The 230,686-nt window shown below is 45.9% G+C and carries 228 protein-coding genes, 4 tRNA genes, 1 other RNA gene, 7 pseudogenes and 1 riboswitch (2 of these 241 cut by a window edge); of the genes and pseudogenes, 92 read left to right on the top strand and 148 right to left on the bottom strand.

Features of this window, described 5'->3' with window-relative positions; genetic code table 11:
* From ppa to glnK, 3 genes are all read left to right on the top strand, one after another.
* Positions 1 to 94, top strand: the 3' portion of a protein-coding gene (gene ppa, locus QUD86_RS02410; protein WP_286297770.1) for an inorganic diphosphatase. 443 nt of this gene lie to the left of the window's left edge; only the last 94 of its 537 coding nucleotides appear in the window; the start codon falls outside the window, past its left edge; the stop codon is at positions 92 to 94.
* Positions 95 to 111: 17 nt separating this feature from the next.
* The gene (locus QUD86_RS02405) at positions 112 to 1,731 is read left to right on the top strand and encodes an NAD+ synthase (protein ID WP_286297769.1); all 1,620 of its coding nucleotides are present in this window, start codon (positions 112 to 114) and stop codon (positions 1,729 to 1,731) included.
* A gap of 120 nt (positions 1,732 to 1,851) precedes the next feature.
* A complete protein-coding gene (gene glnK / locus QUD86_RS02400; protein WP_286297767.1) occupies positions 1,852 to 2,190 on the top strand; it encodes a P-II family nitrogen regulator in 339 nt (112 codons plus the stop codon).
* 21 nt (positions 2,191 to 2,211) lie between these two features.
* On the opposite strand, the gene QUD86_RS02395 is transcribed toward glnK, so the two are convergent.
* Entirely contained in the window at positions 2,212 to 3,147 is a 936-nt protein-coding gene (locus QUD86_RS02395; RefSeq protein WP_286297766.1) for a helix-turn-helix domain-containing protein, read from the bottom strand.
* Between the two features lie 238 nt (positions 3,148 to 3,385).
* Here QUD86_RS02395 and ilvD point away from each other — a divergent pair, with 238 nt between their 5' ends.
* Complete coding sequence (ilvD, locus tag QUD86_RS02390) at positions 3,386 to 5,074, top strand: dihydroxy-acid dehydratase (RefSeq protein ID WP_286297765.1); 1,689 nt, start codon at positions 3,386 to 3,388, stop codon at positions 5,072 to 5,074.
* Between the two features lie 71 nt (positions 5,075 to 5,145).
* Here the strand turns inward: ilvD and QUD86_RS02385 are convergent, their stop codons facing one another.
* The 9 genes from QUD86_RS02385 to QUD86_RS02345 form a co-directional block, all read right to left on the bottom strand.
* The gene (locus tag QUD86_RS02385) at positions 5,146 to 5,628 is read right to left on the bottom strand and encodes a copper chaperone PCu(A)C (RefSeq protein ID WP_286297764.1); all 483 of its coding nucleotides are present in this window, start codon (positions 5,626 to 5,628) and stop codon (positions 5,146 to 5,148) included.
* A gap of 62 nt (positions 5,629 to 5,690) precedes the next feature.
* Positions 5,691 to 6,113 carry a DsrE family protein gene (locus QUD86_RS02380; protein WP_286297762.1) on the bottom strand — a complete coding sequence of 141 codons (423 nt, stop codon included), beginning with the start codon at positions 6,111 to 6,113 and terminating at the stop codon, positions 5,691 to 5,693.
* Positions 6,114 to 6,190: 77 nt separating this feature from the next.
* Positions 6,191 to 6,571 (bottom strand): DUF2946 domain-containing protein, encoded by a 381-nt coding sequence (locus QUD86_RS02375; protein ID WP_286297761.1) that lies wholly within the window; start codon positions 6,569 to 6,571, stop codon positions 6,191 to 6,193.
* Between the two features lie 92 nt (positions 6,572 to 6,663).
* Positions 6,664 to 8,163 carry a tripartite tricarboxylate transporter permease gene (locus QUD86_RS02370; RefSeq protein WP_286297760.1) on the bottom strand — a complete coding sequence of 500 codons (1,500 nt, stop codon included), beginning with the start codon at positions 8,161 to 8,163 and terminating at the stop codon, positions 6,664 to 6,666.
* 43 nt (positions 8,164 to 8,206) lie between these two features.
* Positions 8,207 to 8,734, bottom strand: coding sequence for a tripartite tricarboxylate transporter TctB family protein (locus QUD86_RS02365; RefSeq protein WP_286297759.1), 528 nt, complete (start codon positions 8,732 to 8,734; stop codon positions 8,207 to 8,209).
* Positions 8,735 to 8,845: 111 nt separating this feature from the next.
* A complete protein-coding gene (locus QUD86_RS02360; RefSeq protein ID WP_286298611.1) occupies positions 8,846 to 9,844 on the bottom strand; it encodes a Bug family tripartite tricarboxylate transporter substrate binding protein in 999 nt (332 codons plus the stop codon).
* Positions 9,845 to 10,017: 173 nt separating this feature from the next.
* Positions 10,018 to 10,093 (bottom strand) — tRNA-Thr (locus QUD86_RS02355).
* A gap of 30 nt (positions 10,094 to 10,123) precedes the next feature.
* Complete coding sequence (locus tag QUD86_RS02350) at positions 10,124 to 10,600, bottom strand: cyanophycin metabolism-associated DUF1854 family protein (protein ID WP_286297758.1); 477 nt, start codon at positions 10,598 to 10,600, stop codon at positions 10,124 to 10,126.
* A complete protein-coding gene (locus QUD86_RS02345) occupies positions 10,597 to 12,891 on the bottom strand; it encodes a cyanophycin metabolism-associated ABC transporter (RefSeq protein WP_286297757.1) in 2,295 nt (764 codons plus the stop codon). Before QUD86_RS02345 ends, QUD86_RS02350 begins: the two co-directional genes overlap by 4 nt.
* 218 nt (positions 12,892 to 13,109) lie before the next feature.
* Between QUD86_RS02345 and QUD86_RS02340 the strand changes: the two are divergent.
* Together QUD86_RS02340 and cphA are read left to right on the top strand one after the other, a co-directional pair.
* Positions 13,110 to 15,260, top strand: a pseudogene (locus QUD86_RS02340) (cyanophycin synthetase); the annotation flags it as partial.
* 33 nt (positions 15,261 to 15,293) lie between these two features.
* Entirely contained in the window at positions 15,294 to 17,864 is a 2,571-nt protein-coding gene (gene cphA, locus QUD86_RS02335; RefSeq protein ID WP_286297756.1) for a cyanophycin synthetase, read from the top strand.
* A 74-nt stretch (positions 17,865 to 17,938) separates the two neighbouring features.
* Here cphA and QUD86_RS02330 read toward each other — a convergent pair whose 3' ends face one another.
* From QUD86_RS02330 to QUD86_RS02305, 6 genes are all read right to left on the bottom strand, one after another.
* On the bottom strand, positions 17,939 to 18,943 hold the full coding sequence (locus QUD86_RS02330; protein ID WP_286297755.1) for a class 1 fructose-bisphosphatase: 1,005 nt from the start codon (positions 18,941 to 18,943) through the stop codon (positions 17,939 to 17,941).
* An 89-nt stretch (positions 18,944 to 19,032) separates the two neighbouring features.
* A complete protein-coding gene (gene pepN / locus QUD86_RS02325; RefSeq protein ID WP_286297754.1) occupies positions 19,033 to 21,642 on the bottom strand; it encodes an aminopeptidase N in 2,610 nt (869 codons plus the stop codon).
* Positions 21,643 to 21,676: 34 nt separating this feature from the next.
* Complete coding sequence (locus tag QUD86_RS02320; RefSeq protein WP_286297753.1) at positions 21,677 to 22,252, bottom strand: TMEM165/GDT1 family protein; 576 nt, start codon at positions 22,250 to 22,252, stop codon at positions 21,677 to 21,679.
* An 86-nt stretch (positions 22,253 to 22,338) separates the two neighbouring features.
* On the bottom strand, positions 22,339 to 23,457 hold the full coding sequence (ald, locus tag QUD86_RS02315) for an alanine dehydrogenase (protein WP_286298605.1): 1,119 nt from the start codon (positions 23,455 to 23,457) through the stop codon (positions 22,339 to 22,341).
* A 10-nt stretch (positions 23,458 to 23,467) separates the two neighbouring features.
* Complete coding sequence (locus QUD86_RS02310; RefSeq protein ID WP_502928878.1) at positions 23,468 to 24,850, bottom strand: amino acid permease; 1,383 nt, start codon at positions 24,848 to 24,850, stop codon at positions 23,468 to 23,470.
* A 244-nt stretch (positions 24,851 to 25,094) separates the two neighbouring features.
* Positions 25,095 to 25,892, bottom strand: a complete 798-nt coding sequence (locus QUD86_RS02305; RefSeq protein ID WP_286297752.1) for a tRNA threonylcarbamoyladenosine dehydratase — start codon at positions 25,890 to 25,892, stop codon at positions 25,095 to 25,097.
* A 22-nt stretch (positions 25,893 to 25,914) separates the two neighbouring features.
* Here QUD86_RS02305 and pdxH point away from each other — a divergent pair, with 22 nt between their 5' ends.
* Positions 25,915 to 26,550 (top strand): pyridoxamine 5'-phosphate oxidase, encoded by a 636-nt coding sequence (gene pdxH, locus QUD86_RS02300; protein WP_286297751.1) that lies wholly within the window; start codon positions 25,915 to 25,917, stop codon positions 26,548 to 26,550.
* Positions 26,551 to 26,577: 27 nt separating this feature from the next.
* Here the strand turns inward: pdxH and msrA are convergent, their stop codons facing one another.
* Entirely contained in the window at positions 26,578 to 27,150 is a 573-nt protein-coding gene (gene msrA / locus QUD86_RS02295; protein ID WP_286297749.1) for a peptide-methionine (S)-S-oxide reductase MsrA, read from the bottom strand.
* Positions 27,151 to 27,203: 53 nt separating this feature from the next.
* Between msrA and QUD86_RS02290 the strand changes: the two genes are divergently transcribed.
* From QUD86_RS02290 to QUD86_RS02280, 3 genes are all read left to right on the top strand, one after another.
* Positions 27,204 to 28,616 (top strand): coniferyl aldehyde dehydrogenase, encoded by a 1,413-nt coding sequence (locus QUD86_RS02290; protein WP_286297748.1) that lies wholly within the window; start codon positions 27,204 to 27,206, stop codon positions 28,614 to 28,616.
* A 232-nt stretch (positions 28,617 to 28,848) separates the two neighbouring features.
* Positions 28,849 to 30,471 (top strand): DEAD/DEAH box helicase, encoded by a 1,623-nt coding sequence (locus tag QUD86_RS02285; RefSeq protein WP_286297747.1) that lies wholly within the window; start codon positions 28,849 to 28,851, stop codon positions 30,469 to 30,471.
* Between the two features lie 2 nt (positions 30,472 to 30,473).
* Complete coding sequence (locus QUD86_RS02280) at positions 30,474 to 31,037, top strand: chorismate--pyruvate lyase family protein (RefSeq protein WP_286297744.1); 564 nt, start codon at positions 30,474 to 30,476, stop codon at positions 31,035 to 31,037.
* A gap of 24 nt (positions 31,038 to 31,061) precedes the next feature.
* On the opposite strand, the gene QUD86_RS02275 is transcribed toward QUD86_RS02280, so the two are convergent.
* Positions 31,062 to 31,874 carry a uroporphyrinogen-III synthase gene (locus tag QUD86_RS02275; RefSeq protein ID WP_286297742.1) on the bottom strand — a complete coding sequence of 271 codons (813 nt, stop codon included), beginning with the start codon at positions 31,872 to 31,874 and terminating at the stop codon, positions 31,062 to 31,064.
* Between the two features lie 36 nt (positions 31,875 to 31,910).
* The gene (gene hemC, locus QUD86_RS02270; RefSeq protein WP_286297741.1) at positions 31,911 to 32,891 is read right to left on the bottom strand and encodes a hydroxymethylbilane synthase; all 981 of its coding nucleotides are present in this window, start codon (positions 32,889 to 32,891) and stop codon (positions 31,911 to 31,913) included.
* Between the two features lie 43 nt (positions 32,892 to 32,934).
* Here hemC and argH point away from each other — a divergent pair, with 43 nt between their 5' ends.
* Genes argH through QUD86_RS02255 form a run of 3 tightly spaced genes read left to right on the top strand, consistent with a single transcriptional unit; the run spans position 32,935 to position 36,442 of the window.
* Positions 32,935 to 34,353 (top strand): argininosuccinate lyase, encoded by a 1,419-nt coding sequence (argH, locus tag QUD86_RS02265; protein ID WP_286297740.1) that lies wholly within the window; start codon positions 32,935 to 32,937, stop codon positions 34,351 to 34,353.
* A gap of 5 nt (positions 34,354 to 34,358) precedes the next feature.
* Positions 34,359 to 34,910, top strand: coding sequence for a TRAP transporter small permease subunit (locus tag QUD86_RS02260; protein WP_286297738.1), 552 nt, complete (start codon positions 34,359 to 34,361; stop codon positions 34,908 to 34,910).
* Positions 34,907 to 36,442, top strand: a complete 1,536-nt coding sequence (locus tag QUD86_RS02255) for a TRAP transporter large permease (protein ID WP_286297737.1) — start codon at positions 34,907 to 34,909, stop codon at positions 36,440 to 36,442. The genes QUD86_RS02260 and QUD86_RS02255 overlap by 4 nt, the downstream gene beginning before the upstream one ends.
* Before the next feature lie 7 nt (positions 36,443 to 36,449).
* Here QUD86_RS02255 and QUD86_RS02250 read toward each other — a convergent pair whose 3' ends face one another.
* The 4 genes from QUD86_RS02250 to QUD86_RS02235 all read right to left on the bottom strand — a co-directional run bounded on the left by QUD86_RS02250 (position 36,450) and on the right by QUD86_RS02235 (position 41,372).
* A complete protein-coding gene (locus tag QUD86_RS02250) occupies positions 36,450 to 37,403 on the bottom strand; it encodes an IS30 family transposase (RefSeq protein ID WP_286295630.1) in 954 nt (317 codons plus the stop codon).
* Between the two features lie 217 nt (positions 37,404 to 37,620).
* Entirely contained in the window at positions 37,621 to 39,888 is a 2,268-nt protein-coding gene (locus tag QUD86_RS02245) for an arginine/lysine/ornithine decarboxylase (RefSeq protein ID WP_286297736.1), read from the bottom strand.
* 39 nt (positions 39,889 to 39,927) lie between these two features.
* Positions 39,928 to 40,494 (bottom strand): dCTP deaminase, encoded by a 567-nt coding sequence (gene dcd / locus QUD86_RS02240; RefSeq protein ID WP_286297735.1) that lies wholly within the window; start codon positions 40,492 to 40,494, stop codon positions 39,928 to 39,930.
* A 41-nt stretch (positions 40,495 to 40,535) separates the two neighbouring features.
* The gene (locus QUD86_RS02235; protein ID WP_286298598.1) at positions 40,536 to 41,372 is read right to left on the bottom strand and encodes a formate dehydrogenase accessory sulfurtransferase FdhD; all 837 of its coding nucleotides are present in this window, start codon (positions 41,370 to 41,372) and stop codon (positions 40,536 to 40,538) included.
* A 151-nt stretch (positions 41,373 to 41,523) separates the two neighbouring features.
* Here QUD86_RS02235 and metG point away from each other — a divergent pair, with 151 nt between their 5' ends.
* The 4 genes from metG to panC all read left to right on the top strand — a co-directional run bounded on the left by metG (position 41,524) and on the right by panC (position 45,269).
* Positions 41,524 to 43,194: a methionine--tRNA ligase gene (metG, locus tag QUD86_RS02230; protein WP_286297733.1), complete on the top strand. Its 1,671-nt coding sequence runs from the start codon at positions 41,524 to 41,526 to the stop codon at positions 43,192 to 43,194.
* A gap of 167 nt (positions 43,195 to 43,361) precedes the next feature.
* Entirely contained in the window at positions 43,362 to 43,553 is a 192-nt protein-coding gene (locus QUD86_RS02225; RefSeq protein ID WP_502928877.1) for a DUF3460 family protein, read from the top strand.
* Positions 43,546 to 44,418 carry a segregation and condensation protein A gene (locus QUD86_RS02220; protein ID WP_286297731.1) on the top strand — a complete coding sequence of 291 codons (873 nt, stop codon included), beginning with the start codon at positions 43,546 to 43,548 and terminating at the stop codon, positions 44,416 to 44,418. Before QUD86_RS02225 ends, QUD86_RS02220 begins: the two co-directional genes overlap by 8 nt.
* Positions 44,418 to 45,269, top strand: a complete 852-nt coding sequence (gene panC / locus QUD86_RS02215) for a pantoate--beta-alanine ligase (RefSeq protein ID WP_286297729.1) — start codon at positions 44,418 to 44,420, stop codon at positions 45,267 to 45,269. The genes QUD86_RS02220 and panC overlap by 1 nt, the downstream gene beginning before the upstream one ends.
* A gap of 45 nt (positions 45,270 to 45,314) precedes the next feature.
* On the opposite strand, the gene QUD86_RS02210 is transcribed toward panC, so the two are convergent.
* The 6 genes from QUD86_RS02210 to QUD86_RS02185 form a co-directional block, all read right to left on the bottom strand.
* On the bottom strand, positions 45,315 to 46,247 hold the full coding sequence (locus QUD86_RS02210) for a methionyl-tRNA formyltransferase (protein WP_286297728.1): 933 nt from the start codon (positions 46,245 to 46,247) through the stop codon (positions 45,315 to 45,317).
* A gap of 1 nt (position 46,248) precedes the next feature.
* Positions 46,249 to 47,496, bottom strand: a complete 1,248-nt coding sequence (gene frc / locus QUD86_RS02205; protein WP_286297727.1) for a formyl-CoA transferase — start codon at positions 47,494 to 47,496, stop codon at positions 46,249 to 46,251.
* A gap of 133 nt (positions 47,497 to 47,629) precedes the next feature.
* On the bottom strand, positions 47,630 to 48,052 hold the full coding sequence (locus tag QUD86_RS02200; RefSeq protein WP_286297726.1) for a PAS domain-containing protein: 423 nt from the start codon (positions 48,050 to 48,052) through the stop codon (positions 47,630 to 47,632).
* An 87-nt stretch (positions 48,053 to 48,139) separates the two neighbouring features.
* Positions 48,140 to 49,390 carry a formyl-CoA transferase gene (gene frc / locus QUD86_RS02195; RefSeq protein WP_286297723.1) on the bottom strand — a complete coding sequence of 417 codons (1,251 nt, stop codon included), beginning with the start codon at positions 49,388 to 49,390 and terminating at the stop codon, positions 48,140 to 48,142.
* 42 nt (positions 49,391 to 49,432) lie between these two features.
* Positions 49,433 to 51,142 (bottom strand): oxalyl-CoA decarboxylase, encoded by a 1,710-nt coding sequence (oxc, locus tag QUD86_RS02190; protein WP_286297721.1) that lies wholly within the window; start codon positions 51,140 to 51,142, stop codon positions 49,433 to 49,435.
* 211 nt (positions 51,143 to 51,353) lie between these two features.
* On the bottom strand, positions 51,354 to 51,971 hold the full coding sequence (locus tag QUD86_RS02185; RefSeq protein ID WP_286297719.1) for a Crp/Fnr family transcriptional regulator: 618 nt from the start codon (positions 51,969 to 51,971) through the stop codon (positions 51,354 to 51,356).
* 70 nt (positions 51,972 to 52,041) lie between these two features.
* Positions 52,042 to 52,256: riboswitch (cobalamin riboswitch) on the top strand.
* 149 nt (positions 52,257 to 52,405) lie between these two features.
* Here QUD86_RS02185 and QUD86_RS02180 point away from each other — a divergent pair.
* The 5 genes and pseudogenes from QUD86_RS02180 to QUD86_RS02165 all read left to right on the top strand — a co-directional run bounded on the left by QUD86_RS02180 (position 52,406) and on the right by QUD86_RS02165 (position 56,105).
* Entirely contained in the window at positions 52,406 to 54,430 is a 2,025-nt protein-coding gene (locus tag QUD86_RS02180; RefSeq protein ID WP_286297717.1) for a TonB-dependent receptor domain-containing protein, read from the top strand.
* A gap of 48 nt (positions 54,431 to 54,478) precedes the next feature.
* Positions 54,479 to 54,760, top strand: coding sequence for a hypothetical protein (locus tag QUD86_RS02175; protein ID WP_286297716.1), 282 nt, complete (start codon positions 54,479 to 54,481; stop codon positions 54,758 to 54,760).
* Positions 54,708 to 54,965 (top strand): annotated as a pseudogene (locus QUD86_RS09540) (cell division protein ZapA); the annotation flags it as partial. The gene QUD86_RS02175 and the pseudogene QUD86_RS09540, both read left to right, overlap by 53 nt.
* Before the next feature lie 99 nt (positions 54,966 to 55,064).
* A non-coding RNA gene (ssrS, locus tag QUD86_RS09535) (6S RNA) lies at positions 55,065 to 55,283 on the top strand.
* A 3-nt stretch (positions 55,284 to 55,286) separates the two neighbouring features.
* Entirely contained in the window at positions 55,287 to 56,105 is an 819-nt protein-coding gene (locus tag QUD86_RS02165; protein ID WP_286297713.1) for a sulfite exporter TauE/SafE family protein, read from the top strand.
* 13 nt (positions 56,106 to 56,118) lie between these two features.
* Here QUD86_RS02165 and QUD86_RS02160 read toward each other — a convergent pair whose 3' ends face one another.
* The 6 genes from QUD86_RS02160 to QUD86_RS02135 all read right to left on the bottom strand — a co-directional run bounded on the left by QUD86_RS02160 (position 56,119) and on the right by QUD86_RS02135 (position 63,123).
* Entirely contained in the window at positions 56,119 to 57,642 is a 1,524-nt protein-coding gene (locus QUD86_RS02160) for a malonate--CoA ligase (protein WP_286297711.1), read from the bottom strand.
* 34 nt (positions 57,643 to 57,676) lie between these two features.
* Complete coding sequence (locus QUD86_RS02155; RefSeq protein ID WP_286298594.1) at positions 57,677 to 58,585, bottom strand: Bug family tripartite tricarboxylate transporter substrate binding protein; 909 nt, start codon at positions 58,583 to 58,585, stop codon at positions 57,677 to 57,679.
* Positions 58,586 to 58,816: 231 nt separating this feature from the next.
* Positions 58,817 to 60,121, bottom strand: coding sequence for a malonyl-CoA decarboxylase (locus QUD86_RS02150; RefSeq protein ID WP_286297709.1), 1,305 nt, complete (start codon positions 60,119 to 60,121; stop codon positions 58,817 to 58,819).
* A gap of 115 nt (positions 60,122 to 60,236) precedes the next feature.
* Positions 60,237 to 61,037, bottom strand: coding sequence for a prolipoprotein diacylglyceryl transferase (gene lgt, locus QUD86_RS02145; RefSeq protein WP_286297707.1), 801 nt, complete (start codon positions 61,035 to 61,037; stop codon positions 60,237 to 60,239).
* Between the two features lie 22 nt (positions 61,038 to 61,059).
* Entirely contained in the window at positions 61,060 to 61,524 is a 465-nt protein-coding gene (locus QUD86_RS02140) for a DNA polymerase III subunit chi (RefSeq protein WP_286297705.1), read from the bottom strand.
* A gap of 6 nt (positions 61,525 to 61,530) precedes the next feature.
* On the bottom strand, positions 61,531 to 63,123 hold the full coding sequence (locus QUD86_RS02135) for a leucyl aminopeptidase (protein WP_502928887.1): 1,593 nt from the start codon (positions 63,121 to 63,123) through the stop codon (positions 61,531 to 61,533).
* 140 nt (positions 63,124 to 63,263) lie between these two features.
* On the opposite strand from QUD86_RS02135, the gene lptF reads away from it, so the two are divergent.
* The 3 genes from lptF to QUD86_RS02120 all read left to right on the top strand — a co-directional run bounded on the left by lptF (position 63,264) and on the right by QUD86_RS02120 (position 66,534).
* The gene (lptF, locus tag QUD86_RS02130) at positions 63,264 to 64,379 is read left to right on the top strand and encodes an LPS export ABC transporter permease LptF (RefSeq protein ID WP_286297703.1); all 1,116 of its coding nucleotides are present in this window, start codon (positions 63,264 to 63,266) and stop codon (positions 64,377 to 64,379) included.
* The gene (lptG, locus tag QUD86_RS02125) at positions 64,376 to 65,530 is read left to right on the top strand and encodes an LPS export ABC transporter permease LptG (protein ID WP_286297701.1); all 1,155 of its coding nucleotides are present in this window, start codon (positions 64,376 to 64,378) and stop codon (positions 65,528 to 65,530) included. The genes lptF and lptG overlap by 4 nt, the downstream gene beginning before the upstream one ends.
* Before the next feature lie 62 nt (positions 65,531 to 65,592).
* Positions 65,593 to 66,534 carry a CysB family HTH-type transcriptional regulator gene (locus tag QUD86_RS02120; protein WP_286297700.1) on the top strand — a complete coding sequence of 314 codons (942 nt, stop codon included), beginning with the start codon at positions 65,593 to 65,595 and terminating at the stop codon, positions 66,532 to 66,534.
* A 41-nt stretch (positions 66,535 to 66,575) separates the two neighbouring features.
* Here QUD86_RS02120 and QUD86_RS02115 read toward each other — a convergent pair.
* A tRNA-Leu gene (locus tag QUD86_RS02115) sits at positions 66,576 to 66,660 on the bottom strand.
* A gap of 142 nt (positions 66,661 to 66,802) precedes the next feature.
* Here QUD86_RS02115 and QUD86_RS02110 point away from each other — a divergent pair.
* The 9 genes and pseudogenes from QUD86_RS02110 to galE all read left to right on the top strand — a co-directional run bounded on the left by QUD86_RS02110 (position 66,803) and on the right by galE (position 74,595).
* Positions 66,803 to 67,522, top strand: coding sequence for a YebC/PmpR family DNA-binding transcriptional regulator (locus QUD86_RS02110; protein ID WP_286297698.1), 720 nt, complete (start codon positions 66,803 to 66,805; stop codon positions 67,520 to 67,522).
* 57 nt (positions 67,523 to 67,579) lie between these two features.
* A complete protein-coding gene (purD, locus tag QUD86_RS02105) occupies positions 67,580 to 68,857 on the top strand; it encodes a phosphoribosylamine--glycine ligase (protein ID WP_286297696.1) in 1,278 nt (425 codons plus the stop codon).
* A 97-nt stretch (positions 68,858 to 68,954) separates the two neighbouring features.
* On the top strand, positions 68,955 to 69,866 hold the full coding sequence (hemF, locus tag QUD86_RS02100; RefSeq protein WP_286298592.1) for an oxygen-dependent coproporphyrinogen oxidase: 912 nt from the start codon (positions 68,955 to 68,957) through the stop codon (positions 69,864 to 69,866).
* Positions 69,867 to 70,583, top strand: coding sequence for a nicotinate-nucleotide adenylyltransferase (locus tag QUD86_RS02095; protein WP_286297693.1), 717 nt, complete (start codon positions 69,867 to 69,869; stop codon positions 70,581 to 70,583).
* A gap of 55 nt (positions 70,584 to 70,638) precedes the next feature.
* Positions 70,639 to 71,028 (top strand): annotated as a pseudogene (rsfS, locus tag QUD86_RS02090) (ribosome silencing factor); the annotation flags it as partial.
* A gap of 13 nt (positions 71,029 to 71,041) precedes the next feature.
* Positions 71,042 to 71,485, top strand: a complete 444-nt coding sequence (gene rlmH / locus QUD86_RS02085) for a 23S rRNA (pseudouridine(1915)-N(3))-methyltransferase RlmH (protein ID WP_286297692.1) — start codon at positions 71,042 to 71,044, stop codon at positions 71,483 to 71,485.
* A gap of 5 nt (positions 71,486 to 71,490) precedes the next feature.
* Positions 71,491 to 72,114, top strand: coding sequence for a Maf family protein (locus QUD86_RS02080; RefSeq protein ID WP_286297691.1), 624 nt, complete (start codon positions 71,491 to 71,493; stop codon positions 72,112 to 72,114).
* Positions 72,111 to 73,574: a ribonuclease G gene (gene rng / locus QUD86_RS02075; RefSeq protein WP_286297690.1), complete on the top strand. Its 1,464-nt coding sequence runs from the start codon at positions 72,111 to 72,113 to the stop codon at positions 73,572 to 73,574. The genes QUD86_RS02080 and rng overlap by 4 nt, the downstream gene beginning before the upstream one ends.
* A gap of 16 nt (positions 73,575 to 73,590) precedes the next feature.
* On the top strand, positions 73,591 to 74,595 hold the full coding sequence (galE, locus tag QUD86_RS02070) for a UDP-glucose 4-epimerase GalE (RefSeq protein ID WP_286297689.1): 1,005 nt from the start codon (positions 73,591 to 73,593) through the stop codon (positions 74,593 to 74,595).
* Here galE and msbA read toward each other — a convergent pair.
* Complete coding sequence (gene msbA / locus QUD86_RS02065) at positions 74,592 to 76,355, bottom strand: lipid A export permease/ATP-binding protein MsbA (protein ID WP_286297688.1); 1,764 nt, start codon at positions 76,353 to 76,355, stop codon at positions 74,592 to 74,594. The two genes, galE and msbA, sit on opposite strands and share 4 nt — an antisense overlap.
* Positions 76,356 to 76,365: 10 nt before the next feature.
* Here msbA and QUD86_RS02060 point away from each other — a divergent pair, with 10 nt between their 5' ends.
* Genes QUD86_RS02060 through QUD86_RS02050 form a run of 3 tightly spaced genes read left to right on the top strand, consistent with a single transcriptional unit; the run spans position 76,366 to position 79,075 of the window.
* Entirely contained in the window at positions 76,366 to 77,124 is a 759-nt protein-coding gene (locus QUD86_RS02060) for a glycosyltransferase family 2 protein (protein ID WP_286297687.1), read from the top strand.
* Complete coding sequence (locus QUD86_RS02055; protein WP_286297686.1) at positions 77,097 to 77,927, top strand: glycosyltransferase family 2 protein; 831 nt, start codon at positions 77,097 to 77,099, stop codon at positions 77,925 to 77,927. The genes QUD86_RS02060 and QUD86_RS02055 overlap by 28 nt, the downstream gene beginning before the upstream one ends.
* A complete protein-coding gene (locus QUD86_RS02050; protein WP_286297685.1) occupies positions 77,924 to 79,075 on the top strand; it encodes a glycosyltransferase family 9 protein in 1,152 nt (383 codons plus the stop codon). Before QUD86_RS02055 ends, QUD86_RS02050 begins: the two co-directional genes overlap by 4 nt.
* On the opposite strand, the gene dnaE is transcribed toward QUD86_RS02050, so the two are convergent.
* A complete protein-coding gene (gene dnaE, locus QUD86_RS02045; RefSeq protein WP_286297683.1) occupies positions 79,076 to 82,702 on the bottom strand; it encodes a DNA polymerase III subunit alpha in 3,627 nt (1,208 codons plus the stop codon).
* On the opposite strand from dnaE, the gene gluQRS reads away from it, so the two are divergent.
* On the top strand, positions 82,679 to 83,695 hold the full coding sequence (gluQRS, locus tag QUD86_RS02040; RefSeq protein ID WP_286297680.1) for a tRNA glutamyl-Q(34) synthetase GluQRS: 1,017 nt from the start codon (positions 82,679 to 82,681) through the stop codon (positions 83,693 to 83,695). The two genes, dnaE and gluQRS, sit on opposite strands and share 24 nt — an antisense overlap.
* Here gluQRS and QUD86_RS02035 read toward each other — a convergent pair.
* From QUD86_RS02035 to QUD86_RS02025, 3 genes are all read right to left on the bottom strand, one after another.
* Positions 83,682 to 85,205: a DEAD/DEAH box helicase gene (locus tag QUD86_RS02035; RefSeq protein ID WP_502928876.1), complete on the bottom strand. Its 1,524-nt coding sequence runs from the start codon at positions 85,203 to 85,205 to the stop codon at positions 83,682 to 83,684. The genes gluQRS and QUD86_RS02035 overlap by 14 nt on opposite strands.
* Positions 85,206 to 85,211: 6 nt before the next feature.
* Positions 85,212 to 85,616 carry a GlcG/HbpS family heme-binding protein gene (locus QUD86_RS02030; RefSeq protein WP_286298588.1) on the bottom strand — a complete coding sequence of 135 codons (405 nt, stop codon included), beginning with the start codon at positions 85,614 to 85,616 and terminating at the stop codon, positions 85,212 to 85,214.
* A 73-nt stretch (positions 85,617 to 85,689) separates the two neighbouring features.
* Positions 85,690 to 86,874, bottom strand: coding sequence for a pyridoxal-phosphate-dependent aminotransferase family protein (locus QUD86_RS02025; protein ID WP_286297677.1), 1,185 nt, complete (start codon positions 86,872 to 86,874; stop codon positions 85,690 to 85,692).
* Between the two features lie 161 nt (positions 86,875 to 87,035).
* On the opposite strand from QUD86_RS02025, the gene QUD86_RS02020 reads away from it, so the two are divergent.
* Positions 87,036 to 87,728 (top strand): GntR family transcriptional regulator, encoded by a 693-nt coding sequence (locus QUD86_RS02020; RefSeq protein WP_502928875.1) that lies wholly within the window; start codon positions 87,036 to 87,038, stop codon positions 87,726 to 87,728.
* Positions 87,725 to 90,874, top strand: a complete 3,150-nt coding sequence (locus tag QUD86_RS02015; RefSeq protein WP_286297672.1) for an FAD-binding and (Fe-S)-binding domain-containing protein — start codon at positions 87,725 to 87,727, stop codon at positions 90,872 to 90,874. Before QUD86_RS02020 ends, QUD86_RS02015 begins: the two co-directional genes overlap by 4 nt.
* Before the next feature lie 18 nt (positions 90,875 to 90,892).
* Here QUD86_RS02015 and QUD86_RS02010 read toward each other — a convergent pair whose 3' ends face one another.
* The 3 genes from QUD86_RS02010 to queG are packed head-to-tail and all read right to left on the bottom strand — an operon-like array spanning position 90,893 to position 93,102.
* Positions 90,893 to 91,234 carry an AzlD domain-containing protein gene (locus QUD86_RS02010; RefSeq protein WP_100379979.1) on the bottom strand — a complete coding sequence of 114 codons (342 nt, stop codon included), beginning with the start codon at positions 91,232 to 91,234 and terminating at the stop codon, positions 90,893 to 90,895.
* Positions 91,234 to 92,019 (bottom strand): AzlC family ABC transporter permease, encoded by a 786-nt coding sequence (locus QUD86_RS02005; protein WP_286297669.1) that lies wholly within the window; start codon positions 92,017 to 92,019, stop codon positions 91,234 to 91,236. Before QUD86_RS02005 ends, QUD86_RS02010 begins: the two co-directional genes overlap by 1 nt.
* Before the next feature lie 3 nt (positions 92,020 to 92,022).
* Positions 92,023 to 93,102, bottom strand: coding sequence for a tRNA epoxyqueuosine(34) reductase QueG (gene queG, locus QUD86_RS02000; protein ID WP_286297667.1), 1,080 nt, complete (start codon positions 93,100 to 93,102; stop codon positions 92,023 to 92,025).
* A gap of 67 nt (positions 93,103 to 93,169) precedes the next feature.
* On the opposite strand from queG, the gene tsaE reads away from it, so the two are divergent.
* The 5 genes from tsaE (at position 93,170) to QUD86_RS01975 (ending at position 96,369) form a co-directional block, all read left to right on the top strand.
* A complete protein-coding gene (gene tsaE, locus QUD86_RS01995) occupies positions 93,170 to 93,694 on the top strand; it encodes a tRNA (adenosine(37)-N6)-threonylcarbamoyltransferase complex ATPase subunit type 1 TsaE (protein ID WP_286297664.1) in 525 nt (174 codons plus the stop codon).
* Positions 93,694 to 95,034, top strand: coding sequence for an N-acetylmuramoyl-L-alanine amidase (locus tag QUD86_RS01990; RefSeq protein WP_353506535.1), 1,341 nt, complete (start codon positions 93,694 to 93,696; stop codon positions 95,032 to 95,034). The genes tsaE and QUD86_RS01990 overlap by 1 nt, the downstream gene beginning before the upstream one ends.
* 87 nt (positions 95,035 to 95,121) lie before the next feature.
* A tRNA-Lys gene (locus QUD86_RS01985) sits at positions 95,122 to 95,197 on the top strand.
* Positions 95,198 to 95,412: 215 nt separating this feature from the next.
* Positions 95,413 to 95,877: a toll/interleukin-1 receptor domain-containing protein gene (locus QUD86_RS01980; protein WP_286297663.1), complete on the top strand. Its 465-nt coding sequence runs from the start codon at positions 95,413 to 95,415 to the stop codon at positions 95,875 to 95,877.
* A 222-nt stretch (positions 95,878 to 96,099) separates the two neighbouring features.
* Entirely contained in the window at positions 96,100 to 96,369 is a 270-nt protein-coding gene (locus QUD86_RS01975; protein ID WP_286297662.1) for a hypothetical protein, read from the top strand.
* On the opposite strand, the gene QUD86_RS01970 is transcribed toward QUD86_RS01975, so the two are convergent.
* The 8 genes from QUD86_RS01970 to QUD86_RS01940 form a co-directional block, all read right to left on the bottom strand.
* Positions 96,370 to 96,624 carry a hypothetical protein gene (locus tag QUD86_RS01970; RefSeq protein WP_286297661.1) on the bottom strand — a complete coding sequence of 85 codons (255 nt, stop codon included), beginning with the start codon at positions 96,622 to 96,624 and terminating at the stop codon, positions 96,370 to 96,372. It abuts the gene before it with no gap.
* Positions 96,625 to 96,798, bottom strand: a complete 174-nt coding sequence (locus QUD86_RS01965) for a hypothetical protein (RefSeq protein WP_286297660.1) — start codon at positions 96,796 to 96,798, stop codon at positions 96,625 to 96,627. It abuts the gene before it with no gap.
* Positions 96,795 to 97,169, bottom strand: coding sequence for a hypothetical protein (locus QUD86_RS01960; protein ID WP_286297659.1), 375 nt, complete (start codon positions 97,167 to 97,169; stop codon positions 96,795 to 96,797). Before QUD86_RS01960 ends, QUD86_RS01965 begins: the two co-directional genes overlap by 4 nt.
* Before the next feature lie 115 nt (positions 97,170 to 97,284).
* Positions 97,285 to 98,396, bottom strand: a protein-coding gene (locus tag QUD86_RS01955; RefSeq protein ID WP_286296203.1) for an IS3 family transposase whose coding sequence is annotated in 2 segments (ribosomal slippage) — positions 97,285 to 98,147 and positions 98,147 to 98,396 — 1,113 coding nt in all. Because the reading frame shifts where the segments join, the coding sequence is not laid out codon by codon here.
* Positions 98,397 to 98,445: 49 nt separating this feature from the next.
* Entirely contained in the window at positions 98,446 to 99,321 is an 876-nt protein-coding gene (locus QUD86_RS01950) for a hypothetical protein (protein WP_286297658.1), read from the bottom strand.
* A gap of 64 nt (positions 99,322 to 99,385) precedes the next feature.
* Complete coding sequence (locus QUD86_RS09505; RefSeq protein ID WP_502928886.1) at positions 99,386 to 99,613, bottom strand: outer membrane beta-barrel protein; 228 nt, start codon at positions 99,611 to 99,613, stop codon at positions 99,386 to 99,388.
* Positions 99,614 to 99,834: 221 nt separating this feature from the next.
* The gene (locus QUD86_RS01945; RefSeq protein ID WP_286295794.1) at positions 99,835 to 101,118 is read right to left on the bottom strand and encodes a DDE-type integrase/transposase/recombinase; all 1,284 of its coding nucleotides are present in this window, start codon (positions 101,116 to 101,118) and stop codon (positions 99,835 to 99,837) included.
* A gap of 38 nt (positions 101,119 to 101,156) precedes the next feature.
* Entirely contained in the window at positions 101,157 to 102,197 is a 1,041-nt protein-coding gene (locus tag QUD86_RS01940; protein ID WP_286297657.1) for an outer membrane beta-barrel protein, read from the bottom strand.
* A 772-nt stretch (positions 102,198 to 102,969) separates the two neighbouring features.
* Here QUD86_RS01940 and QUD86_RS01935 point away from each other — a divergent pair.
* Positions 102,970 to 103,716, top strand: a complete 747-nt coding sequence (locus QUD86_RS01935) for a YoaK family protein (RefSeq protein WP_286297656.1) — start codon at positions 102,970 to 102,972, stop codon at positions 103,714 to 103,716.
* Positions 103,717 to 103,862: 146 nt separating this feature from the next.
* Here the strand turns inward: QUD86_RS01935 and QUD86_RS01930 are convergent, their stop codons facing one another.
* The 4 genes from QUD86_RS01930 to QUD86_RS01915 all read right to left on the bottom strand — a co-directional run bounded on the left by QUD86_RS01930 (position 103,863) and on the right by QUD86_RS01915 (position 106,424).
* Complete coding sequence (locus QUD86_RS01930; protein WP_286297655.1) at positions 103,863 to 104,537, bottom strand: cytochrome b/b6 domain-containing protein; 675 nt, start codon at positions 104,535 to 104,537, stop codon at positions 103,863 to 103,865.
* Entirely contained in the window at positions 104,534 to 105,001 is a 468-nt protein-coding gene (locus QUD86_RS01925; protein WP_286297654.1) for a diheme cytochrome c, read from the bottom strand. Before QUD86_RS01925 ends, QUD86_RS01930 begins: the two co-directional genes overlap by 4 nt.
* A 6-nt stretch (positions 105,002 to 105,007) precedes the next feature.
* A complete protein-coding gene (locus QUD86_RS01920; RefSeq protein ID WP_502928874.1) occupies positions 105,008 to 105,391 on the bottom strand; it encodes a DUF1924 domain-containing protein in 384 nt (127 codons plus the stop codon).
* A 313-nt stretch (positions 105,392 to 105,704) separates the two neighbouring features.
* Entirely contained in the window at positions 105,705 to 106,424 is a 720-nt protein-coding gene (locus tag QUD86_RS01915) for a sulfite exporter TauE/SafE family protein (RefSeq protein ID WP_286297653.1), read from the bottom strand.
* Positions 106,425 to 106,502: 78 nt separating this feature from the next.
* Here QUD86_RS01915 and QUD86_RS01910 point away from each other — a divergent pair, with 78 nt between their 5' ends.
* A complete protein-coding gene (locus QUD86_RS01910; RefSeq protein ID WP_286298585.1) occupies positions 106,503 to 107,270 on the top strand; it encodes a helix-turn-helix domain-containing protein in 768 nt (255 codons plus the stop codon).
* Here the strand turns inward: QUD86_RS01910 and QUD86_RS01905 are convergent.
* From QUD86_RS01905 to QUD86_RS01850, 11 genes are all read right to left on the bottom strand, one after another.
* Positions 107,267 to 107,527, bottom strand: coding sequence for a hypothetical protein (locus QUD86_RS01905; RefSeq protein ID WP_286297652.1), 261 nt, complete (start codon positions 107,525 to 107,527; stop codon positions 107,267 to 107,269). The genes QUD86_RS01910 and QUD86_RS01905 overlap by 4 nt on opposite strands.
* Entirely contained in the window at positions 107,524 to 107,727 is a 204-nt protein-coding gene (locus tag QUD86_RS01900; protein ID WP_286297651.1) for a hypothetical protein, read from the bottom strand. The genes QUD86_RS01905 and QUD86_RS01900 overlap by 4 nt, the downstream gene beginning before the upstream one ends.
* Positions 107,728 to 107,753: 26 nt before the next feature.
* Positions 107,754 to 109,199, bottom strand: coding sequence for a cytochrome c oxidase accessory protein CcoG (ccoG, locus tag QUD86_RS01895; RefSeq protein WP_286297650.1), 1,446 nt, complete (start codon positions 109,197 to 109,199; stop codon positions 107,754 to 107,756).
* A gap of 15 nt (positions 109,200 to 109,214) precedes the next feature.
* Positions 109,215 to 110,141: a cytochrome-c oxidase, cbb3-type subunit III gene (gene ccoP / locus QUD86_RS01890; RefSeq protein WP_286297648.1), complete on the bottom strand. Its 927-nt coding sequence runs from the start codon at positions 110,139 to 110,141 to the stop codon at positions 109,215 to 109,217.
* Between the two features lie 184 nt (positions 110,142 to 110,325).
* Positions 110,326 to 110,976, bottom strand: coding sequence for a cytochrome-c oxidase, cbb3-type subunit II (gene ccoO, locus QUD86_RS01880; RefSeq protein WP_286297647.1), 651 nt, complete (start codon positions 110,974 to 110,976; stop codon positions 110,326 to 110,328).
* Between the two features lie 4 nt (positions 110,977 to 110,980).
* Positions 110,981 to 112,429 (bottom strand): cytochrome-c oxidase, cbb3-type subunit I, encoded by a 1,449-nt coding sequence (gene ccoN / locus QUD86_RS01875; protein WP_286297646.1) that lies wholly within the window; start codon positions 112,427 to 112,429, stop codon positions 110,981 to 110,983.
* Positions 112,430 to 112,526: 97 nt separating this feature from the next.
* The gene (gene ccoS / locus QUD86_RS01870; RefSeq protein ID WP_286297644.1) at positions 112,527 to 112,700 is read right to left on the bottom strand and encodes a cbb3-type cytochrome oxidase assembly protein CcoS; all 174 of its coding nucleotides are present in this window, start codon (positions 112,698 to 112,700) and stop codon (positions 112,527 to 112,529) included.
* Positions 112,701 to 112,709: 9 nt separating this feature from the next.
* Positions 112,710 to 115,142, bottom strand: coding sequence for a heavy metal translocating P-type ATPase (locus QUD86_RS01865; RefSeq protein ID WP_286297643.1), 2,433 nt, complete (start codon positions 115,140 to 115,142; stop codon positions 112,710 to 112,712).
* Between the two features lie 400 nt (positions 115,143 to 115,542).
* The gene (gene infA / locus QUD86_RS01860) at positions 115,543 to 115,803 is read right to left on the bottom strand and encodes a translation initiation factor IF-1 (RefSeq protein ID WP_286297640.1); all 261 of its coding nucleotides are present in this window, start codon (positions 115,801 to 115,803) and stop codon (positions 115,543 to 115,545) included.
* Between the two features lie 90 nt (positions 115,804 to 115,893).
* Positions 115,894 to 116,097 (bottom strand): cold-shock protein, encoded by a 204-nt coding sequence (locus tag QUD86_RS01855; protein WP_286297638.1) that lies wholly within the window; start codon positions 116,095 to 116,097, stop codon positions 115,894 to 115,896.
* 812 nt (positions 116,098 to 116,909) lie between these two features.
* The gene (locus QUD86_RS01850; RefSeq protein WP_286297637.1) at positions 116,910 to 117,470 is read right to left on the bottom strand and encodes a YggT family protein; all 561 of its coding nucleotides are present in this window, start codon (positions 117,468 to 117,470) and stop codon (positions 116,910 to 116,912) included.
* Positions 117,471 to 117,913: 443 nt separating this feature from the next.
* On the opposite strand from QUD86_RS01850, the gene ahpC reads away from it, so the two are divergent.
* The gene (ahpC, locus tag QUD86_RS01845) at positions 117,914 to 118,477 is read left to right on the top strand and encodes an alkyl hydroperoxide reductase subunit C (RefSeq protein ID WP_286297635.1); all 564 of its coding nucleotides are present in this window, start codon (positions 117,914 to 117,916) and stop codon (positions 118,475 to 118,477) included.
* Positions 118,478 to 118,623: 146 nt separating this feature from the next.
* Positions 118,624 to 120,168 (top strand): alkyl hydroperoxide reductase subunit F, encoded by a 1,545-nt coding sequence (ahpF, locus tag QUD86_RS01840; protein ID WP_286297633.1) that lies wholly within the window; start codon positions 118,624 to 118,626, stop codon positions 120,166 to 120,168.
* Between the two features lie 102 nt (positions 120,169 to 120,270).
* On the opposite strand, the gene QUD86_RS01835 is transcribed toward ahpF, so the two are convergent.
* The 7 genes and pseudogenes from QUD86_RS01835 to QUD86_RS01805 form a co-directional block, all read right to left on the bottom strand.
* Positions 120,271 to 123,165, bottom strand: coding sequence for an FAD-binding and (Fe-S)-binding domain-containing protein (locus QUD86_RS01835; protein ID WP_286297631.1), 2,895 nt, complete (start codon positions 123,163 to 123,165; stop codon positions 120,271 to 120,273).
* Positions 123,166 to 123,233: 68 nt separating this feature from the next.
* A complete protein-coding gene (locus QUD86_RS01830) occupies positions 123,234 to 123,560 on the bottom strand; it encodes a P-II family nitrogen regulator (protein ID WP_286297629.1) in 327 nt (108 codons plus the stop codon).
* The gene (locus QUD86_RS01825; RefSeq protein ID WP_286297627.1) at positions 123,557 to 126,652 is read right to left on the bottom strand and encodes an efflux RND transporter permease subunit; all 3,096 of its coding nucleotides are present in this window, start codon (positions 126,650 to 126,652) and stop codon (positions 123,557 to 123,559) included. The genes QUD86_RS01830 and QUD86_RS01825 overlap by 4 nt, the downstream gene beginning before the upstream one ends.
* Positions 126,653 to 126,655: 3 nt before the next feature.
* Positions 126,656 to 128,002: an efflux RND transporter periplasmic adaptor subunit gene (locus tag QUD86_RS01820; protein WP_286297625.1), complete on the bottom strand. Its 1,347-nt coding sequence runs from the start codon at positions 128,000 to 128,002 to the stop codon at positions 126,656 to 126,658.
* The gene (locus QUD86_RS01815; protein ID WP_286297623.1) at positions 127,999 to 129,264 is read right to left on the bottom strand and encodes a TolC family protein; all 1,266 of its coding nucleotides are present in this window, start codon (positions 129,262 to 129,264) and stop codon (positions 127,999 to 128,001) included. Before QUD86_RS01815 ends, QUD86_RS01820 begins: the two co-directional genes overlap by 4 nt.
* 653 nt (positions 129,265 to 129,917) lie before the next feature.
* The gene (locus tag QUD86_RS01810) at positions 129,918 to 130,427 is read right to left on the bottom strand and encodes a universal stress protein (RefSeq protein WP_286298583.1); all 510 of its coding nucleotides are present in this window, start codon (positions 130,425 to 130,427) and stop codon (positions 129,918 to 129,920) included.
* A gap of 96 nt (positions 130,428 to 130,523) precedes the next feature.
* Positions 130,524 to 131,186 (bottom strand): annotated as a pseudogene (locus QUD86_RS01805) (TerC family protein); the annotation flags it as partial.
* Positions 131,187 to 131,309: 123 nt separating this feature from the next.
* Here QUD86_RS01805 and QUD86_RS01800 point away from each other — a divergent pair.
* From QUD86_RS01800 to QUD86_RS01790, 3 genes are all read left to right on the top strand, one after another.
* Positions 131,310 to 132,197 (top strand): LysR family transcriptional regulator, encoded by an 888-nt coding sequence (locus QUD86_RS01800; protein ID WP_286297621.1) that lies wholly within the window; start codon positions 131,310 to 131,312, stop codon positions 132,195 to 132,197.
* A gap of 23 nt (positions 132,198 to 132,220) precedes the next feature.
* On the top strand, positions 132,221 to 133,189 hold the full coding sequence (locus tag QUD86_RS01795) for a sodium-dependent bicarbonate transport family permease (RefSeq protein WP_286297620.1): 969 nt from the start codon (positions 132,221 to 132,223) through the stop codon (positions 133,187 to 133,189).
* 102 nt (positions 133,190 to 133,291) lie between these two features.
* Positions 133,292 to 134,134: a DUF6671 family protein gene (locus QUD86_RS01790; RefSeq protein WP_286297618.1), complete on the top strand. Its 843-nt coding sequence runs from the start codon at positions 133,292 to 133,294 to the stop codon at positions 134,132 to 134,134.
* 33 nt (positions 134,135 to 134,167) lie between these two features.
* On the opposite strand, the gene QUD86_RS01785 is transcribed toward QUD86_RS01790, so the two are convergent.
* The 3 genes from QUD86_RS01785 to QUD86_RS01775 all read right to left on the bottom strand — a co-directional run bounded on the left by QUD86_RS01785 (position 134,168) and on the right by QUD86_RS01775 (position 136,091).
* Positions 134,168 to 134,707: a phasin family protein gene (locus QUD86_RS01785; protein ID WP_286297617.1), complete on the bottom strand. Its 540-nt coding sequence runs from the start codon at positions 134,705 to 134,707 to the stop codon at positions 134,168 to 134,170.
* Positions 134,708 to 134,874: 167 nt separating this feature from the next.
* A complete protein-coding gene (locus QUD86_RS01780; protein WP_286297615.1) occupies positions 134,875 to 135,693 on the bottom strand; it encodes a peptidylprolyl isomerase in 819 nt (272 codons plus the stop codon).
* 59 nt (positions 135,694 to 135,752) lie between these two features.
* Complete coding sequence (locus QUD86_RS01775; protein WP_286297613.1) at positions 135,753 to 136,091, bottom strand: hypothetical protein; 339 nt, start codon at positions 136,089 to 136,091, stop codon at positions 135,753 to 135,755.
* Positions 136,092 to 136,256: 165 nt separating this feature from the next.
* Between QUD86_RS01775 and QUD86_RS01770 the strand changes: the two genes are divergently transcribed.
* A complete protein-coding gene (locus tag QUD86_RS01770) occupies positions 136,257 to 136,481 on the top strand; it encodes a hypothetical protein (RefSeq protein WP_286297611.1) in 225 nt (74 codons plus the stop codon).
* Here QUD86_RS01770 and QUD86_RS01765 read toward each other — a convergent pair whose 3' ends face one another.
* Both QUD86_RS01765 and QUD86_RS01760 read right to left on the bottom strand, forming a co-directional pair.
* On the bottom strand, positions 136,482 to 136,790 hold the full coding sequence (locus tag QUD86_RS01765) for a 4a-hydroxytetrahydrobiopterin dehydratase (protein WP_286297610.1): 309 nt from the start codon (positions 136,788 to 136,790) through the stop codon (positions 136,482 to 136,484).
* A complete protein-coding gene (locus tag QUD86_RS01760; protein ID WP_286297608.1) occupies positions 136,777 to 137,517 on the bottom strand; it encodes a pseudouridine synthase in 741 nt (246 codons plus the stop codon). The genes QUD86_RS01765 and QUD86_RS01760 overlap by 14 nt, the downstream gene beginning before the upstream one ends.
* Before the next feature lie 108 nt (positions 137,518 to 137,625).
* Between QUD86_RS01760 and QUD86_RS01755 the strand changes: the two genes are divergently transcribed.
* On the top strand, positions 137,626 to 138,159 hold the full coding sequence (locus tag QUD86_RS01755) for a DUF2889 domain-containing protein (protein ID WP_286297607.1): 534 nt from the start codon (positions 137,626 to 137,628) through the stop codon (positions 138,157 to 138,159).
* Between the two features lie 8 nt (positions 138,160 to 138,167).
* Here QUD86_RS01755 and QUD86_RS01750 read toward each other — a convergent pair whose 3' ends face one another.
* From QUD86_RS01750 to QUD86_RS01725, 6 genes are all read right to left on the bottom strand, one after another.
* Positions 138,168 to 138,947: an SDR family oxidoreductase gene (locus QUD86_RS01750; RefSeq protein WP_286297605.1), complete on the bottom strand. Its 780-nt coding sequence runs from the start codon at positions 138,945 to 138,947 to the stop codon at positions 138,168 to 138,170.
* 64 nt (positions 138,948 to 139,011) lie between these two features.
* Entirely contained in the window at positions 139,012 to 139,950 is a 939-nt protein-coding gene (locus QUD86_RS01745) for an MBL fold metallo-hydrolase (protein ID WP_286297603.1), read from the bottom strand.
* Between the two features lies 1 nt (position 139,951).
* Positions 139,952 to 140,524, bottom strand: a complete 573-nt coding sequence (locus QUD86_RS01740) for a lipocalin family protein (RefSeq protein ID WP_502928873.1) — start codon at positions 140,522 to 140,524, stop codon at positions 139,952 to 139,954.
* A complete protein-coding gene (msrQ, locus tag QUD86_RS01735; protein WP_286297601.1) occupies positions 140,517 to 141,104 on the bottom strand; it encodes a protein-methionine-sulfoxide reductase heme-binding subunit MsrQ in 588 nt (195 codons plus the stop codon). The genes QUD86_RS01740 and msrQ overlap by 8 nt, the downstream gene beginning before the upstream one ends.
* A 24-nt stretch (positions 141,105 to 141,128) precedes the next feature.
* The gene (msrP, locus tag QUD86_RS01730; RefSeq protein WP_286297599.1) at positions 141,129 to 142,091 is read right to left on the bottom strand and encodes a protein-methionine-sulfoxide reductase catalytic subunit MsrP; all 963 of its coding nucleotides are present in this window, start codon (positions 142,089 to 142,091) and stop codon (positions 141,129 to 141,131) included.
* A 168-nt stretch (positions 142,092 to 142,259) separates the two neighbouring features.
* A complete protein-coding gene (locus QUD86_RS01725; RefSeq protein WP_286297597.1) occupies positions 142,260 to 144,497 on the bottom strand; it encodes an NADP-dependent isocitrate dehydrogenase in 2,238 nt (745 codons plus the stop codon).
* 219 nt (positions 144,498 to 144,716) lie between these two features.
* On the opposite strand from QUD86_RS01725, the gene QUD86_RS01720 reads away from it, so the two are divergent.
* Positions 144,717 to 145,919 (top strand): MFS transporter, encoded by a 1,203-nt coding sequence (locus QUD86_RS01720; RefSeq protein WP_286297595.1) that lies wholly within the window; start codon positions 144,717 to 144,719, stop codon positions 145,917 to 145,919.
* A gap of 31 nt (positions 145,920 to 145,950) precedes the next feature.
* Here QUD86_RS01720 and QUD86_RS01715 read toward each other — a convergent pair whose 3' ends face one another.
* Positions 145,951 to 146,967, bottom strand: coding sequence for a DUF6352 family protein (locus QUD86_RS01715; RefSeq protein WP_286297593.1), 1,017 nt, complete (start codon positions 146,965 to 146,967; stop codon positions 145,951 to 145,953).
* A 74-nt stretch (positions 146,968 to 147,041) separates the two neighbouring features.
* On the opposite strand from QUD86_RS01715, the gene QUD86_RS01710 reads away from it, so the two are divergent.
* Positions 147,042 to 147,389, top strand: a complete 348-nt coding sequence (locus QUD86_RS01710) for an FKBP-type peptidyl-prolyl cis-trans isomerase (protein WP_286297591.1) — start codon at positions 147,042 to 147,044, stop codon at positions 147,387 to 147,389.
* 83 nt (positions 147,390 to 147,472) lie between these two features.
* Here QUD86_RS01710 and QUD86_RS01705 read toward each other — a convergent pair whose 3' ends face one another.
* The gene (locus QUD86_RS01705; RefSeq protein ID WP_286297588.1) at positions 147,473 to 148,501 is read right to left on the bottom strand and encodes a transglycosylase SLT domain-containing protein; all 1,029 of its coding nucleotides are present in this window, start codon (positions 148,499 to 148,501) and stop codon (positions 147,473 to 147,475) included.
* A gap of 493 nt (positions 148,502 to 148,994) precedes the next feature.
* Between QUD86_RS01705 and QUD86_RS01700 the strand changes: the two genes are divergently transcribed.
* Positions 148,995 to 149,708 (top strand): DNA/RNA non-specific endonuclease, encoded by a 714-nt coding sequence (locus QUD86_RS01700; RefSeq protein WP_286297587.1) that lies wholly within the window; start codon positions 148,995 to 148,997, stop codon positions 149,706 to 149,708.
* A 16-nt stretch (positions 149,709 to 149,724) separates the two neighbouring features.
* Here QUD86_RS01700 and QUD86_RS01695 read toward each other — a convergent pair whose 3' ends face one another.
* Positions 149,725 to 149,970: a DUF3820 family protein gene (locus QUD86_RS01695; protein WP_286297585.1), complete on the bottom strand. Its 246-nt coding sequence runs from the start codon at positions 149,968 to 149,970 to the stop codon at positions 149,725 to 149,727.
* 197 nt (positions 149,971 to 150,167) lie between these two features.
* Between QUD86_RS01695 and QUD86_RS01690 the strand changes: the two genes are divergently transcribed.
* The 4 genes from QUD86_RS01690 to QUD86_RS01675 are packed head-to-tail and all read left to right on the top strand — an operon-like array spanning position 150,168 to position 152,906.
* Complete coding sequence (locus QUD86_RS01690; RefSeq protein ID WP_286297582.1) at positions 150,168 to 151,082, top strand: DUF6662 family protein; 915 nt, start codon at positions 150,168 to 150,170, stop codon at positions 151,080 to 151,082.
* 11 nt (positions 151,083 to 151,093) lie between these two features.
* Complete coding sequence (locus QUD86_RS01685; protein WP_286297580.1) at positions 151,094 to 151,651, top strand: FMN-binding protein; 558 nt, start codon at positions 151,094 to 151,096, stop codon at positions 151,649 to 151,651.
* Positions 151,648 to 152,478: an FAD:protein FMN transferase gene (locus tag QUD86_RS01680; protein WP_286297578.1), complete on the top strand. Its 831-nt coding sequence runs from the start codon at positions 151,648 to 151,650 to the stop codon at positions 152,476 to 152,478. Before QUD86_RS01685 ends, QUD86_RS01680 begins: the two co-directional genes overlap by 4 nt.
* The gene (locus QUD86_RS01675; RefSeq protein ID WP_286297576.1) at positions 152,475 to 152,906 is read left to right on the top strand and encodes a hypothetical protein; all 432 of its coding nucleotides are present in this window, start codon (positions 152,475 to 152,477) and stop codon (positions 152,904 to 152,906) included. The genes QUD86_RS01680 and QUD86_RS01675 overlap by 4 nt, the downstream gene beginning before the upstream one ends.
* Positions 152,907 to 152,921: 15 nt before the next feature.
* Here the strand turns inward: QUD86_RS01675 and QUD86_RS01670 are convergent, their stop codons facing one another.
* Positions 152,922 to 153,239: an ArsR/SmtB family transcription factor gene (locus QUD86_RS01670; protein WP_286297575.1), complete on the bottom strand. Its 318-nt coding sequence runs from the start codon at positions 153,237 to 153,239 to the stop codon at positions 152,922 to 152,924.
* Between the two features lie 14 nt (positions 153,240 to 153,253).
* Positions 153,254 to 154,126: an MBL fold metallo-hydrolase gene (locus tag QUD86_RS01665; protein ID WP_286297574.1), complete on the bottom strand. Its 873-nt coding sequence runs from the start codon at positions 154,124 to 154,126 to the stop codon at positions 153,254 to 153,256.
* An 83-nt stretch (positions 154,127 to 154,209) separates the two neighbouring features.
* Between QUD86_RS01665 and QUD86_RS01660 the strand changes: the two genes are divergently transcribed.
* Positions 154,210 to 155,034: a sulfite exporter TauE/SafE family protein gene (locus QUD86_RS01660; RefSeq protein ID WP_286297571.1), complete on the top strand. Its 825-nt coding sequence runs from the start codon at positions 154,210 to 154,212 to the stop codon at positions 155,032 to 155,034.
* Positions 155,035 to 155,138: 104 nt separating this feature from the next.
* Here QUD86_RS01660 and QUD86_RS01655 read toward each other — a convergent pair whose 3' ends face one another.
* From QUD86_RS01655 to QUD86_RS01630, 6 genes are all read right to left on the bottom strand, one after another.
* Positions 155,139 to 155,867 carry an ABC transporter ATP-binding protein gene (locus QUD86_RS01655; RefSeq protein WP_100379232.1) on the bottom strand — a complete coding sequence of 243 codons (729 nt, stop codon included), beginning with the start codon at positions 155,865 to 155,867 and terminating at the stop codon, positions 155,139 to 155,141.
* A gap of 31 nt (positions 155,868 to 155,898) precedes the next feature.
* Positions 155,899 to 157,827 (bottom strand): branched-chain amino acid ABC transporter ATP-binding protein/permease, encoded by a 1,929-nt coding sequence (locus QUD86_RS01650; RefSeq protein WP_286297568.1) that lies wholly within the window; start codon positions 157,825 to 157,827, stop codon positions 155,899 to 155,901.
* A 2-nt stretch (positions 157,828 to 157,829) separates the two neighbouring features.
* Entirely contained in the window at positions 157,830 to 158,708 is an 879-nt protein-coding gene (locus tag QUD86_RS01645; protein ID WP_286297567.1) for a branched-chain amino acid ABC transporter permease, read from the bottom strand.
* Positions 158,709 to 158,849: 141 nt separating this feature from the next.
* Complete coding sequence (locus QUD86_RS01640; RefSeq protein ID WP_286297565.1) at positions 158,850 to 160,034, bottom strand: ABC transporter substrate-binding protein; 1,185 nt, start codon at positions 160,032 to 160,034, stop codon at positions 158,850 to 158,852.
* 155 nt (positions 160,035 to 160,189) lie between these two features.
* Positions 160,190 to 161,173: an EamA family transporter gene (locus QUD86_RS01635; protein WP_286297563.1), complete on the bottom strand. Its 984-nt coding sequence runs from the start codon at positions 161,171 to 161,173 to the stop codon at positions 160,190 to 160,192.
* Entirely contained in the window at positions 161,151 to 162,800 is a 1,650-nt protein-coding gene (locus QUD86_RS01630; protein ID WP_286297560.1) for a GMC family oxidoreductase, read from the bottom strand. The genes QUD86_RS01635 and QUD86_RS01630 overlap by 23 nt, the downstream gene beginning before the upstream one ends.
* A gap of 94 nt (positions 162,801 to 162,894) precedes the next feature.
* Between QUD86_RS01630 and yjgA the strand changes: the two genes are divergently transcribed.
* The gene (yjgA, locus tag QUD86_RS01625; RefSeq protein ID WP_286297558.1) at positions 162,895 to 163,422 is read left to right on the top strand and encodes a ribosome biogenesis factor YjgA; all 528 of its coding nucleotides are present in this window, start codon (positions 162,895 to 162,897) and stop codon (positions 163,420 to 163,422) included.
* Here the strand turns inward: yjgA and QUD86_RS01620 are convergent.
* The 3 genes from QUD86_RS01620 to QUD86_RS01610 form a co-directional block, all read right to left on the bottom strand.
* The gene (locus QUD86_RS01620) at positions 163,419 to 164,513 is read right to left on the bottom strand and encodes an acyltransferase family protein (RefSeq protein WP_286297557.1); all 1,095 of its coding nucleotides are present in this window, start codon (positions 164,511 to 164,513) and stop codon (positions 163,419 to 163,421) included. The genes yjgA and QUD86_RS01620 overlap by 4 nt on opposite strands.
* 87 nt (positions 164,514 to 164,600) lie before the next feature.
* Positions 164,601 to 164,774: a hypothetical protein gene (locus QUD86_RS01615; RefSeq protein WP_286297556.1), complete on the bottom strand. Its 174-nt coding sequence runs from the start codon at positions 164,772 to 164,774 to the stop codon at positions 164,601 to 164,603.
* 37 nt (positions 164,775 to 164,811) lie between these two features.
* The gene (locus QUD86_RS01610) at positions 164,812 to 165,402 is read right to left on the bottom strand and encodes an HdeD family acid-resistance protein (RefSeq protein WP_286297555.1); all 591 of its coding nucleotides are present in this window, start codon (positions 165,400 to 165,402) and stop codon (positions 164,812 to 164,814) included.
* A gap of 241 nt (positions 165,403 to 165,643) precedes the next feature.
* On the opposite strand from QUD86_RS01610, the gene QUD86_RS01605 reads away from it, so the two are divergent.
* Both QUD86_RS01605 and QUD86_RS01600 read left to right on the top strand, forming a co-directional pair.
* Complete coding sequence (locus QUD86_RS01605) at positions 165,644 to 165,871, top strand: hypothetical protein (protein WP_286297554.1); 228 nt, start codon at positions 165,644 to 165,646, stop codon at positions 165,869 to 165,871.
* Positions 165,871 to 166,242, top strand: coding sequence for a hypothetical protein (locus QUD86_RS01600; RefSeq protein WP_286297553.1), 372 nt, complete (start codon positions 165,871 to 165,873; stop codon positions 166,240 to 166,242). Before QUD86_RS01605 ends, QUD86_RS01600 begins: the two co-directional genes overlap by 1 nt.
* Before the next feature lie 151 nt (positions 166,243 to 166,393).
* Here QUD86_RS01600 and QUD86_RS01595 read toward each other — a convergent pair whose 3' ends face one another.
* The 6 genes from QUD86_RS01595 to xerD form a co-directional block, all read right to left on the bottom strand.
* Positions 166,394 to 166,705, bottom strand: coding sequence for a high-potential iron-sulfur protein (locus QUD86_RS01595; protein ID WP_286297551.1), 312 nt, complete (start codon positions 166,703 to 166,705; stop codon positions 166,394 to 166,396).
* 155 nt (positions 166,706 to 166,860) lie between these two features.
* Complete coding sequence (locus tag QUD86_RS01590; RefSeq protein ID WP_286297549.1) at positions 166,861 to 167,088, bottom strand: hypothetical protein; 228 nt, start codon at positions 167,086 to 167,088, stop codon at positions 166,861 to 166,863.
* 32 nt (positions 167,089 to 167,120) lie between these two features.
* On the bottom strand, positions 167,121 to 167,921 hold the full coding sequence (folE, locus tag QUD86_RS01585) for a GTP cyclohydrolase I (protein ID WP_286297546.1): 801 nt from the start codon (positions 167,919 to 167,921) through the stop codon (positions 167,121 to 167,123).
* 138 nt (positions 167,922 to 168,059) lie between these two features.
* On the bottom strand, positions 168,060 to 168,431 hold the full coding sequence (locus QUD86_RS01580) for an MAPEG family protein (protein WP_286297543.1): 372 nt from the start codon (positions 168,429 to 168,431) through the stop codon (positions 168,060 to 168,062).
* A complete protein-coding gene (gene plsY / locus QUD86_RS01575; protein WP_286297541.1) occupies positions 168,428 to 169,081 on the bottom strand; it encodes a glycerol-3-phosphate 1-O-acyltransferase PlsY in 654 nt (217 codons plus the stop codon). The genes QUD86_RS01580 and plsY overlap by 4 nt, the downstream gene beginning before the upstream one ends.
* A gap of 94 nt (positions 169,082 to 169,175) precedes the next feature.
* Positions 169,176 to 170,093 carry a site-specific tyrosine recombinase XerD gene (gene xerD, locus QUD86_RS01570; protein ID WP_286297539.1) on the bottom strand — a complete coding sequence of 306 codons (918 nt, stop codon included), beginning with the start codon at positions 170,091 to 170,093 and terminating at the stop codon, positions 169,176 to 169,178.
* 71 nt (positions 170,094 to 170,164) lie between these two features.
* Here xerD and QUD86_RS01565 point away from each other — a divergent pair.
* Positions 170,165 to 170,254: transfer RNA gene (locus QUD86_RS01565), tRNA-Ser, on the top strand.
* A gap of 81 nt (positions 170,255 to 170,335) precedes the next feature.
* On the opposite strand, the gene QUD86_RS01560 is transcribed toward QUD86_RS01565, so the two are convergent.
* Positions 170,336 to 170,821 carry a YajQ family cyclic di-GMP-binding protein gene (locus QUD86_RS01560; RefSeq protein WP_286297538.1) on the bottom strand — a complete coding sequence of 162 codons (486 nt, stop codon included), beginning with the start codon at positions 170,819 to 170,821 and terminating at the stop codon, positions 170,336 to 170,338.
* Positions 170,822 to 170,927: 106 nt separating this feature from the next.
* Between QUD86_RS01560 and murB the strand changes: the two genes are divergently transcribed.
* Entirely contained in the window at positions 170,928 to 172,022 is a 1,095-nt protein-coding gene (gene murB, locus QUD86_RS01555) for a UDP-N-acetylmuramate dehydrogenase (protein ID WP_286297536.1), read from the top strand.
* A gap of 14 nt (positions 172,023 to 172,036) precedes the next feature.
* On the opposite strand, the gene QUD86_RS01550 is transcribed toward murB, so the two are convergent.
* Positions 172,037 to 173,227 (bottom strand): Fic family protein, encoded by a 1,191-nt coding sequence (locus QUD86_RS01550; RefSeq protein ID WP_286297535.1) that lies wholly within the window; start codon positions 173,225 to 173,227, stop codon positions 172,037 to 172,039.
* 83 nt (positions 173,228 to 173,310) lie between these two features.
* Entirely contained in the window at positions 173,311 to 174,525 is a 1,215-nt protein-coding gene (xseA, locus tag QUD86_RS01545) for an exodeoxyribonuclease VII large subunit (protein WP_286297533.1), read from the bottom strand.
* Positions 174,526 to 174,838: 313 nt separating this feature from the next.
* Here xseA and QUD86_RS01540 point away from each other — a divergent pair, with 313 nt between their 5' ends.
* The 9 genes from QUD86_RS01540 (at position 174,839) to QUD86_RS01500 (ending at position 180,139) form a co-directional block, all read left to right on the top strand.
* Positions 174,839 to 175,486 (top strand): MotA/TolQ/ExbB proton channel family protein, encoded by a 648-nt coding sequence (locus QUD86_RS01540; protein WP_286297532.1) that lies wholly within the window; start codon positions 174,839 to 174,841, stop codon positions 175,484 to 175,486.
* Positions 175,486 to 175,938 carry an ExbD/TolR family protein gene (locus QUD86_RS01535; RefSeq protein WP_286297530.1) on the top strand — a complete coding sequence of 151 codons (453 nt, stop codon included), beginning with the start codon at positions 175,486 to 175,488 and terminating at the stop codon, positions 175,936 to 175,938. Before QUD86_RS01540 ends, QUD86_RS01535 begins: the two co-directional genes overlap by 1 nt.
* Before the next feature lie 14 nt (positions 175,939 to 175,952).
* The gene (gene lpxK, locus QUD86_RS01530; RefSeq protein WP_286297529.1) at positions 175,953 to 177,026 is read left to right on the top strand and encodes a tetraacyldisaccharide 4'-kinase; all 1,074 of its coding nucleotides are present in this window, start codon (positions 175,953 to 175,955) and stop codon (positions 177,024 to 177,026) included.
* A 96-nt stretch (positions 177,027 to 177,122) separates the two neighbouring features.
* On the top strand, positions 177,123 to 177,308 hold the full coding sequence (locus QUD86_RS01525) for a Trm112 family protein (RefSeq protein WP_286297527.1): 186 nt from the start codon (positions 177,123 to 177,125) through the stop codon (positions 177,306 to 177,308).
* Between the two features lie 10 nt (positions 177,309 to 177,318).
* A complete protein-coding gene (kdsB, locus tag QUD86_RS01520; protein WP_286297526.1) occupies positions 177,319 to 178,074 on the top strand; it encodes a 3-deoxy-manno-octulosonate cytidylyltransferase in 756 nt (251 codons plus the stop codon).
* A gap of 104 nt (positions 178,075 to 178,178) precedes the next feature.
* Positions 178,179 to 178,844: an adenylate kinase gene (adk, locus tag QUD86_RS01515; protein ID WP_286297524.1), complete on the top strand. Its 666-nt coding sequence runs from the start codon at positions 178,179 to 178,181 to the stop codon at positions 178,842 to 178,844.
* Between the two features lie 59 nt (positions 178,845 to 178,903).
* Positions 178,904 to 179,431: an HPP family protein gene (locus QUD86_RS01510; protein WP_286297521.1), complete on the top strand. Its 528-nt coding sequence runs from the start codon at positions 178,904 to 178,906 to the stop codon at positions 179,429 to 179,431.
* Positions 179,432 to 179,513: 82 nt separating this feature from the next.
* The gene (locus tag QUD86_RS01505) at positions 179,514 to 179,762 is read left to right on the top strand and encodes a type II toxin-antitoxin system Phd/YefM family antitoxin (RefSeq protein ID WP_286297519.1); all 249 of its coding nucleotides are present in this window, start codon (positions 179,514 to 179,516) and stop codon (positions 179,760 to 179,762) included.
* Positions 179,762 to 180,139: a type II toxin-antitoxin system death-on-curing family toxin gene (locus QUD86_RS01500; protein ID WP_286297517.1), complete on the top strand. Its 378-nt coding sequence runs from the start codon at positions 179,762 to 179,764 to the stop codon at positions 180,137 to 180,139. Before QUD86_RS01505 ends, QUD86_RS01500 begins: the two co-directional genes overlap by 1 nt.
* 117 nt (positions 180,140 to 180,256) lie before the next feature.
* Here the strand turns inward: QUD86_RS01500 and QUD86_RS01495 are convergent, their stop codons facing one another.
* The 4 genes and pseudogenes from QUD86_RS01495 to glyA all read right to left on the bottom strand — a co-directional run bounded on the left by QUD86_RS01495 (position 180,257) and on the right by glyA (position 182,472).
* Positions 180,257 to 180,511: a HigA family addiction module antitoxin gene (locus tag QUD86_RS01495; protein WP_286297515.1), complete on the bottom strand. Its 255-nt coding sequence runs from the start codon at positions 180,509 to 180,511 to the stop codon at positions 180,257 to 180,259.
* Between the two features lie 21 nt (positions 180,512 to 180,532).
* Positions 180,533 to 180,634, bottom strand: a pseudogene (locus tag QUD86_RS01490) (type II toxin-antitoxin system RelE/ParE family toxin); the annotation flags it as partial.
* Positions 180,635 to 180,771: 137 nt separating this feature from the next.
* On the bottom strand, positions 180,772 to 181,218 hold the full coding sequence (nrdR, locus tag QUD86_RS01485) for a transcriptional regulator NrdR (RefSeq protein WP_286297513.1): 447 nt from the start codon (positions 181,216 to 181,218) through the stop codon (positions 180,772 to 180,774).
* Between the two features lie 9 nt (positions 181,219 to 181,227).
* Positions 181,228 to 182,472 (bottom strand): serine hydroxymethyltransferase, encoded by a 1,245-nt coding sequence (gene glyA / locus QUD86_RS01480; protein WP_286297510.1) that lies wholly within the window; start codon positions 182,470 to 182,472, stop codon positions 181,228 to 181,230.
* Between the two features lie 76 nt (positions 182,473 to 182,548).
* Here glyA and tolQ point away from each other — a divergent pair, with 76 nt between their 5' ends.
* The 7 genes from tolQ to queC all read left to right on the top strand — a co-directional run bounded on the left by tolQ (position 182,549) and on the right by queC (position 187,999).
* On the top strand, positions 182,549 to 183,205 hold the full coding sequence (tolQ, locus tag QUD86_RS01475; protein ID WP_100379304.1) for a protein TolQ: 657 nt from the start codon (positions 182,549 to 182,551) through the stop codon (positions 183,203 to 183,205).
* A gap of 2 nt (positions 183,206 to 183,207) precedes the next feature.
* A complete protein-coding gene (gene tolR, locus QUD86_RS01470) occupies positions 183,208 to 183,627 on the top strand; it encodes a protein TolR (protein WP_286297508.1) in 420 nt (139 codons plus the stop codon).
* Between the two features lie 13 nt (positions 183,628 to 183,640).
* Positions 183,641 to 184,537, top strand: a complete 897-nt coding sequence (gene tolA / locus QUD86_RS01465) for a cell envelope integrity protein TolA (RefSeq protein ID WP_286297507.1) — start codon at positions 183,641 to 183,643, stop codon at positions 184,535 to 184,537.
* 10 nt (positions 184,538 to 184,547) lie between these two features.
* Positions 184,548 to 185,852 carry a Tol-Pal system beta propeller repeat protein TolB gene (gene tolB / locus QUD86_RS01460; RefSeq protein WP_286297505.1) on the top strand — a complete coding sequence of 435 codons (1,305 nt, stop codon included), beginning with the start codon at positions 184,548 to 184,550 and terminating at the stop codon, positions 185,850 to 185,852.
* Between the two features lie 159 nt (positions 185,853 to 186,011).
* Entirely contained in the window at positions 186,012 to 186,515 is a 504-nt protein-coding gene (pal, locus tag QUD86_RS01455; RefSeq protein WP_286297504.1) for a peptidoglycan-associated lipoprotein Pal, read from the top strand.
* A complete protein-coding gene (gene ybgF / locus QUD86_RS01450) occupies positions 186,515 to 187,255 on the top strand; it encodes a tol-pal system protein YbgF (RefSeq protein WP_286297503.1) in 741 nt (246 codons plus the stop codon). The genes pal and ybgF overlap by 1 nt, the downstream gene beginning before the upstream one ends.
* A gap of 6 nt (positions 187,256 to 187,261) precedes the next feature.
* Positions 187,262 to 187,999, top strand: coding sequence for a 7-cyano-7-deazaguanine synthase QueC (queC, locus tag QUD86_RS01445; RefSeq protein WP_286297502.1), 738 nt, complete (start codon positions 187,262 to 187,264; stop codon positions 187,997 to 187,999).
* 48 nt (positions 188,000 to 188,047) lie between these two features.
* On the opposite strand, the gene QUD86_RS01440 is transcribed toward queC, so the two are convergent.
* From QUD86_RS01440 to QUD86_RS01415, 6 genes are read right to left on the bottom strand one after another with little or no spacing between them, the layout of a single operon-like run.
* Entirely contained in the window at positions 188,048 to 188,665 is a 618-nt protein-coding gene (locus QUD86_RS01440; RefSeq protein ID WP_286297499.1) for a riboflavin synthase, read from the bottom strand.
* A 49-nt stretch (positions 188,666 to 188,714) separates the two neighbouring features.
* A complete protein-coding gene (gene ribD, locus QUD86_RS01435) occupies positions 188,715 to 189,854 on the bottom strand; it encodes a bifunctional diaminohydroxyphosphoribosylaminopyrimidine deaminase/5-amino-6-(5-phosphoribosylamino)uracil reductase RibD (RefSeq protein WP_286297497.1) in 1,140 nt (379 codons plus the stop codon).
* A gap of 40 nt (positions 189,855 to 189,894) precedes the next feature.
* Entirely contained in the window at positions 189,895 to 190,488 is a 594-nt protein-coding gene (locus tag QUD86_RS01430; protein ID WP_286297495.1) for a GspH/FimT family pseudopilin, read from the bottom strand.
* Positions 190,481 to 190,819: a hypothetical protein gene (locus QUD86_RS01425; RefSeq protein WP_286297494.1), complete on the bottom strand. Its 339-nt coding sequence runs from the start codon at positions 190,817 to 190,819 to the stop codon at positions 190,481 to 190,483. The genes QUD86_RS01430 and QUD86_RS01425 overlap by 8 nt, the downstream gene beginning before the upstream one ends.
* Positions 190,819 to 191,490 carry a PilW family protein gene (locus QUD86_RS01420; RefSeq protein WP_286297492.1) on the bottom strand — a complete coding sequence of 224 codons (672 nt, stop codon included), beginning with the start codon at positions 191,488 to 191,490 and terminating at the stop codon, positions 190,819 to 190,821. Before QUD86_RS01420 ends, QUD86_RS01425 begins: the two co-directional genes overlap by 1 nt.
* The gene (locus tag QUD86_RS01415) at positions 191,487 to 191,768 is read right to left on the bottom strand and encodes a type IV pilus modification PilV family protein (protein WP_286297491.1); all 282 of its coding nucleotides are present in this window, start codon (positions 191,766 to 191,768) and stop codon (positions 191,487 to 191,489) included. Before QUD86_RS01415 ends, QUD86_RS01420 begins: the two co-directional genes overlap by 4 nt.
* A gap of 152 nt (positions 191,769 to 191,920) precedes the next feature.
* Here QUD86_RS01415 and ribBA point away from each other — a divergent pair, with 152 nt between their 5' ends.
* The 4 genes from ribBA to QUD86_RS01395 all read left to right on the top strand — a co-directional run bounded on the left by ribBA (position 191,921) and on the right by QUD86_RS01395 (position 196,109).
* Complete coding sequence (gene ribBA / locus QUD86_RS01410) at positions 191,921 to 193,066, top strand: bifunctional 3,4-dihydroxy-2-butanone-4-phosphate synthase/GTP cyclohydrolase II (protein ID WP_286297490.1); 1,146 nt, start codon at positions 191,921 to 191,923, stop codon at positions 193,064 to 193,066.
* Positions 193,067 to 193,135: 69 nt separating this feature from the next.
* Entirely contained in the window at positions 193,136 to 193,651 is a 516-nt protein-coding gene (ribH, locus tag QUD86_RS01405; protein ID WP_286297488.1) for a 6,7-dimethyl-8-ribityllumazine synthase, read from the top strand.
* Positions 193,652 to 193,670: 19 nt separating this feature from the next.
* Positions 193,671 to 194,210: a transcription antitermination factor NusB gene (gene nusB / locus QUD86_RS01400; protein WP_286297487.1), complete on the top strand. Its 540-nt coding sequence runs from the start codon at positions 193,671 to 193,673 to the stop codon at positions 194,208 to 194,210.
* A 420-nt stretch (positions 194,211 to 194,630) separates the two neighbouring features.
* A complete protein-coding gene (locus QUD86_RS01395; protein ID WP_286297486.1) occupies positions 194,631 to 196,109 on the top strand; it encodes an NAD-dependent succinate-semialdehyde dehydrogenase in 1,479 nt (492 codons plus the stop codon).
* Between the two features lie 20 nt (positions 196,110 to 196,129).
* On the opposite strand, the gene trmB is transcribed toward QUD86_RS01395, so the two are convergent.
* The 3 genes from trmB to QUD86_RS01380 form a co-directional block, all read right to left on the bottom strand.
* Entirely contained in the window at positions 196,130 to 196,927 is a 798-nt protein-coding gene (gene trmB / locus QUD86_RS01390) for a tRNA (guanosine(46)-N7)-methyltransferase TrmB (RefSeq protein ID WP_286297485.1), read from the bottom strand.
* A 51-nt stretch (positions 196,928 to 196,978) separates the two neighbouring features.
* Positions 196,979 to 197,437, bottom strand: coding sequence for a DUF2721 domain-containing protein (locus tag QUD86_RS01385; protein ID WP_286297484.1), 459 nt, complete (start codon positions 197,435 to 197,437; stop codon positions 196,979 to 196,981).
* Between the two features lie 74 nt (positions 197,438 to 197,511).
* Positions 197,512 to 198,357, bottom strand: a complete 846-nt coding sequence (locus QUD86_RS01380) for an undecaprenyl-diphosphate phosphatase (RefSeq protein WP_286297483.1) — start codon at positions 198,355 to 198,357, stop codon at positions 197,512 to 197,514.
* Between the two features lie 150 nt (positions 198,358 to 198,507).
* Here QUD86_RS01380 and QUD86_RS01375 point away from each other — a divergent pair, with 150 nt between their 5' ends.
* Entirely contained in the window at positions 198,508 to 200,139 is a 1,632-nt protein-coding gene (locus QUD86_RS01375; RefSeq protein ID WP_286297480.1) for a TolC family protein, read from the top strand.
* 30 nt (positions 200,140 to 200,169) lie between these two features.
* Here QUD86_RS01375 and QUD86_RS01370 read toward each other — a convergent pair whose 3' ends face one another.
* The 15 genes and pseudogenes from QUD86_RS01370 to rfbB form a co-directional block, all read right to left on the bottom strand.
* Complete coding sequence (locus QUD86_RS01370) at positions 200,170 to 200,379, bottom strand: type II toxin-antitoxin system RelE/ParE family toxin (protein WP_286297478.1); 210 nt, start codon at positions 200,377 to 200,379, stop codon at positions 200,170 to 200,172.
* Between the two features lie 135 nt (positions 200,380 to 200,514).
* Entirely contained in the window at positions 200,515 to 202,500 is a 1,986-nt protein-coding gene (locus QUD86_RS01365; protein ID WP_286297476.1) for a polysaccharide biosynthesis protein, read from the bottom strand.
* A gap of 347 nt (positions 202,501 to 202,847) precedes the next feature.
* Entirely contained in the window at positions 202,848 to 203,801 is a 954-nt protein-coding gene (locus QUD86_RS01360) for an IS30 family transposase (RefSeq protein ID WP_286295630.1), read from the bottom strand.
* A 318-nt stretch (positions 203,802 to 204,119) separates the two neighbouring features.
* Positions 204,120 to 204,473: pseudogene (locus QUD86_RS01355) on the bottom strand (integrase core domain-containing protein); the annotation flags it as partial.
* Positions 204,474 to 204,577: 104 nt separating this feature from the next.
* Positions 204,578 to 205,288 (bottom strand): DegT/DnrJ/EryC1/StrS family aminotransferase, encoded by a 711-nt coding sequence (locus QUD86_RS01350; RefSeq protein WP_502928872.1) that lies wholly within the window; start codon positions 205,286 to 205,288, stop codon positions 204,578 to 204,580.
* Positions 205,289 to 205,348: 60 nt separating this feature from the next.
* The gene (locus tag QUD86_RS01345) at positions 205,349 to 206,596 is read right to left on the bottom strand and encodes an integrase (protein ID WP_286297475.1); all 1,248 of its coding nucleotides are present in this window, start codon (positions 206,594 to 206,596) and stop codon (positions 205,349 to 205,351) included.
* Positions 206,597 to 206,705: 109 nt separating this feature from the next.
* Positions 206,706 to 207,392 (bottom strand): annotated as a pseudogene (gene gmd / locus QUD86_RS01340) (GDP-mannose 4,6-dehydratase); the annotation flags it as partial.
* Between the two features lie 16 nt (positions 207,393 to 207,408).
* The gene (locus tag QUD86_RS01335; RefSeq protein WP_286297473.1) at positions 207,409 to 208,848 is read right to left on the bottom strand and encodes an O-antigen ligase family protein; all 1,440 of its coding nucleotides are present in this window, start codon (positions 208,846 to 208,848) and stop codon (positions 207,409 to 207,411) included.
* 14 nt (positions 208,849 to 208,862) lie between these two features.
* Positions 208,863 to 210,344 (bottom strand): mannose-1-phosphate guanylyltransferase/mannose-6-phosphate isomerase, encoded by a 1,482-nt coding sequence (locus QUD86_RS01330; protein ID WP_286297471.1) that lies wholly within the window; start codon positions 210,342 to 210,344, stop codon positions 208,863 to 208,865.
* 237 nt (positions 210,345 to 210,581) lie between these two features.
* Positions 210,582 to 211,682 (bottom strand): lipopolysaccharide heptosyltransferase I, encoded by a 1,101-nt coding sequence (waaC, locus tag QUD86_RS01325; protein WP_286297469.1) that lies wholly within the window; start codon positions 211,680 to 211,682, stop codon positions 210,582 to 210,584.
* An 86-nt stretch (positions 211,683 to 211,768) separates the two neighbouring features.
* Positions 211,769 to 212,782 (bottom strand): glycosyl transferase family 90, encoded by a 1,014-nt coding sequence (locus QUD86_RS01320; protein ID WP_286297467.1) that lies wholly within the window; start codon positions 212,780 to 212,782, stop codon positions 211,769 to 211,771.
* A 42-nt stretch (positions 212,783 to 212,824) separates the two neighbouring features.
* Entirely contained in the window at positions 212,825 to 213,391 is a 567-nt protein-coding gene (rfbC, locus tag QUD86_RS01315; RefSeq protein ID WP_286297466.1) for a dTDP-4-dehydrorhamnose 3,5-epimerase, read from the bottom strand.
* 5 nt (positions 213,392 to 213,396) lie between these two features.
* A complete protein-coding gene (gene rfbA / locus QUD86_RS01310; RefSeq protein WP_286298576.1) occupies positions 213,397 to 214,284 on the bottom strand; it encodes a glucose-1-phosphate thymidylyltransferase RfbA in 888 nt (295 codons plus the stop codon).
* A gap of 61 nt (positions 214,285 to 214,345) precedes the next feature.
* Positions 214,346 to 215,347: a dTDP-4-dehydrorhamnose reductase gene (rfbD, locus tag QUD86_RS01305; RefSeq protein WP_286297465.1), complete on the bottom strand. Its 1,002-nt coding sequence runs from the start codon at positions 215,345 to 215,347 to the stop codon at positions 214,346 to 214,348.
* A 13-nt stretch (positions 215,348 to 215,360) separates the two neighbouring features.
* Positions 215,361 to 216,419, bottom strand: a complete 1,059-nt coding sequence (rfbB, locus tag QUD86_RS01300; protein ID WP_286297464.1) for a dTDP-glucose 4,6-dehydratase — start codon at positions 216,417 to 216,419, stop codon at positions 215,361 to 215,363.
* Between the two features lie 361 nt (positions 216,420 to 216,780).
* Between rfbB and QUD86_RS01295 the strand changes: the two genes are divergently transcribed.
* Positions 216,781 to 217,335, top strand: a complete 555-nt coding sequence (locus tag QUD86_RS01295) for a hypothetical protein (protein WP_286297463.1) — start codon at positions 216,781 to 216,783, stop codon at positions 217,333 to 217,335.
* Here QUD86_RS01295 and QUD86_RS01290 read toward each other — a convergent pair.
* The 8 genes from QUD86_RS01290 to QUD86_RS01255 form a co-directional block, all read right to left on the bottom strand.
* Positions 217,312 to 218,130 (bottom strand): DUF5672 family protein, encoded by an 819-nt coding sequence (locus tag QUD86_RS01290; protein WP_286297462.1) that lies wholly within the window; start codon positions 218,128 to 218,130, stop codon positions 217,312 to 217,314. The genes QUD86_RS01295 and QUD86_RS01290 overlap by 24 nt on opposite strands.
* 24 nt (positions 218,131 to 218,154) lie before the next feature.
* On the bottom strand, positions 218,155 to 219,111 hold the full coding sequence (locus tag QUD86_RS01285) for a DUF6492 family protein (RefSeq protein WP_286297461.1): 957 nt from the start codon (positions 219,109 to 219,111) through the stop codon (positions 218,155 to 218,157).
* A gap of 15 nt (positions 219,112 to 219,126) precedes the next feature.
* The gene (locus tag QUD86_RS01280) at positions 219,127 to 220,464 is read right to left on the bottom strand and encodes a glycosyltransferase (RefSeq protein WP_286297459.1); all 1,338 of its coding nucleotides are present in this window, start codon (positions 220,462 to 220,464) and stop codon (positions 219,127 to 219,129) included.
* 23 nt (positions 220,465 to 220,487) lie between these two features.
* Complete coding sequence (locus tag QUD86_RS01275; protein WP_286297458.1) at positions 220,488 to 221,459, bottom strand: aspartate carbamoyltransferase catalytic subunit; 972 nt, start codon at positions 221,457 to 221,459, stop codon at positions 220,488 to 220,490.
* Entirely contained in the window at positions 221,456 to 221,977 is a 522-nt protein-coding gene (pyrR, locus tag QUD86_RS01270; protein WP_286298573.1) for a bifunctional pyr operon transcriptional regulator/uracil phosphoribosyltransferase PyrR, read from the bottom strand. Before pyrR ends, QUD86_RS01275 begins: the two co-directional genes overlap by 4 nt.
* Positions 221,964 to 222,398, bottom strand: a complete 435-nt coding sequence (gene ruvX, locus QUD86_RS01265) for a Holliday junction resolvase RuvX (RefSeq protein WP_286297457.1) — start codon at positions 222,396 to 222,398, stop codon at positions 221,964 to 221,966. Before ruvX ends, pyrR begins: the two co-directional genes overlap by 14 nt.
* The gene (locus QUD86_RS01260; protein ID WP_286298570.1) at positions 222,391 to 222,996 is read right to left on the bottom strand and encodes a YqgE/AlgH family protein; all 606 of its coding nucleotides are present in this window, start codon (positions 222,994 to 222,996) and stop codon (positions 222,391 to 222,393) included. The genes ruvX and QUD86_RS01260 overlap by 8 nt, the downstream gene beginning before the upstream one ends.
* Positions 222,997 to 223,134: 138 nt before the next feature.
* Positions 223,135 to 224,022 (bottom strand): YdcF family protein, encoded by an 888-nt coding sequence (locus tag QUD86_RS01255; protein WP_286297455.1) that lies wholly within the window; start codon positions 224,020 to 224,022, stop codon positions 223,135 to 223,137.
* A gap of 99 nt (positions 224,023 to 224,121) precedes the next feature.
* Here QUD86_RS01255 and QUD86_RS01250 point away from each other — a divergent pair, with 99 nt between their 5' ends.
* The 3 genes from QUD86_RS01250 to QUD86_RS01240 all read left to right on the top strand — a co-directional run bounded on the left by QUD86_RS01250 (position 224,122) and on the right by QUD86_RS01240 (position 227,327).
* Entirely contained in the window at positions 224,122 to 224,532 is a 411-nt protein-coding gene (locus QUD86_RS01250) for a DUF6088 family protein (protein WP_286297454.1), read from the top strand.
* Positions 224,533 to 224,940: 408 nt separating this feature from the next.
* Positions 224,941 to 226,443 (top strand): cryptochrome/photolyase family protein, encoded by a 1,503-nt coding sequence (locus tag QUD86_RS01245; RefSeq protein WP_286297453.1) that lies wholly within the window; start codon positions 224,941 to 224,943, stop codon positions 226,441 to 226,443.
* Between the two features lie 44 nt (positions 226,444 to 226,487).
* The gene (locus QUD86_RS01240; protein ID WP_286297450.1) at positions 226,488 to 227,327 is read left to right on the top strand and encodes a symmetrical bis(5'-nucleosyl)-tetraphosphatase; all 840 of its coding nucleotides are present in this window, start codon (positions 226,488 to 226,490) and stop codon (positions 227,325 to 227,327) included.
* Between the two features lie 51 nt (positions 227,328 to 227,378).
* Here QUD86_RS01240 and hemL read toward each other — a convergent pair whose 3' ends face one another.
* From hemL to QUD86_RS01220, 4 genes are all read right to left on the bottom strand, one after another.
* Positions 227,379 to 228,671 carry a glutamate-1-semialdehyde 2,1-aminomutase gene (gene hemL / locus QUD86_RS01235; protein ID WP_286297448.1) on the bottom strand — a complete coding sequence of 431 codons (1,293 nt, stop codon included), beginning with the start codon at positions 228,669 to 228,671 and terminating at the stop codon, positions 227,379 to 227,381.
* 63 nt (positions 228,672 to 228,734) lie between these two features.
* Entirely contained in the window at positions 228,735 to 228,905 is a 171-nt protein-coding gene (locus tag QUD86_RS01230; RefSeq protein ID WP_286297447.1) for a rubredoxin, read from the bottom strand.
* A 57-nt stretch (positions 228,906 to 228,962) separates the two neighbouring features.
* Complete coding sequence (locus QUD86_RS01225) at positions 228,963 to 230,483, bottom strand: THUMP domain-containing class I SAM-dependent RNA methyltransferase (protein ID WP_286297446.1); 1,521 nt, start codon at positions 230,481 to 230,483, stop codon at positions 228,963 to 228,965.
* A gap of 34 nt (positions 230,484 to 230,517) precedes the next feature.
* Positions 230,518 to 230,686 carry the end of a CopD family protein gene (locus QUD86_RS01220; protein WP_100379329.1) on the bottom strand. The gene runs 257 nt beyond the window's last position, so 169 of the gene's 426 nt are visible here — the last part of the coding sequence; the start codon falls outside the window, past its right edge — the gene reads right to left on this strand; its stop codon occupies positions 230,518 to 230,520.

Raw genomic sequence — 230,686 nt, 5'->3', positions numbered from 1 at the left:
TAAGTGGGTCAAGGTAAAAGGTTGGAGTGGTGTAGCTGATGCCCATAAAGAAATTCTTGAAGGCATTGAAGGTTACGCGAAGTCCCAGAAGTAATTGCTGAGTTAGCGAGAGTGAGTTCACCAACTATTGCCCTAGCGCAGATCAACCCTCTATTGGGTGATCTGCCTGGCAATGCCCAACTCATCGCACAAGCAGCTGCCAAAGCGTATGCGCAAGGGGCCTGCATCGTTTTGACCCCTGAGTTATCGCTTACGGGCTACCCCCCCGAAGATTTGCTATTACGTCCGGCTTTTATTGAAGCTGCCGAGTTTGAGCTCGAGCAACTCATGCATGCGCTTAAAAAATTTCCTAATCTGACCGTGATTGTTGGTCACCCAAAAATGACAGCTGTCGGCCTACAAAACTACGCTTCTGTTTTGCGTGATGGCAAAGTGATTGCAGCCTATGCCAAGCAAAAGCTGCCAAATCATGAGGTCTTTGATGAAGTGCGGTATTTTGTTGCAGGCAATGTAGCCTGCGTATTTGAAGCCAATGGAACTCAGTTTGGTCTTATTCTTTGTGAGGATGCTTGGCATCCCGGCCCCGCTCTGCAAGCACATGCAGCAGGTGCACAGATATTGTTAGTGCTCAATGCCTCACCATACCACCTACAAAAAGAAGTGCTCCGCATCGAGGTTCTGCGCCAGCATATTGCCACTACGAAAATGCCATTGGTATATGTTAACGCTGTAGGGGGCCAAGATGAGCTGGTGTTCGACGGTGGATCGTTCGCCCTAAACAAAATTGGCGAGCTAGTGATGTCCATGACGCAGTTTGAAACAGATATGGGTTTTGTTGGTATCAGCAAGTCGGGTGATTTAGAAAAAGGGTTGTTAGTTTCACCAACGAGTGTTGAGGCTCAGGCCTATCGCGCCTTAGTACTTGGTGTGCGTGACTATGTTCGAAAAAATGGCTTTTCAGGTGTGATCATCGGTCTCTCAGGGGGTGTCGACTCTGCTCTAGTTCTTGCTATCGCCGTAGATGCATTAGGGGCTGATCAGGTTCGCACCGTCATGATGGCTTCGCGATATACCGCTGACATCTCCTGGATTGATGCAAGAGAAATGGCAAAGAATTTAGATGTCCAGTATGACGAAATTCCGATTAGTGCCTCAGTCGATGCGCTAGAAACAGCTTTAGCAGAACAATTTAAAGGTTTAGCGGTAGACGCAACCGAAGAAAATATTCAAGCGCGCGTGCGTGGTACCTTGTTAATGGCGCTTTCGAATAAAACAGGTCGCCTGGTATTAACGACTGGTAACAAAAGTGAGATGGCAGTGGGTTACTGCACCCTTTACGGGGATATGGCCGGTGGATTTGCGGTCATCAAGGATATTGCCAAGACTTTAGTTTATCGACTCTGCGCCTATCGAAACAGTATTAGCCCCGTTATCCCAGAGCGCATTTTGACCCGCGCACCCTCCGCAGAATTACGATCAGATCAAACAGATCAGGATAGCCTGCCTTCGTATGAAGTACTGGATAGCATTGTGGAGCGATACATGGAACAAAATCAATCCATTGCTCAAATGATTGCCGCTGGCTTTGATGTGGAGAGCGTTGAAAAGGTCACCCGTCTCATAAAACTGAATGAATATAAACGCCGTCAGGCACCCCCAGGAGTTCGAGTTACCACCCGTGCATTTGGGCGCGACTGGCGCTATCCCATCACCTCGAAATTTAGAGCCTAGGGGTCTAGGGGTCCTTAGGGTTATCCTTAAAGCAGCACTTCAGCAGCACTTAAGCGCTGCATAAGCCGCCCAATCAATTTATCAGTATGATTGTTCTAGAGACTATATCGAAGGAAAGCCATGAAACTCATTACCTGCATTATTAAGCCGTTTAAATTAGATGAAGTTCGCGAAGCCCTTGGTGATTTGGGTGTTACCGGACTCACTGTTACCGAGGTTAAGGGATTTGGACGTCAAAAGGGGCACACTGAGTTATATCGTGGCGCTGAGTATGTAGTCGACTTTTTGCCAAAGGTAAAAGTTGAGGTAGTAGTGGCAACGGATCGGGTTGATGCTGTGATCGAGGCCATTGTTAAGTCAGCCCACACTGGCAAGATTGGTGATGGCAAGATCTTCGTCAGTCCAATAGAGCAAGCGATCCGGATTCGTACTGGCGAAACCAACGAGTCCGCTGTATAAAAGCTTAGTGAATCGCAGATCTTAGCGAAACTGAGAATCCGACCTATCGGTAGGTGAAGCAGCTACTGCAGCTGCTTCAAGAATGAGTGTTTTAATATTTGGGTTCACCGGGCGCACCTTAGCCCCCTGAAAATAAATGTCTACCTGAGCAATTCCGTTTGTTAGCACCTTAAATGGTGGTCTACCAAAAAACGACGTACCTGCACCCGGCTCAACTGTTTTGTTTTGTATTTTTCCCGAAGCATCAACCACACACACGGTTTGCGCGCTCTTCACCTGAATATGTACCATATCAGCCACTTTGCGTGGCGACTCAGGCTTAAAGCTCAAAATCCCCTCCTCTGCCGGGCAAGCAATTGAAGTCTCGCTTGGAGTGCCTGATACCGTCATTGGTGGGGCAATAATTAGGGGAGCAGAATCTGCTGGCACTACCGGAGCAATCTCAACCCCCTCCTTTACCAGCAGGATTTCTTCGGGCTTATCTGCAAAGAATAGTGGACGCAGATTAATGACCGAGAAAACTATAACGGCAAGCAGGCTGAAGCCCAAAAAAAACTTCTTTTTACGACTTGCTTGTGCTCGGGGTACCCCTGAGCTAAAACGAATTTCCGAAGCAGTTTTCTTATTTTGCTTTTTTAGATCCGGCGAAGACTGAGCCGTTTTAATCTGCTCACTCATTTCCTTTTGAATTTCAGGGGCCGCTTGGATCACATCAGTGAGGCCAAACTCAAAAGCATCTTCCTCGCTTAACTTCAATAGTTTTGCTACTTTTTTGGCGGCAGTATATTTAATCTGCGCCCCATAAAAAGAGCTGCTCTCACCATTTTCAATTTGCTCAATTTGGCGAGTTGACAAGCAAGCCAATGCACCAAGATCTTTTGTACTCAGGCCGGCGCTTATCCGAGCCGCAGTAAAGGCTTCCTTGCGAATCTCTAAAGGCTGAGAACTGTTGTTCATAAGAACCATTATTTAAAATAAGGAGGTGGTGCCGCTCAACTACAGAATAAACATGACTTTATCCTAATTAAGGGCCATAACCCATCACTTAAAAAGGATTACCTGAAAATAAAAAGATCCAAATTTACTGCGCCGCAACATTTAACGAGCGGAAGGCTATTTATAAACCGGGCACATCTCACTGTCTCACGGCACAATAGAGCTTTTCAAATCATTCTTTTTTGGAGTCCACACTCGCATGAAACGCCTTAACGAACGCTCTCGCAATGTCACTGAAGGGGTTGCACGTGCTCCTAATCGCTCGATGTATTACGCAATGGGGTATGAAGACAAGGACTTTTCTAAGCCGATGGTGGGTGTAGCCAATGGTCACGCCACTATTACTCCTTGCAATAGTGGACTTCAGAAACTTGCTGATGCAGCAGTAAGCGCTCTTGAAGCGGCTGGAGCAAAAGCGCAATTATTTGGCGTTCCAACTGTATCCGATGGTATCGGCATGGGTACAGAGGGCATGAAATATTCACTCGTATCACGTGAAGTCATTGCAGATAGCATTGAAACTTGTGTGAACGGCCTGTGGCAAGACGGCGTTCTCGTCATCGGCGGCTGCGATAAAAATATGCCGGGCGGCATGATGGCTATGGCACGTACAAACGTTCCCAGTATTTATGTCTATGGGGGAACAATCAAGCCTGGACACTTTAAAGGAAAAGAACTTAATATTGTTTCTGCATTTGAAGCGGTTGGTGAGTTTACTTCTGGCCGTATGACAGAAGAGGACCTTAAGGGCGTAGAGCAAAACGCTTGCCCAGGAAGCGGCTCTTGCGGCGGCATGTATACCGCCAACACCATGAGTTCTTCGTTTGAGGCTCTTGGCATGAGCTTGCCTTACTCTTCAACCATGTCAAACGTAGATGCAGAGAAAGTCGCTAGCGCACATGATTCAGCCCTGGTGTTGGTAGAAGCGATTAGGAACAACTTACGCCCACGGGACATCATCACTAAAAAATCGATTGAGAATGCGGTAAGTGTAATCATGGCAGTGGGTGGCTCTACCAATGCCGTTCTCCATTACTTAGCCATCACTAGTGCAGCAGAAATTGATTGGACGATTGATGACTTTGAGCGCATTCGTCAGCGAGTACCAGTCATTGCGGATATGAAACCCTCCGGCAATTACTTGGCTACCGATCTACATCAAGCGGGCGGCATTCCCCAGATCATGAAGCTATTGCTAGATGGCGGACTACTCCATGGTGACTGCATCACCATTACTGGTAAAACCATCGCAGAGACCTTAAAAGATATTCCTTCCGTCCCCCGTGCCGATCAAAAGGTGATTCGTACTTTAGACAACCCGATGTATAAACAAGGTCACTTGGCTATTTTGAAGGGCAATATTTCACCTGAGGGTTGCGTAGCTAAAATCACCGGCTTGAAAAATCCATCAATTACCGGCCCTGCCCGTGTCTTTGATTCTGAGGATGATGCGATGGCTGCCATCATGGAGCAAAAAATCAAAGATGGTGATGTCATGGTCATTCGCTACGAAGGCCCTAAAGGTGGCCCCGGTATGCGTGAGATGCTTGCTCCAACGGCTGCTCTAGTGGGGCAAGGCTTAGGAGAGTCTGTTGGCCTGATTACCGATGGTCGGTTCTCTGGTGGCACTTGGGGCATGGTTGTTGGTCACGTTGCACCAGAGGCATTTGTAGGCGGTACGATCGCCCTCATCCATGAAGGTGACTCAGTAACCATTGATGCCCACAAGCTGCTAATTCAACTCAATGTAAGCGATGAAGAGATCGCTCAACGTCGCGCTGCTTGGGTACAACCCAAGCCACGCTATACCCGCGGCTTGCTAGCGAAGTATGCGCGCCTTGCGAGCTCTGCCAGTAAAGGCGCAGTAACGGATCTGAATTTAGATTAAAGCGTTCAGCCCAAAACAAAAGCCCCTCAGTCAAAAACTGAGGGGCTTTTTATTTGCAACAGAAATTCAAATTAATGTTTCATTGCACCACCACGAGAGGCGCCAGGGGCTCCCATCGCATTCACTAGCATTTTCACCTCAACTTCACCGGCTTTAGCAAATTTGAGTTTTACTGGGACCATCTCACCAGTAGCCAAAGGTGCTTTGATGTTCATGAACATCAAATGCAGGCCACCTGGCTTTAGCTCAACAGAGCCGCCTGCTGGAATAGGAATATCTTTTACTTGACGCATTTTCATCACATTGCCTTCCATAGCCATTTCATGCAACTGGACTTCACCAGCAACAGGTGAGGTTACAGAAATCAATTGATCTACTGCACCCTTGTTTTCAATCTTAAAAAATCCACCTGCTACTTGCTGGCCTGGCACGGTAGCGCGCGTGTAGGCATTTTCAATTTGTAAATTCCCTACTTTTGCGTTTTGAGCAAGCGTCGAAGTACCAAAACCCAGAGTCATGGCAAGAGCCAAATAAATTGATGAATACTTTTTCATAAAAATCCTTTAAAAAAATGATAGTGAAATACTTTTGAAAATCGAAAACGTCATTTAAGCTTTTACCAACTGATTGTTTTAGTGCCGTCCCTGAACAATGCATCGCCGGTCATTTTTGGTCCCCCTAGCTTTACACCAGTAATGAGATCGCCCTCAGTAAACCCTCTTTGCTTTAGACATATCGGACACATAATGACAAGAGCGCCACTCGCAACAATTTCAGATATAAGCTGCTGTTGTTCAGCAAATTGACCTGAGCCAGCTTTAACGCCCAAATTCACTGCCTTATCCGTTAAAAAGATGGTGAGTGGGTGTCCATTGGCAAAGTGATGCTTACCAAATTGAATTGCCATGCTTGCACGCATAGGCTCGTCTGAGGATAAGTTCACAAAAAGCGGATCATTAGCACCCGCAAATGTTGATAAAGAAAATACCGACAGTCCAGTCAGTAAGATAATTTTTGATACGATTCGCTGTAATGTCATTGCAGTACTCCACATAATCTAACAACACATGGCAATACATCTGCCGTTTTCATAGCGAGGCTATGGGCCTAAGTTACTTAGACCTGTGAAGGAGGTGCGGCAGAGGGGGGTGTTAGCCAGACAGTTAGAGGCTGAGGTGACTGATAGAACAGCTGCGGTAGAAACGCAAAACTTTGCGGCGCCTGAAATGTCAGGCTGGTATTCAATGCGGGGGTAACGGTACCCTGAACAAAACAGTAAGGGCAAGGTCTACTAGCATCTTGAATGTCGGCCGGGGAATCTGCATTCGCTTTGATCTCGATCTGCATTTGATTCCCTTCTGCCGAACAAATCTCCATCGCAAAGCCTTGACCATGTTTGCTAACTGAAACTGCCTGAGAAATTGCTGGGGCAAGCGCACTCATCATTACTGCAAGGGCAGCAAGCCAGTGAAGCAAACGGTGTTTAGGGAAATTCATTCTAAGTAAATTTTAGCCGACTTCTAAAAGCTGTCCTCCAATAAGAAAAGGGGGCTTACGCCCCCTTTTCTTTGCTATGAACTACCAGCAAGTTAAGCAGCTGCAGGCTTTTTCTTGCTAATCACCTTACCAATAATTGGCCAGAAGAGTAGCAGTAGGGCCAGAGCAGTGATTCCACTGACTAGGTAGTTGGAGAAAAATACATCCAAACTACCTTGAGAAATCAGCATTGACTGACGGAATGAGTCTTCTGCGCGATCGCCCAATACCAAGGCCAAGACCATTGGCGCCATTGGATAGTCGAGCTTTTTAAAGACATAGCCCATCACACCAAAACCTAACATCAACCAAACGTCAAAAGTAGCGTTGTGAACGGTATAGGCACCAACCGCACAAATGACCAAAATAACTGGAGCAATGATGGAGAAAGGGATTCTCAAGATAGAAGCGAACAATGGCACGCAAGTCAGAACTACAAATAATCCCGCCAAGTTACCCAAGTACATACTCGCAATCAAGCCCCAAACAAAGTCTGGCTTCTCAACGAAGAGTAATGGGCCAGGCTGTAAGCCCCAGATTAACAAACCGCCCAGCAATACTGCAGCGGTTGGTGAGCCCGGTATACCTAAAGACAGCATTGGTAACAAAGCAGCGGTACCAGCAGCATGGGCTGCAGTTTCTGGAGCAACAATACCCTCCATCTCACCTTTACCAAAGTTCTCGCCATTCTTAGAGACCCGCTTTGCAACACCATAGGCCATGAAAGATGCAGGAGTAGCGCCGCCTGGAGTGATACCCATCCAGCAACCAATCAAGCAACTGCGTAATGTCGTTGCCCAGTACTTGGGAAGCTTTGCCCAGGTCTCGAGAACAACCTGGCGACGAATCTTAGCGGCGGCACCTTTAAATGCCAGGCCCTCTTCCATCGATAGAAGAATTTCACCGATACCGAACAGACCAATCACAGCGATTAAGAAATCAAAGCCGCGCATTAATTCTGGCTGACCAAAAGTCAAACGGAGTTGGCCAGTAACCGTATCCATACCAACCGTAGCTAAAGCGAAGCCCAGCATCATGGCTGAAATGGTCTTGAATGGAGAGCCCTTATTCATGCCCACAAAGCTACAGAAGGTAAGCAGGTAGACCGAGAAGAACTCTGGCGGCCCGAACTGCAACGCAAACTTCGCCACTAATGGGGCTAAGAAGGTAATCATCACAATCGCAAAGAACGCACCAACGAACGATGAAGTGAACGCAGCAGTCAATGCCTCGCCAGCTTTACCATTACGGGCCATTGGGTAACCATCAAAAGTTGTTGCAACCGACCAAGGCTCGCCTGGAATGTTAAACAAAATAGAAGTAATCGCACCGCCGAATAATGCGCCCCAGTAAATACAGGAAAGCATGATGATCGCTGAGGTTGGTGGCATCGTGAAAGTCAACGGCAACAGGATGGCAATTCCGTTCGCCCCACCTAGGCCTGGCAATACGCCAATAATCACACCAAGAGTGACCCCAACAAGCATAAGCAGCAAGTTAAACGGTGTCATTGCGACGGCAAAGCCGCCGAATAGAGCATTAATTTCTTCCAACTGGAACTCCTTCTTTTCTAATCTTTTTTAATAGTTATATTTTTTAGTTCACGCCAATAAACTCGAGTGGATTGATCCACGAGCCATGTGGCAATGGAACCTGAAACCAGTGCTCAAACATAAGGTAGAGAGCAACAGTCACACCTAATGAAACTGTGGCAGCCTTCCAAAGAGGGTATTTCCCCAACCAAACCATGAAGACGGCAATATAAATAAGTGAGGAGACATAAATGCCGATGAGTTGTACACCCAAAACGAAAACAATCGCCGGAAGCAACACTGCCAGAACTTGCTTAAGAGGTTCTTTATCAACGAAGGACTCAGTTTTTTTCTTCTTGTCTACAACCGCTGCTTGATAGAGCGTAATTGAACTTGAAAGAATAAAAATTAAGCTGATATAAAAAGGAAAGTAACCAGCTTCAGGTCCATCGCTACCCCAGGATGCACCTAACTTTACGCTTCCCGTCATCACTACCAAGCCAAGAATGATAAAAAGAAGCGCGGTGATGATGTCCATGGCGCGTACGCTAATAGCAGACTCTGATTTAGGACTATTGGTGTTTTCAGACATTGATTGGTTCACTAAAAAAGGGGTTGATTAAATCTCATCCGCTAAATCTCGGATGCTATTGGTAAAAAATAGGACCTCCGGAAGGAGGCCCCCGTTCAATTTTGCTGCTGATTATTTGGCTAAGAATCCAGCTTCAGTCATCAACTGCTTATGCAAAGCCTCATTGAGTGTCAGCCAGTTACCGAACTCTTTACCTGTCATAAACGTTTGATTAAACGCACCATCAGCCATGAATTTTTTCCACTCAGGTGTTTGAATAACTTTCTTAAACAGATTTACATAGTAATCAACCTGTTCTTGAGTCACGCCTGGAGCCATAAAAATCCCGCGGAGCATCACGTAGTCAGTCGATACACCTGACTCTTTGCAGGTTGGTACGTCATACCAAGACATGGTTGGCGTAATCTTTTCTTTATAAGGCATCCGTGTGTCATCAAATACACACAATGCACGCAACTTGCCTGCACGCCACTGAGCAACTGCCTCAATTGGATTGTTCACTGACGAATCAATGTGATTACCAACTAATTGAACAGCAACATCACCACCCCCTTTGAATGGGATATAAGTAAACTTCGCGCCAGTCGCTTTTTCTAATGCAACAGTAATGATTTGATCTTCTTGCTTAGAGCCAGTTCCGCCCATCTTGAACTTACCAGGACCAGCCGCTTTAGCTGCGTCGATGTATTCCTTGGCAGTTTTGTAAGGCTTATCAGCGTTATCCCACAACACAAACTGGTCCAGTGCCAACATTGCCACTGGTGTAATGTCTTTCCAGTTAAACGGCACACCTGTAGCTAAGGGCGTGGTGAATAAATTAGACAAGGTGATTACGATCTTGTTTGGATCGCCCTTAGCCTCTTTCATAGCCAAGAAACCTTCAGCACCAGCCCCAGCTGATTTGTTGACCGGAATCATGGCCTGTTTCATCAAATTATTTTTTGTGATGATGCCCTGAATCATACGGGCCATTTGGTCAGCACCACCACCGGGACCGGCAGGAATAATGAACTCAACTGGCTTAGTTGGCTCCCAAGCAGCAAAAGCGGGTGAAACAGCAGCAACACCGAGGGCTAATGCGGTGGAAATCAATGCCCCTTTTAACTTCATTTTCATGAACGCTCCTCCAAAAATTTTAGGGCCAACAACAAATTGGCTTGTTTTTTATAATAAAGTAATTCTTGTCGAATTTAGGCCTACAAGAATTGATTGCCATCAATAATTAACAAATGGCTTACTAGGGGTAATACTAGTTACTAAGTAGATACCCTAGTATTAAAAAATGGTGCCGCTTGCCGGAATCGAACTGGCGACCTTTTCATTACGAATGAACTGCTCTACCAACTGAGCTAAAGCGGCGGTAAGGACTTGATTTTAATCGAAACGGTACTAGCGGAATCGATCCAAAAACTTTTTACTAGTTTTATCTAGCTGCGTTGAGTCCTGGATGATGAATTGCAAGCCATTCGCGTCGGCAATGAGCAAAGTATTACCTGCAATACAGCGAATATCTTCCTCTGTCTTGAGGCGAATACGAGTTGGACCACGGTCAGTTTCAATATCCCAAATGCTGGGGGTGGCAAAGGTGGATACCTGCGTAATTTTTTCAATTACCGGCATAAACTCGCGTGCAGCCATTTCTTGCTCAATAAGACCTAATTCAACCTCGGGAACTTGGCTAACACTATCGAACCAACAAAGTTCCTTACCCGAAGCATCCATTAATGAAATTCCGGCACCTGGCGCAGTAATCGGAAAGGCCCTTACGGGATAAATACCTTCATGACGATTACCTGCAGCATCGATCAATACGAGGCGACCAAGACTATCCCGCTCCAAGGTATGGGGTTTTTGATAGGGGTTCATGCTAATACCTTCTCAATACTCTCACCAATGGCGCCGCCCTCAACTAACTCCGCCGCGTGGCGAAGCTGAGCTTGGTAAAGCGCATAGTAAGCACCTTGCGCATCCATTAATTGATCATGAGAGCCGATTTCCACGATTTCACCTTTATCCAATACCACTAAGCGATCTGCTTTTCTTAGGGTGGATAAGCGGTGCGCGATAGCGATAGTAGTACGACCCTTAACAAGGTTATCCAAAGCGCGCTGAATTTCTTTTTCAGTGGTGGTGTCCACAGATGAGGTGGCCTCATCTAGGATCAAAATACTGGGATTAATTAGTAATGCACGAGCGATTGAAATACGTTGCCGCTCACCACCAGAAAGAGATTGGCCGCGCTCACCAACGAGAGAGTCGTATCCTAGCGGTAAACGCAAAATAAATTCATGAGCATGGGCAGCACGGGCTGCTTCGATAATCTCTTCCCGCGTGGCCTCAGGTTTGCCATACGCAATATTCTCAGCAATAGTCCCGAAGAATAAAAAGGGTTCCTGTAGCACTAGACCAATGCGCTTGCGATAGTCGCTAATCGCAATGCTTCGAATATCACGTCCATCCAAAGTAATCGCGCCGGCACTGACATCATAGAAGCGGCATATTAAATTCACCAAGGTACTTTTACCAGACCCGCTATGACCCACTAAGCCAATCATTTCTCCTGGGGCAATATCAAGGTTGATTCCCTTAGTGACCGCGCGATTGCCATAGCGAAAACCCACGTCCCGCAAAGAGATGCGGCCTTTGACCTCACCCAAGGGGGCGGGATTAATTGGCTCCGGAACACTTGAGACATGATCCAAAATATCAAAAATCCGCTTTGCGCCAGCAGCTGCTTTTTGTGTATGCGAAACAATCCGACTCATGGAGTCAAGGCGAATATAAAAACGTCCGATATAAGCCAAGAAAGCAATCAAAACACCTACGGAAACTTTATGATGCGCAACCTGCCAAATGCCAAAACCCCAGACAACTAATAGACCTGTTTCAGTTAATAAAGTGACCGTTGGAGAAAATAAACCCCACACTCGATTCACGCGATCATTAATCTGTAAATTATGTTTATTAGAGTCGACGAAGCGCTTTAATTCTCGATCCTCTTGAGCAAATGCTTTCACTACTCGAATACCCGGAATGGTATCAGCCAGGATATTGGTAACTTCTGACCAAATGCGATCAATCTTCTCAAAACCAAAGCGCAGCTTATCGCGTACCGCATGAATCATCCACACAATAAATGGCAATGGAGCCAGCGTTACCAATGCCAGCAGAGGATCAATGGAGATCAAAATGGCCGCGGTCATTGTGATCATCAACACGTCAGTAATAAAGTCTAAAGCGTATAGCGACAAGAAAACACAAATGCGATCAGTCTCTGCGCCAATACGCGCAATCAGATCACCCGTCCTTTTTCCTCCGAAATACTCTAACGAAAGCTTTAATAAGTGCTCAAAGGTAGTGTTACGTAAGTCTGCGCCGATGCGCTCACTGACCAATGCCAAAAGGTATGTCTTCCACCAGCCTAAAGCCCAAGCCACAATGGCTGCAACGAACAGTGCAATTAGGTACATGCTCGCCAAATGAAAATCAATTGGATTGCCCTTCTCAAAAGGAATCAATACGTGATCCATTAAGGGCATTGTTAAATAAGGAGGTATTAACGTGGCCCCCGTAGAAAGCAGTGTTAATACGAAGCCTAGAAGCAATTCTTTTTTGTAGGGACGGGCAAAACGCCATAACTTAAATAAAGTCCAAGTTGAAGGCGGCGCATCCTCTTCGGGGCCACATGTTGGACAGTCGTTTGTGTTGGCAGGCTTTGGATTAAGGCAGGCTGGACAAACCTGTTGGTCGTATTCAGACACTTCACTGGCGATGCTACCTACCTGATCCCCACGCAAGATCTGCTTAAAGCCGCTTTGCAGGCGCAGCGCTTGGGGGTTAACCGCTAAGGTAAAGTACCAAGTTCTTTGAAGTCTGTCATCCATCTCCAGCTTTAGATGCCCTACACCTGCATGGTCTCCATGTAACAACTGTGCTCCGGCCTGCATTGGCCATAACTCAGACTGCTCGCCATTAGTCCACAGTAATCCTGCAGGGGTAAGGCACAGCAGGCTTTTAGTAAAGCGCATTTCACCATCAAGGTCAATCTCAAGCCATGCAAAGACCGAATCTACTACTAGATCAGGGGAGTGAATCCGCAAGTTACCAACCCAATGAGCGGGTAGCGAGGATGTAGATGGTGGAATTTCTAGCTTCATTGACCTTGAAAGTATAGTGGAGCTAAGTTTTTATGAATATGTAACTTTGTCAACTTTAAGCCACCTAAAGCCGTTAAATTACAAAAGTCAGCTTTTTAGATTATTTTTACCAATTTGTGGATTTTCAATAATTATTAGAAATAGAGAGACCGTTTGAGCATTTTCTTACCCATGCGCCCTCAGCGCTGGCCAATTGCTCAATCCCACACATGCCCCAACTGCTAGATAAAACCATTGAAATACTGAGCGTAAAGCATTTACGCGGCCCCAATATGTGGACCTACCACCCGGTAATTGAGGTTTGGGTCGATATTGGCGATCTGGAAGACTACCCCTCGAATCTGATTCCAGGTTTCTATGAGCGGCTAGTCAAAGCCTTGCCAAGCCTTCAAGAGCATCGCTGCAGTTATGGTGAAGCCGGTGGATTTCTCAAGCGAGTTGAGGAAGGCACCTGGCCAGCGCACATTCTGGAACATCTCACCCTTGAATTACAAAATTTAGCGGGTATTCCGGGCGGCTTTGGAAAAGCACGCGATGGGGATCGTCGCGGAGTCTATAAGGTAATGGTGAGCGCCATCAATGAGGAGGTGACCCTCACCGCTCTGAAGTATGCGCGCGATCTATACCTGGCTTTGGCGCAAGATACCCAAGATTCCGTAGCTCAAGTCAAAACGATCCTTGAAAACCTACGTGACTTGGGTGATGACCTCTTACTCGGGCCCAGTACGGCCTGCATTGTCAATGCGGCCGAAGAAAGGGGTATTCCGTCTATACGTTTGTCAGAAGGCAATCTTGTTCAATTAGGTTACGGCTCAAAACAGCGCAGGATCTGGACAGCAGAAACGGATAGAACGAGCGCTATTGCTGAGACCATCTCGCGTGACAAAGACCTTACTAAAAGCCTGCTTTCAAGCGCAGGTGTACCTACACCCGAGGGTCGCACGGTCACCAGCGCTGATGATGCTTGGGAGGCGGCTCAAGATATCGGCTTACCGGTGGTTGTAAAGCCAATAGACGGTAATCACGGCCGCGGTGTTTTTATTAATTTATATACCCAAACAGAAATTCAATCAGCCTACGCAGTAGCCATTGATGAAGGTAGCGAAGTCTTAGTTGAACGGCACATTATTGGTGATGAACACCGCTTATTGGTTGTAGGCAATAAAGTAGTTGCCGCAGCTAAAGGAGAGACCGTCTGGGTTACTGGTGATGGCAAACATACCGTTTTAGAGCTTATTCAAATTCAGATTAACTCTGATCCAAGGCGAGGTAAAACAGAGGAATGCCCTCTGAATCCAGTGCGTATTGATTCTGCAGTGGAATTAGAGCTAGCCCGTCAAAAATTGAGTGGTTCCAGCATTCCTGCTATCGATCAAAAAGTACTTATTCAAAGCAACGGTAATGTTGCGTTTGATGTTACAGACTTGGTACACCCTGATACAGCCAGTCAAGTTGCTCTGGCAGCCCGCGTGGTTGGCTTAGAGATTGCTGGGGTTGATCTCGTTGCCCAAGATATTAGTAAGCCGATGGCATCACAAAACGCAGCCATCGTTGAAGTCAATGCCGGCCCAGGACTGCTAATGCACCTCAAGCCTGCAAGCGGTAACCCACAACCTGTAGGGCAAGCCATCGCAGATCACCTCTTTCCATCTGGGGTAGATTTTCGGATTCCGGTCATTGGCATCGCTGGTGCTCGTGGCAAAACACCTGTCTCAGAAATGGTTGCCCATTTTTTACGTTTAAGCAATTTGTATGTGGGCCTTTCTTGTAGTAAAGGCTTATTTTTTGGTCACCGCTCTATTCAGAAAAGTAATGCCGCGAACTGGGAAAATGCGCGGCGTACTTTACTAAATCGCGCTGTTGAAGCTGCGGTAATTGAGAACAATCATCTTTCGATGTTGATCGAGGGCTTAGCTTACGACCGCTGCCAAGTCGGCATCGTTCTGAACATTGACCCAGCAGCTAATTTCCCACAGTACGCTATTGATGATGAAGATCAAATATTTAGCATTGTTCGCACACAGGTAGATGTGGTGTTACCTACCGGAGTTGCCGTTCTTAATGCCGATGACCCCATGGTAGCTAAGATGGCTGAGTTATGTGACGGAGAGGTGATCTTCTTTACGCAGGATGCATCATCTCCAGTAATACAAGCTCACCTGAATAAAAAAGGCCGAGTGATTATCGTTGGCGAACAGCAAATATTGTTGCAATGGGGTGCTGATGAGCCTAAGAGCATTCCCGTTCCGCGCCATGCAGAATCCAACCCGAGCTCGCCATGGAAGGCAATAAATCTGGGGGCAGCCATTGCTGCAGCGTGGGCTTTAAATATTCCCTTCAACGTTATTGAAGCTGGTGCTGAGACCTTTGTTTTCGACACCACCATTCCAGCAGGAGTTTAATTGGAAATCACCCGTATTCGTATGTTGCGCGGCCCAAATTTATGGAGCCGACACACCGCCCTGGAGGCGATTGTTTCTTGCGATGAAACTGAACGCTCCATTGATTCCATTCCTGATTTTGAAAACAGAATTCGAGAGCGCTTTCCTCAACTAGGGAGCATGCGTCGGGGTGGTCATAATCAAATTCTCTCATTAGCGCATGCCTTGGAGCATGCAGCCCTCGGTCTGCAATCGCAGGCAGGCTGCCCAGTCACCTTTAGTCGTACAGTACAAACCATTGAAGCTGGTGTTTATCAGGTCGTGGTCGAGTACACCGAAGAGGTAGTCGGCCGTATGGCATTTGACTTTGCTTTTGCATTAATTCTGGCTACGCTGACTGACTCTCCATTTAATCTCACTGCAGCTCTCTCTGAATTAGAGGCCCTATATGAAGATGTTCGGCTTGGGCCCAGTACAGGTTCTATCGTAGATGCTGCCGTTCAAAGAAATATTCCCTTTCGCCGCATGACGGAAGGTAGCATGGTGCAGTTTGGCTGGGGTAGCAAACAAAAACGTATTCAAGCGGCAGAGACTAGCGACACGAGCGCCATTGCAGAAGCGATAGCTCAGGATAAAGAGCTGACCAAAAATTTACTCGCCGCTGCAGGCGTTTCTGTACCCATTGGCGAAGTAGTTACTACCGCTGACGATGCCTGGCGGGCTGCACAAAAAATTGGTGGGGCGATTGTCCTCAAACCTAAAGATGGCAATCAGGGTAAAGGTGTAGTTGCCAACATTCAGACTGAAGCAGAGGTTCGCGCAGGCTTTATTGTGACTCAGGCTTTTGGCCGTGAGACCATTGTTGAGCGTTATTTACCAGGTGCAGACTATCGCCTCCTAGTGGTTGGCAATCGACTTTCTGCTGCTGCACGTCGTGAGCCTGCCCAAGTCGTTGGCGATGGCAAGCACACTATCGCTCAATTGGTAGAACTAGAGAACAGTAATCCTTTACGTGGCGATGGTCACGCAACTGCTTTAACTAAAATTCGTTTTGATGATATTGCCTTAGCTCATTTAGCCAGCAACAATCTGAGCCCAGAATCCATTCCCAAGACTGGGGAGCGGGTTTTATTGCGCAATAATGCCAACTTAAGTACTGGCGGAACCGCTACGGATGTAACGGATGATGTGCATCCCGATGTGGCGGCTAGCGCTATCGCTGCGGCACAAATGATTGGCCTAGATATTGCTGGTGTCGATATTCTGTGTGAGGCAATTTATAAACCTCTTGAAGCACAAGGTGGCGGTATTGTCGAAGTCAATGCTGCCCCTGGTTTACGCATGCACCTCAAGCCCTCGTATGGCAAAAGTCGTCCCGTTGGCGAAGATATTATTAATACGATGTACCCATTGGGCGAAGATGGCCGTATTCCAGTGGTGGCTGTGACGGGCACCAATGGCAAAACAACCACCGTACGTCTGATTGCCCATCTTATTAATGAGACAGGTCTACGCGTTGGTATGACATCGACCGATGGCGTGTACATCAACCATCGACTGATTGACTCTGGCGACTGTAGCGGCCCCAAAAGCGCGCGCAATGTCTTAATGCATCCCGATGTAGATGCCGCCGTTCTAGAAACAGCCCGCGGAGGAATGCTACGCGAAGGTTTGGGTTTTGATCGTTGTGAAGTAGCCGTAGTAACCAATATCGGTGAAGGGGATCATTTAGGCCTGAACTACATTACCAGCGTCGAGGATTTAGCCATTCTGAAACGGGTAGTCGTGCAAAACGTAGCCCCCACCGGCGCGGCAGTCCTCAATGCAGCAGATCCCATTGTGGTCAAAATGGGTGACGTTTGTAATGGCCGCGTCATTTTCTTTGCTCAAAATCAACACCACCCCGTGATTGCTGCGCATCGGGCAAAGAATAAAAAAGTTATTTACTGTGACGGTACTTACATTGTTGCGTCCAAGGGCGCTCGGGTTGTCTACCGCTTTCCTGTAAGTGAAATTCCGATCACTCAAAATGGGGTGCTCGGCTTTCAAATAGAAAATGCAATGGCCTCTATTGGTGCTGCATGGGCGCTAGGATTAGACGCTGAGAAAATTGCACGCGGCCTACACTCCTTTCAAAGCTCTGCCAACGCAGTGCCAGGACGCTTTAATCAATTCCAGCATAAGGGTGCCACTGTCATTGCTGACTACGGCCACAACCCAGATGCTATGCGCGCGCTCGCGAGCGCAATTACAGCAATGAAGCCCAAAAAGAGTCACGTAGTCATTAGTGGGGCCGGTGATCGTCGTGATGAAGATATCCGTGATCTCACCCGCATCTTAGGGAATAATTTTGATAACGTCATTTTGTATCAAGATCAATGTCAACGTGGTCGCGAAGATGGTGAAGTATTAAAGCTCTTGCAAGAGGGGCTAGTGGGAACAACGCAAGCAAAGCAAGTCAAAGAAATTACTGGCGAGTTTTTAGCGATTGATACGGCATTAAATGATTTATCACCCGGTGATATTTGCCTAATCTTAATTGATCAAGTCGAAGAATCATTGGCCTATCTTAAAGAAAAGGTACGGCCATAAACAAAAAGCCCAATCATTGATTGGGCTTTTGTAACACTGCCATAAAGAGCAGTCCTATTTTCTAGTAACTAACTCTACGCATGGTAACGCTGTAAACGCTCGATTTCTTCTTTAGATCCCAGCATGACAGACACACGCTCATGCAGGTCCGTCGGAATTAAATCCATAATCAATTGATCCCCATTCGTAGATGCACCACCGGCCTGCTCTACTAAAAAGCTCATCGGGTTTGCCTCATACATTAAGCGTAACTTGCCCGGCTTATGCGGCTCGCGCTGGTCCCAAGGGTACATAAAAATACCCCCTCGAGAAAGTACGCGATGCACATCTGCCACCATGGAAGCAATCCAGCGCATATTAAAGTCTTTGTCACGCTCACCGCCAACACCCGCAAGACACTCATCAACGTAACGGCGCACTGGCTCTGCCCAATGACGCATATTGGACATATTGATTGAAAATTCTTTGGTACTGTGGGCTATCTCTACAGATTCTTTAATTAGTACAAATTCACCAGTAACCCTATTTAAGGTAAACATCACAACACCATCACCAAGGGTTAAGGCCATTGTGGTCTGAGGTCCATAAACCACATAACCGGCAGCTACCTGATGACGCCCCGACAATAAGAAGTCCGCTGTTTGCAAAGGTGCAGCAGAGTTTTGTTTTTTAAGGACGGAGAAAATCGTACCGATGGATACATTCACATCAATATTGGATGAGCCATCGAGTGGGTCAAATAATAGTAAGTAATCACCCGTTCCTTGAACGGCAACTGGTAACTCCATTTCCTCAGAAGCTAAGCCTGCGAGTGATTGACAGCCTTGTACACCTTCAATTAATAGATCATTCGCGATCACATCTAACTTTTGCTGAACTTCACCCTGCACATTGCCTGTGCCAGCAGAACCCAATAAATCAATCAAAGCACCTTGAGCCACTTCATGGCTGAGAGTCATACAAGTATCAGCAACCGCAACCAACAGCTCTTGAAGACCAGCAGGAACGGCATTGCCCTTGACCTGAACAGTCTCTAAATATTGCTTGAAATGGGTATTAAAAGTAGTTGAAGCTGTCAAAAGGAATTCTCCATCAATCTGGGGTGGTGCATTGCTAAACAGACTCTATTTTGCCTTTAAAGCACATTTACTCTAAAAAATATGCCGCTTTAATCACCAAGCGCTTTCAAAATCACCTCTTTCACATCCGCTGAGAGGGTTTCACATGCAGCTACTCGCTGCAGGGCTGCTTGCATCAGACTTTGATAGGGCTGTGCAAACTGCTTCCAGCGGTCAAGGCCTCTAGCTAAACGAGCAGCTACTTGAGGGTTGATAGCATCTAAGGCGAGCACAGATTCTGCCCAAAAAGCATAACCACTACCATCTATTTGATGAAAGCTAGCGGGGTTATTCATACAAAACGCATGAATCACGCTACGAACACGATTAGGGTTATTCATCTTAAAAGCCTCGTGCCCTTGCAAGCGACGCACATCGCTTAAAGTGGCATCAGCATCAGAAACGGGTGGTCTACTCGCCTGTAAAGAGAACCATTTATCGATTACTAAAGGGTCATCTGCAAAGTGAGTATAAAAGTCTTCAAGGCATGCAACTGCAGATGGGGATCCCTGAATCACCAGCGCCGCTAAAGCAGCATACCGATCAGTCATATTATCGGCATTGTGATATTGATTGACCGCCATTGGCGACCAAATTAAGGGATCTGCCTCGAGCAACATACTCAACGCCAGATTTTTCAAGGCCCGTTTGCCAGCACTTACCGCATCAGGATTGAATGGGCCAGGCGTTTGCATTTGCTGATAGAGGGAGGCCCACTCGATTCGGAGCTCTCTTGCAATAGCCTGACGGAAAGCACGACGAGCTGCATAAATTTTCTGAGGATCAACGCTGACACACTGCTCATACAAATAAGTTTCTGCAGGCAAAGTCAGCGCAAGGTCTTTAAACGCAGGGTCCAATACAGGGTCCATTAAGAGATCGCGATAAGCCGAAATCAGCGCTGCATCAGGCAAACGGTTCTGCAAAATCATCTGCATTGCTAATTTTTGTCCAGCCTCCCAGCGATTAAACGCGTCATCGTCACTCGAGAATAGCGTTAATAAATCGGCCTCACTTTGATCAAAGTCCAACTTAATGGGCGCAGAAAAATTGCGATTAATGGACAAAACAGGGCGGGTTTTTACATCTGGAAAGGTCCACGTTTGGCTTTCTTGCATCAACTCCAACAAGCATTCTTGTTGATCACCAGTCGGCGTCAATAAGCGCATTGCCAATGGAATATGAAACAACTTGGTGTCCATATTTTTTACATTTGCAGGAAAGTGCTGTGTCAACGTTACTTGATATTCTTTTGTAGCCGCATCATATGATTCGATCACGCTCACCATTGGAGTGCCTGCTTGGCTATACCAATTCTTGAATTGCTCAAGATCACACCCATTCGCATCAGCCATCGCCATCAAGAAATCATCGCAAGTCACAGCCTGACCGTCGTGGCGTTTAAAGTAGAGATCCATTCCCTTACGAAAGCCCTCTCTACCCAGCAGCGTTTGGTACATGCGCACAACCTCAGCGCCTTTTTCATACACTGTCACGGTATAAAAGTTATTGATTTCTTGATACTCGTCTGGACGAATAGGATGCGCCATTGGGCCCGCATCTTCTGGAAATTGGAGTTGACGCAAAAGTCTCACGTCCTCAATCCGCTTTACCGCCCTACCGGACTCACTGCCCATTTGATCGGCAGAGAATTCTTGATCACGAAATACGGTCAAACCCTCTTTTAGGGATAGCTGGAACCAGTCACGGCAAGTCACCCGATTACCCGTCCAGTTATGAAAGTACTCATGTGCCACAACGCTCTCAATATTGGCAAAGTCGGCGTCGGTTGCAGTCATTGCTTGAGCCAAGACATACTTAGTGTTGAAGATATTGAGGCCCTTATTCTCCATAGCCCCCATATTAAAATCTCCTACAGCCACAATCATGAAGCGCTCTAGATCCAATTCCAAGCCGTAGCGTTTTTCATCCCAGTAAATGGAGGCAATTAAAGAATCCATCGCATGGCGCGTCTTCTTTAAATCGTGTGGCTCAACCCAAATCTGCAATAGTTTCTTTGCGCCACTACTGGTCGTGATGGTCTCTTCAATACATTCCAACTTACCGGCAACCAATGCAAATAAATAAGCGGGTTTAGGAAATGGATCTTCCCAGACTGCAGTGTGCCAGCCATTAGCTAGTTTTTCAGTACTCAGTAAATTGCCATTGGATAATAAAACTGGATACTCCGCCTCTCGCGCCCGCAAAGTAACCCGATAGCGCGCCATCACATCAGGCCTGTCTAGAAAATAGGTAATTTTGCGAAATCCCTCAGCTTCACATTGCGTAAAAAAGTTGCCGTTAGAAACATAGAGCCCCATCAGAGAGGTATTTTTCTCCGGAATGCAAACACAAATGATCTCGACAATGAACGCTTGGCAGCCATCATTGGGTAGCGCATGAATCGTCAGCGTCAGAGGCGTCAACTCAAACTGACGATGAGCCTCGCCATTGATACGTAAGCTTACAAATTCAAGCTCTTGACCCTGAAGAACCAAAGGCAATCCTGCCTCATGATTGGGACCAGGTAAAACCTCAAGGCGACTTTTAACAATAGTTCGCGCTGGATCTAAAGCAATATCAAGCTCTACCTGACTTAGAGTGTAATGAGGGGGGAGATACTTGAGCCTGCTGAAGCTCTGCGATAGATCAGTTTTCATGAGGTAATTTTAAGCCCCGAATGGCCGTTTGTTCTTAACCCCAAATGAGGGTCGCTAAACCAATCGCAATAAAAGTGATTGCAGCTACCCCATGCACCCATCGAAGCGGTAAACGCTGAGTAAATTTCTGGCCTATCCAGACTGCAGGGGCATTCGCTAGCATCATCCCCAAAGTGGTGCCTATGGTGACTGACAGCACATCTGCATACTTTGCCCCCAGGGCGATAGTGGCGATCTGGGTCTTATCTCCCATCTCTGCCAAGAAAAAAAGACCTGTTGTCAGCATAAAAACCTGCAAGGCTTTGTCGGCCACTTTAGAGTCTGCCGCATCATCAATATGGTCTGGAACCAGCAGCCAAAGTCCGATACCCAAAAAACTGAGCCCTAAAACCCATTTCAGAATATTTGCGCTCACTAGACTGGTGAGCCAGTGCCCTAAAAAAGCCGCGCAAGCATGATTCGCAATCGTTGCAATAAAAATGCCGCCAATGATTCCGAGCGCTTGTTTCGGATAGCGGGCCGCTAACATCAAAGAAAGTAACTGGGTTTTATCTCCCATCTCGGCCAGAGCAACAACGCCTGTAGATATTGCTAGCGCAGAAATATCCATCCGCTTAAGCTGTTAGGGTTTGTTTTTGCATCTATTGATAATAGAGCAAAGAAGGCGGCATATTCGCAATATATGCCGCCAAAGTACTATACGGCTAGCAATTCCTCAGCGGATACAAAGTCTTTTTTCTGAGCAATGGCTACTGGTTCTGATGTCAATATTCCTCGGTGCACACTTAACCCATTCCGCAAGTGAGGATCATTGAGCAAAGCAATCAAGCCGCCTTTATTCGCTAATGCTTCAATGTAAGGATAGGTTGCATTGGTAAGCGCAAAAGTAGAGGTACGAGCTACAGCACCCGGCATATTGGCAACGCAGTAGTGCAACACACCATCCACAGTAAAAGTAGGGTCTGTATGGGTAGTAGGTCTGGAGGTTTCGAAACAACCCCCTTGATCTATTGCCACATCAACCACTACAGCACCAACCTTCATCTTGCGGACCATCTCTCGAGTGACTAACTTTGGTGCAGCACCTCCTGGCAATAGTACAGCGCCAATCACTACATCCGCCTCACACACTTCCAGCTCGACTGATAGCGGGTCTGCATAAAAGGTTCTGACGCGATTGCCATACAACATATCTATCTGCCTTAAACGATCAATATCGCGGTCAAAAATACAGACTTCCGCACCTATCCCTACCGCCATTTGAAGGGCATTACGACCTACTACACCTGCACCCAAGATGACAACCTTTGCAGGGGCAACGCCCGGCACCCCAGCCATCAAAATACCTAAACCGCCATGAGTCTTTTCAAGATGAGAAGCTGCTGCCTGAATCGACATCCTGCCAGCCACTTCACTCATTGGCGCTAGCAGCGGTAATCCACCAAGTCCTGAGGTTACCGTTTCATAGGCGATGCATGTAGCCCCTGAGGACATCAATGCTTTGGTTTGGGTTGGGTCCGGAGCAAGATGCAAATAGGTAAAGAGAATCTGATCCTCGCGCAACATAGCGCATTCTTGTGGCTGAGGCTCTTTGACTTTGACAATCATCTCCGCTTTTGCAAATACCTCAGCCGCACTATTAATCAATGTAGCTCCTGCTAAACGATAAGACTCGTCTGTTAAACCAATCTGCTCTCCAGCCCCCCTCTGAACTAATACAGAGTGACCTTGTTTGCACAAACCTTTTACATTACCCGGGGTTAAGCCCACACGGAATTCATTATTTTTTACTTCTTGAGGTACGCCAACAATCATTGCTATCTCCTTATTTAAAGTCACGATTGAGTTTGGTTTTGTGATGCAATCCCACCAGGTAGAACATGACGAGATACAAGCCCATTAAGCAAGGCCCTAATATCAAAGCCATCCTGGCATCCTCATGAAAGCCCATCAGCACTACTACTAAAGCAATAAATGCCAATGCGAACCACGAGGAATAGGGCCACCAAGGGGTGCGATAAGCTAACTCAGCTACCTGGTTTTTTGTCAAAGAACGACGAAATTGAATCTGGGTAATTAAGATAGAAATCCACACCATCAGGCCAATAAACGTCACTGCGGCCATGACATACTGAAATGCCTTATCAGGTACAAAGTAATTGAGTACGACTCCTGACATACACACAGCTACTGTTGCCATCACCGCTCGATGAGGAACGCCATACCTAGATAACCTCGCAAAAGGAGATGGCGCATACCCATTTACCGATAAGGCATACAACAAGCGTCCACCACTAAAAATGCCAGCATTACAGGAAGACAGTGCTGCGGTAATCACCACAAAGTTAATCATGCCTGCAGCCTCACGCAAGCCAATGCGTTCAAACATCACTACAAAAGGACTGCCCTGCTGACCCACTTCGTTCCAAGGGAATATCGCCAGAATCACGAAGATTGCACCCATATAAAAAATCAAGATGCGCCAGGCCAATGAATCAATTGCCATGGGTATGGTTTTACGTGGATTCTCAGCCTCACCAGCAGACAAGCCAATCATCTCAATGCCGACATAAGCAAATAAGACCATCTGCAGCGAGAGCAGCATGCCGCTAATGCCATTTGGGAAAAAGCCTCCATGAATCCATAGATTACTTAATCCAATGGGATTCCAGTCATTCGTAAAGCCAAAGAAAATCACGGAGCAACCTAATGCAATCATCGCAATAATCGCCACGACTTTGATCAAGGCAAACCAGAACTCAAATTCACCAAAGACTTTTACTGCAATTAGATTGATCAGACCCATCATCAGAATCGACGATAGTGCCCAAATCCACTGCGGCGTGTCTGGAAACCAAATTCCCATATAAATACCCACAGCCGTGACCTCGGCAATACCCACGACGATCCAGTAAGTCCAATAACCCCAGCCGACCATATAGCCAGCTAGAGGACCCACGTAGGTATTGGCATAGGCTGCAAATGATCCCGCTACAGGCTCATGGACTGCCATCTCACCTAGAGTGCGCAGCACAATAAAAGCGACGATGCCCGCCAGTAGATATCCCAGCAGAATGGAAGGCCCAGCGATTTTGATCGCACTTGCAGAGCCAAGAAATAGTCCGACACCAATCGTTGACCCTAAAGCCATCAAACGAATATGTCGCACCTTGAGGTGACGCTTTAAACCAGTATGTTCAGTCTGCAAAACAGACCCCCTTTCAGTTTGTCGTTGGCAAGTCACCAACGAAGCAAAGTCTAGGCAGGAGTTCTGATCTCTACTAGAGGGGTAATTTATCTAAATCTACTAAATGAATAAATATGATTCTTACAAAACAAAAATGCTTATTTAAATCAAGGACTAGGCATTTTTAAACACCCAATAGATGACAGAAGAATACGTAATTTCCTACAGGGATTGCCCTTAAGGGTTTAGATAGATTCAGCTAGATTTAGATAGACTTTACTGAGCCTACTGACTGAATCGAGATCAGATTCAGGATTTCTGCGGCGGCAGCTAAGCCACAGGCTGCCGTTACCATCACGGTAGATCCATAGCCTGAGCAGGCTAAGCCACCACTTGCTACTCCGGCTCTTGGCTCATGTGAATACACAGCACGAATACCCATCTTGTCTTTTAGATTTCTGGAAAAGCCATGATCTTGTCTAAGTCCTTGGCGCACCTTTGCGAGCAAAGCATCTTGTTCGGTTCGAGAAAGATCCTCGCAACGAACAGAGGTAGGATCCGATTTTCCACCCGCGGCACCACACATCACTAGTGCGCGCTGGTTTTGGGTAGCCCAAACTGCTAAAGCAATTTTGGTCAGCACTGAATCGGTTGCATCTAAAACTAGAGCCTCTTGAGGAATCCACTCCTCTAAATTTTGTGGCTCTAAAAATGTGTCACAGATAGTCAGCGTGATTTCAGGATTAATCAGCCGTATCCGCTCAGCCATAGCCTGCACCTTAGCCTTACCAAACTCTCCCTCAAGCGCATGTAATTGACGATTGGTATTGCTCTGAGAAATGTGATCAAAATCAACCAATACAAGATGGCCGATAGCGGTTCTAGCTAGGGCTTCAGCAGCCCAAGAACCAACACCTCCTAATCCAGCCACAACCACAGTTGCCTTGCGAAATCGTTCACGCAGCTCAGGGCCATAGAGGCGAGCTACCCCTCCAAAGCGACGATCATCTGCGCTAACCTCATTAGCCACTACCTCAGTTGCTTCCAACCTGTCTTCTGCCATAGCTTCTCTGTATACTTTAAAAATGGATCCCATTGCTCAACTTCGTAAAAACTATACCTTTGGTCAGCTCTTAGAAACTGAAGTTCCAGCCAATCCGCTAGCCTTATTTCAAATATGGTTTGATCAGGCCACAAAAGCAGAGTGTCCTGAACCGAACTCCATGACCTTGGCGACTGCTGATCAGGCTGGTAATCCTTCAGCTCGTATTGTCTTACTAAAAGGCGCAGACCAGAGTGGCTTTACCTTTTTTACCAATTACGACAGCCAAAAGGGTCGTGAGCTGGCAATTCGGCCCCAGTCAGCATTGTTATTTCATTGGCATGAACTTGAACGTCAAATACGCATCAAGGGTTCGACTGAAAAAATCACCGCAGCTGAAAGTGATGATTACTATCACTCTCGTCCACCGGCCTCCCGAATTGGCGCATGGGCTTCCCCACAAAGTACTGCAATCCCAAACCGGGAATTTTTAGAGCAAGCTGAAAAAGATTTTGCCGCGAAGTATGGAAATGAGCCTCCGCGCCCAGAGCACTGGGGAGGATATCGATTGCGCCCAACCGAAATTGAATTTTGGCAGGGCCGTCCATCACGTTTGCACGATCGTATTCACTATCAACTAGAGGGGAACGACTGGCGCATTACCCGGTTGGCCCCCTAAATTGACCACCGACGATCTGATTGCGTCTTATTGAAATCCTACAGCTAACAAAGATCTAAACTTCGCCCTAAATTTAGCTAGCTTAGGCGCTACTACCGCCATGCAATAACCCTGCCCAGGGTGCTGACGGAAATAATCTTGATGGTAATCTTCGGCCGGATAAATCACTGGTGCGTCAGCAATTTCTGTCACGATTGGATTGGAATAGATTTTCGCATCCACTAATTCTCTTACCACCTCATGCGCAGTCTTATTTTGAGCCTCGCTATGCGTAAAGATGACCGAGCGATATTGGGTACCATGGTCATTACCCTGATAGTTCAGTGTAGTTGGGTCATGAATCACAAATAGCACTTCCAGCAGATCGCGATACGTGATCACACTGGCATCAAAATAGATGTCGACAATTTCTGCATGGCCGGTTGTACCCGTACAAACAGACTCATAATCCGGATTGGCGCGAGGGCCGCCTGCGTAACCTGAAATCACCGCGCTTACGCCAATAATTTGCTGATAAACAGCCTCAAGACACCAGAAACAGCCCCCTCCTAAGGTGGCACGCTCCACAGTTGCTAAGTTTTCTTCATTAATTGTGTTCATACCTTTATCCTAATACCTTATTCAATCATTTGCTTGCCGCCTATCTTATTCCCATGACAGTCAATCGCCTTACGCTCCAATTAGAAGAAATTAAAGCGGCTTATGCTGCCCAACCCAATCCCACTCTTGAGGTTCGACTAGAAAGAATTGGCCGTATTGAAAAGCTGGTTGCAGCCAATGAGGAAAGAATTTGTAAGGCTTTAGAAGCAGATTTTGGAGTTCGTAATCCAATTGAGACAAGGCTGGCTGAATTTCAAATGATTTATCAAGCCTGCAAGCATGCTCGCAAACATCTTAAAGAGTGGATGAAACCCAGCTTAGTAGATACGCCCAGCTTCCTAGGTTCATCTCAGGCTTGGACTGAAATGCAATCTTTGGGTGTAGTGGGCATCATGAGTCCTTGGAACTATCCAGTCCAATTAGCGCTTGTTCCGGCCATTGCAGCACTTGCAGCTGGTAATAGAGTTTGGCTAAAACCCTCTGAAAGAAGTTTACGTACATCCGGTTATTTGGCGAGCCTTATTCAAGAGTATTTTCACCCGAGTGAATTTTGCGTAACAACTGGTGGCGTAGACGTTGCTGAATCATTTGCTGCGCTTCCCTTTGATCATCTCTTTTTTACTGGCTCGGAAAATACCGGCAAGAAAGTGATGCGCGCTGCAGCCAATCACTTAACCCCCATCACGCTCGAGCTTGGCGGTAAATCGCCTGCGATGATCGATCTGTCAGCTAATCTTCCAGATGCTGCCAAAAGCATCATTTACGGAAAATTGATTAACGGTGGTCAAACCTGTATTGCACCAGATTACGTTTTAATTCATCAAAGTCAATGCGCTGCTTTTGTTGCAGAACTACAAAATGCCGCTCGAGAACAGTTTTCTAATGTAGAAGAGTTCACTAGCGCGATTGATTCAACGCAACTTGCACGTTGGCAGTTGTTGGCAAAAGATGCGGTAGAGCGCGGGGCTCAGGTTGCTCCACTGCTACCACTGCTACCACTGCAAGAGAGTATCCCAAACTATTTCACGCCACTAGCATTAATGAATGTGCCGGCAGATGCACTCATCATGCAGGAGGAAATCTTCGGGCCTATTCTGCCAATAGTCATCGTTGAGGACATTACTGCCGCTATTCACTACGTGAACAGTAAGCCCAAACCATTGGCCCTTTATTGGTTTGGCAAGGATCGCAACACAATGCAGCGCGTGCTTCATGAAACGCGCTCTGGCGGAGTCACGATTAACGACACCTTACTTCACGTTGCAGTGGAAGACCTTCCCTTTGGTGGCGTTGGCGCCAGTGGTATGGGTGCTTATCATGGCAAAGCAGGTTTTGACACCTTCAGCCATCGAAAGTCGATTCTTCAGGTGCGCGGTTTCTTCGGGCTATCCTTCCTACGGGGCACTCAATTGGCAAGGCCGCCCTATGGAAAAGGTGTCAAGCGTCTGCTTCGATGGCTACGCTAATTAAAATAGATTAAGGGGAAACCCTTGCTATTGAGCAATTTCAATGTCATACTTAGGGGCTTTTTAAAGCAATTTGATTCATCGCCCCCCAGCTATATTTCAGCGATTAGTTTAGAAGTCATAAACACAACAACGCTGCCGCCTGTCTGATGGTCGATGCCTTTGACCATCACACTCAAAAAAAACAAGAGTGTATACACGGAGACATCCCTTAAAGGGGATGTGCAATAGCATGACTTTTTCTCAAGAAACGAATCACGAATCCAAAGACTCAAAGCCAACTGGAACTGAATTCCAGTCTTTCGCGCTCGCGCCATCACTCCTTAAAAACATTGCTGAGTTGGGTTATACCCAAGCTACCGAAGTACAGGCTCAGGTTATTCCTGCGGCTTTGGCAGGTGGCGATTTATTAGTCAGCAGTCAAACTGGTAGCGGTAAAACAGCCGCCTTTTTATTACCTTTAATTAATCAATTGATTGAAGACAACCCAAGCAACTCACCTGTTCCAGGTCGTGCTCAGCCTAAAGTATTAGTACTCTGCCCTACCCGTGAATTAGCGCAACAGGTTTCTGCAGATGCAGTAAACCTAGTGCGTGGGATGAAGGGTATTCGCATAGCGACAGTCATGGGTGGCATGCCTTACGGCAAGCAGATCCAAGCATTGAAAGGCGCATTGTTAGTAGTTGCAACGCCAGGTCGTTTACTTGACTTAACTGACAGCAAAGCTATTCGCTTGGATGATGTAAAGCAACTCGTAATCGATGAAGCGGATCGCATGCTAGACATGGGATTTGCAGATGATCTAGAAGCGATTGATAAGCGTTGTGTTGCCCGCACGCAAACCTTGATGTTCTCTGCTACTTTTGCACCAAAGATTATGTCTTTGGCCAATGAACTGACCACTAACGCAAAACGTATTGAGCTCGCTCATGCTGGTGAAAAACATGCCAACATTGAACAGAAGCTTCACTGGGCTGACAGTGTTTCACACAAGCATAAATTGCTCGAGCATATTTTGGCTGACGCTTCTTTAGATCAGGCTGTTGTGTTTGCGAGCACCCAGATCGAAAGTGAAAAAATTGCTGATACCCTACGTGCCAATGGTTACGAAGCTACTGCACTTCATGGTGCAATGCCCCAAGCTGTGCGTATGCGTCGCCTTGAGTCACTTCGCAAAGGTCACACCAAGATTTTGGTTGCTACTGACGTCGCTGCGCGCGGTATCGATGTACCCCGCATTAGCCACGTGATTAACTTTGGCTTACCTATGAAGCCAGAAGATTACACACACCGTATTGGTAGAACTGGACGCGCTGGTCGTAACGGCGTAGCAATTACCCTAGTCGAGCATCGTGATCGCGCAAAGATTCGCAATATCGAACGCTTCACACAGCAAGATATCGTTGCCTCTGTTATTGCCGGACTCGAGCCACAAGCCAAGCCTAGCTTTGGTGGTGGCGGTGGCGGCGGTGGTCGCCCAGGTGGCGGTCGCTCTGGTGGCGGTCGTTCCGGTGGCGGCGGTGGCGGTGGTCGTTCCGGTGGCGGCTACGGTTCGGGCGCTCGTTCTGAGTCTCGCTCTGGTAGCGGTAATGCTGGTGGAAACCGCTCGGGCAATCATTTTGAATCTCGCTCGTCTGGTGATGCACGTCCTTCAAGTGACTCACGTCCATCTGGTGACTCACGTCCTGGCAATCGCTTTGGTGATTCACGTCCTGCACGCTCTGCGGATTCGCGTCCAAGTACTGGCAGCCGCTCTAGCGACTCACGTCCATCTGGTGATTCACGTCCCTCAACTGGTCCTCGTTTTGCTAAACCTAAAACTGGCGGTCAACGTCGTAGCTTTAGCGGCAACTAAATATGGCTCACCGTCGTCGCCTCCGTTCTTCATGGAATCGAGTCGATTCCGGTGAACTGCATCAAGCGCCACGCAAGTGGCAGTCTTGGCTCAGTGATACTGGTTCTTTAACTCAAAAAATTGAATCCGTCATTGGCCAAAAACTTGAAGTAGTAGTTTTACGAGATTGCCGACAAAATCTTAATAGCGACGAAAGTCGCTATTTTCATTTAAAGATCCAGCGCTGTCGGGTTCGAGAAGTATTGCTGTGCGCAAACAATATTCCCTTGGTAATAGCACGTAGCATCATTCCTAGTTCAAGCTCTAGCGGCAGTAACCACCAGGTTCTGCGCTTAGGTCGTAAGCCTTTAGGGGCCGTCTTATTCGCAAAATCCCGCGCCCATTCCAAGGCAAAGCCTATGCGAGAGATTGCGCGCCTTGATCAGCACAGCGCCCTATGGAAAACCTGTTTACAGCGCTATGAAAGCTTGCCTAGCGTCGTCTGGGGAAGGCGCACTCTGTATCACCTGAAAGGGAAGCCGCTTCTAGTGAGCGAAGTCTTTTTTCCCGCACTTCTAAGCTATTAAGTAGTCGGGCTGTTGCTGCTCAGACTATTGCTGCTCAAGCCAATGTTGACTTGCTTTGACTAAAGCGTCATCGCCAGACTCACAAACTATGATTTCTCTGAAACCAATTTGTCTCGCTGCATCTGCAATATTCGGGTGCGAACATAAAGCGACGCTAAGATTCAGTGGTAACTGAGCGCGCCCCAGGTGGCGCACAGCTTCCGAGGAAGTTAGCAACCAAAGAGATTGAACAAAGTCTATTTTTCGGATGTCGCCCCAAATAGGGCTTTCTAAGTCTAGAGGAATGCGGCTGTATACCGAAATCAGATTTAAGTGTGCCCCGGCTGCTTTGAGCGTATCAGCCAGCCAATCACGACCGCCCTCGCCCTTCAATATCACCACTCGCTTTGTAGGCCAATCCCATTGCAGTTTTTGCAGTACCTTCCAAAGACCCTCAGAGTCCCACTCAGTATTGTCTTGGGGATAAAGTAGCCATGTTGGGGTGCTCTCGCTACCAATGCCATAAGCACTTAAAGCAGCTAAGCTACCCCCGCCCATTACCCCAATCGGAACTGGGCTGTTAGAGACCTCTTGCCAAGAACATCCTAACAAACGCATCGTGCATTCAATGGCATTTGGGCTAACAAAAATTGCTAAATCGGCAGCATGTAACGATGCCGCAATATCTTGGGCCAATGTACTCCCACTCCCCGGAAGAATGGTGAGTAATGGCAGAGAAATGATTTCCGGAGGCTTTGCTTGGCTAGCCGGGCTGTTTTGCAAACACTCGTTAAGCAACGCTGACAGCTGATGTGCTTGCCCGCTAGGGCGCGTAATCACAATGGTCTTTGTGCTCATAGGTCCGGTACTTTGATTGCTACTTTGCTTTGTTATCTACTGAGGCAAACCATTTGGCAGTAAGCTTGCTGCGCCTTGCAAAATTAAATCCTGCGCTACTACAAGACCTAGGGCTTCTGCTTCTGCCAAGCTTCTGACAGGTCCTTGGGCGCTAGCCAAGCAGATTGCCTTGCCATCAACGCTAGCCACAAATGAGCGAATCTGCATTTGATCTTCGCTCCAAACAGCATAAGCCGCTAAAGGCACTTCACAAGAGCCTCCCAATTGACGCGAGACCATTCGCTCAGCTGTCACTGCATACCAGGTTGGTAAATTGCTTAAGGGGGCAAGCCACTCTTTAATATTCGGATGTTTGCTGAGGGTTTCAATGCCCAAAGCGCCCTGCCCAGCTGCTGGTGTATAAGGATCAATTGGCAATAGCGCTCGAATACGGGCCTCTAGCCCTAGGCGCTTTAGACCCGCAGCCGCCAAAATGATGGCCTGATACTCGCCACGATCCAACTTACCCATACGGGTATCCAAGTTACCCCGTAAAGGATGAATCTCCAAATGCGGGAATTGCGCTCTCAAGACAGATTCACGGCGTAGGCTAGAAGTTCCCACAATAGCGCCCTGAGGAAGATCCTCTAGGCTGGCATAGTCGTTCGATACAAACGCATCACGCGCATCCTCACGCGCCATGACGCACGATAAATCAAAGCCCTGAGGCATCACCATTGGGACGTCTTTAAGGGAATGTACCGCTAAATCGGCTCGTCCGTCCTCCAAAGCTGTTTCCAGCTCTTTAACAAAGAGGCCTTTACCACCCACCTTGGAGAGTGCTTTATCCAAAATTTGGTCACCCCGAGTGGTCATACCCAAGATCTGGACATCGCACTCTGGATAGTGCTTTTTTAGGCAATCCCTGACATGCTCGGCTTGCCACATAGCAAGCCGGCTCTCGCGAGAGGCAATAACGAGGCGCTGAGGAGGGCTAGAAATAGAGGATATAGAGCTAGAAATAGGGAGTTGGGACATAACATTTAAGATAATCGAAGACCTTCACCAATATACTGCGTTTATGAGCACATCAAATAATTCCCTTGCCAACAAAGCCCAAGCTTGGTCGGCCCGCTTTACCGAACCCGTTGACGAACTAGTGCAACGTTACACTGCCTCGATTGGCTTTGACCAGCGCTTTGCGATGGTTGATATCGCAGGATCCTTGGCCCATGCTGAAATGCTGGCAACTCAAAAGATTGTCAGCACCCAAGATTTAGCGGATATTCAAAAAGGAATGGCGCAGATTAAGAGTGAAATCGAGGCTGGTGAATTTCAATGGCAGCTAGCTCTGGAAGATGTTCATTTAAATATTGAGGCCCGCTTGACGCAGTTAGTGGGCGATGCTGGTAAGCGGCTGCATACCGGTCGCTCACGCAATGACCAGGTCGCGACTGACTTAAGACTTTGGTTGCGTGGTAGCGTCGATGAAATCGCGGTCACACTAAAATCATTACGTGCTGCATTGCTTGATCTTGCAGAGAAACATGCCGCAACGATCATGCCTGGTCATACCCATTTGCAAGTCGCTCAACCGATTACCTTTGGCCACCACTTGATGGCCTATTACGAAATGTTTAGTCGAGATGCCAGCCGCTTAGCAGATTTACGTGTACGGTTTAATCGCCTGCCATTGGGCGCGGCGGCTTTAGCGGGCACCACCTATCCAATCGATCGTGAACAAGTAGCGCGTACCCTTGGCTTTGATGGCATCTGCGCAAATTCATTAGACGCTGTCTCTGATCGTGATTTTGCAATCGAGTTTTGCGCGTTCTCTGCTATCTTGATGATGCATGTATCACGCCTCTCAGAAGAGTTGGTGCTTTGGCTCAGCCCTCGCTTTGGATTTATTGATCTACCGGATCGCTTTTGTACCGGAAGCTCTATCATGCCCCAGAAGAAAAATCCCGATGTTCCTGAACTAGCCCGAGGCAAAACAGGGCGCGTTTACGGCGACTTAATTTCTTTATTGACGTTGATGAAGAGTCAGCCTTTGGCTTACAACAAAGATAATCAGGAAGATAAAGAGCCTTTATTTGATGCGGTCGATACCGTACAAGATACTTTGCGTATTTTTGCTGACATGATTCCCCATATTGAAGTCAAAGCGGATGTAATGAGGTCAGCGGCTGAAGAAGGTTTTGCAACAGCTACTGACTTGGCAGACTATTTAGTAAAAAAAGGTTTAGCCTTCCGAGATGCACATGAGGCAGTAGCGCATGCAGTAAAAGCCTGCGTGGGTCGCAAATGCATGCTAACTGACCTTAGCCTTTCTGAATTGCGGTTTGCTTGTGGTTTAGATAGTCGCCCAGAACTCATGTCTGATGACGTCTTTGCCCTGCTCACGGTAGAGGGTTCAGTGAACTCACGTCAGCATGCGGGTGGCACGGCACCGGCACAGGTCTTGGCAGCCATTGAACAGGGTCGTGCTGGTCTCTAGATCACATGGGCTTGTGGGGAACACTCTCAGCGAGCATTGATCGCGTTAATCAGCTGCTAGGCAAGGCGGCAAGCATCATGATCTTGCTCTCTTGCGTTGTATCGGCAGTCAATGCCTTGCTGCGCTATACCTTAGACATCAGTAACAACTGGCCACTAGAACTGCAGTGGTATCTGTTCGCCGCTGCCGTTATGCTTGGCTCCGCTTACACCCTAAAGCGCAATGAACATGTGCGGGTAGATTTAATCTATTCCCAACTTTCTGATCGCGGGCGTATTTACGTCGATCTATTTGGCCTGATGGTATTTTTAATGCCTGCTTGCATTCTGTTTGCCTGGCTATCATGGGTTTCATTGTTTTATCCATCCTGGCTGGTATCTGAGCATTCTCTCAATGCTGGCGGTTTAGTACGCTATCCCGTTAAATTTTTGCTACCCTTTGGCTTTTTTATGCTGAGCCTTCAAGGTCTGTCTGAAATCATTAAACGCATTAGCGCACTCAACGGTAAATCCACTTTGTCAGCCGCTGATTTGCATTACGAAAAGCCCATGCAATGATCCCATTAGAGTGGATGCCACCGCTTATGTTTGGCGGCTTGATTGTATTTATGTTGATCGGATTTCCAGTGGCCTTTTCTTTAATGGCCGCAGGTCTTTTCTTTGCGGGCATTGCCATTAGCGAGCATTATTTTGATGTGCTTTTTTTACAGGCTATCCCGCAGCGTATTTTTGGCGGGGTTCTTGCTAACGACCTGCTCCTAGCAATTCCTTTCTTTACCTTTATGGGAGCCATCCTAGAGCGTTGCGGCTTAGCTGAAGAGATGCTGGACTCCATGGGTCAATTATTTGGACGCGTTCGGGGTGGACTAGGGTACTCAGTCATTATTGTGGGATTCATCTTAGGAGCAATTACTGGCACTGTAGCTGCTCAGGTGATCGCTATGGCCATGATCTCCCTGCCGGTCATGATGCGTTACGGTTACAACATGCGCTACGCTACGGGCGTTTTAGCGGCCTCTGGAACCATTACGCAATTAGTGCCACCTTCATTGGTACTCATTGTTCTGGCAGATCAACTCAAAACCCAAAGCGGCAGTGCAGATGTTGGCAGCATGTATCTCAGTGCTTGGGGGCCATCGCTACTTCAAATCGGCCTGTTTGCGCTCTACACCTTCCTCTTGTCACGCTTTCGTCCAGACTACTTACCCGCCGCCCCAGAGAGTCAACTCACGCTCAGGGGCTGGAGTCTTTGGAAAAAATGTCTTCTTGGGATTATTCCTTCAGCAGTACTCATCTTTTTGGTTTTAGGTACCATCATGACCGGCATTGCCACGCCCACAGAGTCGGGTGCCATGGGTGCAATGGGTACCTTAGCGCTGGCCTGGTTACGCCGCTCCAACATCCCGAACCTCAAAGGCCTCATTGAGCAAGCCTACCAAAATACGATGCGAATCACTTGCATGGTTGTCTTTATTTTGATTGGCTCTACCTGTTTTTCAGTGGTGTTTCAAGGTGTTGATGGTGGGCAATGGGTAGAGGCATTATTTTCAGACTTACCGGGTGGCTGGGTTGGATTTTTAGTGGCCGTAAATTTGTTCGTATTTTTTCTAGCATTCTTTTTGGATTTTTTTGAAATTGCCTTCATCATCGTCCCCCTACTAGCGCCTGTTGCCGTCAAATTGCTCGCCCCTGTGCTGCTTGCCTCAATGAATGGCAATCCCCAGGCGGCGGCCAGCGCTGCATTGGTATGGTTCGGAGTAATGTTGTGCGTGAATATGCAAACCTCGTTTATGCATCCCCCTTTTGGCTTTGCCCTTTTTTACCTAAGAGGGGTTGCCCCTAAAGAAGTCAAGAGTAGCGATATTTACTGGGGCGCACTACCCTGGGTAGGCTTGCAACTCATCATGGTGGTGCTCGTCATCGCCTTTCCGGCACTCGTTACAACGCTACTAGATAAGCCAGCAGCACTTGTTCAAAGCCAAGATTTTAATTTCACGAACAGTGAAGAGCCCGCAGCAGCGATACCGGCAAATACCGTAGGCGACGATGCACCGGTGGTCTTTCAGCTAGATAAACCAGTAATGAAATAACGTAGATTCAAACACGAAGTGCAACACGGTTTAAGGACTGCATAAACACTTCATTGGGGGTTTTAAATCCCAACCTCTTACGAGGTCGGTTATTAAGCTTGCTTTCAATCATTCTAAGCTCCTCATCAGTTACGGTGGATAAAGGCCTCTTTTTGGGGATGTATTGCCTTAGTAAGCCATTGAAGTTTTCATTAGAACCGCGTTGCCAACTGGCAAAAGGATCAGCAAAGTAGGTGGTGGATTGCAGTGCTGTATCAATCCGGGCGTGCTCGGCAAATTCCTTTCCGTTGTCATAAGTTAGTGTTTTGACCTTAGCTTGATAGGGGGCCAGTCCTTCAATAATGGCGTTACCTACCAGGGTCGAAGTTTTATTGGGTACTTTGGCTAGAACAGCATAACCACTCTTGCGCTCCACTAAGGTCACAATAGCTTGTTTGTGCGCTGCCCCAATCACGGTATCGCCTTCCCAGTGACCGACTTGAGATCTGGCTTCAATATGCTCTGGGCGCTCACTAATCGGCCTTCTGCCTACGATCTGGCCTCGTCGATCCCGGCCACTGGCATAGCGCTTTTTACGTTTCTTTTGACAGCGTAACTGCTGGTAAAGAGTGCCACCAGCGGCTTTATCAGCATAAACATGGCGATAGATGGTCTCATGGCTAATCCCTACAACATCTGCGATTTGCTCAGGGCTCCATTGGTCTTGTAGGTACTCTACCGTTTGATCCCAATCAGCTGGGGTGATTTGGGTAGCATTACGAGAGCCTAGGGAGCGTTCCTCTGCTAATAAACAGGCTTGTCTCGGTCGATATCCTCTGCCTCCGGTATTGCGAGATAGCTCTCGGCCAATGGTCGACTTATGTCGATTCATGAGCTGGGCGATCTGGCTTTGGGTTTTTCCGTCTTTCATGAGGATATAAATCTGATATCGTTCTTCTTGGCTAAGGTGTTGATAGGTCATGGCTACTTTGACTTGCAGGTCTAGAAACTATGGATACTAAAATATCCTTAGCCACTAGCTCTAATTGATCAAAGTTGCACTTCGTAGTTGAATTCACCTAATGTTGCAGTGGCAGGTTTTGAGTTTTGAGTTTGGTCCTGTCAATGAGAAGCGCTGCCAGTAATGGCAAAAAGTACCCCGCAAAGGCAGGGCATTTTAATCAAACTAAAGGCAGCAATTACAGCGTGCTATCTGACTCCAGTCTGACGCAATCGACATAATATTCACTACGCCCATCTACTTCTGACTTTACTAGTCCATGAATATCGGTCTCAAACCCAGGGAATTGCGCATTGAAGTCGCGCGCAAAATAGAGGTAATCAATAATTCGCTTATTAAAACGCTCGCCTGGAATTAGCAATGGAATGCCCGGTGGGTATGGCGTCACTAACATCGCCGTAATCCGATCCTGCAGCCGATCCAGGGGGACACGATCTACTTTCTTATGCGCCATCTTGGCCCAAGCTTCTGAAGGCATCATCGCTGGCACCATATCTGAGGTGTACATCTCAGTAGTCATCCGCGCTACGTCACGACCTTTATAGAACTCATGAATTTGCTGGCAAATATCCTTCAAACCTACCCGCTCATAGCGAGGATGTTTTGCTACGAACTCTGGCAATACTTTCCATAAGGGAGCATTTTTATCAAAGTGATCTTTAAATTGCTGCAACTCCGTAACCAAAGTATTCCAGCGCCCTTTAGTAATACCAATAGTGAACATAATGAAGAAGGAATACAAACCACACTTCTCCACAATCACGCCATGCTCAGCCAAATATTTCGTAACAATGCTAGCTGGGATGCCCACAGAACCGAAGTTCCCCTCAATATCTAAACCGGGCGTTACGATGGTCGCCTTGATGGGGTCCAGCATATTGAAATCTTCAGCAACATTACCAAAGTCATGCCAACTGGCATTGGGCTCCAGCACCCAATCAGAGCGCTCGCCAATACCCTCATCCGCTAAGTGATCTGGGCCCCAGACCTTAAACCACCAGTCCGCACCAAACTTAGCATCTACTTCACGCATCGCACGACGGAAGTCCATCGCTTCCGCAATAGATTCTTCTACCAGCGTTGTTCCACCAGGGGCTTCCATCATTGCCGCAGACACATCGCAAGATGCAATGATGGCGTATTGAGGGCTGGTAGAGGTGTGCATCAAATACGCCTCATTGAAGCAGTCACGATCGAGCTTAGTATCTTCAGCATCCTGCACTAGCACCTGAGATGCTTGTGATAATCCCGCCAATAACTTATGGGTTGATTGGGTTGCAAACATCAAACTCTTCTTAGTGCGCTTGCGGTCTGATCCAATGGCATGCATATCCTTATAGAAAGGATGGAAAGCAGCATGTGGCAACCAAGCTTCATCAAAGTGCAAAGAGTCCACTTTGCCGTCGAGCATTTCTTTAATCATCTCAACGTTATAAACAATCCCGTCATAGGTACTTTGAGTCAAAGTCATGACACGTGGTATGACCGTTTTATCTTTAATGAACGGATTAGCATCAATTTTCTTCTGGATATTGCTCCATTCAAATTCTTCTTTTGGAATAGGCCCAATAATGCCCAAATGATTACGCGTTGGCATTAAGAAAATCGGAATTGCGCCCATCATCGTAATGGAATGAATCACAGACTTATGGCAATTTCGATCGACTACGACAACATCACCAGGAGCTACTGTAGAGTGCCAAACAATTTTGTTTGAGGTAGAAGTACCGTTGGTGACAAAAAATAAGTGGTCAGCATTAAATATCCGCGCTGCATTACGTTCGCTTTGCAATACGGGGCCGGTGTGGTCTAAGAGCTGACCCAATTCCTCTACGGCGTTACAAACGTCCGCACGCAACATATTTTCACCAAAAAACTGATGGAACATGCGTCCCACTGGGCTCTTCAAAAATGCAACACCGCCTGAGTGTCCAGGGCAATGCCAAGAGTAAGAACCCTCAGAAGCGTAATTGGTTAAGGCCCGAAAGAATGGCGGTGCTAATGAATCTAAGTAAACCTTAGCTTCTCGAATAATGTGGCGCGCTACAAACTCAGGCGTGTCTTCATTCATATGAATAAAGCCATGTAACTCACGCAAGATGTCGTTAGGCATATGACGTGATGTGCGAGTCTCACCATACAAGAAGATTGGAATATCTTCATTGCGTTTACGCACTTCGGTAATAAATGCCCGTAAATTATTGAGTGCTGGTAGGTCGTGATCCTCGGAGTCTGTTACAAACTCTTCATCATCAATCGAGACAATAAATGAGGAGGCGCGAGAGGCTTGCTGGGCAAAGGATGTAAGGTCACCATAACTTGTCAAACCAATGACTTCCATCCCCTCAGTCTCAATAGCTTCAGCTAAGTCACGAATACCGGAACCTGAAATATTTTCAGAACGAAAATCCTCATCAATAATGATGATTGGGAAACGAAATTTCATGAGTACCCTTTAAGGTCGCCAATCTGGCGATTCAACAGATTAAGTCTTTGGTAAGGTAACGCCGACTTGGCCTTGATATTTGCCGCCACGATCTTTGTAGGACGTGCCACATACTTCGTCACTCTCAAAGAACAATACTTGCGCACAACCTTCACCAGCGTAAATCTTGGCGGGTAACGGTGTCGTGTTTGAAAACTCTAGCGTCACATAGCCTTCCCATTCAGGCTCGAATGGAGTGACATTCACAATAATTCCGCAGCGGGCATAAGTACTCTTACCAACGCACACTGTTAGTACGCTGCGAGGGATCTTAAAATACTCTACTGTTCTTGCTAAGGCAAAGGAGTTTGGTGGAATGATGCAAACCGGACCCTTAAAGTCTACGAAGGATTGCTCATCAAAGTTCTTTGGATCGACGATAGTGCTGTTGATATTCGTAAAGATCTTGAATTCATCAGCACAACGAATGTCGTAGCCGTAGCTAGAGGTGCCGTAACTTACAATTTTTTGGCCGGCAGCGTCTATGCGAACTTGCTCAGGTTCAAATGGGCTGATCATGCCTTGCGTGCCCATACGGCGGATCCAGTGGTCAGATTTAATAGTCATGGCCGAATTGTAAAACCTTCGCAGGGGCAATGCCCATCAATTTACTCAGATGCAGGGGTAAAAACGACTCTCTCTGGAGCGTTATAAATCTCAAAATGCTTCCCGGAACAGCGAGATAGCAGCGTGAGATTGGTTTTGCGTGCCAACTCTAGGCCCATCAGGGTAACGCCAGAACGAGTCAACAGGAAGGGAATACCCATCTGAGCTCCTTTAATCACCATCTCTGAGGTCAGACGCCCGGTTGTAAAGAAAACGAGATCCTTGCCAGGCTTGTCCGCGAGCCACATCAGACCCGATATGGAGTCCACGGCATTATGGCGACCCACGTCTTCAATAAAATGCAGTAGTTGAACATCATCATCGCCATTACGCTCAAACACCGCACAAGCGTGTACTGAGCCTGATTTCTTATAAATGGTGTCATGCATGCGGATACTGTCAATCAACTTCACAATCGCCTCTTGGGCCAGCAAGGGGCCATCGGGTAATCGTATCTGATCCATCTCCTCAATCAGTCCGCCAAACATCGTGCCCTGGCCGCACCCAGTAGTCACTACCCGCTTACTTGTCAGGGCATCAATATCTACAGTACTGCGATGGGTCTTGACCGCTGCCGAGTCTGTCTCCCAGTCCACCTGAATGCTCTCGATATCGTCTGGGGACTCTACTAAGCGCTGATTGCGCAAATAACCCAGCACCAAAGCCTCTGGGGCACTACCTAAGGTCATTAATGTCACAACTTCACGCTTATCCAAATAAATGGTTAAAGGTCGCTCACCCGGGATATGGGTAGTCTTTAAGCGCCCAGCCTCATCCATGATCTGCACCTCATGCACCAGGGGCACCGAGGCGTTGGACATCTGAATATTGTGGGGCAAGGCCATAAACGTCTCTTTAATTAAGTGCAAATCGGTGTTTACTTTAACCGCAGATTAAAATTAGAGCATAAGTAAAACCCAAGGCCCATAATCTGGTGTTCTTAAAGCTGTATTTGATTGACGTTGTTCTTTTTATAAAAGCCCGCTTTTCATGAGTAGCCCCAAACGCCGCCTGCTAGTTACCTCAGCCCTGCCTTACGCTAATGGCCAGATTCATATTGGTCATTTGGTGGAATATGTCCAAACTGACATCTGGGTACGATTTCAAAGAATGCGCGGCCACGAAGTGCACTATGTCGGCGCTGACGACACCCATGGCACACCAATCATGTTGCGGGCTGAAAAAGAGGGTATCTCTCCCAAAGAGCTGATCGCTAATGTTTGGAAAGAACATAAACGCGACTTTGACGACTTCTTAATTTCTTTCGATCACTACTACACTACGGATAGCCCAGAGAACGAAACGCTATCAAAAAGTATTTACCTCAAACTGCGCGATGCAGGCTTAATAGAAATGCGAGCAATTGAACAGGCCTACGATCCTGTAAAAGAGATGTTCTTGCCAGATCGCTTTATTAAAGGTGAGTGTCCTAAGTGTGGCGCCAAAGATCAATACGGCGATTCTTGTGAAAAGTGTGGAGCAACTTACTCTCCCACCGATCTTAAGAATCCATTCTCCGTAGTCAGTGGCGCAACACCGATTAAAAAAATATCTGATCATTATTTTTTCAAGCTATCAGATCCCCGTTGCGAAGCTTTCTTACGCGATTGGACCCAAGTCAGAACGCCTCTACAGCCTGAAGCACGCAATAAGATGAAAGAATGGGTCGGGCAGCCCGGCGAGAGTAAGTTGGGGGATTGGGACATTTCTCGTGACGCCCCGTACTTTGGCTTTGAAATTCCAGATGCACCAGGCAAGTATTTTTACGTCTGGCTAGATGCCCCTATTGGCTATTACGCTAGCTTCCTCAACTACTGCCAGAGCAATGGGATGAATTTTGAGGAATGGGTCAGACCCGACACCACTACTGAGCAGTATCACTTTATCGGTAAAGACATTCTGTATTTCCACACGCTTTTTTGGCCAGCGACACTGCACTTCGCTGGTTATCGAACGCCAACGAATGTATTTGCTCATGGCTTCTTAACTGTAGATGGCGAGAAGATGAGTAAGTCACGGGGCACTCTGATATCTGCGCACAGTGTGATGGAGTGCGGCTTTAATCCGGAGTGGTTCCGCTACTACTTCGCCACAAAACTAAATGACAGTATGGAGGACTTGGATCTCAATCTCCAAGATTTCGTAGCACGAGTCAATAGTGATTTATTGGGGAAGTACATCAACATCGCTAGCCGTAGTGCTGGCTTTTTAGTAAAGCGTTTCGGCGGTATTGTTTCTGATGAAGCAATGCATCACCCACTGCTTTCAGATATTGCTGGCGTAAGTGAAAAAATTGCGGAGCTCTACGAAGGACGAGAATATGCCAAGGCACTCAGAACCGTCATGGAGTTGGCAGACAAGGTCAATGCCTTTGTAGATGAAAATAAACCTTGGGAAATCGCTAAAAATCCAGAGCGTGAAGCGGACTTACAAAGGGTCTGCAGCGTCACTTTGGAGGCATTTCGTCTACTAAGCCTTTATCTCAAACCGGTCCTACCCCAGGTTACTGCCGGAGTTGAAGAGTTCTTATCTGTGCCGCCCATGACCTGGGATGATGTGAACACACCGCTCTCCAGCCAGCATCCAATCAAAGCCTATCAGCACCTCATGACAAGGGTGGAAGCCCCCCAAATTGAGGCATTACTGGCAGCCAATACCTAAAGAAAGCCTGAAAACTCTCTGGCCCCATGAAAAACGAAGATTTCGGGCAATCAAGCAAAAAGTCGATGGGTTTGTAGGGAAAATCGTTAATAATGATGGGCTTGGCACTGAGTTGCCACCCAATAACTTTTGCAAGCTACTGAACTAGTTTGGTCATTTTAGGAAATATGATGGCAAGGTACCAGTCTGAATTTACCCAGTTCTTAAATGAGCTTAAAACCGAGCAACCTGATATTGAGGCAGGACAGCAAGCGGGTCGCGCCCTCCTTTGGGATCAGGCACCACTGACTACAGAAGATCAACGCCGTGCAAAAGTAGCTAAGTTAAAGCAACGCGCTTACGTCTATTCCAATGACTAAATACAGTACTGAGCCAAGCACCCAGCCGATTGGCGATCTACTAGACAGTACTCCATCCGTAACCGATGGAATGTCATCCGCTTTTGCAAAGTTATATGGCGAGCCCTTATTCAAGCTCCCAACGGATTTATATATTCCACCAGATGCACTGGAGATTTTTTTAGAAGCATTTGAAGGTCCGTTAGATCTACTGCTTTATTTGATTCGCAAACAGAACTTCAACGTGCTCGATATTCCGATGGCTCAGGTGACACAACAGTATCTGAGTTATGTTGATCAAATTCGTCATCATAATTTAGAGCTCGCTGCAGAATATCTCTTGATGGCTGCGATGCTCATCGAAATTAAATCTCGCATGTTATTGCCAATGAAAAAAGCGGACAGCGATGAAGAGGTTGAAGATCCCCGCGCAGAACTCGTACGCCGCCTTTTAGAGTACGAACGAATGAAGCTTGCAGCACAAGAGCTTGACCAGATTCCGCAACAAGGCCGTGATTTCCAAATCGCGCATGGCTATGTTGACACTACAGTGGCTGTTAGTTGGCCAGAAGTAAATTTAGAAGATTTGCAAATGGCTTGGCGGGACGTATTGCACCGCGCAAAGCTCACCCAACATCACACCATTACGCGCGAAGAACTATCAGTACGAGACTTTATGACGCGTATTTTGCGACGCCTGCAAAGCACTCGCTTTGTTGAGTTCAGCGAGCTATTTGAAGATGCCATTAATTCGGGTAAAGGCATTCCAGTCGTGATTGTTAATTTCATTGCCATGCTCGAACTCTCTCGTGAAGCCTTAGTTGAAATTACTCAGGCAGAGCCCTATGCTCCAATTTATGTTCGCCTAGCCTATACCCCTGTTTAATGAAAATTATTAGCGATATCCAAGAGCTACGCGACCACTTGCGCGGACAAAATCGCGCTGCTTTTGTGCCCACCATGGGTAATCTTCACGAAGGACATCTCTCCCTAATGCGATTAGCTAGGCAGCATGGTGACCCTGTTGTTGCAAGTATTTTTGTCAATCGATTGCAGTTTGCACCGAATGAAGACTTTGATAGCTATCCACGCACGATGCAAGCTGACATCGATAAGCTCGAAAAAGAAGGTGTGTACATTTTGTTTGCTCCTACAGAGCGTGACTTATATCCCCAGCCTCAGGAATATCGAATTGACCCCCCACAGCAACTAGGGGACATCCTCGAAGGAGAATTTCGCCCTGGATTTTTTAAGGGTGTGTGTACTGTTGTCCTTAAACTGCTTTCTTGTGTTCAGCCAAAAGTAGCAGTGTTTGGCAAAAAAGATTACCAGCAATTGATGATCATCCGCCAAATGGCTAAGCAATTTGCATTACCAGTCGACATTATTCCTGGCGAAACTATCCGCTCTGAAGATGGTCTAGCTCTCTCCTCTCGCAATGGCTATCTTTCCGCTGGGGAACGCGCCCAAGCCCCTGAACTACAGCGCATCCTTAAAGAGGTGCGGGAACAACTACTAGGGTTAACTGAGCGCACCACAGAATCACTCAGTGCAATTGAACTGAGAGCGGTAGCCGAACTTACTCAGCGCGGCTGGCAGCCAGATTACATTGCCATTCGTCAGCAGAGTGATTTAGCGCCTGCTAACAATACCCAATTGCAGGCGGGCGAGCCACTAGTGATCTTGACGGCTGCAAAACTTGGTAATACTCGCTTGATTGATAACTTAGAGGTCTAAAGCAGTATCAGTAATGCGCTGCGCGCATTTCTTGCAGCGCTGTCACTACAGCAGAAAAAATTGGCCTACCTGTAAATTTAACTCCTGAGCTAACTGCGCGCCACTCATTTTTCCTGCAGCACCCTTTGCCTTAAGGACTTCAATCTGCCCTCCATGGCAACCCACAAAAAATGAGTCTGCAGAAATCTGAGTGATCTCTCCTGGTTTTCCTTTTACAGCCCCGTAAGTAGCAGAAACATGTTTACGAGCATCAAAAATTTGTACCTTTTGCTCGCCCATTTTTGTCCATGCTCCAGGCGCCGGGTTGCAGGCACGAATAAGATTATATGTTTGGGTAATATGACTTGCCCAATGAATCTGCGCAGCATTTACCTCAAACCAACCTTCGTAATTTGCTAAGGATTCATCTTGAGGGATCTCTTGATGCTGATGAGCAACCACTAGGTCTGCAGCTTCGAGCAACGCTTTAATTCCCAGAGGAAACAAAGCATCAAAGTAGACTTGACCCAGGGTGTCATCGGGCCCAATAGCAACCTCTTTTTGCAAAATAACTTCGCCTTCATCCAAGCCATCGGATGGCCTGAAGATAGTTAATCCTGTTTTTTCTTCCCCTAAGGCAATCGCCCAATTAATTGCACTAGGTCCACGATATTTAGGTAGCAATGAAGGGTGATATTGAATAGTGCCGTGCTTAGGTAGATTGGCTAACTCCTGCGGAACAAATTGCAATACGTAGGCCATGACACAAATATCAGCCTGGCTATCAATCATCGCCTGGGCCGCTTCAGGCCCTTTTAAGGAAGCAAACTGTAGCGGAGTTAACCCTCTAGCGATGGCAGCCTCCTTCAATGCTTCTGGCTTAGTAGATTTGGGATTATCGGGCGGGCAAAACACAGCGACTACTTCATCACCTCGGTCTAAAAAGGCCTCTAACGCTGCCTTACCAAAATCAGCACTACCAATCAAAGCAACCCGCATATTAAATAACCTTATCGCGACGTAAGGAGATCAGCTCATCCGTAGTAAATCCGAGCTCACTCAAGATTTCATCGGTATGCTCACCTAACAGTGGTGAACGCTCTACTTCAGTTGGGCTATCCGATAACTTAATTGGATTACCCACAGTCAGATACTTGCCACGAATGGGGTGATCCACCTCAACAACAGTTCCAGTTGCTCTGAGTGAAGGCTCTTCAGCAATCTCTTTCATCGACAAAATAGGTCCGCAAGGAATGTCATACTTGTTTAAGGTATCCATCACCTCAAATTTTGTGAGTGTAGAAGTCCACTTCTCAATCTCAGCAAAGATCTCCATCAAGCGTGGTAGACGCGCCATGGCCGAGGCGTAATGTGGATCGGTAACCCAATCTTCGCGACCGATTACCTTGCAGATAGCCTCCCATACTGGAGCCTGCACTACAACATAGATATAGGAATTAGGATCTGTTTCCCAGCCCTTACACTTCAAAATCCAACCAGGCTGACCACCGCCAGAAGCATTACCAGCACGAGGTACAGCATCTCCAAACGTACCGTTGGGATATTGTGGGTACTCCTGCATAGTGCCGTTGCGTTCTAAACGTTGTTGATCACGTAATTTCACGCGGCATAAATTGAGTACTGCATCTTGCATTGCAGCTAACACCTTTTGACCTCGACCAGAATGCGTGCGCTGATACAAGGCCGTAACAATGCCTAAGGCCAGATGCAAACCGGTACCACTATCTCCGATTTGAGCGCCAGTCACCATTGGTGGGCCATCATCAAATCCAGTTGTCGATGCAGAGCCTCCCGCGCACTGCGCCACGTTCTCGTAAACTTTGCAGTCCTCGTAAGGGCCCGGACCAAAACCTTTAACAGAGGCCATGATCATCATTGGATTGAGTTCCTGAATACGCTCCCAAGAAAAACCCATGCGATCTAAAGCACCCGGCGCAAAGTTCTCTACCAGTACATCACACTCTTTAATGAGGCGCTCGAGGATTTCTTTTCCCTTTGGAGTTTTTGTATTGACCGTAATGGAACGCTTGTTATGGTTCAACATCGTGAAATACAAACTATCCGCATCAGGAATATCACGCAACTGACCACGCGTTGCATCACCTTCGCCCGATTTTTCTACCTTGATTACATCTGCACCAAACCAAGCAAGCAGCTGAGTACAAGTTGGGCCGGATTGCACGTGGGTAAAGTCGAGAACTTTAACCCCTTCTAATGCTTTTGCCATGATTGAAGTCCTAATAAGATTAAATTTTTGAATTGCTTCGAGTTTACCAGTGCCCCATTGCGAGTCATCATGGGATGCCTTCTTACCGTGCATAACGCCATCAAACCCACTAAATTCAGTGAGCCCCTACAAGTTAAGGATGCTCCAGGTCTGCGAGACGCTTTTTTAGGGCCCGCTCTTCAGCAAAGCGTTCAGTCTCATCGCGGATAACGGCTGCCACACCCGAGGCCTGACCTTGATCATCAAAAAGCATGCCGACAGTAAAGGCAATAGATAAAGTGCGTCCATCTTGATGTTTTGCTGGGACCTTTAATAAGGAAGTGCCATAGCGGGTAGTGCCTGTCTTCATCGACTGGCTAAAGCCCTCCTGATGTCGCTGACGCTGGCGCTCAGGAACAATCAAATCCAGGGTATTGCCAAGAGCCTCTTCTTCAGAGTAGCCAAATATTCTGGTCGCCGCAGAATTCCACAACACAATCTTTTCGTGCGCATCCGCAACGACAACAGCATCGCCAATACAGTCGAGTAATTGAGTTAAGTTCACATTTGTTTTCATAATGTCAGTCTACTAAATTTTTAAATTCTAGGAAAGAAAAAAGGCGCTCACATGGAGCGCCTTTCAAGATAAAGCAAATAACTTAAATCAGACTGCTTTTGCTGCGTGCAGCTTAACAATGTCATCTGAACTGTAACCAAGGTCAGCTAACACTTCATCGGTATGCTCACCTAATAATGGTGATGGACCAACTTCAACTGTTAAATCTGAGAACTTAATTGGACTACCAATAGTTAAGTACTTGCCACGGACTTTGTGGTCGACTTCAACAATGGAGCCACTCTTACGCAGATCAGGAGATGCTGCTAATTCCTTCATTGACAATACTGGCGCACAAGGAATATCGAACTTACGTAGAATATCAACCGCTTCGTACTTCGTCTTGTCCTTAAGCCACTCTTCAATCACTGCAAAGATGTCAAAGATTTTATCTTGACGAGCTTCAGCAGTCATATAAGCCGGATCAGTTGCCCACTCTGGACGACCCAAAGCCTCTGTAATTGGCTTCCATGCATGCCCTTGAATAGTGAAGTAAATATAGGCGTTTGGATCTGTTTCCCAGCCCTTACACTTCAATACCCAGCCTGGTTGACCACCACCACCAGCATTACCACCGCGGGGAACTACATCTGTAAATGTGCCATGAGGATACTGTGGATACTCTTCGAGGTAACCAATTTTGTCCAAACGCTGCTGATCGCGCAACTTCACGCGGCACAGGTTCAAGACCGCATCTTGCATTGAGCAAGCAACTTTTTGGCCACGGCCGGTCTTCTCGCGATGCATGAGGGCAGTCAGAATACCAATTGCTAAGTGCATACCAGTATTACTATCACCTAAAGCAGCCGCAGAAACAGTCGGAGGACCATCCCAGAAACCAGTTGTAGAAGCAGCGCCACCAGCACATTGAGCTACGTTCTCATACACTTTTAAGTCTTCGTATGAATGGCCATCACTAAAGCCTTTTACAGAAGCCATGATCATTCTTGGATTTAATTCCTGAATACGCTCCCAGCTAAAGCCCATGCGGTCTAAAGCACCTGGGCCAAAGTTCTCAACCATGACATCTGAAGTCTTGATCATTTTCTCGAGAACTTCTTTACCTTCTTGAGTCTTGGTATCCAAAGTCAAAGAACGCTTGTTACCGTTGAGCATTGTGAAATACAAAGCATCAGCATCAGGGATATCGCGCAGCTGACTACGGGTTACATCGCCAGATCCAGGACGTTCTACTTTGATCACGTCCGCGCCATACCATGCCAATAACTGAGTACATGCAGGGCCTGCCTGTACGTGTGTGAAATCGATGATGCGGATTCCGTCTAATGGCTTACTCATATTAAATCTCCTTAGGGTTACTTACTTCTAAACTCTGCAAAATTACTTCTTTGTTGCGGCTCCTGCTGGATTGAGATTCGTCAGGCGACCACTTTCGGTACCCGCAGTTTCATCAATCACAGCATTGATTAGTGCTGGCTTGCCTGCAGCTATTGCTTCAGTCAAGGCCTTCTCTAATTCCTGTGGCGTTGTGACGTAATAACCTACGCCACCAAAAGCCTCAATCATTTTGTCGTAGCGTGCGTTCTTTACAAACACCGTTGGAGCAACATCAGTGCCACCCGTTGGGTTCACATCAGTACCGCGGTATACGCCATTGTTGTTAAATACGATCGTTGTAATGGGCAAGTTGTAGCGGCAGATGGTTTCTAATTCCATGCCACTAAAACCAAAGGCGCTATCGCCTTCAACTGCGATCGTTGGCAAGCCGCTAGTGACTGCGGCGCCAATTGCGTAGCCCATACCAATGCCCATAATGCCCCAAGTACCTGAATCAAAACGCTTGCGTGGCTTGTACATATCCACAATAGCGCGGCAATAGTCGAGGGTGTTTGCACCTTCGTTTACCAAATTGAGATCTGGGTTTTTCTTAACAACATCACGAATAGCACGCAATGCGCCATGGAAGTTCATTGGAGAAGCCTCTTTGGCAAGTGTTTCTGCCATCTTCGCCATGTTCTTCTCTTTCTTCTCATTGATGGCGTTGATCCACTCAGCACTTGGCTTAGGAACGATTGCGATACCCTTCAAGAGCTCACCAACGCATGAACCGATATCACCAATTAATGGAGCATCAATTTGTACGTTGCTATCAATTTCATTTGACTGAATATCGATCTGAATAAATTTCTTAGGCTCTTTGCCCCAAGTCTTGCCTTTGCCATGTGCTAACAACCAATTCAAACGAGCGCCAACTAACATCACTGCATCAGCCTCAGCCAATACGAATGAGCGGGCTGCAGAAGCGGATTGTGGATGGTTGTCTGGCAATAAGCCTTTAGCCATCGACATTGGTAAATAAGGGATACCTGATTTTTCGATCAAAGCACGAATGTCAGCATCGGCTTGTGCATAAGCTGCGCCTTTGCCCAGCAGGATCAATGGACGCTTAGCGCCCTTCAATACGTTCAAAGCACGCTCAACAGCATCAGCCGCTGGGATCTGACGTGGAACTGGATCGATTACTTTAAAGATCGACTTTTTAGCTTCTTCAACCGGCATAGTTTGACTTAGCAGTTGCGCTGGCAAATCTAAATACACACCACCTGGACGACCTGATACCGCTGCACGAATCGCCCGCGCAAAGCCGATGCCAATATCTTCAATGTGATTGATTCGGTAAGCCGCTTTGCAGTATGGCTTAGCTGCATTGAGCTGATCCATTTCTTCGTAGTCTCCCTGCTGCAAGTCCACGATTTCGCGCTCGCTGGAGCCGCTGATCAAGATCATAGGGAAACAGTTGACGGTTGCATTAGCAAGCGCTGTTAGACCATTCAAAAAGCCAGGTGCAGAAACAGTCATGCAGATGCCTGGCTTTTGGGTCATGTAGCCGGCAATTGCCGCAGCATTACCTGCGTGTTGCTCGTGGCGAAAGCCAATAAAACGAATGCCCTCTGCTTGAGCCAAACGGCATAAGTCGGTAATAGGAATACCAACAAGGCCAAAAATAGTGTCAAGATCATTTGCTTTTAAAGCATCAATGACAAGATGGAAGCCGTCGGTTACTGGGGTGTTTTGATTATCTGTTGTCATAAAGTATTTAGTTATTTACATCGACTGAACGGCTAATAAGTTCAATACGATTTAGCTTGCGCTAACTGTCTCCAATAAAATTTTGTTAGGGGTGCCACGAGTAAGGGCAAACACCCCGATAAGGCTGATGCCAATCTTAGACTTGGAGGTTTAGATCATCATTGACTTCGGTCAATTTCCCCCTGAAATCTAGAAACAACCAGGTTTATAGCTATGTAAACAGCTCTTTATGCTTCGTTTTCATGCGACTTAATGTCTCTGGGGAGAGATTTAAATAGGCGGCCAGCTCTTTTTTGGGGAGAAGCTCAAACAATGCCTCATATTTACGCAAGAAACGCTCCACCCGCCCAGGGGCATCGAGCATATGCAGGGTGATGGTGTGGGCCATGATTTCACTCATTAAACGCATCACCTCAAACTCGAAACTCTCTTTTAATGGCTGATGCGCATCTAAAAATTCAGCCCACTTTTTCAGGGGCATGCGTGCTACACGGGCCTTAGTAACGCAGGCAATACTGTAGGGGGCCGCGGTTTTCAGACGCCAAGCAGCATAGCTAGTCTCGATGTCTTTCTCAATGGCAAAACGCAAAATCATCTCTTTAGCGTCAGCGCTGGATACGATCCGCTTCAAAATTCCATCTAAAACGAAATATTGCTCCATTTGATGATCGCCTTGATGGAGCAGGATTTCAGATTTTTTGAGATCTGAAACCTCTAAATGGCGCTCTAACTCTGCCATTGCCTCTAAATCCAGGCTTTTGAGCACTGAATTTTGGCTCAGCTGTAAGCGAATCAGGTTTTTTTCGGGATGCTTGTCTAACGCTGTCATAAATCATTACTCCTAGCCCCCATATTGTAGGCTGATTAAGTAATAAAACATCCTCATTTCTAAAACTAAGCTATAGTCAAGGAGTCGTGGTGCTTTATTGCAATGCAATAAAGTTAAACGGGAAACACTAAACGTGTGCTGCCCCCGCAACGGTAAGTAAATACTTCCTAACTTTTAAGCTAGGTAGTCAGGAGTCTGATTTAGCCACTGTGCGCGTCAATTGCATGGGAAGGCCAGCCTCTGAAATTTACAAGCCCGGATACCGGCCAAGACAGGTGGAATTTTGCGGACGGGGATCCTTCGCGTGCCAGTAAGACGTTCCTCTGTCACACGATGGAGATGTCTAATTGACGCTCGAGCTCTCAAAAGTGAAATTCTGTTCGACCCAGCTTACGGGGAAGTAAGCTTGGTAATTCGAAGGCAGAAGGTTCATCATGAAACAGCAGTTCAGCAATAACAGCTTGCGCGCCCTACTATGCGTAGCGTCAATCTCAATCAGTAATGTAGTGTTTGCGCAAAACACCAGCACTGCATCTGTAACAAACTCTTTAGCTCCTGCGAATCCCGTAATTGTTACGGCAACTCGCTCTCCAAAATCTGGAAATGATGTGTTGGCCGACTTTGTATATATCACTAGGGAAGAGATTGAAAATTCAGGGCAATCAAGCCTGCCCGACTTGCTTCAGCAGCAAAGAGGTATTCAGATATCCAATAATGGTGGAGCGGGTAATATTTCGAGTGTTTATCTAAGGGGCGCTAGTAACGCGCAAAGTCTAGTCATTATTGATGGCGTTAAGATTGACTCTACAACCGGAGGAGCCATATGGAATGCAATTCCACTCTCCCTCATAGATCATATCGAGATTATTTATGGGCCCCAAAGTACATTCTATGGATCTGATGCTATGGGAGGTGTCGTTCAAATATTCACAAAAAAAGGTAGTGGTACAACCCAATTTGAAGCAACTGCTGGCTATGGAGGTTACAACACCAGCATTACAAGCGCCTCCCTCTCTGGAGCCCTAGGCAAAGAAAGTGGAACCACTTATTCCATCGGAATTAGTCAGGAAAATTCTGCTGGTTTTAATACTGTTGCACCAAACAACACGCATTATAAAGGTGGTGTTAACTATCCAAGCGTGTACCCATCCCCATTTCCAACGACTGCAACTGGATATACAAGAATAGGCGCAACGGGGTCAGTAACAAACCAATGGGCCCAGGGTCAAGAAGCTGGTGTAAAAATATTTACCAGCAAAAATACTTGGCAATACCCAAGTAGCATGTATGACGCAAACACTTATGCTAGCAATCCACAAACCCAGATTGGCGTAAACCAGCTCGCTATCTTTTCTGCCTATTCAAAAAATCAAGTAACAGATGTTTGGAAAAGTCTTTTTCAGGTATCAAGCTCTACTAATGCCTCACAAAGTTTGACTTCACAAAGCAATGATCGCTTAGTAACTCCTTCCTATGATTTTTTATGGCAAAACGACATCAAACTTGGTGCAGATAAGCTTCAGTTTCTTTTAGAGAAAAATATGCAATATGCAAATATGAACAATTCACTTTATCAGACCGGTTGCGAGTTTGGATTCGTTGGCGCTTGTAATAGCCTAAACATTAATCAACTCCGTACAACTAACTCGCTTGCCGGTTCTTATGAGTTCAAGCGCGGAAATAATCTTGCTACCTTAGCCTTACGAAATGATCAAATTTCACAATACGGATCAAAAGCGACCTATAGCGCTGCATATGGTTATTTTTTAACGAGAGAACTGAGAGCCAATATTAATTACGGTACTGGGTTTAGGGCACCATCATTTAATGATCTGTATTACCCGGGCTACGGAAATACAAACTTAAAGCCGGAGACTAATAAAAATCTAGAAGTAGGAATCCACTATGAAGCACTTAAGTATGGGGTTCACTTAACTGCCTATCAAAATAAGATAGATAACTTTATTGTGCCAATCAATTGCCCTGATTACATCTGCAGTAATCCTTCAAATTATTCAGGATCGTATCCTGCAAATTTCAGCCTAGTACAGATTAAAGGAGCCTCACTCGGAGTAGATGGCAGGATTAATGACTTGACCCTTAAGGCATCAGCAGATGCCATGAGCACAGTGGATCAAACAACTGGACTAGGTGTTCCAAATCGAGCAAATTGGGTGGGTAATTTACTTGCCGACTATAGAATTAATAAAATAAACGTTGGTACAAACATCACGCTATCAGGGCAACGCTGGGGCGGCGTAAACGGGACGCAAACTGCAAATATTAACAACATGCCCAGCTATACGTTAGTTGGTCTTTACGGAAGTTATCAGATTGAAAAGAACCTTTCCGCCTACCTGAGGTGGAATAACGTATTTAATTCTCAATATCAAACGAACTTTGGCTATGCAAATGCGGGCTCTAATGTCTTTGCTGGCGTGCGTTATGCGATGAAATAGATAAAAGCGGGGGCTTGCAGGGTTGCCAGTCAGAGCTACAATGCCTATATGGAAGAGCAAATCCCCTTCACCACTCCCCATCAGGCTGATACTGATGTGGCAACGTCTATTGAGCGCTTAGCAAATAAGATAAAACTCATTGCTGAGGCAGTAAAGACTTTGCATCAAGAGCGGTTGGCTCAAGAAACCAAAATTGAAGACGCTCAGAAGCGTATTCAGCATATTTTGAGCCGACTGCCGGATCAAAGTGATACCCGTCAAATGAATTTACTTGGCGATGCTGCAACGCCAACTACCCCAGAGGATGACAATGAGCCAACAACGCATTGAAGTAAGCCTCGCGGGGCAAAAGATCACTTTAGCTACTAGCACTGAGCATGAGCCTTTACTGCGTGCTGCCTGTACTTTGGTAGACGAACAAATTCAACTGGCAATTAATGGTGGTAATCGCAGCATAGAGCGCGCCAGCATGATGGCCGCCATCAAAATTGCTGGGGACCTGATTGCCTTGCAACTGAGCCCCCAAGCTCCATCAGCTCAAAGCACCTCGCCGCAGGCCAATCCAGAAGAGATGGCGCGCCTACAACATGAGATTCACTCCCTAGAAGATCAAGTAGATGCTTTGATGCAAACCCTTTCCCTGCCTGGTTCGCCAAGGCCAATAGTTCCTTGAACCGATGCGCAAGCATCAGGAGCGGTTTTTACCTTGTGGGCGTGAGCGTTTCGAATCCTCACAGTGGCAGCTTCGCGCTGTTCACTCCCTGAGCTTCTTAATGCACCCAAAACAGAGTAGCCGTTCCAACTTGAACCCTAGAGTTCGGGATAACGGCCTAGCGGCCAAGGCGGGGAATTCATCATGTCAATAAGTGACATTGCAATGCTCATGCTGTGTGGCAGTATTTCTGGCTTTCTTGCTGGGCTGCTGGGTATTGGCGGCGGCATGATACTGGTGCCATTCATGATTTTGGTTTTTAATCATCTCGGATTTAGCCAAAACGTCATCGTGCACATGGCTATTGCTACAGGTATGGCAACCATTCTGTTCACCACTACTTCGGCCGTATGGGCGCATCACAAACATCAGTCAATAGACTGGAAGTTAGTTGCCTCATTAAGTCCGGGCTTAGTCATTGGTAGCCTGGTGGGTGGTAGCGAAATCTTTGAGGCAATCAATACCTCTTGGCTATCCCTTTGCTTTGCCCTATTCATTGTGTACACCTCGGTTCAAATGATTATCAATAAAAAACCTACGGCTGGCCGTGAGTTGCCAGGAAGGTTAGGGCTTTTTTCATTTGGGGCCTTTACAGGCGTGATTGCAAGCTTAGTGGGTGCAGGCGGTGCATTTATTACCGTACCGTTCATGTTGTGGTGTAACGTAAAACCCCACACTGCGATGGCCAGCTCCTCAGGTCTTGGGTTTCCTATTGCGGCTGCAGCCACTATTGGGTATATGTATGGCAGTTGGGGCAACCCAAACCTCCCGGAGGGATCCCTAGGATTTGTCTATGTACCCGCAGTCATCTGCATTGTGGCAGTAAGTATTTTTACCGCCCCATTAGGCGCAAAAATGGCCCGCAAACTCGATGTAGCTCAGCTTAAACGCATCTTTGGTGTGATGCTGTTCATGCTTGCGGCTTTTATGTTCAACGAAAGCCGCAAGGCATTTGGGTTTTAAGTAGGGCTGGCTGTTAGCTAGTGTATTGCTGTCGCAGAATATTCTTTTGAACTTTACCCATAGCGTTGCGAGGCAAGTCAGCAACTACTTCTAAGCGCTTGGGAATCTTAAAGTTAGCAATCTGCGTTTTCAGGGTAGCAATCATCGCTTGAGGATCTAACTTCACACCCTTCTTTGGAACAACTACCGCCATCACTGCCTCACCGAAATCAGGATGCGGAATACCAATTACTGCACTCTCATCTACACCATCCATATCGTCAATAAAGCTCTCAATTTCTTTTGGGTAGACGTTATAGCCGCCAGAAATAATCAGATCCTTACTGCGCCCAACAATACATAAGTAATCCTTAGGTGCCGTACCGCCATTAGCAGCACCACCCCAGCGACCAACATCACCCGTCTTAAACCAGCCGTCCTTAGTAAATTCTTCGGCCGTCTTTTCAGGCATGCGCCAGTAACCCTTAAATATGTTCGGACCCTTCACCTGAATACTGCCAATTTCATTTGGGCCACAAGGCTTGTTATTTTCATTCACCACCCGAACCTTCACTCCTGGCAAAGGCAAGCCAACTGAACCGCCTATACGACTTCCCTTATAGGGATTGGAGACTAACATCACAGTTTCACTCATGCCGTAACGCTCAAGTATGGGCTGGCCAATCACTTCTTTAAAGGTATTAAAAGTTTCTGTCAGCAGCGGGGCAGATCCAGAAACAAATAGCCGCATATTGCTTGTAACCTGCTTAGTAAACCCTTTATCCGCTAACAGGCGCACATAAAAGGTCGGCACACCCATCATGACGGTAGAGCTTGGCATGTGATGGATGAGTTGCGCTGTGTCTAAACGTGGCAACCAAATCATTTTGCTGCCATTGATTAATGCGCCATGAGCAGCAACAAATAAGCCATGCACATGGAAAATGGGAAGCGCATGCAATAAAACATCCCCTTTTTTCCAGCCCCAGAATTTTTGCAAAACCTGTGCATTACTGCCTAGGTTCCGATGGGTCAGCATCGCGCCTTTACTGCGGCCAGTGGTACCGGAGGTATACAAAATGGCAGCTAAATCATCATCCTTAGCAGGCACTGTTTTGAACTGATCACTTTGATTGGCGCAACGCTCAAGTAAAGTTCCTGTGCGATCCTCATCCAGCGTAAAGACGCGCATGGTGCCCGCCTTAAAAGCCACCTTAGACACCCAGGAGAAATTCTTACTACTGCACACCATCACAGCAGGCTCAGCATTTTCTAGAAAGTACTGAATCTCTGCCGCCTGATATGCCGTATTGAGTGGCAAATACACATAGCCCGCCTTGACAGTAGCCAAGTACAGAAAAAGGGCTTCAGGGGACTTTTCAACTTGCGCTGCAATACGCGAACCGGCCGGCAGTTTGAGGCTCTTTAAAAAATTCGCCATCTTGGCAGTAGCACGCTCTAGATCGCTCCAGGAGTAATACAGTCCATCATGCGTTTCTAGTGCACATGCTTGCTTGTCTTTTGGAAAACCTTTTTCCAAGAGAGAATATAAATTCATAAGAGCCTCAAAACCAGTCAGTTAAATCAAGTCATTAATCAAGCTTAGCGCCAGAGGCCTTAGCAACGGCAGCCCAGCGCTTAATATCAGCAGAAACAAACTTACCAAATGCTTCCCCAGTTAGATTCGGAGTGTCAGAACCATTATTAGTCCAGATAGTCTTTAGTTCAGGGGTATTGATTGCTTTCTGTATTTCAGCAATCATTTTGTCAACGATCGGTTGTGGTGTGCCCTTGGGTGCAAATATGCCATACCAAGTAGAAACCTCATACCCAACTAGCCCCGCTTCCGCTGCAGTGGGCACATTTGGAAAACCAGGCGCGCGCTTTTGTGAGGCTACAGCCAAAGCTACGATGGCGCCATTTTTAATTTGGGGTGCAGAAGAGCCTAGACCATCAAACTCTACATCTACCTGACCAGCAATCAAATCCTGCATTGCGGGACCTGCGCCACGGTAAGGAATATGAGTGATAAACGTCTTGGTTAGCATTTTAAATTGCTCACCAGCTAAGTGATGTGATGAACCATTACCAGCACTCGCATAGTTGAACTTGCCAGGATTCTTTTTGAGGAGCTCGATAAATTCTTTAAGATTTTTGGCTTGTACATTCTTAGGATTCACCACAATCACTTGAGGTGGATTTGCAATCATTGCAACCGGGATAAAGCTCTTCTCAATATCGTAGTCAAGATTAGGGTACATAGATGGTGCAATCGCATGATGCGCTGCGCCAACAAAAAAACTGTAACCATCTGGAGCCGCTTTTGCTGCGATAGAAGCGCCTAATGTACCGCCTGCACCACCGCGGTTATCGATGATAATTTGCTTGCCTAATTGCTTTGTGAGCTGATTGGCTAATGGCCGAGCAAAAGCGTCGGTACCGCCACCAGCTGGAAATGGGACAACAAAAGTAATTGGCTTATTGGGCCACTCTTGAGCCATTACGGTTAATGGAATTGCGCAGATTAAAAATAAGGCCTTCTTTAATTTGCCAAATGACATTACTGAAGTCTTGCTGACTTGATTAAACATGTCTATCTCCTATCTTTTAATCAACTAAGTTGTTGATTTTATTTAAATAAAAAACTACTAAACACCACATTCTAATCGTGACTTATCCTAAAGGGGAAAGTACCCACCCTAGGGCTAAGCACTGATTTCACTAAAGTTTGCTTAAGGGGCCATTAGACGCGCTACCGCCCTTGAAAATACGATTTCACCATCAGCGAAGCGCTCATGATTATCTTCGACGCTACCCAAGTCATAGAGATAATTCACCATTAGCCCAGCGGATTGGCGCAAGCCCTTACGAGACAGATCTCCTGCCCAGTTAATGAGATGCAATTTGGCGCCATTTCCCAAATGAAATTTAGCGACTGGATTGCCATTGCGCCCAGTCGAAGCAAGGCCTAAATAAATCCCCGCCAAACACATCAGAGATTCTTTTTCTTTTTCAGTGGCTAAATCAGGATGCCAACCGGCTGCCAGACGCTCGCTCCAGGACTGACCCTCTAATTTAAGTACAGCTAAAGCAGCATCACGCGCTGTCTTCAGATTTGGTTTCAAACGCTCCGCAGGAACACCATCACCTAAATTTGCACCTGCAGCAATCCAATCAATAAACCCAGGAATTGGGGACAGCGTTACAAAGGTTTTGATTCCTGGAAATTCAGCATGTAACTGCTCTGCTACCCTTTTGATTAAGAAGTTACCCATCGACACGCCACGCAAGCCAGGCTCACAATTGCTAATAGAATAAAAAACAGCCACTTTATATTGAGAAACTTGATCTACCGTTTCCGCTCTTTTATCCACCAGAGGCGTAATCACTGTAGGAATCTCGGGAAGTAGCGCTACTTCCACGAAGATTAAAGGTTCACTAGGTAGCTGTGGATGAAAAAAAGCAAAGCAACGACGGTCCGGCTGTAGGCGACGGCGTAAGTCATCCCAGCCGTCAATGGCATGAACTGCCTCGTGCTTAATTAGCTTCTCCAACACTTCAGCTGGCGACTTCCAATCCACCCGATGCATCTTTAAAAAGCCTGGATTAAACCAGGACGAGAGCAAATGCCGTATGTCAAAGTCGACTGCCGCTAACTCTGGCCGCTTGTCTAGAAGCTGCAATAAATCGCGTCGCATCTGTACCACTGAGGCAGTACCGTGACTAGCTCGGTTTAAGCGACGAAAAAATTCCTGTCGCGGAGATTCAGAAACTTTTTGCAATTGAATGTAATTACGCGCACTCGAATCCGCAGAAAAATTTTGGGCCGCCTTTAAAACTGCATCCGCCTGAGGATTAAGTTTCTCAAACAAGAAGGTAAAAAAAGATCCATGCTGATCTTTACTTAATTTTCGATAGTTATTTACAACATCGTCCGCCATGCTCAGCGCATTAGATTCTCCGCGCTCCGATATAAGGCGCTTAATTGCGTTGTTTGCTTTTGATAGATTGCGGGCTTTAGTTAACTTTTCCAGCATGTCATTCTCTTAATTGAGGGTGAATTAAAGCGATACAGGTGCAAATAGATGATTTTCCAGGGAAATTCACTGATTTCTTGGATTTTAACTACAAAAGATCTAAAAATCTCACTATTTAACTTCTGATAAGCGCTTTTTTCGTATTATTACCCAATATAAGGTAAATGCCCAAAACGATCATTGGGAGGGATAGCCATTGACCCATCGAAAGACCAAAGCCCAAGAGGCCTAAAAAAGCATCGGGTTCTCTCGCAAATTCAGCCAAGAATCGGCAAATACCGTAACCCAGTAGGAAACAACCAGACACCTGCCCCACTCTGTGCGGTTTACTTGAGTAGATCCAAAGCAAGACACCCAGACAAAGACCCTCCCCAAAGAGCTGATAGAGCTGCGAAGGATGGCGTGCAACTGAATCCACCATGGGAAATACCATAGCCCAAGGTAAATCTGTTGGCCGACCCCATAGTTCACCGTTGATAAAGTTTCCAAGGCGGCCAAATGCTAATCCAAATGGGACTAATGGAGCTACGAGATCACTGACAAAAAAGAAGGAAACTTTTCGGCGGCGGGCAAACCAAAGTAATGCCGCCAACACACCTAGTAGGCCGCCATGAAAAGACATGCCGCCTTCCCATACTTTAAGAATACTGAGTGGGTTTTCAAAATAGTAGCCAGGCATATAAAACAAGGTGTAACCCAGGCGACCCCCAAGGACTACCCCAAGTACGCCTGCAAATAAAAGATCCTCTAAGTCTTTGTAGGTCCAGCCTAGCGCTTGATATTGAGAGGCGCGAATACGCAATCGCCCTAATAATAAGAATTGCGCAAAGGCCAAGAGATACATCAGGCCATACCAATGAATAGCGAATGAGCCAATGCGCAATACGGCGGGATCAAACTGAGGATGTATCAACATAATAAGGTCTAGCTAAAGACTATCAAGCCTTGGATTGATCGAAATTATGTAATTCATGACCCAAGTCACGATAGGCTTTATAGCGCTCGCGCCCAGCTAAACGCTCTGCGTCATTAACAGTGACGACTTCCACAATTCTAGGGAAGCGCGTAGCTAATGCAGCCACGTCTTTTGGCATACGCATACCCAGATGAATCAAAACATCCGCATTGGGCACATTGGCTAAAGCAGGTGAAGAAAAATCGTGTGTCAGCACAATAGGTGTTTCTGCAGCAGCATCATCTTCAATAAAACAATGTGGCAAAAATTCACTAGCCCCGAATGTCCAGAGCAGCTCATCCAACCGCATCAAATCCACCTTCTCGCCCACCATCACGATATTTCTAACAGGCTGCCCAGTAGGGGTGGCACTCCAAATTTTGCGAGTTAAGCGGCAAGCGTATTCCAGCTTGTTGCTCACATTGCTATGAAAGTCTATGCGTGCCATCAGTATTTATTGGCCGAGTAAATAATTCACTAGCAGCGGAACGGGGCGACCGGTAGCACCTTTTGCGGCGCCACTTTTCCATGCGGTACCCGCAATGTCTAAATGCGCCCACTTGTATTTCTCGGTAAAACGAGAAAGAAAACATGCTGCAGTCACGCTTCCCGCAGGGCGGCCGCCGATGTTTGCTACATCTGCAAAATTCGATTTCAGCTGCTCATGATAGGCAGCATCTAAAGGAAGGCGCCACACAGTATCTAAAGAGGCATGCCCAGCCTTAGTAAGCGCACTCACTAAACCTTCATCATCTGAAAATACGCCACTGTGTACATGTCCCAACGCAATAATGCACGCGCCTGTTAAGGTTGCCACGTCGATGACGGCTTTTGGCTTAAAGCGCTCGACATACGTAAGTGCATCACACAAAATTAAACGACCCTCGGCATCCGTATTGAGAATCTCAATTGTTTGACCCGACATACTTTTCACAATATCGCCCGGACGCGTAGCTTGACCGGAAGGCATATTTTCACAAGTTGGAATAACGCCGATGACATTCTTTTTTAACTTCATTAAGGCAGCGGTGTACATCGTACCAATCACAGATGCGGCCCCACACATGTCGTACTTCATCTCATCCATGGCTTCGCCAGGCTTTAAGGAGATGCCACCCGTATCAAAGGTAATACCCTTGCCCACCAACACAATCGGGGCTTCGCCCGCTTTGCCGCCTTGATGGCGCATCACGATAAATTGTGGCGGCATATCAGAGCCCTGGGCAACCGATAAAAAAGAGCCCATTCCCAGCGCTTCGATTTGCTTGCGACCTAAGACCTCAACCTTTAGTCCTGTTTTCTTGCTTAAGCCTTGAGCAGTTTTACCCAGATAGGTAGGAGTGCAAATATTAGGCGGTAAGTTTCCTAAATCTTTAGCTAAATGCATTCCCTCAACGATCGCAGCACCCTCTAACACAGCCGCCCTCATCTCTTTGGCGCAGGCATCATTGCCAGCAAAGGTCAAATGATTAAAGGTATCGGCTTTATCTTTAGCTTTAAATTTTAAGGCCGGCTGTCGTACCCCAAAACGATATGCTTGGTCGCCTGCATATTGAATCGTCAAACGTACTTCCTCGGCAATAAAGTCCACACGGTGCCCCATCGCAAAGCTAGGAACAAACCACAAAGCATTTTGAATGGAGCCGCCGCTTAGCTGCTTAAGGGCTGCGCGAGCAATCTTTGAATAGGCATTGAGATTGCGTTCAGGTGCTTTGGCTGTATCTCCTAGGCAAATCAAAAGAATGCGTTTTGCCTTAGCGCCGTTTAAAGCCCATGCTTTATCTGCACGCAAGATACAAACGGAAGCTGATTGGCCATCTAAATCCCCCACAAGGTTGGCGTGGGTCACTGACCCCCCTAACAAAAGGTCTAATTCAGAAAGAAGACCTGATTTAGCCTTGGTTGCACCAAAAGCCTCTAGGTCCAGTTTGGAATACGCCAAAACCAAACAATCAGTGGATTGGGCCAACAAAGTTGATAGCCCAGTCTTCAGTTGTTTGGGGTGGCTGATGTCGGCTTTGGAGAAAATCTTGCTACTAAATTGAATAGTCATGGTCTCAGGCAGTATTTTTAAGTCAATTCAAGGAGGAAAATTAGTATTTATCCATTATCCTCCGACATGAGGTTTCACTTCCTGAGTGAGCCAATAAACACTCAAATTACTCCAGCCACCGCCCACACTCCAATATGATTTTTCACCAGTCCCTTCGCCGCGAGCTCAGTTTTACGACTGGCGGCGTCTTTTTGGTCTTGGTCACCATCATGATTACGACATTAGTAATCCGAATTCTAGGTTTTGCTGCCAACGGTGCCGTAAACCCAGAAGATGCGCTCGTGCTGATTGCTCTAGCTACCCTAGGGTATATGGCGGTACTACTCACCGTTTCCTTATTTGTTGCCGTTTTGATCGTGTTGGTGCGCTGGTACAAAGATTCAGAAATGATTGTGTGGTTTGCAAGCGGGCTCAGTGTTGCCAACCTCATCCGCCCTATTCTTCAGTTTGCAGCTCCGCTGATCATCATCATCGCCTTACTCGCATTATTTGTTTGGCCTTGGGCTAACCGTGAATCCACTCTAATTAGCCAGCGCTTTCAGCAACGTAGTGATGTATCCATGGTTGCTGCGGGGCAATTTAGAGAGTCAGCCAAGGCAGGAAGGGTATTCTTTATCGAAGCGTTGGATGTTGATAAAAGCGAGGTAAAGAACATCTTTGCAGCCGAAACAAAAAATGGACGGCTCAGTATTGCAGTTGCCTCTACTGGCTTTATACAGAATGTGGGTAATGGTGATAAGTCGATCGTACTCAATCATGGCAGGCGCTACGAGGGTACGCCAACCCAATCTGACTTTAGAATTTTAGAGTTTTCAGAGTACACCACGAATATTTACAACAAAGAGGTACTAGACCCACCGCCTCGGGATAGAGAGAAAATGATTTCTGAATTAATCAACGATCAGAATCCCAGCGTTGTGAATGCCAACAGAGCGGAACTGCTGTGGCGTATTGGACTTCCATTAATGGCGCTTGGCTTAGTGCTGATTGCCATTCCACTGGCCTATGTCAACCCTAGACTTGGAAGCTATACAGCGATGTTTTATGCGGTATTGATTTATCTCATCTACAGTAATTTGTTGAACTTAACGCAAAATTTTGTAGCCCAAGGTAAGGTGAATGCATTGGTGGGTGTATGGCCAATTCATGTGCTCGCCTTTTGCATCGCTTATTTACTGATTCGAAATCGGATCAACCCATCATTGAAATGGTGGCGCCGTCAACTGCCCGCCTTTTTGACTAGCAAATGAAATATCTTTTCCCTTACATCTTTGAGCGTTATTTAGCTAAGCAAATCTACGCTGCATTTGGATTTATCTTATTTGCTCTGGTTGCACTATTTTTATTCTTTGACATCCTCAGTGAGCTTGGCTCTGTAAAAGGTCAATACACCCTCCCTTTAGCACTCTTACATGTACTACTGAAGGCGCCTAGTCGGATATCTGAAATTATTCCGATTGCCGGCTTAATCGGTAGTATTTATGTTTTCGCGATGCTCGCTAGCCAATCCGAGTTCACGATTTTACGTATTGCGGGCCTAGACATTAAACGGGGCTTAACAACGCTAGCCAAAATTTCATTACCGTTAATCGTATTGACCTTGATGATGAGTGAATGGCTTGGTCCTTATACCGAAAATTTATCTGATCAAATCCGCATGAAGGCTCTAGGGTCGACCTATAGCTCACAATTTAAAACGGGGATCTGGGTAAAGGATCGCCTGCGAGACGAAGATGGAAGCGGTCCAATCAGACCTGGAGTGCGCTATGTGAATGTAGGAAAAATAGCGCAAGATAATGAAATCAAAGATATCCGCATGTATGAATTTGATGACGCGTATCGACTACTCTCCATTCGTAGCGCTGCGTCGGGCCGCTTTGATCAAAGTGGCACTTGGATTCTGGATGACGTTACCGAAACCCGCTTTAAAGAAACCAAGCAATCAGATCCCCTCAATCCCGCTTACTCAGCGCAAACGATTACTCACCCTATCGTGAGCTTGAACTCCGAAGTAACGCCCCAGATTTTGAGTGTGCTGCTAGTGAGCCCTGAAAAAATGTCGATTTTTAGCCTAGGGCGTTTTATTACCCATCTAACAGAGAATAAACAGGATACGCAACGCCATTCCATTGCCTTTTGGAAAAAAGTAATTTACCCCTTCACTATTTTTGTAATGCTGACCTTGGCCCTTCCATTTGCCTATTTAAAAGTCCGAGCCGGTGGCGTTGGCATCAAGGTGTTTGGCGGCATTATGCTTGGCATGAGTTTTCAGTTGTTTAATTCCCTCTTTTCAAATGTGGGGCTACTGGGTTCCTGGCCAACTTTACTCACCGCCCTTATTCCTCCTTTGGCCTATTTGATTCTGGCCTTAATAGGCTTGCGCTGGGTCTCTAAAACTTAAGACGTGAAAATCATATAGAATTCACTTTATATATTAATAAAGATATAAAGAATGGAATTCAGATGAACTTGCATCAATTTCGCTTTGTGCGCGAGGCAGTGAGGCAGAACTTCAATCTCACCAGTGCTGCTAAAGCACTCTTCACCTCACAACCAGGTGTTTCTAAGGCCATCATTGAGCTTGAAGATGAACTGGGCGTAGAAATCTTCAGACGCCATGGCAAACGCGTCCGCTCCCTTACTGAGCCTGGAAAACGCATTCTTTTGTCCATTGAACGCATTCTGGATGAGGTAGAGACTTTAAAGCGGGTGGGGAAAGATTTTGCGAGTCAAGATCAGGGGAGCTTTGTTATTGCGACCACGCATACGCAAGCCCGCTATGCGCTCCCCAAAGTGCTCACTGAATTCACGAAACGCTTTCCAAAAGTACGCGTCAGTATTCAACAAGGAAACCCGGGGCAGATTGCAGAGCTACTGATTCATGACCGTGCAGATATCGCCATTGCTACTGAAGGCATTGCCAATACGCCAGGCGTGCTCGCCTTACCCGGTTACCAGTGGCATCACGTCGTCATGGTGCCGCTCAGTCACCCCCTCCTTAATCAAGCAACTGTCACCCTTGAAGAAATTGCAAAGTACCCCCTGATCACTTATGACAAAGCCTTTGCAGGTCGAAGTAAGATCGACGCCGCATTTGCACAACGCAATTTAAGCCCTGACATTATTTTGGAAGCCATTGATGCAGATGTGATTAAGACCTATGTTGAAACTGGCATGGGCGTGGGTATTGTGGCTGGCCTAGCCTATGATGCTGATCGAGATCGCAATCTACGAGTCATTCCTGTTGGGCATCTTTTTGGAAACAATGTGACTCATCTAGGCGTCAAGCAAGGCGCTTACCTGCGCTCGTTTGTGTACACCTTTATTGAGCTTTTCTCACCGACACTCACCAAAAAGATCGTCGAGCAAGCTATGAATAACGAGTCAGAAACATATGAAATTTAGGGATTGCGGGTACTAGGGACCCAGAATCAGTCGACTAAGACTGGTGCCCCGGGGCGGACTTGAACCGCCACGCCTTGCGGCACCGGATTTTGAGTCCGGCACGTCTACCAATTCCATCACCGGGGCAGGTGTTTGCAGAGGAAAAACTGCATTGAAGCGCACATCGAGGAAAGAGTGTAACAAAAAAAGTATGCGCAGAGCCGTTATTCATGTGAGAAGCACTTAAAATATCGTCTTCAAGCCAAATTACTCAGAAGGACTTACCCGTATGGCCGGCCATTCGAAATGGGCCAATATTCAGCACCGCAAAGGACGTCAAGACGAAAAGCGCGGGAAGATTTGGACCAAACTCATTAAAGAAATTACTGTTGCAGCTAAATTAGGCGGTGGCGATATTGGCACTAATCCCCGCTTGCGCCTAGCCATTGATAAGGCTAAAGACGCCAACATGCCCAATGACAATGTACAACGCGCTATTTCGCGTGGCACAGGTTCGTTAGAGGGGGTGAACTACGAAGAGATTCGTTATGAAGGTTATGGGATCAATGGAGCTGCCATTATTGTTGACTGCTTAACGGATAACCGCACCCGCACCGTTGCTGAAGTTCGTCATGCATTTAATAAAAATGGTGGCAATATGGGCGCAGAAGGTTCGGTTGCGTTTATGTTTAAGCATTGCGGGCAAATGCTTTTTGCGCCTGGCTCGAATGAAGATCAATTACTGGAAATAGCACTAGATGCTGGCGCAGATGATGTACTCACACACGATGATGGCTCGATTGAAGTATTGACGCCGGTACCGGATTTTTCCAAGATTCAGGATGCCCTCATGAATGCAGGCCTAAAGCCAGAATTGGCGACAGTAGCCATGCGCCCAGAAAATGAAATTGCCCTAGAGGGTGATCAAGCCGACAGCATGCAAAAACTACTAGATGCTCTTGAAAACTTAGATGATGTACAAGAAGTATTTACGAATGTCTCATTCTAGTCATCGCCTATTGCGACCAAATTGAAGCTATTTACAATCTTTTTTAATTAACTCTTTATGAAAATTCTTTTAATTGGCTCTGGCGGACGTGAACATGCGCTTGCCTGGAAGTTAGCTCAGTCATCACATGTACAAAAGGTATTTGTTGCCCCTGGTAACGGCGGTACAGCCACAGCGAAACAAACAACAGCGGGGATCGAAAATCTGCCGATCTCTGATTTGCAAGATCTCGTAGACTTTGCTAAACGTGAAAATATTCACCTTACTGTTGTAGGTCCTGAAGCCCCACTGGCTGCCGGTATCGTAGATTTATTTCGTGCCAATGGTTTGCGCATCTTTGGACCCACTCAACTAGCCGCACAACTAGAGTCCTCTAAAGATTTCTCCAAAGCCTTTATGAAACGGCATGGCATTCCTACTGCGGAATATCAAACCTTTTCTAACGCTTTGGAGGCGCATGCCTACATTGAGGCCAAAGGAGCGCCTATTGTGATTAAGGCCGATGGATTGGCCGCAGGCAAAGGGGTGGTGGTAGCGATGCACTCAGAAGAAGCGCATGCAGCCGTCGATATGATGCTAGCTGACAATAAATTAGGCAATGCTGGCGCACGGGTTGTTATAGAAGAGTTTCTTGCTGGTGAAGAGGCTAGCTTTATTGTTTTAGTCGACGGTAAACATGTTTTAGCCTTAGCGACTAGCCAAGATCACAAGCGCTTACTCGATGCAGATCAGGGTCCTAATACAGGCGGTATGGGGGCTTACTCTCCTGCCCCAGTTGTTACTCCAGAGATTCATGCGCGTGCATTGCGTGAAGTCATCATGCCAACTGTAAAAGGGATGCAAGCCGATGGTATTCCCTACACAGGATTTTTATATGCTGGACTCATGATTACGCCCGATGGAAAAATCAAGACCCTAGAATTTAATTGCCGTATGGGCGATCCAGAGACGCAGCCCATCATGGCTCGCTTGCGTAGTGATTTAGTTAATGCACTAGATCATGCTGTGGATGGAACACTGAATGAGGTAGAGCTTGAGTGGGATCGTAGAACTGCCTTGGGTGTTGTCCTTGCGGCCCACAACTATCCAGAAACACCACGTAACGGTGATGTCATTACGGGCATTACGCAAGATACCGAAGATCAATTAACCTTTCATGCGGGTACTAAGCTGCAAGATGGCCAACTAGTAACCTCTGGTGGGCGAGTAATGTGCATCGTTGGCTTATCCGATACTGTTCGTGGTGCACAACAAAAAGCGTACGAGGCGATTGCTAAGATTCATTTTGATGGAATGCAATACCGTAACGATATTGGCTATCGCGCGGTTAAATAATTTCTGATTAGTTATCTAGCTAGTTGCCTACTTACCTAACCCATATTGACCTCCTATAAAAAAGTATTCGCCCTTGTCATCAAGTACACAAAATCCGATTGATATTGCAACCCTCAAAGCTTACTTCTTAGGCCTGCAAGATCGCATCACCAGCGCAATGAGTGGCCTTGATGGCAAAGCGTTTTTGGTGGATGCCTGGGAGAAGCCAGCAGATAGCAAACTTCAAGGTTATGGCCGTACCTGCACTCTGGATGGCGGCAATATTTTGGAAAAAGGTGGCGTAGGGTTTTCTCATGTTCGCGGTGATCAGATGCCACCCTCAGCCACACATCACCGTCCTGAAGTTGCAGGCCGAAGCTTTGAAGCAATGGGGGTTTCACTAGTATTCCATCCACGCAGTCCAAAGATACCGACCACCCATATGAATGTGCGCTGCTTTATAGCGCAAGCACCTGATAAAGAGCCAGTCTGGTGGTTCGGTGGCGGCTTCGACCTCACGCCGTATTACGGCGTAGATGAAGACTGCAGACATTTTCATCAAACAGCTAAGGATGCTTTAGATCCCTTTGGTGAAACCCTCTATCCTCAGTTTAAAAAATGGTGTGATGAATACTTTTATTTAAAGCATCGTGATGAGCCCCGCGGTATCGGCGGTGTTTTCTTTGATGATTTTAATCAACTGGGATTTGAAGATAGCTTTGCAATGACGCGTGCCGTTGGCGATGCTTTTATTGATGCTTATTTGCCGATCGTGAAACGTCGACACCAAGATAGCTTTACGCCCGAAGAAAAAGCGTTTCAAGAATATCGTCGTGGTCGCTATGTGGAATACAACCTCCTTTTTGACCGTGGGACTATTTTTGGCCTCCACTCTGGCGGCAGGACAGAATCGATCTTGATGTCGATGCCTCCAGTAGTGCAATGGTGGTACAACTGGCAACCAAAAGCAGGAACGCCGGAAGCTAAGCTATACGACTACTACCTAAAGCCGCGCGACTGGTTGGCCTAAATGGCATTACCTACACCTACACCTACCCCAGATAAACTAAAAAAAATTGGCATCTTCGGCGGCACTTTTGACCCCCCCCATCTGGGCCATCTGCAGCTTGCGGCCCATTTTGCCAAAGCGCTCCATTTGGATGAGTTGCTACTTATTCCTAGTGGGCAGCCTTGGCAAAAGGGATCGGATGTTACGCCTGCAGAAATTCGTTTGCAGTTAACCGAGGCAGCGGGCATTGATTTAGCGAAAACATTCCTTTATGCAAAGATCCCTACGCTGATTGGTATTGAGCGCATCGAGATAGATCGCCCTGGCCCAAGTTATGCGATTGATACCGCTAAAGCACTGCGTGAGCGCTTTGGCGACAATGCGAGCTTATGCTGGCTCATGGGCGCAGACTCCTTAATGCAGCTCGATACTTGGAACTCCTGGGATCAACTCTTAAATTATGTGAATTTTGCTGTAGCCAGTAGGCCACAGCATGCGCTTTCTGATGAAATCAGCCCTAAAATCCAGCAATTACTCACTAAACATCAAACTAGCGACCCTCAAGCCCTTGAAAATAATCCTTTTGGCCTCATTTACATAGACAATAGCCTTTCAGTAGATATTTCTTCAACCGAACTTCGTGCGCACTTAAAAAGCGCCCCTTCTAGCGCTACGGCTGCTAAATCTATTCCCTCTCACACACTAGAACGCATCATGAATCTGGGCTTATACAAGTAATCAAGCTAAGATCACCCCTATATATAGAAATTTAAAGAAAAATAGCAAAGAAAATATGGACTTAACAAAATTACAACGCGTCGTGATCGATGCCCTAGAAGACGTCAAAGCACAGGATATTCGGGTGTATGACACCACTGGGTTAACCGACCTATTTGATCGCGTCATTATTGCTACCGGTTCCAGTAACCGCCAAACCCGCTCATTAGCCATGTCAGTCAAAGAGGATGTCAACGCCAAGGGTGGTGAAGTCATCTCCGTCGAAGGCTTAGAAACCGGAGAATGGGTATTGGTAGATTGCGGCGATATTGTTGTGCATATTCTGCAGCCTGCATTACGGGCTTATTACCAGTTGGAAGGCATGTGGGGCGCTAAACCTGTCCGCGTCAAGCTCGCTGCTGATAAAGGACTGGTTAAGGCTAGCGAGCCAGAGGACGACGAAGAGTAGTCATTGCTAGATGCGCTTAACCATTGTTTCTGTTGGTCACAAAATGCCAGACTGGGTTGCTATCGCAACTCAGGACTACATCAAACGGATGCCATCTGATTGCAGTATTGAAATAAAAGAGATTAAGCCAGACCTCACGCCGGCAAAAGAAGCACTCAAAATCACTGCCGCTATTCCTAAAGGATCACGAGTCATTGCACTGGATGAGCGCGGAAAAGATCAAGGTACGCAACACCTAGCCACTCAGTTAGCCCATTGGCGTCAAGAGGGCTTTGATATTACTTTTCTGATTGGTGGGGCTGATGGCCTCGATGCCAGCCTAAAAGAGGGTGCTCAGGCAATGTGGCGTTTATCAAGCCTGACACTACCGCATGCAATGGCTAGAGTCATTCTGGTAGAGCAACTTTATCGTGCTTGGACTATTTTGCAAGGTCACCCCTACCACCGCGAGTAAATCTTATGTTTTCTTATATTTATCTGGCATCACAAAGCCCTCGGCGCCAAGAACTACTCAAGCAGATTAGAGTTCAATTTGAGATGCTCATTGCATCAGCAGATGAAGATACTGAGAGCCTTGAGATTTCCCTCCCGAATGAAAAAGCAGATGACTACGTTCAACGCGTCGCACTTGCTAAAAGCGTTGTTGCATTAGAGCGCTGGAAAGTAAGCGGGAAGCCTTGGGCACCAATCTTATGTGCTGATACTACCGTTAGCCTGCCAAATAATCCCGATGGAGTAATTCTCGGAAAACCAATAGATGCAAAAGATGCCGCTAGAATTTTAGAGATGCTCAGCGCCAAGACGCATGAGGTATTGACCTCGGTTGTTTTGATAACAGATCCAGCAAGCGAGCCATTGCGCCTAGTACAGGTATCAAAAGTACAGTTCTGCCCTCTAACAGAGCAGCAAATCAGTCGCTATATCGCCAGTGGTGAACCCTTTGGAAAAGCGGGTGCTTATGGCATTCAAGGCTTTGGAGGAGCATTTATCTCCTCTATTCAAGGAAGCTATAGCGGTATCATGGGTTTACCTATTTTTGAAGTTAATCAATTATTAGATTTTGCCAAAGTCGCCCGCATATGAATGAAGAAATTCTGATCAACATTACCCCCCAAGAAACTCGGGTAGCCTTGATACAACAGGGCGCAGTGCAAGAGCTTCAAATTGAACGCACCCTTCAGCGCGGTATTGTTGGCAATATCTATTTAGCGAAAGTAGTTCGCGTACTCCCGGGAATGCAGTCTGCCTTTATCGAAGTTGGATTAGAACGCACTGCCTTCATGCATGTTGCCGATATCACGCAAAATAACCCACAAGCTCAGATTGAAAAGCTGTTGTTTGAAGGGCAAAATGTTTTAGTTCAAGTTCTCAAGGATCCACTAGGAACCAAAGGGGCTCGACTCACTACCCAACTTAGTATTGCTGGACGAAACTTGGTGTACCTGCCACCCGCAGGTACGGATGCCGCAGCCGAAAAATATATTGGCGTATCCCAAAGAATTGATCAACCCGAAGAGCGTGAAGCAATTAAGACCCGTTTAGCTGGCCTGATGCCTGCAGATGAAAAGGGGGGAATCATTGTTCGCACAAGCGCACAAGATGCCAGTGATACCGAACTACAACATGACATGCATTATCTTCGCACTACCTGGGAAAAAATTCGGGAGGCGGTAAATCATCATGCCGCGCCAAGCTTACTGTACCAAGATCTCAGTCTTGCAGAACGAGTGCTGCGTGATGTTGCTGGCGAACAAACCACGCAAATTCGGGTGGATTCCGCTGAAAACTTTGAGAAACTAAAAGCATTTGCCACACTGTATATGCCCAACTTATTGAATAAGTTAACTCTTCATCGTGGGGAGCGCGCCCTATTTGATTTATTTGATGTAGATACCGAGATTAATAAAGCGCTTGGCCGCAGAGTAGACCTGAAATCTGGCGGCTACTTAATGGTTGATCAAACGGAATCCATGACGACGATCGACGTTAATACCGGCAGCTATGTTGGAGCGCGAAACTTAGATGACACCGTATTTAAAACAAATCTAGAGGCAGCCCAAGCCATTGCACGTCAATTACGTTTACGCAATCTTGGTGGAATCATCATCATTGATTTCATCGACATGCTAAGTAAAGATCACCAAGCATCTGTTTTATATGAGCTTAATCGCAATTTAGAGCGAGATCATGCACGAACGTCAGTAAATGACTTTTCAACACTAGGCTTAGTAGAAATGACGCGCAAACGGACTCGAGAATCCCTTGCCCATATTACTTGCGAGCCCTGCACTACCTGCCAGGGTAAAGGTGAAATGAAAACAGCCCAAACGATTTGTTATGAGATTCTTCGAGAAATTGTGCGCGAGCATCGCCAATTTAATCCCCGTGAATTCCGAATTGTGGCTGCTCCAGACGTGATTGATCTATTTTTGGAAGAAGAAAATCAATTTCTGGCTCAGTTAGGTGACTTTATTAATAAGCCCATCACACTGCAGGCAGAAGGCAGCTTCCGCCAAGAGCAATACGATATTGTCTTAAGCTAACTATTAAGAGGTGCACTTGAATATTCTACTAACTGGGGGAATGGGTTACATTGGCAGTCATACTGCCGTACTTTTAGCTTCTGCTGGCTATCGCGTTCATATTTACGATAACCTGTGCAATAGTAAAGCCGAGACTCTCACTCGCATTCAAGAGCTATCTGCGAAAACCGTCGAATTTACTGAGGGCGAAATACGCGATACAAAAAAGCTTAGTCAAGTTTTACGGGATCAAAAAATTGACGCCGTGATTCATCTGGCTGGTTTAAAGGCTGTTGGAGAATCCTCTCAAAAGCCTATCGAATACTATGCCAATAATGTACAAGGTAGCATCAGCTTAATACAAGCAATGCAGTCCGTCGGCATTAGTACTTTAGTGTTCAGTAGTAGCGCTACCGTCTATGGAGACCCCATTTACCTGCCTTATGACGAGGCACACCCAACCTCACCAACCAACCCTTATGGTCGCAATAAGCTCCAAATAGAAGAAATTCTGAGAGATCTGGCTACAAGTGACACAACCTGGAAGATTGCCTGCCTCAGATATTTCAATCCTGTTGGCGCGCACGAATCAGGGCTTATCGGTGAAGATCCTAACGGCATCCCTAATAATTTGATGCCTGTCATTGCACAGGTTGTTAATGGAAAATTGCCGAGCTTAAATATCTTCGGGGATGATTACGAAACTGAAGATGGCACTGGGAAGCGAGACTACATTCATGTGGTCGACTTGGCAGAAGGTCATTTAGCTGCGCTGACATGGCTAAAGAATAGTCCTGGTTGTCACGCCTTTAATCTAGGCAGTGGAAATAGTCGTAGTGTTCTGGAGCTACTCCACCACTTTGAAAGTGCATCAGGCCAAAAGATTCCTTATCAGGTGGTAGGACGTCGTCCTGGAGATCTTGCGGAGTACTACGCCAAGGCTAATAAGGCTCGAGATCTTCTTGGCTGGGAGACCAAACGAGGCTTATCCGAGATTTGCAGCAGTACTTGGCTTTGGATTAAAAACAATAGAACATCCTAGGCATTCGAGAACTGAATACGGTGCAGATTGGCATACAAGCCATCCTTCGTGATTAATTCCTGATGTGAGCCATTCTCAATCACTCGTCCATGTTCCAGCACCACAATGCGATCAGCATGCTCAATGGTCGAGAGTCGATGTGCAATGACAAGCGTGGTCCTGCCAGCCATTAATCGCTCTAGAGCATCCTGCACCTGACGCTCTGATTCAGAATCTAAGGCAGAGGTTGCCTCATCCAGAATCAAGATGGGCGCATCCTTATAAATTGCTCTGGCAATTGCTAAGCGCTGACGCTGTCCACCAGATAATCGATTTCCGTTATCGCCGATTTGCGTATCAATGCCTTGAGGCATCTCCTTCATTAGTGCGGATAAATTAGCAGCCTCTAATGCATCAATTACACGCCCACGATCAATTCCCTCTGGGCCTAATGCACCATAGGCTACGTTCGCCGCAATACTGTCATTAAATAAAATAACATCTTGACTAACAAATGCCATTTGCTTGCGGACATCTGAGAGCACGATCTCCTCTAGGGAAATATCGTCCAGATAGATATGCCCACTAGTCGGGCTGAAGAAGCGAGGTAATAGATTTACTAAGGTAGATTTTCCGCCGCCAGAAGGGCCGACAAATGCCACCACTTCACCAGCCTTAATATCTAGATTGACATTGCGCAGCGCATCTTGACGACCCGACTCTTGCTGATAAGAAAATCCAACCTCTTCAAATCGAATGGCTCCCTTTGCTTTTACAAGGGGCTTCATATTGATCTTACGAGACTCGTCTTCCTCAATGGGTTGATCCATGAGATCAAAAATCATTTCAGCCGCAGTCAAGCCACGTTGTAAGGGTTGGTTAATATCGGCCAAGTGTTTAATTGGTGAAATAACTAACATCATGGCAGTAACAAACGCGGCGAAACCGCCAACCGTAGTACCCTCTGAAGCGGATTGCATCAGGGCAATTACTAGCACCACAGAAAGCGCCATCGAAGCGATCAACTGCGTAATCGGTTGATTCAGTCCTCCAGCTACCGCAGCCTTCAAAGAGAATTGGCGCAAGCGCTCTGCTTTTTCCATAAAACGATGCATCTCATATTGCTCGGCTCCGTGCACCTTCACAATCTTATAACCAGCAGCAGATTCTTCTACGATATAAGCCAGCTCACTAGTCAGATTTTGTTGCTGGCGATTTAGCGAACGTAAACGTTTGTTGATCTTGCTCATGACAAACGCAATGATTGGAAAAATGACTAGCACTACTAAAGTTAACTGCCAATTTAAATAAATCAAATAACCAATTAGGCCCACAACCGTAAGGGAGTCCCTCACCAGACTAATTAACATACTGCCTAAAATACTCAGTACGTTGTTTACTTCAAACACCACAGCGTTAATGAGACTGGAGGCTGAGTTCTTTTGAAAGAAAGTAGTGCTGGCCCGTAATAGCGTTTGAAACATTTGCTCTCGCAATTTCAAGAGCACCGCATTAATGACCCGAGTTAGTAAATAGTTAGACAAAAATTGAGCCAAACTTCGCACCAAAGCAAGTCCCACCAAAAATACGGGCACTTGCCATAATTTGCCATCCATCTCACCAGTGAAGCCTCGATCAAGCAAGGGCTTCATCAGCGCGGGAATTGAGGTTTCAGCGGCGGCGACTAAAGCCATGGCTAATAAAGAGCCAATAATCATGCCCAAATGGGGTTTGAGATATTGAATTAAGCGATTTAGGGCGGTACGGTCTTGAGCATTCATATAATGAATTATGCCCACCTTATCTGTCGTCCTCATCACCCGCAACGAAGAAGCCAATTTGGCCGATTGTTTGGCCTCTCTAGAGGGCATTGCTCAGCAAATCGTAGTGGTTGACACCAGTAGCACCGATAAGACCCTAGAAATTGCTCAAAAGTATGGCGCATTGATCTCTACCCCTGCAGATTGGCCTGGTTTCGGGCCACAAAAGAATCGCGCCCTAGACTTAGCGACCGGCGATTGGGTTCTCTCCCTAGATGCTGATGAAAGACTCAGCCCAGCCCTGAGAAGCGAGATTTTGACGGCCATGCACCACCCGGCCCAAATAGATTGCTTTGCGATCCCCCGGCTTTCTTGGTATTGCGGGAGATTTATCCGTCATTCTGGATGGAATCCCGACTTTGTTGATAGGCTATTTAAGCGGGGCACAGCGCGCTTCTCCAATGATCTGGTACACGAGCGCCTATTGCCCAATGGTGAGGTCGCCAAATTACAGAACCCCATGCTGCACTTTAGCTTTATGAACTTCTCGCAAGTGCTGCAAAAAATTGACCGCTATTCAACTGCTTCTGCAGAGCAAGCTTTTGCTCAAGGGAAAACTAGCACCCCCTTAAAGGCGGTTCTCCATGGCTTTTGGTCATTCTTTCGAACCTACTGCGTTCGTTTAGGTTTTTTAGACGGCGCCCAAGGCCTTGCTCTAGCAATTTCAAATGGTCAAGGTACCTACTATCGCTACATGAAGTTATGGCAACTGCACCAACAAGCCAAATGATCTCAGTAATTCTGGCGACCTATAACTGGCCACAAGCTCTAAAACTGTGCCTGCAGTCCCTGGGCTCGCAGACGGATTTACATTTTGAGATAATCATCGCCGATGATGGATCTGCCGCGGATACCGGAGCTTTAGTTAAGGTGATTCAGCAGCATTTTCCAGTAACTATTACCCACCTCTGGCAGGAAGACCAGGGATTTCGTAAAACACGAATTCTCAATCAAGCTATTCAAGTGTCAAATGGAAACTACTTAGTGTTTCTTGATGGCGACTGTATCGTGCAGCCTGACTTTATTGCAAGGCATCGGCAACTTTCAGAAAAAGGCTGTCTTGTTACGGGTAGTCGTGTTTTGTTGAGTGCTCAGCTAACAAGACGCCTTATTCATTTGCCAGCCTGGAGCTATCAGGATTTTTCAAGCAGTCTATTAAGTAATTGGCTCTCAGGTGGAATCAATAAATACTTACCTCTGAAGATTCAACTAGGTGATGGCTCTTGGCGAAAGTATCGGAAATTTGTTTGGCGGCGCATTAAAGGGTGCAATATGGCCTGCTGGAAAAAAGACGCCCTGCAGATCGATGGATTCGATGAGAGCATGACTGGCTGGGGTCATGAAGACGCTGATTTTGTTTTTAGACTTCAAAATAATGGCTTGATACGTAAATCAGGATCTTGGTCCACAGAGGTTTTACACCTGTATCACCAAATCAACGATCAATCTAATGCAGCAGAAAATGCTCGTCGGGTAAGGGAAAAAATTCTTGCTAAGGCATCACCAACTGATCAAGCTAGGTCAGTAGCATGAGTCTATTTTCAAACCTAAAACCTAAAAAAGTATTATTCATCGCGACTCGACAGATTGGTGATGTCCTCGTAACTACTCCACTGATTTCTAAAGCACGTGAGCTCTGGCCTGATGCTGAGTTTCATTTTCTGGGATATCGCGGGAAACTCGAGATGCTTAAGGGCAATACCGATATTACTCAGATTATTGAAACCTCAGACCGCCCCAGCTTTACAGAATATCTCGCCTTATTCTTCCGCCTTTTTCAGCGCTACGATTTGGCTTTCGTAACGCAACCGAGTGATCGTGCATACGCCTATGGATTAGTTGCAGCTCGCACTAGGGTGGGTATCTTAGGCGGACACCCCCAAGGTCTAACTGAGCAAGATAAGCTAAAGAAAAATAAGAGTGATAAACAAAATCTCTGGAAGAAAGCCATCAGCCTGCATACAGTCCAAGTGGATTACTTTGACCAACATGTCATTACTGAAAAGATTCGCTTACTAGAAATATTTTTTCAACATACGGCATCCTTATTTAGCAAACCGATTTCAGTCAGCCCGCCCGCAGGAGAGGCCATCTCTGTCAGTATTGCCAATCAACTTCGCTCACCCTATATCGTGATGCATCCTGGGCCCCTCACGGCGTACAAGCGTTGGCCTTTAGCGTATTGGCAAACACTCATTACTTGGGCTGTACAGCAGGGTTGGCAAGTCGTATTAAGCGCATCTCCAGCAAAACAAGATCTTCAGCTCAATAGAGATATCCTTTCTCTCTTAGATGCAGAGACTAGGCAGAAAGTCGTTGACACAGCCGGACAGCTATCGATTCCTCAAGCGAGCTCACTGATTCGTGGGGCAATCGCTTATGTGGGGGTAGATACCTCAATTACGCATTTAGCTGCCGCCTGCAATACGCCCACAATTGCCTTATTTGGCCCAACACCCCCAACCAACTTTGGGCCATGGCCCAATGGCTTTATTGGAGAGCAGCCCTATCAATTAAGAGCGCGCACTCAAATGGTCGGCAATGTCACTATTTTGCAAGGCCCTGGAACGTGTGTGCCCTGCAGAAAAGCGGGTTGTGACGATCACGTGAATAGCAAAAGCGAATGCCTTGATCAACTAGAACCTAATCAAGTCATTGAAGCGCTAAAGAATGCTACCTAGCTATAAATATTGAACTTGTGCTGAATTTGGCTGTTTGGCAGACAGTATTTGGTTTAGGCTATGCAGACAAGCATCATCAGGATAAATACGAAGCTCTTCGGGGAACTGCATTAAGCAAGCGCCGCCACTGGTTGTCACGGCAGCAGTCAATATCAGACCCTTGATGCCCTCATTGCCAGCCGATATGGCTGCAACTGCGGGGCCTAATTTAGGATCACGCACTCGCGCACTCATCAGGTAAGGGCCAAGCTGACTACGCAGTGATCTAAGGTCAATGCCTGTATCCATATTCAGATGCACATTGCGAGCAAACCGCATGCGGGCACCCGTAATATTCATCACGGCCTCGGAAACAATGCGTACTCCGCCAGAAAATTTATCTGGACTGACGTTGACTTTGGCCACCAAGAGCTCATCCTCTTTGAGCCAAGAACGATTTGGTTCGTACACTTCACTGTAGAGGGTTACCTCAAGAGCAGCTGAGCCATCATCGATGGTGGCAATCATCATACGACCACGCTGACCCGTGAGCATCCGTGCAGAGGTAATAATTCCGGCGATCAATTGATCCTTACCCTCAGTTACTTTCGCAAGTGACTGACGTATGAAATGGGTTGTCTCATCGCGATAGGCATCAAACATATGCCCTGTGAGACAAAGCCCAAGTGCAGTCTTTTCTTCTTGTAAGCGCTTTTTTTCTGACCAGATAGGTTCACGAACCAACTCCGGTAAATGACTGTCTGCTTCGCCCGCTACTTCAAATAAGCTCACTTGATTAATAGAGGCTTCTGCTTGCTCGGCCGCCTCGATCGCTCGGGCCAAAGAAGCTAGCAAAGTTGCGCGGATATCATAGAGATTGCCCCCTGCAGGCATCGAGTCTTTATACAAGCTATCAAAGGCTCCCGCGCGCATCAGTGCTTCGATAGCACGACGATTTACTTGGCGACGATCCACTCGAGCACAAAAATCAAAGAGATCCTTAAATGGGCCATCCTTTTCACGGGCCTTCACAATCACTTCAATCGCTGCCTCACCAGTACCCCGAACGGCGCCCAGTCCATAACGAATATGGCTGAGCGGCTCATCGGGGGCTGCATTGGGCGCTCGTAAAGGGGTAAATACATAGACCCCAGTATTAATATCTGGTGAGAACACACGTATCTGATTTACCAAGCAATCGTCATACAGAATTTTGATCTTGTCAGTGTCATCCATTGCAAGCGATAAGTTGGCCGCCATAAATTCAGCAGGATAATAAGCTTTTAGCCAAGCAGTTTGGTAGGCTAAAAGCGCATAAGCAGCGGCATGTGATTTGTTAAATCCATAACCCGCAAAGCGCTCCATCAAATCATAAATTTCATTCGCTTTACCTTCAGCAACACCACCTGCTTTTGCGCCATCACTAAAAATTTTTCGGTGCTGCGCCATCTCTTCCGGCTTTTTCTTACCCATCGCTCGGCGCAGCATGTCTGCACCACCTAATGAATACCCACCAATCATCTGGGCCATCTGCATCACCTGCTCTTGATACACCATGATGCCGTAGGTCTCTTCCAGCACAGACTCAATACGGGGATCGGGATACTCCACCTTTTGACGACCATGCTTACGCTCAATAAAATCGGGTATCAAATCCATTGGGCCTGGGCGATATAAGGCGACGAGCGCAATAATATCTTCGAAGCGATCCGGCTTAGCCTCTCGCAACATGCCTTGCATGCCGCGACTCTCTAGCTGAAACACAGCAACCGTATTGGCATTTTTTAATACTTCAAATGTTTTTGGATCATCTAAAGCAATCTCGCCAATATTCCAGTCCTGGCGATCCGAGTGAAGCGTTTGAATCCACTTTTCAGCAGCCGCCAAAATAGTCAGCGTCGTTAAGCCCAAAAAGTCAAACTTCACCAAGCCAATCGACTCTACGTCATCCTTGTCAAACTGACTAATCACAGCGTTACTACTTTGGTCTTTTGAATCTTTTGCTTCTTGCGTATAGAGCGGACAGAAATCAGTTAAGCGTCCAGGGGCAATAAGCACGCCACCAGCATGCATACCAACGTTACGGGTCATGCCCTCTAGTTGCTGCGCTAAGGACAAAAGCTGGCGTACCTCATCTTCATTTTTCTCCCGCTCGGCTAATTGCTTCTCCTCTTTCTTAGCCATTTCGATAGTCATATATTGACCTGGCTTATTCGGAATCAATTTAGCAATGCCATCGACGAAGTTATATCCCTGCTCTAGCACACGACCCACATCTCGAATTGCTGCGCGAGCCGCCATCGTGCCAAAAGTAGCAATTTGGCTAACTGCGTCCTTGCCATACTTATCTTTTACATACTGAATAACGCGATCGCGCCCATGCTGGCAAAAGTCAATATCAAAGTCGGGCATCGATACCCGCTCTGGATTGAGGAAGCGCTCAAAAAGCAAGTTATAGCGCAGTGGATCTAGATCAGTAATACCCAGCGAATACGCTACTAAAGAACCCGCTCCAGATCCACGACCTGGGCCAACGGGCACCCCATTATTTTTAGCCCAGTTAATAAAATCCGCAACAATCAGAAAGTAGCCTGGAAAACCCATCTGGGCGATAGTCTTCACCTCAAAAACTAGGCGCTCTTGATACCGTTGCTGCTCTTTGGTGCGCTCTTCTGCATCCGGAAAGTTACGCATCATGTGACGCTGTAAACCAACTTCAGACTGCTGCAATAAATAGTCGTCAAGCGTGATGCCCGGTGGGGTCGGAAAGTCTGGCAGGCGTGGCTGCCCTAGTACTAGAGATAAATTGCAACGCTTGGCAATTTCTACTGAATTAGCTAGGGCTGTTGGTAAATCAGCAAACCGCTGCGCCATCTGCGCTTGCGATAAAAAATATTGCTCATCATTAAATTTCTTTGGGCGACGTGGATTACCTAAAAGCTCGCCTTCAGCAATGCATACCCGCGCCTCATGCGCAATAAAATCGCTCTGCTGCATAAACTGAACAGGGTGTGTGGCTACAATAGGAAGATCTAGTTCACTAGCAAGATGGCATGCTAGCTGAAGCTGCTTCTCATCCTGGGGATGGCCTCCCCGCTGCACTTCAATATAAAAAGCCTCTGGAAATAACGTGCTCCAGCGTTTGGCTGCCGCTGTTGCCTGAGCATCTTGCCCCGCCAAGAGTGCCACACCGACATCACCCCAGCGGCCACTAGACAGGGCAATCAGTCCGTAAGCCAGGGTTCGTTTGGCCACTTTATCTTCGGCTTTAGAGGCGGGCTCATTGAACCACTCAGCATCAATCTCGGCGCGGCCGCGCGATTGATTTTCTAGGGAAGCTTTACTCAGCAATTGGCAAAGATTTAAGTAGCCAGAATGATTTTGAACTAAAAGCAGCAAACGAAAGGGTTGATCAGGATCCTGAGGGTTGCTAATCCAGACATCTGCCCCTGCTATTGGCTTAACACCACCGTTGCGAGCAGCCGTGTAAAAACGAATCAAGCCAAATAAATTACTTAAGTCTGTGAGGGCCAATGCCCCCATTTGATCTTTTTCAGCAGCGGCAACAGCATCGTCAATGCGAACGATGCCATCCGTAATCGAAAATTCGGAATGAACGCGTAGATGAACAAAATGGGGTGTAGCCATGAGATCATTTTAGCTGTGAACAGATCTCAAAACCCCTCACCCTTATTTAACGGCTATCGGGGCCGCTTTGCCCCCTCCCCAACCGGCCCACTGCATGCTGGATCGCTAGTGGCTGCCCTGGGAAGTTGGCTAGATGCCCGAAAAAATCAGGGTAAATGGCTCCTCCGAATAGAGGATATTGATACACCCCGCTGCATTGCTGGGGCAGATGATGCAATCAGGCGCCAATTGCTTGCCTGTGGCCTCTACTGGGACGAAGAGCCTACTTGGCAGTCATGCCACTTAGAGCGCTACCAAAAGGCTCTAGAGCGCTTACATACCCTCCATTTGATCTACGCATGCACTTGCTCTCGGCAGATGATCGCTAGCGCCTTGGGAGCTCTGAAAGCTCAAGATGTCACTACCCCCCGAAACCATGAAGTTATTTATCCCGGAACCTGCAGACCTCAAGGTGGGATGGTTCATCGACCCATGAATGATGCTCTGCCTGATGCGGCCTGGAGATTGGCGCTGCCACAAGATCTGTTGATTGAATTTAAAGATATAGCCCTTGGAAATCAAGCGCAATGCTTAAGTTCAGAAGTAGGGGATTTTGTATTGCGCCGACGAGACGGCTTGTTCACCTACCAGCTGGCTGTTGTTGTTGATGATGCCGAACAAGGCATCAGCCATGTCGTGCGCGGTCACGATTTGCTGAGCAACACAGGGCGTCAAATACACCTACACAATTTATTGGGCCTTAAGACGCCTCAATACTTACATTTGCCGCTAGTGCTAGATGCCAACGGTGAGAAATTAAGCAAGCAAACTTTAGCAACGGCTATTCAGACGCAAGATAAAGGGCAGGTGTTAACTGAGTTACGCAAAGCCGCAAACCACTTAACAGACTTTGGCTTAAGAAATCTTCCTGATCAAGAAGATGTATCCATTGCAGAGTGGCTACTAGCAGCCACTCGCGCCTGGAATCGGCATGGCAACCTTACTTCTTTTTAAAACCACCAAGTAAAGCCCCAACAGAGGGCTTGGCAGGAGTAATGCCTACTTTAATTTCTGCAGGCTTGGCATTGACACCATCAGCAGCATCTGCGGCAGTCACTTTAGGTGCTGTAGCTTCATAGGGCTTATAAAAGAAGGGGTCTACTACTTGACTGGGCGACTTGGAAGCATAAGTTGAGGCGCCAGATGATGACCCTGTGGATCTAGAGCTAGATCTGGAATTTGATGTTGATGTTGATCTTGATGTTGATCTTGATTCAGATGAAGATGAAGGTGAATAGCCTGAAGCATTGCTCCCCGGTAAAGGCGCGACATCAAGCTTACGCTTCATGAGCTTTTCAATATCGTCTAATAAGCGTTTTTCACTAGCATCCACTAAAGCAATGGCATCGCCCTTGCTACCAGCGCGCCCTGTGCGGCCAATACGATGGATAAAGTCTTCAGCGTTAAACGGTAACTCATGGTTAATCACGCAAGGCATCGATGGAATATCCAAGCCACGCGCAGCAACATCTGTCGCTACCAAGGCTTCAATTGCACCGGATTTAAATGCATCTAAAGTCAGAGTACGCTCACCCTGGCTCTTATCTCCATGAATCGCGCCAGCCTTAATGCCATCTCGCTCTAAAGAGCGTGCTAAGCGGGCGCAACCTAAGCGACTATTGGTAAAGATGATGCACTGACGCGATAAACCTTGCAGCGTTCTCGCCTCTAAGACTCTAACAATCGCCTGTTGCTTATCTGCACTAGCCACCATGTGGACTACTTGCTTAACAGTATCCGCCGCCGCATTCTGACGCGCCACTTCCACAGTGACTGGAGTACGCAGATAACTTTGCGCTAGCTTCTTAATCTCTGGAGAGAATGTGGCTGAGAACAAAAGGGTTTGGCGTTGCGCTGGAATGAGATCAATGATGCGCTGTAGATCGGGTAAAAATCCCATATCTAGCATTCGATCTGCTTCATCTAAAACTAAAATTTCTACCTGCGAAAGATTGGCTACCTTTGACCCCAGGTGATCGAGTAGGCGGCCTGGTGTGGCGATCAAAATCTCAACACCACCACGCAATGTAGTGACCTGTTCTTTCATATCCACGCCACCATAAACAACGGCGGAGCGAAGATGGGTATGCCGTGAATAGCTGGCTGCATTTTCTGCAACCTGCACTGCTAGCTCGCGCGTAGGCGTCAGTACTAAGGCACGAATAGGGTGACGCGCAGGAGAGGAGCTACTACTGGCGTGACGCAAAATTTGCTGAATGATGGGCAAAACAAATGCGGCTGTTTTACCAGTACCCGTTTGGGCTGCGCCCATCAGGTCACGCCCAGCCAGCACATGAGGAATGGCTTGCGCTTGAATTGGGGTGGGAATGGTGTAACCCTGCTCAGACACCGCTTTTTGAATCTGCGGGTCTAAGCCAAAATCAGCAAAAGTAATTGTTACTTCGGGAGTTACGGACTGTGCATCTTCCGTAGGGGTGTTTATTTCAGGAACAGTATTTATCAAAGTAGCTTACAGAATGGCTGCAATGCCGGCTTTTGCAGTTTCAGCATCCTCAGTCGATTTAACGCCGGAAACGCCGACTGCGCCGATGGTAAAACCATTTACATCGATATTGACGCCACCTTCTAACATGCCTGAAATATGCGGGGCAGATAAAAAGGAAATACGTCCATTATTAATAATCTCTTCGTAAACGCGGCTTTCGCGTTTACCCATTGCAGCGGTTCGCGCTTTTTCTTGAGCAATATAAGAAGAGACTGGCGCGCAACCATCGCGACGAATTAAACCCAATACATGGCCACCATCATCGCAAACGGCGATCGTTACTACCCAGTTATTGGCTGCAGCATGTTTATCCGCCGCATCCAAAATCTTTTGGACGTCTGCTTGAGTTAGGTAAGGTTTGGTAGCCAACATGATTATTCTTTCGATCTCTAATGCTATTGATATATACAGTGAATTATAGGTGGAGTCTGCCCACTAGGCCTTATTTTAGGAACTCTTGGGCAGCTACAACACCGCTAGCCTTGGGTTTGTAGCCCATTGCGCCCAAACTCATCTCTACACCGCTTAAGGCTGCCATCAAGCTCAGTTCGTTGCAATCGCCTAAATGACCAATACGGAAGGCTTTCCCTTTGATCTTACCCAAGCCCGTTCCCAGGGATAAATTGAACTTTTCCAAGGCATGCTTACGTAAAAGGTCCGCATCCATTCCCTCAGGCACGGCGATGCAAGTCAGCACTGGTGAATAACAATCCTGATCTAAGCTCTGATTCTCTAAACCCCAAGCATTAACTGCATGCCGACATGCGGACGCTAAACGTTGGTGGCGAGCAAAAATCGCCTCTAAACCCTCGGTCATCATCATGTCCATCGCTTCATGCAAGCCGTACATTAAGTTGGTACTGGGTGTTGTAGGCCAGTAACCCGTTTTATTGGACTCTAAAATTTCGTCCCAAGCCCAATAGGATTTAGGCATTTTGTTTGCTTTACTAACTTCGATCGCGCGTGGTGACAAGGCATTAAAACCGATACCCGGTGGCAACATCAACCCTTTTTGCGAGCCAGACACGGTAACATCAACACCCCAGTCGTCATGGCGATACTCTGCCGAACCTAAGCCAGATACGCTATCCACAATCAATAAAGCGGGGTGCTTAGCCGCATCTATTGCCTTGCGCACTGCCGCTATGTTGGAAGTGACCCCAGTAGATGTCTCGTTATGCACAACACAAACTGCTTTGATTTGGTGCTGTGTATCTTTGCGTAAACGCGCCTCAATCACATCGGCATCGACACCCCAGCGCCAAGTATCTTGATCGCTCTTACCTATAACCTCAACATTTAAACCTAGACGTACCGCAAGCGTGCGCCACAGGTTAGCAAAATAACCCGTTTCATAAAAAAGAACATGATCACCAGGATTTAGAACATTTACTAAAGCACCTTCCCAAGAACCGGTTCCAGATGCTGAGTAAATGATGACTGGCTGCTTAGTCTGAAAAATCTTCTTGATACCCTCAAGCACCTGAAGACCAAACACCCCAAACTCGGGCCCACGATGATCAATTGTTTGATAGCTAATTGAGCGCAATACGCGCGAAGGCACAGGACTTGGGCCAGGAATATGCAGAAAATGGCGTCCAGAGAGGTGATTATCAAGTTTTAGCATGGGGAGTCTCGCTTGTTTTTTTATAGTTGATCTTGGTGATGAGTGTATGCCAATTTTTCTGAATTTACAATTTTGTATACAAAATATTCTCATTTTTTGATCAAATATAGCTAAAATTTGCATGAATGCTCAGTTATAGTAATTGTGTATACAAAAAAGAGATGTTAAATATGATCGTTATCACTCCACCTAGCACCCACAATTTACCCGAGGTCACCTTTCAGAAATTGAAAACCTTGTTGGTCGAAGGCGTCATTGCTCCTGGCAGCAAACTCAATGAGCGCGAGTTGGCAGAACAGCTCCATGTATCACGCACCCCTATTCGGGAGGCCATTCGTCGTTTAGCAGCCGATGGTTTGGTGGAGCTCATTACCAATCGGGGGGCCATTGCCGTTCAACTTTCTAGGGATGACATTATTCATACCTTTGATGTCATTGCCAATTTAGAGGGGTATTCGGGAGAATTGGCGGCACAAAATATTAGTAGTAAAGCCCTCACCGAACTAGAGGCCCTGCAATACGAAATGATGGCCTCTTATGCACGCCGAGATCTGTCGAGCTACTACCGCTTGAATTTACAAATCCACAATGCCATTAATCACGCTGCGAACAATCCCGTCTTAAGCCAACTATTTACCCAGGTGAATGCTCGCATCGAAGCATTACGCTTTCGCTCTAATCAGGATGGCGTGAAATGGGAAAAAGCAGTTGAAGAACATCAAGAGATGCTCAATGCATTAAAGGCGCATGACAGTGCCCGCATGCGCAAAGTCATGGTGCAGCATGTCATGAACAAACGGGATGTTGTCATTCAACTCATCGACTCTGAAAATACAGAAAAACTACCCGCATGAATAAGCCCCTGGATATCAACACATTACTGATTGATCAAGCGCAGCTAGCAAAGCGCCTAAACAAAGAAACGTCAGGCGAAGTCATGACGGATATGGCAAGTCGTGGGCGCTATGCGACGGACGCCTCTATTTACCAAGCAATGCCGGTGGCCGTCTTTGTTCCCAAGACTGCAGAAGACACTGCCAGTGCTATCCAAATATCAGCTGAGCTTGGCGTACCCGTGCTGCCTCGAGGTGGTGGCACAAGCCAATGTGGTCAGACTACAGGCACCGCCCTGGTCATTGATAACAGTAAATACTTCCGTAAGTTAATACACACTGACCCGGTGAAGGCCACTGCTACTGTTGAGCCAGGCATCGTGCTGGACCATCTGAATGCAGCTTTAAAACCGCATGGCCTCTGGTACCCCGTAGATGTCTCTACGGGTGGACAAGCCACTATTGGCGGCATGGCAGGCAATAACTCCTGTGGCAGTCGCTCGATTGCCTACGGCAATATGGTGCATAACGTGTTGGGCATCGATGCTTGGCTCTCTAATGGCCAAGTAGCCAACTTTGGAAATTATGGTCAAAGTACGGGTGAAGCTAAAAAATTAGGGCACTTTGTTCAGCAGCTTGCCAATCAACTTCAACCCGAAATCGAGACCCGCTTTCCGAAAGTATTGCGACGGGTTGCTGGCTATAACCTTGATATCTTTCATCCCCAGAGCGAACTTCCTTACACGAGCGATGGCAGTGTCAATCTGGCCCATTTATTAGTGGGTAGTGAAGGCACCCTAGCCTACTTTAAATCACTAGAGTTGAAATTAGCGCCACTGCCGCAACACAAAGTATTGGGCGTTGTGAACTTTGCGAGCTTCTTTAAAGCCATGGATAGCGCGCAGCATATTGTCAAACTGGGACCGACAGCAGTAGAACTGGTTGATCGAACCATGATTGATCTGGCACGTCACAACCCAAGCTTTAAGAAAACAATTGAAACAGCATTAATTGATGTCAGCAGTCAAACACCCGAAGCCATTTTGTTGGTCGAGTTTTCAGGTGAGGCTCATGCGCCCTTACTTGAAAAACTCAAGTCCTTAGAAGTACTCATGGGGGATTTAGGAATTCCGGGTTCGGTAGTATTAATGTCAGATGCAAGCTTGCAAAAGAATTTATGGGAAGTCCGCAAAGCTGGCCTCAACATCATGATGAGCCTCAAAGGTGACGGCAAGCCAGTCAGCTTTATTGAAGACTGCGCTGTACCACTAGAAAGTCTTGCTGAATATACCCAAGCGCTAACAGAAGTATTTTCAAAGTATGGTTCAAGAGGTACCTGGTATGCACATGCTTCAGTGGGTACTTTACATGTCCGCCCTATTTTGGATATGCGTCGCGATGGCGCCCAAAAGATGCGTGCTGTTGCCCAAGAGGCCTCTGAATTAGTTCGCAAATACAAAGGTGCCTATAGCGGCGAACATGGAGATGGTCTATGTCGCGGGGAATGGATTTCTTGGCAATTTGGCCCCAAGATCACCGAAGCCCTTTCAGAAATCAAGCAGGCATTTGATCCCGCGGGACTATTTAATCCCGGGAAGATTGTTGATCCACCTAAGATGGATGATGCCCGCTATTTCCGGTACTCACCGAGTTACAGAGTGATCCCTTTGCAACCCGCGCTAGATTGGTCTGCTTGGAATGTGCAAAACGATCCAGTAACAGAGGCAACGACTGCACCGGGAACTGGTGGTGATCCAGCAATGGGCCTAGCCAAGGCCGTGGACATGTGTAATAACAATGGCCATTGTCGTAAGTTTGACGCAGGGGTCATGTGCCCTAGCTATCGCGTTACCAGAGATGAGAAGCACCTTACCCGAGGCCGCGCCAATACCTTGAGGCTTGCCCTGTCTGATCAATTAGGCCCATCGAAAGATAGTTCTGCATCCTCAGCATCCCCCATAGGCAGCATAGGCAGCATAGGCAGCATAGGCAGCGATGCTATTAAAGAGGTAATGGATCTCTGCGTTAGTTGTAAGGCCTGTCGCCGTGAATGTCCAACGGGTGTTGATATGGCAAAGATGAAAATTGAGTTCTTATCTGCTTACAAAAAACGGGTTGGTCACTCTTTACGTGATCTCGCTGTTGCCTATTTACCTAAATATGCTTCCATGATTAGCGCTGTGCCTGGCTTAGCTATGCTACTCAATCTACGTAACCGAATTTCAATCATTGCCAAGCTTCAAGAGCGACTGATGGGTATTTCTGCCCAAAGAAGTTTGCCTATCTGGAAAGCAAGCAATTTTTGGAGCAATCAAAAAGGGAACTCCACTTATCGTTTCACACCAGAAGAATTGGCTCGAGAGGATGGCAATGGTAATCAAGGTGTCGTCTTATTGGCAGACACCTTTAATGCCTACTTTGAAGATGACAATTTGCAAGCGGCCTTGACGGTTCTTAAGGCAGCAGGCTATCGAGTCCACATTCCACAAAAAACCCTAGAGCAGCGTTTAAAAATAAGTACAAATGCCAGCACCAGTACCAGTACCAGTACCAGTACTTGCTCTAAGGAATTTTGCTGTGGTCGTACCTACTTAGCTACTGGCATGATCGATAAAGCAAAAGAAACATTAGGCGAACTAGTAAATCATTTAGCGCCTTTTGCTGAAAAAGGCATTCCGATTATTGGTCTAGAGCCCTCTTGCTTATTTACCTTGAAAGATGAGGCCCTTGTTATGGGATTTGGTGAGCGTGCTATTACTGTTAGTAAACAAGCGCAGCTTTTAGAAGAATTTTTAGCGAGTAAAGCAAAAGCAGGTCAGCTTAAATTGACTTTAAAGCCGGCAACGCGCCCCGTGTTGTTTCATGGACACTGCCATCAAAAGGCATTTGCAGCCCTGACTCCGGCCCTTGAACTACTGAAATTAATTCCTAATGCCGATCCCAAGCTGATTGAATCTTCTTGCTGTGGCATGGCCGGCAGCTTTGGTTATGAGGCAGAGCATATTGAAGTATCTAAGCAAATGGCAGAACTTAGTCTCTTGCCTGCTATTCGTAAAGCACCCGATAGTTGGGTGGTAGCTGATGGCACCAGTTGTCGTCATCAGATTGCTGATGGAGCGCAAAGAGAGGCTGTACATATTGCCAAAATACTAGCGGCTCACCTTTAAAACCAAACTAGTGGATGCTTAGCGCATCACCCCGTAGGACACCATCAAAATCGTTCCAGTCAATAAGGCTGGAACGAGGCGTCGTGTTGGTTTAGACACCATCACACCAATACTCAAGGCGCAAATCAACAACCGAATCCATACCGGTACGGTTGCCAGTAAACCCAAGGGCATCAAGATTAATCGAATCGTTAACGCAGCCACCATGGCATAAGTCACTGCAGCGAGCCAGCGAAAGATTTCACTATCTTGATTGATGCTCTTGGAGAGAAAGACGCCAATGGCCCGACAAACATAGGTTCCAATAGTCGCTCCTGCTAGAGCAATCCATAAACCCCAACCTTGCAGAACGGTATTCATCAACCTAACATCCCCGCTCTTTTGCGTAAGCACTTTCGATCAATAAAATAGGCAATCGTTCCAGCCACCAAGCCTGTAGAGAGCAAGCTGGTATCGCGATCTAGCAAAAAGAATACGGGGCCTAGTGCACACCCAAGAAAGATTGCGATCCGATTAATCCAAGGCTTGACCTCGGTAAAAGTAAGCATAAAAAATAAGGGGTTAATAAAGACGAGGCCTAGTGTGATGGCTACAGGAACCATGCCCGCCAAAAAGAATCCCAGGATCGTTCCTGGAATAGAGATGATCCAACACAGCAACCCCAGACCCACAAAATAACTGAGGCGATGTTTGACTTCAATCGTATGAAATTCACGCATCGAAATCGCCCATGCAGTCATTGCCAATAGGTGGACTGAGGCATACAGACTATGGTTACGGTCTTTTTGATGAAACTGTGGAAAGAGCGTCACCGTCATCGTGATAAATCGAGTAGATGTTAATGTCACCGCTAGTGCAATCGCTAAAACAGAGGAGCCTGTCGTTGCCATCTCTAACAACACCACCTGGCCAGGCAAGGCAAACATAAAGAAACTGGTAGCACTGGTAAACCAGACATCTAGGCCGTTGGTTTTTCCCATGGCCCCAAAACCCACCATACCAGCAAAGAGCACCATTGCTGGAGCGCCTGCGGCATCACGGATGCCAGACCAAAAAGCATCATTGCCACTTTTGAAGCGCTGTAGAGCTGAAGCCTCTAACGCTATTTCGCTAGGATCAATGGCAGGCTGATCAGTTTTACTCATAACTTATTGTAAGCCCAGCGCCCATTGAATATGCTCAGCTACCAGGACGTCAGTGGATGGCAATGCTAGGGCTAAGGTTAGGGCTTCCCGAATGTTGCTCTGCTCAGTAGCGTCCAGCTTTGTATCCAACAGTGCGTTGCCTAAGGCTACAGCTAAGTTTCTACGCCACCGAGAATAGCCAATCCGACGAATCGCACTACCCTCATGACGCTGATTAAATTCTGGCTCGGTCCACGACCATAAATGTAAGAGGCTAGACTGGCCAAGGCCATGACGCTCTGCAAAGTCGGGCAATGCACTACGTTGCGCAAATTTATTCCAAGGGCAAATTAATTGGCAATCATCGCATCCATAAATGCGATTACCCATGGCACGACGAAATTCGATCGGAATAGCGTCTGGGTTTTCAATCGTCAAATAAGAAATACAGCGCCGTGCATCTAATTGATACGGTGCCGTAATCGCCTGCGTTGGGCAAACCTCAATACATGCCTGGCAAGAGCCGCAATGAGATTGCTCTTCTTGGTCAATCGGTAAGGGAATATCTACTAAGATCTCCCCCAAAAAAAAGGTAGAACCAGACTCACGATTGAGTAATAGGGTGTGCTTACCACGCCAACCTAAGCCTGCCTTACGAGCCAATTCCACTTCCATTAATGGCGCTGAATCGGTAAACACACGATAACCAAAAGCACCAATACGCTGCTCAATCAGCGTGGCAAACGCTTGCAAACGATTACGCATCACCTTGTGATAATCCCGCCCACGGGCATATAAGGACACTACTGCCTGGGCTGGATCGGCTAGACGCTCCCACTCTTGATCAAAATCGACTGTTGGGGAAAGATAATTCATGGTGACGCAGATGACGCGTACCGTGCCAGGAACTAATACTTCTGGGTCAGCCCGCAGATGCGCCTGACGTGCCATGTATTCCATCTTGCCATGGCGCCCCTGCTCTAGCCATTCTTGTAAGCGCTCGGTAGCGGACCCCAGTTGAGTGTCAGTAATACGCAAGCCGTCAAAACCCAGTTTTGCAGACTGCTCATCAAGCCATTCTCTTAGACCGGCTTGTTCTGTCATGGGGGTTATTGGGTTAGAAGACATCAAGATTACGGAATCGGGCCTAATAATTGAATACACTAAGGAAATGGCTCAAGATACTTTCACACAACATTGTAGGCAAGAAGCAGAAACGGCCGCTTTATCTGGGCAGCTTGCCCTCAGTCTTGGGCGATTTTTTCAGCTCGAACCGCACAGCCACCTCAATATTGCCTTAGAGGGAGACTTAGGAGCCGGCAAGACTACTTTTGCTCGTTATTTAATTCAAGGACTGGGATATGTGGATCGCGTCAAAAGTCCCACTTACACCTTATGTGAGCCCTACCCTTTTATCTGTCATGCCAGCAGCCTGATAGCCAATCATTTTGATCTGTATCGCATGCGGGATCCCTTGGAGTGGCAAGAGGCGGGTTTTGCCGAGCAGTTTGATGAGCCGGGATTTTGCCTAGTGGAGTGGCCAGAAAAAGCAGAGGGTACGCTACCGGCATTTGATATTCAGATTCAGCTTGTTGCCGATGGTGAAGAGCATGAGAGAACCATCAAAATACAGGCTCAATCTCCCAGCGGGGTGAGTGTACTGAACATGCTGCATTCTCTTCGCCAGCAAAATTGATGCGGAAGGCTTCAGTCAATACCTCCAGAAGGAAGTATCTGGGCACCTCAGCGAAGCTGATGGGCTTTATTTTTCTTTTTAGTGAAATCGATATTGCTTGGGGCGCTAAGATTTTAGGGGTGCGCATCTGGCCTGCTGAAGATTACACCCGTATTACGCTAGAGTCAGATAAAGCACTGCCCATTACACAGCAATTACTTAGCAACCCCGATCGCCTAGTAGTGGATGTTCAGGGTATGGAGCTTAACTCTACGCTCAAAGATTTAGTGGCTAAGGTAAAACCAAATGATCCTTACGTTTCTCAAATTCGGGTCGGTCAGTTTCAGCCTGGTATGGTGCGCTTGGTTTTTGACTTAAAGGAGCCTGTCAAGCCTCAGCTCTTCACGCTAGACCCAGTTGCAGAGTATCAATATCGCATGGTCCTAGACCTATACCCAGCCATACCTCCAGATCCATTGATGGAATTAGTGAAACGTAGTGCCCGTAAGGAAAGCGCCCTAGAAAAAGCCAATGAAGAAATTGATTTAATTGCGCAATTTGCAGCTAAAAAAGAAAAAGAAGCGCCAAGAGCCCCTGTAGCGCAGGCGATACCAGATGTAAAAGAACGCGCCGCTCAAAGTAAACCTTATCAGCGGCTCATTACTATTGCAATCGATCCGGGTCATGGCGGAGAAGATCCTGGTGCTATCGGAGCCATGGGCTCTAAAGAAAAACATATCGTTCTCTCTATCGCTAAACGTCTACGTGAAAAAATTGAGGGCGAAGCTTACATGCGCCCTTTCCTCACAAGAGATGGTGACTACTTTGTGCCGCTCCATGCCCGAGTGCAAAAAGCACGAAGCGTTCAAGCTGATCTATTTGTGTCTATTCATGCCGATGCATTTATAGAGCCTAGGGCAAAAGGGGCCTCGGTATTTGCGCTGTCTCAAATGGGTGCCAGTAGTACGATGGCGCGATGGATGGCTAATAAAGAAAATGCTTCTGACTTAATCGGCGGCATCAATATCAAAACCCAAGATAAGCAAGTAGCCAATCTGCTATTAGATATGTCCACTACCGCACAAATTAAAGATTCACTACAAGTCGGTCGTTCGATTCTGAAGCAAATCGGAGGATTTGCATCCCTCCACAAGGGTAATGTAGAACAGGCGAGCTTTGCGGTTCTAAAGGCACCGGATATCCCCTCAATTTTGGTAGAAACTGCCTTTATCAGCAACCCACAAGAAGAAGCAAGGCTGAATGATGATGCCTATCAAGATCGGATCGCTGAGGCAATTTTGAGAGGAATTAAGGATTATTTCTCAAAAAATCCACCTGTTGCCAGAAGAACAAATGCCTAATGTGCTTGTAGATATAAGGCATAGAAGGAGCCCCGCCCAATCTCAGGGGAAGCAAGTTAACTTCTTGCTATAATTTCACTCTTTACTGGGTCGGTAGCTCAGTCGGTAGAGCAGCGGACTTTTAATCCGTTGGTCGCGAGTTCGAATCTCGCCCGACCCACCAGTAATACAAAAGCCTCTAGAGAAATCTAGGGGCTTTTTCTTTTGGTTGATTGGAATGTTGTGACTGTTGTTGACAATGGTTGATCTCATGGACGTTGATTGGGTCAGGATTGTCTACGCTGGATGAGGCTGGTTGACCGTAGGCAACTAAAGTGACTTGTTCTAATACGCTAAACCTGAGAAGATCATTCTGTAAGCAATTGCCAGAATGGACTCATGGATTTATATAAACAAACCTTAGATTTCCAAGAAGCACTAATTAAGCACCTCACAACCACCGAAGCCATGGATGAGCATGCTTACGAAACATTACGTAAAGAATTGATAGAAAAAGCATCTCTTAAAGAATTCATTCCTCCATTCTTAATACAGAATCGTACCGTTCAACATCTAAACCAATCAATTAAGGCATCACTACCTACGTATGCACAAAGAAGAACCTATATAAGAGAATCCTTTTCTCGGCTATTAGATGTTCTGGAGTTTGAAGAAACTTTTTCCGCCGAATCCGAGCAAATGACTAAAAAAGCATTTATAAGCTACTCTACTGATGACAAAATCATTGCAGGAAAACTGAAAAGCGTACTTGAAGGTTACGATATTCCATCGTTTATGGCCCACGATGATATTGAAGTCTCTGAAGAGTGGTCAAAAAGAATTTTAGAAGAAGTTAACTCTTGATCAATATTTGTCTGTCTTCTAAGCAAGAGCTTTGTTCGATCAGAATTCTGTCTCCAGGAAACTGGCATAGCGGCTAGCAGAAATAATATCTGCATCATTCCACTATCCCTAGATAGAACAATACCTCCTGGGTTTTTAAAGAAATTTCAATCGTCAAAACTCAACTCAGAGCAAATTGGAATACAAGATTTTCTCCCAGCATTCCTAAAGTCTGACCTAAGGATGGCAATTGCGATTCTGCTGAATTTATTAAAAGCAGTTAAGTTTTACAGGGGTGCCGAATATTTGACCAATCAAATAAGGCCATACCTTAAGCAGTTAAAAGATTTTGAAATTAAGAAACTAATTCTGACGTGTCGAGAAAACGACCAAATATATGATGCTGGTGGTTTTGCATCAACGTTTTTGCCGCTTTTGATTCAAGTCTTTCCTACCCACATAGACCAAGAAACAAAAAAGTTTTTTCAAGAAAAGATAACCCAATACTCATAACTAACGACTAGCAGCAGCACCACCCCAAGTGGATATTCCCAACATAAAGCCTAAGTCGTACCACCAGCCTGAATTCGGAAAAGCGTAAACACGCACATCCGAAAAGATTCCTACAACCAAAGCAATTGGTGAAATCCAACCATGAATAAGCCCCATGAAAAACCCCGGTGGATCATAAGCGGTGTTAACAGGTTGATAGGCGCAACCAATTAACAATAGAGATATTAGTGCCGACAACAATAAAAGCCTCTTCATTTAAAGATCCCCATTATTTGATTGGGAATTCTTATAGAGTAAAACTAACCCAGTAATTGGCGCAAAGAAGAATCCCATAAAGAACCAAAGCCATACATTACGATTGGTGGTCTGAGCCCAATAGGCGCAGAAGATACCAAACAAGAAAAAGCCAATTCCAGAGTATTCATTCATAGTAATTTACAAGTCCCAAAAGCAATTCCACCACGACCATTGTTCTCAACAAACTTCATATCTGGAAACAACTGAATATCGTACTGACTTCTAAATAGGTAGAACTTCCTGTATCCCACATGCTTATCCACTTCCACCCTATCAATATCGTAGGAATCACAAGTTACTTTATTGTCATTAGGCCGAATACTGCATCTATCCACTTTGGGCTTATCTGAATCGTGAATTCTGGCGGAAAACTTATACTTTTCCATTTGAGCTGGCTGATAGATATTCTCAAAGTCCAGCTTCTTTGTGACGGTACAGTCATAGCTGGCGGCATTGGCTAAACTGGACACTGTAAGCAAACAAACAAGTGCTAAGAATTTCATATAAACCCCAAAAGTAACTTGCTTCAGTTTAGTTATGGGATTGATAACTGTCTAGCCCTGATTGTGGGTATTATGAGATTGCCAAGTGTCGCGTAACGCGGTAATCATCCCCTTTTTAACCTAAGCTAAAAGTAGAGGCTGGTACTGCAATTGCTAGTTTTTGTTTAGGAGTAATTCCTCCTAAACCCATATTGGGTCTTTCGTGATTGTAGGTCCACATCCAGTGGGTTGCAAAATCTTGTACTTCATCAATCGATTCAAAGAGGTATTGATTAAGCCAGTCATATCTCACCGTACGGTTATAGCGTTCAATATAGGCATTTTGTTGTGGCTTACCTGGTTGGATGTAACTCATCTCTATCTGATGTTTAGCAGCCCATACAGTCAGGATGTTTCCTACGAGTTCGGGGCCATTGTCACAACGTATTTTTAAGGGCTTGCCACGCCATTCAATGATTTGATCGAGTGACCGGATCACTCGTACTGCGGGCATGGAAAAATCAATATCAATGGCCAAGGCCTCTCGATTAAAGTCATCGATCACATTAAAAAGGCGGATGGTTCTGCCGTCGTGCAACTGATCATGCATAAAATCAATCGACCAAGTGTCATTAATGCCTTGGGGTACAGCTAGTGGTAAAGGCTTTTCCCGAACCAAGCGTTTATGGGGTTTGATGCGTAAATTGAGCTCTAGTTCCTTATAGATCCGATAAACCCGTTTGTGATTCCATTTAAATCCCTTCACGTTACGCAAGAACAGGTAGCAAAGACCAAAGCCCCAGTTACGTTGATTGTGAGTAAGACGAACCAGCCAATCGGCAATGAGGGCATTGTCAGTCGACAGCTTGGGGCTATAGTGATAGCAGGTCTGGCTAATGACAAAGGTGTCGCACGCTAAGCGGATGCTCATACGACCCTTTTTTACTTCTTGGCTGGCCATCTCGCGGCGGCGAGATGGCCGAGTTACTTTTTTTGCAGAACTTCCTTTAAGACATCCGCCTGGAGTTGGACTTCGGCGTACATCTTCTTTAGGCGGGCATTTTCAAGCTCTAACTCTTTAACGCGGGACATCATAGAAGCATCCATACCGCCGTATTTAGAGCGCCACTTATAGAAGCTAGCAACGCTAATATTGTGCTCACGGCACAGTTCTGGGGCTGGCACGCCAGATTCGGCTTGTTTGAGGATGGCCATGATTTGGCTATCGGTAAATCGGGAGGTCTTCATAGAATTTCCTTTAAATCAAACTACATAGAAATTCTACTTTTAAATCAAGTTAAGCTAGGGGATGATTACCGCCTGAATAGCGGTATCTCTGGTTATTGTTATTTCGTGTGTTTGGTTTTGGCATTTGGCTAGAGAATAGATTTAGCTGATCCCCAAAGGGTCCGTCCAAATTCAAAGTGGTTCCTCCATGAAGCTCTAGATATGAGGCCCCACTATCAGTCTCAAAGTCAAAAAGATCTCTATCAGTGCGTTGATCCTGCTTAACAGATATATCGAGCGTTTTATGTATAGATACCCTGCTGCTACTCAAATTGACCCCATCCTCAGCAGGATAGCTGACCCTCAAACATTCCAATGAAATATCAGAATTAGTTACATCAAAACCATCATCGCCAGAATAAAAGCTACTCACGGAAGTAATATCCCACTCAACTTTGGATACACCCATAACCGAGATCGCATCGAGATCATCCTCAGTCAACTCAGCCTTTCTTTTGGAGCTACTTTTTAAGGAATCGCTACAACCAAGATAATAAGCACTTATTTTGGTGGCAGAGAATAAGGATCTCGAGTTTGAATCTTTCACTTTCAATCTGATACCATCTTTTTCCGTATTCTGATGACTACCTAGAAACCAAAGCCCACCATTATTGGCAATTTTTTCAGGCTTTAAGGAGATAGGATCTGCTGCCTTGAAAGTAATGCGCCCTCCAATTAGCTTTGATCCTTGATCAAAAATTAATGCAGATCTTCTGATGTTGCGGGATTTCTTAGGCCCATTAGCAATAAAAATTTGAGCATTGTCTTCAATGGTGAGACGCACTCCGTTTTTTACATGAATCTCCCCTTTAATTAGATAAGATTTTTTATTTGTGAGCACTCTACTTTTTGCAATTGATTTACTAATAAGCTCTACCGACTTCATCTTAAAGAACCTTTGGAAAACTTTAATTTCATAATTAAAAGCATGATTATTTGATGACTGGCATCTAATATAGAATACCAACCTCCATCATTGCACGTGCTTGAGAGTTGTTGTTTCCTGAATAACCAAATGCAAGACCACCAGTAGTGTTAGATGCTTTTACATAAGACGCCTCTACGCGAACGAAATATTGGTTAATTTGATAGGTCGGTGTAAATGTAAAAGACCAGGCTGAACTCCCGGCTCCATATAGGATAGTTGGCGCTCCATCAAGCTGACTTCCAGAGGACAGTATTTTCCAATCCAGGTATGAGCCTGAAGCGGGTTTGAGTTGGTGACCTTTGCTTCTTGACCTGACCGGGTTAAAACTGGAAGTTTAAGGGACTTGGTTTTGTCTTCTAATTTGCATTCATGCAGGCCCCTGCCAGGCCGCCGGAGGCCCCCCCCGCGCATGTTTTTTCACACTCGTTCTTGTTTTTCTTTGCGTCGAATCTGTGTCGACTCGGCGTCGATTCAAGTCTGCAGTTTGCGCTTTGGCTTGTTGAATAACTCAAACAAATCGGCCTTGGCCTTTTGCATCTCATGGGCCGCTTGCAGATCGGTTCTTTCTTTGGCCCGAGCCAGCAAATCTTCAAGCGTGATGCCCGCTTTGAACTTGACCAAACCCCTGTCGTTTAGTTGCACCAATCGCTCCAGCGGCGTCTTCGCATCTTTGTTCTTGTAGACCTTTTTAACCTTCCCTTTGTCACACACCACCTCGGTGGCAAACAAGCAAGGACGGTGCAAATTGAGCCACGAATTGAACACACCTTCATAGAACGCATTGATGGGTTTTGCGTACTTCTTTGGAATGTGGCTGTAGCCCATATGCTTCCTGACCACACTGGCATTCTTGCTCTCTGCCAAGGCGTTGTCGTTACTTTGACGGGCACGTGATTTGGTCTGCTCGATACGCAACTTTTCTAGCATTTTGGCCACCTTGTGGTTGATGTACTCCGAGCCGTTGTCAGAGTGGAACCCTTCAATCTCAAACGGGAACTGCGCAATCACCGCCTGCAGAATCGGCAGTAAATATGCCTCACTGATGCCCTCTACACAAGCCTCTACTTGCCACTGGCTGACGCTGTCCACGCAGGTGATGTGGTAGACCCCTTTGAGGCCATCCAAATCACCTTGGTGGACGCTGTCAATGCGTACCCAGCCCGCACGTCCATTGGGCCTGGGTGCCTTGCGCACGCCAATGGAGTTGCACACCGATCGGGTCTTGGTGAAGCTGACGCGAAGTTTTTGGTAGCCAGCACTTTTGCGCAGGTTGTACAGGTGCGCGACCGACAGACCGGCCAGGCGCTCGTAGTCCTTGTCGCCGTATACCGTGTAGGCCCGGCGCAATAGGTGGGCGATGGCCGGGCCACAGACATCTTCATTGGCGCGATCTACCTCCACGAGCAGTGCGACATCGACAGCTGTGTACTTGCGGGTGAAGGGGGCAGCAGGGGCGCGGTAGCGTTTGGCCAGGGGCACAGGTGCCAGGCGGTTCTCCTGCCAGCGCGCTACCAGGCGGGTGATCTGAGGGCGACTGTAGCCGCTGGTGTGGCGCAGGTAGGCCAGTACCACGCCGCGATCATGTTTGCCGCACTGGCGGTACTCAAAGCGCTTGAGAACGCGGCTGATGTGTTCGTAGCGCTGGGCGTCACCAACGCCTGCGGCGAGCGTGAATTTGACTTCTGGGGTTGCATCCAGAAATTCCTGCAGTTGCGCAATCGTGCGCAGCTTTGTCTCGTCCATGTTGATCACCATCCTTGGATGATCAAGCCAATGGCAGTTGGGCCTGAAACCTACCCCTTCAGGCTCATTTCTGGTTGGAAATACGTGCGCCGTTCAGGCTCATACCTCATTGGACAAGGCTGGGAATTGATATATTCAACTCTAAATGGTAGGCTTGCAAGCTCTTTGGCCGCTCCATTGAAAAAAGTCGTTGGCATTCTATAGTTAGTTAAGATTGCCGCGCCTCGAGTCTGGTATGAAGAAGGTATGCCTATAGATTCATTAGCTGGAATATTTGAATATTGCAGATACGGGGTAGCCAACCACCTGCCAAACGAAGCTGAATAAATCAGATTGTAAATTTGAGAATTATTTTGCAGCAACGGGGTATTTTGGTTATTTGTACTGCTTGCGCTTAGCGCACCAGTCCAGCTAGCGCTTAGCGTTTGGGATTTATCTAACTTGTAGGAGGCTGATGCCCCCAACCAATTAAATCTGTTAGAGAAATATCCATCCGTAAAAGAGATTGCGGTAGAAAGCCTATCCCCGTCATAATTGAGAACTGCACCATTACTCACAGAGCTTGTTTGACCCCATAACATTCCACGCTGTATGTTTAAATTTTGATAGGTAAAGGTAGGCTCATATCCACCCATAGATGGTAACTTACCCAAAGATAGCGACCATTCTTTACCTGGAACAAAAGAAACAAAGGCCTGCGGAATCATGCCATATGTATTGTAGGTATCTAATGTTGCCCTCTTAAACTCCTCACCCAGAACAGGCACAGCGTAATAGCCAGTTTGGATAAAAAATTGAGTAAACCCAGTATTTTTTCCAATTAATAATTGGGCATTTGAAAACTCTCCCGATGAGGATGGATTCTGTGGCGCTGGATTTGTCTGCTTGTAGCCAATTGCTGTAGCAACTCCAGAAATATTCCACTCTCCGAGCTTGCCCAAATCAATATTGGGCCCTTTGCCAATAAATTCTAATGACTCTCCCATTGGCATGTTATTTGTCGAAGAAATTTCATCAGCACCTGTCGCATAACGCACCTCAAATAGTAGGCATAAGGTAGTAATCAATATTAGTGGGTTAAAACGCCTCATCTCCTGTATTTTATGTGATTAGCCATCGATAAGACTTAATATGGCACTAGAAATCGATTTATTGAGAGCCGAGCATTAAAGATGTAGCATAAAGACAAAAACGGCACTTATCTCAGATTTAATGATGGGGGTGCTGAATCGCTACCACTTCTGAAAACACTTTCTAACCTAGTATTTAATCTGTTTGGGGTATCACATCCTAATTAGCATTTCCTAACCACACCGTTACTTTAAGTAACGGTGTACTTCCCTCCTTCAGCCATAAATCTACAGTCAGAATTTAAGCCTTTGCCCCATAACCAATAGCACAGTCAATAGCACACCTGCTTTTGATCGCTACAACATATTGATTTATATGGGTTTTTGAAGAGGTTTGACTTCTTTTAATCCGTTGGTCGCGAGTTCGAATCTCGCCCGACCCACCAGTTTTAAATGAACCCTCGCTAGCGATAGCGGGGGTTTCGTCTTTTTGGGCTACCAAATGTGGATGCTAATAAGTGCAATACATAACTTATTGGATGTTTTGAGTCATGATGGCCTACGCTGCTAGGGGCTAGCTAACTGTGAGTATCTCCTTAAGTCACAGTTGAATGTGATTTGTCGGTTTACCCGACAAACTAAGCGCTTAAGCAATCTAATCATAAATAATTTTTTGAGTAAGGCCAAACATCACTAATCTCATCCTCAGTTGATATCACCCAAAGCCACCAAATACCTCAGAACCAACTTCTGAACTGATCCCAAAAGTTGGGAGGTGTAAGATTGTCAGTAGATGGTAATTAAGTTCTTACAACTTCTCACTAGTCCACATCGCTCCACTAAAACTAATGCTCAATTGGGATGCCTGCTGGCATTCGTTGCTGGAGCAGTCAATGCTGGCGGTTTTTTAGCTATCAGTCGCTATACATCCCACATGAGTGGAATCATCGCAGAAATAGGTGATGATCTTGCCTTAAATAACCTGCTTGCTGTTTTCGGCGCCATATTTTTGTTATTTTCATTTATTGCTGGATCAGCAACCACCACTGTTTTAGTCCATTGGGGTCATCGAAAAAATATCCACAGTCAGTTCGCGCTCCCATTAATTGTCGAGGCGGCATTACTGCTAATTTTTGGCCTGCTAGGCGCTAGTCTTAACTTTCATACGCTGTTAACAATCCCCGCTATTGCCATAATGCTGTGTTTTGTAATGGGCCTCCAAAATGCCATCATCACCCAAGCCTCAAAAGGTGAGATCAGAACTACGCATATGACTGGAGTTGTTACTGACATTGGAATTGAGTTGGGAAAATGGCTTTACTGGAATCGATCACAGACAGCTAGTGCCGATCATTTTGTACGCGTAAATAAAGCTAAATTGAGAACGCATTGCGCTATTTTTTCATTTTTTCTTGTTGGAGCGCTCGTAGGGGCTATTAGCTTTAAAGAGTTCGGCTATGTATCTGTTGTCCCTATTTCACTTTTACTGATTGTTATCTCTAGCCTACAGATATATCGAGACTTTAGAAATCATGATTAAAGTCAGGCATATAAGCCAATAGGGATTCGGTCTATGGCTACTAGCCACTTTTTTAAAGTGGCTATCGAAAACCCATACATCACTATGGGTAGCTCATATCAAACTAAAGCGCATCAACAGAAGTGATAGCGATTCAGACTGCCCCGTTACTTAGTCAAAGCGGGTAATGCTCCCGCCACAATGAGGTAAAAAAAGTAGCAAGAACCCAAGGCAATGAGTACGCCAATTAAGTACTGCGGATATCGAATACCCTGCTCCGGAAAGCCTTTTTTCTTGCCGGTAACCATTGATCTTACCAAGTTCTGTTTTTCAATCACACTCATGCCAATAGCGGCAATGATGTGAATGACGACCAAACCAAGAACGAGGCTTGCAACCGCTTCATGTACCTCAGATGAAAAATTAGTAAAAAAGTCTTTCACAATAAGATAACCAGTAAATCCGATCACAATAATTAAAATCATGAGTGCGAACATCACCAAACCGCCTGCAGGATTATGTCCGACATCATGATGAGGGTGGCCACGTAACATTGCTATAAAGTGCTCAATAAAGGCTCGAGGACTCTTGAGGAACTGACTAAATCTTGCATAACGTGTACCAATCACACCCCAAACTAATCGAATGAGAACCAGTAAGCATGCGGTATAGCCGAATGCATAATGAATCATCATCAATCGCTCGCTATCGGAGGTGAGCCAGGCGCCAGCGAAACAAATCACTAGCAGCCAATGAAATACCCTTACCGGCATATCCCACACCATAATTGCTTGCTTCACTTTTTCAGTGGAAACAATAGTATCAATAATAGATGTATTCATTTTGCAGGGATCATAATATTGCTCTCACTAAAGATGCCGTTCGCAGCATCAATATGACAGGCGCCACAATTGGCAGGGCTCTTAATGCCCGCCCTTTTCCATACATCCGGCCTCAGCTCATCGTGCTTACGAATAAACCAAGATGTTTTGGTAATGCGATTTTCTGGTGCAGTCTCGCTGTATTTTTGACGGGTAGTAGCATTCTTTACCAGCCAGCTCGTAATCTCCGCCTGACTCTTTGCATCCACACTAGCATCGGTAGCAAAGTGCTTTGACAGACCAGACATCACATTTTTCCAGCTCTTATCACTAAGCAGCCCTGGTGGATAAGCCATATGGCAACTGGCACACTCAGTCTCATATGACGCAGGCGCATCGGCCGGTATTGGCATCTTCGCCGCAAATGCGGAGGATGCGCAGAACAACAAGTAAAAAGAAATGGAATAAGGGGATCTCATGTTCATAGGGGCTTATTTAACAGTCATTAACCAAGAAAGGACATCTGCCTTTTGTTGAGCAGTGCAATCACTCCCCACTACATCATTACAGTTTCGTTTAAACCATTTCTCTGCCTTGGCTTCATCTGTAAAGCGTGCAGGATTTGCGCTGGGCGCTAAGGGCTTAATCACCTTACCAGTAACAATATGTTTAGTGTCGTGATTGGGAGGATCTTCATGACAAGAGGCACAGCTCCATTCCTTACCATGCTTGATATTAAAAAATTGCTCCCCTCTTGCAGGCGAAGCTTTGCTAGATTGAACCTCATAAGACTTCAGTAAGTTTTGCGGTGTTTCTGCCATTGTCGAGAAACTCAAGCCAACTAAAATACAAAGCGCCCATCTGTTAACCAACATACTCGTTCCTTCGCATTTACTTACTTTCAGTATGCGCTCTTAATATGACAATACGGCGGTCAATTGAAACTCACAATATGACTATGCAACTATGCAACTATGCAACTATGAGCCCACGAACAATACATGCTTCAGAGCACGGATATTTGAGTATCTATATGAGCCTTGATCTAGACTCGAGATTGGACCCCACTAAAAAAATCAATGCCTGGTCAATGGCACACTTTTTTTAGGCGCACTCTAACGCATTGCTTTATATGGGTTTTTGAAGAGCTATGACTTCTTTTAATTTATTAGTCGCAAGCGATTGCACTCAAGAAATACAAAAGCCTCCCCTTAGCAATTCAAGTGGTAGAACCCATGCGCGATATAAACCCCACCCGCCAGCAGCAAAGAGTAATAAAGCCGCAAAATATCGTATCCAAGGATATTGACCAAGTTGAGTCAAAACTGCAGAGAATTTAGAAATTAACAATAAGTTGGGCAAAGTGCCTAAACCAAACGCAAGTAGTAGTGCTGCACCAGTAAGAATGTCACCAGATAAAAAGGCTAGTGGGAGAACGCTGTAAACCAAACCACAAGGCAGCAAACCCCAAAGCATGCCACTAAACCAACGTGATGGCTTAGTGGCTAAGCGTCCAAAATATCTCGTCCAAAAAGTGGCAACTTGAGTACTGAACCATCGGCTACCAGGAAGGTTTCTTGATTTTTTAACCCACAGAAGTCGTAAACCCATCAAAATTAATATTGTTGAAGTCATGACGAACAAAAATCGCTGAATAGGCAAAATAGTTTGTTGCCAAACAATAAGGCCCAACCAAGCCGCCAGTCCGCCCAAAAGGGTGTATGTTGTGATGCGCCCAAGATGCATTACTAGTTGGGAATAAAAGAGATCCGATTTAGCCCTCAAGCGAACTTCTTGGGCTATGGGGCGCTCAATTCCTGCAGCAATACCGCCGCACATGAGGGCGCAATGCCAGCCACTGAGCAGTGCGCCCAAAAAAACTGCTACTAGGAGGCTCAAAGTAAGCATGGCTTACTTAAAATATAAAGCAGGGAAAAGAGATTCTTCATGCTTATAAGAATAAACTGTCAAGATGGTGATCTCAAAATGAATTACAAGCCAGCCGATACCCACAACAATAAATGCTCAGTATGCGTGCTGGGTCAATTTTGCCTTCCAGTTGGGCTTAAAAGCGCCGATGTCTCTAGAATTGATGAACTCATCAAAGAGCGCGTTCACCTCAATAAAGGAGAAAACCTTTATCGCCATGGGGAAGCCTTGAACGCCTTGTATAGCATTCGCTTTGGCACCCTCAAAACAGAACATTGTCTGCAAGACGGCCGCCAGCAAGTCATTGGGTTTCATTTACCAGGAGAAATTATGGGCCTAGATGGCATTGGGAACGGATGCTATCAATCCGACGCCATCGCCCTAGAAGAGAGTGAAGTCTGCATTATTCGCTATGAAGCCTTTAAGGATCTAGCCCATGAAATACCAGACTTACAAAATCAATTCCATCAAATCATGAGTCGAGAGCTCACTCAAGATCAGCGCCATATGCTCTCACTTGGCACAATGCGTGCCGAGGAAAGATTGGCCACCTTCCTGCTCAATTTCTCGCATCGTTTAGCACTACGCGGCTATCTCAATAATGAATTCGATTTACGCATGAGCCGCGAAGAGATAGGCAGCTATCTGGGCATGAAGATTGAAACTGTCAGTCGTATGCTCAAACGCTTCGTAGAAGCAGGACTTATTCAAATCAAGCAACGCCATATTAAACTGATCGATATGGATGCACTATACGAGCTAGCGGCTATTGAAAATCCCGATAGAAATTACTGTAAACCTGTATTTGCTCCAACACAGAACTAGAACAGTTCAGAGTCAACCTCTTTGCTAGGTGTCGATTCAATACCAGGCAAAATATAAGCCGTCAGAGCGCTTGAGGTAGCGCAAAAAATCCAGATCACAAAAAAACCGATGGTATAAATTCCCTCATCTGAAATCCGTAAATGGCTACCAAAAAATAATAAGTCTTGTGGATGAAATGCTGTAAATAACAGTCCCTCTGCAATTCCGGAGATTAAGAATGAAGGCCATAAAATCCAAATGAATAAACGATATTTCATTTTCTAGCTTGCCCTTCTTTGGTTTGCTCCACCTTAAAACCTTGCTTAACCACGCCTTGCCTTAATGGCTTATCCGCATAGAGATTAAATGCTAGCCAAATAGTAATTGCGCATGCAACCATAGCTGCTGCTGGGCCACTAATTAATAGCCAAGGCCATAACTGTCGCCACCAAGGTTTAATCATTTGCTGCTTAGTCATGAATATCCTATCTGAATCAAATCCAATTAACGGGGAATAATAAAAGTTGATTTTTCATTTCGAACTCTTTCAATCGACTGATCTTGAATAATTTCCTGTGCAGCAATATTGAAATAAATAGGGTAATTTCCTGGTTTGTTCGCATCTAAGTCAGTACTAACTTTCACTGGTATCAATTGATTACTTGCAGCATCTACTGTAAATTGCGTAATTTCTTTTCCTTTTGAATCCAAAATAGTAAGGGCTTCTAGGCCTAGAGCCTTCAGCTCAACCCGCATTGGATGCTCAGAGGCATTCATAATCTGAATGCGATAAATATTCTCAATACGCACACCATCTACTTCACGTGCTAAGGCACCCCTATCCCGCATTACATCTACTCGCAGGGGATTGCGAATCATTAAGGAAATTAAAAATAATGAGGTCAGCACTGTAATAAGCGCAATATAAAACAGCACTCTTGGGCGAAAGATCTGTTTTAACGCGTTGTGATTTAACTCCTGGCCCTCAATGGCACGTTCGGTGGTGTAGCGAATTAACCCTTTTGGGTAATTTATTTTTTCCATCACCTGATTGCATGCGTCAATACAAGCACCACAACCTATACACATATATTGCAGGCCATCTCGAATATCAATTCCAGTAGGACACACTTGTACACAAATACTACAATCGACACAGTCGCCCAAATCTAAGGCATGCTGATCATCGGTCCTATGTCGACTTCCCCGTGGTTCACCTCGTACCTTGTCGTAGGTAACCAAGAAAGTATCTTTATCCACCATGACACTTTGAAAGCGCGCATAAGGGCACATGTACTTACAGACTTGCTCCCGCATAAAGCCAGCATTACCCCAGGTAGCAAAGCTATAAAAACAAAGCCAAAATAATTGCCAAGGCCCCAGCGCTAAATGCAGGATAGATTGAGCAAGCGTTTCAATAGGCGTGAAATAACCAATGAAAGTAAACCCAGTCCAAAATGCAATCAGGAGCCAAAGAAAGTGCTTAGTGAGTTTAAGGCGCCACTTTCTGAGCCCCCATGGCCACTCTTCACCATCTAATCGAATACGGGCAAAGCGGTCTCCTTCGACCTTGCGCTCAATCCACATGAAAATTTCGGTATAGACCGTCTGGGGGCAGGCATATCCACAGAACAGACGCCCTGCCACTGCAGTAAATAGAAAGAGGGCCAAAGCTGAAAGAATTAATAACAGCGTCAGGTAAATGATATCTTGCGGCCAAAGCACTAAGCCAAAGATATAAAACTTACGCTGAATTAAGTCAAAAAGGACAGCCTGACGATCATTCAAGCTTAACCAAGGCAAACCATAAAAAAGAAGCTGGGTAACCAAGACCAGTATGAGACGCCAGCGTGCAAAGAGCCCAGAGACTGAACGTGGATATATTTTTTGCCGGACTTCATACAAAGATTGTTCAATAACTTCAATCGGTATTATTTTTCCTCTTGGCATTTGACTAAAAATGCATTACTTGGATAGAGGAGTCTGTCTATTGTTTGATAACCCCCAAACATAGGCTGTTAGTAAGTGTAGTTTTTCAGGGCTCAATACTTTATCTTGAGCAGGCATCATCGCCATACGCCCCTTAGTGATCGTCTCAACAATGGTAGCTTCTGACCCACCATACAGCCAAATATTATCGGCTAGGTTAGGTGCGCCGATAAAGATATTACCTTTTCCATCAACGCCATGACAGGCTACACAGTTAGCTTTAAATACCTCGGCACCCTGATCAGATCTGCTCTGATTATTAGGCAAACCGGACAGACTACGGACATAGTTGGCAACGTCTGCTATCTGCTTTTGATCCAACTGCGGAAATGGTGGCATGACTCCGGAGCGGCCATTGATTAAGGTAGTTTTAATATTCTCTGGTGAGCCACCATAGAGCCAATCCCCATCAGTTAAGTTGGGAAAGCCCTTGGAGCCACCCGCATCAGAACCATGACACTGTGCGCAAGAATTTAAAAATAAGCGTTGCCCCATGTCGCGAGCCTTAGAATCTCCTGCAACCTGCTCGATATTCATCTCAACATATTTTGCATATACTGGCTTCAAATCGTCATTTGCAGTGGTCATTGATTCCACTAATTCACTATTAGCACTCCATTTCAATAGCCCCGGAAATGTGCCAAGACCCGGATATAGAACAAGGTATACCAAGGCAAAAATACAGGCCATCAGGAACATCCACATCCACCAACGGGGCAATGGATTATTGAGTTCTCGTAAATCCTCGTCCCATACATGCCCTGTATCAGCAACAGCGCCATCATCCGCAAGAATGACATTAGTCTTGCGTTGAGTAAACAATAACCAGATACACCAAACAATACCGGCCAACGTTACTAACGCAATATATAAGCTCCAACCCGAACTCAGAAAGTCACTCATGATTTGTCCTCGCTAAATTCATCAGGAAGATCAAATGGAAGTTCGGCTGATTCTTGATTTGCAGGCTTTCTTTTTGCAGACCAGGCCCACCAAACTATTCCTAAAAAAAAGACTAGGCCTAGTACAGTTGAAATTGCGGAGAGGTAGGAGTTAATATTATTCATAGGGCATTTATTCCAATTGATTACTTCGTCTCAACCTCATTAACGATGATGTATCTGCGATTTATACCAAGGCCTTGAAGATAGGCAACTAAGGCATCTAATTCTGTCTTACCCTCTAACTCTTGGGGCGCATTTGCAATTTGCTCATCTGTATAGGGAATACCTAGGCGGCGCATTGCAAGTAAGTGCGACTGAATAGAGCTTGCATCAGCGGCATTATTTGCCAACCATGGATAGGCAGGCATATTGGACTCAGGCACTACATCGCGCGGATTATTTAGATGAATCTGATGCCAAGCGTCAGAGTATCTTGCGCCAACACGGGCTAAATCAGGACCGGTGCGCTTGCTACCCCATAAAAATGGATGGTCATAGACAGACTCGCCAGCAAGAGAATACGGGCCATAACGCTCAACTTCGGATCGTAGCGTGCGAATCTGCTGTGAGTGACAACCTACACATCCTTCACGCTGATATATATCGCGTCCAGCTAAACGCAAAGCCGAATAAGGCGTCACTCCAGGACTGGGCTCAGTAGTAGTATGCTGAAAAAATAAAGGCACAATTTGCACAAGACCGGCTACTGAAATAGCGGCAACAGTAGCAATAATTAACCAACCTACATTGCGCTCAAGCGTTTCATGGGAAAAAAATCGGCGTTGTTCTGACATATTTTTATCCTTGGTGAGAGAGGTTTAATGCTTGCGGAATAGGTGCGTCAATAAATTCCTTGTGCTCGACTGTTTTATAGACGTTGTAAGCCATCAGTAACATACCGCCTAGATAACATAAGCCGCCGATAAGTCGAATGACATAAAAAGGATATGTTGCTTTTACCGACTCCACAAAACTATAAGTAAGCGTGCCATCAGCTTCAAATGCTCTCCACATCAAACCTTGCATGACCCCTGCAATCCACATAGCTGCTATATAAATAACTACACCAATAGTGGCAATCCAAAAATGCAGCTCAATTAGCTTAGTGCTGTACATATCTTTTTGACCGACCAAGCGCGGTATTAAATAATATAAAGAGCCAATAGTGATCATTGCTACCCAGCCTAATGCACCAGAATGTACATGTCCAATAGTCCAATCGGTATAGTGCGACAAGCTATTGACGGTCTTGATTGACATCATCGAGCCCTCAAAAGTAGACATGCCATAAAAGGACAATGCAACAACCAAGAATTTCAGAATAGGGTCTGTTCGTAATTTATGCCAAGCGCCAGACAAAGTCATAATGCCGTTAATCATGCCACCCCATGAAGGTGCCAACAGAATGAGAGAGAACACCATGCCTAGAGATTGCGTCCAATCTGGCAGAGAACTATAGAGCAGGTGGTGCGGACCCGCCCACATATATGTAAAATTTAAAGCCCAAAAATGGACTATAGATAATCGATAAGAATAAATGGGGCGATCTGCTTGTTTGGGTATGAAGTAATACATCATTCCTAAGAAGCTTGTAGTCAAGAAAAAGCCCACTGCATTATGGCCGTACCACCACTGAATCATTGCATCTTGAGCCCCACCATATGCTGAATATGACTTGAATAAGCTCGCTGGCATTTCAATATTATTGACAATATGCAAAACCGCAATGGTCAATATATAGGCACCGAAAAACCAGTTTGAAACATAAATATGCTTCGTCTTACGCTTGATTAAGGTTCCAAAAAATACTATTGCATAAGCCACCCAGACAACAGTGATCAGTAAGTCAATAGGCCACTCTAATTCGGCATATTCTTTTGAAGTAGAAATACCCAAGGGTAAGGTGATAGCCGCCAAAACGATCACTGCCTGCCAACCCCAAAAGGTAAATGCGGCTAACTTATCGCAAAATAAACGAACCTGACAGGTGCGCTGAACGATGTAATAGGAGGTAGCGAAAAGCGCCGAGCCACCAAAAGCGAAGATCACGGCATTGGTATGTAATGGACGTAAACGTCCGTAACTTAACCATGGGATATTGAAAGTAATTTCAGGCCAAACGAGCTGAGCCGCAAGAATAACCCCCACCAACATGCCGACGATTCCCCATAGCACTGTAACAATGGCAAATTGGCTGACAACTTTGTAATTAAAGTTATCTTGATTACCCCCCACAGTAAGCCCCATGGTTTCTCCCTTATTGATGACCAAATATCGACTAAGCTACATAGACTGATTTGATTATCAAATATGGCATATAGATCAATTTGATCTATATCAAAAACTAAGCGGCTTTGTCATCCTTTTGTGAAGTGGGGGCATCTTCATCCATCAAGATTGATTGACCTGGTCCCACTAAATCATCAAACTGACCACTCTGAATAGCCCACCGCAAAATCCAAACTAAGAGGCCGATAAGGTGTAGCGACAAGGGAATGAGAACGAAAAGACTTTCCATCTCTTTAGTTTATGCCTTTCTGAGGCGCCAAGCATTTAAGGTCACTGCCAAAGAAGATAAAGACATACCAACCCCTGCAATCCAAGGATTAACTAAGCCCATCATGGCAAATGGAATCGCAATCAGGTTATATATTAATGCCCACAATAGATTTTGTTTAATAATGACCTGAGTTTTGTTGGCCAGTAGTAATGCTCGCGCCAATGGCTCCAAAGAGCTTGCCGTTAGAACAGCATCTGCACCAGCAGCGGCCAATGGTGCACCAGAACCGATGGCAACTGATACGCTTGCACGCGCTAAGAGCGGCGCATCATTTACGCCATCACCAATAGCCCAGACAAGAGCACCTTGCTTTTGAAGGTCCTCAATATATTCATATTTTCCCTGAGGGGTACATCCCCCCAGATAACTTTCAATGCCTACATGCGATGCCCACCATGCTACTGTGTTGGGATCATCACCCGATACTAGATGAACGTGAATGCCCCTAGATTGAGCGGCTTTTAACAAACTTTCTAAGCCAGCCCGTGGCGTATCTAAGAAAATAAAACTAGCGATCAATCCACTGGCATCACTTAAATGCACCTCCCCGTACGGCCCAGGTTTCGCTATTTTCTTCACACCTATCCAGCTTGCACTACCCAGTCGATAGGAGCCTGAGCTTAGCCCTTGCCCCAAATGATTCATGACTGGTTCGGCTAAGTTCAGGGGGCATATCACCTCCTTCTCAGCCACGCGAAGCAAGGCAAGTGCTAAGGGGTGCCGCTGCCCAGACTCTAATGCTGCCGCCAAAGCCAACACATCGTGACGAGTATGAGTATCCCTGTGATAAACAATCTCCAATAACTCAGGCAGCCCCATGGTCAAGGTACCAGTCTTATCCAATACTAAATCGGTTACATTTGCCAATTCTTCCATAACGTGCCCACGAATTATTAGAAGTCCTTGCTTAGTAACTGCGCCCTGAGCTGCAGCCACTGCAGTTGGCACTGCAAGTGATAATGCACAAGGACAGCTCACTACTAAAACAGAAACAAGTACCGTCCATGCTTTGCTTGGATCAATCCATAACCAAACAGCAGCAGTAATAAAGGCTGTCAATATCAGGCAAAGAACAAAATAAGCAGCCCACTTTTCAGCAAGACTAACCATTCTTGGCTTTGTGAGTAAGGCCTTATCCAGAAGCGCCGCAATACCAGCGATCCGAGTTGACTGACCTATAGCATCTACTCTCATCAATAGTGGATTTAAAATATTGTGTGTACCGGCATAAACAGCATCACCAATCTTCTTATAAACCGGCTTAGACTCCCCGCTCAGCAATGATTCATCTAAAGCGCTCTCGTTTTCAATCAAAATACCGTCTACAGGAATAATGTCGCCTGGAGAAACCCGCAATACATCTCCTAGCCCGCAATTAACTACCGGCACAATTGTTACTTGCGTCGAGCCAGGGTAATTAGTCAGGCGATCGCAAATTGCAGGTAATTGCTTTGCCAATGCCTCCGCTCCTCCTTGTGCGTCTTGTCTAGCCAATAATTCAACATAACGAGCGGCTAAGATAAAAGCAACGAACATGGTGATGGAATCGAAATAGATCTGGCCAGTACCACTAATGAGGTTTATGGTGCCCGCCGTAAACGCCAAAGCTAAAGCTAAAGCAATTGGCACATCCATACCCAATATATGCGTCTTGTGAAAAGACTGCATGCTACGCCAAGCCGTCTGAAATATGGGCCCGGCAGAATAGGTCATCACAGGCACTGTTAGTACCCAGCTCGTCCAATTTAATAGCAAACTATGTTCAGAAGCAATATCTGCACCTACATAGGTAGGCCAGGCATACATCATGACTTGCATCGTCCCCAACAGCGCTACGCCAAGGCGCGTAAGCAGTGACCGTCTCTCCTCTTTCGCCCTCTCCATCAATAAAGAAGGCTCAAAAGGCCAAGCCTCATAACCAATGCGCTCAATTTCAAATAGCAATCTAGCTAAGCTGATTTTCTCCGGGGAAAAACGCACCATCACTTTTTGATTAACGTAGTTTATTTGGACATCTAGAACACCTACCAACCGCCGTAAATGATGTTCACATAACCAAACACAGGCAGCGCAGCGGATTTTTTCTAACCGTAAAGTAGTTTCTAAAACACCAGTATCCCCATAAGGCCTAGTAAATCGATTTCGCAAAGAAAGGTCATCATAAGGCTTAAGCTTTTCTGGAATCTCATTGAGGGCTAAGTACGCCTCTGGCTTTATATTCACTTGCGAACGCTTGGAATAAAAGATTGACAAGCCATCGCCATGGATTGTTTGGGCAATAGCCATACAACCAGCGCAGCAAAATTGGCGCATTACACCGCTTAAACTGGCCTCAACTAACTCTTTTGGCTCTGTTGTGCTTAAGCAGTGATAGCAAGTTGAGGCTAACTCTTTACTCATAAAGTTATTGTGCAAGAAATAGATCAAATCCTTTTGATCTAAATCAAAAGCCGAATGTTTTTTTAGTCAACCTAGCTTCAAAAGCGAAGTGGGATACAGTTCGAGGATTGGTAAAAGACTTAATTTATGGCCTTAAATATCAATCTCTTGCGAAGCTGGTGAATAAGTCCTTCTCATATCATTCACTACCTGATGTAGCTTTATTGAGTATCTAAAAATAGCCATTGGAATTTATAGCATTAAAGAAACAAAATTCCCCGCCGTTACTTTGGCCATACATCTACATCCGTAATTCAAGCCTTTGCCCCATAACCAACAGCACAGTCACTTTTTCACACTACAAACTATTGATTTTTATGAGATTTTGACTAGATTTTTCGATCTAACTAGACGCTTACAATTAATAACGCCTAACTGGCCTACTGATAGCATGCTGTTGTTTCTCAAGATGGCGAAAGATAATTCGACCTTTATTTAAGTCATACATAGAGACTTCTACAGTAACCTTATCGCCAGCTAATATACGAATGTGATTTTTCTTCATCTTGCCGGCGGTATAGGCAATCAACTGATGGCTATTTTCGAGGGTAACCTTAAAGCGAGAATCGGGCAGAATCTCATCAACCACGCCGTCCATTTCCAATAATTCTTCTTTTGCCATTTAATTCTTTCTAGGGTGGAAATTAAAAAGCCCAGCAAAACTGGGCTTTTTACGAAGAGGCTTATTAAAGCCTTAGATTCGCTTGATTTATTAAGCTGGTTGAATATTTGAAGCCTGCTTACCTTTTGGTCCCATCGTTTCATCGAAAGTAACTCGCTGACCTTCAGCCAATGATTTAAAGCCATTGCTATTAATTGCTGAAAAATGAGCGAATAGATCTTCACCACCCGCATCAGGGGTAATAAAACCAAAACCTTTAGCGTCGTTGAACCATTTCACAATTCCGTTTGCCATATCTGACTATTCCTTAAAAAAATAAAAAAGAGGGCTGTGCCCCATATAGGGCGAAAGTCAAGAATGGCGGGGAAATGCTGAGTAGAACTAACGCAGAACTGCGGTATTAATCCCTAGTACAACAACACTATTAGCTTGAAAATCGCAGTTTATATTATATTCTAGAGAGTCCCATAGTAGGTCAATTTGACCTTGCCCAGCTTCAGAGCATTCATTTTGGGCTCTTTAAGGACGTATATGACTGGGCTAGCAAGATTCGTAGCGTAGATATTAGTCGTGGTAATGGTCGTTTTGCCAATGTGCGCTTTATTGAATCTACGGCAAATGGCATTTTTAACAAGCTATTTCGCGAAAACTGGCTCAAAGGCTTAAATGCTGATCTCCTATCAAAAAGACTGGCTCACTATTTATCGTAGATAAACGCCCCTCACCCTTTTCGAGAGGGAAATGGTCGAGTACAACGCTACTCATCTCCCAACTTAGTCAATAGCACACCTGTTTTTTGACCGATACAACACACTGATTTATATGGGCACTTGAAGTAGGTATGGCACTTTGCATGGGAGATACAAGATTAATTAAAGTGCGGGAAGTTAGTAACCGTCCTTGATCAGCTTGGTATCCCGGTATATAACATCATAAATGTTTACGCTCACCAAAGAATTGTCACAGCAAAAGTTCGAGAGTTTTTCGATCAGCTCAAAACAACATATCAACCCGATATTCCGCCGCTCGAAACTGATGATCTCGATCCAGCGATCAAAATTCACTAAAAAGTCTATTAGTCAAAGTACTTCTTAGACTCAATCCTTTTATGACAACAAAGCCATCTGCACGTTTGCAACAACCACCTGCAAAATTTGTACGGCAAGCAATAGCACTAGGGGAGATAAATCAATCATGCCCATTTTTGGCAGCACATTACGAAATGGTTGTAATAAGGGTTCTGTCAATTCAGATAAAAAGTAGTAAAAAATGGAGGTCGCTGCAAACCACGACAGAATGATGCTGATAAATACAGCGCCAATCACCCCAGATAAAAAGAGATTAATGAGCTCAAATATCCCCATGAGCAACACACTGCCAACTGCAAGCGGCGCACCACTTAAAAACCACAGCACTCCAATTTTGCATAACGCTATAAGGTACGCTGCTACCAAGCTTGCAGTGTCTAATCTACCAACACTAGGCAAGGCTTTTCGTAAGGGTAGGATGATCCAGTTCGTAAGACTGAGCAAATAACTACTAATTTGATAGCCCCCTGCTCGCCCTAAATTAATATGAAAAAACTGCATATAGCAACGAATTAGGCAGGCTCCGCCAATAATGGTCACTAAGGCCTGCAGTAATAAATTGGATATTTGAAAAATCATGCTGATAACCCTTTATAAAAATACAATTGATTGCTAGCCCGACTAATCTCTTAGGCTAGCCATCTAAGATCGACCGTCATCCCGCTAAAAACATAGAGTGTCCACTCATTTGAATTTACCTAATCGATTCAAGTGATTTTTAGTGCTTGAAACGGGAAAACCTAAAACTAAACTTTATGGCTTGGGGGCTTTTCGGAAGTGTTAAGAGGCAAAAAATGCCGTACATCACCATCGCACTATTATGCAGAACCTTGCGGGATTCCGGCTCAAAAAGAAAGCAAGGCTCGAGTAAGCCCATTTGGCTTTAAAAAGACATCCATAGGCAATTTTATTTATCTATAAATTAGATTACGAATATCAAATTAAATTATTATGCAGATATGCAAATACCGCCTAGAATGATTGTGTTGCGAAATAATATTTCAACCCTCATAGGAAAAAAAATGTCCATTATTAACACTGCTGTTCAGCCATTTAAAACCCAAGCTTTCCACAACGGTAAGTTTGTAACCATCACCGATGAAACACTCAAAGGCAAATGGTCAGTACTGATTTTTATGCCTGCTGCGTTTACTTTTAACTGCCCAACAGAAATTGAAGATGCTGCAGAAAACTATCCTGAATTTCAGAAGATGGGTACTGAGGTATACATCGTTACTACAGATACTCATTTTTCACATAAAGTATGGCACGAGACATCACCTGCAGTAGGCAAGGCTAAGTTCCCATTGGTTGGCGATCCAACCCATACCCTCACACGCGCATTTGGCGTACACATCGAAGAAGATGGCTTGGCATTGCGTGGCACATTCATCATCAACCCAGAGGGCATCATTAAGACTGCTGAGATTCACTCAAACGAAATCGCTCGTGATGTTTCAGAGACATTGCGCAAGCTTAAAGCTGCTCAGTACACCGCCGCTCACCCAGGTGAAGTTTGCCCAGCGAAATGGAAAGAAGGCGCTGCAACATTGACACCTTCTTTAGACCTCGTAGGCAAGATCTAAGGATCGCGGTACTTCAGTCTAAGTAAGTCAATACCAATCAGACTCTCTTCGGAGGGTCTATTGGAGAGGTTGATGCATATCACCTCTCCAATAGATTCATCAAGACCCACAGAACCACATTGCAATTCAAGTACAGAAAGCACCGTATGTTAGATACCAATATCAAAACCCAATTAAAAACTTACTTTGAGAAGATTGTTAGTCCAATCACTCTTATAGCTACGCTAGATGACAGCCCAGCCTCGGCTCAAATGCTTGAGCTATTAAATGAAGTAGCGGAGCAGTCTGACAAAATCACGGTTCACACCTCAGGCAATAGCATAAACACGCCTAGCTTCACAGTAGGTAAGGTAGATGAGGCAGCGCGTATTGCTTTTTCAGGCCTGCCTATGGGTCATGAGATGACCTCTTTTATCTTGGCTATTCTGCAATCTAGTGGTTACCCACCCAAGGTAGAGGAAGACATTCTTGAAAGTATTCGAGGGCTGACTGGAAAGCTCCATTTTCAGACCTTTATTTCTTTGTCGTGCCATAACTGCCCCGATGTTGTTCAGGCCTTGAACTTGATGTCCGCCATCAACCCCGATATCGAGCATGAAATGATTGATGGGGCCCTCTTCCAAGGCCTGGTAGATCAATACCAAATCATGGCTGTCCCAACCGTTATCTTAAATGGCGCTGTATTTGGTCAGGGACGAATGACTGTTGAGGAAATTGCAGCAAAGCTAGATACCAATACAGCTGCGCGCGATGCAGAAAAGCTCAGCGCCAAAGCGCTATATGACTCACTCATTATTGGCGGCGGTCCTGCCGGCGCCTCAGCAGCCATCTATTCCGCCAGAAAAGGAATTAGAACCGGCATTCTGGCTGAACGTTTTGGCGGCCAAGTTGCTGATACGGTCGGTATCGAGAACTTTATCTCTGTACAAGAAACAGAGGGTCCAAAGTTAGTTATGGCCTTAGAGCAGCACGTCAAAGCTTACGATGTCGAGATCATGAATCTTCAAAAAGCGACAGCCCTCAGTAAGAGCGGTGATGAAATTCAGATCACGCTAGAAAATGGTGGAACCCTCAAAAGTAAGACCGTTATTTTGAGTACCGGCGCACGCTGGCGTGAAATGAATGTACCAGGTGAGCAAGAGTACCGTGGTAAGGGTGTTGCCTACTGCCCGCATTGCGATGGCCCTCTATACAAAGGTAAGCGTGTTGCTGTGATTGGCGGAGGAAACTCAGGGGTTGAAGCAGCAATTGATTTAGCTGGAATCGTCAATCATGTCACTTTAGTAGAGTTTGACACTAAATTGCGGGCTGATGCTGTCTTGCAAAAGAAGATGTATAGCATGCCTAATGTCACCGTTATTACCAATGCCCTCAGTAAAGAAGTTTTAGGAGCCGACAATAAGGTAACTACCTTGCGATATGAAGATCGGGCTAATCAACAGATGCATGACGTTGCACTGGAAGGTATTTTTGTTCAAATTGGATTGCTTCCAAATACCGACTGGCTTAAAGGATCTATCGACTTATCCCCACGGGGTGAGGTCATCGTCGATCAGAAGGGCGAAACATCCATGCCCGGTGTGTTTGCGGCGGGTGACTGCACAACAGTCCCTTATAAGCAAATTATCATCGCAATGGGCGAAGGTGCAAAAGCGTCGCTCTCTGCCTTTGATTATTTAATTCGTTCATAAAGAAAAGCTGGTACTTTGAAGCCAGCATAAATAAAAACCCCGAATTCAATTCGGGGCTTTTATTTTTTTATTTTTTTATTTTTTTCCATGCCTATTGCAAATCTAGGCGCGGTGGGCCATCTGCAGAAGTTCGGCCAAGTGCTTAACCTTCCTGCCGGTCTCTTGCTCGATCTGCTCTCGACAACTAAAGCCATTTGTCAAAATAATGGTGTCTTGCTCGGTAGAGCGAATCGCTGGCAGAAGCACTAACTCCCCCACTGCCTTAGAGAGTTCTACATGCTCTGGATTGAAACCAAAAGACCCAGCCATGCCACAACATCCACTATCGATGTAATTGACTTGTGCTCCTAAAGCTGTCAGTAGCGCCACATCACCCTTAGTACCAAATAGTGATTTTTGATGACAGTGTGAGTGCACCAAAATGTTGCAATCTAAAGGAGGTGGCGTGTAACCATGTTCATGCAAAAAATCCCCCAGTAAATACGTGCTTGATGAAAGCAATTTCGCTCTCGGATCATGCGGGAAAAATTTCAATAATTCATCTTTGAAAACCGACATACAGCCTGGCTCAAGTCCCACTACTGCTATTGGTGAATCTTGGGCACCATCAATTTGATCACCCAGTGCATCGAGTATCTTCTCAAGCTTTTGCTTGGCTAAATCCAGATAACCGAAGTCATATAGAGGCCGGCCACAACACAAAGGGGTCTTTGGAAGCGTAGCCTCAAAACCAGCATGTCCTAAAACTTCTACTGCTGCATTAGCCACTTCCGGATGAAAGTGCTCGCAAAAGGTATCTACCCACAAAATGACTTTTTTCTGATCAACGCCCTTTTGAACCACCGGCTTAAATTGAGCACTGAAGGAGGGGCTCACAAACCGAGGCAGACTACGCTCTTGGGCCACACCGCCAACCCACTTGGCAAAAGACGATAAGCCCGGTGTTTGCATCACGGTATTAACCAGCCAAGCAAACCGGCTAGCGAGCGGAGCCCAATCGCCAATGCGCCCCATTGTCAAGGCCTGGCGCGGTCTGCCATGCTTCTCGTGATAGTGGGATAAAAATTCGGCTTTATAGGAGGCCATATCTACGTGTACAGGGCAGTCACTCTTACAACCCTTGCAAGATAGACAGGTATCCAAGGCATCTTTGAGCTCTTTGCTTTCCCAACCATCCTTAATAATTTCACCTTGTAGCATTTCCCAAAAGAGTCGTGAGCGACCACGAGTGGAAAAACGCTCTTCTTTGGTAACGCGATAACTAGGGCACATCGTGCCAACCTTCTCGCTACGGCATTTACCCATTCCAACACAACGCTCAACGGCTCTCTGAAAACCATTACCTTCTTGACTCAAGAAATTGAGGCGAGTTTTAATATTAACAATCTTATATTCTGGGCCCATACGCAGATTTTCATCCACACGGTAGGGATGAACTACTTTTCCAGGATTAAGCCTATTTTGTGGATCCCAAATGCGTTTAAATTCATGCATCGCGCCCATTAACTCTTCACCAAACATAATCGGTAAGAATTCAGCCCTAGCCTGACCATCACCGTGCTCACCCGTTAATGAACCCCCAAAAGAGACCACTAGCGTTGCAGCATCCCGAATGAATGATCTAAATTTAGCCACCCCTTCTGCGGTTCGGAAATCAAATGTAATACGGGCATGGACGCAACCGTCACCAAAATGGCCGTATAGGGAAGTGTCATAGCCATAAGAGTCAACCAGCGCCTGAAATGCCCGCAAGTAATCGCCTAAACGTGCAGGGTCAACAGCGGCATCCTCCCAACCCACAACTGGATCTGGACCCTTGGGGTCAATCGAAAGATGTGTCGCAGAAGCGCCATTCTCCCGAATAGACCAAATACGCTTTTGTAATTGCGCATCAGGAACCAACCAGGTGGAAGGCTGTGGGCCTTTGGTTCTGGTCTTAAAGTATTGCTCAGCTTTTTCGGCTTGGGCAATTGCCCCTTCTATCGTATCGTCACCAAATTCAACGACAACCCATGCATTACCTGCTGGCAATAAATCAATCTCTGCTTTAGCTAAATTACGTTGCTGCAAGCCCCGAATAATCTTGTAATCTAAACCTTCGATGGCAATGGGGCCAAAAGACTGATATTCCGGTACTGCATCCCCCGCAACATAGATGTCCTCAAAGCCAAGTACTAAGACCACTCGTTTTGGCGGACTTCGAACTAACCTTACTTTGGCAGCTAGCGTGAGCGCGCAGGTCCCTTCTGTTCCCACTAACGCGCGGGCAACATTAAAACCATTCTCTGGTAGCAGTTGATCTAAGTTATAGCCTGAAACACGACGCTTGATATTCGGAAAGCGCGCACGAATCAAATCGGCATAGCGATCACGCAAAGTGAGTAGATCTTGGTAGATCTGGCCCTTACGCCCGCCCGCTGCAATAATTTTCTCGAGCTCCTCATCGGAGGTTGGGCCAACCCAGAAACGCTCACCATCGTAGGTCAGAATTTCTAAGGCTTCCGTATTCTCTAATGTCTTACCCGCCATCACAGAATGTGCACCACAAGAGTTATTCGCTACCATGCCCCCTAAGGTGCATCGGCTATGAGTAGAGGGGTCTGGTGCAAAAGTTAAGCCATAGACTTCTGCTGCATCTCGCAATGAATCACAAATTACTCCAGGCTCCACAGTCGCCGAGCCAGCCAAGGGATCTAGTGCAAGAATGTGATTGCAGTATTTTGAAATATCAAACACGACTGCGTTATTTACTGTCTGGCCATTCATGGAAGTGCCGGCTCCACGCATCAGTACGGGCGCTTTATTTCGATGGCAGATTTCAATACCTTTGATAAATTCTTCGGTATTTTTAGGGGTGACGACCCCAATCGGTATTTGGCGATAATTCGATGCCTCGGAAGCATAAACTGCTTGGTGAGCTGTATCAAAATGTACAGAGCTACCAAGTGCTGCTGTCAGCTCAACGTTAAGCTGCTCCCACTGAGAAATGCCACCCATATTCAATCCTAGTCAGTTCTGATCGCCCCCAAAGAGCATGCCCCATTCTAACCATTTCTAGAGAATTGTTATTGGGTGCTGCTCTTTGCAATAAAGAAGGCCTTAGGAACCTCAGTGCACCATACAATTCCATCGCCAATCTGGCCCGTTTGGCAAATAGCCACGATGCGATCCATCAAAATCTGCGCAGCCTCATCATTACAGATCATCTCTATTTTGATCTTGGCGGAGTAGTCTGTTAACTCATCCTTAATATTGACCTTTTCAGTACGGTTAGCAGCACTACAGCCCTCAACCTTCGTCACCGTCATACCCGGAAATCCAGGAACCTCTAAAAGAGCGGTTCGTAGAGCAGCTAATTTATTGGGTCGAACGACCGCCTTGACTTCCATCATGCTTCCACCTCTTTATCTTCAAACCATCTATACAAAACAGGGAGCACTAACAATGTGAGTGCTGTTGAGGTGATTAGTCCTGCAATCACAACCGCTGCAAGTGGCCTTGTAACCTCAGAGCCAGGACCGCCAGAAAAGAGCATTGGCACTAAAGCTAACATCGCTACGGAAGCCGTCATCATGACTGGCCTAAATCGATGGCCGCAGCCATGCAGCAATGCATCTTCCATTGAATACCCGTCATCGCGAAGTTGCTTAATAAAGGATATTAATACCACCCCATTTAATACTGCAATTCCCCACAAATTGATAAATCCTACAGCGGCTGGTACAGACAAGTATTCACCCGTAATAAACAAACCAAAGACGCCCCCAATGGATGCGAATGGGAGTACCAAAATAATCAAACCCGCTAACTTTAATGATTTAAATAGCATGAATAATAAAAAGTAAATGGCTAAAATCGTCAGCGGAATAATTACCATCAGCCGCGCCATGGCTCGCTCCATATTTTCAAACTGACCACCCCACTGCAAGCTATAGCCCTGAGGCAATTCAAGTTCTTTAGCGATTTGGGATTGTGCTTCTTTTACAAAACCAGCCAAATCACGACCCTCTACGTTAACGCCAACCACGAGGCGCCGCTTACCGGACTCCCGAGAAATTTGTGCGGGGCCGTCTACTAATGCAATATCCGCTAGGTCACGCATCAATACTTGGGCACCATCGGATGAATGCAAAATGATATTTTCAATCGCGTCGACTTTGTCGCGATAAAAGGATGGATAGCGCAGCACTAAAGGAAAACGTCTTTCCCCCTCATACACTATTGACGCTTGCTTGCCACCGATCGCTGTTTCGATTACCTCGTTCACATCAGCTACATTAATGCCGTAGCGGGCAATAGCATCTCGCTTGATAGTGATGTTCAGATAGTTCTGACCAGTAGCCTGCTCAATACGCAAGTCATTGCTACCCTTCATCTTAGTCAAAATTTGGCTGATTTGAGCGCCTAGCTTTTGCAAGATGATCATGTCATCACCAAAAATCTTAATGGCGACTTGTGAGCGTACTCCAGAAACCATCTCATCAACACGAGCAGCAATTGGTTGAGAAATCGATAACTCAATACCCGGAATTGTTTTTAACTTACTCCGAATTTCTTGAGCAATCTCTTCTTGGCTAAGCTTGCGATCGCCAATAGGCTTTAAGGTCACAATCGGGTCAGACTCATTAGGCTGGCCAGGGTCAGCGGGTGATTCTCCTTTACCCAAACGAGAAACAGCCATCTCAACTCCGGGTATCGTCATGATTCGCTTAATCGCTTCAAATTCCAATTGAATTGACTCATCTAAAGAAATATTGGGAGCTCGTATGATGACTGGCGTAATTGAACCCTCCTGCATCACTGGGATAAAAGCTTTACCTAGCATCACGAAGCCTAAAATGCTGACCGCTAGCGCAATAAACGAACGCTTAACTACTAGCTTAGGATTAGATAGGCTCCAGTGCAACCAGCGCTCATATGGCGCTCTTAGACGGCTCACTAGCTTAGTGTCATCCTCATTACCACCCTTCAGAATATAAGAGCATAAGACTGGAGAAAGCGTAAAAGAAAGAATTAGTGAGATAGTTAATGCAATAGCAATCGTAATGGCCATCGGTGCAAACATTTTTCCTTCCATACCCTCAAGCGATAACAAGGGCATGAAAACTAAAATAATAATGCCTACCCCAAAGAGTACTGGCTTGCCGACCTCTGTTGCTGCTTCTAAAATAATTCGGTTCTTCGATTCACCTGTTTTGAGTTTAGCGCCTAATTTACCAAAGGTGTTCTCAACAACCACTACTGAGCCATCGACCATGATGCCTATGGCAATAGCAAGACCACCTAAGGACATGAGATTTGCAGAAATGCCGTAGCGATTCATGACTAAAAAAGTTAACAACGGCGTCAAAATTAATGTAGCCACCACAATTAGTGATGAGCGCACATCTCCTAAGAATAAAAAGAGCAAGATCACCACCAAGATCACACCCTCAATCAATACCTTAGCAACGTTAAACATCGCTGCATTTACTAAATCAGTTCGGTCATAAAACGGAACAATCTGCAAACCATCAGGCAATTGCTTGCCGTCATTAATTTCCGCTACCTTTGCTTTAATGCGATTGACTACTTCACGAGCGTTACCACCACGAATCATTTGAATAATTCCGGCAACGCTTTCGGTATAACCGTTCTTAATCGCGGCACCTTGTCGAATTTCACTGCCAATAACGACCTCTGCGATATTTTTTACATAAATTGGCGTACCCTTAACCTCTTTAAGAATAATTTTCTCGATATCCTCAGGCTTTGTAATCAAACCTACACCACGGATTAAGTAACGCTCAGCATAGGAAGGCAGCTGCCCACCACCAGAATTTGCATTATTTCTAGCGAGAGCCTCATATACTTCACGCAAGCTGATCTGGTAGTGACGTAATCGCTCAGGATTAACCAACACCTGATATTCCCGGGCATATCCACCCTGAGTATTAATCTCTGCCACACCAGAGATTGAGCGCAACATTGGCCTGACCACCCAATCTTGAATAGTGCGACGCTCCTCCAGCTCGTCAATCGTGAGCTTTCTTGTACCGTCCGAAGGGTGATCTAAGGTGTACTGATAGATCTCACCCAATCCTGTTGAAGGCGGTGCCAAAACCGGGGTAATGCCAACGGGCATTTTGGAGCCCACTTCAATTAAACGCTCAGTAACTAATTGCCTTGCAAAATATAAGTCTGTTTTTTCTGTAAAGACAAGCGTGATAACCGACAGATTATTGCGATTAAGAGACCGCATTTCGATTAGGCCCTGCAATCCCGTCATGGCCAGTTCAATCGGGACAGTAACAAAGCGCTCAACCTCTTCAGGAGAGCGACCAGGCGCTTCTGAAGCAATCTGTACCTGTACATTTGTTACATCCGGAAAGGCATCTACTGATAAACGCTTCGTCGCTAACAGTCCTGCAATAAATAGGACGAGCGCAATAATAACAACTAGTAAGCGCTGCTGCAGCGAGAGACGGACAATTTTCTCAATCATGATTTATCCACCATTAAGCTGTCGCTTACGCTCAGTGTTTAGATGATATGCGCCGTTAACGGCAATATCTTGACCTTCTTTCACACCGGAAAGTACTGGTCGATAGCCTTTACCCTCTGGGCCCAACTTCACTGCTACCATGCGATAGGTGTTGTCATCTTCGCGAATAAAAACATGATCATGATTATCTTCACGGATGACTGCGCTTACCGGTACTAACAGCCTTTCTATCGGCTGACTTTCAATCAACATCGTTGCCAACATACCAGGCTTTATATGACCTTCTTTATTAGAGATCTCCATTCTGACAATGACGGTTCGTGTTTGAGGATTCACAATAGAGTCAACGTGCGCGACTACTCCTTCGACTTCAGTATTGCGTAAGGCAGGAATAATCAAGGTCACTTTTTGACCTTTACGAATCAAATAGGCATTACTCTCAGGAATTTCTGCAATAGCCCACAATGTAGTGAGATCAGCAACCGTAAAGAGTGCGTCTGCAGGCTGTACGACCTGCCCCTTATTAATTTTTCGCTCAACAATTTGACCGGGTATGGTTGCGATGACATTATTGATAGACTCAATGACACCTGATTTTGCAAGGCGGTCAATACTACGCTGATCCATGCCCTGCACTCGCAATTGGTCGTTGGTTGCCCGATATTCCGCCTTCGCACTATTGGCCTCAGCTTCACGCCTCTGCAATTCGGCCAAGGCAATAACATCTTCTTTGTACAAAATTCTGGCACGATTAGCCGCTTGATCAGCAAGCTGACTTGCACTCTTCGCTTTTAAATACGATAACTGGGACTGAGTTAATTCAGTAGAAGTAATCTTGGCCAAAATGTCACCCTGCTTGACCGCCTGCCCTGGAATAGCCAAAATATCTGAAACACGGCCTGTGACATTCGCCCCAATTCGAGAAAGAAAAAGTTCATTAAAGTCTATGCGGCCTGAAGCTCGTAGTTCCTCTACAAAGGAACCGCTATAGACTCGGCCATCCGTAATCATGCTTCGTAAATCTTTATTTAGAATCACGATATTGGGATCTTGTACTAATTTAACCGAAGGCTTGCGGTCAAAAACATTGAAGTAATTAAGGATGATTAAAAATAAGCAAAACCATGGCAGGTAAAACAAACCCTTTTGAGTCCACTGAGGTGCTTTGTCATACTGTTTTGCAATGCTTGGTACATGTGAAGTAAACCAATCATGCGTCAGGGTGTACATATTATTTTGGGCGCCGATAACGTCGGTAGCCCATTTTCTTGTGTATACCTTAGCGATACTCATATATTGAACATACCAACTTTGAATGACGTTCATTCCTAAAATGAATTTTTTCTTCATTGCCTTACACTTTCTATCTTTGCAATTAGCTCTGGCGTTGCCCTTAAACGCTCTATTTCTGTTAATACTGAGGCTAGATCAAAACGGGCTCTAATCAAATCATTTCGCGCCAACCTAAAGGTTCTTTGCGCATCTAAGTACTCCAACATACCGCGCTCACCATATCGATAGGACACCTCAGCAATTCTTCTGGCACTGGAGGCTAGCTGCACTACTTCTTGATCCAATATTTTGACTTGATAACTTGTCATTTGGTACAACTGGTAAGCTGTTTCCATTTGCTGCTCTAAATTTTGACTTTGCGCATTCAGGAGATTTTTAGCCTTTGAAGCATTTGCCTGTGCCTCAGCAATTTGCCCGCCCTTAAAATCCCAAATGGGAATACTAAACACCAAGCCATACTGTCGATCCGTAAAATTCGGATCGTTATATTGCTGAGCCTTTAAAGAAATTCGAGGTAGTCGTGAGTTTTGCTCAAAACTCAGTCTAGATTCAGTAGACTCGACTTCAGCTTTGGCTCGCTTTAATTCTGGGCTCTGAGTTTGCAGCTCTTGTATTAATGTGGCCAAAGGGGGGAGTGCCTCCATCTGAATAGATTGCGTCACCACCGAATAGTCCGCAGGCAAGCCATGCCCCACTGTCTGCCTCAACATACTTTTTGCCTGCATTACCCGCAGTTTGCTTGATTCGGCATTAATCTGCGCATTTAAAAATTCTGTTTGAGCTCTGATCAGCTCAAAGCGTGCAGTTTCACCAACGTCATAGCGGACCTGCATACGATCACGAATTTGCTTTGTCAGATCTAAGTCCGCCTCTGCCGCGCTTAATTCAGCATCACGCCGCATCACCTCATAGAAACGCTGTTGCACCTTGGAAATAATTTCAATCTCAAAAGCAATGCGACCCGCTTCTGCCGCACGAACGTTAGCCTCAGCAGCATTAACTCTAGGAAAGCGCGTGTAAGGCATATCTAATGGTTGCGTTACCGACCAAGATGACACATTGCCGGTTGTTAAGGGACCAGATGCTGATCGCTGTTGACCAGTGTTAACCTCAAAATCAGGATTTGGAATGGCGCGAGCCGTTGAAAGCTGGCCCTTAATCGCTTGAGATTGATCTCGGGCCGCCAATACCTGCGGACTGGAGTTAATCGCAATTGAAATCAGTTCATTGACGGTCAGTGGCTTTTGCCCTTGCGCAAAAACGCTACCCGCAAACCAAAGGCAGGTCGCAACAAATAAAAGGGTCTTAGATCGACTCATAGTAAATATTCTTAAATACAAACACAATCCTCCATTATCAAGCCCTTCATCTAGTTAAGGCGGGGTAAATGCCTCTAATATGGAGCACTGGCACAGTTTTGAACGCAAAAGTCTGAAAATAAGGCAATAAATTCATCAGCTCACTTTATTTTAGGTGCTACACAGTTAACGAAGTATCCGCCTAGAAATACGTCCATACTGCTGGCTCTGATGAAATGTTTTTTGTAATAACTTATGTATTTTCTTTAAGCCCATTTCGAGTGCGGTGCGTTGATCTCTCGCAGTAATACTCACCTCGATAGGACGGCAATTAAAAGTTTGTATCTCTATTGAACAAATTTGATTGCAGGCAGTCCTAGAGTGCACCTCAATTGAATATTTCACTTTAATTTTATGCACCAACCAAAATAATTTCCTCAGAGAGAACCGCACCCGGTTCTGAATGAATACTGTGAATTCAGGCTCGACAACACCCCCTGCCTCTAAAACTACATTCATGTCACCCCTTTAACTTTGATCATGTATTGAACTATATGGTTTTTTATATTCCTAATAAAGGTGAATTTAATTGATTATATTTCTGGTTTTTACTGATACTTAAAATAAAAAAAGGCCCTCACTAAGAGGGCCAAAGAGAGAACAGCAGGATAAAGTTAATCAATAACAATTGCCATCAACGCAGTGGCAGCGCCAGCGCCTAAGGCAGGAATTCCCCAGCGCTCTAATGGATGCAAGGCGCTACCAGTAACCACCTCTACTGGAACATCACTGATTTCCAGCAACTTAGCAGTTGTAGAGTTTTCAAAGAGCCTATTTACTGAATGCTTTTTAGAAGTCCCAACCACGATCCGATTGCATTGAAGTCGCTGCGCCTCATCACGTAAACCAGTGCCCTTATCTCCACAAACATAACTAGAAGAAAATGCAACACCCGCTGTTTCGAGATAGTGTGATGCAGACTCTGTAGCTTTGAGCGCACAATCAGCTTGCCAATCTTGAACAGAGCGTTTACTCAAGAATTTACGGATGTGCGTATGCAAGCTTGGCTGCACATTACACAGATGAATATGCGTTTGGGGATTGTGCCCATATGCTCGTACTGCATGCTTAACTGCTAAATCAGAATTCTTAGAACCATCAACTGGAATCAGAATGGAATTCATGGTATTTCCTTTCAATTGAGAAGACTGCAATGTCGATATATCCTCAGCAGATTCTGGGTTTACTACCGAGGAGGCAATGACATCCTCCAGGGCCAGCCTGCTTCTTATAAAACCACCACCTAAAACTCCCAGCACTACAACAACTTGTATTACGTATTCCCATGCAGCGCTATAAGACTGCAGAAATTCCTGTGTTATTGGCTCTGAAATAACCATCTTTGCCGCGGTAAATGCCAGAACACCAGCGCCTATATAGGTGACCGATGGGTAACGCTCCACCAGTTTCAAAATTTGGGTTGATCCCCAAATCACAATCGGAATACTGATCAGTAGGCCTAATACAACGAGTACGTAACTTCCATTAGATGCGCCAGCGACTGCCAGGACATTGTCTAAACCCATCACCGCATCTGCGATCACAATCGTTTTCATTGCGCCCCAGAATGTAGTGGAAGCGGCGCCATGTCCCTTTCCATCATCTGCTGCAGGGTTAAGCAATCTATAGGCAATCCACAATAAGAGTAAACCGCCAACTAGCATTAATCCAGGGATTTGCAGTAGATACACGACTAGTAGCGTCATGATGCTTCTCACCACAATTGCCCCTACCGCACCCCAAACGATTGCCTTTTTCTGCAAATGCGCGGGGAGATTTTTAGCGGCCATTGCAATGACGATGGCGTTATCTCCCGCCAACACTAAATCGATCATCACAATCGCCATTAAGGCCGAAAAAAATTCTGGGCTAAAGAGTTCCAATTGAGTTTCCTTAATTTATATTTGACTCATGAATACCATGAGCGCTGATGGGGTTAATTTAAGATTTATTGAGCTTAGTAAAAAGAAGATATATATTGAACTTACTTTCGAAAAAACCTGAATATGACCATGCCCTATAACTATCGACACTTGTACTACTTCTGGGTAGTGGCCAAGGAAGGCAGTATGTCCAAGGCTGCTGAGCGTCTAGATATGGCCATTCAGACGATCAGCGCACAGGTTCATGAGCTAGAAAAGTCGCTAGGTTTCCTTTTATTTAAGCCTGCAGGGCGGGGTATTACGCTGACGGAGTCCGGTTTTGCCGCTTTAGAAATCGCTGATCAGATTTTTTCACTAGGCGAGAGGCTGCCTGAGGCAGTGAGGGATGCCGCTAAAGCCCCCAAACAAAAAATTACCGTTGGGGTATCCGATGGTTTACCAAAGCTCATTACTCGTCAATTACTTGAACCTATTCTACAAATGAAGGAAATTCACCTCATTGTCCATGAGGGTGAATTTGATGATTTATTGGCAGACCTTGCATTACATCGGCTCGATATTATTTTGTCAGATCGCCCTGCGCCCAATAACAAAAACCTCAATGTTTACAGTGAAGAGCTAACTAAATCTGCTATCTCTTGGTATGGTTCTGAAAAATGGTCAAAAGCAGTAAAGGGTACATTTCCAGACTGCTTAAATCACCTGCCTATTTTGCTTCCCACATCCCATTCGATGGTTCGATTTTTGATCGACCAATGGTTTATCAAAAATAACATCATCCCGAATGTAGTGGGCGAATTTGAAGATAGCGCTCTACTAAAAACCTTTGCCGCTAGTGGTATGGGTGTTTTTCCTGCAGTTAATCTAGTGCAAAAAGAATTGAGGGAAACTTATCACATTGAAGCACTAGGCCACTGCAGCGATATTTATGAATATTTCTACGCCATTAGATCTGAGAAAAAAATTGCCAACCCACTCGTAGAAGCCATCATCAAAAGATCGTCACTCTGATACTCACCAGTTAAAATAGAAACATGACTAATTTTCTCGATCCCGCAATTTTATTTTTCATCTTTGGCGTCTTTGCAGGCACCGTCAAATCCAATCTAGAAATTCCACAACCTATTTCCCGATTTTTATCGCTCTATCTATTAATGGCCCTGGGTTTAAAGGGTGGATTTGCCCTCCACAAATCGGGCTTCACTACGGAAATCGGACTCTCATTAGGCTTGGCCATACTGTTAGCGATAGTGATTCCGATAATTGGTTATTGGATTCTACGAAAAAAATTAAATGCTTTTGATTCAGCTGCGATTGCCGCTACCTATGGATCCGTCAGTGCCGTCACATTTATTACTGCCACCCAATATTTAGATCACTTAAATCTTGCCTATGGTGGCCACATGGCTGCTGCGATGGCGCTTATGGAGTCTCCAGCAATTATCTTCGCCATCATCATGGCTAACAAAGCCAGAGCTGCCCACCCATCCAGTCAAAGTACCCAACAGCCAGCCACTGGATTATCTAAGGTATTACATGAGTCATTTACTGATGGCGCACAGCTACTACTTCTGGGATCAATGATAGTAGGCCTGATGAGTGGCGACGCCGGTCAAAAGCTGATGGCCCCATTTTCGATTGATCTATTTAAGGGAATGCTCGCTTTTTTCCTATTAGACATGGGGCTGATGGCAGCCAGAAATTTCAGCGGTCTCAAAGGAAAGCCACCGATTACTTTGCTATATGCCATAGGCTCACCTCTCGCTCATGCGCTCTTAGCTCTCGTATTCTGTAGGTTGTTAGGCTTACCACTCGGAGATACCGTTCTACTCATGGTGCTCGCCTCTAGCGCTTCTTATATTGCGGTCCCTGCAGTGTTACGGCATGCTCTGCCTGAAGTCAACCCAGCCTTATATATGGGCATGTCTTTAGGGTTAACTTTTCCGTTCAATATCATGATTGGTATTCCGCTATACACTTGGATTGCTAAACAGCTTTTATAGAATCGTTACCGCAGCACATCGCCGCATTACATCACCGTAGTACGTCACCGTAGTACGTCACCGCAGTGCATCAATTCACTCAAACTTCGCACGAGTCTCTATATGAATTTATTTTCTAATCGGACCGCCAGCTTACTCACCAAGCATGGCAAAGAAGTGGTGATTGCCCCTGAAATGCTTGCGCTCACCGGCTGTCAAGTCCAGCATACCGATGCCTATGACACTGATCAGTTAGGTACATTCACTCGTGAAACGCCTAGATACGGAACGCAGCTTGATGCTGCTCGCAAGAAAGCCGTCATCGGCATGGATCTACTTAGCAGCAAGCTAGGCCTAGCAAATGAAGGTGCCTTTGTTACTGACCCTTATACCGGTGTGATCCCTTGGAATAATGAACTCGTAGTGCTATTGGATCACCAGCATCAATTGGAGATCATTGGCTTTTCTAGTGCGCCCGCTCAAAGTAATAGCGGCTATCTCAATCATTGGGAGGAGCTCATCAAGTTTTCTGAATCCGCCCTCTTTCCATCGCATCACTTGGTCATCAAACCAACGGATGAACACCATCCCCAATCTCGCAAGGGCATTAAAAACCTCATCGAGTTAAAAGAGGCTTTTGAGTGGGCTCAAGCGCACTCGACTAAAGGCATGGTCTTTGTAGAAAATGATTTAAGGGCTTTTGCTAACCCCACACGGATGGAGAATATTCGTAAAGCTACTTTGGATCTCATTCAGAAAATGAATTCTGTTTGTCCACAATGTCAGACTCCAGGCTATTGGATTAAAGACATCCAGCGGGGCCTCCCTTGCAATGCCTGTGGACTACCAACTGAACAAGAGATAGCAAAGATATGGGGATGCCTCAAGTGTGACCATCAACATATTGAAGGCATGAAGGTACTAAAATTTGCAGATCCATCGCGCTGCAGCCACTGCAATCCTTAATACTGGATCCCAATCCCAGCCGACTACTGAGGCTTATTTTTTACTTCGAGCCTTAGGATTTGCGTCTTTTTGAGTGCCTGCAATATTACTCATATTCTGGACACTCTTTTCAAAGCTGCCAAATGAGTCGGCCATAGCAGCGCGAATCAATTCAAAGTTTTGCAATGCACTACTAAAGGAGCCCTTAAATATTGAGTGGTAGGGTTCACTACCTGCCGGAGCATTTTGAGTAGCTTCATTTACAAAATGAATTAAATCTTGCTGCGATTCTTTAATCATTGACTCAGCAATCTTGACCAACTCTTGATTACTACTCGCTAAAGCCTGACATAACTTAGCCTGGTACTGCGTCACTTCTTTAGCAGCGTCTTGCAATACCTGTGCATGCACAAACTCAAAAGCAGCCTTAGGATCTTGGGTTTTCATCAAATCAGCTACTTTCGCCTGCAGGCGAGTAGAGAGTTCCTGAGAGGCCTGTTGATTTAATTGTGCAATTTCTTGGGTACTAGTCAAAGCTACCCGACCCACCGCCTGCGCTGCATCCATTACCTTTTTTGCGTTCTTCTGAATCATGGCTAGCTCCTATGTAATTGAATATCAAATCCATAATGCACATGCTGTTGAACTTACTGCTGAACTTACTGCTGAACTTACTGCTGAAAGTACGACCAATCTAGTAATCTAATCTACTCTGAATTACGAATGATTCAGATAGAGAAATACCACTAGCTACTAAATAATTACTGAATAATAATTGTGGCGCTTTGACGCAATTGGGATAAAAATTCAAACTGTTTCTTTTGGATCATGCCATTGCGAATAGCCGCTTTAGCTTGCTCAAAGCTTGGTGGTTTACTAGTTCTTTTGTCTTCAAGCTTAATTAAAGACCAGCCCTGTGGCATCTTAATGGGAACTGGTGAAACTTGCCCCTTAGCCATCGAGCTTAATAAATTGGCAATTTGTGGCAGAGTCTGGCCTGCTTGAACCCAACCAACCGCGCCACCCTGAACCTTATTTGGTGCCAGTGAAACGCTTTTAGCCACCTTATCAAATGCTTCCCCTTTTTTAATTCTGGCTAAAGCCGCTTGCGCATCAGACTCAGTAGCAACGGCAATATCACTCACTTTGTATTCAACAATCATGCCCTGCGAACCCAAGGAAGCAATCTCTCGGTTGTACTCAGCCTGCATGTCTGCTTCAGTCACTGGATTCTTTGAAATATAAGTAGCCAACTCTAAGTCCGCCAAATAATTCTGGCGAATCATCGCTAGTTGACGATTGGCTTTATCTGAATTCGCCAAGCCATCCTTCTCCGCTTGCTGAGAAAGCAGTGAAATCTCAATCAACTTTCCTAATACAGCCTGTCTTAATTCTGGAGAATCTGTCTGGCCTTGTGCCAAAGCCGCTTGTATACCCTGCTCTACCGTGTCATTGGAAATAATCGTGCCATTGACAGAAGCGGCCGCACTGACTGGTAGTGCTCCCTGAGCAAATGCCGTGCCTAATGTGGCAAATGAAAGGGGGATCGCTAAGGCTAACTGAAGGATGAGTGATTTCATGAAAAAGTCTTTTGGGAGGTGATGAAGTTCATAGTAACAGCTAGAGTTAGCTGTAGCCGTTAAAACTGAACCGTTGAAGGTATAGGCTCAAATGGTGCCGCAGAATCTGTTTCTTGCGATTGTGCCTGCTCTTCACCCTGAGGATTTGAGAAGTAGCGAGAATCCAAGCCAGGGCTTTTATTTTGGCTTGGAATGAAGTTTGCTGGCAGTGTATTGGAATACATTGGACCTGCAGGTGTCTCTACTGGTGCAATCGATTGACTATTCAATTCTTGAATCTGGGCCGGCGTGTACGGGGAGAAAGTTTGTCCTATAGCTTGATTGGAAGCAGTTACAGCGCAAATACTAGCAAGCACTACTATCAAAAGGGGTCTTGTCTGAATGCGTTGAGTTTGCATAGTCTTTGTTATCGACAATATGAATTTGATCATATTTGTAGTGTAGCGGATGTAGTGAATATGGGGCTCATTCAGCACTGATGTCCCTGGGGAGATAAAGCGCTTTTAAGAATGCAATAAAAGCGTTATTCTCAACCCTTACGGCATTACATTTAAAGGACCGGCATGACTAACGAAACTAACGAGACATCAACCCCAGATGATGAAGATTTTGATTACGGGTGCAAATGCGCCATGACCTTATTGAACGAGCCAACCGAAGATTGTTTAAATGATCTGATCGATGAGCTTGACGAAGATGGGATGATTGCTACTGAAGTGGTTTACGGCCTCTTAGCCACTATTCTCATGAGCATGAACTCTGAGGAAGAGGATGAAGAAGAGCATTAATTAATTCTGATTAGCGATATCTCGAGCAAATTGATCCATGGCGCAAGCCATGGTGATATCGAGCTTAGTCAACCCCTGAAGATCATGGGTACTCAACCGGACGCTGACCTTATTCCAGCAATTAGTCCAATCTGGGTGGTGATTGAGCTCTTCAGCAAAGTCTGCGCTGAGCGTCATGAATGCAAAGGCACTTTTAAAGCTCTTAAAAGTAAATTCACGAGAGATCTCCTGACCGCTCGAAGCTAAGTGCCAATCTGGCACAGCCTCTAAAAAATTAAAATCTACTGGCAAGATGCTAGGTTTTGACATGAGAATGCTCCACACTCTGCGATAACTGTTTTAAGTCATCTGGGTAAAGCCAGCGCCACTCACCTTCAGCAAGATCTGCGGGCATGACATATTGGCCTATTTCCGTACGATGCAACCGTGCTACATGATTACCTACGGCAGCCATCATGCGCTTAACTTGATGATAACGCCCTTCAACGATCGTCATCGCTAAGGTGTTGTCACTGAGTTTCTGACATGCGGTAGCGAGACATGGCTTAGGATCATCATCCAATACAACTCCCCGCAACAAATGGTCTATTTGCTTTTGAGTAATAGGTTCTGGGGTCGTGATTTCATATATCTTGCCAATATTTTTCTTTGGCGTCGTCATCTTGTGAATAAATTGACCATCATCTGATATCAAAATTAAACCTGTTGTATCAAAGTCAAGGCGCCCGACACACTGTAAGCCACGCTCTACGAATGGCTTGGGGAGTAAGCTATAAACACTAGGGTGATGAGTAGTCTTATGAGAGCACTCATAGTTTGGGGGCTTATTAAAAGCGATATACGCTTTTTCATGAAACTCCCAATCCTTGCCTTCTACATTGAGAATCAAACCCTCAGTAGCAATACGCTCATCCGGATCTTCTGCTAGAACCCCGTTGACCTTTACCAGATCGGCCAACACCAAATCACTACAATAACGCCTGGTACCAAAGCCTTGGCTAAATAATATTTTTTCGAGTGGAAGTGGTTTGGACATAGATGTTGCTGAGCATACTACAAAGCAATACTTATCTTCTATGGGCGTCAGAAGCCATTATCATGAATGTCATACTTTTGATATTTCCCACTGGAATTAGAGACCCCTATGCTTTCATCACCTGCGCCTAGAAGCCACTTACACACTCGTGAAATTATTTTTCAGGGTTATGCCCGTGAAGATGGCTTATGGGATATCGAGGCCCATTTACGGGATTTCAAATCCAATCCTTTTACGACTGGTGCTAGCACTTGGCAGCCCGGTGAGGCATTTCATGACATGTGGGTCAGAGTAACCTTAAATACACAACTTGTGATTCAGGATATTGAAGTGGTGATGGATAAACATCCCCATCCTGAATGCCCACAAGTCATACCACCCATGGACGCCCTGATTGGTGAACAAATCGGCAAAGGTTGGCGAAAAACGATTAATACCCACTTAGGCGGTATTCAGGGATGCACCCATCTTCGAGAGTTATTGGCCAGCATGGCAACCGCCGCATTTCAATCGATACCTGGAGCACTATTGGACTCCGGTGACGATAAACCACCGCTTTACTTGGGGACCTGCAAATCATGGGATTTTGATGGCCCCGTAGTACTGCGGCACTATCCCAAGTTTTATCAGTGGAAGGGCTAACCCTTTATTTAGAGGGCCCCACGGTGCACATTAAAACCATTGAATGACTGCTGAACGGGCATCAACTCCACCAAATTAATATTCATATGGCTTGGCAAGTTTGCTGACCAAAAAATGGCCTCTGCTACATCATCCGCACTAAGCGCCTGAACGCCGCTATATACCTTGTCCGCTTTATCGTCATCACCCTTGAAGCGAACATTAGAGAACTCTGTACCAGAACACATACCAGGCTCGACACAAGTGACGCGGACTGGCGTCCCAATGAGATCCGCCCTTAAATTTAAACTGAATTGATGCACAAAAGCTTTCGTTCCACCATAAACATTGCCACCAGGATAAGGGTAATTAGCTGCGACGGATCCCAGATTAATGACATGTCCTTGTTTGCGCTCAACCATGCCAGGCAAAAATGCCCGCGTCATGTGGACCAAGCCTTTGATATTGGTATCAATCATCCGATCCCAATCAGACAATATTGCTTGATGCGCAGGCTCCAAACCTAAGGCTAATCCGGCGTTATTGACCAGAATCGTCACGTTAGCAAACTCAGCAGGCAAGCTTGCCGCCAATTGGTCAACCTGCTTACTATCGCAAACATCAACCGATAAAGTCAGTAATTTATCCTGTTGCATCGTAGGAAGTGAAGCCTTAAGAGCCTCTAAGCGCTCTACCCTTCTACCCAAGGCAATGACCCGATGGCCATTAGCCAAAAAGCGTCGTGCAGTGGCCTCACCAAATCCAGCTGTTGCGCCAGTGACTAATACAGTATGTTCTGTATGCTCCATTATTTCGTACGCTCCATATATTCACTATCTTTTCTGATTTATTTTAATTGGCTGATTTTAATCTCTAGTCTAGATTGACTAAATAACCCTGCTCAATCTTAGCGGCATTAGACTTGACTAAAGCTTGAGGTAACCATTCCTGCAATTCTTCTTCAGTCATATTAAGCTGCTGTTTAATATGCTTGAATATTGGCGTTCTAGAGATCCATTGCTGCACTTGTGCCATCTGCATACTCCGCCACTCTAATAACTTATATTTCAACAATACCTTAGCGCCATGACGCGCATTTCTGTCGGGATTACTGGATAGATAATCTAAGCGTGACTTTGCAGTAGTGATTGCTTCCTGGACATTAGTAAATGGTTTCCCATGCCCAGGAATGACTAGCGATATTGATAAGCCCTCAATCAATTCTAATGTTTTAACAACCTCTTCAAAGCCACCCTCACCCCAGAGCTCTGGAAAGATCACCCCAAAGCCATTCTCCCAAAGTGCATCCGCTGAAATCAAGATTTGATGATCTACTTGATAGAGCATCACTGAATGATGGTCATGTCCTGGGGCTGCTAATATCTGCCACGGGTAGGGACCCAAAACGATAGTCTCACCGGGCACTAATAGTCCTTGATAAGAAAACCTTGGGCATGCCTGTCCTAAAGTTTGATAGCTTAACAAATTCTCATCCCAATGCTGGACGGCAGTTGCCTCTGCAACTGGGATCATGATGTCACAGCTAAATTTTTCAACGAGCGTTGCATTACCACCGCAATGATCTGAATGTAAATGCGTATTAACAATGGTATTGAGCGTTGGCAAGTGGTGCCGCTCAAGCGCTTTAGCTACTAAATCCACTGTCAACTGTTGATGGGCGCAGTATCCAGAATCTACCAGTGCTACATTGCGATCATCATATAAAAAAATATTGTTTGCAGACAACCAACCTCGCTCAAAGATATCAATCCCCGGCGGAAGTAAGTAGTCTCCAATACGCCTTTGTGTCATGCTAATTCTTTTGGGGTGTCAGCTCTAGCTTGCTGACATCAAATTGCTGCTGCTTTAAGCGTTGCAATAGATCGTTGTAGGCTTTGGGGTCTATTTGCGACGTTCTCGAGAGAACCCAAAGATATTCTCTTTTGGGATCACTGACTGCTGCTAGCTGATACTGGGCATCCAAATCAATAATCCAATAATCGCCCCACACAAAAGGTAAAAACGAGAGCCATTCTGGCGCAAATCGCACTTGGAGCTTAGGTGAATCTGGCGCCCCAATCTGTCGAGCCGCACCAATTGCTTGAGATGTTTCGCCATTAGCTATTTGGCAGCTATTGATCACCTGTAACTTTCCATCTATCTTTGCAGAGTAAATTGCCTTCGTATTACTCACGCACTTTTTCTGAAACCAATTCGGAAATTTTGCTATTTCATACCAAGTGCCTAAATAGCGCGGGACATCAAGCGTAGTGATTGTGTTCACTGCCGTCGCTTCCCCTACCTGAGCATTGACTTGTGCGCTCACCTGCATTGGAAACAAAGCAAGCATCGTCAGAAAAAAATTGACTCGAAGTAATTTAAGCATGTTTATTAAAGCGCAATCGATTGCGTATGTAAGGAATCCGACAACATAAGAGTAAGAACAAAACAGCCCCATAAATACTGGCTGATTCAAAATCATTCTTACCCGCCTTGTGCCACCAATAGTGCAGCATTACCGTGCAAGCAATCACATAGATCAATCGATGCAATGTAGACCAGCGCCGCTTTAAAAAACGTTGTGACCAGTGATTAGAAGTGACTGCTAGCGGGGTGAGCATCACTAAACTAATAAATCCCATCGTAATAAAGGGCCTCTCCACTACATCACTCCACATCTGCGCAAGATCAAAGTCTTGATCTAACCACAGCCAAATACCAAAGTGCAGAAAGGCATAGAAAAAACTAAAGAGCCCTAACATTCTGCGATAGCGAACCCAGGCTACTGAGTTGCTGATGAGGCGCAAGGGCGTCATCGCTAAGGTCAGGCATAAAAATACCAAAGCCCAAGTGCCGGTAGAGCGCGTAATGAACTCAATAGGATTAGCGCCCAAGTCACCTACCCATCCAAGCCATATCAAGCGGCCTACAGGAATCAATGCCGCAAGAAAAATAAGAGGCTTCATCAAATGCATAATCACGCTACTGACTTAATAGAATTTCTTCAAGTCCATACCGGCGTACATACTTGCTACTTGATCCGCATAACCATTAAACATTTCTGTTTTGATTTTTGGTGCAAACATGCCTTTAGGATCTCCGATCCGCCGCTCGCTAGCCTGACTCCAACGTGGATGGTTCACGGAGGGGTTTACATTGGAATAGAAACCATATTCACGGGCATCAAACTGGCTCCAACTAGTCTTAGGCATCTCTTCTGTAAGCCGAATTTTGACAATCGACTTGGCACTTTTAAAGCCATACTTCCAGGGCACCACAATCCGCACAGGGGCGCCATTTTGTTTAGGTAAGACTTCGCCATAAAGACCGAAGGTCAAGAGCGTCAGGGGATTCATTGCCTCATCTAAACGCAGGCCTTCACGATAAGGCCACTCAATGATTTGACTCCGTAAGCCTGGCATTTGCTTACGGTCCGCAAGAGAAATAAATTCAACATATTTTGCTGAGCCCAAAGGCTCAACGTGATTGAGCAATTTGGATAAAGAATAACCATCCCAAGGAATGACCATAGACCAACCTTCTACACAGCGCATCCGATAAATACGCTCTTCCATAGGGGCTAATTTCAGTAGGGCATCGATATCCAAGGTGACTGGTTTTTTGACTAAACCCTCAATCGTGACAGTCCATGGCCTGGTTTGCAAACTTCCCGCATTGGCAGCAGGATCAGCCTTATCTGTTCCAAACTCATAAAAGTTATTGTAGGTAGTAATATTTTTATAACTCGTTAAGTCATCCTTTGCCGCAAAGTTAGGATTTAGTGTGGCAGCTAACTTTTGGCCACCATTGGCTAATGCCTCTCGAGAAAACCAAGGAGCAAGTGCTAAACCAAAAGCTCCCGCTGCGGCTGACTTGATGAGTGTGCGTCGATTATCAAAAACTGCCTTAGGGGTAATATCACTAGCTAGTAATTTATGGTCATAGATACTCATGAAATCCTCTGATATTGATAAAAGGGTAAAGGCAACAAAACTGAATACGGACTTAATGGGATCTATTCTCTCACTGTTAACAATGCAATGTTGAGTGTTTATGTAGCCGTAAAAAAGGCAAACACGAAGGTTTGCCTTTTTTATGATGCCAATGCGGTTTTTTGAGAGTTAACTTGCTCTAGCTGCTTTCAGGATCTGATTTAAAGTTGTGCTGGGACGCATTACTGCCTTGCACTTTTCAGGATCAGCCGCGAAGTAACCACCAATATCAACTGGCTTACCCTGCACTGCCTTGAGCTCTTCTATGATCTTTGTCTCACCCTCAGCCAAGGCTTTGGCAATGGGAGCGAAATGGGCTTGTAATTGCTGATCTTCAGTTTGGGCGGCCAAAGCTTGCGCCCAATACATCGCTAAATAGAATTGGCTACCGCGATTATCCAGCTCACCCGTACGTGGCGAAGGGGACTTATTGTTATCCAATAAGGTACCGGTTGCTTCGTCTAAAGTACGCGCCAAGATCTTCACTTTAGGATTGCTCGTTTTATCGCCAATGTCCTCTAAGGAAACTGCTAGAGCTAAAAACTCACCTAAAGAATCCCAACGCAAATGATTTTCTTCAACCAGCTGCTGAACATGCTTAGGGGCAGATCCGCCCGCGCCCGTTTCAAATAAGCCGCCGCCCGCCATTAAAGGTACGATCGATAGCATCTTAGCGCTGGTTCCTAGCTCCATGATTGGGAATAAGTCGGTCAGATAATCACGCAAGATATTTCCGGTTACTGAAATCGTATCTTTACCGCGAATCAAGCGCTCTAAGGTGTATCGCATGGCTCGGGTTTGCGACATGATCTGCACATCTAAGCCCGTTAGGTCGTAATCTTTTAAATAAGTACTTACTTTCTTGATTAACTCGGCTTCGTGCGGACGGTATTCATCCAACCAAAATACCGCTGGGGTATTAGAAAGGCGTGCACGATTGACTGCTAACTTGACCCAATCCCGAATCGGCGCATCTTTAACTTGGCACATCCGCCAGATATCGCCCTCTTCTACATTTTCTTCCAGCAACACTGTACCGTCATCAGCCACAATACGAGCCACTCCAGCTTCGGCAATTTCAAAGGTTTTGTCATGTGAACCATACTCTTCAGCCTGCTGAGCCATTAAGCCAACGTTCGGTACAGTACCCATGGTGGTTGGATCAAAGTTACCGTGGGTTTTACAAAAGTTAATGACCTCTTGATAAATACGTGCAAAGGTACTTTCTGGAATAACAGCCTTGGTATCGTGTAAGCGGCCATCAGCACCCCACATCTTGCCACCCACGCGAATCATTGCTGGCATAGAGGCATCGACGATCACATCACTTGGAGAATGCAAGTTGCTAATACCTTTGGCAGAATCAACCATAGCCAATGCGGGACGGTGCTCATGACAGGCATGCAGATCTTTTAGAATCTCTTCCCGCTTGGACTCTGGTAACGTTTTGATTTTGTCGTACACACTACTCATGCCGTTATTGGGATTGACACCCAATTCTTCGAACAACTTAGCATGCTTGGCAAAAGCTTCTTTGTAGAAAATCTTCACGGCATGACCAAAGACAATCGGATGAGAAACTTTCATCATGGTTGCTTTGACATGCAGAGATAGCATCATGCCGGTCTTATAGGCGTCATCAATTTCTTTTTCGTAAAATTCGCATAAAGCTTTTTTACTCATAAACATACTGTCGATAATTTCACCGGCGAGCAAAGCGACTTTTGGTTTGAGCACAATAGTCTTGCCACTCTTAGTCACCAAATCCATCCTTACATCACATGCCTTAGTTAGGGTCATGGACTTCTCGCCGGCATAAAAATCACCGCCATGCATATGAGAAACGTGGGTACGCGAAGCTTGGCTCCACTCACCCATGGAATGGGGATTCTTGCGAGCGTAGCGCTTAACAGCGTTCGGTGCGCGGCGATCGGAATTACCTTCACGCAACACCGGATTTACTGCGCTACCTAAACAAGAAGAGTAAAGCACGCGGATTGCTTTTTCAGCATCGTTCTTAGGATCATCCGGAAATTCTGGCAATGCATACCCCTTGCCTTGCAGCTCTTTAATGGCTGCCAATAACTGAGGAACTGAGGCGCTAATGTTTGGCAGTTTAATAATGTTGGTATCGGGCAATAAAGTCATGCGACCCAATTCGGCTAAATTATTGGGCACTTTTTGCGCATCAGTTAAATAATCAGAAAAAGCTGACAAGATCCGGGCCGCAACAGAAATATCACTTGTCACCACTTTCACTCCGGCTGGTTCCGTGAAGGTGCGGATAATCGGCAAAAATGCACAGGTCGCTAAGGAAGGCGCTTCGTCTGTTAGCGTGTAAATGATCTTTGATTTCTCTGAAGCCATGGATATTTCCTCAATATGGATAAATTTTGGGTATTGCCCCTTGCTAGAGACTCTCGCTTTTTGTGCGAGAAGCTTTAGATGTACAAGGCTTACTCTTCTATTTTAAATCATCACCCTTTGGAGATTCGAGCTTAATAGCCACCAAATTGACCTATGAATGGCAATGTATAGGGTTACCCCAAGGTAAAACCCTGGAAGATAAGCCGTAAACTGACGCCTATGACAGAAAAAATCCCATTTTTTAATAGAAACCTCATACTACTGATTCTCTGTCAGGGCCTGTTTTTAACCAATAATGTCACTTTCATCGCTATTAACGGGCTAGTAGGGCTAAGCCTAAGCCCCGTAGCTTGGATGGCGACACTACCCGTGATGGGTTATGTTGTCGGTGGCGCCTTTTCTACGTCGATCGTCGCTAAGACCCAAAATTACTTTGGTCGAAAAATTTCTTTTCAATTGGGCCTATTGGTTGCTGTCTTTTCAGCACTTTTATGTGCCTACGCCGCCTACTCAAAAAATTTCTGGTTACTGGTACTAGGCACCTTTATTGCAGGCTATTACAGCGCCAATGGCCAACTGTATCGATTTGCGGCTGCCGAACTGACGGTGGCTAGCCAAAGAGACAAGGCGGTATCCTGGGTCTTAGCTGGAGGTATTCTTGGGGCAGTCATTGGGCCTAATCTGGCATCTTGGACAAGGAATATATTCGATACGGCCTTTTTGGGCGCCTACCTCACCCTCTCGGTTGCGGGCTGTATTGGCATTATCGTCATGCAGTACATTCACTTCCCCGATGAGTTCAAAACTAAACATGCGCTCTTGGCAGGTCGAGATCTGAAAGTGATTTTGCGACAACCGGTATTTATGGTGGCAATCATCGGCGCCTCTCTCGGTTACGGTGTGATGAACCTACTAATGGCAGCGACCCCGCTTGCAATGCAAATTTGTGGGCTCCCATTTTCAGATACCGCTATGGTATTGGAGTGGCATGTCATTGGCATGTTTGCTCCTGGATTTTTTACCGGTTCATTGATTCAGCGATTTGGTACCCTGAAAATAATGGGTACTGGTGTTTTGCTTAATTTAGCCTGTATCGCTATTGCACTCACTGGCGTGGCGTTTCATCAATACCTGATTGCCCTCTTTCTATTAGGCGTAGGCTGGAACTTTTTATTTACCGGAGCCACTTCCTTAGCAATGACTGCTTATCGCCCGGAAGAGCGTGACAAAGCTCAGGCAGCCATCAATTTCTTTGTGTTTGGCACCATGGCCTTCACCTCATTTGGTTCGGGCGCTATCATCACCTCGCAGGGCTGGAATATCCTGAACTTTGGCTCACTAATCCCCGTGTTTATTACTGCTGCAGCACTGCTCTGGTTAAGCGCTCAAAATAGAAAAAGTAATCGCACGCAATCAGCTTAGGCGATGCAAGAAGCAGGGGGGGGAAATAAGCCTAAGATGTTTTAGCGAGAGGTAAATTAAATAGCAGGTTCTGTGGCTTGAGTTTTAATTGCTTTTGATCGCTCATCGCAATACCCATGTACACCGGCTTACCTGCCTGCGCTACTGAGACAGCGGCCTCTTCAATAAAGTCCAAACGGAACAAGCAAATGACTTTTTGCAGCTCATCTGTATCCACTGGCTCTTTGTTGTAAAGCTTATTTAGAATTTCTGTTGCGCTAGCATCAAGCCCTACATGCCATGACCACTTTGGATCGCTAATTTGTTGCATTGGCGTAATGCGTGTTTTTACTCCCAAGAAGTGCTCTATCCATTTTTCTAACACGCGGCAAAAATGGTTGATTGGAGGCTGCCCGAAATTGAGCTGCACAGCGAAATCATGATCTTCGTTTTTATCCCAATATAAATCAGCGTTGTCTTCATAAAGCACATCTAAGTCGACCGAGCGCATCGTCATCGATTTACCTTTTAGCAAATCCATAATGTCGCCAGTTTCACCAGCCTTGGCATTGCGATCCACTACTTCTTCATCCGCGCCCATGACAATACTGCCCTCCAGTACGCTGATTTTCTGCGTACGGAAAAAAAGTTCGCCCATGCGGGCATCTAGCGGATGACAATCTTCACCCAAAATATGTCTAATAAAAATTTGCGCTAATTGTGCAATAAATAAAGGGGGTACATCGACCCCGCCACCCTCAAACAAACTCATGTAGAAATTTTCCAATGAGCTGGCCGCCAAAAGCTTAGTGCGATACCTTAACCACACTTGATAATTCACCTGAATATCCGCGTCAGCCATAGCCAGAATTTCTGATTCAGAAATCACTTCACGGGGATTATTTGTAAGGCGTTGGTGTAGGGCACGCTCTGCATCACAGGATTCTGGCACTAGGTGCAATTCTGGGCGAAGTAAGTACGTGCGCAAAAACGCATCTGTCACTAGGAGTTGATTATCTGCATCGACCGTAAGGGTCTTGTAAGCTGAGCGGGGCCAGAAATTGGTCATAGGAATAGGTTTAAACAAAAGATAGAACCCAGAATATACTAGCCAATCAATTTAAGCCAAAGAAGGAGAAAAACATGAGCGAACTTCAACTAATAGACACTGTTATTGGAGATGGTAAGGAAGCGGTAGCCGGCAATGGAGTTGACGTGCATTACACCGGCTGGCTCTTTGATGAAAAAGCAGCAGATCATAAGGGCCAGAAATTTGATAGCTCTTTAGATCGCGGTCAATTGTTCAGCTTTCCCCTTGGAGCAGGCCACGTTATCAAAGGCTGGGATCAAGGTGTGCAGGGCATGAAAATAGGCGGTAAACGCACCCTGATCATTCCTTCCGAAATGGGTTATGGCGCACGGGGAGCTGGTGGTGTTATTCCCCCAAATGCCACTTTAATATTTGAAGTAGAGCTACACGGGGTGAACTAGGCTTTTTCTTTCGTTATCCCAGCAGAAACAAGGCCGCTCATTGAGCGGCCTTTTTAATAGACAAAGCTTAAACGCTCAATAACTTAAGACCGCAAGCTTTTGCTATTTAATGTCAACTTATTGGGGCTACCTGGCATCGGAGTAGATTGGCAGAGCACGATCAATCGATTTCTTTCGGCAATGACCTTATCTGCATAGCCCCCATCATTCTCAGCATTAGCAGCGCCTACGTAGTATTTAAGGCCGCCACGTAATGAACCGGTCGTAGCAATCAAGTACTTCAAGATATAAGCACCCACACGAATGTTGACTTCAGGCTTAATCGCATCGCCGATGCCGCCGTAAAGGGCATATTTATCTTTGTGAATTAAGGTCATTACCTGCATCAAGCCTTCTGCACCCGCCCCACTCTTGATCAATGGATTGAAATTGGATTCCACCGAAATGATGGCCAATAAAAGCACAGGGTCAATCTTGACTTCTTTAGCAATCAATACAGTATTTGAGACATACCCTTCAATCTTTGTGCGATCAAGTTTGTATTTTTTCTCAAAAAACTCCGCAACCGCTCGTTGATTTTGAACAGAAACCATCAATTTAGAGTCTAAAGCTTGTGGATCAATCTTAGAAGTGGGGATACGATCCGACAGATGTGAAATGGGCTTTACTTGAGCATTCGCTACTGAGGGCATAAGTAAGGCGATAGCCTGCTGTTTTGGGGCTGAGCCAGAGCCTGACCCTGACGGTAAGTTGGCTGAAGATTTACCGTAGATCACCGCAGCAATTTCTTTGTCAGATGGGGCAGCCTGTGCTGGCTCTTGGTAAGGATCCAGCATGCCAAAGCCTTGATTCCAAACTATTTGCCTAGCCTCCTCAGGCACCAAGACTCGCGCCAAATCAAAAGCACCAGCCTGAGTTCCATTGCCAGATAACCAGAGTCCCACGACGGCAAAAACGGTAAGAAGCAACAGGCCATTCATCACGCGATAGATTGGTGATAAGGCATACGCCAATAGAGCCTTAGCCTTAGCCTTAGCCTTAGCCTTAGCTTCAGCGTTCGTAAATTGCGCTAAGGTAAGGTCATAGGACTTGGCTAAAAAACTTGTAATCATTCAGGGTCTTGCTAACATCAAAAACCAAACTATTGATTTATGCTGCATCGCAATAATTAATAAACATGATGCATCCTAAGAAAGTTCTTATATCTAGTCAAGAATAAAGAACGTCATTTTCATAACTTATTGGTCTTAAGTTTCATATGAGTTCCTATATACAGCGACTAGTTGATATTAATCTCATTAAAATCAGAGGTTTACGAATGTTAGTGGGCGCTTATTCCACATAACAAAAAACTGAAATAAAGCAGACTTTTTTACTATTTTTATCATTAAAAAAGGAAATAAAACCATATATCTAGTATCCAAATGATTGGATTTCACTACAGGTAGTACTAGCCAGGCATTAGGCTTGAGATGAAGCTTGTGATGATGTGGCCACTTAGTTGCATCATAAAAGCCGAGCTCCCGAATTAAATCTAGCGCCGGGAAACGCTCACTCCGACCAAAAAGAAGGGGCACTATCTATGCTCACCTACACTACTCATCCATGAGCACCCTAATTAAACTCTTTGCATTACTTGCCTTTAGTTCGCCACTAAGTGCCTTTGCCCTGTTTGATCAGTGCCGGGATCTTTTCCCAGAACAACAAACCCCCACCACAGCACTCATCGGTCGGGACCTCTGTTTTGATGATTTCGCTATTTATTACTCGCCGACGGATAAAAAACCGATCTACACAGTTGAAAAGCTTAATGGGAGGCAGCTTAGTCAAACTCGCCCCCGTCGCACCAATCAGTTTTATGAGGAAGCGAGAGTCCCCGCTCATGAGCGCGCCCTACTATCTGACTACCGAGGCAGTGGTTATGACCGTGGTCACAATGTCCCTGCTGGTGATATGACTGGGGAACGAGGTATGGCCCAATCCTTTTCTCTGGCCAATATGATGCCGCAGGCCAGGCAGAATAATCAAGGCATCTGGGCGAAACGCGTTGAAGAGCCAACTCGAATGTACGTCAAAAGAATCGATGGTGATATCTATGTCTTTACGGGTTCAACTGGAAATATGGGCAGCATTGGCAAAAGTAAAGTCACCGTTCCTGCTTATCTGTACAAGTTAGTCTATGACCCAACTAAGCAGTTGGCTTGGGCCTATTGGATCGAAAATACCAATGAAGCCCAAGTGAGCCCGCTAATCTCTTACTCAGAACTCATGCAAAGAACCGGGATCGACTTTCATTTACCGCTATCAAATCCTCGTTAAGCAATCAATCCCTAAATCAATCTCGGTCACGCAGGCGAGATTGAATGCCATTAGCTCGCTGAATCGGCGCCAGCAAACCGCGTAAGCCGTTGTGGTCTAGGGTGTGCATTAATTCTAGTAATTCTCCTAACTCGCTCTTAGGAAAGCCTTCACGAGCAAACCACGCCAAGTAATTGCCTGGCAGATCGGCAAGCGCTCGCCCAGCGTGCTTACCAAATGGCATCTTCATCAACACTAACTTCTCAAGAGCATCTGCATTCATAGCTGTGCATCTTATTACATAGCGGGTGTCCAGCCGCGCGCAATAGTTGAAGTTTGCCAACACTAGGCCTAATAAGGTCTTTCATTTTAAATGAGAATGATTCCTATTTGATGTATATTGAGAATCATTCTCATTTAAAGGGAATCTTTTTAGCAGCCTACTGCACCCACACACATCCATTTCACTACGACGACACCATGAAATTAACCATCAAAAGACTAATTGCCTTCACCTTAGTATTAGTAGCCGCATTCCATTTCTCTTTTGCCAATGCTGGAGAGGGGGCATTTGGTTGGATTTACACCTTAGACCTTCAACCCAAGGGTAAGCTGGAATTTGAGCAAAGATTACAACTGAATCAACAACAGGCAGCAGGCACCTATGACGCTTGGACTGCACGTACTGAATTGGAGTATGGCCTTACCAATAATCTACAGATTGCTGGGTACATCAATTCTTACTACACCAATGCCAGCCAAAATTACACCAACCCCGAAGCTTGCGGTGATAGTCCAAGCTGTACTGGAGGTTATGGTGTTCCTTCTAGCCATGACCCTGCTACCCCCTACAGAAAAAGTGGAATTGAAGGTGGCTCGCTAGAGGCTATCTATCGCATTACTAACCCCGTTACCTCCCCGGTAGGCATTGGCCTCTATTTAGAGCCCACCATCGGAAGAAATAAAAATGAAATTGAGGCTCGACTGCTCCTGCAATCGAATTTTATTGATGATCGACTGATTCTGGCAGGTAATGTGGTGTTAGCAAATGAGCGGCTTAAGTTTGTCGAAAATGGTAATGTGCCTGAGTCTATGCTGGACTTCTTATTAGGCGCTAGCTATCGCTTTGCACCTAAGTGGTCTGCTGGTGTCGAAGCTCGCTTTCATAATGACTATTCAGAATTAAACCTGCGCAACCAAGTACAACGCGCTACTTTTGTTGGTCCCAATATGCACTACGCCGCTAAAGACTGGTGGGTTACTGGTGCATGGCGTTATCAACTTAAAGGGAATACTTGCATGGGCGGCGGTGAAGCCGAATGCTCCAATGCACGTGTATGGGATAGCCACTCTGTCAATGAATTCATTGTCAAAGTCGGCTTCCCTCTAAATTAAGCCTACTTATTATGATGAATTGGAAACCAAACCCCATGGCCCTGGCGGGGCTTGCACTAATTAGTGCCCCACTCATTGCGCATGCCAAGATTTATGTCTCGATTGAGCAGGCCCAGGCGCTACTGATGCCCAATAAGTCTCTGCAAAAAAATCCCATTATCGTGACCGATGATCTCCAAGAAAAAATGCGTAGTGACTCTAGTGTTCGCCACCCCTTTCAGGGGGAGCGTATTTGGAAGGCAGCCGATGGCTCTTGGTTTATCGTGGACGAGGTGGTGGGTAAACATGAAATGATTACCTACGCTGTTGCATTAAATCCCTCCGGAGGAGTCATTGGTATTGAGATTCTAGAATATGTGGAATCGTATGGCTACGAAGTGGACCAAGTCCAATGGCGCAAACAATTTATTGGTAAAACCGTACTAGACCCCATCAAGCTCAATCAAGATATTCAAAATATTGGAGGAGCCACCCTCTCCTGCAAGCATCTGACGGATGGAGTGAAGCGAATTACAGTCTTACATAATCTGGCTCTCAAAAATCCTACGCTAGCTACAAAAATAAAATGATTCGCTGCAAACCTCTCTTGGGTACTTATGTAGAAATCTCTACCTCTGATGGCATACATAGCGCGCAGGCAATAGAGGGCGCCTTTATAGCGATTGAAAAAGTACAGGCACTGATGAGTTTTCATGATGCTCAGAGTGAGCTATCTAAAATAAATGCTCTTGCGCATCTGCAATCCGTCTCTATCGATCCCTGGACAGCAAGGGCTCTTCGCATTGCTCAAAAGCTACATCAGCAATCCAACGGTTTGTTTAATTGTGGCATTGGTCAGCACCTGGTTAAATCAGACTTACTCCCCAAACATTGCAGTAATAACCGGTCTGAATTTGGCGGTATCGAGCACCTCCTTTTTCTAGAGGACCATCTCATTCGGTCCTCTAAACCACTATGCCTTGATCTTGGGGGCATCGCCAAGGGCTTTGCTGTCGATATGGCAGTCAATGTATTACAAGATGCTGGTATCCACAGTGCCTCAGTCAACGCCGGCGGAGATTTGCGCCTTTTTGGAGATACAGCAAAAACCATCTATCTTCGAAACCCTGGGAATCCTCAAGCCCTGCTAGATGTAGGAACTCTACAAAACGGAGCAATGGCCACCAGTGGGCTTTACTTTGCTAAGGGAGCAAGATCTGCATATAAGCAAAGCTGCAGTCATATTGTTGATCCAATACGCCAAGCATCTATTCATTTTTCTGAATCCTATTCTGTAATAGCGCATGAATGCGTTTTTGCTGATGCGCTAACAAAGGTTGTCAGTATTTCAGGGGATACCCATCATCCCTGCTTAACTTATTTCTCAGCCCAATCTATTAAGGTGTCCGCCCAATGACTATATCCAATCGCTTAGGCAAAATGCCCTCATGGCAAAGACCATTTGTCCTTCTAGGTATGTGGAGTGCCTCTATCACTGGGATCATGTATCTACTGGGCCATGAATTTCAAATACAAGGCTTACTGTTGGGTTCACACTCGATATTAGTATGGCATGGTATTGCCGCAATGATCGCATCCATTGCTCTGGGATCAATATTGCCCAATCATCTGAAGGCTGGCTGGAAGTCAAAGCGAAAATTATTAAGCGGCATCAGTCAGCTGGCTTTTTTGTTGACGCTATTAATTACTGGTGCTTTACTTTATTACGGGCCCGAAGAAATGCGTGACCTTGTCATCATGACTCACTGGTTAGTAGGCATTGCATTTGCACTTGTCTTTTTATTGCATTCCACCAGAGCTAGAAAGCGAGTGTTCAGCTACTAAAAGCGTTTCTCCCGCTTAGCGTTTACAGTACTGCTTGTACAGCAACGCAATGATGGCAACTACACCTTGACTCGCTATCGAGTAGTAAATTTGTTTTCCATCTCTACGCGTCTTCACTATTTTGTGTTTGCGCAAGACCGTTAATTGTTGTGAAAGTGATGGTTGATGTAAGTCAAGGGCAGCCTCAAGTTCGCCGACACATTTTTCACTCTGACTCATCTCGCATAAGAGCATCAGTCGATCTCGGTTTGATAAAACTTTCATCAACTGGCAGGCCTCATCTGCCGAGGACTGCATCTTTTTTAACTCTGCTGTTGATAGCTTGAAATTCATCTTGATCAACACAATTACAACGCATTTAGAGGAATTTTGAGATACGAGACCCCATTACTCTCTGGCTCAGGAAAATGCCCAGCCCGCATATTGACCTGAATAGACGGCAGAATCAACGTTGGCATTGTTAATGTGGCATCTCGGGTGGCGCGCATCTTGATAAAGCCTGCCTCACTCACTCCATCATGAACATGAATATTGTTCGCCCTTTCATCGCCAACCGTTGTCATACAAATTGCTGAACGATGCTCCGGTGGATAGTCGTGACACATATAGAGCTTGGTGTCATTGGGGTAGGAAAAGATCTTTTGAATAGATTGAAACAAATGACTCGCATTTCCTCCAGGAAAGTCGCATCGAGCAGTACCTACATCAGGCATAAATAAGGTATCACCAACAAAAATAGCATCGCCGATGACATAGGCCATACAAGCGGGGGTGTGACCCGGCACAAATAAAGCACTTAAGGACAGCGCCCCAAAACTAAGAGACTCTCCATTTTTGATTAAGGAATCAAATTGACCACCATCTGGCTTAAAACGCTCATCTAGATTAAATACTCCCTTGAAAACCCCTTGCACCTGTGTAATCTGATCGCCAATAGCGATCTTCCCGCCCAATTGGCTTTGCAGATAGGGCGCTGCCGTCAGATGATCCGCGTGGGCATGCGTCTCTAAGATCCAGGTCGTTTGCAATTGATGCTTCTGAATAAAAGCAATCACGGCATCTGCTGAATGGGTGCCGGTTTTACCTGACTTCGGGTCATAGTTCAGCACTGAATCAATAATGACGCACGGACTACCCGTCTGCTGGTAAACAACATAGGTGTAAGTCCAGGTCTCTGGATCAAAAAAGTCCTGAATGATGGCCTGTGGGTTTGGGTTCAAGGTATTCCTTTAAGTAATGATGTAACTTATTGTGTTTATCAATATATATATTTATATACTATATTAATCTACAATAATTATCAATGGACTACACAACCCTCATCATTCCAGCCCTGGGCATCATTGTCGGTATATTGATGGGGCTCACTGGAGCAGGAGGTGGCATATTGTCAGTGCCCCTGTTGGTATTCTTTGCCCACCTTACTATCGCTCAAGCAGCCCCTATTGGGCTTTGTGCTGTAGCACTAGCCTCTAGCGTCGGCGCCATACTGGGCCTTAAAAATAAAACATTGCGCTATAGAGCTGCTGGCTTTATGGCACTCTTCGGCTTGGCGCTCTCTCCATTAGGCTTATGGATTGCCCCACAAATTCCGAATACGCCATTGCAGATACTTTTTGCACTTATTTTGTTGTTAGTCGCCGTTCGCCTATTGCTACAAGCCTATAGAGAAATACGTAAAATTCCGGAGAAGCTGCGGGTGGCCCCACCCTGCCTAATGAACGCTACGATTGGCAAACTCACTTGGACACTGCCTTGCGCGAGAGCCCTATTTTTAGCAGGCAGCCTAGCGGGCTTCTTATCCGGATTGCTGGGGGTTGGTGGTGGCTTTATTATTGTTCCTGCACTCAAGCGCTATACAGACTTACCCATCAAATCAATCGTGGCAACTTCCCTTGGGGTATTAGCGATCATTACCGGAGGTGGCGCGATCGTGGCTGGATTGACAGGGGCCCTGAATATTGAACTTGCAGCGCCTTTTGCTATAGCTGCCCTAGGCGGTCTTTTATTCGGGCAACTACTAAGCCACCGCATGCGTGGCTCCCATATTCAGTTGATCTTTGCCCTTCTCACACTCATTATTGCTGTGGGTCTTCTCATCAAGGCCTCGCTGGCTTTAAATCTTTGATCTACTAGAAGCTATTAAAAAAAGCCCTCATAGAGGGCTTTTCGAAACAGTGCTACTCAAAATACACAAAAAGACTCAAGATACTCAAGTCAAACCACAGTAAATTAGTGACCGCCAGAGCCGCCTAAGTAGGCCGCTTTTACGGCAGGATCATCCTTGAGTTTATCGGCAGGTCCATGAGTAGCGATCTTGCCGTTCTCAAGTACATAGCCATAGTCAGCTACATTCAGTGCAGCGGCTGCGAACTGCTCAACCAGCAACATCGTAACCCCTTGAGATTTCAGATTAGAAATGATCTTGAAAACTTCCTCAACCAAGATTGGTGCTAGACCCATTGATGGTTCATCCAAGAGAATAATCTCTGGATTTAACATCACAGCGCGCGCCATCGCTAACATCTGCTGCTCGCCACCCGATAGAGTTCCAGCCAGCTGATTACGACGCTCTTTCAGGCGGGGGAACATTTCTAGAGCACGCTCTAAATCATTCTTGATATCGCCCTTTGGACGGCTTCCTGTAAAACGAGGGAAGGCCCCAAGCAAAAGATTGTCATTAACTGACATCGTCGTAAAAACGCGACGACCTTCTGGGCTGTGCGCCAATCCCAGGCGGGCAATTTTATGAGAGTCGTAACCATCAATTTTCTCGCCGCTCAGTGTGACTTCACCGCCAGTAGGTTTAATCATCCCTGTGATGGCACGCATCGTCGTTGTTTTACCAGCGCCGTTCGAACCAATCAAAGTAATAACTTGCCCTTTGGGGACATCAATGTTGATGCCGTGCAATACTTTAACTTTGCCGTAGCCTGCTTCAAGATTCTTTATAGATAACATGGTTTTTACCGTTTATATAGGGTTCGAGTGATTAAGTACCCAAGTAGGCTTTAATCACCTTCTCGTCTGCTTGAACTTCAGCGGGTTTACCTTCTGCAATTTTCTGACCGAAGTCCAATACAGAAACGGTATCGCACACTGACATGACCACATCCATGTGATGCTCAATCAAGATGAAGGTAATACCACTGTCACGGATCTTGCGAATAATACGCAGGAGTTCTTTGATGTCCGGAGCAGTCAAACCAGCGGCGGGCTCATCTAATAAAAGTAGCTGTGGATCTAAAGCCAAAGCACGAGCAATTTCTAATAAGCGCTGTTTACCATAAGGCAAGTTGCGCGCCTCTTCACTTGCTAGATCTTCTAGACCAACAAACTTTAAGAGCGCCATAGCACGGGCATGGGCTTCCTGATCTTCTTTTCTGTAGCGCGCAAGATTGAGAGCTACATCCACTATGTTGGACTTAAACGTATGATGCAAGCCAACCAAAATATTTTGGATTGCTGTCATTTCTCCAAAGAGCTGTACGTTCTGGAAAGTACGAGCAATGCCGGATATAGCGATATCAGAAGAAGTTTTACCAACAACGCTCTCACCCGCATACAAAACACTACCAGCGGTAGGAATGTAAATACCCGTTAACACGTTCATCATCGTGCTCTTACCGGAGCCGTTAGGCCCAATCAAGCCATGAATAGTGCCACGCTTCACGCTCAGATTAACGTTGTTGATTGCCTTGAGACCGCCGAACTGCATCAAGAGTGAATCCACTTTAAGCAGCTCTTCTCCGCTACCTTTATTGGCTACATCACTAATAAAGCTGATGGACTCATCAATCTGCCCAGCATCTTCACCGCGCGTAAGCTTAGTCTTACCAACCATCGACTGGTAGAAGCTCTTAGCGAAACCAACAATACCGTTTTGTAAGTAATACACCACTAACAAGATCATGAAACCAAAGATACTCAAGCGCCAATCAGAAATACTATTGAGCCAAAATGAGAATGCAGCCAAACCTACGACACCAGCAACCGGCACTGATACTCGCTTAATAGTAGTTACCTTCTTAGACAAGGCCATTGCCGCGCCCACGACCACCACGATGGCAATAATGGATGCAACGATTCGGAACAAGTTGATGTCATCGAGCAGTTTTGGCAAGAGCACAATAATCGCCGCGCCAATCACTGCACCTAAGCGAGACTTGCGTCCGCCCATGATGATGCCCAACAGGAATAGAACCGCAAGTTCGTTGTTGTAAGTATTTGGTGAAATATATTGCTCTGAATAGGCATACAAACAACCCGCTAGTCCAGCAAAGCCCGCGCTAATGACAAATGCAATCACCTTAAAGCGATATACCGACACGCCCATACAGTCACACGCAATCGGACTATCACGCAAGGCCTCAAAAGCACGACCAATTTGTGACTTCACAAAACGGTCCACCACAATCATGGCAATAATCAAAATCGCAGAGACTAACCAGAAGAATTCTGCCTTAGTCATTGGCACACCCATTAACTCTGGCTTTGGAATCTTGATGCCCAATGGGCCTTCAGTTAACCAAGTCATTTCATTAATCAAGATCTGCGCAATTGTTCCAAAGGCCAGGGTCACCATCGCTAGATAAGGACCTACAACCTTTAATGCTGGAAGAGCAAGAATGCCACCGAAGATTGAAGTCACTACGATGGATGCAGGAATCGTTGCCCAAATAGGCAGGCCAAAATGGAAATACAAAACACCTGCCGTGTAGGATCCAATTCCGAATAAGGCAGCATGCCCTAAAGAAACCTGCCCAACATAACCAACAACAATATCTAAACCATATAACAAGATGGTGTAAATCAGAATGGTTTCAACTAGATGAATGTAATACGGATTGCTAATAAAGAAGGGCAAGCAAACTAGCCCGGCAATGGCAATAAATAAGGGGATTAAAGACTTCAATTTCATTATTAAACTTTCTTGATCGCAGATTTACCGAATAGACCTGAAGGCTTGTACATCAATACAAGCAAGAGCAAGATCAAACCTGGTACATCTTTATAGCCAGTGGAGATATAGAAACCCGTTGCTGTTTCCACAATCCCCAGAATCAATCCACCGACGATGATTCCCATACCGCTAGACAGGCCACCAATAATGGCAACCGCAAAAGCCTTAAGGCCTAAGGCGCCGCCCATTGCTGCGCCAGTCAATGTTAATGGTGCAATTAACACGCCTGCAAAAGCCGCTGTCAGAGATGACAAGGCATAGGAGAAGGTAATTACTAGGCTGGTATTAATACCCATCAAGCCTGCAGCATCGCGGTCATTTGCCGTCGCTACTACTGCCTTACCGTAAATTGTTTTGCGGTTAAAAAATTCAACCAGCAGCATCATAACCAAGGCACCTACAACAACTAAGATTTCCATTGGCAAGATGTTGGCGCCTAAAAACGCCATAGGCTCCATTGGCAAAGGAGATGGGAATGGCAATGCATCACGACCCCAAATGTTCTCTGCAAAATTCTTGAAAATAATACCGAGCGCAATGGTGGACATAATCCAACCAAACTCAGATTTAATTTTGATGGCTGGACGCACACCGATTAATTCAACAAAACCACCTTGAACCATGCCGAATAAGCAGACTATAGGCAACATGAGCCAGTAGTTCATGCCAAAGGTTTCGACGCAAGTCAGGCCAACTAAAGCACCTAGCATCAGCGCTTCACCTTGACCGAAGTTCAGAGTGCCCGAAGTAGCAAAGGTGAGCTGGAAACCGAAAGCGATTACCGCGTAGATCATCCCTACGGCGATACCGCTAGAGAGGATTTGAGCAAACATGTCCATATGATTGACCTAAAAAAATACTTAAAATTGTTTTATTGAAGAATTCAACATTGTAAGCAAAACGCCGCTTTGTAGGCGGCGTTTTGCTAATTTTTCAGCTAATTAACAACTTTTAGGGTAAACCCCAATAAGCTAAGCTGATTACTTCTTTTTAGCTGTAGCGTCTTCTGCGTTCAAAAACTCAACACGTCCATTTTCAACAACGCCCATAACCACGTCTTTAGCTTTAATCGCTTCGTGATCAGTTGCGCTAAAAGGCTTGTTATATGTCATGACAACGCCGTCAACTGGAGTCTTTAGATCTTGCAATGCTGCCAAAATCTTTGGTCCCTCAGTACTGTTAGCTTGCTTGATCGCAGCAGCTAGCAAGTACACGGAATCGTAACCCTGGGCTGCGGAAACTGGAGAAGGAATGATGCCATTCTTTGGCTTGAACTCTTTTAAGTAATTATCTACAAACACCTTACGCTTAGGCGTTGTTGCAGGTGACTGAATGAACGTTTCTGGCATAGTCGCGCCGTTACCGTTCTTACCAGCAGTATCAATAAAGCTGGCCATAGACAATGTCCAACTACCAATCATTGGCTTCTTCCAACCCAACTTAGCCATACCATTTGCAATTTGTGCCAACTCAGGTCCAATTGCATAGGTCAAAATCACATCAGCACCCGCATTTTTAGCTTTCAGTAATTGGGAAGTCATATCCACGTCACCTAAGTTGAACTTTTCAGTTGCAACTGGAGTAACGCCATAAACCTTCAGCGCTTTTTCTAAGTCTTCACGGCCTAGCTGACCATAGTTTGTGGAGTCAGCCAAAATAGCGACTCGCTTTAAGCCACGCTTTTCGACCGCTTCTTTAGCAATCATCGGAGCCTGGATATTATCTGCGGCGCCATTACGAAAGACATAGTTTTCAGCAGCGTTCGGAAACTGTTTAGTAATCAAAGTTCCTGTAGCAACGTTGTTCATGACAGGAATCTTAGCTTCTTGATAGAACCGCTGGGAAGCCAAGGCAACACCAGTATTGATATAACCTAAAGTCGCAACAACTTTCTCGTTATTAATCAGCTCTTGAGCAATTTGCACGCCGCGCTCATTTTTTGCCTCATCATCGCGCTCAACGAGAACGATCTTGTTGCCGTTAACGCCGCCAGCAGCATTGATCTCTTTAGCAGCCAAACGAACACCGTCACGCATACTCACGCCCATTGAAGCTGAGCCGCCGGTAAAGGGTCCTGCAACACCAAATTTAATATCCGCTGCGTAAGCACCGGTTGAAAGCATTGCAATAGCGGCTACTGCAAAGATGTGATGACGAATATTCATAAAGTCTCCATGACTGAAACAGCTAGTTAATTGAAATCTAATTCTATTTACAACTTGCATCGAACGACTATCTTACAGTTAATGCAAGAGCAAAAATAGCCCTTTTAATTAGGGTTTTACACTAGTTTGTCAAAATAAAATACTTAATAAAGCGCCTAAAAGCGCTGGCGAAACCGAGCCTCAAGTACGGGCCAAAAGAGATTCACAATCAAACCGGCAATGACCAACCCAGCGGCCATCAGCTTCCAGCCTGGCAAAGCCTCACCCAAGAAAAAAGCAGATGCCCCCATTCCAAAAATGGGTACCAGTAAGGGGGCGGGTGCGACTAAGGCTGCGGGATGCTTTGAAAGAAGCCAGCCCCAGGCCGCATAACCAAACAGCGTGTTTCCCCAGGATTGCCATAAGACTCCGACCCAAGCCCCCCAAGATGCAGCCAAAGTGACTTCCCATAAATGCCCGGCCCCACCCTCGAACATCAGCGCTATCAACACTAAGGGTGGAATGGAGAAGGCGCTAGCCCAGACCACGTAGGCCAGCATATTAATAGAGCCCGCTTTGCGACTGACGGTATTCGCAATTCCCCAGGAGAGGCCCGCAAAGACAACTAAAGCCAGCCCTAGGAAGGTGGTGGTGGCGTCGGTATGCATGGCAATAATGACCAAGCCGATAAATGACACGCCCACTGCAACTGCTTGATAGCGCTTCAAACCCTCTTGGGCAAAAAACATCGCAAAACCAATGGTAAAAAATACCTGGGTTTGAATGACCAAAGAGGCCAAACCAGGCGAAATGTCACTATGAATGGCGTAATACATCACCCCAAACTGCCCCACCCCAGTCGCTAAGCCATAAATACATAAGTTAGCCCATGACACCTTTGGCTTTGGTAGAAAAAATACCAGTGGCAATAAGGCAAATAAATATCGCAGCGCAGCAAAATAAAACGGTGGAAACGCAGCAAGGCAATTTTTAATCACAACAAAATTAGTGCCCCAAACCGCCACAATACCCAAAGCTAATAGCAGATGGCTTGCTGGTAGTTGATTGGGTGGTTGATTGGATGGCTGATTAGTCAATGCATTGGTCAATTCATTGGTCAGTGGATTGCGCATCTGTTCATGCCAGTGCGGACTGTTCACCAGTAAGTAATTCTGCAGCGCGTTGCGCAATCATCATGGTCGGTGCCGCCGTATTACCCGAGGTAATGGTGGGCATTGCGGAAGCATCCACAACCCGCAGATGATGAATGCCTCGTACCCGCAGCTCAGAATCCAGCACGGCCATTGGGTCATCATCGCGCCCCATCTTGCAAGTGCCCACCGGATGAAAGATGGTAGTACCAATATCACCAGCAGCCTTGATCAACTCTTCGTCTGTTTGATATTGCTTACCGGGCTTGTATTCATCTGGGGAATAAGGCCCAAGTGCAGCACTCTGAATGATCTTACGCGTCAGCCTCAAAGAGTCAGCCGCAACTTTACGGTCATCTGCAGTGGATAAATAATTGGGTGCAATGACTGGTGGCGCCTCTGGGTCCAAAGTATTGATATGAACGCTTCCGCGCGAGCTGGGGCGTACATTACAAACACTTGCAGTAATGGCATTAAAGGCATGCAAGTCTTCGCCAAACTTTTCTAAGGACAAGGGTTGTACGTGGTATTCCACATTCGCAGATTGCTGATCAGGCGAGCTATAGGCAAAGGCTCCTAGCTGTGATGGTGCCATCGACATCGGACCAGAGCGCTTCAGGATGTATTCCAAACCAATCATCAGTTTTCCAAAAAGAGAATTGGCTTTGGTATTCAGCGTTTTAATGCCACTGACTTTATAGATCATGCGCAATTGCAAATGGTCTTGTAAGTTTTCACCCACCCCTGGCAAGTCTGCCATCACCGGAATACCCAGCGCCTGTAGATGGCTTGCAGCGCCTATGCCAGAGCGTTCTAAAATCTGCACACTACCAATGGCGCCAGCACTCAAAATTACTTCGCCCTGATGGGCAATGTTGCAATGGGTCGTGATCGTTTTTCCATCCCGCATGTATTCCACGCCGTAGCAATTTTTACTCACCGGATCAATCAACAGCTTATTCACGACTGCTTCGGTAATTACCGTAAGATTGGGTCGCTTGGCTGCATCTCGTAAAAATGCCTTTGCGGTATTGAGTCGCCAGCCTTTACGCTGGCTAACATCAAAGTATCCAACCCCAAAGTTATCGCCTTGGTTAAAGTCATCTGATGCAGGAATGCCTGCCTCTATTGCCGCCTGCTTAAAGACATCCATCACCGGCCAACGCAAACGTTGCTTCGATACAGTCCATTCGCCACCTGTGCCGTGCCATTCATTCGCTGCACCGTGATAGTCCTCGAATTGCTTATAGCGACGCAGGGCATTTTTCCATGACCAGGACTCATCACCTGTTGCATTAACCCATGAGGTGTAATCCCCCTCTTGGCCTCGCATATAAATCATGCCGTTAATAGAGGAGCATCCCCCTAGTACCCGACCACGGGGATAGAGCAACGATCGACCATTGAGTCCTTTTTCAGCTGCGGTCTTAAAACGCCAATCTGCTCGAGGGTTGTCTATGCAATACAAATAGCCCACCGGAATATGTATCCAGATGTAATTGTCGTTTTTACCAGCCTCAATTAAGAGCACCCGCTTGGCAGGGTTCTCAGTCAGACGCTTGGCGAGCATGCAGCCAGCGCTTCCCGCGCCAATAATGATGTAGTCGTACGATTGTGGGGGCAAGGCTTGTGTCATATGCTTAAGATGAAATGATCATAAGGACCATAGTATCAATCATTTCCGAGGTCGGAAACAGGGGACAAGGTCGATATCCGTCTAAAATAGCCATATGCACGTTAACGAGAAGAACCGGACCCCAAAAAAAGAAGATCTGGATACAGGTCCCAGTAAGTCTGAACTGAAGCGTCAGATGACGGAGCGCCAAAAATTAGCTGAGGTACTGGCCGCCCTTAGTAGCGATGCACTTAAAAGTGTTCCCATGGATGAGGCGATCAAAGTAGCTATTGCTGAAACGCCTAAGATCAAAAGCTTTGAAGCCATTCGTCGTCATAAACAGTATCTTGGAAAGCTCATGCGCTTTTTAGATGAAGAAGAGCTAGAGACCATTCAAAAAAGATTGGATGCCATTCAAGGAGTCAGCAAGGCGGAAACGGCCAAACTGCATTTTTTAGAATCCTATCGTGACAAGTTGATTGCGAACGATGAGGCCTTTACTGCCATGATTGCGCAATATCCAGATATGGATATTCAGAATATGCGCACACTGATTCGTAATGCGCGTAAAGAAAAAGAAATGAATAAGCCGCCTAAAGCGTACCGCGAGATCTTTCGCGTCCTAAAGGATATGGGTATCTAAAACTTGAGCTTGAGCTTGCGAGACGGCATTTCTACCAATCGATAGAGGTAATTCGCGGCTACCCAACTGAGCACCACTGCGACCAGCATCAGAGCAAGTGCCACTAGACCATCATGATGAGTGTGCATGCCCCAGGCAATATAAACAGTGTTGGCCAACAGGATGAATGCAAAGTGTAATAAGAAGGCACAATAAGATCTGCGGCTACCCCACAAAATCATCAGCACTGCAGTATGAAATCGGGCATGCTTTTCATCTTTGTAAGCCCTGCTACCCCAGATGATCAAAGCGATCGCTACACAATACGCTAAGAGATTCCGAATCCAAAGTTCTTGAAAACTAGAGATCAGAATTGCTACCCCAATCAAACCGAATAATCCCTGCGCTAGGCGAGTCACGATGGTATCCACGGTAGGACTGCCAACTGCGTCACCCTGATTTTTGGCTAGGTATGCCAGCACACCTAAACCGTAAGAACCAATAAAGTAGATAAAGTAATTCTCATACTCACTATGGCGATTGAAATACAGCAGTGAGGCGATAATCAACCCGGTCGCCACCCAAATCAAAGAACGAAAATTAGGCAAGAGCCCCATCAGAATCGCTATTATTGAAAATAGCTGCCAGTCAATGGCGACGTACCAGGCACCAGCCGATATCGAGTCTAGACCCAAAATACCCTGTAAGAAAAATAGATGTGCCAGTAGTTGCCCTAACGTTTCTGACTCACCTACAAATTCATCCTGAACCCAAAATCGCGCTATCCAGGCACAGCAAATCGTCAACAGCAATGCCACTAGGTATGGTGTAAATAAACGCAGATAGCGATTCAGAATTAACTGTAGTAAAACTCTAGGGTTTCTTAAATTGGTTTTAGCGCTCAAAGACTGAGCGGCCAAATAACCACCCATCACTAAAAAGATTTGGACTGCATAACGCCCATAATCAAACAAGAAGCCCATCAAGCCCGGCAGCAGACTTTTCGCATCCTCTGCCAACTGTCCATAACTTGAGAAATGATGCAGGATGATGAGTAAAGCAGCGAAAAGCTTTAAAAAATCAATCAGTAAGAAATGGTTTTTTGACTGCAAGGTGTAATTTCAGTATTTCAAAGAGGGAAGAGAGCAATAGCCTGGGGAGCGAGTTCATATCGCTACGCATGAACCAACTACTTCGATCTACTTCGATTTGGTCTTACCCATAAGGGAAGCCAGCAAAGGGTTTGTGCTGGCTAAATCTTTCTTTGCCTTGGCTACTTCTTCCGCCGTACCTGGCTTAGGCACCTTTGAAGCATTTTTCATACGCTGGGCAGTGGCTAAGCCGAGGTTTTTGTACAGGTCGGTTTTTTTCATACTTAAGTTACTTATCTTTTAATGGGTTACTTCAATATTATTTCGTAATCGAACGTGCAGCTAAACCAAGGAATAGCAATGACCAGCCTTGTAGCAGTAATTCAATAGCAATCAGCAATCCAGGTAACCACAAACTACTCTGTGGATAGCCATTCATGATGAGCACGCCCATCAAGATAGAAATTGCTGATGACAGCACCAGCCAAAACCATTCCTGAAAATGCCGATGCTGAAATGCCGACAGCAAACGCAGTCCACCAGTAACGAAGAAAATAGCCGCCAACCACAGAGTGATGACCTCTAAAGCAGGAATCGGAAATAGCCAGATAAATAAACCAGCAACGATATACATCACCGCCAGCACCATCTGAATGCCAACACTCCTCCAGCCTTGGGATTTCATGGCATGACTTGCTTGTAATGCGCCAGCTAAGATTAAGAATGCTCCGACGATATTAATACTCACAAAAGAGAACAGGGTTTGACCAGCTACACCAATCATGCCTAAAACGATAAATAAGATACCCATGCCAATGAGTGCTCCAGGCACTTTAGCGGCAGCGCCTAAAACAGCGCTCCGAATTGCCATTAGTTGTGTTGCAGATAAATCGGTGTTGTTTTCAGACATAGTCGATGTTCATTTCTTATAGAGAGTCGTCTACTGTATCAATAAAATCGCGGATAGTACGATTAAATGCAGTTGGTTGCTCAATATTGGATAAATAGGCAGGATCTCAGCGACCGATCTGATAAGTGCTGAAGTGATAGATGAAACCCTCTAAAATACGATCTTGGTAGACAACCCCTGTATGCTTTATGACTTTCCTGCCTTTACAGCGCAAAACAAACCATCAATAGGTTAAAAACGAATGGATACTACTTTTACCGTCATCTTTGGCATTGTCGCCATGCTATTGCCTTTAGTAATTGGTCGCCTAGTGTGGAAACGCTTTGATCAATATTTTGGTCGTAACGATGAAGCCTATATGGATACCTTAGAGTACTTTCTTAAGAAAATTGGCTTCACCATACTGGTAGCTTTTATTATTTTATGGATTGGCATGAGTATCGTATTTAGTGGAAGTCCTAACTTCTGATGAAAAATCAACTCAAAACAGTTTTTGAGCGTGCAAAGCTGAACTTTGTGATTCTTGCCTGCATTTTGATTATTGCTGTCTTGGGGAAAATTACGAATCCTGAAATGACAAATGCGATATTCAAGTCTGCCGATGAATTAGTCTCTAATTTGATTTTGCTTTTTATTGCAATTACTTTAGGTGCATTTATTCCCAACTTTAAGCTCGTTGTTTTTGGTGCACTCGCCGCATTTATTGCTGCGGTAGTGGCTATCCAAACAGGTGTCTTTACCTACCTCACCATGAATGATTTATTTGCTGTTCTGATTGTGGTGCTAGGCTTTGCTTCTATTGCCAACCTCTATAGACACTATCGGGAAGTCGGGCTTTAAAGAGTCGCTACCTTCTGCTAGCAGGACCAACAAACAAAGACCGCTTATAAATTAAGCGGTCTTTTTATTTTTACTGGAGTATCCCAGTAGGTAACATCATGACTAAGCTGGCCTAAAGAGGCCTTTTTAGTTCGGTTCAGCTCAATTCAGCTTAGCCTGCTTTTTTAGCGTAAGCAGAGCACCAACCTTTACCAGCAACTTGCTTAGCACCAAACAAAGAGCAGCCACCAGCAGCAGCATCGACTTTACCCTGGAACAATGCGCAGTTACCACAAATCTGGCCAGCGGCGTATTTTGGAAATTTTGCTTTGTCTACTGCAGTTGCGACTGCTTTGTAACCTAGAGCAGCAGCTTGTGGATCTGTTTCTGCAACCATAGCTTGGGCTTGAACTTTGCCGTTCAATGCCAATGTACAGGCACCAGCAGCAGATAAAATCATGAATTGGCGACGACTATTTTTCATACGATCTCCAGAGAGTGAAATAAACAACACGTTTAGCTAGAATGGATCATAGAGCAGAGTAAATTAGTCTGCTATTACGCTCATAAGCCGTTGTTTTAATTCACTATTTAGTTGAGAACTGTTCTCAATCAAAAAAATAGAGCTCAAGTACTGGATTACTGCCAGCCTTTGAGATTCATACAAGTAATCCGCTGTCGTACATGGACCCCGGATCCCGCATCTGGATATGCCCGGGCGCACTCCACCGCATCCCGCTCAAAAGTCTGACGATTATTTTTCGCTGGATCTTTATTGACGTCAGGATAGGTGGAGCAAGCCACTAAAGCGAATACCGCGATAAAGGCAGCTCCTTTTTGAATGAAGTCGTGAGTTGAGAATCGCAAAATTTAATCTAGCCCTAACGGTGGCGCATGCGTTAGCGTTTTTCTAGTAATGATAAAAATTCTCGGCGCAAATTAGAGTCTTTCAAAAAAGCACCCCGCATCACGCTGTTCACCATTTTAGAATCTGGATCTTTTACTCCACGCCACTGCATACAGAAATGATCTGCATCCATCACGATAGCCACGCCAATAGGCTTAATTTTCTTTTCTAGCATGTCAGCCAATTCCACTACTGCCTCTTCCTGAATCTGTGGCCTACACATCACCCACTCGGTTAAACGAGAGTATTTAGATAAGCCAATCAGCGCAGAATCTTTGCTAGGTAAAACGCCAATCCAAACGCGCCCCATGATCGGGCAAAAATGATGGGAACAGGCACTACGTACCGTAATCGGTCCAATGATCATCAGCTCATTTAAGCGGCTTACGTTGGGGAACTTAGTCAGGGTAGGCTGCTCTACAAAGCGGCCTTTGAACACTTCCTGCACATACATCTTCGCTACCCGACGACTAGTGCCTTGGGTGTTGTGATCGCTTTGCGTATCAATCACCAAGCTCTCTAATACAGCCTGCATCTTTTCTGCTACTTCATCTACTAAGCGATCTAATTCACCTGGCTGTATAAATTGTGAAATATTGTCATTGGCATGAAAGCGGGCTTTTTGTGCCTGAATACGACGACGAATGACCAGGGATAGGGGTAAACCCACATCGCTGCTCGCCGCCGCTTTAGAAGCTTTAGGAGTTTTAGCGGCAGCGCTCTTAGCGATCACTTTCTTTGCGGCTACTTTCTGGATAACACTCTTGTTAGTCACTTTTTTTGCAATGGGCATGAAAATAAATAGATTTCTTTAAAGGGTTTATTAGGCACTGAATATATTTTGTAATGCATTCAGTAGTTCATTCAGCAGTTCATTCAGCAGTTAGTTCAGCAGTTAGTTCAGCAGTTAGTTCAGCAGTTAGTTCAATAGTTAAATCTGGCAAAAAATCGCCACAATACAAATCAATCCTACAAGCCACACAATCGATCTTGTGGTGGGCCAATCAACAAGATAGCAAATAAGATAAGCAATACGTGCCGCTACAAATCCGATCGCTAGGCCGTCAATGACGGGTTGAGAAACATGTTGAACACTAGCAATGATCACTGCTGCAAAGAATAGCGGAAGTGATTCAAATAGATTGGCTTGTGCAGCATTAGCCCTTGCTCTGTAACCGGTCTGCTTTGCTAACCACTGCCTAGGCATCCCATTGTCATAACCTTCAAATCCTTTTTTGGCGATACCTGCCGCAACGATCGGCAATAAGCCCATGAATAAAACACAAAAGTAAGCAATGGTCATTGTGGAGCCTTGTTTTTAGGGTCTTGATTTGAGCCAATGCGGCTTTCAGTCCCATTCATTAGATTCCGAATATTGCCACGATGGCGCCACATTAAGAGCAGACAAACAGCCAATAACGCGAGCGCCATTGGCTGAAATCCAAACAGAAAGACAAAATAAATGGGGCCAAAAGATGCTGCCGCTAGTGCTGCTAAAGATGAATAGCGCATAAAAGTTGCGACGATGACCCAAGTGCAGAGCGTAGCCAATCCTAAAATCCAATTGACGCCAAATAAGATACCGCAAGCAGTTGCAACACCCTTGCCACCCTTGAACCCATGGAACACCGGAAACAGATGGCCTAAAAATACTGCCATCACCACGGCACATAAGATCCATGATTCTGTAGTTGAGGTGAGCGATGCGTCACCCAAAATCATTCTGGCTGCCATTACCGCAACAAAGCCTTTTAGGGCATCACCGATTAAAGTTAAAACCGCTGCAAGCTTATTGCCAGTTCTCAAGACATTGGTAGCCCCGGGGTTGCCCGATCCGTAAGAATGGGGATCTGGCAAACGCATGCATTTGCTGACGACCACCGCAAAGGAAATAGATCCAATGCAATACGCAAGTGGAATCAATAAAAGACTTAAGGGGAAATGTAAGAACATAAGCCATTTTAATGACTTATCCGTAATTGCGGGGTAACTGGGTGGAACTGAGGGCAGCTAAGGGGAACTTAGGAAAACTGACAAGTCTGAGCGATTAGGAGCCGCGGGGATGATGTTGCTGGTGAATAGATTTGAGACGCTCCCTAGCCACATGGGTATAAATCTGCGTGGTCGAAATATCTGCATGGCCTAAAAGCAGCTGCACCACCCTTAAATCAGCCCCATGATTGAGTAAATGGGTTGCAAAAGCATGGCGGAGTGTGTGGGGAGATAAGATCACGGGTATGGCAGCAATCGTGGCATACCGTTTAATCAAGGCCCAAAAGGCCTGCCTTGTTAAGCCTGTGCCGGTATGGCGTCCAATAAACATGGCATCTGATGTCTTGCCTGCCAGCAGTAGCGCTCTAGCCTCAGCCAAGTACCGCGCAAGCCACTGCCCTGCTTCGCCACCAAAGGGTACTAAGCGCTCTTTACCTCCCTTACCGTTCACTACCCTCACCACGCCCTCGTTTAAACCCAATGCAACGGTTTTTAAGGCCACGATTTCTGAAACGCGCAGGCCACTGGCATACATCAACTCCAGCATGGTGCGATCCCGTAAACCTAATGGTGTATTGACATCGGGTGCATTAAGTAAAGCAGTGACTTGATCTTCACTCAACGTTTTTGGAAAACGTAAGGCCTGTTTAGCGGCCCGCAAACCAATACAAGGATCGCTTTTGACCAAGTTCATGCGTAACGCATGACGATAAAAACGCTTGAATACGGTCAACCGGCGATTGGCCGTAGTAGCCTTGTCCGCTCTTTTATGGGCAATATAAGCAGTCAGCTCTTTTTCTGTCACAGCGTAAAGATCAAGACCGCAGTCTTGGTAAAGCCACTGCGCTAGTAGCTGCAGATCCCGTTTATAGGCAGATAAGCTATTTTGCGCCAAGCCATCCTCTAACCAGCAAGCATCGCAAAAACGCTCGATGGCTTCAGTGCTCGTTGGCGGGATATTCTGATTGCTCATGAAAGGATGCTAACCCAGCCTTAGTCTGTTTAAGGCCATATGCTCAAAAGTACCTGTAAAATAACCCTCACGGAAGCGTGGCCGAGTGGCCGATGGCACCTGCCTACTAAGCAGGCATAGGGGTAACTCTATCGTGAGTTCGAATCTCACCGCTTCCGCCATTTTTTTAGCTAGACCAAGGGCCTTGGTTCTAGCGACCCTTCATCTGTGACTGCAACCTTGGCGGCAGCTTAGTCTCTAACTTAGTCTCTAAAGTTGTTAAAGCCCAAAGGTGCCTCTGTAACATCTTTGCGCAACATGGCCATGGCTTCCTGAAGATCATCACGCTTAGCGCCCGTAACCCGCACCGCATCACCCTGAATGCTTGCCTGAACTTTAATCTTGCTGTCTTTCAAAATACGCACTACTTTTTTAGCTAGCTCTTGATTGATTCCTTTTTGAATCTTCATCGTCTGCTTGCGCTTATCACTACCAATGGTTTCTGTTTTATCGTCTTTCAGATAACGTATATCAACGTTGCGTTTGGCCATTTTGCTAAACAGGACATCACGCACTTGTCCCAGCTTAAATTCGTCATCAGCGTAGACCAGTAAGGTCTCTTCTTTAAGCTCTACGCGAGAGTCAGAGCCCTTAAAGTCAAAGCGGGTCGAAATCTCTTTATTAGATTGCTCTAGAGCATTCTTCAATTCCACCATTTCTGGCTCGCATACGACATCAAATGAGGGCATCTCAAACTCCTTTATTAATTTTGGTCATGAATCACATTGCAGCTAATTGCTTTTCCGTTTTTAGGTAAATATGCACCCTAAATCCGAACACGAATAAGATTGTGGCATGAACTTCGCGAAAAGTGCGCCCATTCCAGCAAAATTGACCTCCGATATGGAGCTTAAGCACCGTAATACCTTTGGCCTAGATGCCATCGCCGAGTTTGCCTACGACATCACCTCAGCCGAGCAACTACCAGCACTACTGAAGACCCTTACAGAGAAAAAAATGGCTTGGCGTGTTTTGGGCGGAGGAAGCAATGCCCTACTTCCAGCCCAACTTCCCGGTGCTACGCTGTTGATGAATATTTTGGGCCAGGAGATTGTTGTAGTTGATGGCGATGGCGATGGTGATAGTGATAGTGATAGTGATAGTGACAGCAGCAACAATGGAAAACATACACTCCTAGCTGTAGGCGCTGGGGTCAATTGGCATGCACTAGTAGCCTGGACCCTGAAACACAATTTGCCAGGCCTTGAAAATCTCGCGCTTATTCCGGGGACGGTGGGTGCAGCGCCGATTCAGAATATTGGGGCTTATGGCGTTGAGGTAGGTCAATACATCGACAGCATCGACGCATTCGATACTATCGATCATGTCTTTGTTACGCTCTCACAAACAGCATGCCAATTTGGCTATCGCGATAGCCTGTTTAAACAACACCCTGATCGGTTCATCCTGACTCGGGTCATTTTTAAAATTCCTGAGCATTGGCAAGCGCGTACGCATTACGCAGAATTAGCTCAGCAGTTTTCAGATCCGAATTCATTACCGACAGCACAGCAAATATTTGATGCTGTTTGTCGTATTCGCTGCAAAAAACTTCCCGACCCCAAGGTAATTGGTAATGCAGGCAGTTTTTTCCAAAACCCGCTGGTGACTGAAGATCAGCACGCCTCACTCATTAGCCAATACCCAAACCTAGTGTCATACCCAGATAAGGCCGGAATGCGTAAGCTGGCAGCCGGATGGTTAATTGATCAATGTGGTTTTAAGGGCCAGCGAGTAGGTGCTGTAGGCGTCTATGAAAACCAAGCGCTTGTGCTGGTGAACCATGGCGGTGCGAGTGCCGAAGATATATTGAATTTTGCAAAGTCCATTCAATTAAAAGTACACCAACAATATGGTGTACAGCTAGCAATAGAGCCTAATATTTTCTAAGCTACGGCCAGAGCCTATCTGACCCCGTGCCCCCACCCAATGACATTGACGAAGTAACGCAGTGCTTTGCCTTGCCCAATAGTAAAAAGCATATTTGCTTGCACCAACTCGGCTAAATCTCTTGTTCCCGTAGCTTTTGATGTGCTCGTTATCTTGATGTATTTTTCTACATTCAATCCACCCAGAAAGCCGGCGTCGCCGTCATTTAACAGGCGGTTAATAATCTTCTTCTGCCGAGCATTGAGATTGAACTCAGAGTAGGTATTCCAATACTGTGATTTTTGAATAGCCTCTTGCATTAGTGTGCAGGATTTTTCACATGCCATCGAATAGATTTTTGCAAACCACTGCACCCATGCAGATACATCTAAGTCTCCGTGCTGAGCCTGATAGAGTGCGTCGTAATATTCACTACGATATTTTAGAATTTGCTCTGAAAGGCTAAACAACCGAATAGATAGGCGCTCATCTTGTGCAATCACTTTTTCAATAATGACTCTACCGAGTCTGCCATTGCCATCTTCAAATGGATGAATGCACTCAAACCAGAGATGAGCAATAGCAGCGCGCGTGATTGAGTCGTCCAACTGAAGTCCCAGTCCTGCAACTGATCTTCTCTGGTTTAACCAAGCCAAATATCGCTGCATCTCTGCTGGAACCGCCGCAGATTTCGGTGCGATGTAATGAATGACTTCTTGACCCAATTTACCGCTAACAATTTGCATCGGATCTGCATGGTGGCGATAAGCCCCTATAGTGATGCCCCTAATACCGCCACCGTGCGGGAACAACTCTAAGTGCCAATTTTGTAAACGCTGCTCACTTAAATCTTGGCTACAGTTTTGTATTGCGTCCTCAACAATATTGACAAGGCCATCCGTTGATTTACTTGGGGCGTGACTATCAGCATCTATTGCGTCTAAATTTTTAATGCCTAATTTGCGCAGAACTGAGGAACGTACTGATTTTGGATTTAAGGTTTCACCCTCTATTGCACAGGTCGCTATGACCTCTTGAACATACCGATTGTGCGTAATATCTTCAACGACAGACACTCCAATAGCATTTGCCATACCCAGTAACTTGCCTTGACTCTGTCTTGCCATCATCAAAGACTCAGTCACTTTGTTGGCATTCACCACAAAATTTGGCCATGCCGCTTGCTGCCAAATAAATTGCTGATTTGAGGTGTTTGTAAGGTCCATGAGCTGCATTTTATCATATACGGCTCAAAATATGAGCCGTATATAGCTAATTACGGCTAATTACGGCTCAGCCAATCAAAAAATTAAAGCTTACGCGATTCCAGTGCTGCAAATTTCACATTAGCCACTCCATCGGCTAAACGAATCTGAAACTCGGAATGGATGTCTAGCTCATCCGGGTTACGTACAGCCTGTAAGCCCTCCTTGGCATTGAGTACCACGGCATAACCTCTCTCTAGGGTTCTCTGGGGGTTGAGCATTTCCAATTGGCGCGCATAGTGAGACTGATTTCTTTGCCAAGAATCTACTCTGACTAACCAAGCCTGATTGAGGCGCTGCTGCCAGTGCTGTATTTGTTCGCGCATCCGCTCGGGGTTGGGTAGCGCATGACTTAAGCGCAAAGCAAACTGATCTAAAGTTTGCGCCTCTCTCTCAACGCGCTGATGAATTCTTTGTACAAGCGCCTGCTTGATTGAATCCAGTTCTTGCAGCATTTGATCTCGACGTGGCGCTGCTAATTCTGCTGCGCCCGTTGGCGTTGGGGCTCTTAGATCGGCCACAAAGTCGGCAATCGTCGTGTCTGTCTCGTGCCCAACCCCACTCACAATCGGAATAGGAGACTGCGCAATGGCATAAGCTAATTGCTCATCATTAAACGCCCACAGATCCTCAATGCTGCCACCGCCACGCACCAATAAGATGACATCGACTGCGTTTTCTTTTTCGGCCGCTTTTAGGGCTGCAATAATCCCTGAAGGCGCCTCTGGACCCTGCACTAAGGTAGGGTAAATAACAATTGGCGTGTGGGGCGCTCTTCTGGCTAAGGTGCTCAACACATCCTTTAAAGCTGCGGCCTGGAGTGAAGTAATAATGCCAATAGATCTGGGGTGTGTCGGGATCTCGCGCTTGCGCTCTTGATCAAAGAGACCCTCTTTAGCTAATCTTGCCTTGAGTTTTAAAAAGGCTTCATATAGACCACCCATACCAGCGCGTCGCAGGGTTTGAATAGTGAGCTGAATGTCTCCCCTGGGAACATACATACCCAGGCTAGCGCCAACCTCTACTAAATCACCCGATTGGGGCATAAAGCCCACTTGGCTGTTACGCCCACGAAACATCACGCAACGAATCTGACCTTCTTCGTCCTTTAGGGAAAAATACCAGTGCCCACTGTCATATGCCTTGAAATTCGAAATCTCCCCGCTAACCCAGACGGCATCAAAGCGCTCTTCAAGCGAGCTCGCAATGGCACGGTTCAGATCGCCAACACTCAAGATTTCTCTTAATAATTCCGACATATTTTTCTTTTTCTTTATAACTATATGGCTTGCCAGCCAATACATATCCACAGAGGCTTACAGGCCCAAGCTTAAATGCAAACAAGTAAGTAATTACTTACCCAAAACGTCTTATACATACTACAGATAAGTCTTAAGTCATTGATTAACACACACTTTTTTTACCATCAAACCCCACCTAAAGGCCCCGATCAGCGTAAACCCCACAATGAATCACGTCCTTATAAACCGACACCCAAAAAGTTTTGCACAGACTTATCCACAGGCTGGCTTTCAGAAAGTGGGTTTTGAATTCAGCTAAAGTACTTAACTTATGTACACAATCTTACTATCAGCTGGATGGCCTATTTGGCCCCTTCTCATCATCTCCATTATCGGTCTTGCGATCGTCCTCGAGCGGGCTTGGTATTTGCGCCAAGTCCACATTTTCCCCAAAAATAGCCTAGAAACTGCTTTTGGGCTGGCAAGTCAGGTGATGGCAGCAAAATCAGTCTCAGAAACAGAAGTTTTGGCGCTAAGCCAACTCTCCCCCGCCAGCCCCCTACTAAGCTGTGTTTTACATGAAAAGATGCTGGGTAGTGATGCCCAAGTCGCCTTAGAAGAGATTCAGGCTAGTGCGCAGAACGTCTGGCTCAAGTTAGAGCGCTATCTCAGCGCCCTTGCCACCATTGCCACTGTTGCCCCCTTATTAGGCTTGTTTGGTACTGTCGTGGGCATGATTGAGATCTTTGGTAGCCAAGGTAGTCAGGGCGCCATTAGTGGCGGTGCGGGCAATCCTCAGCAGTTGGCTCATGGTATTTCAATAGCGCTGTACAACACCGCCTTTGGTCTCATGATTGCTATTCCTGCATTGGCTGCCTGGCGTGGTTTACGAGCTATGGCCAACCAGCGTCAGCATGAATGCGAAGAATTTACCCGCCAACTCTTCAAAAAACTCTACCCACACACTGCGGAAAAATAATGCGCTGGTTAAATCAAAGCCTGAGTGCCAATAGACGATTTTCGCTGGGAAAGACTTCTACCCCAGTAGAGCCAGAAATTAATCTCATTCCTTTTATTGATGTACTGTTAGTAGTGTTGATTTTCTTAATGATCTCCACGACCTTTACGCGCTTTCAAGAGCTCGCGATCACTCTGCCCACGGCAAATGGTGCTCAAAGCCAAACAGAGATCAATCAAGTGCATATTGCGGTGAGTCGAGATGGGCGCTTTGCGATTAATGGCAAAGTAGTAGATCGACTTCAAATGCCTGCAACCTTAATGGCATTGAACCCAAAACAATCCAATACTCATTTGCAAATCAATATCGATGCCGACGCAAGAGCGCCTCATCAAGCAGTCATGATCGCCTTAGAGGCAGCGCGTGATGCCGGTCTATCGAATATCGTCTTTAGCAGTCAGACGAAAAAGTAATAGGGCAGATACGCATGCGCTTCCTACGTAAAGCCCCTCAGTTTTGGGAGCGCCGCGGGCCAACCAGCCTATTACTTTGGCCTTTATCGTATGTGTATGGTTTAGTCATTCGTACCCGTAAACTTGTTACTGATTTAGGTCTACTGAAAATAAAGCCACAGCCCGTTCCCGTCATTATTGTGGGCAATATTCGGGTGGGGGGAACTGGCAAAACACCGATAGTCATTGCGCTGGCTGAACGGTTAGCCCAGCTAGGCTGGAAGCCCGGGATTATTAGTCGCGGCTATGGCGCTGCTGACCAACACAAACCATTGCAAGTCGTGAGTGATTCTGATCCAGCACTAGTGGGTGATGAGCCTGTCCTCATCGCTAAACGCACAGCTAACCAGTTTCCGATTTGGGTCTTTCCAAAACGCATTCAGAGTATTGCGGCAATGCTCAAACAAGACCCATCAATTAACGTCATCATTAGTGACGATGGATTGCAGCACAGTGATCTCGTTCGCTGGCCAGCTCGCGAAGGGGGACGTGATATTGAATTCGTGGTCCGAGATCAACGCGGCGAAGGCAATGGTTTCTTATTACCAGCAGGCCCATTGCGTGAGCCCGCATCACGAGAGCGCGATGCCACTCTCATTACTGGCAGCGCTTCAAACTCCGCCCTAGTGGACGAATATTTTTTGGGTCGACGGGCCTTCACCCTCCTCAGCGAACTAGGAACACCTTACCAACTCCAGGATCGCCACACCACACAATCTTTACAGGCCATTGCGGATGCCCTCTTACCAAATGCCATTACCGCAGTCGCCGCAATTGGTAACCCGCAGCGATTCTTTGACGATTTACTCAAGCAAGGTATCGCCGCTAAAGGGATAGCTCTGGGTGATCATGCTCCACTGACAGCAGAATTCTTTTCCTCAATCCATGCTCAATGCATCCTTATTACCGAAAAGGATGCCGTAAAATGCCAACAGATTCAGGATGACCGTATTTGGGTAGTACCCATGCACTTAAGCATCACAGATGACATGGCTGAATGGTTGCAATCTATTTTATTAAGACCCGATCCCAATCGATATACGTTGTAATTAAATCTTTTTTATTACTAACTTTAGCTCTACTCTTACTTTTACTTTTACCTTTACTCTTACCTCTAACCTCATTACAAAGCAAAGCGCAATTCCATGGACAAACGTCTTCTTGATATTTTGGTATGCCCCTTGTGCAAAAGTGCTTTGCATTACGAAGCAAAAAATCTTGAGCTTATTTGTAAGGCAGATCGTCTCGCTTATCCTATTCGGGATGACATACCAGTGATGCTAGTAGATGAGGCGCGCAACCTCTCTGCTGATGAAGTCTTCTCAAACTAGTTCATTACACATGAGTATTCAATCGCCTGAGTTTTTGGTTGTCATTCCTGCTCGGTTAGGATCAACTCGTCTGCCCCGTAAACCGCTTGCGGATATTGGCGGTAAGCCCATGGTCATTTGGGTAGCAGAACGTGCCCAACAGTCGCTTGCTCAAAGTGTCGTTGTGGCTACTGACTCAACTGAAATTCAAGCTGTTTGCGATGAGTATCGTATTGAGTGCTTGTTGACTGATCCAGACCACCTTACCGGCACTGACCGTATTGCTGAAGTAGCCCAGTTACTCAAACTACCCCCAGACACCCTAATCGTCAATGTTCAGGGTGACGAACCTTTAATTCCGCCTGCGCTGATTAATCAAGTGGCCCAAACCTTGGCGGACAGTCCTGCCTGCGCCATTTCTACTGTTGCAGTAGCGATGACTGATCTTTCTGAGATTGATAATCCTAATGTCGTCAAGGTAGTGCTGAATCGATCTGGGGAGGCACTGTATTTTTCAAGAGCCCCCATTCCTTATGTCCGAGATATCGCCACCACTTCAAGCGTCACTCATCTACGTCATTTAGGCATCTACGCCTATCGTGCTGACTTTTTGCAGGCCTACACCCGTCTTGAAGCTGCCCCTCCAGAACAGGCAGAAGCCTTGGAGCAGTTGCGCGCCCTGTGGAATGGCTACCGCATTGCCGTACATACCGCCAGCGAAGCCCCACCAGCAGGGGTTGATACCGCCCAAGATCTCGAACGCATTCGGCGCCTATTAGCCAAATAAACACAAATCCGAATCTAGGCCTCTTCTCGGGGATAATCCTAGTTCTCATATTAAAAATAACCCGTTTAAGTACGGGACAATAAAAAGTCTTCTAAGGGGAAACAATGCGCTTAATTCTGCTCGGTGCACCAGGTGCCGGTAAAGGTACTCAAGCCCAATTTATTTGCGAAAAATTTGCTATTCCACAAATTTCTACTGGGGATATGTTGCGCGCCGCCGTCAAAGCGGGCACAGAGCTGGGCGTTGCCGCTAAAAAGATTATGGATGCCGGTGGCCTGGTTTCTGATGACATCATCATTGGCTTAGTGAAAGATCGCCTTACTCAGGCAGATTGCAACAAAGGTTATTTATTTGATGGTTTTCCAAGAACCATTCCACAAGCCCAAGCCATGAAAGATGCTGGGGTCCCCATCGACTACGTTCTCGAAATCGATGTTCCGTTTGATGCCATCATTGATCGTATGAGTGGCCGTCGTGTTCACCCTGCCTCTGGTCGTACTTATCACATCACCTTTAATCCCCCAAAGATTGAAGGGATAGATGACGTCACAGGCGAAGCCTTGATTCAGCGTGATGACGATAAAGAAGAGACCGTGCGTAAACGCCTGCAGGTATATAACGATCAAACCCGCCCTTTGGTAGAGTATTACTCGAGTTGGGCAGCACAAGCCAATGCGAGTGATACAGTCAAGGCGCCCGCTTACCGCAAGGTGAGTGGCACCGGTAACGTTGATGTTATTACCACCTCAATTTTTGCCTGCCTGAAATAACGCTTTTTAGTTCCTTCATACAGTCTTCTGATGCAGTTCCCTAATGAAGTGCAACCCATATGAAACCCGCTTTCAAAACATGGGCGTTTTACTTTGGCGGGGATCAGCCTAAGGTACCTTGGTTCGAGCGATTACGCTCGGCCTTTGGCGCTTTGATTGGCTTGGCTTTAGTTTTGGCCTTAGCTAAATATTTGGGTGATTTGAACGGCATTAATGAATGGTTGATCACCTCTCTTGGCGCTAGCGCACTAATTGTCTTTGCTTTGCCACAAAGCCCCATGGCACAACCTTGGGCAGTCATCGCTGGCAACACCCTCTCAGCCTTAGTGGGCATCACCTTAAATCATTGGATTGGTGATCCACTCATCGCGATGCCCATGGCGGCCGCTTTATCTATCCTCGGAATGTTTTGCTTGCGTTGTCTGCATCCACCTGCAGCAGCCGTTGCACTGCTTGTGGTGTCTGGCCATGTCCTACACTACCGCTTTGCCTTCTTTCCGGTATTGGTTGACGCTGCGCTCTTAGTGATGGCGGGGGCAATTTACAGCAATCTGACTGGTAAAGCTTATCCCAATAAACCGCAGTAAATGATCTTTGCCTATTGAGAATTATTTATATTCCTTCTTTTGTATGTTATATTACATATTTAGATATACGATTGGAGTGCATATGGAGCATTTATTAACCCGTAATACCGCCTCCCTTACGGAGTTCAGGGAACCTGGAAAGGTACTCGCCAAAGCAGGTAATGAGCCCGTGGCAATCCTTAATCGCAATGAGGCCGTTGCTTACTTAGTTCCGATTGGGGCTGTCGTTGACATCACGACCACTGCATTGGGCAAAGAAAAACTGCGTAATTATCTAAAGAACGACTTGCCCAAAATCGCCCATGTGATTGAATATCTTCGAGATAAATAATGCATTTTTTTACGCTAGATGAATCTGATGTGATCGAGATTCATAATGCGATCATTGGGATTAATGAACTACAGGGCCTTGCTGCCGAAAAATCCCTGGCCGGAACCCTTGCTCGCTTACAAAATAGATTGAATTATGGCTTTATCACTGATATTTTTCAGTATGCAGCTTGTGCTGGAATTTTTATAGCCAAAGGTCACTGTTTTAATGATGCTAATAAACGCACTGCTGCAGCTGCGACTCACTTGATCTTGGTAGCACATCAGATGACGCCACAATTTACCGACATCGATTTAGGTAAATGGATAGTGCAATCAGTAGAGGGCACTCTCTCAGAAGAGGCTTTAGCAGAGCCATTAAGAAAATCTTGTCAGTGAATTTATTAATTTTTTAAATTACTTCTTAAATTAACCAGCAGGGGTGCAGGGCTCAATCTAAAGCTATGCAGCCCGCAATACCTGAAAGACTCTAACTCTTGCAGTAATACTTTTTGATCAATTTCTTTCAGCAGTGCGGATATCGAACTCAGCCTGTAAATTGATCCAGAAACTGGGGTTCATAAAAAAGAAGATTCCAAAGCGCAGGGCGATATCTGCAGTGATAGGTCGCTGACCGTTCACAATCTCGCTGATGCGACTTGGGGGCACATCGATATCAGCGGCTAGCTTTCTTGCAGTAATCCCCATGGGATTCATAAAATCCTCTAACAAGATTTCACCGGGATGGATTTCATCTAATAATTTAGTCATTTTTATTTCCAACACATTACGTTAGTGATAGTCCACTATCTCAACTTCATATACTCCGTCGTCTTTCCACAAAAAACAAATTCGCCACTGATCATTGATGCGAATACTATGCTGTCCTTTACGTGCAACCCGCTCTATATTTTTAATTCAGACGAGGCTTTACTGTTAAAAAGTAAGTTTGCATCTTGATGTGAAAACTACTGGTGGTGGAGCAACAATATTCTGATTTACAGTTCATGCAAGTCAGAATATTTATAAGGTTATTTCAGCTCTTTTAGTGCGCTCTCGAAAGACTCAATATCCGCAAAGCTTCTATATACCGAGGCAAACCGAATATAGGCAACTTTATCAAGGCGTTTGAGTTCCCGCATCACCAACTCACCAATGCGCTCACTCGGAATTTCTTTTTCACCCAGACTCATGAGCTTTTCCTCAATTCTGGAGATCGCCTCATCAACTGAGTCCGCAGATACCGGACGCTTGCGTAAGGCTAGCTTTAGTGAACTCGCTAACTTTTCATGACTGTATTCAACTCGGCTACCGTTTTTCTTGACGATCGCCGGGAACGCTAACTCGACCCGTTCATATGTCATAAAACGCTTATCGCACTTGGCACAACGGCGGCGGCGGCGGATCGTATCTCCTTCATCCGATACCCGGGTATCGAGTACCTGGGTATCGTCGTTATGACAAAAAGGGCAGCGCACTAGAGCGACTTAACCGTAGACCGGAAAACGTTTGGTCAAGGCTGAAACTTGCGCACGCACTTTCGCGATGTTGTCTGGATCCGTTGGGTTGTCTAGTACATCAGCAATAAAATGCCCCACCTGTCTTGCCTCGGCTTCTTTAAAGCCACGCGTGGTCATTGCTGGTGATCCCAAACGAATACCACTAGTTACCATTGCCTTTTCTGGGTCGTTTGGAATGCCATTTTTATTACAAGTAATGTGTGCTTCACCTAGTACACGCTCCGCTTCCTTACCGGTCATTTTTTTAGCGCGTAGATCTACCAACATCACGTGGGAATCTGTACCGCCAGACACAATCCGTAAGCCACGCTCCATTAATGTTTCTGCCAATGCTTTGGCATTCACAATCACTTGCTTTTGGTAGTCGATAAAGCTGGGCTCTAAGGCCTCTTTAAAAGCTGCTGCTTTTCCTGCAATCACATGCATTAAGGGGCCACCTTGTAGGCCCGGAAAGATTGCAGAATTGATGGCTTTTTCGTGTTCAGCTTTCATCAAAATAATGCCACCACGAGGACCACGCAAACTCTTGTGGGTAGTCGAAGTAACGACATCAGCGTGTGGCACTGGATTGGGATAAACGCCCGCAGCAATCAGACCTGAATAGTGCGCCATATCCACCATGTGAATAGCACCCACTTCTTTTGCCAATTTACCGATACGCTCAAAATCAATTTTTCTAGAATAAGCAGAAGCCCCTGAAATGATGAGTTTGGGTTTGTGCTCTCGAGCTAAACGCTCCATCTGCTCGTAATCAATTTCTTCATTCTTATCTAGGCCGTAAGCAATCGGGTTGAACCACTTGCCACTCATATTGAGGGCCATACCGTGGGTCAAGTGACCCCCTTCAGCCAGACTCATTCCCATAAAGGTATCGCCGGGCTTCAAAAAGGCTAAAAATACCGCTTGATTAGCAGAAGCGCCGCAATGGGGCTGTACGTTTGCCGCCTCGGCACCATATAAAAGTTTGACACGGTCAATCGCCAGTTGCTCAGCTACGTCCACAAATTCACAACCGCCGTAATAACGCTTGCCTGGATAGCCTTCAGCGTACTTATTCGTCAACTGAGAGCCCTGGGCCTGCATTACCGCAGGGGAGGTATAGTTTTCTGAGGCAATCAGCTCAATATGGTCTTCTTGACGCTGATTTTCATTCTGAATCGAGGCCCATAATTCGGGATCCGTTTTAGCTAGGGTGTTTTGGCGGTCGAACATAGTAATAATCCTGATGAAGTTGAATGGCTTCTGCAATTAAGTAAGTAAAATCTACCTACATCATACAAAATTCATCATGACATCTACTCAAGACCTCTCGTTTCTCTCTCTAGTCCTCAATGCCAGCCTATTAGTACAGTTGGTAATGTTGTTATTAATCGGGATGTCCATTGCGTCATGGACCATTATTTTTAAGAAAACCGCGATTCTGCGGGGTGTCAGGCGCGACACAGAACGCTTTGAGCGGGATTTTTGGTCTGGTGGTGACCTCAACACCTTGCTGGATGCCGCCTTACGCAATAACCGTACAGACGCAGTGTTAGAGCACATTTTCGAAGCCGGTATGCAGGAGTTCATGAAAGTCCATGAAATCGATGCAGCCCGCCGCGCCATGAAAGCCACCTACCAGCGTGAAATGGACTTACTGGAGGCCAACCTACCGTTTCTGGCCTCAGTAGGCTCTGTATCTCCTTATATTGGCCTGTTTGGCACTGTCTGGGGCATCATGCATGCCTTCCGTGGCCTAGCTAACGTCCAAAACGCCACCCTATCGGCTGTTGCCCCCGGTATTGCAGAGGCATTAATTGCTACTGCCATTGGTTTGTTTGCTGCGATTCCTGCGGTAGTTGCCTATAACCGTGCCGCAACCGATGTAGATCGCCTCGCCATTCGTTTTGAAACCTTTATTGAAGAATTTACCAATATCTTGCAACGTCAAGCCTCCGGTAAATAAGCATGGCTGGCTCACTCAGAAAATCCTCTAAACGTCGGGCGATGTCCGACATCAACGTAGTGCCTTACATCGATGTGATGTTGGTGCTGCTGGTGATCTTTATGGTCACCGCGCCAATGGTCAATCCTGGCGTTGTTAATTTACCTACTGTTGGTGGCGCTAAGGTGCAATCCTTGCCGCCCGTATTTTTATCCATTGACGCTAATGAAAACGTCATCGTGCGCAAAGATGGTGAGCCTGTGCAAACCTTAAATAAATTTGAGCTCGGGGCTTTTGCGCGTTCACAAGCAGAAAAGTCTGCTGAACAACCTGTGGTCTTAGCCGCTGACAAATCTATTAAATATGAAGTAGTGATGGAAGTGATGTCTAAGCTAAAAGAAAACGGTGTCAAGCGTGTTGGTCTTGCTGTAAAGAGTCAGTAGGCTTTTCTTAGACATGACCAGCGCACATATCGGGCACTCGCCGTTCTCCATCCATCGAGGGAACGATGGGGGTAAGGACGGGGGCAAAAACAGAAACGGAAACAGAAGCAGAGGCAGCCTCACTAAAGCAGAAGGCACTAAGCGTGCTTTTAGTTTCTCTTTAGCTGCGCACTTAGGCTTAGTTGCTTTTTTGGTCATCGGCATTAGCTGGAATAACTCCACCCCATCCGGGGTTGAAGTCGAACTGTGGGATGCTACGCCGCAAATAGAAGCGACGATTGCACCGGAAGTGAAAACAGAAATAAAAGAAGAGGCCGCTGACATCGCGATCAAGAAAAAACTGCTTGAGAAAGAACCCCCTAAAAAGGTAGCAGCAAAAGAAGTTGCTAAAGAGGCGCCAAAGCCGGTCAAGCCATTGCCACCAAAAGAAATTAAAAAAGAAGAGGCTAAGAAGGTAGAGCCCGCTAAAAAAGTAGAGCCCACTACTAAACCAGCAGAGTTAACACCAGCACAAATAAAAGCCAATGCTCAGGCTGATAAAAGGCGTGAAGCCAATATTGCTAGCTTACGAGGCTTAGCTGCGAACGATGGCGGTACTGGTGGATCTGTTGGTAGCGGTGTTGGTGGTGGCGGTAACGCCCCTCCAGGCTGGAGTGATAAGGTGATAAAGAAGGTACGAGCAAACATTACGTTTAATGCCGATGCATTTAAAGGCAACAAGCAAACCATCATTCAGGTGAAACTAGCTCCTGATGGGGCTATATTGACTAGATTGATGACCTCCAGTAGCGGTGACAATGCTTGGGACCAAGCTGTACTGAGCGCCATTGATGCTACCCAAAGTCTACCCAAGGATGACAATGGCTTATTTCCGACACTGACACCTGAACTTAAACTCAAACCAAAGTAAATTACGAGACATGACCCCATCTACCGCACGCTCAGTTGTAAAACATTTATTACTTTTTGTGACCTTAGGTTTAAGCGCCATTAGTCTTCCGAGTCTTGCGCAAATGAGTATTGAGATTACTGGCGTAGGACAGTCACTCTATCCTGTAGCCGTCATGCGCTTTAAAGATGAAAACAAATTACCCATCAGTGTTACTGACATTGTTCGGCAGGATTTAGCGCGTAGTGGCTACTTTAAAAATACAGAAAATGGCAATGCCAGCGAAAGTGATGAAGGCACTCCTAACTTTAAATCTTGGGCGACCCGTGGAGCTGATGCCCTGGTAGTAGGCTCTGTTGTCCAAACCGGCACAACCCAGTTTGAAATTCGTTATAAATTATTTGATGTCCGCAAATCCTTGAGTTTAGGGGGCCTTGACCTGAACTCCAGCGCAGATAATTTGCGTGCGGTAGGGCATAAGATTGCCGATGACATCATTTTTAAATTACTGGGTGAACGTGGCATCTTCTCCACGCGATTGTCTTATGTCATCAAAGAAGGTAAGCGCTATCGCCTGGTGATTTCTGATGCAGATGGTCAAAACATTCGCAATGCCATGACTAGTGGTGAGCCTATCATCTCGCCATCATGGTCGCCTGACGGCAAAAAAGTGGCGTACGTTTCTTTTGAAGATCGCAAGCCGGTCATTTATGTACACGAACTAGCAACCGGTCGTCGTATTCCCCTATCTAATCAAAAGGGTAATAACAGTGCACCAGCTTGGTCGCCAGACGGCAAAAAGCTAGCCATCTCCTTATCTAAAGACGGCAATACTCAGGTCTACAGTATTAATGCAGACGGTAGTGGCTTACAACGCTTAACTACTGGCCGCACGATTGATACAGAGCCACAGTATTCGGCGGATGGACGTTATATTTATTTCACGAGTGATCGCGGTGGCAATCCCCAAATCTATCGAATGAGTGCGCAAGGTGAGCAAGCCGAGGGGGCAAAACGCGTTACCTACAAACAAGGCTTTGTGACCTCCCCGCGTATTTCACCAGACGGTAAATATTTGGCCTATATCGCCAATATTGGCGGGGCATTTCGGCTTTATATCCTCAATTTGGCTACCGGCGATTCACAAGCCCTTACCGAAAGCAGTACGGATGAGTCCCCTTCCTTTGCTGCCAATGGGCGCTATGTTCTCTATTCCACCAAAGTGGGCGGTAAGCGCGTCTTAGCAGCGGTATCTGTAGACGGCAATTCCAAGCAGGTACTCACTATCCCTGGATCGGATGTCCGTCAGCCATCATGGGGGCCGTTTATGGACTAAGGCGCTGCCTTAGGCCGCACAGAATATGCAGTACCTCATTCAACAGCCAACGCAACAGCCAACGTAACAATTAACTCAATAGCTATTTTGCTGCTCTTAGGGGCATAATATTGGCAATAGCCGTATTTATTTGCTTCATTTGTAGGAAAAGGAAAGATCATGCAAACTTCAATCACCCGCCGTATCGCCACCCTCACTCTTGTAGGTGCTGCAGCCCTGTTAATGGCCGCTTGCTCCAGTGTTAAGTTAGATGACGTGGATGGTGCTAACAGTGGCGGTGGCAGCGGTAACTTTGGCTCACAGCCATGGAATGACCCTAGCAGCCCACTGTTCCAACGTAGTGTTTATTTTGATTTAAATGAATACACCGTTCAAACGAAATATCAAAAACAATTATCTGCACATGCCAGCTTTCTTAAGGCCAATGCAAAACAAAAGATCATTATTCAAGGCAACACCGATGAGCGTGGTACTGCAGAGTACAACTTAGCACTCGGTCAGCGTCGTTCTGATGCTGTTCGTAAGTCTTTGAGCTTGATGGGCGTTTCTGATGAGCAAATGGAAGCCGTCAGCTTTGGTAAAGAAAAACCTAAAGCAGAAGGCGATAATGATGCAGCCTGGGCAGAAAATCGCCGCGCTGACATTGTTTACATTACCAACTAATGCACTCGTTGCAGCTGTTTTCTGACTCAGTAAACAAGACGCTCTCACGAGCGTTTTGTTTAGGTGCTGCCACCGTTTGTCTAAGCCTATCGAGCAATGCTTGGGCTTTGTTTGCAGATGATGATGCACGTAAGGCTATTTTGGATTTACGCAAAACGCTTGCCACCACTCAGCTAGATTTACAAAATCAAATTGAGAAACTGAAAGCAGATAATTCAGAATTGCGCGGCAAGGTAGAAAACCTTGAAAAACAAGGCGAAGATATTACTTCAAGCCAAAAGACCTACTACCAAGATTTAGATAATCGCCTGGGTAATTTTGAGCCTCGTACAGAAACGATTGAAGGTGTTACAGGTACCGTACAACCGAGTGAGAAAAAAGCCTACGACGAAGCCTTGGGTTATTTCAAGGCAGGTAATTTAAAAAAAGCAGATGACAGTTTTTCTGCTTTTGTGAAGCGCTATCCTAAGAGCCCCTATTTGCCGCTAGCCCTCTTTTGGACTGGTAACAGCAAATACGCTAACAAAGACTACACAGGCTCTATTGCACAGCTACAGGGACTGATTAATCGCTTCCCAAATCATCCTCGCATTCCAGCAGCGATGACCACGCTTGCTAATGCCCAGCTAGAGAGTGGCAGCAAGACAGCCGCCAAGAAAACCGCAAATGACATCATCAGCAAATACCCCGATACTGATGCTGCAAAAAATGCACAGCAGTTGATTGCCGCTACAAAGTAATTTCTGATGTCTCAGCTGTCTGCCGCCTTTCAGAATATTGCCCCACGCAAACCCCATGCGCCCGCAGTGATCCTGTTTTCTGGGGGCCTTGATTCCAGTACGATCCTCGCGCTAGCAAAAGATTTGGGTTACGCGCCCTATGTCCTATCAGTAGGCTATGGCCAACGCCACTCTTCTGAACTGGCTGCTGCGAAGCACATTGCTAAACAGATGGGCGTCGTTCGTCATGAGGTGGTGAACTTAGATCTCACCCGCTTTGGTGGCTCCGCCCTCACCGACTCCTCTATTGATATTCCGCTGACTCCAAGCAACGATCAAGAAATTCCGGTGACTTACGTTCCTGCGCGCAATACCATCTTGCTATCACTAGCATTGGGTTGGGCTGAATCGCTCGGTGGCTTAGATATTTTTTATGGCGCCAATGCCGTGGATTACTCTGGCTATCCAGACTGTCGTCCCGACTATGTGGCTTCTTTTGAAAGTATGGCTAACCTAGCCACCAAGGCGGGTGTTGAAGCAATTAATAATGACAATCGCTTTCGTGTTCATGCACCCATTATTAGCATGAGTAAAGCCGAGATCATTCACTTAGGCACTACTCTAGGGGTGGATTATTCTCAAACAGTTTCTTGCTACCAAGCAAATGACTTGGGCGAAGCTTGTGGAGAATGTGAGTCTTGCCGCCTACGTCAGGCAGGATTTACACAAGCAAACTTGAGTGACCCTACTCGCTACCAAAAATAGTTACTTGTTTAGCTTTTCAGCTCTTTAGCTCTTAAGCTCTTAAGCTCTTTATTTGTTTTGGGTTTCTAGCATTCTGGCCACATACCGCGCAATCAGGTCTACCTCTAAATTAACCTTGTCGTTAATCTGAAGATTGCCTAAGGTCGTGTTTTGTAGTGTGTGCGGAATAATGTTGATACTGACTAAGCAAGCGTGCGCAGTGTCCTCTGTTTGATTGACGGTCAAGGAAACGCCATTGACCACAATAGAACCCTTGTATGCCAGAAAAGGGGCTAAGGCTTTCGGTGCTTCAATCTGGAGCAACCAAGAACCGTAGGCATCTTGGGCAACAGCAACAAATTGAACTACCTTGCCAACCCCATCAACGTGACCGCTGACTAAGTGACCACCTAAACGATCATTTAAGCGCAATGCTTTTTCTAGATTCACGGGTCCGACTACATCTAGGCCTACCGTCTTGTTCAGTGACTCACGAGAAATATCCAGCTCAAAAGTAGTGCTGGTAAAGTGCGTGGCCGTCATGCAAGCCCCCTGAATAGCAATGCTATCGCCTAAGGCTACATCATCCAAATAGCCCGCAGGGGTCTCAATCAATAACTGCATTCCGTCGCCCTTGGCTTGGGCGCTTTTGATGGTGCCAACGGCGGTAATGATTCCAGTAAACATAGTTGGATTTTTATTTGGGTTGATGTGATTGTTGGATTTTAAGTTAGGGCTAGAGCTTTGGCTTTGGCTTTGGCTTTGACTGCACCAAGCGAACCCGTAAGTCCTGACCTAATACAGTGTGATCCATGATTTGCCAATCGTGCCGTTGCTTGAGCTCAGTCAATGTACCGATATTCGCCATGCCGATGCCATCCCCTAACAAGCAAGGGGCGTAGTAGAGCAAGAGCTCGTCGACACAATTTTCTCGGAGTAATGAGCCGTTTAGCTTATGGCCTGACTCGATGTGTATTTCATTCATAGAACGCTCTTTTGCTAAGTAGCGCAGAAGTTGTGCGAGATCTACCTTGCCATGGGCATTGGCCATTGCAATCACTTCCACTCCTAAGTCCTGCAGTGCCTTTAATTTTGCTTGGCTCGCTTCAGAATCCATGTCAGCACAAACGACGATGACGCCAGATTGATGGAGATTTGTAAATAGCTTAGCGTCTAGTGGTGTCTCTAGCCGAGAATCAATAATGATTTTCCAGGGCTGCCGTTCAGTCACTACATCACGAACATTTAGTGTGGGATCGTCTTCTTTCACCGTTCCCGCACCCGTCAAAATAGCGCAGGCTTGTGCACGCCAGTGATGGCCATCTGAGCGTGCCTCAGGTCCTGTGATCCACTGACTGGTGCCATTCGTTAAGGCGGTCTTGCCATCTAGGCTTGCAGCGATTTTCATTCGCACCCAAGGCAGACCGCGTGTCATCCTAGAAATAAATCCTGGGTTCAAAGCCCTTGCTTCTGATTCCATCAAACCACAGCGCACGTCAATACCAGCTGCTTTTAAGCGCTCAAGGCCTCGGCCATTCACTAGAGGGTTAGGATCGAGCATCGCAGCGATCACTACCGCTGGCTTAGCCGCGATCAGTGCATCAGAACAAGGCGGCGTTCTACCTTCATGACTACAGGGCTCTAAGGTGACGTAGATCGTTGATCCAGAGACATCAAAGCCATTGGCTTTAGCATCGGCTAAAGCCTCTATCTCAGCATGATTTCCGCCGGCTTTTTGGGTATATCCACTCCCAATCACTTGCCCGTCTTTAGTAATAACGCAACCTACGCGCGGGTTTGGGGTGGATAAGTAGAGGGCTTTTTGAGCCTGGGCCAAGGCCTGGCTCATGAATTGATGGTCAACGACGGTATACATAGGGGTCTATTAAAACCGATTGTTGCTGCTTACACCAAATTTAACGGCAGGCTTTGCTATCCCGCTGGGGATCACACACCCTCCAACGACCGCCACTGCTCAATATCAGCTGGCGCTCCAGCCGAGAATCCCGCTCATGACCTAGTATCAGTCGATTGGCCACAAAACCGCCTTGGGCCGTCTTTGCTGCCCCAGCAGCATTAAAGGTAATCCCCCTTTTATTGGAATGTGGGTCCATAAACTGTTTGCCTCCCCCTTTAAAGTAGATCGGCGCAATGGCGCTTTGAGCAAACCATACCCGCTCGGCACAATTTGCCTTGGACTGGATGGGTGGGCAGGCGTTCTTTACAACCCAGCCGTCCTCCCAATCGGCCCAATCAGCCCAATCAGCCCCATCAGCACTGCCCGAAGGGGTAATGTGCACAGCCATACCCAATTGCAATGCTTGCCCACGAGCAAACTGCGCATGGGCAATAAATCGCCTGGCAAGCATATCGATTTCTCGAGCGGCCATTTGCTCCTGCAACATCGGCATGGTCATGACTGTCATGATGGCAATGATCAGAACCACCGCCATTAACTCTATTAAGCTGCTTCCTTGTTCGTTGGCACTTTTGTGATTTAGTTTATTCAAAATGTTGACGCCAATTCAGACGAGTGACTTCAGTTGTTTTTTCATCCACCAAGATCAGTACCTCAAGCACCGGAGTACCTTTAGTGCCTTTAGTAGAGATCAGCCAAAGACCTTTCCCTACTGACTGAATATGACAAGCAGATTGCTCTTGTAAGGCAATACTAAAAATGTTTTGCTCACACGCTAATAATGCTTTTTCTGCCTCTATAAATTGTTTGCTAGCAGTAATAAAAGTGGTGGCGCTAATGATCTCTAACGCAGTTAAGCGTTCAATATAGGCAATGAGGGAAGACAGCAATAGCAGTAGAGATAAAACCCAAGCAATGATCATCAGAGATTACGACTAGCAAATGTGCGCTCAAACACTCGATGTATTAAGTGCCCATCAGTCATTTCTAGCCTAACTCTATAAGCCTTGCCGGATGGCGCCGGCAATGCTTCAACAGCAAAGTAATGGACTCCATTCATGAGGGTTGTGTTTTGGAGTCGGCCTTCCTTATCTAATGATTGGCAGATGAGCGAACCTCCACTTCCACCTCCACTTCCACCCCCACTTCTACTTCCACCTCCACCTCCATTCACACGCCCACCTTTTGGAGCAGAGGCTGGTCGATCTACTACAAAGCCCTGCTGCGCTAAGCCATTTTTAGTACGGCCTGGTGACAGGGTGTTTCCGATGCAATCTAAATCTCCTGCGCTAGATAAAGCATGCTTCACCATCAATGCATCCGAGCCTTGATACCCACTCTTTTTCTGAATCTGGATAAAGGCTTGAGCTGATTTGGATGGATGACGCCCTCTAGCGAAAGAAGCCGTAGGCTGGTAACCCGCCATACGAATAGATCGACCAATGAGTTCCAAAGCACGATCAGCTTCCGCAGTGAGCGATTGGGTTTTTTCATATTCAATTTGTTTCGCGATTAGTTCGCCACTAGTTTTCATTAGGGGTGTGACTAGGATGAGGGAGATGGCAAGACCTACGAGGCACTCCAGCAGACTCATTTAAACTTTTTTTGTGTGGTTTCTGCTGATGGGGTCCTTGGCTGAAATTGTTTATGCCCCAAGGTATTGATTTCATGCTCATCTAATGCTTTTTTCATCTGCACCCGCTGCTCTTGGACTATTGCTAGTCGCAATGCTAATTGCTGATAAGTCGCTCCTAATGCTATCCAACTGCTAGCGACTAGACTCATGGCCACCAAGACTTCAAGCAATATGAATCCATTGGCATGAACCAGCTTTTCGGGGGTCAGCTGTAATGAGGTGGATTTGGGGGACATCAGCCATTGTCTCGATCCGCAATGGCTTGGAAAATCGGTATAAGTAAGCTCAGTCGTCAGAAAGACCGGATATTGAATGAATATCTTCTCTATTTATGAAAGATCTCACGATGTAGCCCGAAAAACTGCTGCTCAGCTTAAAATAGAGGGCTATGCAAAATACCCTCGCCTCCACAGAAGAAATCGTTGCTGAGCTTAAAGCGGGCAAGATGGTCATTCTGGTCGATGAAGAAGACCGCGAGAATGAAGGTGATCTCGTTTTAGCTGCTGACCATGTCACAGCCGAGGCAGTTAATTTCATGGCCAAACATGGTCGTGGGCTGATTTGCCTCACCTTAACTCGCGAGCGCTGCCAACAATTAAACCTCCCCCTGATGGTGAGGGATAACGGCGCCTCGATGGGGACTAATTTCACGGTATCGATTGAAGCGGCGCGTGGTGTCACAACAGGCATTTCTGCGGCAGACCGGGCGCTCACGATCCAAACTGCGGTAGCGCCCAATGCTAAGCCTAATGATCTTGTTCAGCCAGGGCATATCTTTCCATTGATGGCGCAACCAGGTGGCGTACTCATTCGCTCTGGCCATACGGAAGCCGGATGTGATTTAGCCGGTATGGCTGGATGCTCTCCCACTGCCGTCATTTGCGAGATTATGAAAGACGATGGCAGCATGGCGCGTCTGCCAGATCTATTGATATTTGCTAAAGAGCATCAACTCAAAATCGGCAGTATCGCTGACCTCATTCAATACCGCAGCCAACATGAAAGTATTGTTGTGCGGGAAGGTGAGCGGGAGTTCAATACCCCTTGGGGTAAGTTTCAGGGGATCATCTATCGTGATACCCCTAGCTCCTGTATACATCTTGCTTTAGTGCATGGCACCCCTTCTGAGACTACTGAAACACTAGTGCGGGTTCATGAACCTGTCACAGTATTGGATTTTTTAGATGCGAATGTCAGTACTCACTCCTGGCCTCTTGCACAGGCATTGCAAAAACTAGCCAATGCCCCTGCTGGGGTTGCCGTGCTTTTAAATGCCTCTGGCATTGCAGCGCCAGGTGATGTGGATTGGCTTGCACAGTTTCATAAACTCAATGGTTCACAAACAGAAGCGGCGGCTAAACCACTGGCTCGGAAGACTGATTTTCGGAGTTACGGTATTGGTGCTCAAATTCTGAAAGATCTGGGCGTTGGCAAAATGCGTTTGCTTGCTAACCCTAATCCGGTTCCCAGCTTGTCAGGCTATAAGCTTGAAGTGACTGGCTACATGCCTTTTGAGCCAGAGCAATCGAGCTAATTTATCTAATCTACTAAATCTACTAAATCTAATAAAGATTAAACCCCTAAAGTTAAACCCCAAGACCCTATGAACACATTAGATAACGAACAATCCGTTGGCGTATTAGCCAGCGATCTCAATGGTGAAGACCTGCGGGTAGGCATTGTGCAAGCGCGCTTTAATGAAGCGCATTGCTCTGCGCTAACCACTGCTTGTATTGAAGAGTTAATCCAATTGGGTGTATCCCAAGCCGACATTAAATTAGTTACCGTACCCGGTGCATTAGAAATTCCGTTTGCACTGCAAAAGCTAGCGGAGACTGGTGAATTTGATGGCTTAGTTGCTTTAGGCGCGGTCATTCGGGGTGAGACATACCACTTTGAGTTGGTCTCAAATGAATCTGCTGCTGGCATTAGCCGCATCTGCCTAGAATCTGGTCTACCCATCGCCAATGGTGTGCTCACTTGTGAAACTGATGAACAAGCTCAAGTGCGTGTGCAGGTTAAAGGAGCAGACTGCGCTAGAGCAGTTGTTGAGATGGCCAATCTGGCCTTAGCACTAACCCCAGATATTGATTTTGAAATCAGCAATCCCCAAGAGTAATTCGGAAGATAACCAGTACATGACTAAAAACACTCTTCCTGCAGCTGCAGCAACAACTGCGGCAACCACTGCAGCAACCACTTCGACAACCGCTGCAGCCAACAGCGCCCCTAAGCGCTCCCTCACACCACGTCGCCGTGCCCGTGAGTACGCCTTACAGGGTGTCTACCAAAGCTTGGTAATGCGTCGTGCAGGTAGCTTGCCTAATGCTGCAGCAATTGCCAGACAGCTTGCTGAAGATCCTGGTTTTCGTCGTTGTCAGCACGATTTGTTCCAAGGTATCTTTACTGGCACGCTTGAGCATACTGATGAACTCGAAGGTCTCATTACGCCTGCCTTAGATCGCCCTATTAATGAACTATCTCCCGTAGAGCATGCCGCCCTTCTTATTGGCACTTACGAACTAGCAATGGATTTATCGGTTCCATATAAGGTAGCTATTAACGAAGCAGTAGAGTTGGCTAAAACCTTTGGTGGCACTGATGGTCATAAGTACGTTAACGGCGTACTCGATCTTTTGGCACAGCAATTGCGTAGTACGGAGATTGCGGCGGGATAGAGTTAGTTGGGTGTTGGTTGGGCGCTGGTTAGGCGCTGGGTGACACTATTTAAACTAGCCGCAAGCCCTTCTGCTCGTGACTCTGCGTAGGATTTAAGTTAACAAGATAAACATCACTGTGCTGCGTTAAATAATCTCATTACCAACAAGATGTATTTTTAACCACAATATGTCTTCTATTGGACGTATTGTGCACATTGGGCTCATTAAGCGTACTTCTCCAGCATTACACTGCGCCAGCAACTCCCCCAAGGTATAACTCGCTTTACTTACAGGCTTTACCATAAAGCGAGCATTTACTCTCTTCATGTCGACCGTTGAACCTGTAGACATTTCAAATTTCCTCTGAGAAATAAAATTTATGGACTACCATAGTAAATCGATGTTGATATAGATCAAAGAGATTGAGGAGATGACCCCATGCAAAAAGTTGATATTCGTAAGCTGCTAAAAGATCCAAGCCTTTTTAAAGAAGAGGCGTTTATCAATGGGCAATGGGTTCAGGCTCAATCTGGCAAGCAGTTTGATGTCACCAATCCAGCAACAGGCGAACTGATTGCCCAAGTTACTAATCTGGCGCCACTAGACGCTAAGCTTGCGATTGGTGCTGCAGACACCGCATTTAAAGAATGGAAAAGTAAAACCGGTAAAGAGCGTGCCAGCGTCATGCGCAAATGGTTTGATCTCATCATTGCCAATACGCAAGATCTCGCTACCCTCATGACCCTTGAGCAAGGCAAGCCTCTAGTCGAATCCACTGGTGAAGTGACTTATGGCGCTTCATTTATCGAATGGTTTGCAGAGGAAGCGAAGCGCGTAGCAGGCTCAATACCAGGCTCTACCTGGAGTGATAAACGCCTCATCGTCATGAAGCAGCCTATTGGCGTATGTGTTGCCATTACGCCCTGGAACTTCCCTATTGCCATGATCACTCGCAAAATTGCGCCTGCTATGGCGGCAGGTTGCACCATCGTGATTAAACCAGCAGAGCTCACGCCATTATCTGCACTGGCTTTAGCAGAATTGGCTCAGCGTGCTGGTGTACCCGCTGGTGTTATTAATATCCTCACAGCCGATGCAGATCAGTCCATTGCTATTGGCAAAACCCTTTGTGAATCCACTGTCGTACGTCATTTATCTTTTACAGGCTCTACTGAAGTCGGTCGCATCTTAATGGCCCAATGCGCCCCCACTATTAAGAAACTAGCGCTTGAGCTGGGTGGCCATGCTCCCTTCATTGTTTTTGAAGATGCCGACATTGATGCAGCTGTCTCTGGCGCTATGGCTTCTAAATATCGTAACTCGGGTCAAACCTGTGTATGCGCCAATCGGTTTTATGTCCATAAAAGTGTCCAAGCGGAGTTTGTAGAAAAGTTTGCTAAAGCAGTGCAAAGCATCAAACTGGGTAATGGAATGGATCAGGGCACTACGCAGGGGCCACTCATTGAGCCAGCCGCCCTTCAGAAAGTAGAGCGCCATGTTGCTGACGCATTAAGTAAAGGCGCTGCTTTAGTCACCGGTGGCAAACGTTCTTCTCTGGGCGGCACCTTTTATGAACCCACCATTTTGTCTAATGTCAGCAATGACATGCTCATTACCCATGAAGAGACCTTTGGTCCAGTAGCAGCCATCATGAGTTTTGAGAATGATGAAGGGGTTATTGCACTGGCCAACAATAGCCAATTTGGCTTAGCTTCTTATTTTTACAGTCGAGATATTGGTCGTATCTGGAGAACTGCTGAAGCCCTAGAGTACGGCATTGTGGGTGTGAACTCCGGAATCATCTCTAATGAAGTGGGGCCCTTTGGTGGCGTCAAGCAATCAGGATTGGGACGAGAAGGCAGCGTCTACGGTATGGATGAATACTTAGAGCTCAAATATGTTTGTTTGGGTCTCTAGGGCTGTTGTTGCTGTTGTTACTACCCTTCTTTCTTTTTGTAAACCAAGTCCCACACGCCGTGTCCTAACTTGAGGCCACGGTTCTCAAATTTGGTAATGGGTCGATAGGCTGGTCGTTCTGCATAGCCAGAATGCTTGGCTAGCAACTGCTCTGGACTGGGTTTAAATTCTGTAGATACTTTATTAGGCAGACTGGGCTCTGTATCAGTTGCAGAAAAAGTTTCCACCATGACTTGCTCTGTAGAAGTGTTTTGTAGAGTGGACTCAGCATTTAATACTAAAAGCATTTGTTCAGCATAGTTATGCCAATCGGTTGCTAAGTGCAAATACCCTCCAGGCTTTAAGCGTGATACCAAGAGACGAACAAACTCTGCCTGAATGAGTCTGCGTTTATGGTGACGTCGTTTATGCCAGGGATCTGCAAAGTAAATATGAATACCATCCAAAGCATTGGGGGCAATCATTTGTTGCAACACCTCAACAGCGTCATGCTGCATTAAGCGCAAATTACTTAGTTGGTTTTCCCCAATGAGTTTAAGTAAGGCGCCTACTCCTGGGGTATGTACTTCAATTGCTAAAAAATCATCCTGAGGGCGTAAAGCCGCAATCTTGGCTGTGGTCTCACCCATACCAAAACCAATCTCTAAGATCTTGGAGTTAGCTGAACCACTAAAGGCATCCTGGAGATTTATCCTTTGTGCTTGAAAAGGAATTAAAAATTGCGGGCCCAGCTCATCAATAGCGCGCTGCTGTCCCCCAGTAGTCCTGCCTGCACGAAGGACAAAGGAACGAATGCGGTCAGTTTTAGAAAAGGTCACTAGATACTTTTTTAGTTAGCTTGGTTAATTTAGTTAATTTAGTTAATTTGATTATTTTAAAAAAGAAGTATTCCAACCAGCAGAGCGATACGCATAGACCACCTCAACCAATACGATGGCTAGTGAAGTCATAAAGAAAACCAGCCCCAGCACAAAGGTCCACACTACATAAGTCGTCTGTAAGGATCGTACTGCACCCGCCTGAAAGAAAAAGAGCTCTAGTACTGTTAGCGAAATAAATACCCCACTCAGAACATCAAAGAAGATGGCTGCAGTACAGAGGCGACCCCGTGCTCTAGCTTCATTGGCCTCTTTTTTCATATGACTTAAGACGGCTGGATCTTTAATCACGCCTTCATGTATTTTCCCCTGAATCGATCGCATCCGATCGACTGATCTAGCTAAACGTCCTGAAATCGCATTAATCAAGGTAGCTACCGCAGTGAGCAAAAACACTGGGGCTAGTGCTAACTGAATATTGTTCGTGATTGCATCTATAGAGACATCCATTAAAACTCCTGCCGATCATTCTGAATTAATAAAGTAAAAGAGGGGGCTGGAAAACGATAAAGCGTGATTCTTTGTTAGTGCGACCAGACAACTAAACCACTATAGGCACTAAGTAACACCAATACCCCAAAGACAATGCGATACCAAGCAAAGGGAATGAAGTTATGACCCGCCACATAATGAATTAACCAGCGCACACAAACAAATGCAGAAACAAAGGCGGCAATAAAACCCACAACAATAGCTAGGGTAAAGTCTCCAGAAATCTCCACTGGTGATTTCCACAGCTTGAGTAGTTCATAAGCAGTAGCGCCCCCAATCACAGGAATAGCCAAGAAAAAAGAAAATTCTGTTGCAATAGCCCGCGGCAGACCAAACAGCATGCCACCAATGATGGTGGCTCCAGAACGTGATGTTCCTGGTATTAGCGCTGCGCATTGGGCAAGACCTACTTTGAGGGCATCCAGATTAGTTAAGTCATCTATAGACTGAATACGTCCCTCGCTCTGCACGAGGGTTTTCTGACGACGCTCTGCCCAGAAGATAACGAGTGCGCCCACTATAAAAGCTGTCGCTACCGGAATGGGTGAGAATAAAAAGGCTTTGATGTATTTGCCAAAAACAAAAGCTAGGCTCATTGCCGGTATAGAGGCGATGATTAAATTAAGGGCAAACTTTCTGGAGCGAGGATTTGTCTGAATAGTGGAAGCAACTTGCCACAGCTTTTGCCGAAACTCCCAGCAGACTGCCAAAATAGCGCCAAACTGAATAATGACTTCAAAAGCCTTGCCCCGCTCATCATTAAAGTTGAGTAAATCCCCTACCAATATGAGGTGTCCGGTACTGGAGATGGGTAAAAACTCAGTAAACCCCTCTACTACCCCTAAAATTAAGGCTTTGCCTAGCAATATAAGATCCATGGACGTAATTTTATAGTTAGATCTATGCCCAAAGCCGTATTTGGCAAAATAGGGCTCAATTAAGGCGGTTTACCCAAATAAGCCTTAAACTTCATGCAATACAAAATGCACCTAAATAAGATGAATTCGCACCACTTTCGCCCTTCAAGAATGAGTATCTTCGGTTTAATCCTAAGCCAGGCACTCGGGCTGAGCATCTTCTCATCTGGCGCCTTTGCACAAAGTGCTGTGGGGGCTAAACCGTCCCTGCCCACACCAATTGCACCCATGAACACGCAGTCTTTGCTGGGCCTAGATATGCCCCCGCAAATGGTGGTTACTCCTAGGTCAGCTCTACCCACTGCAGCAATACCCACTACAGCAGCCCCTTCTTATCTAAGTGGCGATCTTGCTAGTGGCTCAAACAGTGCAAACGTTGCAAATCCTGGCCAAGCTACAGATCTCATTCGCCTCTATCAAGAGGCTGCCTTTAGTGATCCCGTCTTAACTGCTGCACGCTTTAACTATCAAGCGAGTAAAGAGCTATTTTGGCAAGGGCTCTCCTTATTGCTTCCGCAGGCTAGCGCTGCGCCAGGAGCTACTCGCTACTTCCAGCATACGGCTGGCAATGCCCCAGTAAATGCCGTAACAGGCTCTCGGGTCTATGACCAAAAGAACTATACGGTTACCCTAACCCAGCCAGTATTTAATATGGCTGCCTTAGAGGCATTTAAGCAAGGTGACCTCAATACCAAAATTGCGGATATGCGCTTTTACTTGGCACAGCAAGATTTAATCATTCGGGTATCGCAAGCGTATTTTGATGCACTCACTAGCCAAGATAATGTTGAGCTCTTTCGGAATAAAAAAGGTTTGATCAAACAACAGCTAGAGATTGCCCAAGCCAAGTTTGATGCGGGGCTTGCCACAATTGTTGATGTCAATACTGCTCAAGCAGCGCTAGATCTTGCTAACTCTCAAGAGATTATTGCGCAGGCTGATTTGATTGTTAAGCGTGGCGTCCTAGAGCAATTAGTAGGTAGGCCTGTAGGTGCAATCAAGCCCCTAATTAAACAAGCCAAGATTGATGGGGTTCTAAAAGATCCCCGCTCAAAGAGTCAAGACAGCAAAAGTTCTACTATTGCCGAAAGTGTGAACCCAGTTTTACCTAAAGGGCAAACCTTAGATGACTGGATTCATCAGGCAGAGACAGCGAACTTTAATGTTCTAGCAGGCCAACTCTCAGTGAACTTAGCAGAAAGTAGCTTTAAAGCTTCTCAAGCACTGAACTACCCTTCAGTCAATTTAGTAGGGTCTGCTGGATACAATACTTCTAACGGAACTTCGAATAGCTTAACGCCAGCGCAAACCAATATTTACAACAACACTATTGCTTTGCAAATGACTATTCCTTTGGTTTCTGGTGGGTATAGTAGTTCAGTCATTCGTCAAAATGCGGCATTGCTTGATGCAGCTAAAGCCAATTACGATAATGCCCGCCGTACTGCAGCGCAGAGCACACGTGCTGCCTTCACTGGTTTTTATGGTGGCCTGGCCAGTGTGAAAGCTTTTGAAGCAGCAGAGCGATCATCTACCTCCGCTCTAGAGTCCAGTAAGCTAGGATTTCAGGTGGGGACCTTGATTAATATTGATGTCTTAATTGCCTTAGATACAGTGATCACTACCCGCTCCCAATTACAGCAAGCGCGTTACAACACTATCCTCAATGCCATTAAGCTTAAGGCCCACGTTGCGGCTTTGTCAGATGAAGATCTGATTGCAATCAATACTTTATTACGCTAAATCAAGCGGCTTTAAAGGACTTTAAAAGCGTTACTTTTTTAAGTCTCTGTAAAAATTTTCATGTGAGCGGATTACCAAAGCAATCAACACAATCTCTTTTGGGTGATGCTTATCCGGAAAGAATTCATAAGCCATCAGAAATTCTTGGCAGTTGATCTTGAATTTATAAGTAAATATACCGGCTAAATCACCTCGCCTCTCTTCACCCAAAGAAAGTTCTGCGGCAATACTTTTTATCACCGGATTTACCTCTGGAGCGGGGTTGCCTCAATTGTTGCGACATACCTCATTAGCCTTAGAGCAAGTCACGATATGATGCTACGCGACTCAAAGGAGAAAGTACTATCTTTGCAAGAAGTTAGGCAGGGCTAGCATTCACCCCCCCGATTCTTTTGATAAGTGAATCCAGTCCACAATGTTGGGATCTGGGGTGTATCCAGAAACCAGCTCTTGCAGCATTGCTTTAATACTCACCACATCATTGGCATCTAATACCGCTTGCAATGCAGTCATCTTTTCTGAAAATACTCCCCAAGGCAAAAATGCTTCAGAGGCTTTCATAATCAAAGGGTGGGATGTGGATTCTGGGTTATCACCAATGAGTAGTTCTTCATACAGCTTCTCGCCAGGGCGCAATCCTGTAACTTCAATTTCAATATCGCCATCAGGATGGTCTTCATCCTTGAGTGTAAGACCAGAAAGTTCGACCATTCGCCTTGCTAAATCAAATATCTTGACCGGTTGACCCATATCCAACACAAACACTTCACCACCAGTGGCAATGGCCCCCGCCTGAATGACCAACTGAGCCGCCTCAGGAATAGACATAAAGTAACGGGTAATCTCAGGGTGGGTTAAATGTATCGGCCCACCATCCTTAATTTGCTGACGGAACTTGGGAACAGCTGAGCCAGAGGATCCCAATACATTACCAAAGCGCACCATCGAAAATTGGGTATCAGGAAAATTACCAGCAATCGCTTGCAATGTCATCTCTGCCAAGCGCTTACTCGCACCCATAATATTCGTTGGCCGCACTGCCTTATCAGTGCTGATAAGAACAAAGTTTTTAACTCCAAGCTCACCCGCAATCTTTGCAGTGACTAGAGTTCCTAGTACGTTATTACGAATACCCTCAACTGGGTTATGTTCTACCAAGGGAACATGCTTGTAAGCTGCTGCGTGATAAATGATGTGGGGATTCCAGTTAAAAATAATCTCCCGCATACGAGCCTCATCTCGCACAGAGCCTAGCAATGGAATGAGCCCAATGTCTTCAACTGCCTTTCCCAACAAAGCCGCGTTATTGAGATTAAACAGCAGTTTTTGATGCAAGTCATATAGAGCAAACTCACTTTGCTCTACCAACAATATGACTGTTGGATTGAGTTTGAGAATTTGCTGGCAGAGTTCTCCGCCGATAGAACCACCTGCGCCAGTAACCATGACTACCTGAGATGACACATGTTTACTGAGAAGGTTTAATTGGGGCTCAACAGAAAGGCGACCCAGCAAGTCATCTACGTCAAGTTCATGTAAATCGGCAATAGTAATTTTGCCTGTGGTGATATCCATCAAACTAGGGAGTGTTCGAACCACTACTTTTGCATTGGATACTCTCTCCAAAATATGATTACGCTCTGAACGAGAAATAGCTGGTAAGGCAAGTAAGATCTCGCTGATTCCCATACTTTGACATAACGTGGAGCAATGGCCAGGGTCATAAACTTGGATACCGTTAATGGTATTACCCTGAAGGTGGCGATCATCATCTAAGAAGCCACAGACAATTACATCTTGACTTGCAATCATCACGGTAGCTAATTGTCGACCAGCAGAACCACATCCATAGATGAGAACCTTGGGCAGTAATTTACGTCTTTCATTGCTTTGGTAATGACCACCCAACCAATAGCGAGCAAAGACTCTAGATCCTCCTACAGCCAACAACATGAGTAAAGGCTGGATAAGCCCGATAGTTCTTGGTACACCATCCATAATCTCACTAGAGCTCATAAATAAGCTCAAGAAAGTAGAGAAAACAGTAAAGGTGGATGCGTAGATCAGGCCATAAACAGCCATCGCTTTTAGAAGAGCAACTAAAGCAGAAAAGCCAGCATAGCGAAAGATGGCTTGGTAAAGCCCAAAGAAATAAAAGACTGGTAGAGAAAGAACAATAGCAACCAGTATTGGCCAAAGCATCTGACTAAACAGCGGAAAAAAATCTCCAAGGCGAAGATAAAAAGCAAACCATACTGTCAGCACACAAAGCGCAATATCAACCAATGCGACCAGCAGACGTTTACCCAACCTTGGTAGTCGCAATAAGTGTCGGGAGGCTTTATTAAAGGAGCTAATCATTAGGCTTGAATAGGGTATTGGTTTTTTATAAAACCTTGCAGTGAGTCAATGCTAGTAGGTTACACAAAATAGAGCCTACTAAATAGGTATTGCATTAAATTAGATAGGAAAAAATACCAAATTTGATCGATAGATTATAGATTACAAAATTTATAATAAGCGTAAGTAGGTGGGTGATTCATACAAAAATCGCCTTGATACCTTGAAATACTCAACCATAAACCCATTAGGATTAAAATTCTCTGCAACCCTGTTAATGCTTAAAGGAGACGCTTGTTTAGCAACCTATTTAATCCCAGCTTAGCGAGGCAAAATGTGAATATGGCTAATTGTTAAATATCGTAGATTCAAACACGAAGTGCAACACGGTTTAAGGACTGCATAAACACTTCATTGGGGGTTTTAAATCCCAACCTCTTACGAGGTCGGTTATTAAGCTTGCTTTCAATCATTCTAAGCTCCTCATCAGTTACGGTGGATAAAGGCCTCTTTTTGGGGATGTATTGCCTTAGTAAGCCATTGAAGTTTTCATTAGAACCGCGTTGCCAACTGGCAAAAGGATCAGCAAAGTAGGTGGTGGATTGCAGTGCTGTATCAATCCGGGCGTGCTCGGCAAATTCCTTTCCGTTGTCATAAGTTAGTGTTTTGACCTTAGCTTGATAGGGGGCCAGTCCTTCAATAATGGCGTTACCTACCAGGGTCGAAGTTTTATTGGGTACTTTGGCTAGAACAGCATAACCACTCTTGCGCTCCACTAAGGTCACAATAGCTTGTTTGTGCGCTGCCCCAATCACGGTATCGCCTTCCCAGTGACCGACTTGAGATCTGGCTTCAATATGCTCTGGGCGCTCACTAATCGGCCTTCTGCCTACGATCTGGCCTCGTCGATCCCGGCCACTGGCATAGCGCTTTTTACGTTTCTTTTGACAGCGTAACTGCTGGTAAAGAGTGCCACCAGCGGCTTTATCAGCATAAACATGGCGATAGATGGTCTCATGGCTAATCCCTACAACATCTGCGATTTGCTCAGGGCTCCATTGGTCTTGTAGGTACTCTACCGTTTGATCCCAATCAGCTGGGGTGATTTGGGTAGCATTACGAGAGCCTAGGGAGCGTTCCTCTGCTAATAAACAGGCTTGTCTCGGTCGATATCCTCTGCCTCCGGTATTGCGAGATAGCTCTCGGCCAATGGTCGACTTATGTCGATTCATGAGCTGGGCGATCTGGCTTTGGGTTTTTCCGTCTTTCATGAGGATATAAATCTGATATCGTTCTTCTTGGCTAAGGTGTTGATAGGTCATGGCTACTTTGACTTGCAGGTCTAGAAACTATGGATACTAAAATATCCTTAGCCACTAGCTCTAATTGATCAAAGTTGCACTTCGTAGTTGAATTCACCTATGTTTAAACATGTGGCACTCAATTAGAAACGCCATCTCGCCTAAGCACCTTTAAAAAGGTCATCCACAAAATTTGGAGATCCAGCAAGAAGCTCTGTTTTTTTAAGTACTCTTCATCGGTAATTCCCCCTTTTTAACCGCCCTCAATGGTAGGGTGAGTTAAGTGACCATGGCCAGTCGCTGTTTCGGGGTAATACCGCTCAATGCCATATTTGGCTGTTAGTACTTGTATTCATACATGCATTGAGTAGCAAAGGTTTGAACTTCTTCGATGCCATCCCAATAATGCTGCGATAACCACTGATGTCTTACGGTTCGGTTGTGGCGCTCAACATAGACATTTTGCTGCGACTTGCCGGGCTGAATATGCTGTATATGGATATGGTGCTTTGCTGCCCATTCCATGGGCCCACTACTTATGAGCTTGGAGCCATTGTCCGCTCAAATGATGCTGGGTTTACCTCGCCAAGCAATGATTTAATCTAAGGATCGGATTTCCCGTTGTGGTGGAAGTGAGAAGTCCACTTCAATACCGAGAGCTTCCCGATCAAAGTCATCGCTCACATCGAATAACAGAGCCAGACAAAGGCCCAAACGAGCCCAAGCGCAAATAAACCGCCAGCCAAGTGGCCAAAACAGGCAAAGCCAGCTGCGTTAACAAGTCGCACACGCGTTACTCAAACCGAAGCCTGCGCCATCACTCTAGAAATGGCGTCGCATGTTTTTTGAATCTCTTCGTGTGTCAGCGTGGGATGCACCAAAAACATCAAGCTGGTTTCGCCCAAAGCCTGGGCAACGGGCAAGCGCAACTCGGGACGCCAGCCCTTGTTGTCAAAGGCTTTTTCTAGGTATACCTCTGAACAAGACCCTTGGTAACAAGGCACACTCAAAGCATTGATAGCTTCGACAATGCGGTCACGGCTCCAGCCCGGTGCCAAGGCATCGGGGTTAACGTACACATAGCGCTTGTAATGCGCATGCACACAAGCCTGGGCCTGCGTGCACTGCCGCGTACAAACCTCGCACGCCAAACCGGGCACCCTCAGTGCTGTAAAGGGCTGACAAGCAGCCCCAATGGCCAGCGCGTTCTGCGCACGCACAGCGGCCCAATCGGCCATGCGCCCCAGCTGAATGCGCCCCAGTACGGCCTGCACTTCCAGCATGCGCCAGTTGGTGCCAAACCCCTCGTGCAGCCACCTAAAACCCGGTGCATGCTGGCGCTCATAGTATTTTCCAATCCAGGTATGAGCCTGAAGCGGGTTTGAGTTGGTGACCTTTGCTTCTTGACCTGACCGGGTTAAAACTGGAAGTTTAAGGGACTTGGTTTTGTCTTCTAATTTGCATTCATGCAGGCCCCTGCCAGGCCGCCGGAGGCCCCCCCCGCGCATGTTTTTTCACACTCGTTCTTGTTTTTCTTTGCGTCGAATCTGTGTCGACTCGGCGTCGATTCAAGTCTGCAGTTTGCGCTTTGGCTTGTTGAATAACTCAAACAAATCGGCCTTGGCCTTTTGCATCTCATGGGCCGCTTGCAGATCGGTTCTTTCTTTGGCCCGAGCCAGCAAATCTTCAAGCGTGATGCCCGCTTTGAACTTGACCAAACCCCTGTCGTTTAGTTGCACCAATCGCTCCAGCGGCGTCTTCGCATCTTTGTTCTTGTAGACCTTTTTAACCTTCCCTTTGTCACACACCACCTCGGTGGCAAACAAGCAAGGACGGTGCAAATTGAGCCACGAATTGAACACACCTTCATAGAACGCATTGATGGGTTTTGCGTACTTCTTTGGAATGTGGCTGTAGCCCATATGCTTCCTGACCACACTGGCATTCTTGCTCTCTGCCAAGGCGTTGTCGTTACTTTGACGGGCACGTGATTTGGTCTGCTCGATACGCAACTTTTCTAGCATTTTGGCCACCTTGTGGTTGATGTACTCCGAGCCGTTGTCAGAGTGGAACCCTTCAATCTCAAACGGGAACTGCGCAATCACCGCCTGCAGAATCGGCAGTAAATATGCCTCACTGACGCTGTCCACGCAGGTGATGTGGTAGACCCCTTTGAGGCCATCCAAATCACCTTGGTGGACGCTGTCAATGCGTACCCAGCCCGCACGTCCATTGGGCCTGGGTGCCTTGCGCACGCCAATGGAGTTGCACACCGATCGGGTCTTGGTGAAGCTGACGCGAAGTTTTTGGTAGCCAGCACTTTTGCGCAGGTTGTACAGGTGCGCGACCGACAGACCGGCCAGGCGCTCGTAGTCCTTGTCGCCGTATACCGTGTAGGCCCGGCGCAATAGGTGGGCGATGGCCGGGCCACAGACATCTTCATTGGCGCGATCTACCTCCACGAGCAGTGCGACATCGACAGCTGTGTACTTGCGGGTGAAGGGGGCAGCAGGGGCGCGGTAGCGTTTGGCCAGGGGCACAGGTGCCAGGCGGTTCTCCTGCCAGCGCGCTACCAGGCGGGTGATCTGAGGGCGACTGTAGCCGCTGGTGTGGCGCAGGTAGGCCAGTACCACGCCGCGATCATGTTTGCCGCACTGGCGGTACTCAAAGCGCTTGAGAACGCGGCTGATGTGTTCGTAGCGCTGGGCGTCACCAACGCCTGCGGCGAGCGTGAATTTGACTTCTGGGGTTGCATCCAGAAATTCCTGCAGTTGCGCAATCGTGCGCAGCTTTGTCTCGTCCATGTTGATCACCATCCTTGGATGATCAAGCCAATGGCAGTTGGGCCTGAAACCTACCCCTTCAGGCTCATTTCTGGTTGGAAATACGTGCGCCGTTCAGGCTCATACCTCATTGGACAAGGCTGTCACGCAGGGCATCGATATTACCCATAAAGAGGCATTTCTCTAAACCCTGGGCAATATTAGATAAACCACGAGTCACCTTACGGGTAACAAAGGTCTCACCGCGGCGCTTGGACTCATGGTTAAACAAGATACCGTTACAAGCATAAATGCCATAGGCCTCACGATAGTTCACGGTAATCCAATAGGCGTACATTTTTGCTACTGCATAAGGGCTTCTAGGATAAAAGGGAGTGGTCTCTTTTTGGGGGATCTCTTGTACTAAACCGTAAAGCTCAGAGGTTGATGCTTGATAAAAACGGGTTTTCTTCTCAAGGCCTAAGATCCGAATCGCTTCTAACATCCTTAAGGGACCCATAGCGTCGACATCAGCCGTGTACTCCGGAGATTCAAAAGAGACTGCCACATGGGACTGCGCGCCTAAGTTATAAATCTCATCTGGCTGACATTCTTGAATAATGCGCACTAAATTACTCGTGTCTGTTAAATCACCATAATGCAGAATTAAATCAGGGTGATTAACGTGGGGATCTTGATAGAGGTGGTCAATCCGCTCAGTATTAAAAGATGACGCACGGCGCTTAATACCATGAACGATATAGCCCTTTTCCAAGAGGAATTCAGCAAGGTAAGAGCCATCTTGGCCAGTAATACCAGTAATCAGGGCGACTTTTTTTGTAACGCTCATAAGACATCCTTATGTATTAATTTAAATTCTTGAAAGCATGCGGCTTGCTTCCCTCGTTAGGATCACCCAAACCAGTACTAGCTACATACAAAATAACAAATATGAGGGCATCTATGTAGGTTTTTTGAGAAACCTCTGTTGTAAACATCAATAGCAAAATACTACCAATCCACCAGATGGCGCTACTTTGCCATCGTGACTGCAAACCCTCATTAGTTACTCTCTTGTTTAGTCGATACATCGCCATGAAGGATGCCAGCAGAATTAAGCCTACCCCAGGAATGCCGATGCCCAAAGTCAAGTCCAGCCAGGCGCTGTGGGATTGCGTCAATACAGAATCGGGCCAGCGCTCCTTTGCCATTACTCCAAATGATTTCCAAACAAGACCGTAACCCAGGGGTTGCTCCTTAATCATTTTCAGTGCAGCTTGAGCCCAGGTCATGCGTTCGTAATTGGTGATGGAAACCGTATCTCCTAATGCATTTTTTGGGTAGCCTTTTTGACCAGCAAACTTCCAAAGATCGATCTTCTCCATTTGTTCAGCTACTTTAGTATCAGCCATAAAGGTATTCCAAGATCGATTGGCTTGAAGATGACGAGAGCCTAGGATCCCAATAACAATAGCCAATATCAGCAATAAACCAATACCTTTTCGAGTCCATCGAAATCGCTTGCTTAACAAAGAGTTCGCAAGACCGAAACCTATCAGGATAACTGAATAGATCATGCCATTCTTAATGTTTTCTAAATAAAAAACGGCACTCACCAGCACAACGACTGATAAATAGAGGATTGAGTGTCCTCCAGCCTTGATGTCAACACGTTGAGCTTGCAAAAATTGTGCCCATGCAACCGCTAATGCGGGCAAGCAAAAGAATACCCAAGCTATTTTAGGGACATACCAAGTAGAAGGTGCAGCAAGATTCAATAATGGCTCAGGCAAGTTCAACTGGTATCTCTGGGCCAACACAGTGAGGATATATCTGAGTAAATAAATAGCACTAGGTGCACACAAGCCACAAAAGAATACCCACCAACATACATCCGTCTTATTGCTTGCTAATTTTGTATTGGATATTGAGTGTATTGCGATCCCTAAGCCAATGGCAAATGGCAGCCCCATCAACACCCTTTTCCAGATGGTAGAGAATTCCTCCAACTGAAGTGAAAAATTATTGCTGAGAAACAACAAATGAAAGCCAACCCAAGCCAGTAGGAGAAAAATTAAATAAATCGGTATCGCTGTTTTTCGCCAAAGCAAGGCTCTATTTTGGAGAATGACATAAAGACCAAGCAATGAGCCTGATATCAAAACAGCGTGCCGTAAAAAAATAGTGTGTGGCTGAATCCAAATTGCCCAAAGCAGTGAGAATAGTATTACCAAGGCAATTCTGACGCCTGAAGGCGCTATTAATGACATGCTCTCTGATTTGATATTTTTGGAAGCGGTATTCATTGCTTGATCAGATTTCAATTGCGTCCATAGGAATCTTCAAAGCGCACGATATCGTCTTCACCCAAATAGCTACCAGACTGCACTTCAATAATTTCTAGTGGAGTTTTTCCTGGATTAGACAGGCGGTGGGTTTGCCCCTGCGGAATGTAGGTACTTTGATTTTCAGTCAATAAAATGACTTGATCACCATTGGTAATCTCTGCCGTGCCTTTGACCACAATCCAGTGCTCAGCTCTGTGATGATGCATCTGCAATGACAGGCTGGCACCAGGTTTTACCTGAATACGCTTGACCTTAAAGCGCTCTCCTTCATCCACACTGTCATACCAGCCCCAAGGCCTAGCTACTTTGCGATGAAGATTCTTTTCTTCACGTTTTTGGGCTTCTAGTTGGAGAACGATCTGTTTTACTTCTTGGCTATTTTTTCTATCAGCAACTAAGACGGCATCAGCCGTTTCAATAATGACCAAATCTTTAATACCGACTGTACTGACCAAGCGGCTACTAGAATGAATCAACGAATTAGTCGTTTGACTCAGTAAGGTATCACCACTAGTTACATTGCCTTGGGCATCTGGACTGCCTACTTGCCATACAGCATCCCAAGCACCTAAGTCATTCCAGCCAGCATTGAGTTCGACCATCTTCACTTCAAATTGACTGCCTGGGCACTTTTCTATTACTGCGTAGTCAATAGACTCGCTGGGGATCTGATTAAATAATGCTTTATCAGGCCTGATGAACTGTGTGCCATCAGCTTTATCTTCTGATTTTTTATCCCAGCTTTTTTCAGTGGCATCCAAAATATCTGAACGAAACTCTTTTAATGCCGCAAGCCAAGTGCTGGCACGCAGTACAAACATACCGCTATTCCAAAAATAGGCACCACTCTCTAAATACGTCTGAGCAATCTGCGCGTCTGGTTTTTCCGCAAACTGCGCCACAGCATATTCATTAAAAGCCCCCTTATTACCTGAGCGCTGAATATAGCCATAGCCCGTCTCTGGAGCAGTTGGTGTAATGCCTAAAATAGCAATCGTGTTTTTACTTGTATCTGCATTCACCAGCGCAATACAGTCTTGAATTGCCTTAGTAAATGCCGATCCATCCTGAATAGTTTGATCTGCTGGTGTAATCACCAAGATTGGATCACTCTCTTGGCTTGCCATTAAGGCCGCCAAGGTTAAAGCAGGAGCAGTATTGCGTCCGGTAGGTTCAAGCAAAAGCGTTGCCTGAACTTGGGGTAAGTCACGGAGCTGGTCTAGTACCAAAAAGCGATGGTCTTCATTGGTAACGACTACTGTATTGCCGATATTACCGATAACAGCTGAACTAGAACCAATCTGATTGAGGCGCTCTACTGCCTCCTGAAATAGGCTTTTTCCCTGGTCGTTTCCAGATAAAGCTAAAAACTGCTTAGGGAAGCCTGCTCGCGACAAGGGCCAAAGCCGAGTTCCGGAACCACCACACAAAATTACAGGAAGAACAGTAGTCATTAAACGGGTCTAAGTTACTTTTATGATTTTTATAAATAAGCTTGTATTTTATATGCTCCAGGCTCCCCGGTAACTATAAATTCTCAAAAAGAAATTGCTTAACAATCAATATTGTTAGCATATACTAACTTTAAGGATTGTTTATAAAAAACATTTGTTTGCGCTGCTACCCAATCAGGCCGTAAAAAATAAATGGGGACTCCCAAACACTCTCCACTCATCATTAGTGATTAGTTGTTAGTCAGGTTGATTTAACGCTAACAGGGATGCACTTACTACTTCATTCACGCTAGGCGGTTTTTGCATATCCCCTAGATTGGTAATTTCCTTACTCCAATACCCTTCAGTCTTCCATCTTGGCGAGTCGCAGTAGATCTCTATTGTCGGTTTACCAAGAACAGCAGCTAAGTGGGTTAAGCCCGTGTCCACTCCTACCGTAAGAGCGGCATGAGCCACTAAGCCATAAGCCTCATTAATTGAGAAGGCGCTTGGCACAATAGCTCCTGGAATCTGGCTGGCAATGAGTTTGCTCACCTTCATCTCCGCGTCACTTCCCCACGGGAATACCACCTGATAGCCTTGATTGGCCAGTACTTTTCCAAGCTCAACCCAATTGCTATTGGACCACCGCTTAGCCTCACGCGCTGTTGAGTGGAAACACACTACATAAGGAGCAGAGAACCCATTGGGCAACTGTTTAATACCGTCAATGGGTATCACTGGTAATGCATTTGCAAAGCCCTCTGGATAAAACAGTGGCGGCTCATCATGGCAATTAATTGGCGGCCAATCAAATGCTGAACACATGACTTGTCGTGAACGATCAACTGCATGGCACTTTACTGGCACCTGAACTGATTGGGTATAAAACATTCTAGCCATGGGCTCATAACCAGAATATTCGGTTGCATTAGCTAGCCCAGCCACTATGGCACCCTCTGATTTTTTAGCTAAAGCGCACACTAAAGCAGACTTGATTAAACCTTGGGTTTCTAAAACATAGTCGTAGGGGATAATTTGCAACTGTTTACGCATTGCAAAGAACTCACGCCAAGTGCGCAAACTGAATAGATTCTTTTTCCAGCGCCGAAAGCCTACTGGAATGATTCGATCTATTCCTCTGAAGGAAGCTGTGGTTTTAAGTGGCTCGAGCAAATGCACATAGGCCTCTTCCACAATCCAATCGATTTGAGCATTGGGTAAGCGTTTACGTAAGTCCCAAACGATGGGAAGGTTGTGCAAAACATCGCCCAAAGAAGACAACTTAACCAATAGAATCTTTGGTGATTTGGGCGCTTGAATTGCTTTTGAGATCTCGTTTTGATGCTTGCTAGTCATACCCGCATTATCTTCTATTTCAAGTTAGCTATTCCCAGTACCTTAGGCAAATGCTCATGAGCAAATAGGCTCTATTGATCAAGCAATTACTGGCAATGATTTGCTAAAAATGCATCATGAATTTTTAGCAATGATTGTTTAATGACAAGATCATAAGATAAAGTAGCCGCAAGCTCTGCACCCCTCCGCCCTATTTGCATCGCTTTATCATCATTTAGCTGAAGCCATTGAGTTTTCTCAATTAAATCAGATAGATCTGATTGGACCGGCACAAAGTGCACCCAGGGAATCAGCTTGTCGTAATACCATTGTTCAAATCCATGCGGAGAGGCAACTTTAAGAACTGCAGAACCAGAAAGAAGCTTCAAAAAGAGTCCAGCCCAAGCATTAGTGTTTCCATCAATATCAATTTGATACTTATATTGATTGCTAGAAAATATTGGGACATAGTCTCGCATTAAGCCAGACGACTGCACCTCTTTAAGCTCAGCCTTTGGTATCTGTGCCAAAGCACTCACCCCCACATCAAATAATTGTTGCATATTAGAATTCTGGCAAATTTCACATAATGTAATGCGAGGAATCGTTCTCCATGAGTCTCCAGATCTCACTCCAGTGGTACTGCCGCGCCAAAAAACAAGTGGCAGTTTTTCCTGCCAAGGGATCGAGTTGAGCTGGAAATAGTTTCTAGCCTTGCCATAACCCTCAGTTTCTAAAAATTCTGTATCCGGTATTAGCAATGAATCGCTACGGTTAGAGCAAAAGCTAATGCCTTTTGCATCTGCAGAATCATCTAGGTTAAAAAAAATAGATCCTGAAACGAAGTGCTCAGATCGATGAAAAGCAATAATTATCGGTAGAGCTAGCGCTAGTCTTGTAATAAAAAATTGAACTCGCTCTTTTGGTAAATCATGATTAAAAATGAAACTGCAAAGGTCTGGAGATTGCGCCTTCCATAGCACCCCTGTAAAAGGCGTATTTTGAACGGCGGCAGAAAGCTGAACTTGCAATGGCGCTGTATTTTTAGTGAAGTGATTACTAGCTTCGGTCCACTTACCCGCTGCAATGAATTTTGCAATTTTCTTAAAATCAAATATCAACGTCTACCTTTTGACTGAAGCGTCATTTAAAAATATGTATTTTCAAAATTTTGGCGTCACATTCCAGGCCAATCCAGCTAAGTCCTTTGCATTCATATTGGGGGTAACACCGTTAGGTAATGGCCACTGAATAGCCAGCCGAGGATCATTCCAGGCCAAACAAGCCTCACTTAGTGGATCGTAATAATCAGTGGTCTTATATAAAAACTCGGCAGTTTCAGAAAGAACTAAAAAACCATGAGCAAAGCCTGGAGGAACCCAGAGCTGTTTGTGATTTTGAGCGCTTAGCTCAACGCCAACCCATTTACCAAATGTTAAGGACTCTTTTCTCAAATCAACAGCCACATCAAATACCGAACCCTGCGTTACGCGAACTAATTTGCCTTGGGTATGCTTGAGCTGGTAATGCAAACCCCGTAAGGTCCACTGTCTTGAAAAAGAATGGTTATCTTGCACAAACGCTACATCTAGATTGGTGGCTTTACTAAAGTCGTCTGCATTAAAGGATTCAGTAAACCAACCACGCTGATCACCAAAGACCTTGGGTTCTAAAATCAACACATCAGGAATAGCTGTTGGTGTCACTTGTAGTTTTAAGTTATTGGGCACTTGGGTTAAACGCTCGCATTGATTTCATTGAGTATCTTGGTAAGGTACTGGCCATAACTGTTTTTACTCAATTGACTTGCCACTTTTTGAACGGTCTCTGCACTAATCCAACCCTGACGGTAGGCAATCTCTTCAGGACAGGCCACCATCAGACCTTGGCGTTTTTGTAGAGTAGCAATAAAGCCAGCAGCATCCAGCAAAGAATCATGTGTACCGGTATCGAGCCAAGCAAAACCACGACCCATGATTTCTACACTTAATTCATTCTTTTCCAGATAGACGCGGTTAATGTCGGTGATTTCCAATTCACCACGGGCACTAGGCTTGATAGAGGCAGCAATATCGCACACTTGGTTGTCATAAAAATAGAGTCCTGTTACCGCGTAATTACTTTTAGGCTGAAGTGGTTTCTCTTCAATCGATAGCGCTTTGTAATTTTTATCAAATTGCACTACACCGTAACGCTCTGGATCATTGACGTGATATGCAAATACCGTTGCCCCAGAAACGCGATCATGGGCACTATTGAGCTGACTTACTAATTCATGGCCATAAAAAATATTGTCGCCAAGCACTAAAGCACTGGGATCATTGCCCACAAAATTCTTACCCAAAGTAAATGCTTGCGCTAAGCCATCTGGCGAGGGCTGTACACAGTACTCAATGTTCAGGCCCCACTGAGAACCATCACCTAAAAGCTCCTGAAAGCGTGGCGTATCGTGTGGAGTAGAGATCAATAAAATATCCCGAATACCTGCCAACATCAAGGTGGTCAAAGGGTAATACACCATAGGCTTGTCATACACCGGCATGAGCTGCTTAGAGACAGCTTGTGTAACAGGGTACAGACGAGTGCCCGAGCCGCCCGCCAAGATAATTCCCTTACGATTAATGCGCTGTACTGGCTGTACTGGCTTTAATGAATTCATTGGATTTACTGTCATGCAGTTCTTTCTAAATATTGTCGTCTTGAACTAAGTTGCGAACATAAGCTTGTACAGCCTCGCCCCAAGGTTCATTTAATTGAACTAATTTTGACATATCGCCCCGCCCCTCAAAGACCCTGCGTAACTTATCAGTCGACATCAGTGAATTCATAGGCCTAGGGGCTGGTAAAGGGTATTGCACCGCAGGGATTGGCTTAATAGCCTCAGGGCTTAGTATCAAAGATGCACCAGCCTCTTTGGCAGTTAGCACTGCTAGGGATGCTAATCCATGCCAATTGGTCTGGCCAGTAGGCACCGCATGATAAATACCCAATGGGAACTGATTTAGCCTCCCATCCACCTTAATCGCTAAATCTAAACTGACTTTAGCTAACCACTGCGCACTAGTGGGAACACCGTGTTGATCTTCAATAACGTTGAGCCCCTGCTTATCCTTGGCTAAACGCAAAATAGTACGGATAAAGTTACCGCCATCGCCATAGACCCAACTCGTTCTAAAAATGGCAAATTGACCAGTCTTATTTTTAAGTGAGTTAGCAGCATTTGCGGTGCTCACTGCATTTGCTTCTGCAAATGCCCTCACAATGGCTTCTTCACCCGCAGCCTTGCTTTTGCCGTAAACCCCTAATGGATTACGGATGTCATCTTCTAAATAGAAGCCATACTTCTCACCATCAAATACGTAATCTGTTGAATAGTGCAAGAAGGTTGCGCCATGCTGAGCAGCGTAATGCGCCATCAATTGAGGGGCTCTTGCATTTATTGCAAATGCCAAATCTTTTTCTGTTTCGGCTTTATCAACAGCGGTATAGGCAGAAGCGTTAATAATCAGCTCTGGCTCAAATTGATTAAGCAGGCTGGTAACAGCTGACTCGTTGCTTAGATCACATTCCGCTCGACCAACGTACTGGATGACGAGCTGATTCTCTAGAGTCGAGACCAAGGGGGTAAACGCTGCACGAAAAGCCTTGCCTAGCTGACCGTCTTTTCCAAATACGAGGATTTTCATCACTAAGAGCTGTCTAGCTGTATTGTTTTTGTAACCAGTCACGGTAAGAGCCACTTACAACACCCTCCACCCACACTGGATTATCCAAATACCACTGGACTGTTTTACGAATACCCGTATCAAAAGTTTCTGCAGGGCGCCAACCCAACTCTCGCTCGATTTTGCCCGCATCAATGGCATAACGACGATCATGCCCTGGGCGGTCTGTAACAAACGTAATCTGCTCAGCATAGGATTTGCCATCAGCTCTAGGCTGCAACTCATCCAAAATCTGACAAATCGTCTTGACTACATCAATATTGGCTTTTTCGTTCCAGCCACCAATGTTGTAAGTCTCGCCTAATCTCCCTTTAGCTAAGACCTCGCGGATAGCAGAGCAATGATCACCTACATAAAGCCAATCCCGAATCTGCTGACCATCCCCATAGATTGGGAGCGGCTTGCTATTTAAGGCATTAAGAATGACTAAAGGAATAAGCTTTTCTGGAAAGTGATACGGGCCATAGTTATTAGAATAATTAGTCGTCACTACTGGAAAACCATAAGTATGGAACCAAGCGCGCACTAAATGATCTGAAGCAGCTTTAGAGGCTGAATAGGGGCTATTAGGCTCATAACAGTGCGACTCTGTAAATGCAGGATCAGTCAGAGAAAGTGAGCCATAGACCTCATCAGTCGAGACATGATGGAAACGAAAAGCCTTCTTGGGAGATTCCTCCAAGCCATTCCAGTAAGTACGTGCACACTCTAGTAAATTAAACGTACCAACAATATTGGTAGTCACAAATTCAGCAGGACCATGAATGGAACGATCTACATGACTTTCAGCAGCAAAGTTCACAATGGCACGTGGCTGGTGCTCTTTTAACAAAGAAGCAACTAAGTCCTTGTCGCCTATATCGCCATGTACAAAAATATGACGGGGATCATTTTTTAAGGGCTCAAGCGTTGCTAAATTACCGGCATAGGTCAGCTTATCTAGATTGATGACGCCCTCTGCTTGTGGATTGGCCAGCCAATCCAATACAAAGTTACCGCCAATAAAGCCTGCGCCGCCTGTCACTAGAATCATTTTTGCCTGCTAGTTAATAAAGGTAAATTCAACTACGAAATTTAATACTATTTTAAGGGGCATTTAAGAGTCTTTACTGCAATTTGATTCAAGACAGGTCAAAGGTCAGAGAATTGACGTTTGATATGGTATCTTTTCGGTTACTCCACCGAACATCGGTTTAATTTTGAAATTTAGCGAATCTAACTTAAAAAAAGCCTTCAAGAACATATTCCTAAGGCACAAGGCGAATGTTTTTTTACTGGAACCCCAATTAGGGCTTGGTGATAGCCTCATCAATATTGGGCTTATTAAGACCCTCTCACTAAATAACCCAAGCAATTTTTACTACTATGCATGCCTCCCGACCTCACTTCACTCTGTGAATTGGATATTTCGGGATTTACCCAATATTTACCCAACTCCGGTAAATAGTGGCAAAGAAGCCCGGCAGTTAGCTGATTTCTATAACTGTAAGCATCTCTATATTGGCGGACCTGATCTTAAAGTACGTAGCTTTGATGAGTTTTACTATAAACAACATCAAATACCATTTGAATCGCGATGGAGTCTGGCATCAGTCCCAAGCGGACCCTATTCAGACCTTTTGTTTACAAAACTCAATCCAGGGAATGAGTCGTATATTTTGGTGAACTCAACCCAATCAGGCAACACAAAGTACAAACTAAAAATAGAAAATCCCTCGCAGAAAAAAATTATTGAGGTCTATCCAGCTACTAGCAATATTTATGATTGGACGAAGCTTGTTTTAGAGGCGAGCGAAATTCATACGATCGATACTTCTTTTATTCATTTTGTAGAAAATATTTACGCTTCTTCTTCCAGGAGCGGGCTTTTTTATCATTTAGCCCGAATCAGCAAAACCGAATTTACTCGACGACTGCCATGGGCATTAGTTTCTTATGATCGAAGCTAATTGCTTTGCAGTAATTTGAATTTTCATTAAAAGATATCGTTTTTTGTACTTCCAAGAAAATTGAACTCTTGAGCCAACTAATAGGGCTAATTTCAGTTTATTTTCTGTTAGCAAATAATTAACCAGATCATATGCGTCGACTCCTTTTAAATAGGAGTCAGGGAGTAGCTTTAAAAAATGGACTAGATCCTCGTCATCGAGAACTCTAGCAAAATTAAAGAAGCCATGAAATCCAAAAGCGTCATGCCACTCTGAGCGCTCTACTGCAAATTGCTCGGCAATAGAAGCCGGGGCGAATTTGATGCCACACTCTTGCCCCAGAAAATCTTTGTTATCAACGCAGATGCAGTAGTCCTCTGGATGTTTTTTGATAAATCCAGGGCGCTTAATTGCTTGCAGCAGCTTTACTGATCTCAAAGAAAAACCGCCGTTGCCTACTGGGGTTTGAGGATGGTGTGGCCATACGGGCCCAATGTAGTCGTAATTAAGAAAGTCCTCTTGCCACAAATTCGGATGGGTAATAAAACTATCCCACTGAATAATCAGGACATGCGTGCCTTGGACATGGGCATCAATTCCGGTTAATAGTAAGTCGGAATAGTCTTTTGTAGTCGCAATCGGTGGTGCTTGAACATAATCGATACCTGCCCGCTTACTTTTTACCTTATCCAAACTAGTAATAAGTACGACTTTGCAAAAACTTGCCCCACTGAGGCATCGATCAATTGCCCAATGCGCAAGTTCTGGTTCGCGTGTTTCAACGCAAAGAAGAGTAACTTGTGAAAGATTGAGCATTTTTACTAAATATAGGGATTGAGCTTAGACAAAACCCACTAGGAGTGAGAACTTAAACTGTATTTTCTTGAGCAGACGTTTAACAGTTCTCCATACCCGAGAAGTAATACTCTTGTTAGAGGGCCCAAAATCACCCCAACTCTCCCAATTGGATTGATACACCACGCCTAAATAGTCATGGGCTAATACTGTTTCTTGATAGCCTAAGACTTGATCAGCCCAGAGCTGATGCTCATAGTGATAGTGCTTAAATAATTGCTCACGAGGGAATATGGGAATAGCCCTAAAGTTCATTAAAGACTCACCATACCAAGTGAACTCTGATCCACATAGAAGTACAGCATCTAAAAAGTTCATTTTGTTTGGCGTTAGGTAATTGACATCTAGAGATTCCCAAACCTTTGCACTCCACAAAAATGGCGCATAGCCATAATCATATGTCACACCAGTCCGATTTAAGGCCGCCTTGATTGGCTCTCGATCTGCTAAAAAATGCTGCCGTATCTTTTTAGGGCCAAAACGCTCAGTCGCCTGTAATACATCGCGCCCCTCATGAATAATTGAATACGGAATGTCATCTTGAGCAATAAAGTCACGTTCATCAAAATCACGGATAAAAATACAATCTGAATCCAAGACCAGATAGTTACTCGAGATCCCCAGGCGCCAAAACTCCGACTTAATGACCTGCTGCCTTAAGCCACCCCGAATGGAGTAAAGCTTCTCAACATTGAGTTTTGGGTTGGCTGCAAAAATATCCCCCTCATCAAAGACGGTGACATCCATGCCCTTTAAGGGCTCTTCTGAGTGCTCTTCTAAGTGCTCTCCTAAGTGCGCTTTAAAGAGATCTACATCATTAGCTGGAACAGAAATGTAAAAAGGGATGTTCGCTTTATTGTGCTTACGAATACTTTGCGCTAATTTGACTGTACGCAGTAAGTCTTTTCTGAAGGTGCAGCAATATAAAACAAGGGTTTGCATGATTTATGTCAATCGTTAAGATGAAGCTAGTATGGCTTGGGTCTGCAACACTATGGTTTGAGTAGCTTGATCAACGCCAACAGGCATCCATTTGGGCGCAATCAATGTTTTGGCTTGCCAGTCTAGCCAGATTCTCTCAAGAGCCAGCTCAGTAGCCTGGATATCGCTTTGAGGGCTTAAATAAGCACCCCGATCTAACAACATTTGATCTAACTGGGGATTGCGATGAGTAATGCCCCAAATAGGTCTACCGGTCCACAGGTAGTCATACAGCTTCGAAGGAATGTATTCAGCACACCATTCATCATTGCCGTGCAGCAAAATTAACACGTCTGCTGCCTGCATTCTTTCAACAACGCGCTCTCTGCCAGACTTACCTGTTACTGGGTCTTTTTCTAAGCGGCCATGGGCTATCAGCATGTCTTCGAGCTTCAGGCTTTTAAAAGACTCTAGTGTCAGTGGATCTAGTGGCGCACCATAAGCATGCACTTTGATATGTTCTCTTGCCTCAGGAAACTTTTCTAATAAGGGTGCCAGTGCCTTCAGGACAGTAGATAGTGAACGATCATTTGCTAAAGATCCGAAGTGGCAAAGATTGAGCTGCTCTGTGTACACATGAGACCCATTGGCATCTAAACCACCAGGAGGCTCCGCGCCCGGCATCAAGACAAAACCATGAGCATTGTTAGGGGTGTTCAGATTGGGATTACGCACCTTCGCATAATGCAAAGCGCCTTCGGTAAACCACCAAGCCAAATCGGCATATTTGCAAATTTGCTTTTCTAAATACTGACGAAACTGGGCATCACGATTTTTAGGCTTTTCAAATCCCTGATCGTTAGGGTCTTTCCGAATCACCAATGGATCATGAATTTCTACAATCCAAGGCAACCCTGTTTTTTTCTTCAGCCACAAACCAGCCAAGTGGGCAGACCAAGCACCCCCAGTCGAATAAATCACATCGACCTTACCTTCCCGAATGAGACGCAAGCCATGCACAAAAGCAGGCATCGCCCAAGACCATTGACTGGAATAACCTAGGAATGATTTCTCAAGCGCGATGAATGGGGCTAAGACAATAGACACTAAGCCAGTACTTACTTTATAAAACCAGCCCCTGCCATATTGATTGGCAATCCAATGGCGAAAGTCAAAACGAAAGGCTGCAGGTCCCCAAGCCAGAAATTGCCGATGTGGAAAACGCGTATCTATAATGCCGGTAATGGCACTAAAGACAATGGGCTGAACACCCACTTCTAATAAATAAGGAATCTTGTCGGTAATGGTCAAACTAGATGCCCTGCCATCCATATTGAAACCATGCGACAAAATTAACCAGTTCTTTTTTTGCATCTGCACTTGGGTTGACTAAAGGATTAGTTACCAGCCACAATAGACATCACTGCCATGCGCACAGCAATACCAAAGGTCACTTGATTCAAGATCACCGATTGCGGCCCATCAGCCACTGCCGAATCAATCTCAACTCCTCGGTTCATGGGGCCTGGGTGCATCACAATGGCATCACTCTTGGCTAAGGCCAAACGGGCTGGTGTTAAGCCGTACTGTTTAAAGAAGGCTTCCCCCTCAGGCACTTGTCCTACTTCCATGCGCTCTTTTTGAATACGCAAGGTCATAACAACATCAACCCCTTTAAGGCCCTCTTCCATACTATGAAAGACTCTCACTCCCTGCATTGCTAAATCTCTTGGCAGCAAACTCTCTGGGCCAATTACCCGAATATCCGTACAACCCAAAGTGATGAGTGCGCAGATATTGGACTTCGCTACTCGGCTATGGACTACATCCCCTACGATGGCTACTTTAAGACCCGTAAAGTCTTTTTTAAAGTGGCGCATGGTGTACATGTCCAATAAGCCTTGGGTGGGATGCTGATGACTACCATCACCGGCATTGACCACATGCACATGGGCTGGAACATGCTGAGCAATTTCTATAGGGGCTTTAGAGACGCCATGGCGCACCACAAAAATATCCGCCTGCATCGCCACTAAGTTATCAATCGTATCTAAAAGACTTTCACCCTTTGCAGTAGAGGAAGTAGAGATATCTAAATTAATTACATCCGCCGATAAACGCTTAGCAGCGATCTCAAAAGTAGTACGAGTACGAGTAGAGTTTTCAAAGAATAGGTTGAAAACACTCTTACCTCTAAGTAATGGTACTTTTTTTACTTCTCTAGAAGGATCCGTCACACTCACAAACTGCTGAGCCGTATCCAGAATATGAATGATCTGCTCTTTAGGTAAACCCTCTAAAGTCAGTAGGTGTGTTAATTCTCCAGCAGAATTAAATTGATTCACTAGCGTATTGCTCTCTGTACTCATGCTGTACGCTCCTCTAGTTCAAAGCTGAACTTACCAGCGTCATCTTTTTCTAAAACTAAAATGTGGTGATCCGCAATACGCACTTGCTCTCCAACAAAATCAGCACTGATGGGGAGTTCTCGGCTCTGACGATCTGCCAAAACCATCAGCTCGACGGATGCAGGTCTACCAAAGTCGAATAATTCATTTAAGGCTGCGCGTACGGTGCGGCCAGTCTGCAGAACATCATCAATCAAAATCACATGGGCACCGTTGACTTCAAAAGGCAAATTCGTAGGCATGGTGCCAGCCGTACTCATAGCAGTCATGCCTTTTTCAGCATAGTCATCCCGATGAAAGGCGACATTGATCACACCATAGTGAGGAAGACCTAAATCACTTGCTAAACGTTGTGCGATCCAGGCACCACCCATGGCAAGGCCTGCTAGTTCAAAAACGGTATTAGTGTCATGGCGCTGTTGAAGCGCTGCTAATAATTTTAGGTAGGACTGCTCTGCATTCATCTCAACTAATCCCATTGTTCTCAAGAAAATACTGCTCCAAAATCAAAGCAGCAGACTCGGCATCCAAATTGTCCCGCATCTTAGGATCGGACTCTAAAACTGCGGAGGTATAGCGTTCATCTACCCAGCTTACGGGTAAGCCAAAGCGTCCATTGAGCTGATTGCCGAAACGGCGTGCTTTGGTGCTCATTTCATGTTGGGTGCCATCAGGGTGGCAGGGTAAGCCCACGACTAACTGATGGGGCTGCCATTCTTGTAAAAGCGCCCCAATGGCCTTAAAACGGGCATCGTCAGACTGCTCAGCAAGGATCTTTAAAGGCTGGCCTGCTCTAGTGAGTGTATTACCCACAGCAACGCCAATTCGGCGTGTGCCATAGTCAAAAGCCATGATGGTGCGTTCTTGAACTACACCCTTGGGCATATTGTCCTCAAGCATGCCCTGCCTCACCCGATAAGCAGGAAGGATCAAAGCCTAAATGACTCATAGTGCGTTCATAGCGCTGCGCAGAAGGCGTATCAAAAATGATGTTGGCCATCTGCTCACGAGATAGCGGAACATTAATCCAATCGTTGAGGGTGATTTCTTTTTCTAGCTGACCAGCACCCCAGCCTGCATAACCAAGGGTCATTAAAAACTTACTAGGGCCAGTACCGGCGGCTACCGCCTCTAAGACATCCTTAGAAGTCGTCATCGTCAAGCCTTCAGGAACCGTTAGTGAAGAGCTATAGACCGTATCTGAACCAGACTCATGCAATACAAATCCGCGCTCTATTTGCACTGGACCGCCAAAATAGACTGCTTGATTCAATAGTAGGGCAGTTTCTGATTTACTCTTGAACTCAACTTCCACCTTGTCAAACAGCATAGCCAGGTCTACTTCAGTAGGCCGGTTAACGACTAAACCCATGGCACCGCGCTCAGTATGCTCAAACAGGTAAATGACCGTACCCTCAAAATTGGGATCAGCCAAACCAGGCATGGCAATTAAAAATTGATTAGCAAGATGGTTGGATAAATCAGAAATGGGCGCAATTGAAGGAGATCTCGAGGACATAGTCTCATCAGGGGTAGTACTAGGGGCTTTTTTGGCCATGCTCATCTAATCTCATTTTACCGAATTCTCCACAAACAACAGATCTAACTTGGTCTAACTAGGATTAACTAAGTCCAACTAAGTCTTTCTAGTCAGCCAGTAAGCCAACAGCCCAACTAACTCATGCATTAGTCGATTCCAGTTTTGCATGCCATCCTCTAGATCAAACCTACCCCAGCGCAGGGCAGCACCCGTTTGGTAGTCAACTGGCACAGGAATAACCTCAATCCCTTGCTTCTGAAAGATCTTGAGTGATCGATGCATATGACTTGCTGAAGTAATCAACAGCCATGGCTTTTGGGTATTTTGGGGGTTATCCGTTTTCGCTGTGCCTCCTGAAACTGCTGGAACTGCTGGAACTGCTGGAACTGCCGGATCCACAGCACTCGCTGCAACCGATCCCAACTCCAAGATCATCGGCTTCATATAAATGACATTCTCATAGGTATTACGAGACTGGTTTTCATAATGAGCTAATCGATCGGGTAAGCCCTGTTCAGCAATTAATTGCTTAAAGGCATCTGCCTCAGACATGCCTTTGGGAGATAAGCGGCCCGAGAACCCACTAAAGATGAAGGGGAGCTCTGGATGTTGTCGAATCAGCTCAAAAGCCTTAGTCACCCGCTCCGCCGACTCGTAAATAGAAATCTCACCCCGATCTACGGCAATGTCACCACCCTCAATTGCACCACCCAAAATAATGATGCCGCCCAGTTTCTCTTTTGAGATCTGGGCAATATTGGTTTTGGGCACCACATCTTCTAGCGCCCTTAGAAACACCTCTGAGCTAGGCAGCCATCCCACTAACAAAAGATCCGCTAAGGCGAGAATTAAGAAGCGCCTGCATAAATGGGGCTTTCTTAAACCCAAGAACAATAGGCTTAAGACCACAAAAATGATTACCCAATTAAGGGGTTCAATGCAAAACTGCACAATTTTAGAAAAAACAAAGAAAAAGGTGTCCATAGGTCAAAAGTATATCCATTTTAAATGCACATCTATGCAACAATAGGACATTAATGTCCTATTGTTGCATATCAAATAGTGAAAATTTGGAGAAGAGAAATGCCTCAAACTACTGTCAAAGATAGGGTGATTGCCAAAATTAAGAGGTCAACTTCACCTGTTTTTCTTAGAAAAGAATTCGATAGGCTCGGTGACTACCGGCAGGTCAGCCGAGCCGTCAACGAAGTTACTGCAAGTGGAGTGCTTCTCCGGGTAGGTTTTGGTTTGTATGTGAAAGCCCGTGCATCGTCGTTGGACGGACAGCCAGTGCCAACTACCACCTTACTCAACATTGGCTTGGAGGTCATGAGGAAAATTGGCGTCGAGGCTGATATCGGAAATGATGCAAAGGATTTGCGTGAGGGGCGCAGCACTCAGGTCCCTATGCTACCAATCATCAACATTGGAAGATCACGGGTAAGTAGAAAAATTGCTATCGGTAAGCGTGAGATAGTTTACGAAAAAGGTTGACGAAGCCATTCCCGAGCTCGGTCATGAGCTCTTCGGCTGTCGCTAGCACATAGATCATTGTTAGTGCACAGTGCATTGCATCAATACGAAGACCCTACCAAAGAGAAATAGGTCCTCCGAAGAGGCTCCATAACTTCAACATGTTAAGGAAACCACTCGCCCCTGTATTGGGCCCTCTTCTCAAGATATTAGCTAATGATGGCCTGTAAGCCAATTTCGCATGACCTGTGTTTGCGGCGAATAAGCCCTTTAATCACCGCATTAGATGCGGAGAATAGTTTGCTCACAAGGCTCAAGTGCAACACATATGCCACCTAAGCTACCTACAGGCTCTGCATCATGAATTTATGCTGAGCAATACTAAGCAATGTTCAGCAATATTGGGCAATAGGCCCTAATATACGGATTATGAAAAAAGCGCTCGTTTGGCTCCGCCGTGATCTTCGGCTCTATGACAATGCAGCACTACACCATGCCCTCACTAATCATGAGCAGGTCTGGGTTACCTTCATTTTTGATATTGATATTCTGACACCTCTGCGGACAGACAATCTTGATAAAGCAGGCCTTGCCCATGACCGGCGTGTCGACTTTATCTGGCAAGGCCTTGAGCAAATCGATCAGCAGCTCCAAGAGCATGGTGGGGGTCTCATTGTTCAGTATGGCAAGCCTACTGAATGCATTCCCCAAATCGCCAAGAGCTTAGGTGTAGATGGTGTTTATACCAACCGTGACTATGAGCCTTCAGCCATTACTCGCGACAGTACCGTACAAGCTGCTTTAGAAAAGCTAGATATCGCGTTCGAGACTTTTAAAGATCAAGTGATCTTTGAGAAAAAAGAAATTCTGACTAACTCCAGTACGGTGTTTTCTGTTTTCACGCCGTATAAAAATAACTGGCTCAGGACTCTACAAGAAAACCATATCGCCGCATATGAGTGCACCCCTAAAAAAGGGCAGTTTGCTCAGATACCCGCGACACTAAAAGCGCCTATTCCGAGTCTAGAATCAATGGGCTTTACCCCCACCGGTATTGAAACCTATCTACCACCCGGATCTGCCGGTGGCCAGAACTTTTTAGAAGACTTCCTACACAGAATCGATCAATACCAAATTGGTAGAGACTTTCCGGCGATTAAGGGGGTAAGTTATTTATCTACTCACCTGCGCTTTGGCATGCTCTCCATTCGGGGCTTGGTGAGAGAGGCACATCGCCGTATGCTCGCAGGCAGTATGGGTGCAACGATTTGGTTAAGCGAATTAATTTGGCGCGATTTTTATTTTATGATCTTGGCCAATCACCCTCGGCTTGCAGCAGGCGTAGCCTTTAAACCCGATTACGACAATATTGAATGGGAGAGTGGTGCTCACGCTAAAAAACTGTTCCAAGCTTGGTGTGATGGAAAAACGGGCTACCCACTCATTGATGCTGCGATGTACCAACTCAATCAAAGTGGCTATATGCATAATCGCTTGCGCATGGTGGTGGCCAGCTTTTTAACTAAGGATCTCGGAATCGACTGGCGTTGGGGCGAAGCCTACTTTGCTAAACACCTTAATGATTTTGAGCTGTCATCTAATAATGGCGGATGGCAATGGGCCTCTTCTTCCGGATGTGATGCACAGCCTTATTTTAGGATCTTTAATCCCATTACCCAATCGCAAAAGTTTGACCCAGAAGGCAAATTCATACGTCGCTATTTGCCACAGTTAGACAAACTCTCTAAAAAGTCTATTCATGCGCCTTGGGAGTCTGGTCATATTGAACTAGAAGCTGCCGGTATTTTGCTCGGCCGCGACTACCCTCTACCAGTTGTAAACCACGATGAAGCCCGCAAGAAAACCTTGGTTCGCTATAGCGTAGTCAAGAAAATAACGCCGGAAGTAAGTACTGAAGAACCTGCTGCTTGAATCGATAGTGGCCATCAGGGTTTATATTCAGATTAAGATAGGCTATGGATAAGATCTATGCAGTTGGTGATGTTCAGGGGTGTGCACCATCTCTGAAAGCGCTCGTCAAAAAACTCCCTACTCAATCCAAGATTATTTTCTTGGGAGACTTAGTCAATCGCGGTCCAGATTCATTAGGGACATTGCGTTATCTGAAAGAGCTTCAAGAAACTAAACGCATTGAGTGCATTTTAGGGAATCATGATTTGCACTTACTAGCTATTGATGCCGGTATTCGGAAAACCAAAGGTTTGGATAGTATTCAAGAAATACTAGATGCGCCTGATCGTGCTGAGTTGATTGATTGGCTACGAAACAGACCTATGGCACTGAGTAATGGAAAGGTATTAACTGTCCATGCCGGTGTTTTACCGCAGTGGGACTTACAGCAAACCATTGAGTGCGCACAAGAAGTAGAAAAAGCCCTGCGCAAAAAATCATATAAACAATTTTTAGCAAATATGTATGGTGATACCCCCAATAAGTGGAGCAAATCCCTAAAAGGATATGAGCGCCTGAGAGTGATTACTAATGCACTAACGCGTATTCGGTTTTGCACACCCAGCGGCACTATGGAGTTTGCAAGTAAAGAAGGTTTTGAGAATGGCCCTACTGGCTTCGCTCCTTGGTTTAAAGCCCCTAAGAGAAAAACCCAAGATACGTTGATTTACTTTGGCCACTGGTCCACGCTAGGCTTACTACGAGACCGTAATATGATTGGCCTAGATACTGGATGTGTTTGGGGCGGAAAACTAACCGCAATGGAAATCCCAGACTCTGGCAAAGACAGCCCTCAATTAGAGATCATTCAAGTGGCTGGCTTTGACCACCCCATGCGGATGTAATTACTTAGTTCAGTAGTTACGTAGTTACGTAATTAGGTAACAGCAATCTTCCTACAAGCTCTTAAATGATTTCCTGGCCGCCGCAATAATCTCATCCAAGATGGCATTGTCATGGGTGATGGAAGTAAAGCCCGCTTCATAAGCCGATGGCGCCAAATAAACCCCTTCATCTAACATCAGATGAAAGAACTTCTTAAAAGCCTCAATATCGGTTTTAGTGACTTCTTCAAATGAAGTAGGTACTTTATCGGCAAAGTAAAACCCAAACATACCGCCCACGCTATCCACTGCAAATGGAACCTTAGCTTCATCTGCCGCTTGCTTGAGGCCGGCCATGAGTTTTTGTGTTTGGCCAGTTAAGCACTCATAAAACCCTTCTCGAGATACGATCTCTAAGGTTTTAAGGCCCGCTGCTACTGCTACCGGATTACCCGATAAGGTGCCAGCCTGATACACATTACCCAAAGGGGCTAGCTTAGACATGATTTCTTTTTTGCCACCAAAAGCGGCTATCGGCATACCGCCGCCCATGACCTTACCTAGGCAAGTTAAGTCTGGCGTAATACCTTGTAAAGATTGAGCGCCACCAAGAGCCACTCTAAATCCGGTCATCACTTCATCGTAAATCAGCACACTGCCGTATTGCGTAGTCAAACTACGCATTGCTGCTAAAAATGCACTGGATGGTTGAATCAAATTCATATTACCCACAACCGGTTCCAGAATGACTGCAGCAACTTGATCGCCCTGTTTCTGAAACGCTGCCTCTAGTGCTGCCACATCGTTGTATGGCAATACCAAGGTATGTTTGATTAAGTCATAAGGAACGCCACCAGAGGATGGGGCGTTTTGCGTAGTGTCTGCAAATGTCAGTAATCCAGAACCTGCTTTTACTAACAAACTATCGGCATGGCCGTGATAACAACCCTCGAACTTAATAATCAGATCGCGCCCTGTATAACCACGGGCAAGGCGTAATGCACTCATCGTCGCTTCAGTGCCGCTGGATACCATGCGCACTTGCTCAATACTAGGCACCAGATGACAGATGCGTTCAGCTAATTCAATTTCACCTTCGGTTGGTGCGCCATAACTAAAACTGGTTTCAGCGGCTCTTTGTACTGCCTCAACCACTTCAGGATTGGCATGACCCGCAATCATGGGACCCCATGACATGATGAGATCGATATAGCGCTTGCCATCGGCATCCCAAAAATAAGGGCCTTTGGCTTTGCTCACAAAACGGGGTGTACCGCCCACTTGACGAAATGCTCGCACGGGCGAGTTCACACCCCCTGGTATGGTTTTTTGTGCGCGCTCAAATAAGATTTCGTTTTGACCCAAGATGCTATTCCTACTTTCGCTATAACTTTGTTGAATGTCTTTAATGCGTCATTTTAAAAATGATTAAATCGCCATCATTTCAAAATCTTCTTTGCGTGCACCGCACTCTGGACAAGTCCAATTGATAGGCACGTCATTCCACAGTGTTCCTGGTGCAATACCCTCTTCTAAAAGGCCTGCAGCTTCGTCGTACACCCAGCCGCAAATCAGGCACATATATGTCTTAAATTCCATCGCGATTCCTCTGTCTATTTTTTTCTATTTTTTGATATTTTTAATACATTAATCTAGTTATTTTAAATCTGCTGCACTATCTCTTTTAGGGTGCATTTCGAACTTAAAGAGACGACATTCTAGTGGGCCATTAAACAGTGGTGTGCGTTTAGATTCTTTAATGCGCAACTGACCTGGTAGGGCCATATCTGCGGTCAGAACAAACACATTCCATCCGCCAAAAGCATCTTTCAGATGCTGCCCAAATTGCCTTAAAAACTCGACAAAATGCGGATCTTGCTCTTCTTGAGCCTGAAGCTTTTTCAAGGATTCTCGACTCGTACGCTTGGCACTTTGACGCCCGGTTTCGAGGTTATAGGCAAAGCGATCTTCTGGTTCTTCTGACCCCTCTGACCCTCTTGACCCTCTTGACCCCCTTAATGCTTCCGATGCATCTGAATCATCGTACGAATATTCCTCAGATTGACGCTCTTGACCACGCCCACCCTTAATCACCAAACGTTCACCATAAGGTGGGTTCAACAACATCACACCGCCCTTGATGCCTGCTGCTATATTTGCTGGTGGCTTACTGACTAAAGCATCTACCTGAAGAGTAATCGGCAAGCCCGGTAACTGAGCACGCTGCCAGTTACCTTTGAACATCGCTACCAAGCGCTCGTTAATATCCCCACCGCTGATCCCCAAGGCATCTGCATCCGGAAATTGCTTACGCTTTTCTATCATCTCAGCCTGAGCAGCATCTTTTAGGCCCGCCCAACGCTTTTGCTCAGCAGCCTCATTAAAAGGCTTGAGTCGCTGAAAACCAAAGCCATCAGCAGAAGTCACTAGAGGACGATACGCCAAGCGACTAGGTTTAGCATCATCGCCATACATCCCTGCCCTAATAGCACCTGGCGGAATGGCTAAAGCAATCTGCGCAGCCTCAATTAAGAAAGTACCACTACCGCACATCGGATCAAATAAAGCCTGAGAAGGCTGCCAACCGGTAATCGACAAAATACCCGCAGCAAGATTTTCTTTTAAAGGGGCATCGCCTTTTTCATCACGCCAGCCGCGCTTAAATAAGGCTTCGCCAGAGGTATCTAAATAAATAGTCACATGGGTTGCAGTCAAGTGCGCCTGCACCCGTACATCCGGAAAGGCCGTATCAATATTAGGGCGATCACCCGTCACATCACGCAGGCGATCGACAATCGCATCTTTAATCTTGAGCGTCGCAAAATTGAGACTCTTCAAGGGAGAGCGATGCGCCGTCACATCCACCCGCAAAGTCTGCTTAGAAGAAAACCACTCTTCCCAAGCTAAGCCACTAGCCAATTTATACAAATCCTCTTCTTGGCGATACGCTCCCTCTGCCATTTGCAATAGAACCCGACTGGCAATTCTGGAATGCAGATTTAACGCCATCGCTGCAGAAATCGGCGCAGCCAAACCGACACCACCAGTAGGACTGGTGGGCGTAGGGTCGATGACCCAAGGCCCTAAGGCCTTAGAATCAGGGCGCTGAGCAATACTGGCGAGCTCTTGCGCAAGAGGTACTTCTAGTCCGCCTGGACAAACAACAAAAAATCTCATGGGACTAACAATCTTAAGAAAAACAGTAAAAAAATTAAGGCTTAATGATGACCAAAGCAGTAATCACGATGAGTAACACCACCGGCACTTCATTAAACCAACGATACCAAACACCTGAACGGGTATTAACACCCTTGCGGAACTTTTTCAGTAACATCCAGCAAGCATGGTGGTAACCAATTACTAAAATCACAAATAGTAAT

This window comes from Polynucleobacter sp. TUM22923, assembly GCF_030295705.1.
Taxonomy (GTDB): domain Bacteria; phylum Pseudomonadota; class Gammaproteobacteria; order Burkholderiales; family Burkholderiaceae; genus Polynucleobacter.
Note: the sequence above shows the minus strand (reverse complement) of the source record. Positions and strands in the feature narration are given on the sequence as shown.

Bases quoted from the DNA above. Each gene is read 5' to 3' on its own strand.
- QUD86_RS01645 (WP_286297567.1), bottom strand. From the start codon at position 158,708: ATGGACATGTTTGCTCAAATCCTCTCTAGCGGTATCGCCGTAGGGATG.
- tsaE (WP_286297664.1), top strand. From the start codon at position 93,170: ATGGCTCAAGATACTTTCACACAACATTGTAGGCAAGAAGCAGAAACG.
- QUD86_RS02220 (WP_286297731.1), top strand. From the start codon at position 43,546: ATGACTAAATACAGTACTGAGCCAAGCACCCAGCCGATTGGCGATCTA.
- folE (WP_286297546.1), bottom strand. From the start codon at position 167,921: ATGCCCATTGCAAAAAAAGTGACTAACAAGAGTGTTATCCAGAAAGTA.
- frc (WP_286297727.1), bottom strand. From the start codon at position 47,496: ATGGCAAAAGCATTAGAAGGGGTTAAAGTTCTCGACTTTACCCACGTG.
- QUD86_RS02110 (WP_286297698.1), top strand. From the start codon at position 66,803: ATGGCCGGCCATTCGAAATGGGCCAATATTCAGCACCGCAAAGGACGT.
- QUD86_RS01675 (WP_286297576.1), top strand. From the start codon at position 152,475: ATGACTATATCCAATCGCTTAGGCAAAATGCCCTCATGGCAAAGACCA.
- QUD86_RS02210 (WP_286297728.1), bottom strand. From the start codon at position 46,247: ATGCGGGTTGCTTTGATTGGTAGTGCTGATTTTGGTAAGGCAGCGTTA.
- tolA (WP_286297507.1), top strand. From the start codon at position 183,641: ATGACCAGCGCACATATCGGGCACTCGCCGTTCTCCATCCATCGAGGG.
- QUD86_RS01755 (WP_286297607.1), top strand. From the start codon at position 137,626: ATGCTTTCATCACCTGCGCCTAGAAGCCACTTACACACTCGTGAAATT.
- QUD86_RS01960 (WP_286297659.1), bottom strand. From the start codon at position 97,169: ATGAAATTCTTAGCACTTGTTTGTTTGCTTACAGTGTCCAGTTTAGCC.
- QUD86_RS01685 (WP_286297580.1), top strand. From the start codon at position 151,094: ATGATGAATTGGAAACCAAACCCCATGGCCCTGGCGGGGCTTGCACTA.
- ahpF (WP_286297633.1), top strand. From the start codon at position 118,624: ATGTTAGATACCAATATCAAAACCCAATTAAAAACTTACTTTGAGAAG.
- QUD86_RS02150 (WP_286297709.1), bottom strand. From the start codon at position 60,121: ATGCTGGAAAAGTTAACTAAAGCCCGCAATCTATCAAAAGCAAACAAC.
- QUD86_RS01690 (WP_286297582.1), top strand. From the start codon at position 150,168: ATGAAATTAACCATCAAAAGACTAATTGCCTTCACCTTAGTATTAGTA.
- QUD86_RS01365 (WP_286297476.1), bottom strand. From the start codon at position 202,500: ATGATTAGCTCCTTTAATAAAGCCTCCCGACACTTATTGCGACTACCA.
- QUD86_RS01935 (WP_286297656.1), top strand. From the start codon at position 102,970: ATGGTAATTAAGTTCTTACAACTTCTCACTAGTCCACATCGCTCCACT.
- QUD86_RS01835 (WP_286297631.1), bottom strand. From the start codon at position 123,165: ATGGGTGGCATTTCTCAGTGGGAGCAGCTTAACGTTGAGCTGACAGCA.
- glyA (WP_286297510.1), bottom strand. From the start codon at position 182,472: ATGTTCGACCGCCAAAACACCCTAGCTAAAACGGATCCCGAATTATGG.
- QUD86_RS01375 (WP_286297480.1), top strand. From the start codon at position 198,508: ATGAGTATCTTCGGTTTAATCCTAAGCCAGGCACTCGGGCTGAGCATC.
- QUD86_RS01655 (WP_100379232.1), bottom strand. From the start codon at position 155,867: ATGTTATCTATAAAGAATCTTGAAGCAGGCTACGGCAAAGTTAAAGTA.
- QUD86_RS01605 (WP_286297554.1), top strand. From the start codon at position 165,644: ATGGATACTACTTTTACCGTCATCTTTGGCATTGTCGCCATGCTATTG.
- QUD86_RS01710 (WP_286297591.1), top strand. From the start codon at position 147,042: ATGAGCGAACTTCAACTAATAGACACTGTTATTGGAGATGGTAAGGAA.
- glnK (WP_286297767.1), top strand. From the start codon at position 1,852: ATGAAACTCATTACCTGCATTATTAAGCCGTTTAAATTAGATGAAGTT.
- QUD86_RS01380 (WP_286297483.1), bottom strand. From the start codon at position 198,357: ATGGATCTTATATTGCTAGGCAAAGCCTTAATTTTAGGGGTAGTAGAG.
- QUD86_RS02360 (WP_286298611.1), bottom strand. From the start codon at position 9,844: ATGAAGTTAAAAGGGGCATTGATTTCCACCGCATTAGCCCTCGGTGTT.
- QUD86_RS01610 (WP_286297555.1), bottom strand. From the start codon at position 165,402: ATGTCTGAAAACAACACCGATTTATCTGCAACACAACTAATGGCAATT.
- QUD86_RS01535 (WP_286297530.1), top strand. From the start codon at position 175,486: ATGCGCTGGTTAAATCAAAGCCTGAGTGCCAATAGACGATTTTCGCTG.
- QUD86_RS01495 (WP_286297515.1), bottom strand. From the start codon at position 180,511: ATGACTAAATTATTAGATGAAATCCATCCCGGTGAAATCTTGTTAGAG.
- QUD86_RS01240 (WP_286297450.1), top strand. From the start codon at position 226,488: ATGGATAAGATCTATGCAGTTGGTGATGTTCAGGGGTGTGCACCATCT.
- QUD86_RS01815 (WP_286297623.1), bottom strand. From the start codon at position 129,264: ATGAGTCGATCTAAGACCCTTTTATTTGTTGCGACCTGCCTTTGGTTT.
- QUD86_RS02395 (WP_286297766.1), bottom strand. From the start codon at position 3,147: ATGAACAACAGTTCTCAGCCTTTAGAGATTCGCAAGGAAGCCTTTACT.
- QUD86_RS01330 (WP_286297471.1), bottom strand. From the start codon at position 210,344: ATGACTACTGTTCTTCCTGTAATTTTGTGTGGTGGTTCCGGAACTCGG.
- QUD86_RS01335 (WP_286297473.1), bottom strand. From the start codon at position 208,848: ATGAATACCGCTTCCAAAAATATCAAATCAGAGAGCATGTCATTAATA.
- plsY (WP_286297541.1), bottom strand. From the start codon at position 169,081: ATGTTCTTACATTTCCCCTTAAGTCTTTTATTGATTCCACTTGCGTAT.
- QUD86_RS02285 (WP_286297747.1), top strand. From the start codon at position 28,849: ATGACTTTTTCTCAAGAAACGAATCACGAATCCAAAGACTCAAAGCCA.
- xseA (WP_286297533.1), bottom strand. From the start codon at position 174,525: ATGTCGGAATTATTAAGAGAAATCTTGAGTGTTGGCGATCTGAACCGT.
- QUD86_RS02245 (WP_286297736.1), bottom strand. From the start codon at position 39,888: ATGAAATTTCGTTTCCCAATCATCATTATTGATGAGGATTTTCGTTCT.
- nusB (WP_286297487.1), top strand. From the start codon at position 193,671: ATGACTAAAAACACTCTTCCTGCAGCTGCAGCAACAACTGCGGCAACC.
- QUD86_RS02140 (WP_286297705.1), bottom strand. From the start codon at position 61,524: ATGGCACGCATAGACTTTCATAGCAATGTGAGCAACAAGCTGGAATAC.
- QUD86_RS01940 (WP_286297657.1), bottom strand. From the start codon at position 102,197: ATGAGGCGTTTTAACCCACTAATATTGATTACTACCTTATGCCTACTA.
- QUD86_RS01680 (WP_286297578.1), top strand. From the start codon at position 151,648: ATGATTCGCTGCAAACCTCTCTTGGGTACTTATGTAGAAATCTCTACC.
- QUD86_RS01345 (WP_286297475.1), bottom strand. From the start codon at position 206,596: ATGGTGATCAACATGGACGAGACAAAGCTGCGCACGATTGCGCAACTG.
- QUD86_RS01780 (WP_286297615.1), bottom strand. From the start codon at position 135,693: ATGAAATCACTCATCCTTCAGTTAGCCTTAGCGATCCCCCTTTCATTT.
- dnaE (WP_286297683.1), bottom strand. From the start codon at position 82,702: ATGGCTACACCCCATTTTGTTCATCTACGCGTTCATTCCGAATTTTCG.
- QUD86_RS01930 (WP_286297655.1), bottom strand. From the start codon at position 104,537: ATGAATACATCTATTATTGATACTATTGTTTCCACTGAAAAAGTGAAG.
- QUD86_RS01255 (WP_286297455.1), bottom strand. From the start codon at position 224,022: ATGGACACCTTTTTCTTTGTTTTTTCTAAAATTGTGCAGTTTTGCATT.
- QUD86_RS01580 (WP_286297543.1), bottom strand. From the start codon at position 168,431: ATGACCATTGCTTACTTTTGTGTTTTATTCATGGGCTTATTGCCGATC.
- ccoO (WP_286297647.1), bottom strand. From the start codon at position 110,976: ATGTCAGAACAACGCCGATTTTTTTCCCATGAAACGCTTGAGCGCAAT.
- adk (WP_286297524.1), top strand. From the start codon at position 178,179: ATGCGCTTAATTCTGCTCGGTGCACCAGGTGCCGGTAAAGGTACTCAA.
- QUD86_RS01865 (WP_286297643.1), bottom strand. From the start codon at position 115,142: ATGAGTAAAGAGTTAGCCTCAACTTGCTATCACTGCTTAAGCACAACA.
- QUD86_RS01740 (WP_502928873.1), bottom strand. From the start codon at position 140,524: ATGCTTAAATTACTTCGAGTCAATTTTTTTCTGACGATGCTTGCTTTG.
- QUD86_RS01945 (WP_286295794.1), bottom strand. From the start codon at position 101,118: ATGGTGATCAACATGGACGAGACAAAGCTGCGCACGATTGCGCAACTG.
- QUD86_RS01425 (WP_286297494.1), bottom strand. From the start codon at position 190,819: ATGATCATTGCTTGGGTTTTATCTCTACTGCTATTGCTGTCTTCCCTC.
- queC (WP_286297502.1), top strand. From the start codon at position 187,262: ATGTCTCAGCTGTCTGCCGCCTTTCAGAATATTGCCCCACGCAAACCC.
- QUD86_RS02055 (WP_286297686.1), top strand. From the start codon at position 77,097: ATGGCAACTGCACCAACAAGCCAAATGATCTCAGTAATTCTGGCGACC.
- ilvD (WP_286297765.1), top strand. From the start codon at position 3,386: ATGAAACGCCTTAACGAACGCTCTCGCAATGTCACTGAAGGGGTTGCA.
- QUD86_RS01670 (WP_286297575.1), bottom strand. From the start codon at position 153,239: ATGAATTTCAAGCTATCAACAGCAGAGTTAAAAAAGATGCAGTCCTCG.
- ccoS (WP_286297644.1), bottom strand. From the start codon at position 112,700: ATGGAAAGTCTTTTCGTTCTCATTCCCTTGTCGCTACACCTTATCGGC.
- QUD86_RS01600 (WP_286297553.1), top strand. From the start codon at position 165,871: ATGAAAAATCAACTCAAAACAGTTTTTGAGCGTGCAAAGCTGAACTTT.
- QUD86_RS01925 (WP_286297654.1), bottom strand. From the start codon at position 105,001: ATGAACATGAGATCCCCTTATTCCATTTCTTTTTACTTGTTGTTCTGC.
- QUD86_RS02160 (WP_286297711.1), bottom strand. From the start codon at position 57,642: ATGAATTTATATTCTCTCTTGGAAAAAGGTTTTCCAAAAGACAAGCAA.
- QUD86_RS02165 (WP_286297713.1), top strand. From the start codon at position 55,287: ATGTCAATAAGTGACATTGCAATGCTCATGCTGTGTGGCAGTATTTCT.
- QUD86_RS01630 (WP_286297560.1), bottom strand. From the start codon at position 162,800: ATGACACAAGCCTTGCCCCCACAATCGTACGACTACATCATTATTGGC.
- QUD86_RS01615 (WP_286297556.1), bottom strand. From the start codon at position 164,774: ATGAAAAAAACCGACCTGTACAAAAACCTCGGCTTAGCCACTGCCCAG.
- ybgF (WP_286297503.1), top strand. From the start codon at position 186,515: ATGCACTCGTTGCAGCTGTTTTCTGACTCAGTAAACAAGACGCTCTCA.
- QUD86_RS01245 (WP_286297453.1), top strand. From the start codon at position 224,941: ATGAAAAAAGCGCTCGTTTGGCTCCGCCGTGATCTTCGGCTCTATGAC.
- QUD86_RS02025 (WP_286297677.1), bottom strand. From the start codon at position 86,874: ATGCTAAAACTTGATAATCACCTCTCTGGACGCCATTTTCTGCATATT.
- QUD86_RS01230 (WP_286297447.1), bottom strand. From the start codon at position 228,905: ATGGAATTTAAGACATATATGTGCCTGATTTGCGGCTGGGTGTACGAC.
- hemC (WP_286297741.1), bottom strand. From the start codon at position 32,891: ATGTCCCAACTCCCTATTTCTAGCTCTATATCCTCTATTTCTAGCCCT.
- QUD86_RS01275 (WP_286297458.1), bottom strand. From the start codon at position 221,459: ATGAGTACAGAGAGCAATACGCTAGTGAATCAATTTAATTCTGCTGGA.
- QUD86_RS02120 (WP_286297700.1), top strand. From the start codon at position 65,593: ATGAACTTGCATCAATTTCGCTTTGTGCGCGAGGCAGTGAGGCAGAAC.
- ccoG (WP_286297650.1), bottom strand. From the start codon at position 109,199: ATGCCAAGAGGAAAAATAATACCGATTGAAGTTATTGAACAATCTTTG.
- QUD86_RS01280 (WP_286297459.1), bottom strand. From the start codon at position 220,464: ATGCAAAAAAAGAACTGGTTAATTTTGTCGCATGGTTTCAATATGGAT.
- QUD86_RS01720 (WP_286297595.1), top strand. From the start codon at position 144,717: ATGACAGAAAAAATCCCATTTTTTAATAGAAACCTCATACTACTGATT.
- QUD86_RS02095 (WP_286297693.1), top strand. From the start codon at position 69,867: ATGGCATTACCTACACCTACACCTACCCCAGATAAACTAAAAAAAATT.
- QUD86_RS01550 (WP_286297535.1), bottom strand. From the start codon at position 173,227: ATGGACCTTACAAACACCTCAAATCAGCAATTTATTTGGCAGCAAGCG.
- QUD86_RS01765 (WP_286297610.1), bottom strand. From the start codon at position 136,790: ATGTCAAAACCTAGCATCTTGCCAGTAGATTTTAATTTTTTAGAGGCT.
- QUD86_RS01500 (WP_286297517.1), top strand. From the start codon at position 179,762: ATGCATTTTTTTACGCTAGATGAATCTGATGTGATCGAGATTCATAAT.
- ald (WP_286298605.1), bottom strand. From the start codon at position 23,457: ATGATTGTTGGCGTACCTCAAGAAGTAAAAAATAATGAATTCCGTGTG.
- QUD86_RS02380 (WP_286297762.1), bottom strand. From the start codon at position 6,113: ATGACATTACAGCGAATCGTATCAAAAATTATCTTACTGACTGGACTG.
- QUD86_RS02020 (WP_502928875.1), top strand. From the start codon at position 87,036: ATGTTAAATATGATCGTTATCACTCCACCTAGCACCCACAATTTACCC.
- QUD86_RS01820 (WP_286297625.1), bottom strand. From the start codon at position 128,002: ATGAAGAAAAAATTCATTTTAGGAATGAACGTCATTCAAAGTTGGTAT.
- murB (WP_286297536.1), top strand. From the start codon at position 170,928: ATGAACTTCGCGAAAAGTGCGCCCATTCCAGCAAAATTGACCTCCGAT.
- QUD86_RS02290 (WP_286297748.1), top strand. From the start codon at position 27,204: ATGACAGTCAATCGCCTTACGCTCCAATTAGAAGAAATTAAAGCGGCT.
- msbA (WP_286297688.1), bottom strand. From the start codon at position 76,355: ATGAATGCTCAAGACCGTACCGCCCTAAATCGCTTAATTCAATATCTC.
- lpxK (WP_286297529.1), top strand. From the start codon at position 175,953: ATGCGCTTCCTACGTAAAGCCCCTCAGTTTTGGGAGCGCCGCGGGCCA.
- QUD86_RS02280 (WP_286297744.1), top strand. From the start codon at position 30,474: ATGGCTCACCGTCGTCGCCTCCGTTCTTCATGGAATCGAGTCGATTCC.
- QUD86_RS02155 (WP_286298594.1), bottom strand. From the start codon at position 58,585: ATGGCTCAAGAGTGGCCCAATAAGCCAATTACTTTTGTTGTCCCATTT.
- tolQ (WP_100379304.1), top strand. From the start codon at position 182,549: ATGACATCTACTCAAGACCTCTCGTTTCTCTCTCTAGTCCTCAATGCC.
- QUD86_RS02010 (WP_100379979.1), bottom strand. From the start codon at position 91,234: ATGAATACCGTTCTGCAAGGTTGGGGTTTATGGATTGCTCTAGCAGGA.
- frc (WP_286297723.1), bottom strand. From the start codon at position 49,390: ATGAGTAAGCCATTAGACGGAATCCGCATCATCGATTTCACACACGTA.
- QUD86_RS01775 (WP_286297613.1), bottom strand. From the start codon at position 136,091: ATGCAAACTCAACGCATTCAGACAAGACCCCTTTTGATAGTAGTGCTT.
- QUD86_RS02185 (WP_286297719.1), bottom strand. From the start codon at position 51,971: ATGACAGCGTTAGACAAGCATCCCGAAAAAAACCTGATTCGCTTACAG.
- QUD86_RS01965 (WP_286297660.1), bottom strand. From the start codon at position 96,798: ATGAATGAATACTCTGGAATTGGCTTTTTCTTGTTTGGTATCTTCTGC.
- waaC (WP_286297469.1), bottom strand. From the start codon at position 211,682: ATGACTAGCAAGCATCAAAACGAGATCTCAAAAGCAATTCAAGCGCCC.
- QUD86_RS01800 (WP_286297621.1), top strand. From the start codon at position 131,310: ATGACCATGCCCTATAACTATCGACACTTGTACTACTTCTGGGTAGTG.
- QUD86_RS01915 (WP_286297653.1), bottom strand. From the start codon at position 106,424: ATGCTTACTTTGAGCCTCCTAGTAGCAGTTTTTTTGGGCGCACTGCTC.
- QUD86_RS01950 (WP_286297658.1), bottom strand. From the start codon at position 99,321: ATGAAGTCGGTAGAGCTTATTAGTAAATCAATTGCAAAAAGTAGAGTG.
- QUD86_RS01640 (WP_286297565.1), bottom strand. From the start codon at position 160,034: ATGAATATTCGTCATCACATCTTTGCAGTAGCCGCTATTGCAATGCTT.
- pepN (WP_286297754.1), bottom strand. From the start codon at position 21,642: ATGAAAACTGATCTATCGCAGAGCTTCAGCAGGCTCAAGTATCTCCCC.
- metG (WP_286297733.1), top strand. From the start codon at position 41,524: ATGAGTAGCCCCAAACGCCGCCTGCTAGTTACCTCAGCCCTGCCTTAC.
- QUD86_RS01810 (WP_286298583.1), bottom strand. From the start codon at position 130,427: ATGAATTCCATTCTGATTCCAGTTGATGGTTCTAAGAATTCTGATTTA.
- QUD86_RS01415 (WP_286297491.1), bottom strand. From the start codon at position 191,768: ATGTCCCCCAAATCCACCTCATTACAGCTGACCCCCGAAAAGCTGGTT.
- ribBA (WP_286297490.1), top strand. From the start codon at position 191,921: ATGCAAAATACCCTCGCCTCCACAGAAGAAATCGTTGCTGAGCTTAAA.
- QUD86_RS01505 (WP_286297519.1), top strand. From the start codon at position 179,514: ATGGAGCATTTATTAACCCGTAATACCGCCTCCCTTACGGAGTTCAGG.
- queG (WP_286297667.1), bottom strand. From the start codon at position 93,102: ATGACAGAACAAGCCGGTCTAAGAGAATGGCTTGATGAGCAGTCTGCA.
- QUD86_RS01225 (WP_286297446.1), bottom strand. From the start codon at position 230,483: ATGAGATTTTTTGTTGTTTGTCCAGGCGGACTAGAAGTACCTCTTGCG.
- QUD86_RS01660 (WP_286297571.1), top strand. From the start codon at position 154,210: ATGGACTACACAACCCTCATCATTCCAGCCCTGGGCATCATTGTCGGT.
- QUD86_RS01745 (WP_286297603.1), bottom strand. From the start codon at position 139,950: ATGACACAAAGGCGTATTGGAGACTACTTACTTCCGCCGGGGATTGAT.
- QUD86_RS01825 (WP_286297627.1), bottom strand. From the start codon at position 126,652: ATGATTGAGAAAATTGTCCGTCTCTCGCTGCAGCAGCGCTTACTAGTT.
- QUD86_RS01395 (WP_286297486.1), top strand. From the start codon at position 194,631: ATGCAAAAAGTTGATATTCGTAAGCTGCTAAAAGATCCAAGCCTTTTT.
- QUD86_RS02225 (WP_502928877.1), top strand. From the start codon at position 43,362: ATGATGGCAAGGTACCAGTCTGAATTTACCCAGTTCTTAAATGAGCTT.
- lptG (WP_286297701.1), top strand. From the start codon at position 64,376: ATGAAATATCTTTTCCCTTACATCTTTGAGCGTTATTTAGCTAAGCAA.
- QUD86_RS02015 (WP_286297672.1), top strand. From the start codon at position 87,725: ATGAATAAGCCCCTGGATATCAACACATTACTGATTGATCAAGCGCAG.
- QUD86_RS02060 (WP_286297687.1), top strand. From the start codon at position 76,366: ATGCCCACCTTATCTGTCGTCCTCATCACCCGCAACGAAGAAGCCAAT.
- rng (WP_286297690.1), top strand. From the start codon at position 72,111: ATGAATGAAGAAATTCTGATCAACATTACCCCCCAAGAAACTCGGGTA.
- QUD86_RS01385 (WP_286297484.1), bottom strand. From the start codon at position 197,437: ATGGATGTCTCTATAGATGCAATCACGAACAATATTCAGTTAGCACTA.
- QUD86_RS02180 (WP_286297717.1), top strand. From the start codon at position 52,406: ATGAAACAGCAGTTCAGCAATAACAGCTTGCGCGCCCTACTATGCGTA.
- QUD86_RS01785 (WP_286297617.1), bottom strand. From the start codon at position 134,707: ATGATTCAGAAGAACGCAAAAAAGGTAATGGATGCAGCGCAGGCGGTG.
- QUD86_RS01705 (WP_286297588.1), bottom strand. From the start codon at position 148,501: ATGATTACAAGTTTTTTAGCCAAGTCCTATGACCTTACCTTAGCGCAA.
- QUD86_RS02080 (WP_286297691.1), top strand. From the start codon at position 71,491: ATGTTTTCTTATATTTATCTGGCATCACAAAGCCCTCGGCGCCAAGAA.
- msrQ (WP_286297601.1), bottom strand. From the start codon at position 141,104: ATGAAGCCTCTTATTTTTCTTGCGGCATTGATTCCTGTAGGCCGCTTG.
- QUD86_RS01855 (WP_286297638.1), bottom strand. From the start codon at position 116,097: ATGGCAAACGGAATTGTGAAATGGTTCAACGACGCTAAAGGTTTTGGT.
- msrA (WP_286297749.1), bottom strand. From the start codon at position 27,150: ATGAACACAATTAATGAAGAAAACTTAGCAACTGTGGAGCGTGCCACC.
- QUD86_RS01360 (WP_286295630.1), bottom strand. From the start codon at position 203,801: ATGACCTATCAACACCTTAGCCAAGAAGAACGATATCAGATTTATATC.
- ribD (WP_286297497.1), bottom strand. From the start codon at position 189,854: ATGTATACCGTCGTTGACCATCAATTCATGAGCCAGGCCTTGGCCCAG.
- QUD86_RS01900 (WP_286297651.1), bottom strand. From the start codon at position 107,727: ATGACTAAGCAGCAAATGATTAAACCTTGGTGGCGACAGTTATGGCCT.
- QUD86_RS01970 (WP_286297661.1), bottom strand. From the start codon at position 96,624: ATGAAGAGGCTTTTATTGTTGTCGGCACTAATATCTCTATTGTTAATT.
- yjgA (WP_286297558.1), top strand. From the start codon at position 162,895: ATGCACGTTAACGAGAAGAACCGGACCCCAAAAAAAGAAGATCTGGAT.
- QUD86_RS01510 (WP_286297521.1), top strand. From the start codon at position 178,904: ATGAAACCCGCTTTCAAAACATGGGCGTTTTACTTTGGCGGGGATCAG.
- QUD86_RS02320 (WP_286297753.1), bottom strand. From the start codon at position 22,252: ATGGATATTTCTGCGCTAGCAATATCTACAGGCGTTGTTGCTCTGGCC.
- QUD86_RS02260 (WP_286297738.1), top strand. From the start codon at position 34,359: ATGGGCTTGTGGGGAACACTCTCAGCGAGCATTGATCGCGTTAATCAG.
- ruvX (WP_286297457.1), bottom strand. From the start codon at position 222,398: ATGCTTGAGGACAATATGCCCAAGGGTGTAGTTCAAGAACGCACCATC.
- QUD86_RS01540 (WP_286297532.1), top strand. From the start codon at position 174,839: ATGTACACAATCTTACTATCAGCTGGATGGCCTATTTGGCCCCTTCTC.
- ccoP (WP_286297648.1), bottom strand. From the start codon at position 110,141: ATGAGTGACTTTCTGAGTTCGGGTTGGAGCTTATATATTGCGTTAGTA.
- QUD86_RS02255 (WP_286297737.1), top strand. From the start codon at position 34,907: ATGATCCCATTAGAGTGGATGCCACCGCTTATGTTTGGCGGCTTGATT.
- purD (WP_286297696.1), top strand. From the start codon at position 67,580: ATGAAAATTCTTTTAATTGGCTCTGGCGGACGTGAACATGCGCTTGCC.
- argH (WP_286297740.1), top strand. From the start codon at position 32,935: ATGAGCACATCAAATAATTCCCTTGCCAACAAAGCCCAAGCTTGGTCG.
- QUD86_RS01905 (WP_286297652.1), bottom strand. From the start codon at position 107,527: ATGAAATATCGTTTATTCATTTGGATTTTATGGCCTTCATTCTTAATC.
- QUD86_RS01750 (WP_286297605.1), bottom strand. From the start codon at position 138,947: ATGGAGCATACAGAACATACTGTATTAGTCACTGGCGCAACAGCTGGA.
- ribH (WP_286297488.1), top strand. From the start codon at position 193,136: ATGAACACATTAGATAACGAACAATCCGTTGGCGTATTAGCCAGCGAT.
- QUD86_RS01770 (WP_286297611.1), top strand. From the start codon at position 136,257: ATGACTAACGAAACTAACGAGACATCAACCCCAGATGATGAAGATTTT.
- pyrR (WP_286298573.1), bottom strand. From the start codon at position 221,977: ATGGGATTAGTTGAGATGAATGCAGAGCAGTCCTACCTAAAATTATTA.
- QUD86_RS02365 (WP_286297759.1), bottom strand. From the start codon at position 8,734: ATGTCTGAAAACACCAATAGTCCTAAATCAGAGTCTGCTATTAGCGTA.
- lgt (WP_286297707.1), bottom strand. From the start codon at position 61,037: ATGTTGATACATCCTCAGTTTGATCCCGCCGTATTGCGCATTGGCTCA.
- pal (WP_286297504.1), top strand. From the start codon at position 186,012: ATGCAAACTTCAATCACCCGCCGTATCGCCACCCTCACTCTTGTAGGT.
- QUD86_RS01990 (WP_353506535.1), top strand. From the start codon at position 93,694: ATGCGGAAGGCTTCAGTCAATACCTCCAGAAGGAAGTATCTGGGCACC.
- QUD86_RS01350 (WP_502928872.1), bottom strand. From the start codon at position 205,288: ATGCGCGGGGGGGGCCTCCGGCGGCCTGGCAGGGGCCTGCATGAATGC.
- QUD86_RS01975 (WP_286297662.1), top strand. From the start codon at position 96,100: ATGGCAATTGCGATTCTGCTGAATTTATTAAAAGCAGTTAAGTTTTAC.
- QUD86_RS02200 (WP_286297726.1), bottom strand. From the start codon at position 48,052: ATGAAAACAAATGTGAACTTAACTCAATTACTCGACTGTATTGGCGAT.
- rfbD (WP_286297465.1), bottom strand. From the start codon at position 215,347: ATGAAAATCCTCGTATTTGGAAAAGACGGTCAGCTAGGCAAGGCTTTT.
- QUD86_RS01795 (WP_286297620.1), top strand. From the start codon at position 132,221: ATGACTAATTTTCTCGATCCCGCAATTTTATTTTTCATCTTTGGCGTC.
- QUD86_RS02385 (WP_286297764.1), bottom strand. From the start codon at position 5,628: ATGAAAAAGTATTCATCAATTTATTTGGCTCTTGCCATGACTCTGGGT.
- QUD86_RS01250 (WP_286297454.1), top strand. From the start codon at position 224,122: ATGCCTCAAACTACTGTCAAAGATAGGGTGATTGCCAAAATTAAGAGG.
- QUD86_RS01980 (WP_286297663.1), top strand. From the start codon at position 95,413: ATGGATTTATATAAACAAACCTTAGATTTCCAAGAAGCACTAATTAAG.
- panC (WP_286297729.1), top strand. From the start codon at position 44,418: ATGAAAATTATTAGCGATATCCAAGAGCTACGCGACCACTTGCGCGGA.
- dcd (WP_286297735.1), bottom strand. From the start codon at position 40,494: ATGACTATTAAATCTGACCACTGGATCCGCCGTATGGGCACGCAAGGC.
- QUD86_RS01850 (WP_286297637.1), bottom strand. From the start codon at position 117,470: ATGATTTTTCAAATATCCAATTTATTACTGCAGGCCTTAGTGACCATT.
- pdxH (WP_286297751.1), top strand. From the start codon at position 25,915: ATGGATCCCATTGCTCAACTTCGTAAAAACTATACCTTTGGTCAGCTC.
- QUD86_RS02350 (WP_286297758.1), bottom strand. From the start codon at position 10,600: ATGAACCCCTATCAAAAACCCCATACCTTGGAGCGGGATAGTCTTGGT.
- QUD86_RS01595 (WP_286297551.1), bottom strand. From the start codon at position 166,705: ATGAAAAATAGTCGTCGCCAATTCATGATTTTATCTGCTGCTGGTGCC.
- QUD86_RS01420 (WP_286297492.1), bottom strand. From the start codon at position 191,490: ATGAGTCTGCTGGAGTGCCTCGTAGGTCTTGCCATCTCCCTCATCCTA.
- ahpC (WP_286297635.1), top strand. From the start codon at position 117,914: ATGTCCATTATTAACACTGCTGTTCAGCCATTTAAAACCCAAGCTTTC.
- QUD86_RS01440 (WP_286297499.1), bottom strand. From the start codon at position 188,665: ATGTTTACTGGAATCATTACCGCCGTTGGCACCATCAAAAGCGCCCAA.
- QUD86_RS01920 (WP_502928874.1), bottom strand. From the start codon at position 105,391: ATGTTGGTTAACAGATGGGCGCTTTGTATTTTAGTTGGCTTGAGTTTC.
- infA (WP_286297640.1), bottom strand. From the start codon at position 115,803: ATGGCAAAAGAAGAATTATTGGAAATGGACGGCGTGGTTGATGAGATT.
- QUD86_RS01560 (WP_286297538.1), bottom strand. From the start codon at position 170,821: ATGCCCTCATTTGATGTCGTATGCGAGCCAGAAATGGTGGAATTGAAG.
- QUD86_RS01695 (WP_286297585.1), bottom strand. From the start codon at position 149,970: ATGAATGCAGATGCTCTTGAGAAGTTAGTGTTGATGAAGATGCCATTT.
- QUD86_RS02175 (WP_286297716.1), top strand. From the start codon at position 54,479: ATGGAAGAGCAAATCCCCTTCACCACTCCCCATCAGGCTGATACTGAT.
- QUD86_RS02005 (WP_286297669.1), bottom strand. From the start codon at position 92,019: ATGAGTAAAACTGATCAGCCTGCCATTGATCCTAGCGAAATAGCGTTA.
- QUD86_RS02050 (WP_286297685.1), top strand. From the start codon at position 77,924: ATGAGTCTATTTTCAAACCTAAAACCTAAAAAAGTATTATTCATCGCG.
- oxc (WP_286297721.1), bottom strand. From the start codon at position 51,142: ATGACAACAGATAATCAAAACACCCCAGTAACCGACGGCTTCCATCTT.
- rlmH (WP_286297692.1), top strand. From the start codon at position 71,042: ATGCGCTTAACCATTGTTTCTGTTGGTCACAAAATGCCAGACTGGGTT.
- QUD86_RS01290 (WP_286297462.1), bottom strand. From the start codon at position 218,130: ATGCTCAATCTTTCACAAGTTACTCTTCTTTGCGTTGAAACACGCGAA.
- msrP (WP_286297599.1), bottom strand. From the start codon at position 142,091: ATGAGTATCTATGACCATAAATTACTAGCTAGTGATATTACCCCTAAG.
- QUD86_RS02275 (WP_286297742.1), bottom strand. From the start codon at position 31,874: ATGAGCACAAAGACCATTGTGATTACGCGCCCTAGCGGGCAAGCACAT.
- ccoN (WP_286297646.1), bottom strand. From the start codon at position 112,429: ATGGGGCTTACTGTGGGGGGTAATCAAGATAACTTTAATTACAAAGTT.
- gluQRS (WP_286297680.1), top strand. From the start codon at position 82,679: ATGAACAAAATGGGGTGTAGCCATGAGATCATTTTAGCTGTGAACAGA.
- QUD86_RS01650 (WP_286297568.1), bottom strand. From the start codon at position 157,827: ATGAAATTGAAGTCTTTAATCCCCTTATTTATTGCCATTGCCGGGCTA.
- QUD86_RS01525 (WP_286297527.1), top strand. From the start codon at position 177,123: ATGGACAAACGTCTTCTTGATATTTTGGTATGCCCCTTGTGCAAAAGT.
- QUD86_RS01715 (WP_286297593.1), bottom strand. From the start codon at position 146,967: ATGACCAATTTCTGGCCCCGCTCAGCTTACAAGACCCTTACGGTCGAT.
- QUD86_RS01910 (WP_286298585.1), top strand. From the start codon at position 106,503: ATGAATTACAAGCCAGCCGATACCCACAACAATAAATGCTCAGTATGC.
- rfbB (WP_286297464.1), bottom strand. From the start codon at position 216,419: ATGATTCTAGTGACAGGCGGCGCAGGCTTTATTGGCGGTAACTTTGTA.
- QUD86_RS01760 (WP_286297608.1), bottom strand. From the start codon at position 137,517: ATGTCCAAACCACTTCCACTCGAAAAAATATTATTTAGCCAAGGCTTT.
- xerD (WP_286297539.1), bottom strand. From the start codon at position 170,093: ATGAGCAATCAGAATATCCCGCCAACGAGCACTGAAGCCATCGAGCGT.
- QUD86_RS02305 (WP_286297752.1), bottom strand. From the start codon at position 25,892: ATGGCAGAAGACAGGTTGGAAGCAACTGAGGTAGTGGCTAATGAGGTT.
- QUD86_RS02375 (WP_286297761.1), bottom strand. From the start codon at position 6,571: ATGAATTTCCCTAAACACCGTTTGCTTCACTGGCTTGCTGCCCTTGCA.
- QUD86_RS01790 (WP_286297618.1), top strand. From the start codon at position 133,292: ATGAATTTATTTTCTAATCGGACCGCCAGCTTACTCACCAAGCATGGC.
- lptF (WP_286297703.1), top strand. From the start codon at position 63,264: ATGATTTTTCACCAGTCCCTTCGCCGCGAGCTCAGTTTTACGACTGGC.
- kdsB (WP_286297526.1), top strand. From the start codon at position 177,319: ATGAGTATTCAATCGCCTGAGTTTTTGGTTGTCATTCCTGCTCGGTTA.
- QUD86_RS01700 (WP_286297587.1), top strand. From the start codon at position 148,995: ATGAGCACCCTAATTAAACTCTTTGCATTACTTGCCTTTAGTTCGCCA.
- QUD86_RS01830 (WP_286297629.1), bottom strand. From the start codon at position 123,560: ATGATGGAAGTCAAGGCGGTCGTTCGACCCAATAAATTAGCTGCTCTA.
- QUD86_RS01285 (WP_286297461.1), bottom strand. From the start codon at position 219,111: ATGCAAACCCTTGTTTTATATTGCTGCACCTTCAGAAAAGACTTACTG.
- QUD86_RS02345 (WP_286297757.1), bottom strand. From the start codon at position 12,891: ATGAAGCTAGAAATTCCACCATCTACATCCTCGCTACCCGCTCATTGG.
- tolR (WP_286297508.1), top strand. From the start codon at position 183,208: ATGGCTGGCTCACTCAGAAAATCCTCTAAACGTCGGGCGATGTCCGAC.
- QUD86_RS01725 (WP_286297597.1), bottom strand. From the start codon at position 144,497: ATGGCTTCAGAGAAATCAAAGATCATTTACACGCTAACAGACGAAGCG.
- tolB (WP_286297505.1), top strand. From the start codon at position 184,548: ATGACCCCATCTACCGCACGCTCAGTTGTAAAACATTTATTACTTTTT.
- QUD86_RS02250 (WP_286295630.1), bottom strand. From the start codon at position 37,403: ATGACCTATCAACACCTTAGCCAAGAAGAACGATATCAGATTTATATC.